We start from the raw sequence: 230686 nt of genomic DNA, 5'->3' as shown, positions 1-230686 counted from the left end.
ACCGGAGTTCTAGGTGAAGCCTTTGTTAACGGTATAGCTGCAGCAGGTGGTATTGTTGGTGTTTTGGGAAGAAACGAAAAAGTAGCCAATGAAAGAGCAGAATTAATTGTTAAAAACGGTGGACAAGCCATCGCTTTAATTGCAGATGTAACGATTGAAAGCGATCTGATAAAAGCACGTGACCTTGTTCTTTCAAAATACGGAAAAATTGACGGTTTGGTAAACGCTGCCGGCGGAAATATGCCGGATGCTGTAATTCAGTCAGATCAGGGTATTTTTAAACTTAATATGGATGCTTTGCAAAAAGTGATGAACCTGAATTTATTCGGAACACTTTTGCCTACTCAGGTTTTTGGAGAAGTAATCAAAAACAATGAAAGTCTTGGAAGCATCGTAAATATTTCATCTGTAGCAACTGAACAGGCTATAACAAAAGTTTTAGGATATAGTCTGGCTAAATCAGCTATTGATTCTTACACCAAATGGTTTTCTGTGGAACTGGCAAAACGATATGGGGATAAAATCAGAATGAATTCTATCGTTCCGGGTTTTTTCTTAACTGAACAAAACCGTACGTTATTGACTAATCCTGACGGAAGTTTAACAGAAAGAGGCAATTTAATCATAGCAAACACACCTTATAAACGTTTTGGAAATCCTGACGAATTAATTGGAGCTTTAATTTGGTTGCTAAGCGATGCATCAAAATTTGCAACAGGTTCAAAAGTGACTATAGATGGTGGTTTTACAATTTTTAGTGGTGTATAATTTTTTAAGAAAGAAAGTATGAAAAGAATGATACAAACCTGGAGATGGTTCGGACCAAATGACCCGGTAAGTTTACAGCATATAAAACAAACCGGCGCTACCGGAATTGTAACAGCACTACATCACGTTCCTCACGGAGATGTATGGACGGTTGAAGAAATCAATAAAAGAAAAGCTGAAGTTGAAGCATACGGCCTGACATGGGATGTTGTGGAAAGTATTACCGTTCACGAAAGTATTAAAACAAGAAGTGGAAATTTTCAGGAATATATAGAAAAATACAAACAAAGCATCCGTAACGTGGCAGCTTGTGGCATCAAAATTATTACCTATAATTTCATGCCGGTTAACGACTGGACAAGAACACAGCTGGATTACGTAATGCCGGATGGTTCTGAAGCTTTGTATTTCAACTGGGTAGATCTGGCGATTTTTGATATTTATATTTTAAAAGAGAAAATGCCGAAAATAGTTTTCCTGAAAATATTGTAACCAAAGCTAAGGAACGTTTTGCAACGATTACAGAGCAACGATTACAAGAAATAGCAGATACGGTAATGTTCGGGATTCCTGGCGAAAAAAAGATTACGGTTGAATGGATGCGTAATGCTTTGAAAGCTTATGACAATATTGACAGAGATGCGTTAAGAAGCAATTTGAGTTATTTTCTAAACGAAATTTGTCCTGTTGCTGATGAGTGCGGAGTACAATTGGCCATTCATCCTGACGACCCGCCTTTCGATATATTGGGATTGCCGAGAATTGTAAACTCAATGGAAGACTATGATTTTATTCTTTCAAATGCTCCTTATAAATCAAACGGAATTTGTTTTTGCACTGGTTCTTTAGGAGCTAAGGAAACGAATGACTTACCGGAAATGGTCAAAAAGTTAGATGATAAAATTCATTTTATTCACCTGAGAAACGTTCGTAGTGATGAAGAAGGAAATTTCTTTGAAGCTGATCATTTAGATGGAAATACAGATATGTATGCTGTAATGAAAGAATTATTGCTGATTCAGAAAAAACATAATATTTCAATTCCGTTCCGTCCTGACCACGGACATCAAATGCTGGATGATCTAGGAAAAGTAAACAATCCGGGTTATTCTGCTATTGGAAGATTAAGAGGTTTAGCCGAATTGAGAGGGCTTGAAGAAGGGATTATTCGATCGCTTTAATATTATACTATAAAAATAAATTAGAGGTTGTCAGGATTTTGTTCTGGCAACTTTTTTTATGCAGTTATATAAAAGATTATTAAATGATTCGGAGTATATTTTTTATGTAAAAATATAAGTAAATTATTGTAGGATTTATTTGGATAATTAATTTTAAGTTCTATTTTTGAAAAAAATTCTTACTTAATATATCAACGCATAATTTATGGGACATTTTTCAGAACAGGTGCATATCAGCATAGGGAGCTTTACCCAAAATGTTGTTTATCATAATTTAGAACTGTCACAAAAGATGGCAGATCACCATCATTTTTCTTTTGTATGGCAATACACAGGCAAGGCGATCATCAATCCGGCAGATCAGGCAAAGGCATTGCGAACGTATCTTGGAGATGAAGTTATCTTTACCTTTAAAAGCCTTACCGGAATCAGGTTGATGAGCAAAGGAATCATAACAGAATTATCTTCTATAGATCTTCACGGCAGCGCCGAAGGATTACATGTTAAAGGGATCAGCCATACTATCGTTCTGGATGACATGAAAAAATCAAGAACCTACCAACAAAGAGGGATGAATGATATTGTACTGGATATTTTAGCCGAAGGCCCGGGAGAATTCTATGAAAGAGATGCTATAAAATCCACCTATCTTCAGGAGTTCAAATACATGGCTCAATATAATGAAACCAATTTTGATTTCTTAAAACGATTGGCCAGACGTTACGGGCAATGGTTCTATTTTGACGGAATGCGAATGCAGTTCGGACAGACCAAAACCAGTAAAATAAAACTTATCAACGGGTCTTCGCTGCATGGTTTTAAAATCCAGACCAACATGGCTTCCCATAAAATTTCTTTGGGTGGTTATGATTACAATGGCGCAACCAATATTCGTAATGCTTCAGCAAGAACTTCTGCAGGAAGTAAAGACAGTTTTTCTGCCGTTGTAGGACACAATCAGGGAACCGTTACCCAAAACGATTTGAATAATGGAGCTTATACCACGAATGCCCAAAACAGTGAAGAAATCGAAGAAATGGTCAGACTGCAAACAGCAGGAAGTGACGCTAATAGTGTATATTACAGTGGAACCTCTTATTTTCCGTTAGGACTTGGACAGGTTTTCAGCATCATAAACCAGACTGTAGAGCACGAACTGATTGTGACAGAAGTAACACATATTTCTCAGGTTCATGGAAATTACTCCTGTAATTTCAAAGCCATTCCGGCAGATGTTGCCGCACCACATTTTACAGACGTAAATGTATTTGCCAAAGCCGAAACACAGCCAGCCAAAGTAAAAGACAACAACGATCCGGAAGGATTAGGACGTGTAAAAGTACAATTCAATTGGGCAGGCGGAAACAATTCAAGCGAGTGGCTTCGTATGATACAGCCACATTCAGGTTCAGGAAAAGGCTTTTATTTTATTCCCGAAATCGGTGAAGAGGTTTTGGTAGGTTTTGAAGGCGATAATGCCCAGAATCCGTATGTTTTAGGAACACATTACAATGGAAACCAATCCAATGGTTATGCAGATGGTCAGAATAATGTGAAGGCAATTCATACGCGCTCGGGAATCAAATTTATTTTGAACGACGGTGAAGGAAGTATTTTGATTGAAGATCCGAGTGGTAATACCTGGAAGATGGATGGTCAGGGAAACATAGATGTGAGTGCGCCAAAGAATTTTACAGTAAAGGCTGGGGAAAATGTTAGTATTACCGCAGGTAAAAATGTTTCTGTCAGTGCAGGAGAAAATATTGATAATTCTGCAAATAAAGATATTTCTCAAACAGCGGGTCACGATATTTCTCAAAAAGCTGCCGGAGATTTTACTGAGAGTGCTAATAATAAAACGGAGATTATTGAACAAAAACATATTCGAAGTTCATTACAATCTACTCAACATGCAGAGAAATTAACTGTATTTAGTACAAAAGAAAATATGCTTTTGGAAAGCAGTCAAAAAACTGTTGAAGTAAACAGTGCAGAAAAATCAAATATGTTTTAATCTTTAAAAAATCATTTTATGGCAATCAATAAAATAGCAAAGAATTTATATGTTAGAATTAAAGGCAACTACATTAGTGAAAGTCAGGTTTTTTTAGAAACTTCCGAAAAAGTTGAAATTGTAGCTACAAAAGAAAACTTGAAATTAATTTCAAATAAAAAAATTCAAATGAAAGGTAATAAATAAATACATATGGCAAACGTAGAATTCGGAAAACCTAGATTTCAACCACCAGTAATGAATGATGAAAACATGTCAGAAGTAACTGCTGTATATTTTGCAAAAAGAATATTAACCCCTGTTTATGAAAATACAGAAGAAGTTATTACAGCAAAAAAAGGAGAGAATAAAAAAAAGATAAAAGCACGATTTGTCACAGAACAGAAAATAAAAAAGGAGGACTTAGTCAATTATGAGGCTGAAACAAATTTTGAAAAAGCTAAAGGAGGCGAAAAAGTAACAATAACTTATAAAAAGAAAGTAAGAGATTCAATTTCATTCAAAAAAATCACAAAAGCCAAGATAAAAGAAAAAGTATGGGTAGTTGCAACTTGCAACGGAACAACAGGAAAACTATCTGTTGAAATCAATGAAAACAAACTTACGAATACTGAAGCAGTTTATGATAACCCTGTAAAATTCTTGGTGGAAGAAGAAGAAAAAACAAAGATTGAATTTGAAATTTATAAAGACATAATTGTTACGCCTAATACTTATGCTAAAGAAATTACGCTTCAGCCCAAAAGCAAAGAAGATGTAAAAACTCTAATAGATAAATTCAATAAACGAACAGATAAAAATGCTTTCCTTTATTTTAAAGCTGAAAATGCTGATGCAACCTATCAACTAAAGATCTTTGAAGAAAATAAAGAATTTATAAACAAAGATGGTGAAAGATTAGAGGTTAAATATTGTAATTGTGGTGAAAAATATCGAGAAACAGTTGAATGTACTAGATATGGAAGTATTTATGGACCTGCTTATTGGGGGGAATTACCCTTAAAAGATTTTCCAAAATGGGATGATTTAATAAAAAATAGTATTATAACTATAGATGAAAAATCAATTTTAATAGCAATGTCAGAAAATGAAGGGAAATTAGATTCTATACAATCTTATGATAGTGAAATTTTAACAGCTGGTGCTATGCAAAAAACAATTAATCCCGAAGGTTACGGTGAATTGCCAATTCAATTTTGGGAATTCAAAAAAAGTTATCCGGAAAAATATATACTGTATTTAGAAAATTGTAATTGGAAAGTTGAAGAAGAAAAAAAGGAAAAAAAGATAAAAAAGGAATTGTAATAAGCACTAATTATAAATATAAAGCTAAATATAAAGATTTATCAGGTAAAGAACTTAAAGATAAAATTCGTGAAGGTTTTGAAAAAAATAAATTTAAGACAAAAGTTAATTGTGAACCTATTGAGCCAATTATAAGGTTAATGAAAGATAGTGATTATCAAATTATACAAATTAAAGATTTTATTAAACGATTAAACAGTTCATTAGACAAAAAACCAGCTGGCTATTCATTGAAAATATCTGCTTTTATTAGTTCTAACTTAGGAAAAGCTTTAGTTTTAGATAATGATGTTAATAGACCAGGACAAGTTGATGATTGTTTTGGAGAGGCTTTAGATTCATTTTTTAAAAAAATCCAAAGGTTTCAAAAATACCATCAGAATGGGGTACCAATTTTTCAACTTACGAAGATGAAATATTAGAGATTTATGGGCCTTTAAGAGGTGAAGGTTCTTATACTATGACAAGCGCAACCAAAAGATATAATGATTTAAAATCTAAATTATGATAAAAAAACTTTTTCTTTTAACAATATGCTCTCTGCTTTCAAATTTTTTATTTTCACAAAAAAAGATTTTAGCTAAATATGCTCTTTCTCAAAAAATAAGTAGTGATTATGAATTAGTCTTCCTAAAATATAATAAAAACTATAATTTGTATTCAAACCCAAGAATATTACACAAAGGTAAATTAAAATTAGTTTCAGGTTTTGACGAAAGTAATTACAGTGGGGCAAAAATAAAGATATCAAAAAACAAAAAGTATTTTGTTTTAGATAATATTATCAAAGGTTATGCATATGTACAGAATGATAGTGTTCTGCATGAAAATTACAATTGTGTAATTATTGATATTAAAAAGTCAAAAATAGTTTATAGAATGCAATCTGATTGTGGAGGAAAATGGAATAAAAAAAATCAATGGGTTTACAAAAATGAAATTTTATTTTGAAAATTTCAATCCTCAAAAAGGGAGAAATAGATTTGCTGAAATATTATAACACACAAGTCAATGATCTTTTTTTCAAAAGTAGCGATAAACATTGTATTAAATTCTTTTTGCGAAAAAAATTGATACCCAGAAGTTCTAAGTGCAATCAAAGGTGTAAAACAAACCTATGGTATTTCAGGAACGATTAGTGCGGGTAAAAGTATATTTTGGAAAAGAACAAAAACAAGACTAACAAGTGAAATACCTATGAAAAAATGAGAAAAATAATTAATATTCTTTGCATTACTTGTTTATTGCTATTCCATTGTAGTTCCAAAATAAAAAAAATAATTCTAACTGTATAATTGCCTTTGTAAAAGATACATATATTGATGAGGGTAATTATTCATATAATAATCTTGGTGATAGCATTTATACTAAAGGAGAAGGAAAAATATCTGTGGAATTTATTGGTGTTTTTCCTCAAAAAAATGATACAGTTACTATATATAAATTAAATCAATATTCAAATGAAAAACCGGAAAAATTTTCTTTTTGGTCGAAAAAGAAAAACAATCAATCAATAACGTTTTTTTGTTCAATGGGTAATGATATAAAAGTTACTTTTAATAATAAAAATAGTATTATTGTGAACAATGATATTTATAAAGTAAACAAAGAATATTATATTTTTTTAAAACAGAAAATACTTGTTGAGAAATCAGTTTTAGATTTGACTTTTTTTCTAAAAGATGGGTATGGAGATTATGCGGAATCACTAGATCCGCTAAATAAGAATTGGAGGAATCAAAACGAAGATAAAAGATTTAAGATTATTAAAGCAAAAATAAAAAATAAAAATTATCAAACTGATGATCAATTTTTTAATTACAATTTCACTTATGAATATGATAAAAATGGGATTTTGAAAAATATTTCAGGAGAAAACCTCTTCAGTAAAATACATGTTAAAGAAAATAATAAACATGATGTATATATTATAAATAGGTCAATAAATGAAAGAGCTACCGAAAATGAGTATTTATATAAGAACAAAAGAAACTTATTTGATTCAATTATTGGTATTAGGGAAATATTTTCTAACGGAACGAAACATCATTATAAAAAATATCAATCCAAATTAAAGATTTCTGAGATAAATAGAAAACCAGTAAATATTGAGGAAATACTTAAAGTTTTAATTATAAATAAAAACGAATGAAAATAGTTTTTGTAAAAACAATTAAACTAACAATTTATCTACTAATATTCATATTGTTTAATGTAGACTCTTGTTTAAGTCAAGCAGGTAAAAATTCAGTGATAGAAATTCATTCTATGATTGATTCTGTTAAATGTAATAATGAAAAATATTATTTTGAATTTCCGGATATATTAAATAAAAATGAAATTAATTTTTTCAACAATTCTATAAGTGCTGATTATTTAAATTATTTAGACATAGAAAAAAAAGTATAAGACCAAATGATCTTATAAATATGGCCATTCTAATGCGTAAAAAAGAATGTAATGATAGCAATAATTACAGTGGATTCATAGGTTCAAATTATAAAGTCACTTTTAATAATTTTAAAATATTAAGTATTAATATGAACTATGAATCACTCGCAGGAAGCATAAATATTGATTCTTATTATTATAATTTTGATATTCCAAATAATAAAATATTACAATTCAATGATATTATTAAGGAAAGTAAAATACAAGAGTTGTTAAAAAAAATAAACTCCATATTGAGAGATAGATTAAATAGAGCATATAAAGAAAATAAAAACGAATTAAATAATTCGGATGTATATCAATCATTGACTCATTTAAAAAGTTTATTTAAAAAAGAAAATCTGGATACATTTTCTATTCATGAAAAAGGAATTGAATATATTTTTAATTATGGCTTTCCTAATGGTATGGTTGCAATTGAAAACAACATTTTTTTCGTACAATGATTTAAAAATGATTTTGAAAGATGAATTTAAGGAGAAAATAAATGTACGTTAACTGAATTTAGTTAGACTTCTCTGTTACTATTTATTTAATTGTTTCATGCCTAATGAATAACAAACTAAATCTGATTTTATAATATCATAACAGAAGGCGAAATAGAATACATCCGTATTGTACATGATAAAGGACAGGAATATTATAAATACGCGTAGTGCATTATAAAAAGAAGTTGCTCAAAACACTAAAAAGTATTAAATTGTAATGATTACCAGTTGATTACAATTATGAGCAACTTGAAAGCAAATTACGAATTAATTCTCTCCGCAAATATATGACCCAAGAGTAGGACCACTTATTATGGATAAAGAATCAGATCATTTTGTAATAAAAGATTCCCGATATATTTGTAACAAATACAGTTTAGTACCTATGAGTCTGATGCTTGAAAAGGCAATTGAAAATAAAGTGCCATTTTATAAAACTTTTGATGAAGCAAAAAAATGCAAAACATAAAGAGGAGTATGAATTTTCTTCAGAAAAAACATTGGTGGAATATTTAGAGGTAATGAAAAAAGTAATAAAAGAACAAAAAGGTGGCAGTTATCAATTAAGCGGTGATATGTTTGCTGCATTAAGAAATAAATATGCGCACCTTTCAGCTCATTATGGAGGATTAAAAAATGATTTTATAGATATAAAAACAGGAGATCATCACATACTAAGTAGTGTTGCTTTTGTCAATCAGCCTGTTAAATATAAGATTGAAGGAGATGCAGCAACTTATAAAAGAGAAGTATATGGCAACAAATAAAACATATCTGCTGCTTCTTTTTTTGTTTATTAGTTTCTTGCCAGCCGAAAGAAAAATTTGATTGGGAGATTGGTCTTTCCGCTCCAAAATATTATTCGAGTATTCCATCAGTAAGTTTTTATAATGATGGAAAAATAGTGCATCATGTTTCAACAGATTTTGGAATAGATCCTGGCTGGGGAGAAACTTCTGGTGGGTATGCTAGTGGTAGTGAACGTGATGAAGTACCGGATAGCTTAATTGTAAAATGGGACTGTGGTGTTGATATGATTGGTTACGAATTAAAAACAAAACTTCCGAGGCAAAAAATGTTGCAATTGTTTCAAAATCCTGTTACTAATATTGACGGTACAGTTCGTCCATACAGTTTAATAATTGTGGGGACCTCTCCTGGAGGTAACGTAACAGTTTGGATGAGAGCAGTAAGTGTATTAACAGAAATTGCAAAATTTAAAGCAAAAGAAATAAATAAGATTAAACCCAATGATAAAAGTAGGGTTACGCTGTGGACATCGACTGGTGAGGCTGCTAAAGAAAACCTTATTTATCTAAATCTGCATGGAATTCCTTACTCAGTTTGGGAAAAAGGCGAAAAAAAATATGCTTATGATATTGGTTTTGTAAGTGAAGATAATACTTCCAGAATCAACATACTAACTTTCTATACAAAATCAGGAATCACTTTTCAACCAGATACATTTTCAGGATCTCCTATAACAATTGACCAATCAAGTTGGGTATTAACAAATTATAGTAGTAACAATAATAAGGTCAAGGAAAATGTTCTTCCCGTAATGATGAAGGTAGAGATAGAGGATTTGAAAGACCCAACTTTATACCATTCAACATTTGTTGTTTTACCAAATAATTTTGAAGAGTTATATAAAGAGAAATATTTAGATCCCGATACTGGTAAAAAAGAGAATTTCAACAGAATTATTATAGGAATTAAATCAGATGAAAATTTTGGAATCATATGGTTAGAGGGAAAAAATAAAAGAATAAAAGTAATGGAATTCAAGAGTTTTCCATCTAAAATGAACGGGACAACATATGAAGCTGGCGGATATTCCCTTCCAAAAGGATTCAAGTTTCCTAAATGGGAAGGCAGGGAGAAACTGATAAAACCAGATGTTGAATTTTGGCAGGAGAAGTAATGGATATAAAAAGAAGATAATCTATAAACGAAGGCGAAATAAAATGCATTCGTATTGTACATGATAAGAGAAAGGAATATTTTAAATTTTCATTTTTTAGACAGGATAGTTTAATAACATGTTTTAATTACATTTAAACAGTTTAAAAATCTATTGTTTAATATGCTATATGACTTATTCATAAATTAAGGCATTTAATCTAAAAAATAAATACATGAAAATTAAAAAAATACACTCTGCTTTAATGATGATTATTTTGGCTTTAAGTAGCATTACGAATGTGAATGCACAAAAAGAAAATATCAAAAATGATGTTTTCTGGAATACAAAAGACGGACAGCCATTAAATAGTCAGGGTGGAGGTATTTTTAAATTTTCAAAACCAGTTAATGGTGTGCAAAAATATTATTGGTATGGTGTCCATTATGAGGAAGCTAATATTTACAGAAATGCTCCTTACATTACTTTGCCAAATGCCACTTTCAAATCGGTTCCGTGTTACAGTTCGGTTGATTTAGTGAATTGGACTTTTGAAGGAGATGTAGTAACCAAAGACGATGTGAATAAGTCCGGTAAAACCTGGGTTGGCCGTTTAGGAGTTGCTTATGTGAAAGAGCTGAATAAATATGCCATGTTTGTTCAGCATGATACTGAAGTATTGATCATGATTTCAGATTCTCCAACAGGGCAATTTACCTGGCATCAGAAAATAAATATGGAGAAAATGATCGGAACCACTAATACTGGCGATCAAACCGTATTTACTGACGAAGATACCGGAAAATCCTATTTAATTTATTCTTACGGAAAAGGTAGAAACAAAATTTATGTTTCAGAAATTGGTATTAAAGAAGGTAAAGTAAATCTTTTAGACTGTACGCAGATTTTTAAAGGGGAAAGTCGTGAAGGAAATTGCATGTTCAAGTATCAAAATAAATACTATATGTATGCATCTAATATTTATGGCTGGGATGCTTCGTTAGCCTATTATTTAGTTGCCGATGATATCAGAGGACCGTATCTGCCTAAAGACGAAATGCTGGTAACCAATGGTGCCTCAGATGATTTTGCACATGTTTCGCAAACTGGTTTTTTCTTTTCTGTAAAAGGAAGCAAACAGGAAACTATACTATATTGTGGCGATCGATGGGCTAATTTTGCAGGAAATGGCTTAGGGTACAATCAATGGTGCCCGATGTCATTTGATGGAAAAACACCTTATTTTAATTCACTTAACTCCTGGAATATTAATGCTAAAACAGGTGAGTGGAAGGTTGCTAAAGATAATGATTACGTTAAAAATGGCAGTTTCGAAGCCGATCGCAGGCATATTCCGAGTCCTGTAAAACCTGTTCAAAAAGAATTGACAGGATGGACGAATGAAGTCATTGAAGGAAATAAAATTAGCCTGGATACGCTGACTTCTCCGGTAATCAATTATTTTAATTCCGAAAATGACAAAAAGATTGTAATTGGTGAAAAAAGTTTAAACATTACCGACAAGATAAATTTTAAACGAAAAACTTTTCAAACCATTACTTCTTCACCTTACGTGAAATTAGAAGACGGATCGTACACACTTACTGCCAAAGTGAAGAATACAAAAGGTTTTAAAAATTTAGAAATGTATGCCTTAAGTAACGGTAACAGACTTCAATACGATTTTAAAGAAGAAAATGTATCATGGAAAACAATTTTGATAAAAAACATTCCGGTTAAGGCTGGTAAGGTTGAAATTGGTTTTCTGGCTGGTGGTACTGCAAATGCTTCCTGTCAGGTTGATGATGTTTCATTTGTTAGAGAATAATCTTTTGTATTCTATCCGTTTTCAACGGATTTTAATCCTTTGAATAATATGCAATATTGTCATTTCGACCGGAGGGAGAAATCGCACTAGAAATTCCATACAGAAACTCACAAAGCTTTGTCGAATCCCGCGTGGGATTTCTCCTTACGTCGAAATGACAAACTGTATCCATAAATGTTCTTATGGAAACAATTGTCCTGGCCCCGATAGAAGTGAAAATCCTTTTGTGGAGGGGTTCGCTATAAAAAATTACTTTACTTAACTTTTATTTTAATCGGGTTTTCAGTGAACTTCGTTTGCAACGGATAGCGGGAATTAGCCTCTTGAAAAATTATTGCAAAAAAAGAAATGGTGTCGTTTTAATCATTAAATTCACTAAACTTTGATAAAATACTATTAATTCCGGTTGTCCAAAAAGGGTATATTTATAAACTTTACACAACTATCAAATTAACCGGAATTATTTATGAAATCTATTGCTATTAATCGATTTTTTCTCAGTATTATTTTTTTAACATCACTGTATACTTCAGCGCAAAAGCAGGCTGAACGAGATTTAATTTTAATTGATAAAGACTGGCGTTTTTCATTTGGACATTTATATGATACCCAGAAAGATTTTAATCACGCAACAGGATATTTTTCCTATTTAACCAAAACCGGATATGGAGACGGACCGGCTGCTCAAAATTTTGACGACCGTGCGTGGCGAAAATTAGATCTTCCACACGATTGGGCGGTTGAGCAGTCGTTTAGTGAAAAAGGCAGTTTCAGCCACGGATTTAAAACTGCCGGAAAAGGTTTTCCTGAAAAAAGCATCGGTTGGTACCGAAAAAAAATCAATATCCCTGAAAGCGATAAAGGCCGAATAATCTCTTTAAAATTTGATGGAGTTTTTAGAAATTCGAAAGTATTTTTTAACGGATATTACTTGGGAACCGAAGAAAGCGGCTATAATGGATTTGAATATGATGTTACCGCTTATGTGAATTATGGTGGCGAAAACACAATTGTGGTACGAGCAGATGCTTCGATGGAAGAAGGCTGGTTTTATGAAGGAGCCGGAATTTACCGTCATGTGTACCTAAAAAAGACAAACCCGATTCATGTAATTGCAAATGGAACTTATGTAACCTCCGAAATAAAAGAAAACAATGCTGAAGTTACCACTGAAGTTTTTGTTGAAAATAAAGGGAATTATAAAGGTCAAATTGAAATTCTCCAAAGTGTTTTAGATGCATCCGGAAAACAAATTGCAAACATTTCCCAAAATGTTATTGCTCCGGATTTTTATAAAACGTCCAATTACAGTTCGAAATTACAAGTCAATAATCCATTATTATGGGATATTGAAAACCCGAATTTATATCGTTTAATAACTGAAATTAAGCAGGAAGGAAAATTAATTGACCGTTATGAAACTTCTTTCGGAATCCGTACAATTAAGTTTGATGCTGAGAAAGGTTTTTTCCTTAACGGAAAACCGGTAAAACTAAAAGGTACAAACAATCATCAGGATCATGCCGGAATTGGAACAGCTTTGCCAGATGAACTACAATATTACCGAATCAAAAAACTGAAAGAAATGGGGGCAAATGCTTACCGCTGCTCGCATCATCCGCCAACTCCTGAACTGCTTGACGCCTGTGATAAACTCGGAATGCTCGTTATTGACGAAACCCGTCTCATGGGAATTAACAATTATCACCTAAATAATTTAAAACTAATGATAGAGCGCGACCGCAATCATCCAAGTATTTTTTGCTGGTCAGTTGGAAATGAAGAGTGGAATATTGAAGGCGGAATCGTGGGCGAACGTATTACCAATATTATGCAGGGTTTTACAAAAAGTATTGATCCGACAAGACCAGTAACAGTGGGGATAAGCAGTGGTTTTAAAAGCGGAATTTCTTCTGTAGTCGAAATTATGGGCTATAATTATATGGGGAACGGAGATATTGATACACACCGAAATCAATTCAGACAACAGCCCGGAATGGGCACGGAAGAAGGTTCTACGTTTGCAACCCGCGGTATTTATTTTGATGATGAAACAAAACACTATAAAAGCGCTTACGACAAAAAACCACGCCTAACATTTTACAGTATCGAAGAAGGCTGGAAATTTTATGCTGAAAGACCTTATTTAGCCGGAATGTTTATCTGGACCGGTTTTGATTATCGTGGAGAACCTACACCTTATGGCTGGCCATCTGTTACCTCTTATTTTGGAATGATGGATGTTTGCGGTTTCCCGAAAGACAATGTGTTTTATCTCAAATCATGGTGGGGAAAAGAACCTGTTTTGCACATTATGCCACACTGGAACTGGAGTGGAATGGAAGGTAAAGAAATAGATGTCTGGATACATTCGAATTGTGAGGAAGTTGAACTTTTTCTGAACAAAAAGAGCCTTGGTAAAAAGAAAATGGAGCAAAATAGCCATTTAGAATGGAAAGTAAAATATGCTCCAGGGACTCTTGAAGCAATTGGTTATAAAAATGGCAAAAAAGTACTTTCTGAAGTTCAAAAAACTACAGAGCTCGCTCAAAATATAAAACTTACTGTTGATAAAGAGAATCACCCTAATGCAAATATCGTAGTCGTAACTGTTGAAACTACAGATAAAAAAGGATTGTATGTACCGACTTCCAATCATGAAATTACATTTTCTGTAAAAGGGGGAAAAATTTTAGGCGTTGGAAACGGCAATCCGACTTCTTTAGAAAAAGACCAATTCATTGATGCTGTGGAGCTTGTCTCCATTACTAATTTTGAAGAAAAGAAGTTAGCCTCAACAAATACTACAAACCAAATTCCTTCTGATGATAACAACTGGAAAGAAGCTTTTAAAGATCGAGATTATAAAAATCAGGCTCCGGCGTACGTGTATCGTGGTAAATTTGAATTAAACAACAATTCAGGCACAAATTCAGTTAATTTCTTTTACAAAAAAATAGGTACTGATGCAGTTGTCTTTGTAAACGGAAATAAAATTGTTCCAAATACAGAAGATGTTCAGAAGTATATTTTGAATGCTAATGTTTTAAAACAAGGCACAAATACCATTCAGATTATTGCACCGCCTTTGCAGAAAGTAAAAGAATGGGATGTAATGAATACCGATCCTGGAGTTATTCAGGTAATTACTCCGGCAGAAGCATGGAAAAGAAAGCTTTTTAACGGATACGCTCAGATTATAATCCAAAAAGACGAAAATAATGCTGAAGTAGTTTTATCGGCTACAGCCAATGGTTTAAATACAGGAACTTTAGTTTTGAAAAAATAATTTCAGGTTTCAAATTTCACGTTATTATACGCAAACTTTGAAACCTGAAACAATAAACTTAATTTATCCTTTGGATAGCATAAGTTGACTGACTTTTGTCACCTGACAAAAATTTGCCTAATTTAGAGCTAATAACATACACATTACCGTCTGTAGCCAAAGCAGCAGTTGTTGGAAATTCATCTTTTCCGATATTTGTTTCATTTATCTTGGCTGCACTGGACCAATTGTCTGTACTTTTAAACGTGTGAGTTTTACCTAAGCCTAAACCATTTTCGACAATAACTAAATTATTGTTTTTGTCTAGTTCTATTCCGTCGGGAGCGCTAAATGCTGTTCCTGTTACTTCTGTAATTTTTTCAGGATCTGAAAGTGCTATTTTAAGCAATTTAGAAGTATCCGTTTTAACTGCCAGTAAATAGCCGTCGGGATGAAAAACAATTCCATTTAAACCGAATTCATTTGGTTTTGGCTGAAATAAAGTATTTTTACTAAATACAGAGGCATTATAATTAATGTCAAGCTTATAGATAATTGGAGAAAATGAATCGGTAATGTAAATGTTTCCATTATTATCAACCGCAATATCATTTGGGCAGGAACCCGTATTCGGAGTAAAATTTTTCAAATCAACTTCTTTGATTAATTCACCCGAAGTAAGATTAAAAATACTAACTGTAGCAACTGATCCGGCACTTCCTTCCGTACTTTTTTGTGAAATTCCTAAATCGGCATTGGATACTATTAATCGGTTACGAATTTCATCAGTGTAAACTCCTGTGGGCAAAACCAGTTTACTGCTTGTAGCAAAAACAGATAGTTCACCTTTGAGATTCATTGCATAAACAGCTCCTTTTTGCAGGGAGCTAAATAAAAATCTTTGGTTTTTGGAATCGTAATCAATTCCTTCAGGATACAGCCCTGGATCTGTAATGGTGTATTTACTTTTTAAGGAAACAGAAGCTTCTCCTGATTTTTTTTCGCTGTCGCAAGCCATAAAAAGAAGCGAAAAAGCTGTAATCAAAATGGTAGTTTTCATTTTTATTAATTTAAATTATTTGTCGGTATTGACTATGCAAAACTGGGACAGAATAAGAAAAATAAAAATGAACTGGTTTAGGAAATAAGGTTGAACCAGTTTAACCTTTTGAGGTTTTGCCGTTGCGTATTTTGCTTAAGTATTCGGTACTGAAACCAAGATAAGATGCCAATGCATATTGAGGAACACGCTTAGCAATCGCAGCATATTTACTCATAAATTCATCATAACGTTCTTCAGCAGTTTTAGTTAAATTAGATAAAAGTCTTTTTTGATGAAAAGCTAACGATCGCTGCGTAATAATGCGTTCGAATTTTTCAAGTTTTGGAATTTCCTTTAAAAATTGCTGTTCGTCTTGGTATTCGATCTGAATTAGAACTGAATCTTCAAGAGCTTCTACAAATAATGTGGCTGGTTCCTGATAAATTAAACTGCTGTAATCAGAAATCCACCAGTCTTCGATTGCAAATGAAAGTGTATGTTCTTTTCCATCGTTATCAACCAGGTAACCTCTGAATGCCCCCTTAACAACATAACTCTTATGTCTGCAAACAAAACCGGGCTGTACAATAAATTGTCTCTTTTTGACTTTGTTAATCTTCATAAAAGAACTCAGATGATTTTTTTCATCATCAGTCAAATCAACATATCTTGAGATATAATCTATAACAGGCAGTAAATCCTTCATAAAACAAAGATAAAGTGTAATTTTTAATTCCAATAAAAAACAAATTCCAATTTAGCAAAAACAAAATTGAAATTGATATTGATTTTTGAAATTGACTTTTGTGAAATTTTTATTTGATTTTCATAACTTTGAAAAATGAAAGATGAAATAGAATCTCAGGCAGCAGAATTGAGTATAAATGATTTAAAACTCAAAGGTTTTAAAGTATATAAAATAAATGGGGATGTAAGTAAAATTCCGAGCTACAATCGACGCGACTATTACAAAATCTGCATTAATACCAGTAAAAGCATTATTCATTATGCAGACAGGGGAATAGAAACAGACGGAACTATTTTGTTTTTTGGTAATCCTGTTATTCCCTATTCATGGGAAATTTTTTCTCCTGATTATCATGGATACGCCTGCGTTTTTACAGAAGATTTTTTAAAGGCAAAAGACCGTTCTGAAAGTCTTCATGAGTCTCCTTTGTTTAAAATAGGAGGTAGCCCAATCTTTTCATTATCTGCAAAGCAAAAAGTATTTATAGATTCGCTTTTTGTAAAAATGATTGAAGAACAGGAAACTGATTATGTATTTAAAGATGATTTGATTCGCAATTATATCAATCTCATATTGCATGAATCAATGAAAATGCAGCCTTCGGAGAATTTTTTCAAATATAAAAATGCTTCTTCGAGAATAACATCATTGTTTTTAGAACTCTTAGAAAGACAGTTTCCGGTTGAAACAAAAGATCAGCCGCTTGCCTTAAAAACACCCCAGGATTATGCTCAAAGCCTTTCAATACATGTAAATCACCTAAATCGTTCTGTAAAAGAAATTACCGGAAAATCGACAACAGCCCATATTACAGAAAGAGTTATCGGAGAAGCAAAAGCTTTACTGCAGCATACAGACTGGAGTATTGCAGATATTGGCTATTCACTTGGATTTGAATACCCAAGCTATTTTAATAATTATTTTAAAAGGCTAACAGGCAAGATTCCAAAATCTTTAAGAGTGTAAATTGTTTCAAATTCATAATTTTTTGTTTGAATATTGTTATTTTTAAAAAGCATATTTAATCTAATTTTGTTTTGAAATTAAAGTAGCAATCACATATCAGTTATAACAGATCTAAAACAATACTTCATAAAGCAATTTCTGGCTTTCTTAAATTTAGTTTCTGATTCTGATACCGTTGGTCTAATGTAGTTTCAAATAAAGTTAATCCCGAAAATAACTAAATTTTTATGTCAACAAATTATTCAGCCGTTATCGAAGAAGGAAAAGTCCCTAGTGCATATATGACGGGCGACGTTTCCTATAAGAAGCAAATCAGTGATATTCATCCTGAAAATACTGTTATTAAAGAAGTTACTTTTGAACCTTGTGCAAGAAGTAACTGGCATAGTAATGCAAGTCTACACATGCTTATTGCAAAAGAAGGTATTGGATATTATCAGGAAAGAGGAAATGCAGTTCGCATGCTTGTTAAAGATGAAGTAGTTACAATTCTGCCTGGAGTGGAACATTGGTACGGAGCCACTCCATTTGAAAAATTCTCTTACGTTGCTATTATAACAGAAATCGACAAAGGACACGGAATCTGGTTAGAAAAAGTAACTGATGGAGAATATTATCTTTTGAGTCACTAACTTTTATAAGAGATATCACTAAGTTTGCATAAGACTGAAACTTAAAATATAAACAATGAAATATTAATGTATATCTTCTGAAAAGTTAAGGGAAGGAGATGAAAATCATTAAAAGCTGCATTCATTATTTTGTGAATGCAGCTTTTTTCTTTTCTAAATTATTCAATTAAATATTTTTAAATGTAATGAAATAATTTGAGTCTTCTTAGTTTGATGTAAAACAAGAAATAGCAATATTATTATAAAAATAAGTAAGAATTTTAATATTTATTTTGTTATTAAAACAAAAATATTATCTTTGATATAGTGTTAAGTTGTTGTTTTGTAGTGTTTTATGGGTATATTGGTTATTGGAACTATTTTATTCATCTTGGATTGATTATTTTAATTTGTCTTATAGAAAGCAAGAAATGTTAAAAATAAATTAGTTATTATGATAGATATACTACTTTCACTATTCTTTTTCGTAGCTATTATCTTTGGTTTTGCAACTTCGCTATTAATTCTTTTTTCAAAAAAAAAATATTCTAAAAGCTTTTTTTGGGATTATTTTTGTTAAGTCTGACTGTTGCAAGTATATATAATTTTTATTTATCAGTACTTTCTTTTAAAAATTTACCAAGTTTATTTACTATTACAAAGTCTTTTATTTTTCTGGTAGCACCTTCTGCTTTTCTATATATAAGAAGTATTTTATTTACAGATATCTTATTTAAAAAATATGACTGGTTACATTTTATGCCATTTTTGCTTTATTTCAGTTTAACCATTTTTATATGGCTTAGAAATTATTTTAATTTGGAAATAATCAGTTTTCTATATAGTAAAATAGAAAGTCCTTTTTCAATAATTAGCTTGACAATTTGGTTGTTGTATGCTTTTTGCCAAACTATGATGATCTTAAATTATGATTTAAAAAAAAATGAAGGGAATCAGTTTTTAAAAACTAATTTAGGATGGATAAGAATCTACAATTTGGTGATATTATTTTTATTTTCAACGCTTTTTGTACATTACTTTTTAGTTAATAATATCGGAATGACAGATTTTTCATCTTGTATCTTAATGTCTTCTGTTCTTATTTTTACTGTAGGCTGTCTTTATTTTAAACCACAAATGTTTTATGATTCAGACATGTCATTTGAAAAAAATAATGTAATGAATGATAATTGTCAACTTATAAAAACTGTCGAAAATAAAGATAATCTGCCGTTGGTAAAAGAAATGGCTCACGAAAAAAAAGAAGAATATCTGATAAAACTCAACAATGTGTTGTCAGGAAAAAAGCTTTTTTTAAAAAAAGATTTTGTAATTCGTGATTTGTCGGACGAAACAGGCATCTCGGTACATCATCTTTCTAGTTTGATTAATTCAGAATTTCATGTTCATTTTCAGGATTTTATAAATCTTAAAAGGATTGAATATTTTAATGAAAAAATTAATGATCCCGAATGGAAAGATCTATCTCTGGAAGGGATGGCTTGGGGGTCAGGTTTTAAGTCAAGAACTACTTGTTTCAGGGCTTTTATAAAGCACACTGGAAAATCGCCATCTGAATATTTTAAAATAATTAAACAAAAAAAGGAAGATAAAGCAGATTTTGTTATTCAAAATAATTAAAAAAAGTAGATTTTAACTTAAAAATAAAAACGAAGATATTATTGATTAATAAAAAAATGTTGTTTTCTGCTAGTTATGCCTGATCCTTAGATTCATTTGTATCAGTTTCTATTTTTTTAATTTCAACCTTTTCTTTTTTAATGGTTTGTCTCAGCAGTGCAAAAAAACTCATATATAGATTCGCTACAAAGACAAGTGAGAATCCCGCAATAATATAGCCCCTCCAGTCTGGTAATAAAAGCCTGAAGTTGCAAAGAGCTATAAAAAATAATGTAATGTAGTGGCTAAAACAATACTCGCAGGTGAAGAGATAGAAAAACTTTCTTTTAAAAAGTTTTTTATCGCTTTGAGAACGATTCACACACCACTCTCTGGGTTCGCGAAATACTTCTTCGTGAGTAACTGTCCAACTAACACATGCAATAGGAATAGCCAATATCAAAAGCCAGAAGATTTGTGATGATGTATCCATTCATTCTTAGTTTAAGTAAAAATAAATTTAAGAATGAATAGGATTTACTGTATTATATAATTTACTGGCTTGGTTATATAATTTCTGTATCATTTTCTAAAAAATCACGAAACCAAATTCCAGATTGTTTAATAGTTCTCTTTTGAGTTTCAAAATCAACGTAGATTAATCCAAACCTTGCATTATAACCTTCAGCCCATTCAAAATTATCAGTAAGACTCCACACAAAATATCCGTCAACTTTACAGCCTTCCTTCTTTGCTTTAAGTAATTGCTCTAAATGATCTTGTATATAATGTGTTCGTTTAATATCATATACTTTTCCATTTACAACTGTATCAGGGAATGCGGCTCCATTTTCTGTAATTATAATTTTTTTTATTCCATCATATAAATTAAATTTTTGCAGGATATGATAGAGTGCTGCAGGGTAAATTTCCCAGCCCATTTCGGTCGATATTACATTTCTTTTCTCAGCGCTTACTAATTCGGCTCCAATGTATGGTGTCAATAATGAAGATTTTACAATTTCACGTGTATAACATTGAAGACCAATAAAATCAAAGTCAAAAGCTAAATGATTGAGATCATCACCCTGAATATAATTATTAATTTTTTTAAGAACCGGAAGATCATCCTGTGGATATCCAAGTCCTAAAATTGGCTCTATGAAAGTTCTGTTTAATAATGTATCAACTCGCTTTGCAGCCTGAATATCTGCAGATTTATCTGAAAATGGTTCAATATGAGTACATGAAAACGTAGTACCAATATTAGCATCAGAAATATATTGCCTGAGTTTTTTTGCACCGGCAACGGTTGCTAATGTTACGTGATGTATAGCTTTCAAATAATTGGTTATACCTTTTTTTCCCGGAGCATGGATACCAAGGAAATACCCTGCACCTGTAAAAACAGAAGGTTCATTGATGACCATCCAGTTTTTTACCCTGTCTCCAAAATGCTTCGCACATACTTCGGTATAATCAGAAAACCATAATGCACATTCTCTGTTAGTCCATCCGCCTTTTACTTCAAGTGCATGTGGTAAATCCCAGTGATACAGGGTTACCCAGGGTTCAATTCCGCATTCAAGTAAAAAATCAATTACTTTATTGTAATAATCAATTCCTGATTGATTTACCGGATGAAGACCAGTAGGCATGATTCGCGACCAACTAATAGAAAATCTGAAGTTAGGGATATTTAATTCTCTGATTAAATGAATATCATCTTTATAACAATTATAAAAATCACACGCATTAATGGCATGATGCCCATTTTTGATTTTACCTTTTTGGCTGGTAAAAACATCCCAGATTGATGGGCCTTTTCCATCTTTATCATGAGCACCTTCTATTTGAAAAGCGGCAGTAGAAACACCCCACAAAAAATCCTGACCAAATTGGTCTTTATTTAAAAATGACTTCTCTAATTTATTCATTCAAATGTATTTTCTTTTATTTTGAAAATTAATGAATAAATGATGAATGCATAGCTCTTAGAAAAAGCCATTCTTTAATGGAAACCAAAAATTTTAAGCTAAAGAATTTCATACTATTTGTTTTATTCAAAATAAAAAAACAAATATAAATAGATCATAACTTAAATGTTATCAAATAGTTAATTAGCTTAAGATGTGTAAAGTTATTTTAGCTGCTAATTTTATTTCTTATAAGCTTTTTAGTTTTTTCATGAAAACAGGAAATACTTCATTCATTTCATCAAAAAGAGGATTATTTCTGTGTTTTAGTTTTATTTCCCCAAATAATTTTAAACCCAATGCAAATTGTGTTGCTTCAGACTCGCTTTCAAATAAATTTTTAGCATTCATTTTTTCAATAATGCTAAAAATTTCGTCGTGGTTTTCAAATTCAATTCCAAGTTCTTTTGCGGGCGCTGTTTTGCCATTCGCATATTCTTTTAAGCTTAATGTGAGATAATATTTATTTGATCTTTTTTCCATTATTATTTTTTATTTTAACCATCTGTCTACAATGGTTTTAAACGCTTCTTTGTATTGTTCACCAACAGTAATTTCAGTTTTTCCAATAAAAATGGAGTTTTTACTTATGCTGTTTATTTTGTCAAGTGGAACAATAAACGAACGATGGATCCTCATAAACTTTGCAGAGGGCAGTTTTTCTTCCAAAGCTTTTAAAGAGATAAGAGATAGTACGGTTTTATCAGAATCAAGAAGATGAACCTTTACATAGTCTTTTAAACTTTCAATATACAACACATCTTTTAAAGAAATCCTTACCCATTGATATTCAACTTTTAAAAAGAAAAAATCATCGTCAGTTGCAATGTGCTGGTAGTGATTTGAAGATTCCTCAGTTATTTGCAGGACTTTGTTGGAAGCACGCAAAAACTCTTCGTAACTAAAAGGTTTTAAAAGATAATCGACTGCATTTACTTTATAGCCTTCAATTGCATAATGATTATAGGCAGTTGTGAAAATTATTTTCGGAATCGGTGGTGACTGTTCCTGTAAAAGTCTTGCCAGTTCCATTCCGGTTAGGTTAGGCATGTTTATATCCAAAAAAATAATATCCGGTTGCTTTTCTCGAATTAAACTTAGAGCTTCAACAGCATTGTCACAGCTGCAGCTTAATTGTAAAAAAGGGGTTTGCTCAATAAAAGTTTCGACCAGTTTTAAGGCCAATGGTTCATCATCTACCGCTATGCAATTTAGTACTGTCATTGTTCTAAAGTTATCTGTAGTTCAACTTCATATTTCCCGTCTTTATTGACACCGCAATTTATAGCGTGTTTATGTGGATAAATAAGTTGTAGTCTTCGTTTTGTATTCGCTAAACCAATTCCACCAGGTTCAGTATTAAATGTTTTTTCGAAAAAAGTATTAAATACTTCAAATGTCAGATTGGTATCATTTTGTTTTAATGTTATGATAATTTCGCTTTTTTCAGTTGCATGTATCCCATGTTTAAAAGCATTTTCTACTAAAGGTAATAATAACATTGGTACGATGGGGTAGTCGTTGAGTTTTTCTGGTATTTCTGTAATAATATTTAATTTTTTGTTGGCACGGAGTTTCATTAATGCTATAAAATCCTTAAGAAATTCCACTTCTTTAAGCAATGTAGTTCTTTCACCTTCCGTGCTGTAAAGCAAATAGCGCATCATTCGGCTCAAGGTGTGCAATGCATTTCTTGAATCTTCAATATTTGAATAAGTGAGTGAATAAATACTGTTTAAGGAATTAAAGAAAAAATGCGGATTTATTTGTGCCTTCAGCATTGCAAGTTCTGCCATAGTTTTATCCTGTTCCAACTTTTGTTTATGCTGAGCCGCTTTTTGCCAGTATTGCAGCATTGCCCAACTGGTACTAATTCCCAATACAAGCAGGGTAAGCATAAAAACGTAGTTATCAAAATAAGGATTTCTGTATTTTGTGAAACCTAAAACCCGGCTCACTTTTGTATGTACATCTGTTTGAGAAGAATACAAATAAGCGATAAGCTGCATAACGAAAATTGTGAGGAAGGCCCAGGCCAAATAGGGAGATGTATTATTTTTGATAATGGTTTTCGGAACTATAACTTTCGCATTAGAATAAAATAAAAAAATCAACAGAATCAGGATAATAATCTGCCAGAGCCAAAATTCGGGGGGAAGAATAACTTTCCATGTAAGCGGAATGTAAAATAGCATAATAAATCCCAAAAGTAACCAGCCGAGGATGTGCAATCCTGCAAATAAATAGGGTCTGAAAAAATTTGGTGCCATTAAAATTATGATTTATTATAGCAATATTACATTTAATATACATACTATTTTTAAGGAATCGCTCAACAGAGTGTTACAATCCTTAAAAAGCAGTTTAGAGTCGATGAGAAAAATTTAAACACTTGTTTAACTCTTTGAAAAAATCCATCGGGTGTGAGCTTATCTCTATCGATTGTACACAGGTCTTCGTCTATTGAAAAATTTTCGTACCTTTTATTTTATTTAATTTTACCAGTCTATAATCGATAATTTCACATTTATTACAATGAACAAGCAATCATTTTTAAGCATTCTCATAGCATCAGTAGTTATCGCATCATGCGGTAAAAAAGATGATAAGTCAGCTCAGGGAGGAGGAGCGCCGCAAGTTAAAGAATATAAAACCCTGACTTTGCAGCCAGAGTCAGCAACATTATATACAGATTTCCCGGCCAGTATTCAGGGACAACAAAATATTGAAATCCGACCAAGAGTTGAAGGTTACATTGATAAAATATTTGTAGATGAAGGTGCTGTTGTCAAAGCAGGCCAGGCTTTATTTAAAATTAGTGCACCGGAATATGAACAGCAGGTCCGTACGGCTTCTGCAAGTGTAAAAAGTGCCCAGGCAGAAGTAAGTACAGCAAAATTGGCCGTAAATAAGGTAAAGCCTTTAGTTGAAAAAGGAATTATCAGTAAATATGAACTTGAATCTGCACAATATAACTATGAGTCTGCAATGGCCAGTTTAGCTCAGGCAAATGCAGCTTTGGTTAATGCCAAAGTTAATTTAGGATATACAACCGTTACAAGTCCGGTGAGTGGTGTTGTAGGTTCAATACCTTTTCGTTTAGGAAGCCTCGTAAGTTCAGCAACAGCCGAGCCAATGACAACGGTTTCAAGCATAGGGAATGTATATGCTTATTTTGCTTTGAATGAAAAAATTCTTTTGAACTTTACCCAAGAGGATTCAGGAGCTCCATTAGCACAAAAAATCAAAAAAATGCCTGAAGTTTCTTTAGTGCTTTCTGATGGCACTACTTATGACGAAAAAGGAAGAATTGAAACCGTAAACGGATTAATTAATACCGAAACAGGTACAGTAAATATAAGAGCACGTTTTCCAAATCCAAAAGGGATTATCAGAAGCGGAAGCAGTACGACAGTGCGAATTCCAAATGTTGTTAAAGAAGGAATAATTGTTCCTCAGAGTGCTACATTCGAACTTCAGGATAAGATTTTTGCTGTTACTGTGGGAAAAGACAGAAAAACGAAAAACGTGAATATTACCAAACTTGAAAATACAGCCGGTAATTATTATGTAATAACAAGCGGTTTAAAACCTGGCGATCAGATTGTGTTAGAAGGAGTTGCCTCACTTAAAGAAGGAACTGAGATTAAAGCGAATAATGTGAGTGCAGAAACGGTTTATGCCGACTTAAAATAAAAGAAGATGTTTAAAATATTTATACAAAGACCGGTACTTTCGACCGTAATATCGGTTATTATTGTCATTTTGGGGATTTTAGGTCTTGTGGAGCTGCCTATTTCTCAATATCCGGATATTGCCCCTCCTACAGTAAACGTATCGGCAAGTTATACAGGAGCTAATGCTGATGTGGTTTTGAAAAGTATTGTTATTCCGTTAGAAGAACAAATCAACGGTGTAGAAAACATGACCTATATGACCTCTACAGCAACCAATGACGGAAATGCTTCTATCAAAATATATTTCAAAGTAGGAACAAATCCTGATTTAGCAGCGGTAAACGTTCAGAACAGGGTTTCAAGAGCAACAAGTTTATTACCCGTAGAGGTAACTCAGGCAGGTGTAACAGTTACGAAAAGTCAAAGTAGTAATTTGTTGATTTTTTCGTTGTATAGTGACGATAAAACATATGATCAGACCTTTCTTCAAAATTATGCAAAGATTAATCTTGTTCCGCAAATCCAGCGTGTAGTTGGAGTGGGGGATGTAACGGTTTTTGGTGCCAAAGATTACTCGATGAGAATCTGGCTGAAACCGGATATCATGCAGCAATACAAACTGATTCCAAGTGATATTTCGGCAGCTTTGGCAGAACAGAATATTGAAGCCGCACCGGGTAAATTTGGTGAAAATGGTGATCAGGCTTTTCAGTATGTAATCAAATATAAAGGTCGTCTGACCAGTCCAAAAGAGTTTGAAGATATTGTGATCAAATCTGTTGGGAATGGGCAAATGCTTCGATTGAAAGATGTTGCCAAAGTTGAATTAGGATCTTTAAGTTATGCTTCAACGATTAAAACAAACGGAGTAGAATCTGCAGCGATGGCAATCAGCCAGACTCCGGGATCAAACGCCCGTGACGTAATCAATAATTCCAAAAAACTGATTGAAGAAGCCGCAAAAAGCTTCCCGAAAGGAGTAAAATATACACTTTTGGTGGACGTCAATGAAAATCTGGATGCTTCTATCGAAAAAGTAATCCACACCTTGATTGAAGCTTTTATTCTGGTTTTTATCGTAGTATTTATTTTCCTTCAGGATTTTAGATCTACGCTAATTCCAGCAATTGCGGTTCCGGTGGCGATTGTGGGAACGTTTTTCTTCCTGAGTCTTTTTGGATTTACGATTAATTTATTAACACTTTTTGCGATGGTGCTGGCTATTGGTATTGTGGTCGATGATGCGATTGTAGTTGTCGAGGCCGTGCATGCTAAACTCGACCATGGTTATAAATCGGCTAAAAAAGCTACGATTGATGCAATGGATGAAATTTCAGGAGCCATTATTTCGATTACACTTGTAATGGCTGCTGTATTTATTCCAGTTACATTTATCACAGGTTCTACCGGAGTTTTTTATAAACAATTTGGTATTACATTAGCAGTTGCCATTATTCTTTCTGCAGTAAATGCTTTGACTTTAAGTCCTGCTTTATGTGCATTATTATTAAAGCCTCATGCAGATGATCATAAGCATAAAAGTTATTTACAAAGATTTTACACTGCTTTTAATGTCGCGTTTGATAATGTAACTGGCAGATACAAACGTTCAGTTCAGTTTCTTTCTGTAAAAAAATGGATTGTTCTGGCCTCTATTCTTATAGCCGGTGCAGGGTTATTTTATATGATGAAAACAACTCCGTCAGCTTTCGTTCCTGCAGAAGATCAGGGGACAGTTTTTGCGAATATCAGTTTACCGCCATCAGCATCTATGGAGCGTTCTGATAAAATTGCCAAACAAGTTGACAGTATTGCCAATACAATTCCGGGGGTCAAAAATACGCTTCGTATTGTTGGGCAAAACTTTACAGCTGGAGCGGGTAGTGCCTACAGTATGGTCATTGTAAAACTGGAAACATGGGACAAACGTGATTTAAGTGTTAATGATGTAATAGGACAGCTCTTTGCCAAAACAAGCGGGATTCGTGAAGCCAATATTTTCTTTATTTCACCCCCAACCATTCAGGGATTTGGACAAAGTGGCGGATTCGAGTTTCAGTTGCAGGACAAAGGAGGTCATACCACAGCCGAATTCTTTAAAGTAAATACCGATTTTTTAGAAAAATTGTCAAAACGTCCAGAAATCCAATATGCAACAACCCCTTTTAATCCGGGTTTTCCTCAGTATATGATGGATATTAATCTTGCAAAAGCCAAAGATGCGGGAGTTTCTGTAAATTCAATTTTGTCTACGATGCAAGGCTATTATGGTGGATTGTATGCTTCGAATTTTAATAAGTTTGGAAAACAATACCGTGTCATGATACAGGCTTCGCCGGAGTTTAGGACGAATACTCAAGGATTAAATAAAATTTTTGTCCGAAACAGTTCAGGCAACATGGCGCCAATTACCGAATTTGTAAAAATGACCAGAGTTTTCGGACCAGAATCTATTTCTAGATTTAATTTGTTCACGTCAATTTCGATTACAGGTGCACCAAATCCAGGATTTAGTTCCGGAGATGCAATTAAGGCTATTCAGGAAGTAGCTGCAGAGAATCTTCCGGCAGGTTATGGTTACGAATTTTCAGGATTAACGCGTGAGGAATTAGCTTCAGGAAGTGAAACCATTTTTATCTTTATTTTATGTCTTGTTTTTGTTTACTTTTTATTGAGTGCACAGTACGAAAGTTATATTCTTCCATTTGCAGTTTTATTCTCTATTCCTTTTGGACTGGCAGGAGCGTATTTGTTTTCGATTATATTCAAACTGAACAGTAACATTTACCTGCAGATTTCCTTAATCATGCTAATCGGACTTTTAGCAAAGAACGGTATTTTGATTGTCGAATTTGCTTTAGACAGAAGGAGAAAAGGATTACCGATTGTTCAGGCGGCAATTGAAGGTGCTGTAGCACGTTTGCGTCCAATTTTGATGACTTCATTTGCATTTATCCTCGGACTTGTTCCGTTGATGTTTGCTTCAGGTGCAGGTGCAGTCGGGAATAAATCAATTGGTACCGGAGCTGTTGGCGGAATGTTAATCGGAACTATTTTAGGAGTATTTGTTATTCCGGTTTTGTTTATCATCTTCCAGACTTTACAGGAAAAAATCAGCGGACCGGCAAAAGATGGTTATGATGATGAAGACGATGAAGACGAAATTCATTTACTGGAAGCGCACAAAGAATAATTTAATTAAGAAGAAATGACTCATAGTTCAAATAAATATATTTTTTTATTGGCTGCGACGGTACTTTTGAGTGCGTGTGCAGTTAAAAAATACGAACGTCCGGCAACTGTTTCGACAGAAAAGCTCTTTCGTGATAAAACTTCGACAGATTCGACGACAATGGCAGATATGCCGTGGCAAAGTGTTTTTAAAGATCCAAAACTTTCTGCTTTAATTCAGAAAGGAATCGACCAGAATCTCAACCTGAAAAATGCTATCGAAAATATTGTTCAGGCCCGTGCTACTTTGCGTCAAAGCAAATTGGCGTATTATCCCAATTTAAATCTTGATGCCAGTGTTACCCGCAACAAACAATCAGAAGCGGGACTTAACTTTCCACCCGGAATAAATATTAATACATTAACTACAACCTATAAATTAGGTTTAAGCACTTCCTGGGAAGCAGATATCTGGGGGAAATTAAGCAGCTCAAAAAGAGCAGCTTTAGCCTCTTATCTGGCGACTGATGCAGCAAAACAAGCCGTTCAGACACAATTGATTTCGGATATTGCCAACAATTATTTTCTATTGATGGCTTATGATAAACAACTGGCTATTACACAGAAAACGCTGGAAAGCCGTATTGAAAATGTCGAAACAATAAAACTATTAAAAGAAGGAGCAATCGTAACGGGTGCAGCTGTAGTACAAAGTGAGGCAAACCGTTACGCTGCCGAAGTTTCAATACCGGATTTAAAACAAAGAATACGAGAAACCGAAAATGCTTTGAATATTTTAATTGCACAAGCTCCCGGACCAATTGAAAGAGGGATTTTAGATGATCAGCCAATGCCTGAGAATATTAAAACAGGTTTATCATCACAATTGCTTCAAAACCGTCCGGATGTGCGTCAGGCCGAATTCAATTTCAGAGCTGCTTTTGAAAGTACCAACCTGGCACGTACCTATTTCTATCCAAGCCTTACGCTGACAGCCAGTGGCGGACTTTCTAGTTTACAGTTAAAGGACTTCTTTGACCGTTCAATATTTTATTCCATTATCGGAGGATTGACACAGCCACTTTTCAATCAGGGGCAAAACAAAGCCAGACTGACAACTGCACAATCAAAACAATTTCAAGCTTATAATAATTTCCAACAAAGCTTATTGGTAGCAGGTCAGGAAGTATCTAATTCTTTGTATGCCTACCAAATGGCTACAGATAAACTCGAATCAAGAGCGAGACAAATCGAAAATTTAGAGAAAGCAGTCGATTACACCCGTCAACTCTTAGAATACAGTTCTGCAACCAACTATACTGATGTATTAACTTCTGAACAAAATCTTCTGTCAGCACAATTAAGCGGCGTAAATGATAATTTACAAAGACTTCAGGCAATAGTTGAATTATACAGGGCTTTGGGTGGAGGATGGAAATAAACAGTTAAATATAAAATTAAACGTCTCGGTTCTGAGGCGTTTTTTTGTCTTTATATCGGTTGTAAAGTGCTGTACGTCGTCTTTTTTAGTGCTTTCGTATATAGGAAGTTGATAAATTAAAATATTGGCATTAATTTAGATTAGACTATAAATGAAGTTAATAATTAAAAACAAAAAAAGATGAAAAAGATAGTATTCGCCCTAGCACTTTTTATGAGTGTCTTGGCACATTCACAGGTTTCAGTTAATGTAAATATTGGCACACCACCAAACTGGGGGCCAGTAGGATATGATGACAGCAGATATTATTATTTGCCTGATATTGATATTTATTATGATGTAACTCAAAGCCAGTATATTTATTTTAATAATGGAGTTTGGGTTAGAGAAAAAAGAGTACCTGCCCGATACAGAAATTACGATTTTTATTCAGGCTACAAAGTGGTTTTAAGAGATTACAGAGGAAGTAAACCTTACAGTTATCATTCTAAACACAGAGCAGCTTATCCAAAAGGATATGTTGGAAAACCTCAAAAAAACAGAGGTCCAAAACCAGATAAAATTTATAAGTCTGAAGGAAGATATAATCCTCATGATCATAACAACGGGAAAGATAAAGGAAAAGGAAATCCTAAAAATGATCACAACCATTCTCATGGTAATGGTAAACATTAATTTGATTTGTTAAACAGAAACGCCTCCAAATTGGAGGCGTTTTTAATTTACAGCGAAGTATATGTTAAGTTGAAAAAGTCAATCCTTTAGCTTTAAAAGTACTGAATAAAACCTGACGCGCATTGCTGATACTCTCTTCGGTACGATAAATACTGCACCAGAATTTTATGAGTATTTTATATTTTCCTTCGGAAATAGCGCTATAAAAAATTTGAGGAGCTTTTTCCATATTAATGAGAGTCACGTCTTGTAGTGCGTGAATTATAATTTCATTAATACCATCAGGGGTAGTATCACCGCTAACTTCTATTGAAATTTCTACTAATTTGAAGTTGTCAGTATAAGTCCAGTTGGTAATGTTCTGAGACAATAAATTTCCGTTCGGAATAATAATCTCGGCTCCGTTTGGAGCATTGATTTTTGTAGTTCTTAATCCCATAGCTTTTACGCGACCGGATTCAGAACTGATTTCAATAACATCTCCTACCTGAATCGGTTTGTCAAAAATTAAAATAATACCCGATACAAAATTATTGACCACATTCTGAAGCCCTAGTCCAACTCCAACTCCCAAAGCTCCCAAAAGAATGCTTAGTTTGTCCAAAGGCATTCCGGATGCTGCAACAGCCAGTAAATAACCGGAAATTAATACAAGAAGCCTGGTAATCAGTAATTTTGAATGTTGTCTTTTATTGATATTCTCTTCGTTTTCATCTTCAATTTCTCCAAAAAAGTAAGCCACATATTTTTGAAGTAAATGCGCAACCCAAATAATGATAAAAAACAACACAATATTTCCTAAAGTAAAAGTAATGCTTCCGATAGTATTAGGATGGGTGAGGAGTGATGCCAACGAAGAACGAAGCGATTCCCAAATGTTTAAATTAGAAGCAATAACTATAATCCACATATAACTCATCAGAATTATAAATGGCTTTTTTAAAGTATCAGATAAACTTTCATGGTCAAAAATCTTTTCTATTCCACGTTTCACTCTAGTCGTGTAGATCTGCAGAAGAATGATTTCTAAAATGATTTTTAATAGTACACTCAGCGCCACAATCTGCGTAAGCGAAATAAAAGCAGTCAGGCTGAGCATATTGGAAAGCGATACTCGTCCGAAAAGGTTATACAGTATCGACAATCCATTTAATCCAACAAAAAGTATACTGGCCCATTTAAAGAAAGCTTTTATATACAATTGGTCCTTTAAACTTTTGATTTGTATAAGACCGTAGCGGATTCCCAAAATATTGATGATTATAAAGGCACAACGCTGCAACAATCCAACTTCTATAAATAAATCCAGAAAACAAAGTGTGATAAACAATCCTAATAGCAAAAGCCAGTTTCGCATTGATGTTCCAGACCATTGATTTTTGAAAAGCAAGGTCAGAATTCCGAGTAAAAGCAATTGCAGAAGCTCTATGAATAGTGCAGGAGCATATAAATTGCTTACAACTGCAATACTGAGTCCTACTACGGCAACCGGAACCAAAATGCCTCTGTTTAAATATTTAAAGTTAAAAAGAAAAAGATTGTCATTGTATCCGTTGGTTTTCAGGTACTTTAAATTACGTGAAATATACCAGCCTAAAAGCCCCATAAAAAACACTAATGTAATGAGTCCGCCAATACGATAACTTAAATAATATTCGGCAACACTTTCTTCAATAACTATTTTTGAGCCAATATTTTGTACCGCTTTTCTCGGGACTGTTTCCGTGATATTCCATAAAAAAGGCTGCTCTTTATGAAACATACTGATTCCGGACTTTTCCAGATTATTTTCGACAGCAATCAAAGCATTCGAAACTGCAATTTTCCGCTGAACCGTAATTCTTTTTTTGTTGTTCAGGATTCCCTGGTTTTTATTCATCAGACTATCCGTGCTCAGATATTTTTTTCTCAGGTTGGCGAATTCTCTTTTAAATTGCTTTCTTCGAATGGTATCTTTTATAAGCGCCATCAAAGTTTTGTCTTTGCGGAGCTCTATAAACCGGCTTTTAATTTTTTCAAGATTTTCGTTTCGCAAATTAATAGCCGTATTTTGTTCTTCTAGATCCAGCTCGATTTCTTTCAGCACCGTATGATACATTTGCTGATTGCGGACATTAGGATTTGCGCCTTTAAGACTTGTCAGGATAAGATCCAGTTTACTTTGCGTTCTTTTGATTTCGCCAAATAAATGGTGAGAAGCACTGTCAAAATCCGCATCGTTATAAGCAGATTCCATTACTTCGCCTGCTTTTTCGATAGCCATTAAATAATCACTGTCTGTGGTAGTTTCTTCAAATAATTTTGAACGGCTTTCTTTTTTAGAAAATGTTGTTTGTGAACTGGCATTCGGAGCATAAATTAAAGTAATTATGGCAACGAACAGATGGAGAAAATTTCTTTTTTGAAACATAATTTTAAATATGAATTGGGTTCTCAAAAGTAATTTTTTTACAAATAAATTTGGATGAATTGTTTAAAAGTTAACTAAAATTTACACTCAATTCATTTATAGAAATGCTTTAAATACTTATGGGATTTAGTAGATAGATATTTTATAAAACTTTAAAGATAACATATAAACCAGTTTATTTGGAGTGTTCTAATTTTGAACTAATTAAAACTAAAAACTATGATACACAAAATTGATACACCGGATAATATAGTTGCTTTTAGGGCTCTTGCAGAAGTAACTAAAGATGATTTTCAGGCAACTGTTGTTCCTGCTATAGATAATTTGGTAAAAAGAATCAATGAAATTAATTTTTTGCTTGTATTGGATACAGATATTGGAAACTTTACTGCAGGTGCATGGTTACAAGATGCGTTAATCGGGCTAAAACATTTGGGGAAATGGAACAGGGCAGCAATTGTTACAGATACAGAAGAGATTATTTCATTTACAAATGGTTTTAGCTATGTAGTTCCGGGAGAATTTCGGGGATTTAAAAAAGCTGAATTTAACAAAGCCCTGAATTGGGTTGAAGGAAATATTTAATTCCTGAAAAGTCATCTTTAAAATTATTCATTATGAGAGCAATATGGACAGGTTCAATTAGTTTCGGTTTAATTAATATTCCGGTTAAATTATTTTCTGCGGTTCAGGAAAGTAGTCTCGACATGGATATGCTCGATAAAAAAGATCATGCCAATATCAAATTCAAACGAGTAAATGAAAATACAGGTAAGGAAATTGATTTTTCGAATATTGTAAAGGGCTATAAAATTGACGATAAATATGTAGTACTTGAAGATTCAGATTTTGAAGCTGCAGATGCTGTTAAAACAAAGACGATTGATATTCAGAGTTTTGTTGATGAAAAAGAGATTGCAAGTCTTTATTATGAACAGCCATATTATCTTGAACCTGACAAAGGTGCAATGAATGCCTATGCCTTGCTTCGTGATGCTCTTGCTGCTTCAGGAAAAGTTGGAATTACAAGTTTCGTAATGCGTAATAAGGAAGGTCTGGCTATTCTAAAACCATATAAAAATGTTATCGTTTTAAATCGAATTCGTTTTGAACAGGAAATCCGTGCTACGGATGAATTAAAACTTCCGCCTGTTTCTAAGGCAAAAACAAAAGAAATTGATATGGCGAATAAGCTAATTGAACAATTGACTGAAAAGTTTGATATCAGCAATTTTAAAGATGAATATACCGCTAAGCTTTTGGATATCATTAAGAAGAAAGCTAAAGGAAAAGTAACTAAAAAGCCTGCCAAACTGAAAGTAGTTCATAAACAAGGCGATAGTTTAATTGATATGCTCAAAGCAAGTTTAGAGACCAAAAAGAAAAAATCTTCTTAATCTTTTTGGTCTTCAATTTTTTTCAGAATTTTTTTGATATTTGCTCCTTTTGATAAAACAGGAGCCCACAAATCCCCTTTTTTCTCAAATCTTTTTAATACGTTTTTAATAGTAAATTGCGAAGGATGCAGTTTACTGTTTACTTCACTCCATTCTAATGGTGTTGAAACCGTAGCACCTGGTTTGGGTCTTACAGAATAGGGTGCAGCTAAAGTCTGACCGATTCTGTTCTGTAGATAATCGATATAAATTTTATGGTTTCTTTTTTTGATACTGCGTTCCAAAGAGGTAGTTTCCGGCAATCTCGATTGAACCTGCTGTGCAATTAGTTCTGCTAAAATTTTTACCGAATCATAATCGTATTGCTCACCAAGCGGAATGTAAACATGAAGCCCCGAAGCACCCGAAGTTTTGCAATAACATTCTGTTTCCAGTCCATCCATAACATCTTTCACGACTAAAGCTGTTTCTACAACAACAGAAAAATCTTGCTGATCAGGGTCAATATCGATTACGAGCCAGTCGGGATTTTCGATATTTTGAATGGTCGAATTCCACGGGTTTATTTCGATACAGCCTAAATTAGCCATATAAATAAGTGTTTCTTTATTATTACAAATCAAATAGTTAATATTTTCATTATTTGATTCAGAAAAGATTTTTTTAGTTTTTAGCCAGGAAGGTGTTTTTTCTGTGTCAACATCTTTTTGATAGAAACTTGGAGCATCAATCCCGTTTGGATATCGGTTCATCGATTCAGGACGATTTTTAAGATAAGGCAATATCAAATCGGCTACTTCATTATAATATTGGACAACATCTCCTTTGCTGATACCGTCTTTCGGAAAATATATTTTGTTCTGATTGGTTAAATGAAGTACCGTTTTTCCAATTTTCAAATCATAATCGTTTTCGGTTTTATTTTTGGTTTTATTTTTTTTGGTTTCAGTTTCCATAACTTCTTCTTTTGTTACTAAATTCTGATTTTTAATATTGTAAGGAGTAAAAACCTCGCTGGCTTTTTTGTCTATTCGCAATCCAAGATATACCGGATGTCTTAGGTGCTTGTCTTGAGTCCATTCAGAAAACTTAACCTGGCAGACTATTTTTGGTTTAACCCATTGTATTTTGTCACGTAATCCTGTTTTTTCTGTCAGTACTGCATTGTCAGTGAAGTGAGGCTTTAGTTTGCTATGTAATTCTTTTAGGGTATCTTCTGTAAAACCGGTTCCGCATTTCCCTATAAAATGCAATTTCTTGCCATAGTATTGACCTAACAATATTGCTCCAAAAAACTTCCGTGAGTTTTTAGGTTCCGTTATTCCAATGATAATCGCTTCTTCCTGATTTGCTGCTTTTATTTTTAGCCAGTCATTACTGCGCCTGTTTACTTCATAAGTACTGTCAGCTCTTTTAGCTACAATACCTTCCTCTTTGTTTTTAATGGCAAGATCAAATAATTCCATTCCGTTTTCAATTATGTGATCCGAATAAAAAACATTTGTAAAATCATATTTATTAAAAAGGATTTTCAAGAGCTCTTTTCTGTCAAGCAGCGATAATTCTGTAGTTGAATTTCCATCCAGATTCATAAGATCAAAAACATAATATTTCAACTCTCCGGAACCTGTTTTAAGGTAATTTTGAAGCAACTGAAAATTTGCTTTACCTGATTCATCCTCAACCACCACTTCACCATCTAAGATAGCAGTATGATCTATTTTTTTTAAATCTTCAGCTACAGCTTTAAAATTGATATTAAAAGAAATTTCATTGCGACTGAATAGCTTTACTTCAGGAGGATTTATTATTGCAATAGTGCGATATCCGTCGTATTTATTTTCAAAAATCCAGTTCGGGTCATTAAAAGGTTTTTCTTTTGTGTTGGCTAACATCGGTTTAACAAAAATTGCTTTTTCAACCTCATCATTCTTTTTTTTGAAGATGTTTCTTTTTTGGCAGCTGGAACTACTTTCTTAGATTTCTCCTCCAGTTCTTCCAAAGATCGTTTCGAGAGTACCGATTTATTTTTTTCTAAAATATCGGCATCCGTTGCATATTTGTCATTTTTTTGATTAACAGCCAGGCGTTTTCCTGTTTTCCTTTTAGTTTTACCAAAGAAAATTCTCCTTTAAGTTTTTTGCCTTTTAAAATAAAACTTAAACGGCCTTTTTTGAGATCAGCCAACAGCGCTTTTTCCGGAGTGATTGTTTCCTTGTCATAACTATAGGTTCCGTTATCCCAAACAATTACATTTCCTGCTCCGTAATTACCTTCGGGAATGATACCTTCAAAATCTTTATAGCTGTACGGATGATCTTCAACCATCATAGCCAGACGTTTATCATCCGGATTCATTGAAGGGCCTTTGGGAACAGCCCAGCTTTTTAATACTCCGTTCATTTCAAGTCTAAAATCATAATGCAGGTGAGAAGCGGCATGTTTTTGTACGACAAAAATAAGTTCGCTTTCAGACTTTTCAACCTTTCCCTTTGGTTCCTTAGTTTGCTTGAAATCTCTTTTCTGATTGTATTTAGATAGTGACATTGGACTTCGCGATTAAGATGATGGTTAAGGTAAGATAATAAAACAATGCTGCTACAATACCGAAAATGATGTGGGCAAAGAAAAGCTGAATGTAATAGCCTTTAAAATCAATATGAGGCTTATAATCAGCTAATTTAAATAGTATCATCCAGCCTGCAATTCCAATAATTCCGCATATGCTTCCTAATAAAAAAGCATTCAATAAGGATAAACTTAAAATGTGATTCACCCATAAAATATGGTATGTGTAAACAAATATAAATCCGATAAAATAATGTAATATCCATGCTAAAGTTGCCTTTCCTTTATCTGAAACATCAATTTTTAGCTGCTTTAAGAGAAATGTTAACAGCACGGGTTCTTTATACAGTTCCCTGAAACTTGCTGATACAGCATAGCTGAACAGTGTCATAGCAGATGTTGCTGCAAATGTGGCTATTAAAATTTGTAAAATTGCATAGATATCCATAAGTATACTTTTAATAGTTAATAGATCAGGAGTAAAAATTAAGTGCCTGCTTAACACTAAATTTTGGTATTATAAATAATTTCCACTAATCTTAAAGAAATTAAAGATGCTAAAAGCCTTAAAATGAATTGCTTTGCACTATCAAATTTATATTTCTCAATAGTTTTTTATTTATACAATTAAGATTTCACTTTATATAATTACAAGTATAGAATTGACATGTTTTTTTGAAACTAAATATTTGCATTGCTGATGATATTATAGGATATAGATTTCAAAAATCTATATTTTAAATAATTAGAGTAGTTACAGTTAAAAATTTATTTAGTATTTATTTGAATTTAATTTAGTCAACAAAAAGTATATGTTTATACAACTGGATATAAAATAAATGTTTTTTTAAAAGTTGTTTATATAACAATTTGTAATAAAAATATATTTTTAAAATATTTTACACAACCGATTGTTTTTATTATTACTTTAGCGCCAAATTAAATGGCAAAGGATTATTTAAAGCCATGTATTAAAAACTAAACTAACTAATACATAACCACACAATTAAAATAAATGAATTTATCTTCTCAAAAATTATCTATTAAAGAAAAAATAGGGTACAGTCTGGGTGATTTAGCAGCCAACTTAGTTTTTCAGACCTTAATGACCTATCTGGCTTATTTTTATACAGATATATACGGATTATCACCAACACATTCGTCTATAATTATGTTGGTTGTAGGACTCATTGCAGCTTTTGTATTTAATCCTATAATTGGTGCAATTGCTGACAGAACCCATACAAAATGGGGTAAATTTCGTCCCTGGATTTTATGGACATCTGTTCCTTTAGGGGTTATTGCTCTTTTAGCATTTACAACACCTGATTTTTCGTATCAGGGTAAAGTAATTTATGCAATTCTGACTTATTCATTTCTTTTATTGTTTTATGCAGCTAATAATTTGCCTTATTCAGCATTAAGCGGTGTTATAACAGGGGATATGAGAGAAAGAAACAGTATGTCTTCATATCGTTTTGTTGCTGTAATGTTTGCTCAGTTTTTTGTTCAGGTTTTTATGCTTGGAATTATTAAAAGTGCCGGAAATGGTGATAAAGCAATTGGTATCGAAAAAGTAATGACTGCTTTAGCAATAATTGGAACTATCATGCTGCTGATAACTTTTGTAACTACTAAAGAACGAATCGTACCAAAACCAGAACAAAAATCAAGCGTAAAAGAGGACTTATTAGATTTAGCCAAAAACAAGCCATGGATTATTATGCTGGCGCTTACTTTATTGGTTTTTATAACACTTGCAATTAAAGGAGGTTCTTATGTGTATTATTTTGAGAATTATGTAAATAAACAGGAACTCGCTAGTTTTATACAGCCTATCTTAGATTTTCTGTCAGTAATAGGGCTGAATACCTTTGGGAATGATCCTGTGTCTGCCGGATTTGGTTTGTTTAATGCCGGAGGTATTATTTTTATGATAGTGGGAATTACATTATCAAAAAGATTTGCTGACAAGTATGGTAAAAGAAATGTTTTTAGACTGTTTTTATTTATTTCTACCTTATTTGTTATTGCTTTTTATTTCTTTTCTCCAACCTCAGTGAGCCTGATGTTTTTTTCTCAGATTTTTCATGGGTTTTTCTACGGAATTACGATTCCATTGCTTTGGGCAATGATAGCAGATGTAGCTGATTATTCTGAATGGAAAAATAACCGTCGTGCAACAGCAATTATATTTTCGGCAATGATGGTGGGATTAAAAGCAGGATTAAGTATTGGAGGCGCGTTAACAACATCACTTTTAGGACATTTTGATTATGTTCCAAATTCAGCACAACAAACAGATATTGCCATTAACGGTATTAAATTATTAGTAAGCATCTTTCCGGCAATACCTTTTTTAATTGGTGTAGGATTATTGTTTTTCTATGAAATTGACAAAGAAATGGAAGTACAGATAGAGGCTGATTTAAAAGAACGAAGATTATAAAATTATACTATTATTTAAAACAAAAGAAACTATGCCTGAGGATAGCATTGAACACATTAATTTTGAGGTAATCAATAAAATTGCCATATCAGAACCATTAGTTAAACATATGTACACGGCCGATCCTTCGGCACATGTATTTAACGGAAAAATTTATATATATCCATCGCACGACATTGATGCCGGGATTCCTTTTAACGATAACGGTGACCATTTTGGTATGGAGGATTATCATGTGTTCTCTATGGAAAGTATAGATTCTGAAGTAATAGATAATGGAGTTGCATTGCATGTGAAAGATGTTCCATGGGCTGAGAAACAAATGTGGGCTCCTGATGCTTCCTGTAAGAATGGTAAATATTATTTGTATTTTCCGGCCAAACGTGCCGACGGAATTTTCCAGATTGGAGTTGCTATAAGTGATTCTCCTACCGGTCCATTTATTCCTGAGCCGGAAGCAATTAAGGGCAGTTATTCAATTGATCCTGCAGTTTTTGAAGACGAAGATGGAAAATTTTATCTTTATTTTGGAGGAATTTGGGGTGGCCAGCTTCAAAAATACCGAAACAATAAATTCTCTGAAGAAAATGAAGAACCGGGTAAAAATGAGCCTGCATTAGGACCAATAGTAGGGTTGCTTACAGATGACATGACTCAATTTAATGAGTCTCCCAGAGAAATTAAGATTCTTGATAAAAATGGTGATGTATTATTAGCCGGAAACAATGAACAGCGTTTCTTTGAAGGTCCATGGATGCACAAATACAATGGTAAGTATTATTTTTCATATTCTACTGGTGATACTCACTTTATTTGTTATGCAATTGGTGACAATCCATATGGCCCATTTACGTATCAGGGGAGGATTTTAAATCCTGTAATTGGCTGGACTTCACACCATTCTATCTGTGAAGTTGATGGGAAATGGTATCTTTTTTATCATGATTCCAGTCTTTCAAAAGGTATAACCCATTTGAGATCGATAAAAGTAACTGAAATTACTTATAATGAAGATGGTTCAATCAATACAATTGATCCATACGGTAAAAATTTATAGATACTTGGATTTATAATTTTAATCAAATTTACAATTAGCTAATTGCACAATTAAGCATATTTTAGATTTATATTTTTGAGAATAATAGGATAAAATATGCTTATTGTTGTAATTTGTTGATTATGTTATAAAATCTCTTTCATAAGGAAAAAATTATATAGAAAATATTTTTTTAAATAAATAAAAGATTTAAATTAGCATACCAGAACAGAACGGAACAGTATGCTAAAGGAAGAACAGGAAAAGTTTGTATTTGTAATTAATCATGATAGTGATATTCCGAAATACCAGCAATTGGTTAACGGTATAAATAATGCGATTGCAGAGAATATTTTACAGAAAGGGGATTTGCTTCCGTCAGTAAATGCAATTTGCAAAGAAAATCAGTTATCAAGAGATACTGTTTTTAAAGCATATTCAATTTTAAAAGATCAGAAAGTAATTGATTCTGTTCCGAATAAAGGATATTATGTTTCAGGAGAAACCAGAAAAGTGCTTTTGGTATTAGATACTTTTAAAGCATATAAGGAGGTTTTATATCACTCATTTGTGAATAATTTACCAGACAATATTATTACTGATGTACAATTTCATCATTATAATGTTGAAGTTTTTAAAACGATTATCAATAATAGTGTCGGAAAGTATTATAAGTATGTAGTAATGAATTTTGATGATAAAGAGGTGTCAACAACTTTATCGGCTATTTCGAATGATAAATTGCTTTTGATTGACTGGAATATACATTCGAAAAAAGAAAATAATTATGTTTTTCAGGATTTTGGAAAAGCATTTTACAATGCATTGAAAGAAGCTATTGATTTGTTTAAAAAATATAAAAGCATCTGTTTTGTTTATCCGGATTACACGAATCATCCAAAAGAAACACTGGAGAGCTTTAAGAAATTCTGTATCGATTTTAATTTTAAAAATGAAATTATTACAGATCCGAAAAAGTTTGATATTGAAAAAGGAATCGCTTATATAAGTATCAGTGACAGGATTTTAGGACACTTTTTAGAACAATGTAAAGAGAAAGAATTCGAGCCTGGTCAGGATGTTGGTTTTTTGTCTTATAATGAAACACCAATGAAAAAATTTATTTATAAAGGAATTTCGGTTATTTCAACTGATTTTAAAGAAATAGGAACAAAAGCAGCAGCATTTATTACAAATGACGAAGTAGTTCAGTGTTATGTACCAACAAGTTTAATATTAAGAGAATCATTATAAAATTATGTATTATATAGGATATGATATTGGAAGCTCTTCGGTCAAGGTTGCCCTGGTTGAAGCAGCAACAGGAAAAAAAGTAATTGTATTAAATGAGCCACAAAACGAAATGGAAATTTCGTCATTACAGCCAGACTGGGCTGAACAGGATCCTGAAATGTGGTGGCAGTACATTTGTACAGCAACGAAAAGAGCAATCAAGGATGCTAATATTGACGCTTCTAAAATTCAGGGAATTGGTATTTCTTATCAAATGCATGGATTGGTTATTGTAGACAAAGACGGGAATTCGCTGCGTAACTCTATTATCTGGTGTGACAGCCGTGCTGTTGAAATTGGAAATAAAGCTTACGCTGAAATCGGAGCTGAAAAATGTGCTGAGCATTTGTTGAATTCGCCAGGGAATTTCACCGCTTCAAAATTGAAATGGGTTAAAGAAAATGAACCTGAAGTTTACAGTAAAATTGCTAAATACATGCTTCCCGGAGATTACATCGCTTTGAAATTAACTGGCGAGGTGACAACAACTAAAAATGGGTTATCAGAGGGAATGCTTTGGGATTACAAAGAAAATAAAGTAGCGGACTGGCTTTTGGATTATTACGGAATCAATCCATCACTGACGCCAAATATTGTAGAAAATTTCACAAATCAGGGCATAGTTACCGAAAAAGGTTCAAAGGAATCAGGACTTCCTGTTGGAATTCCAATTGTTTACAGAGCAGGAGATCAGCCTAACAACGCATTATCACTTAATGTATTGCGTCCGGGGGAAGTCGCGGCAACCGGAGGTACATCTGGAGTTTTTTATGCGGTTACGGAAACCAATTCGGGTAAAAGCACACGTGTAAACAACTTCGTTCATGTAAATTATTCAGAATCAAATCCGAGAGTTGGAAAATTGCTGAATATAAACGGAGCAGGAATCCAATATAGATGGATGCGTACTAATACCGGAAATGAGTCGTATGAAGAAATGAACGAAAAAGCGTCTCAGGTAAATGTGGGGTCACAAGGATTAGTTGTTATTCCGTTTGGGAATGGGGCTGAAAGAATGTTCAACAATAAAAATATTGGGTCACATATTTTAAATCTGAATTTTAATATTCATACAAACGCTCATTTATACAGAGCATCTCTGGAGGCAATTGCGTTTTCGTTTGTATATGGAATGGAATGTCTGAAAGATGATAATGCGAAGATTAATGTGATCAGAGCCGGAAATGATAATTTATTTCGTTCAGAAATTTTCTCAAACACTGTAGCAACTTTAATTGGCCACGAAATCGAAATTTATAATACAACGGGAGCTGTTGGAGCAGCCAGAGCAGTTGGCTTAACTGATGGTGATTTCGAAAAATTTGGTTCAGCAATTACAACTAATGATCACGTAATGACCTTTTTACCTTTAAAAAACAAAGAAGAATATGAAAAGGCTTATCAAAACTGGAAAAAAGAATTAGAATTAATATTAACAAATAAATAAAAAAATAAAAATGATAACTTTAGGAAATAAAGAATACTACAAAGGTATTGGCGAAATTAAATTTGAGGGTGCAGCATCTGATAACCCTTTAGCATTTAAATACTATAACCCGGATCAGGTTGTTGCCGGAAAAACAATGCGTGAACACTTTAGATTTGCGATTGCTTACTGGCATACTTTCTGCGGACAAGGAAGCGATCCATTCGGACCAGGGACACAGAATTTTGCATGGGATCAATCTTCAGATCCTTATCAGGCTGCAAAGGATAAAGCAGATGCTGCTTTTGAATTTATTAGTAAAATGGGATTCGACTATTTTTGTTTCCATGATTACGATTTGATTGCTGAAGGACCAACTTTTGCTGAATCAGAGAAGCGATTAGCATTCATTACAGAATACTTAAAAGAGAAAAAAGCAGCCTCAGGGATAAAATTACTTTGGGGAACTTCAAACTGTTTCTCAAACCCAAGATTCATGAACGGAGCGGCTACAAACCCAGATTTTAATGTTGTGGCAAGAGCCGGAGGACAAGTAAAATTAGCTTTGGATGCTACAATCGCTCTTGATGGGGAAAACTACGTATTCTGGGGTGGTAGAGAAGGTTATATGTCTTTATTAAACACAGATATGGGAAGAGAATTAGACCACATGGCACAATTCTTAACAATGTCAAGAGACTACGCAAGAGCACAAGGTTTTAAAGGAACTTTCTTTATCGAGCCAAAACCAATGGAGCCATCTAAACACCAATATGATTTCGATTCTGCAACAGCAATTGGATTTTTAAAAGAGTATGGTTTAGATAAAGATTTCAAAATCAATATAGAGGTAAATCACGCTACATTGGCTCAGCATACTTTCCAACATGAAATTGAAGTTGCTGCAAAAGCAGGTATGTTAGGTAGTATAGATGCGAACAGAGGTGATTACCAAAATGGTTGGGATACAGACCAGTTCCCGAATAACATTCAGGAAACAACTGAAGCGATGTTGGTTTTCTTGAAAGCTGGCGGATTACAAGGCGGAGGAGTTAACTTTGATGCAAAAATCAGAAGAAACTCTACAGACTTAGAAGATGTTTTCTTAGCACACATTGGCGGTGCAGATACTTTTGCAAGAGCATTACTGACAGCTGATAAAATCATCACTTCTTCTCCTTACGAGAAATTAAGAAAAGAAAGATACAGCTCATTCGATTCAGGAAAAGGTAAAGATTTTGCTGACGGAAAATTAAACCTTAAAGATTTATACGATATCGCAAACCAAAATGGAGAACTAACTCTTCAAAGCGGTAAACAGGAATTGTTTGAAAACATCATCAATCAATACATTTAATTGATTTAATAAAGAAACTTTTCGCTTATCAAAAACCGAAATCATGATTGTTTTGTAATTTTTTTATCTCTGACAAATATTTTTGGTTAGTGTATTTGCCGGAGAAAATTCAGTGGATTACTTAGTAATTTTTGACCGTTGATACTAAATAATCAACGGTCATATCACTGGATTTTACAAAAAATGTTTGAAACAAGTTTTTACGGTGATTTTCTTCACCATCTTTCGTTATACATAAAATTTATTTATTTCCAGTTCATTTATTAAATGAGGATTAAAACACTATTATTAATCAAAAAGAAAAACCACAACTAATGAAATTTTTTATAGACACCGCAAATTTAGAAGATATTAAAGAAGCCCAGGCCATGGGAGTTTTAGACGGAGTTACAACAAATCCTTCATTGATGGCTAAAGAAGGCATTACAGGAAAAGATAACATTTTGAAGCATTATCTTGATATTTGCAATATTGTTGATGGAGATGTTTCTGCCGAAGTTATTTCTACAGATTATGAAGGAATGGTTAGGGAAGGAGAAGAACTGGCAGCTTTACATAAACAGATTGTTGTAAAACTACCTATGATTGGCGATGGCGTAAAAGCCTGTAAATATTTTTCTTCAAAAGGAATCAGAACGAATGTGACTTTGGTATTCTCGGCAGGTCAGGCGTTATTAGCTGCAAAAGCTGGGGCTACTTATGTTTCTCCTTTTTTAGGAAGATTGGATGATGTTTCTACAGATGGAATGAATCTAATTGCCGAAATCAGACAGATTTACGACAATTATAATTATGAAACACAGATACTTTCAGCCTCTGTAAGGCATACCATGCATATTGTAAACTGTGCCAAAATCGGATCAGATGTAATGACCGGACCTTTGTCTGCAATTAAAGGTTTATTAAAACATCCACTTACAGATATTGGTTTAAAACAATTTGTTGAAGATGCAAAAAAAATGAATCTGTAAATAAGTTTTAATTGTATTTTATTTTATTAAATCAAGTTGTTTGATAAAGAGGTAAAGGCAATTTCATAATTCTTAGCTATAAAAAAGTTTATACAAGATTTTAGATAAACTTTCTTTAATAAAACCATATTAAATCTCAATTTCATGTGAGGTTTGATATGGTTTTTTTATTTTTAGTATAGTATATAAACTTTATTAACTGAAAAAAGCTTCAGTATTTTCAGATTATGAATAACTTCATTTTTAATATAATTAAAAGGGTTAATAATCCTGATAACATTCCCAAATAAATTATCAAATTTACCCTAACAGCTTCTTCATAGTTAAGGGTGATTTCTAATCAATAGATTAACAATTATTTTCAATTTAAAGCAATGGATAATATGTCCATAGTTTTGAATAATGCGTCCATTTCTTAGATATTCTTTCAGAGTAATTTTATCATTAATTAATCATTGTGGTTGAAGATTAGTGTTTTCATGTCAATATTTTTAAAATATTGAACTTAAATTTTGTGTTAGTTTTTAAGTTGATTTGAGGGGAGATTAATTGATTTTAATCTCCCTATTTTTTATGTGTATGCTTTTATAAAATAAATTGTGTTAATCTATAAATAGATATCTGTATGAAAAGTGATTGTTTAGAATTCAAAAACTATAATTCCTTAATAAAGGATAGTATACTGGTTTTTGTAATGTTATTTCTGTTGGGGTCTAAAGTGTATTGTCAAAGTGCAGATAATACCAAAAGTGCTTTAGCAGTGATGGAAAGACTGATAGGTAATAGGGCTAAAGAGTTTGATTTAAATCTTATCGAAAATAAAAGCCAAAATGCGGATTGGTCTGAAGTTGAAGTAACAGGAAACAGGGTAAAAATTAGCGGAACATCCAATACATCAGTTTGTTATGCCGCTTATACATTTCTTAGGGATATTGGAGCTGCTTCGGTTAGCTGGGAAGGCAATAGAATCAGCTTACCTAAAAAGTGGCCAGCATATTCAAAAAAACTTGCCACACCCTTTAAATACAGAAAATATCTAAACGCCTGTACTTTTGGATACACAACACCATGGTGGGACTGGAAACGCTGGGAACAGGAAATTGACTGGATGGCACTCCACGGAATTAATCTGCCTACCGCTTTAGAAGGACAGGAGGCCGTATGGCAGGAATTATGGAAAGAATACGGATTGACAGACAGTCAATTGCAGGCTCATTTTGCAGGTCCGGCATTTTTGCCCTGGCAGCGAATGGGGAATATAAACAGCCTTGATGGACCTTTACCTCAGGAATTTATTAATAAAAAGAAAGAAGTTCAGAAACAGATTTTGCAAAAGATGAGAGCTTTAGGTATGTATCCTGTTGTGCCTGCCTTTAGCGGGTATGTGCCTAAGGCCTTTGCAGAGTCACATCCTAATTCAAAAATAAAGGAATTGAAATCATGGTCTGGAGGTGGGTTTGAAAGTACTTATCTGTTAGATCCTAACGATCCATTGTTTAAAGAAATTGGAAAACGTTTTATAGAAATATATACGAAAGTATATGGACAGTCTGATTTTTATCTTGCAGATTCTTTTAACGAAATAACACCGCCGGTTTCTGAAGAACACAAGTATGAGGAATTGGCAGATTATGGAAAAACTATTTTTGAAACCATTAATGAAGCTTCTCCAAAAGCGACCTGGGTAATGCAAGGATGGCTTTTTGGCGATAATAAAGAATTTTGGACCAAAGAAGCAACCAAAGCTTTTTTAAGTAAAGTACCCAATGACAGAATGATAGTTCAGGATTATGCCAATGACAGATATAAGGTATGGGAGAATCAGGAAGCTTTTTATGGTAAGCAATGGTCTTACGGCTATGTACATAATTATGGAGGTTCGAATCCGGTTTACGGAGATTTAAATTTTTACAAAAAGGAACTTACCAGTTTACTGCAAAACCCTAACAAAGGTAATATCGTAGGTTATGGTGTAATGCCTGAAGGATTGAATAACAATTCAATAGTTTACGAATACATTTATGATCTTCCGTGGACACAGGGAAAAGAACCTGTAGAGGAATGGTTAAAGAAACATTTGAATGCCAGATACGGAAAAACTTCAGTTACTGTTATTGAAGCATGGCAATTGCTGACAGAATCGGTGTACAGCACAAAATATTGGGAAACCCGCTGGTGGAATGACTGGGCTGGAGCTTATTTATTTTTTAAAAGGCCTACATTAAAAGTAACAGAATTTAAAGGTAATCCGGGAGACAAGGAAAAACTAAAACAAGCGATTGAACTCTTAAAAAAAGAAGCTAAAAATTTCAATAAAAATAATCTTTACAATTATGATGTAATTGATGTTTCGAGACATTATTATTCATTATGCATTGATGATTTATTAATGGAATGTGTTGCTGCTTATGAATCCAAAGACATCAAAAAAGGAGATGATTTATTTAAAGAAATAGAAAAAACTGCTTTTGATATTGACAGAATGATGTCAGGTCAGCCGCTGAATAATCTGAATTACTGGCTAAAATCAGCCTGGGATTATGGAGATTCTCCTGATGCATCTAAAATATATCTAAAAAATGCCAAAGCCTTAATAACATTATGGGGAGGAGAAGGCCATCTAAATGACTACGCATCAAGAGCATGGAAAGGCATGTATAAAGATTTTTACTGGCCAAGATGGAAAATGTTTTTACAGGCTCAAAGAGAATCTGCTGTCAGCAACGCAACATTTGATGAAGCTAAAGTAAGAGCATCAATAAAGCAGTGGGAAGAAAAATGGTGCGAAAGCAAAGAAATGTATTAAAAATTATATACTAACCAAAAAACAAAAGAAATGTTAAAAAGCAGTATAGACAAAGCGACAAGCTTTGAAAAGCGATTTGAAAATATTGGTACTGTGGTTTATGAAAATTCAGTTATAGCTTCTAAATCAGTAGCCAATGAAATAGCGAATTTGATTAGAGAAAAGCAGGCTCAAAAACAGTTATGTGTATTGGGATTAGCAACAGGGTCGAGTCCTAAAAGTTTGTATGCGGAACTGGTGAGGCTTCATAAAGAGGAAGGATTGAGTTTTCAAAATGTAGTTTCATTCAACCTGGATGAATATTATCCGATGGAACCCGATTCAATAAACAGCTACGTTCGTTTTATGAAAGAATTATTATTCAATCATGTCGATATTTTACCTGAAAACATTCATATACCAGACGGGACTTTATCAAAAGAAGCTATTGGGGATTATTGTGCAGAATATGAAAGCAAAATTGAAGCGCTGGGCGGTATCGATTTACAGGTTTTGGGAATTGGAGGAAATGGTCACATCGGATTTAATGAATCTGGTTCGCTTCAAAATTCTAAGACCCGCTTGGTAGCTTTAGATCATATTACGCGTGTAGCGGCAAGTAACGATTTTTCGGGTTTGAATAATACGCCAAGAACGGCTATTACTCTGGGTGTAAAGAAAATTATGGAAGCCAAAAGAGTGATCTTACTGGCTTGGGGCGAAGGAAAATCAAACATTATTAAAGCTTCGGTAGAGGGAACAGTAACTAATTTAGTTCCGGCTTCTTTTTTGCAGGAGCATAGCAACACCACATTTGTACTGGATAAAGCTGCTGCTTCAAAATTAACACGTATCAATACGCCATGGCTGGTTGAAAATGTCATCTGGACAGACAATCTTATTCGAAAAGCAGTTTTAGGTTTGGCTTTACACCTAAAAAAACCAATTCTGATGCTGACAGATGCCGATTATATTGAAAACGGAATGAGCGATTTGCTTGCCGATTTAGGTCCTGCCTATGATATTAACATTAAGATTTTTAATAAACTTCAAAGTACCATTACAGGATGGCCAGGCGGAAAACCAAATTCAGATGACAGCAAAAGACCAGAAAGGGCAGAACCAGCAAAAAAACGTGTCCTTATTTTTAGTCCGCATCCTGATGATGACATTATAAGTATGGGAGGAACCTTCAAACGGTTGCAAGAGCAGGGACACGAAGTACATGTAGGATACCAGACTTCCGGAAATATTGCAGTAGCAGATGACGAAGCCTTACGATTTGCAAGTTTTGTTTGTGACTATAATGAGAGATTCGGAATTAAAAGTGCTGAAGCAGATACTATTTATAAAAAGTCACTGGAATTTCTTCAAAATAAAAATAACAGTGAAATTGATATTCCCGAGGTACGAAATATTAAAGGATTGATTCGAAAAGGTGAAGCACAATCTACCTGTTATTTTGTAGGATTACCAGATAACCAGATTCATTTTATGGAACTTCCTTTTTATGAAACCGGTACTATAGAGAAAAAACCTTTAGGAGAAGCAGACATTCAAATTACAATGGATTTGATTGAGAAAATAAAACCTCACCAGATATATGCTGCAGGAGATCTGGCAGATCCGCATGGTACACATAAAGTTTGTCTTGACGCTATTTTTGAAGCTGTAAGTCGTTTAAAGACGAAAGATTTTATGAAAGAATGCTGGGTGTGGCTGTACAGAGGCGCATGGCAGGAATGGGGAATTGATGAAATTGAAATGGCAGTACCAATGGGACCCGATCAGGTTATGGAAAAGAGAAAAGGAATTTTCAAACATCAGTCACAAAAAGACGGAGTGGTTTTTCAGGGTTCTGACAGCAGGGAATTTTGGCAAAGAGCCGAAGACCGAAATAAAGAAACGGCAGATCTGTACCATGAACTCGGATTAGCCCATTATGCAGCTATGGAGGCTTTCGTAAGATGGATGTATTAATAAGAGTTTGGTTATATATTTTAAAAAACAAAAACTTGTCAGGCCTTTATTTTACTGGGGTTACTAAAAAAATCCATGTTTCTGAATAACCTGTCCATTTCTTAACAATTCTTTAATACTAATTTCGAATAAACTTTTTTAACCAATTAACTAAATACTGAGTATGGAAAAACTTAAACTTTTATTGTTAGCCTTCTTTTTAGGTCTTTCAATTAATTCATGGGCACAAAAAACCGAAGTGTCCGGTGTAATTTTAGATGACAAGAATTTGCCATTGCCCGCAGCAAACATTCTTGAAAAAGGTACTACTCGTAGTGTAGTAACAGATTTTGATGGTAAATTCAAAATTTCAGTTTCAAATCCTAATGCGGTACTGGTTGTATCTTTCCTTGGATTTACAGATCAGACTGTTAAATTAGACGGAACCAAAACAAATTTAACAATTAAACTGGCTTCAGCTACTAATGCTTTAGAGCAGGTAGTAGTAGTAGGTTACGGAAAAGGCTCCCGTAAAAACCTGACAACTTCTGTAACATCTATTAAATCAGAAGAATTGAACAGAGGAGCTCTTACTGATGTTGGACAATTATTACAGGGAAAAGTATCCGGTCTTAACATTTCATCAAGTGGAGATCCAACAAGAACTGCTTCTGTTGTTTTGCGTGGAGTTTCTACCTTAAATAGTTCCCAGGGACCGTTTTATGTTATCGATGGTGTTCCTGGTGTTGATATCTCAATGATTTCTCCTGATGATATCGCTACTATTGATGTATTAAAAGATGCTGCTGCAACTGCAATTTATGGTAACCGTGCCGCTAATGGGGTTATTATGGTTACTACAAAAAAAGGAAGCAAAGACAGAACTCAAATTGCTTATAACGGATATGTTGGCTGGGAAGAAGTTTCTAATCAGCTGGACATGATGGATGCAGATCAATTGAGAGCATTTACCAAAAAAAACAACCTGAATTTTACTCCTGAAAATGACAAAGGTGCTAATACCAACTGGCAGAAAGAAATTTTAAGATCAGAAAAAGCAAAGTCAAGCAGCCATAATTTATCCATGAGTGGAGGCGGTAAGAACGGTAGTTATACAGCGAGTATTACTTCTCTTAATAAAGAAGGTGTTCTTTTAAAAAGTGATTTCTCACGTGTAATAGCACGTTTAGCGGTAGAGCAATTTGCTTTTGATGATAAAGTTAAATTTGGTTTAAATGTTACAAATTCTAACAGCAAATACGTAAACGTGCCACAGCGTAATACTGTACTTTTACAGGCAGCAAATCACCTTCCTGTTTCTCCGGTGAGAAATCCTGATGGCAGCTTTTTTGAAAATTTCGCCAGTACCGGTTATTTTAATCCTGTTGCCTTAATCGAACACGGAACAGACGAAACAAAAACAAATAACCTTGTGGGTAACCTGACTGCAGAGGTAAAGCTTCCTTTTGGATTTACCTATAATTTAAGTATTGCACATCAAAAGCTGACTACTACTCATGGCGAGTTTTATGACAGTTATTATGAAATGTATAATGGTGCTAGTTTCTATAATAATCCAGATCCTCCACAAGGTAAAACGCTACTAAACTTTGGTGAGAATGGCTCAGCCTTGAGAAACACTTATGAGAACACTAATAATATTATTGAAAGTTTCTTAACATGGGATAAAACATTAGGAGTTCACAAAATAAAAGCTGTTTTAGGATATTCGTGGCAGGAAAATATACTGGGTGACGGATTTCAGACAACAGCGACAAATTTTCCTGTAGATAATGTAGGATATAACAATCTTGCTTTGAGCAATTATATATCAGTAAAGGGTTATGTTGTGAATTTTGGAGACAGTAAAGCATATCAAAAAACACGCCTGATTGGTGAATTTGCACGTTTAAACTACAATTTTGGTGACAGATATCTTTTACAGGGAACGATCAGAAGAGACGGGGGGTCTGTATTTGGAGCTAATAATCGCTGGGGGTATTTCCCATCTGCAGGTGTAGCATGGAGAGTAGACAAAGAAAGTTTCATGCAAGGACAAAAAGTTTTTAGTGACTTGAAATTCCGAGCAAGTTATGGTGTTACAGGAAACTCATCTGGATTTAATGCTTACACAGCACAGTTTATTTCAGGAAGTTTAGGAACTTATTATAACAATGGAGTGCAAGAAGGAGGTTACGGCCCAAATCAGGCTGCAAATCCGGATTTGAAATGGGAAAAAACAGCTACCAAAAACATTGGGCTTGATTTTGGATTGTTCAATGGAAAAGTTACAGGTTCTGTTGATTTGTACGACAAGAAAACAACAGATATGATTTTTACTTATGAAGTTAATTCTGCACACGTGCCTGCAGGAGGAATTGTGGCAAACGGTGGAGAGATATCTAACAAAGGAATCGAGCTAAGTTTAGCGGCAACTCCAGTTAAAACAGCAAACTTTACCTATTCAACGAATGTAAATCTGGCAAGTAATAAAAATGAAATTGTTAGATTATCAAACCCATTGTTTAAAAGTAGAGATAATATTCTCAGAGTATCACCTGAAGGTGGAGGACAAACCGGAAGTACTTTGCAGGTTTTTAAAGAAGGAAAGCCTCTTGGACAATTCTATACACTTCTATATGCAGGGAAAAATGATGCAGGTGTTTCTCAATATGTTGCCAAAGATGGTAGTTTAACCACAACACCGGCAAATGGTGTAGATTATCATTATCTGGGAAGCGCACAGCCAAAAGTATTAATGGGGTGGGGTAATAATTTCCAGTATAAGAAATTTGATTTAAGTATTTTCTTCAGAGGAGTTTTTGGAAACAAAATTTTCAATGCTACCAAAGCTGATCTATTCAGACCTAGTACTGCAATGACCACTAATATCTTAGCAGATGCAGCAAATGAATCGCCAAATGACCTTAATGCTTATAAATATTCATCACGTTTTATAGAAGACGGTAGTTATATCAGATTAGATAATATGACTTTAGGATATAATTTTGGCAAAGTGAGCAAATTTATTCAAAATGTGCGTGTGTATCAAACAATCAATAATCTCTTTGTTATTACAAAGTATTCAGGAATTGATCCGGAAGTAGAACAAGGAGGAACAGCGCCAGGTGTAGATTCTAATAACTTCTATCCAAAAACCAGAACATTTATGTTTGGCTTAAACGTAATATTCTAAAATTAAAATTCTAAAAAATTATGAAAAAGATATTAAAATATTTGGGACTTCCGGTACTTATGGTTGGTTTATTCTGGTCTTGTGAAGATCTGGATGTACCCATTACAACACAGCTTACCCCAGAGGTATTTCCTCAGAATTCAGATCAATTTAGACAAAGTGCATATCCGGTTTTTGCCGCTTTCAGAGGTGAGTTTTCATTCGCTTGGTGGTGGACACAATCATTATCAACAGATGAAGCTATTTTACCTTCAAGAGGAGGTAACTGGTTTGATAACAGAAACTACATTTCCTTACATTTACATGACTGGACACCAGATAATGGTATTTTTTCAAGTCTTTGGGACTGGTCATCTAAAGTGATAGGGATGAGTAATCAGACCATTTCAATTTTAAATCAGGCAATGCCTGCAGGAACAGAAAAAAACACTTTAATTTCTGAAATAAAAACAATGCGCGCCATGTCCTATTATATATTAATGGATAATTTCGGAGGAGTACCGTTGGATACGGTTTATGGAGACTTCAATCCCCGTCCACAATCGAGCAGAACAGAAGTGTTTAATTTTATAGAAAAAGAATTAAAAAAAGCATTACCTAATTTAAACTCGGCATCAGGAATAACAACTTACGGAAGGCCTAATAAACAGACTGTTAATGCTTTGTTGGCTAAACTATATTTGAATGCTCAGGTATATACAGGTACATCACGTTATAATGAGTGTATTGCAGCTTGTGATGAAGTTATTAAATCAGGATTATATAATGTGGAGCCAAGAGCAACTTATCTTCAAATGTTTTATCCAAATAATGGGCCACAAATGAAGGAATTTATTTTTGCAATTCCTTATGATGTTACTGCCCAATCTTTCTTTGGTTTGAACGGACAAATGTACCATTCACGTTATGATGTCCCTCGTTCTGAAAGAGCTAAATTTGGTCTTTCATTTACACCAAGTGCACCCAGAAGTACGCTTCCTGAGTTTTATGCTAATTTTAATGATGCTAATGATATTCGCAACAATCAGTGGTTAACGGGTCCGCAATATAATAAGGATGGCACTCCTTTAATGGTTACTACAACAAAAAGTGGATATGACCAGTTTTATAAAGGAGAAGATGCTGGTGCCACTAAAACGTATCAGGTTGATCTTACTCCAGATATTATACTCCGAGCAAACGTTACTTTGTTTGATTTAGGTAATGATGAAATTGCATGGAACATGGGGTATAGAAATATTAAATTTTATCCGGATGCTAGTTCAACAAACCGTAATCAAAATAATGACGTACCATTTTTACGTTACTCAGATGTATTATTAATGAAAGCCGAAGCAATTTTACGTGGAGGTGCTGAAACTTTAGGACAAAATCCTTTAGCACTTGTTAATATGGTTCGTTCAAACCGTACTACATCTGCTGCATGGAGCAGTGTAACGCTGGAAGATTTGTACAAAGAAAGAAGCCGTGAATTTGCATGGGAAGCATGGCATAGAAATGATATGATCCGTTTTGGAAAATATGAAGGTAAGTGGGGATATAAAACAGATACGGACATTAAACGTCGTTTGTTTCCAATTCCAACAACTGCAAGAAATTTAAATCCGGCTTTAACTCAAAATGACGGATATCCTAATTAATACATAATACCAAAAACTATTTTAATTCAGAAAAGGAGAAGAGACTTAATTCTTCTCCTTTTTATTACAATTTTATTTAAACTGTTTTAAATATAACATATAATTCCTTTAATTGTTTTATACGTTTTTAAATATATAAATAATATTTTACTTGTTAAATATATAGTTTTTTTTACTTAAAAGAAACATATAATGATCAGCCAATACCTTATAATAAATGATAATCAATAAAATTTATACATTAGGACGCTTCGGAATAAGTTTATTTCTTATTTTTTTAATCTCATGCAAAGCTGAAAAAATCTCTTCTACAAAAGGAGAACTAGTAAGCATGGTTTACCCGTTGCTTGATACAGAAAATTCAAGATGGTTTTTCTTTTCATCTGCAAGCCGTCCGTTTGGCATGGTAAATTTAAACCCGGATACCGAAATCAAAGGAGATTGGGGAGGCGGTTACAAATATACAACCGATACAATAAAAGGTTTTAGCCACGTTCATGAATGGCAAATGTCTGCACTTTCAGTAATGCCTGTAACGATTAGTAATGGAAATAGTGCAAATATCTTTTCAGATTTTTATTCTAAATTTAGTCATGATTCTGAAAAAATATTTCCAGGTTATCACTCCGTTACACTCGACAGGTACCAAATAAAAGCAGAACTGACCAGTACAAAAAGAGTTGGCTTTCATAAATATACATTTCCAAAAAACTCCCAAAAAGCAATTCTTTTCAATCTGAACACAATTTTGGGACCTTGCGAAAATACAAACGGAACGCTTGAAAAAAATAATGATTATGAACTTTCAGGATCGTTGGTTTTAAGTACCAATTTTAGACGTCCGAAACCTTTAACGGTATATTTTAAAATTAAATTTAATGAGCCTGTTTCTTCAATTGAACGAAATATAGCTACAGGAAATTATTTGGTGAATTTTGGCAAAGCCAAAGAAGAAATCCTGATGAAAGCAGCTATTTCTTATACCTCAGTAGAAAATGCTACTAACAATATGCAGTTGGAACTACCGCATTGGGATTTTGATAAAGCAGTTTCTGATTCAAAAAATGAATGGAATAGTTTATTAGGCAGAATCCAGATTGAAGGTGGTACAGAAACCGATCAAAGACGTTTTTATACAGATCTTTGGCATGCCTTGCAGGGACGAAAAATAATCAGTGATGCAAACGGTGCCTATCCTGATAATACCGGAGAAAAATTCAGAATTGGGCAATTGCCGCTTGATGCAAACGGAAAACCAAAGTTCAACCATTACAATTCTGATGCATTTTGGGGAGCCCAGTGGACAATCAATACGCTTTGGGGACTCGTTTATCCTGAAATTATGGATGAATTTGTACATTCTTTAATGCAATACTATAAAGATGGAGGTATGATTCCGCGTGGTCCTTCGGGAGGAAATGATACGTATGTAATGACAGGCGCTTCTACGACACCTTTTATAGTGACGGCCATTCAAAAAGGAATTGTAAAAAACGATTTAGAAGCCATATACATTGCCCTGAAGAAAAACCATATGTTAAACGGCATCATGGGAAAAGCAGGATACGAACATAATACAGATGTAGGTGGGGGATTGAAATATTATATCGAAAAAGGTTTTGTTCCGTATCCACTCCCTGAAGGCAATTTTGGAAGTCATCAGGACGGAGCTAGTCAGACATTGGAATATGCTTATCAGGACTGGACACTGGCACAATTGGCTAAGAAATTAAATCATAAGGAAGACTATGATTATTTCATGACAAGGTCTAAAAACTACCAGAATGTTTTTGATAAAACTTCCGGATGGATGCGTCCTAAAAATGTAGAAGGAAAGTGGCGTGAAAATTATGATCCGTATGAATATGAAAACGGTTTTATAGAGTCAAACGGAGCCCAGTCAACCTGGTTTGTACCGCATGATATTGAAGGTTTAGCAGAATTGATGGGAGGAAAGCAAAAAGCGGTTGAAAAGCTGAATAAGCAATTTGAAACGGCAAAAGAGTTAAAATTCACTTCAGGAACTTCACATGATGCCGAATTGCATCCGGAATTCAGCCGTATTCCAATCAATTTTGGCAACCAGCCTTCCATTCAGACATCCTTTATTTTTAATGTATTAGGAAGGCCAGATTTGACACAATACTGGACCAGAAACGTTGTAAAAGATACCTTCAGCGGATTATCTCCTGCTACAGGTTACAACGGAGATGAAGATCAGGGACTAATGGGAAGCTTGAATGTTTTGCTTAAAATTGGCTTATTCCAAATGAATGGAGGAACGGATCAGGATGCCCAATATCAGATAGGAAGTCCAGTTTTTTCTAAAGTATCCATTCAGTTAAACCAGCATTATTATAAAGGCAAAAATTTTATAATTGAAGCTCCTCAAAACAGTCTGGAAAATGTTTATATCAACCAAATAAAATATAACAATACAGCTGTAGAAAATTATACAATTTCACACAATGCTATTACAAACGGAGGAAAATTGATTTTAGAAATGTCTAATAAAGCAAAGCAATAATAGGCGATACAATTTTATCTTGATTTTAAAGCTTTTAAACGCAGCGACTAATTATAACCGAAAGAAAAATAACAATGAAGACAGGTACTAAAACAATCATTTTTTTAGGAATATCATTATTCTTCACATCAGTAAATTATGCCCAGACCAAAGTACACCATTATGTAGATCCAATGATTGGTTCAGAAGGAGTAGGACGTGTTTTTATCGGGCCTTCATGTCCGTACGGAATGGTAAAGCCAAGTCCGGATTGTACTGTAAGCCCGAATAGCGGATGGCTGCCAATGCCTAAGGAAGTAACTGGTTTTAGTCAGGTACATGTGAGCGGAACTGGAGGAGGTCCTAAATACGGGAATATTCAGATTATGCCTTTTTCAGGAGCTTTGGATAAACTGGATCAAAGTTCTCACAGAACAGAAGAAAATGTAAGATTAGGCTATTATGAAACGGTTTTTAAAGAAAATCAGATTAAAACTGAAATAACAACAGCCGAAAAAGTTTCATTTTACAAAATAACTTATCCGAAAAACGCATCAAAAGATTTAAAAATTGACCCTGGTTTTTTTGGGGGAATCTCCTGAGCCTAATGCCAGGGAAGCCCAGCAATTTGTTGGCTCTCAAATTGAGATTGTTTCAGATACTGAAGTGAGAGGATACAGCAGGATCAGAGGTGGTTGGAATAACGGACGTGCTTATACAGTTTACTTTTGGGCGACTTTTGACCAGCCCATTGCAAAATATGTTACCTGGAAAGACGGTAAATTTTACAACAACCAAAACGCTCAGTTTGATTCAGGTAAAAAAACGGGAGCTTTGGTCTGTTTTGGAGCAGCCGGAAAACAGGAACTTAATGTAAAAATCGGAATCTCTTTTTTAAGCGAGTTAAAAGCAAAAAACAACATAGAAACCGAAATTCCGCATTGGAATTTCAACACTGTTTTAGCATCATTAGAAAACAAATGGGAACAGTTATTAAATCGCATACAACTTTCTCCTGATACTTCTGAAAATTATAAAAAAATGTTTTATACAGGTTTGTATCACACGATGATTATGCCTGTTGATCGCACCGGAGAAAATCCTTTATGGACGAATAACGAACCCTACTATGATGACTTTTATTGTATTTGGGACACATTCAGAACTTCCAGTCCATTAATTACGCTTATTGATCCAAAGCGTCAGGTAGAAATTATCAATGCTATGCTTAATATTTACAAACATGACGGCTACTTGCCAGAAGGCAGAAGCGGAAATGATAATGGACGTACTCAGGGCGGTTCAAATACTGAAACAGTACTTGCAGATGCTTTTGTAAAAAACTTAAAAGGAATAGATTATGAACTCGCATTGAAAGCAATGCTTAAAGATGCTACAATACCGCCCGGTGGGAATGAAGAACGTGAAGGAAGGGGCGGTTTATTAGATTATTTACGTCTGGGTTATGTACCTTTTGGTATAGATCGTGCTGGTAACCGTACTATAGATTATGCTTACAACGATTATAATATTGCTACTGTTGCCAAAGGTTTAAATTATACTGAAATCTATAATCAATACATCAAACAGGCAGATAACTGGCAAAATTTATGGCGGTCTGATTATGAAAATAACGGTTCAAAAGGTTTCATAATGCCTAAAGATGCTTCAGGAAACTGGCTGGACGAAGTTGTTTTTGGAGAATCAAAAATTCAGAAACCAACCTATAAATACACACCGGTAATTACTGAATCTCCTTGGTATGTTTGCCATTGGTGTGTGTTTTTTTACGAAGGAACTTCCTGGGAATATTCTTTAAGCATTCCGCATGATCTTCCTGAAGTGATTCGCAGATCGGGTGGTGAACTTGCTTTCAAAAACAGACTGGATACTTTTTTTGATACAAAATTGTATGATGTATCAAATGAACCTTCTTTTTTTAGCCCCTACAATGTACCACTGGATCGGAAAACCACATTTGAGCAGTGACAGAATCAGAACGATTATAAAAGATAATTTCAATACCTCCCACGAAGGTTTGCCTGGGAATGATGATTCTGGAGCTATGTCTTCTTGGCTGGCTTTTCACATGATGGGATTGTATCCAAATGCAGGTCAGCCTTATTATTTATTAAATACACCTTTAATTAAGGAAATCACTTTGGAGTTGGAAGAAGGAAAAATCTTTAAGATTGCTACAAAAAAAATGAGTGAAAAGAATAAATATATCAAAACCGCTTCTTTGAACGGAAAACCTTACAAAAAAGCCTGGATTTCGCACGAAGATATTGCTAAGGGAGGTGAATTGATTTATGAAATGGATTCAAAACCTTCTGCTTGGGGAACTACTATTTTGCCACCAAAAAAATAAGCTATCATGAAAAATACAATTTTAACCGTCTTTTTTTGCGGACTATTTCAACTGATGTCAGCACAAAATTTTGTTCCTACTGTCAAAAATAATACTGTGTTACATTACATCTGCAAACTGCACGGTCAGACCCGTACTTTGACACTCACTTCTAAAATAAAGGCTGATGCACTTACATTTAATTTAGATACTAGAGATGTAAACAGCAATATTGTTACTACTTCAGAAGCACTGAAAAATGGCAATGCTTTAAGTTATAACCAGGGAGAATATGCACCGGTTTTGAATTTAAAGCCAAATGAAACTTTTTTTATGATTTCGCAGTCCGCCTATCAGGATTTAGTAAAAAACAACAAGTTCATTTACAATAATACAACATATGTTTTAGATCCGAATACAGATAAAGATAATGTTGTAATTGAAGGAAAATCAGTAGATGCTTTACATGTAATCGCACAGATTGATGAAACCGAAATGTGGATCGTAAAAAATCCTGAATTTCCTTTAATCTGCAAACTAATCAAAAATCCGTTAGGCATCAACTGGACATTGGTAAAAATTGTCGATAAATAGATTAGATTGTTTACTTCAGTGGCAGGTAATTAGTAAGTCGAATTAGTAAAAATACAAAAGCATGAAAAACAAAATGAGCCGTGGGGAATTTATAAGATTGGGAGGTCTTTCGCTTGCTGGCGCTTTAGTTAGCGATGTTGTTTTTGCAAATGATTTTCTTTCTGAAAACAAAAAATCGAAAGAAGATACTGAATTGATGAAAAAGCTTATTTTGAATAATGATGCAAAAGTTACCTCCCTATTGAATAAACCGTATGATCCATCCATCAGACTTAATAGTTTTCGTACTGTAGCAAGTTCGATAACCGTTATGGCTGCTTCAATGTGTAATTCAGAATCAGGGTTTTATAAGTCTGAAATTCTGGTTGAAAAAATCAATGAAGCAATAGAAGTTTTGTTGAAAGCCCAATATAGTGATGGCACTTTAGATGCCGGAGGGAACAGACAATCGCCGCCTGACACTGCTTTTATTCTGGAATATATTTGTCCTGCCGCCGCTATTTTAAAAAACAGTAAACAAAAAGGTTTAGATGAATTAAAAGACAAACTCAAAAAGTTTATTCTCAATGCAGGAGAAGCCATGATTACAGGTGGTATCCACACGCCAAACCACAGATGGGTCATTTGTGCAGCTTTGGCCAATATTAACTCGCTGTTTCCTGATACTAGATATATCCGAAGAATTGACCAATGGCTGGCCGAAGGAATTTATATGAATGAAGACGGGCATTATGCCGAACGAAGTGGAATTTATTCTGCTGTTATTGATAAAGCGCTAATAACAATGGCGAGGTTGCTAAACAGGCCTCAATTGCTTGATATTGTAAATAAAAACCTGACGACTTATTTTTATTACACTGAACCTAACGGTGATCTGGTGACGGTCGATTCAAAAAGGCAGGATCAGTTTATGGATTTAAAAGTGACGAATTTTTATCTCCAGTATAGATATATGGCAATCCGTACAAAAAATCCAATGTTTGTACAAATGGTTGAAATGATTGAAGGCCTTTCAACTTTTGCTGCTGATATTTTGTCGGGTTCACTTGCTTTTTTTATGGAAAATGAAGAACTGAGAAAACAAATTCCAGCTGAAGGGGCAATTGCAAATGATTTTGAGAAATTTTTTGCGCTTTCAAGTTTGGCAAGAATAAGGCGTGGCAAAGTTTCTCTAACTTTATTTGGAGGAAATGATAAGCCGGTAATGATTGTTTCGGGAAGATCTTCGAATCCGAATTTTTTGATGTACAGAAAAGGAGACGCGATATTAAAATACATGCGCCTTTCGACATCGTTTTTCCGTATGGGGTATTTCAGTAGTGAAGGAATTGTAAAAGAAGGAAATAAATACATCTTAAAAGAAACCAAAGAAGCAGATTACTATCAGCCGCTTGCGGAAGAATTTCGTAAAAATGACGGCGATTATAAGTTATCAGAGTCACCGGACGGGCGTTTTTGGAATAAAATGGACTTTGATTCCCGGGTTAAAAGCAATGTAAAAAAGCAAACAACTACAATTGAAATTACCGAAGATAACGGAATCCTGAATCTGGATTTTAAAGTCGAAGGTCCTCCAAATGTAGAAGTAACAATAGAAATGTGTTTTAAAGAAGGAAGTAATGTGACAGGTGCAGTATTGGATGAAAAGCAAAATTATTTCCTGAAATCCGGAAATGGTGAACTTTCAACGGGAGCAGATACCATACAGTTTGGTCCCGGAAAATGTGAACATTTAAATGTAGAAAACCTGGATAGTGAAGTATATACTTATCATCAGGGAAGCCTGCGTACAAAAGGAGAACATATTTACATTACAGGATTTACACCGTTTTATCATAAAATGGTCATTTCTTAATAAGTATGTAAATGAATTTAATCATATGAACACAATTACACTGGTTTTCAAGAAGTTTTAATCAATTTTAAAAACCCAATTTGTAGAATGAATATTATGTTTTAAAGAATTAGTACAATTAAAAACACATTGATTTTCGTGGTAATATGTGAAATCTGTGTTTGAATCTTTAAACGATAATTTCTTAATATTATAAAAAATGTTGCTGTATTATTGAAAGGTTGTTTTATTTTTACGTAAATTAAATTAATCTATAAATAATAGAAATTATGAAATTATCTTTTTTACCTGCTTTGTTTTTTTGCTGCATTGGTTTTGCACAAAATAATACAGACACGAGTTTATATATGAAGTCTGATAAAATAACGTATTTGACAGATATTGGCTCAGAATCAGGTGACTTGTATAAAACGATAGGGCATCACGGGCCCGCAATTGAAAACGATTGGATGGCATTGCGAATCTATTTTAGCGATAAAGTAGCCATCGATGTGTATAATAAAGCAAAAAAAGGATTAGAGTTAAAAAAGGCAAATTGGTATCCAACTCCGGAACAGCAAAAAGATGGCTGGGGAGCTGATTATTATAAAGTTGCGGCAACAAGCGGTTTAGGTGGTGTAAAATTGTGGGATGGCGAAAAAGTAGTACCCCTGAATCCTGTTACAAACCGTTTGGCACGTGTTGGAAAAACAGATACGACTTCATGGATGGAAATGATTTCAAGAGGAGTGCCTTACAAAGGAAAAAAAGTAGATATTTTAGTTCGAGTAACTGTATTTTCAGGAAAAAGAGAGGCCAAAGTGGAGGCTATCAGCTTAAATGGAGAAAAAGTACAATTTGTTACCGGAATAAATTATTTTAAAGATTTTCAAACTAAAAAAGGAAAGAATTACATTGCCGTTTGGGGAAAACATCCGGAAGATGTAGCAGCAGAAATTGTTGAAGTTGGAGCTGCTATCTTATACAATCCTAAAGATTATGTAAAAACGAATGACGATGGAACACAATATTTGTTAATTTCTAAACCAGCAAAATACTTAGAAACAAAAATTATATCGTCTTGCGCGCGCGAGACAGAACTTAACACTTTAGATAAATTAGAAGCTTACATTAACCAGTAAGATTTCTGTAAAATCTTTTGCAGGCAGTTTTAGTTTAATTTTTTGTTTGAAAGTATTTAAATACTAAAAGAATAATAATGTCAAAAATTAAACTAAAACTGTTTTTTATTGCCCTACTAATCAATCTTTTTTCATTTGGTTTTGAATCAAATGCGCAAAAACCTCAAAAAGATTTTTTAATCACCAGTTACGGTGCAAAATCAGACAGAAAAACGATTAATACTGTTGCAATCCAAAAAGCAGTTGATGCCGCTTTTAAAAATAAAGGTGGACGTGTAGTTTTTCCAAAAGGGAATTTTTTATCCGGAAGTATTATCTTAAAGAGCAATGTGACCTTGTATTTTGAAGAAGGATCCGTATTGCTGGGAAGCACAAATCCAAAAGATTATCCTAATATGACTTTTGAAGGAAGACCAGATTCTCCTAAAAAAGATGACAACTCCCAAATGGCTTTGATTATTGCCCATAAAGCCAAAAACATTGCACTTAAAGGAAAAGGAACTATTGATGGTCAGGGTTTACAACTTGCTTTAAATATTGACAGTCTTCATCATGCCGGTATTGCAGTAGATCCAAAATACAGCCTTCGCAGAAACAGGCCAAGTGAAACCATGCGCCCAAAATTATTTCGCTTTTCACAATGCGAATCTATTCTAATCGAAGGACTTAAAGCGGGTGAAGCTTCCTGTTGGGGCCTATCTTTTGAATTATGTCACAATCTTGTTCTGGATAACCTTAAAATTGTAAATCGTTCGTACTGGAACAATGACGGAATTGATATTACAGATTGTAAAAATGTCAAGGTAACCAACTGCGATATCGATGCTGCAGATGACGGAATCTGCCTAAAATCATACTATCCCGGATTTTATAATGATTCGGTTTACATTGCCAATAATACCATTAGATCCAGTGCCAGTGCTGTAAAATTCGGAAGTGCTTCTTTTGGAGGATTCAAAAATGTAATCATTAAAGACATTAAAGTTTATGATACATTTCGTTCTGCCATTGCAATAGAATCTGTTGATGGTGCTTTTATAGAAAATATTGACGTATCAAATATAAATGCTGTCAATACAGGTAATGCTGTTTTTATACGTTTAGGAAATCGAACTGGTGATAAACCCGGAAGTATTAGAAATGTTAGCATAAAGAACATAAAAGTACAAGTCCCTTTTGATCGTCCGGACATTAATTATGACCTGAGAGGTCCGGAAGTTGATTTCTTTCACAATCCTTTTCCATCCTCTATTGTTGGACTCAAAGGACATAATATCGAAAATGTAGTTTTAGAAAATATTGAAATAAATTATCCCGGAAGATCCTCAAAAGGAATGGCGTATATTCCGCTAAACCGATTACATCAGGTTCCTGAAGCTGCTCAGGATTATCCTGAATTTTCTATGTTTGGAGAACTGCCTGCTTATGGTTTCTATGTGAGACATGCCAACGGAATAAGTCTGAAAAATATCAAGCTGGCATTGGATGATGCTGATTTCAGACCTGCATTTGTGTTTGATGATGTTCAGAATATTAATATGCAGGATATAAATCTTCCGGAGGCAAAACAAAAACAGATTGTTTTAAAAAATGTAACTTCAGCAACGCTTGAAAATCAGCTATTAAAACAAACTACAGAAGTTAAATAATATGTCAAGAACATTAGTTTTTATACTTTTTTTTCTATCATTGTCGGCTTGTAAATCACAACAGACAAAAACAAAAGATGTGCAAATTGCATTTATAGCTGATGCCCATTTACAGGATATTTTTGCAAAATTTGAAGACAACGATTATCAGGGAATTCCAAATCCGGTAACGGGCGAATACGCCAATATCAGGACAATGAATTCCCAATTGCATTCAACCCGAATATTCAACGAAAATTATTTTGCCTTTCTGGAAGCTTTAAATGACATTGCAAAAAGAGGAATAAAACAGGTTGCACTTCCTGGGGATTTCAGTGATGACGGACAGCCGGTTCATGTGAGGGGGCTGAGAAAAATTTTAAACCAATATACTGACAAATATGGCATGTCATTTTTTGTAACCACCGGAAACCATGATGTTGTAAAACCTTTTGCGCAAGATGCCATTAAAACTGATTTTTTAGGAAAAGACGGCAAAGAACAAATTATCAGCAGTTCAAAAAACAATCTGCCTAAACATGAAAATCAGTTAGAACCAATCATTACGGCTGATATTAAAAACTGGGGATATAAGGAAACCATAAATGAAATGAATGCTTTCGGATTTTTTCCAAATAAAAACTATTTGTATTGGGAAACTCCTTTTTCAGATTATAAATATGAAGATTATAGTTATGAAAAAGCTTTGGCTGAATCAGATTTAGAAAAAAGAACATATCCTGTAAAAAATACTAATTTATTTCTTCCTGATGCGAGTTATCTCGTTGAACCTGTAAAAGGAGTATGGCTTCTGGCAATTGATGCCAATGCTTATGTTCCGAATGAAAAGCTCTCAGGCCTGCCCAATGATCCTAATGATTTTTCCGGTGCAAATATCGGTTACAACAATGTGCTCATTTATAAAAATCATTTGATTGAATGGATAAAAAAGGTTGCTGCTGAAGCAAAGCAAAAAGGAAAAACCTTAATTGCTTTCAGTCATTATCCGATGATTGATTTTAACGATGATGCATCTCCCGAATTAAAATCGCTTTTTGGTCCAAAAAAAATGCAATTATCCAGGGTTCCAAATGAAGAAGTAGCTCAAATATTTGCCGATGCAGGAGTTCAGGTTCATTTTGGCGGACATATGCACATCAATGACACAGGAGTCCGGACTACTCCAAAAGGGAATACATTATTCAATATCCAGACTCCTTCTTTGGCTGCTTATATGCCAGGCTATAAAATACTTACAATACATCCGGATGCTGTTCTTGAAATAGAAACTGTGGTAATCAACAAAGTTTCAAAATTTAATAGTTTGTTTCCTTTTTATAAGCAGGAATATGCACATTTAAAGCAGATAAAAAACCCTTCTGTTTGGAATAAAGAGATACTTAATACTAAAGATTATGAGGAATTTACAAAATGGCATTTAAAGGAATTAGTTAGGTTAAGATTTTTGCCTGAAGATTTCCCTTTAGAATTTTCTGCATCACTTTTAAAACTTTCAGGAGTGGATTTAGCGTATATAAATAAAAATAATGCAGAAGTTGAGGCAGCAATGAAAGCAAATTATTTAAAAGCAAAAGATTTTGAATCCTGGACAGGCTTTGATATGATTTTTGATTTCTACCGATTAAAAAATGCCGATGAGTTAGCAATTCCTGAGATAGGAGCCAATCGACTGAAACAATACAAAATAGTCTGTGCACAATTAGAAAAATCTAATGATGAAAAACTGGTTTTATGGGCAAAAATATTTCTGAAAACTATGAATGGAAAGCCGTCAAATCATTTTAAGATTAGCTTAAAAACCAATCATATTCAACGCATATATCCTTAAATTTATTAACTTTATCTTAACCGAAAAATAAGCAGTATTTATAATTCATTATATGAGAAAAAATTCTTTCATACTACTTCTCAGCTTCCTCTTTTTTTATAATGCACATTCGCAGAATATAAAATTCACACATTATAATGACAACAATGGATTGTCTCATAATTCTGTTCGGCATATAGTACAGGATAAAAAAGGCTTTTTGTGGTTTGGAACTTTTTTTGGGTTAAACCGATTTGATGGTTATCAGTTCAAAAACTACTTGAGTTCATCACCCGGCAATAACAGATTGTATAATGACGACATAACGGCACTAAGATTAGATGAATCTTCGAATCATTTATGGATCGGAACCAGAAAAGGGCTCACGCTTTTTAAAATGGATACTCATGCTTTTGTGACTTTCCTGCCTAAAAAAAATGACCCAAACAGTATTCCTGAAGGCGAAATCAGGTCTGTGTATGTTGATAAGTTCAAAAGAGTGTGGGTAGGGACTAAAAATCAGGGACTCTACATGTTCTTTTTGAAAGAAAACAGATTTGAAAAAATCCCAATTAAAGGTTTTGACTATGTAAAAGAAATATTTGAAGACAAAAAGGGAAATATCTGGGTTGGAAGTTATGATAAAGGGTCTGTTGCCAAAATTACTTTAGATAGCAAAGGAGCTATTATAAGAATGAACAACTACACACTTTCGGTACCACATTCGAATGAGAAAAACCCGTACATCAATTTTATTTATGAAAATGCCAAAGCAGACATATTTGTCGGAACACGAAGAGGGCTTTATAAATTAAATAAGAAAAACGATGAATTTGTAAATTTATATATTGAAAATAAAGAAATCAGAGGAAGTTTAGGGCCTTATTTTTTATCGGTTGCCAAAGCTCCGGATGGTAAATATTGGGTAGGAACGCTTGGCGGATTGTTAGTTTGTAAACAATTGGAAGACATTCAGAAAGGTGATTATAAATGGTATTATTCTATATTGTCTGATGATACTTCCATCGTTGATAATTTGGTTTCGGCCCTGTATTTTGATCGCTCAGGAGTTTTGTGGATTGGTACTGAAGACGGACTTGATAAATTTGATCCGTATGAAAACCAATTTACACTCAATAAAGATATTTCCCGTTACATCGGCAATCAGGCGCCCCGCATAAGAGGTTTTTCCAAAACGTATGACGGAAAAGTAATTGTTGCAACGAGTCATAACGGACTTTTTATTTCGAATGCAAAAGGTTTTGTACCCTTATACAACAAATCGATTGATATATCCAGCATTTATTCTGAAGATGGCAAAACTTTTTATTGCGGACTCTGGGATGGCAGATTGATGGTGTATAATTACACTGCCAATGCATCACAAGAGGTGAATCTAGGTTTTGACACTTCGCCAATATTTGCTTTTGGAAAAATTGGAGCAGAATCTTTGATGATAGGTTCATTTGGTGAAGGAGCTGTTTTATTAAATACAAAAACGCTTCAGGTTGAGACTTCAAAAGGAAAATTATTGCCTGGTTACCAAATCAACTCGATTGAAAAAGATTCTCAAAATAACGTGTGGTTTGCTACAGAAACGGGTGTTGTAAAATACAATCCTGTTTCAGGTAAATTAGAAACCTACAAATCCCTTTCTAAAAGAGAAAATAGTATGACTAACGAAGATAACGTTAGTGATATTATGATTGACAAGAAAGGTAAAATATGGGCTTCGACACGTTTTGGATTGTGTATCTATGATGCTAAAAAGAACACCTTTGCAACCATAAAAAACTTTAAAGAAACTTCCGGTATATGGATTACAGATATGCTATCTGATGCAAACGGAAATTTATGGCTCAATATCAACAATAATAGTATTGCCTGGGTGAAATCTGATCTGAAAGACATCAATATTTATCACGTAAACAGTGGTAACAGGCTGGATGTTTTTAGTTCAAGCGGCTTTTTCAATTTTAATAATTCAACAATTTTTCTTGGTGGTAAAAATGGTATCATTACATTTTCTACACAAACCATGAAGAGAAACAACTGGTCACCAGAACCTGTTATCAGCGAATTCAAGATTCAGAACGAAGAGATTCTTCCTGAAATGGAAATTAATGGGGATATTCCGCTTTCACAGGATTTAAATTATGCTAAAAAAGTAGAACTGAGTTACAAAAACCGTAACTTCTCTCTTCAGTTTTCGACACCTTCTTTTGCCAATGAAAAACTAAATAAATTTCAGTATATGCTGGAAGGGTTTGACAAGCAGTGGATTACAGCAAATAGTAACTCAAGAACAGTTCAGTATACCAATCTTTATCCCGGAAAATATATTTTCAAAATAAAATCCAGTAACAGCGATGGACATTGGAGCAAAGAGGTTTCCTATGAGATCAGAATACTGCCGCCGTTTTGGTTAACGCCAATATCTTTCTTACTGATTTTTATAGCATTGTTTTTCATTTTTTATTTTATAAGAAAGGAAATTAAAAACCGTATCCGTCTGAAACAGGAACTGCTTACCGAAAAAGTAAACAGAGAACATGATATTAAACTGAATAACGAGAAACTTCGGTTTTTTACCAACATTTCGCATGAACTAAGAACACCGTTAACGCTTATTTTAGGACCGGCTAAGCAATTACTGGACGAAAACACTAATGCCAGTGATTATGAAAAAAGCAGGTACAATCTTATTTACCAAAATGCCAGCAGGCTTTTAAATCTGGTAAATCAGGTTCTTGATTTTAGGAAAGCACAGTCTGGCGAATTAAAGCTTAAGGTTACAAAAACGGATATTTTAAGCTACTCAAAAAACATTTTTGATTCTTTCAAAGAAATGGCTTTCAACAAAAAAATCAAGTTGAATTTTATTGCCGAAGCAGAAGCTATTGAAGGCTGGATTGACAATGACAAGTATGATAAAATCCTGTACAACCTGTTATCCAATGCTTTGAAGTTTACCAATAAATACGGAAACGTAGATTTATTCATTAGGCTAAAAAACAATACGGATGAAATTCTGGTTATTGAAGTTATAGATGATGGTATCGGAATCCCGCCGAAAAGCCAGGAAAAAATCTTCAAAAGATTTTATCAGGCTTCTAATAGTAAGGCACATAATACGGGATCTGGTATTGGTTTGTCATTGGTAAAATCATTAGTAGCCATTCATAAAGGATCTATTAGTGTAGAAAGTGCACTCGGAAAAGGAAGTGCCTTCAGGGTTGAAATTCCGATTGACCGTGTTTCTTATGAAACGAAGGAAGTTTTTGAATATGCTTTGAAAAATGATAATCTAAGCATGCTGATTCCGGAAAAAGCAGCAAAGAAAACGATTCAGAATACAGAACTGAAACAAAAAATACTGGTTATTGAGGATAATACTGAACTTAGAAAGTATCTGGTAGACTTTTTATCCGATTACTACAAAGTGTATGATGCCGAAAATGGAGAGGAAGGTCTTAAAATTTGTCGGCAAATTAAACCAATCTTATGCGTTGCCGATGTAATGATGCCTGTTATGGACGGACTCGAATTTTGTAAAGAGCTAAAGAATGATGAGTTTATCAGCCATATTCCGGTTGTACTGCTTACAGCACTTGGTGAAAATGTCGATAAGGTCAAAGGATACGAAATTGGTGCTGATGGTTATCTTGTAAAACCTTTTGAACCAACATTACTGAAATCGGTTATAGAAAATGTTATTAAATCACGACTAGACCTTAAAGCAAAATTTTCAGGAGAAGTAGAAAGCAAAGTAAGCTTACTTACCCATTCACCAATTGACGAAGAGTTTATGGAAAAAATCACTGCTTTAATTAATGATAATCTTAGTGAATTAGATTTGTCAACAGAATTTTTATGTGACAAACTGGGTGTAAGTTCCTCTAAATTATACCGAAAAATCAAAGAACTGACCGATCTCGCACCAAATGAATTTATTCGTACCATTCGTTTAAAAAAATCAGCCGAACTTTTAAAAACGAAGAAATATAACGTTTCTGAAGTCACGAATATGATTGGATTTAATGATCCGTTATATTTCAGCAGATGCTTTAAAAAGCAGTTTGGTTTTCCTCCAAGTAAACTTATCAATTAATATAAATTTCAATTTTTTAAATTCCAAATTCCAACCGCACACTAAGTTGGAATTTGGAATTTATTTTTTAAATACTCTGAAAATGAGAATTTGGAATTTCAGTAAAGGAATTTTGATTTTTCCGAAATTACATATGTAATATTCTTACATAATTAAATTCTATCCATGTTTTTGATGTATTAGTCCATTTTGAAATCTATATGTAATTCTATTTTTGTCTTATAACTTTTAATTTATAATCGCATGAAAAAGCATATAGACACAGATAATCCGTTGCATAATTTAGATGAATGGGAAGATGATTTGCTATTACGCTATCCGGATCCATCTGAACCTGTAAAAGAAAAAGAGGAGTTTAGAAATTATGTAGATTCTGAAAGAGTAGAAACGGTTAGGGAATTTTACAGAATAAATCATACGTATCAGACTTACGATTTTGTTTGCAGCAAAGAGCAGGAATTTTTACAGTTCAATAAAAAACAAATGTCAATTTGGGAAGCAGTAGATTTTTTGAATACACTTGTTGATGATAGCGACCCGGATATTGATTTGGATCAGACACAGCATCTATTGCAGACTTCAGAAGCCATTAGGGCAGATGGTCATCCGGATTGGTTTGTACTTACCGGATTTATACATGATTTGGGTAAAATATTATGTTTATTCGGGGAACCACAATGGGCAGTAGTAGGAGATACTTTTCCTGTAGGCTGTGCCTATTCAGATAAAATTGTTTATTCTGAGTTTTTTAAAGACAATCCTGATTATACAGATGAAAGGTTTAATACTAAATTTGGGGTTTACACCGAAAATTGCGGACTGGATAATGTAAAAATGAGCTGGGGTCATGATGAATATTTGTACCAGATCATGAAAGATTATTTACCTGAGCCTGCTTTGTATATGATTCGCTACCATTCATTTTATTCGCAGCATAAAGAAAATGCTTATGCACATTTAATGAATGAAAAAGATATCGAAATGTTTGACTGGGTAAGAAAATTTAATCCATACGATTTATATACAAAAGCACCGGTGAAACCAGACGTAAAAGCATTATTGCCATACTATAAAGAATTAGTAGCTAAATATTTGCCGGAAAAATTAAATTTTTAAGGTAGATACTTAACCATTTGGGAGTAATTAGTTTTGATAATAATTTTTCGACAGTTCGAGTGATCCCGATTTTTTATCGGGATTGTATCGAGAACAGAAAAATTATCATTAAAACGGTTCTCGATACATTTTTTGTTCCGTTTCTCTGCACAAAAAACACTCGAACTGACGTTTTTAATAGTTACACTCAACTGGTTAGGTACTTAATATTTTGTTATTCTTTCAACGGAAGTTTTAAAATTAATTAAATGCAAAAAATCAAAACGAAAATATTTTTGTTTGGTCTGTTAGTGATTTTTGTTTCAGGTGCTGTAGGACAGGAAAAAGACAGAAATGACTGGGAGAATCCAGAGGTATTTCAGATTAACAGAGAACCGGCACGAGCGTCTTTTCTCCCTTATGCAGACGAACCATCTGCCATAAGTGATAAATATGAAAACTCACCATGGTATTTTTCCCTGAATGGTAAATGGAAATTTTCCTGGTCCCCAACACCCGATCAAAGGCCAAAAGACTTTTATAAAACAGATTTCAGCACGCTGCACTGGAACGATCTTCAGGTGCCGTCTAACTGGGAACTGCACGGTTATGGTGTGCCAATTTATACCAATATTACGTATCCTTTCGAAAAAAATCCGCCTTTTATAAATCATTGGGATAATCCGGTAGGTTCTTATAAAAGAGGTTTTGTACTGCCTGATAACTGGAAAGGAAGACATGTATATCTTCATTTTGAAGCAGGAACGTCAGCGATGTATATTTGGGTAAACGGGGAAAAAGTAGGATATACGGAAAACACCAAAAGTCCGGCCGAATTTGATATTTCGAAATACCTGAAACCAGGCAAAAATGATCTCGCTGTCGAAGTTTACAGATGGAGCGATGGTTCATATCTGGAAGATCAGGATATGTGGAGACTTTCAGGCATAGACAGAAATGTATATCTATATAGTACCAGTGATATTCGAATTGCTGATTTTTTTGCAAAACCTGATTTGGATTCCAATTACAAAAACGGTAGCCTAAGTGTTGAAGTAAGTTTAAAAAATCTGACTTCTTTAGCTGTAAACAATCAAAAACTAACTGCAAGACTGGTTGATGCATCAGGCACAACTGTTTTCGTTAAAGAATTGCCCGTAAATTTTACTGCAAATAAAACCCAAATAGTAAATTTTTCTCAAAAAGTTTCAGCTCCAAAATTATGGAGCAGCGAAAATCCTAATTTGTACACTTTAGTTTTGACGCTTAAAAATGCAAAAAGCAATATTGTAGAGACAACTTCTACCCAGATTGGCTTTAGAAAAGTAGAATTAAAAGGAGGACAATTATTGGTTAACGGAGTCAGATTAATGGTTCATGGAGTTAACATTCATGAACACAATCCTGAAACCGGACATTATCAGGATGAAGCGACCATGATAAAAGATATTAAGATGATGAAGCAGCTTAATATCAATTCGGTTCGCTGCAGCCATTATCCAAATAACATTTTATGGGTAAAACTTTGTAACAAATACGGCTTATTTCTGGTGGATGAAGCCAATATAGAAAGCCACGGAATGGGAGTAGAGGGACAGCCTTTAAAATGGATGAACCCAAAAACGAATCCGGGCTATCTTCCGGAATGGAGAGAAGCTCATCTGGACAGAATTTATAGTCTTGTAGAAAGAGATAAAAATGCTCCATCGGTAATTATCTGGTCATTAGGAAACGAAAGTGCCAACGGACCTGTATTTTACGAAGCATACAAATGGATAAAAAATAGAGATAATACCCGTTTGGTTCAGTTTGAACAGGCTAAAGAAAACGAAAATACGGATATCGTCTGTCCAATGTATCCAACAATAGAATACATGAAGGAATATGCAGCACGTAAAGAAGTTACACGCCCGTATATCATGTGTGAATATTCGCATGCGATGGGTAACAGCAGCGGAAATTTTCAGGAATACTGGGATATTATCCGCGGAAGCAAAAACATGCAGGGCGGTTTTATCTGGGACTGGGTAGATCAGGGCTTTAAGAGAAAAGATGAAGCAGGCCGGCAATACTGGGCTTATGGAGGGGACATGGGCAGCCAGAATTATCTCAATGACGAAAATTTCTGCCACAATGGATTGGTATACGCAGACAGAACTCCACATCCAGGAGCTTTTGAAGTAAAAAAAGTCTATCAGAATATTTTATTTAAAGCCGTTGATATCAAAAATGGAATCATTGAAATTAATAATGACTTCGGATTCACAAATCTGAACAAATACAATTTTAGATATGAAGTTTTAGAAAACGGAAAAGTAATTAAAGAAGGAACTTTCAATATAGCTTTAGATCCTAAAGCGAAAAAACAATTTAAAATTGATTTACCAAAATTAGAATCAAAAGAAGGGACTGAATATTTATTGAATGTTTTTGCTACAACTAAAACAGGTTCAGAATTATTGCCAGAGAATTTTGAAATTGCCAAAGAGCAATTTGTTATCGAAGACGGGAAATACTTTACAAATTCTGAAAAAGTAAATACGGCAAAAGTTCAGGATGAAAATGATGAGTTTGTTTTGACTTCAGATGATACTACAGTTAAAATCAGCAAGAAAACCGGATTGATTTCATATTACAGTTTAAAAGGCGAGGAATATTTTAAAGAATATCCTGAACCAAATTTCTGGAGGGCACCCACTGATAATGATATCGGAAATAAAATGCAGATTCGAACTAATGTATGGAGAACTGCCGGAAAAAATACTTCATTAGAAAGTATTCAGCAAATTGAAGGAGCTGGAAAAAACTATATCGTTGCGAAATTAAAACTGAAAGACGTTGCATCAGATTACACGATCAAATATGCATTAAGGACTGATGGGGTTTTAGAGATTCAGACATCTTATAAAAAAGGAAATAATCCTGTTCCGGAGTTGCCACGTTTTGGGATGATTTTCACTTTGAAAAATACATTAGAAAACCTGGATTATTACGGAAGGGGACCTTTAGAAAATTATCCTGACAGAAAAACGGCATCACTAAAAGGAATTTATACTAGTAAAGTTGCAGATCAATACGTGCCTTACACACGACCACAGGAAAATGGATATAAAACTGATGTTCGCTGGTTTTCACTTTCAAATAATAGTGGGAAAGGCTTGGAAATAAAAGGGCTTCAGCCTTTGGGAATCAGTACGCTGAATAATTATCCTGCTGATTTTGATGGCGGAATTTCTAAAAAGAATATTCACTCCAGCGATATTACGCCAAGAGAAGAAGTTGTGGTTTGTGTTGACTTAACCCAGAGAGGGTTAGGAGGTGACAACAGTTGGGGATTGCCACCACATCCACAATATCAACTGACTCAAAACGAATATAGTTACGGTTTTGTTATTAAGCCAATAAAATAATAAACGAAATAATTTAAGATATTAAATTTTGCCCCGTTTAATGTTTAGATATTTCACTTTACATTCGATCACGTTCGTTTTATATGAACGTGGTTGTTGTAAAAAAATGACTTCGATGCTTTTGTAAAGAATGTTATAAACCAATAATTACACATAAAAAAGAACAATAAGTTGGTCCTCGCCGAAGGAATCAGCAGGTAAAATATGCTTTTAAAATAAATCCGGTATGAACAAAATTACTACAAATAACAGATTAATTTCTTTAGACGTTCTAAGAGGATTTGTTATGTTTTGGATTATGAGCGGCGAACATATTATTCACGCTTTGGCCAAAGCTGCCCCAATTCCGGTTTTTGTATGGATGTCCTCACAAATGCATCATACAGACTGGGATGGTATTACATTTTATGATATGATTTTCCCTGTTTTTTTATTCGTTGCAGGGGTTTCAATGCCGTATTCTTTCGATAAAAAAATCAAGCTCGCAGGAGTGACGCAACCAAGTGAACTTCCATCAAAAGAAAAGAAAAAATATACCTGTCCATGCTGAAAAGGACTTGCATTTTGATATTTCTTGGATTTGTAGTAAACGGATTATTACGTTTTGACGGATATGACCAAACCCGTTTTGCCAGTGTATTAGGCCGTATCGGGATCGCCTGGTTTTTTGCAGGACTAATTTATTTAAACTTTGATTTGAAGAAACAGATCATCTGGTTTACAGGAATTCTGATTGGTTATTATTTAGCCATGAAATTAATACCAGTCCCGGGGTTTGGAGCAGGTAATTTAACAGCAGAGGGTTCACTGGAAGGATACATTGACCGACTTTTTCTTCCGGGAAGGCTGCATAGTAAAGTATATGACCCTGAAGGGATATTCTCGACAATACCGGCTGTTTCAACAGCTTTGTTGGGCGTGTTTTTAGGAACATTTTTAAAATCAGAACACGCTTATTACACCATAAAAAACAAAGTAGTAATCATGACTGGTTCAGCTATTGTGCTGATTATAATAGGTCTTCTTTGGGATTTTGATTTCCCAATTAACAAGCACTTATGGACAAGCTCGTTTGTTTGTTTTGTTGGTGGCTTCAGTATTTTGTTTTTCCTGTTTTTTTATATACTAATAGATGTATTTGGTTTTAAAAAGTGGGCATTTCCACTCATTTTAATTGGTTCAAATTCTATTTTAATTTATATGGCTTCTGAAGGTCTGGTCAATTTTAAGCACACCGCAGATTATGTATTTGGAGGACTTATTAAATTTGGACCAATTGTATGGCAGCCCGTATTTGTAACCATCTCAGTAACATTTGTACAACTCATTTTACTTTACTTTTTATATAAGAAAAAATGGTTTTTAAAAATCTAAACCAAATAATTACCAAAAACTAACAACCACTAACTATCAACCAAAAAACTTCATTATGAATACTTTACAAAGTGCAGACTATATTGTTTTTCTTATCTATTTTGTGATTGTCACTTCTTACGGGATGTACATTTACAGGAGCAAGAAAAATGCTACCACCAGTTCCAATGATTATTTTCTGGCTGAAGGCTCGCTTACCTGGTGGGCTATTGGGGCTTCATTAATTGCCTCTAATATTTCGGCTGAACATTTTATCGGAATGAGTGGTTCTGGTTTTGCCATCGGACTGGCGATTGCTTCTTACGAATGGATGTCGGCTGCAACTTTGATTGTGGTTGCCATGTTTATTTTACCGGTTTATCTTAAAAACAAGATATTTACGATGCCGCAGTTTTTGGCAAAAAGATACAACGGAACCGTGAGTACCATAATGGCCATAATCTGGTTGTTGATATATGTATTTGTGAATCTAACTTCGATCATATATTTAGGAGCGTTAGCCATTTCATCAATCGCACCTGTTAGTTTTCAGTTTTGTGTAATTGCACTGAGTTTGTTCTCAATAATAGTGACTCTAGGCGGAATGAAAGTGATTGGCTATACCGATATGTTTCAGGTTATAGTCCTCATTTTGGGTGGCTTGGTTACGACTTATTTAGCATTGACATTATTATCTGAACAGTTTGGCTATGGAAAAGATATTCTAAAAGGACTATCAGTTATAGCCGACGAAGCTCCGGGCCATTTACATATGATTCTGGATAAATCAAATCCGCATTATGCTGAATTACCGGGAATGTCTGTATTAGTTGGAGGAATGCTGATCAATAATCTGGCATATTGGGGATGTAATCAGTACATCGTTCAGAGGGCTTTGGGTGCCGATTTAAAAACAGCACGAAAAGGAATTTTATTTGCCGCTTTTTTAAAACTATTAGTACCTATTATTGCCGTTTTGCCCGGTATTGCCATGTATGTAATGCACCAAAATGGAATGTTTCAGCAAGAAATGGTAGACGCTACCGGAGTTTTAAAACCGGATCACGCATACCCAACCTTAATGAATTTATTACCTGCCGGATTAAAAGGAGTAGCGCTGGCCGCTTTAACAGCAGCAATTGTAGCATCTTTGGCTGGTAAAGCCAATAGTATTTCGACCATTTTTTCTTTAGATATTTATAAAAAATATTTTAACCGTGAAGCATCAGAAAAAAAATTGGTGCTTACAGGAAGAGGCTGTGTAGTTGTTTGTATGATAATTGCAGCTGTTGTAGCACCTCAGTTAAAATCATTAGATCAGGCATATCAGTTTATACAGGAATATGTTGGCTTCTTCTCGCCTGGTGTTTTGGCGATCTTTTTATTGGGAATGTTCTGGAAGAAAACCACACCAGCAGCAGGACTTGCCGGGGCATTATTTACAGTGCCTATTGCCGCAGTATTAAAATTTCTGCCAATGTGGACAAACGGCACTTTTCCGGATTATCCATTTTTAGACAGAATGACGATTTCTTTCTTCGCCATAGTACTATTAATGGTAACGATCAGTCTTGCAAAACCGTCATCAGAAGAGCAGCAGAAATCTCATAATATAGAAGTAGATACAGCAATGTTCAAAGTATCTTCTGAATTCATCATCGGTTCGTTTATTATTAGCGGAATTCTGGTAGCATTGTATACCGTATTTTGGTAATAATTTGCAACCAAAAATTTATCATAATTTAAAATACAAAAGTGTGAGTACAGTTTTTTCATTACAGGAAAAAGTAATTATAGTAACCGGTGCCACCGGAATATTAGGTGAAGCTTTTATTAACGGAATTGCGCATGCAGGCGGAATTGTTGGTGTGTTAGGCCGAAATGAAAAAGTGGCCAATGAAAGAGTTGATGCCATTATAAACAATGGAGGTGAAGCCATCGCCTTGATCGCAGATGTTACCAATGAGCAGGATCTTATAAATGCACGTGAAATCATGCTTGCCAAATACGGAAAAATAGACGGACTGGTAAACGCAGCTGGCGGAAATATGCCTGATGCAGTTGTGCAGCCAGGACAAGATGTTTTTCAGTTGAATATTAAGGCACTGCAGCAGGTAATGAATCTGAATTTGTTTGGAACAATTTTGCCGACTCAGATTTTTGGCGAGGCGATAAAAAATACGGGGAACGGAAGCGTTGTAAACATTTCATCTGTTTCATCAGATCATGCTTTGACAAGAGTTTTGGGCTATAGTCTGGCTAAATCGGCTATTGATTCTTACACCAGATGGTTTTCTGTTGAACTAGCCAATAGATTTGGAGATAAAATACGTATGAATTCTATTGTTCCAGGCTTTTTCTTAACGGAACAAAACAGAAGACTTTTAACTAATGAAGACGGAAGCCTTACCGAAAGAGGCAATCTGATTATTCAAAACACACCTTTCAGTCGTTTTGGAAATCCTGATGAATTGATTGGAGCTTTGATTTGGCTGTTAAGTGATGCTTCAAAATTTGTTACAGGATCAAAAGTAACTTTAGATGGAGGATTTTCTGCTTTTAGCGGAGTTTAAAAAAAGATTTATTTATGAAAATGACACAAACCTGGAGATGGTTCGGACCGAATGATCCGGTTACATTGCAAGATATAAAACAGACAGGCGCTGTTGGAATTGTTACGGCGCTCCATCATATTCCAAATGGAGAAGTCTGGACTGTGGACGAAATCAGTAAACGAAAAAGTGAAATTGAAAACAGCGGATTAATCTGGTCTGTTGTAGAATCTGTGCCGGTTCATGAAAATATCAAAACCCAAACTGGCAATTATAAAGTTTACATCGAAAATTACAAGCAAAGCATCCGGAATCTGGCAAGCTGCGGCATTTCGGTGGTGTGTTATAATTTTATGCCGGTTTTAGACTGGACAAGGACTGATTTGGCTTTTGAAGTAGAAGATGGTTCAAAAGCATTACGTTTTGATACAGCTGCTTTTGCTGCTTTCGATCTTTATTTACTGAAAAGACCAAATGCAGAAAATGACTATTCTGAAATACAAAAAAATAAAGCCAAAGACTATTTGGACAAATTGGCTGATGAAGACAAAACAAAGCTCATAAAAAATATCATTGCTGGTCTGCCTGGAGCAGAAGAAGGTTATACACTGGAGCAGTTTCAAGAAACGTTAGACACATACAAAGGCGTTGACGCTCGAAAGTTAAAAGAAAATTTGGTTTCTTTCTTAAAGGAAATCATACCTGTAGCGGAAGAAAATAAGGTTTTAATGTGCATTCATCCGGATGACCCGCCTTATCAGATATTAGGTTTGCCAAGAGTGGTAAGTACTGAAGCTGATTTTGATTATTTATCAAAAGAAGTTCCGAGCAGAAATAACGGAATCACATTTTGTACCGGTTCACTTGGTGTCATTCCGGAAAACAATCTGGAACAAATGTTCAGGAAATTTGCTGACAGAGTACACTTTATACATTTAAGAAGTACACAAAGAGATGATGAAGGTAATTTTTATGAAGCCAATCATCTGGAAGGTAATGTAGATATGTTTGCCGTGGTTAAAGAAATATTGATTGAGCAAAAAAGAAGACTGGCAGAAGGAAGAAAAAGATACAGCAATTCCGATGAGACCGGATCACGGACATCAGATGCTGGATGATTTACATAAAAAAACAAATCCAGGCTATTCTGCAATTGGGAGACTAAGAGGATTGGCTGAATTACGTGGACTGGAAGAAGGAATTATACGTTCAATATGATAATACTCTTTGAGTGACTATTGTTAATTTAAAATGTTAAAATATATATAGTTAAGTTATTTTATATAAAATTTCAAATAAAGTAAAAAATGATAAAAAAATCTATAATAACAACAATCTTTTTTTGTATTTCACTGACTGCTATTGCGCAAAAGGTCTATGATATTAAAAAATATGGAGCAAAAGGAGATGGTAAAACCAATGATGCTGCTGCTATTCAAAAAGCTATTGATGCCTGCAGCAAAACCGGAGGACAGGTTTTGATTCCGGCTCCCTATACATTCCTGACTGGACCTTTTAATGTAAAATCTAATGTGGATCTGCATATTGAAGGAGGTGCTAAAATTTTGGCAAGTCCGGATGAAAAATTATATACAGAAAGTGCCTTTCGCGAAAACAAAGGCGAGGGAACTATCTGGATTGGCGGGAAAAATATTGAGAATTTTAGCATTAGTGGAAGCGGTAAAATTGACGGAAACGGAATCTCTTTTATGGGAGCGGAGGAAGATGATGCTTATATACTAAAACCTTTCAATATCCTCGATCCACGTCCTCATGTTTTGACTATTATAGGAGGCAAGAATATCAGAATTAAAGATGCTCATATCGGTAATTCTGCTTACTGGACAATTCATTTGGTAGGTTGTAATGATGTGGTCATTAGCGGTATTACGTTGTTAAACAGTTTAAAAGTAAGAAATAGCGATGGTATCGATTTAGACCATTGCAAAAATGTACGAATTAGTGATTGTTACATCGAAAGCGGCGATGATTGTATTTGTTTGAAAAATAGAAGGGAATTTGAAGAATTTGGAGCTTGCGAAAACATAACGGTTACAAATTGTACGATGACCAGCAGCAGCTGTGCGATTAAAATCGGTTCAGAAAACATGGATGCTATCAGGCAGGTAGTTTTCAATAATTGCATTATCAAAAAAAGTAATCGTGGAGTCGGGATTCAGAATCGAGATGAAGGAACGGTGAGTGATGTTATTTTTTCAAATATGATTATCGAAGGCCAGCTGACTACTGATACCTGGTGGGGAAAAGCTGAACCTATTTATGTGACAGCGTACAGTCGCGCAAACGGAAACCATAAAGATGCCAACTGGCGTTTTCCAAAAGGTGCAACAGAAGGGAAGGTAGGGGCAATCAGCAATATTTATTTCACCAATATTCAGTGTTTTGGAGAAAACGGGGTGTATGTAAGCGGCGAAACAAAGGACAAAATTAAAAACATTGTTTTTGAAGGAGTGAATGTTTTTATTGATAAAACATCAAATTTTCCCGGAGGGATTTACGATCGTCGTCCGTCAAAAATGGATGGTTTCGTAAAAGGCAGTACATCAGGATTTTATTTTGATACGGCTGAAAATATAAAAGTTCAGAATTGCGCTGTCAACTGGGGCAAAAACAAACCGGATTATTTTAAACATGCCATCGAAAGCAAAAATGTTGATATTTTAAAGGTCAATAATTTAGACGGTGAAGCTGCTTTTCCTCAGAAATATGAAGTAGTGAAAAAATAATAATTTAAATTATTGCTTCAAAACCGGGGTTTTAAAAGAAACTTTAAATAAATTAGCAAGACTAAATTATCAACTATCATAGAAAATGAAAAATAATATCATAACCAAAATAATCATGGGCGGTTTGCTGTTCAATGGTATTTGTTTACATGCCCAAAAAACAATTTTAGAAGTTGACGTTGCTAAAACCGTTACAAAGATTCAGCCTACTATGTTCGGTTTGTTTTTTGAGGATATCAATTTCGCAGCAGACGGCGGATTATATGCCGAAATGATTAAAAACCGGTCTTTTGAATTTGAAAAACCTTTGATGGGTTGGGACCAGCCTAATACCAAAAGGTCTTCTCTAAATATGAATTCGGGTGCTGCCACACCTGTAAAAGTCGTAGAAAATGAAACCAATCCTAATTTCTGCCGTGTCCTGATTAATGATGATAAAGGATATGCCTTGATTAATGAAGGTTTTAGGGGGATGGGAGTGAAAAAGGATGCAAAATATAATCTTTCTTTAAAGGCAGCCAATCACAACGGAGCGATCAAAAAAATAATTGTTCAGCTTATTGATAAGGATAAAAAAGTAATTGGAGAAACCACTATCATTCCAACATCAAAAGAATGGGAGACCTATTCAGCAGAATTTAAAGCTACTCAGACTGAAGCTAAAGCCAAATTAAAAATAACTTTTGAAGGAACAGGGACAATTGATCTTGATATGATTTCATTATTTCCTGAGGATACGTGGAAGAACAGAAAAAATGGATTACGAAAAGATCTTGTTCAGCTTTTGTATGATATGAAACCTGGATTTTTAAGATTTCCTGGCGGGTGTATAGTCGAAGGAAGGACTTTATCTGACCGTTATCAATGGAAGAAATCAGTTGGCGATGTTGAAGACAGAAAAACGATGATGAATAGATGGAATGTAGAATTCAGTCACAAACAGACACCTGATTATTTTCAAAGTTTTGGACTTGGATTTTATGAGTATTTTCAGCTTTCTGAAGATATTGGTGCGACTCCATTGCCTATTTTGAGTTGTGGAATGGCCTGTCAGTATAATACTGGAGAATTAGCTCCAATCGAAGAATTAGATCCCTACATACAGGATGCTTTAGATTTAATTGAATTTGCCAATGGTTCAGAAGAAACCAGATGGGGAATTCTTCGTTCAGATATGGGACATCCAAAACCGTTCAATCTAAAATATATTGGTGTTGGAAATGAACAATGGGGACCGGATTATATTGAGCGTTTCAAAATTTTTGAAAAAGCAATAAAAGCCAAATATCCAGATATTATTATCGTTTCAGGAAGCGGTCCATCACCGGATGGTGAACATTTTGATTTTGCAATGGCTGAACTTAAAAAACTCAATGCTGAGCTTATAGATGAACATTATTACCAAAGCCCGAAATGGTTTAGGGAAAATGCTTCACGTTATGATAATTATGACCGCAAAGGCCCAAAAATATTTGCCGGTGAATATGCTGCGCAAAGTGTTTCAGGAGCAAACCCGAATAACAGAAATAACTGGGAATGTGCTTTTTCTGAAGCCGCTTTCATGACCGGATTAGAAAGAAATGCTGAAGTAGTCAATATGACTTCTTATGCGCCACTTATGGCACATGAAGATGCCTGGCAATGGACACCGGATATGATCTGGTTCAATAATTTAGAATCTTACGGTTCTGCTAATTATTATGTTCAAAAATTATTCTCAACCAATAAAGGAACCGATTTGCTAAACATAACTAAAGATGCAAAACCTTTAACCGGGCAAAACGACCTTTATGCATCTGCCGTTAAAGATGTGAATACAAAAGAAGTAATTGTAAAACTGGTAAATACTGCAGCGGCTTCCCAAGAAGTTACAGTTGATTTAAAAGGAGGTAAATTTGCTACTAAAGGCACATTGATAACCCTTTCAAGTCCGAAATTAGAAGATGAAAATACTTTTGGAGAGCCTAAAAAAATTAGCCCAAAAGAAAGTAGTTATAATTTAAAAGGTGTAAAAGCATCTTTAAATTTACCCGCTTATTCAGTAACCGTATTGAAGTTAAAAAGTAAATAAGCAAGAGTTTATACCTGTGTGAAACCTCCAAAGTCATTTGATTTTGGAGGTTTTCTTTTTTAAACCATTGTGATATTTTTTGTTATAGTTTGATATAATTTAGAACAATAAAAATAAATATATTGTTATGTATAATAACTAATTTTATTGTGTAAAAATATTTCGAAAACAATAAAAAGAAATTCTGATGGTAAATGACAGAGTGATGGAGAAGCTGGGAATATTGGCAGATGCTGCAAAATATGATGTTTCCTGTTCGTCGGCCTTAAGTAAACGAGAGAATAAAAATAAAGGATTGGGAAATGCTAAAGGTTATGGTATTTGCCACGCCTTCACCGAAGATGGGCGTTGTGTGTCGCTGCTAAAAATCTTGCTCACAAACCATTGCATTTTTGATTGTGCCTATTGTGTAAGCAGAAAAAGCAATGATATTAAACGAGCAGCCTTTACTGTACAAGAGGTTGTTGACCTTACAATTGGCTTTTACAGGAGAAACTATATTGAGGGACTTTTTTTAAGTTCGGGTATTTTTGATAATGCTGATTTCACTATGGAGCGTTTGGTGAGAATTGCTAAAAAATTGCGTACTGAACATAAGTTTAATGGCTACATACATTTGAAGGCGATTCCGGGAGCCAGTGATGAATTGCTTAAGGAAGCAGGTCTATACGCTGACCGTTTGAGTGTAAATGTCGAAATGCCAACAGAAAAAAGTCTTAAATTATTAGCACCAGATAAAAATCATATTGACGTGATTAATCCTATGAAATATCTTAAAAATGAAATTATCGGTTATAAAGAAGAAAAAAAAACAAATTATAAAACGCCTCTTTTTGCTCCCGCCGGACAAAGCACTCAAATGGTAATTGGGGCAACACAAGAAAATGACCTTGAGATTCTTGGAATGGCAGATTATTTTTATCAGCAAATGAATATGAAACGGGTGTATTATTCGGGTTATGTTCCCATTAGTTATGACAATCGTCTGCCTGCCATTGGAACGCCTGTTCCTATGATACGTGAAAACCGTTTGTATCAGGCGGACTGGCTCATTCGCTATTACGGATTTGATGTAAATGAAATTGTCGGGTTCAATCAGCCTAATCTTGATCTTGATATCGATCCGAAGCTTGGATGGGCTTTGCGTAACCTGAATCAATTTCCTGTTGATATCAATACAACCGATTTGGAAATAATAAAACGAATTCCCGGAATTGGATATTTAAGTGCGCAAAAAATTGTTGCAGCAAGGAAGTTTAAAAAACTGCTTCCACAGGATTTACAAAAAATGGGAATTGCGTATTCACGTTCCAAATATTTCCTGGCTTTTGCTACACCATTTCAACTTCAGAAAGATTTAACATCGATTCAAATCAAGCATCATATCTTAAATTTTCAAAAAAGTAAATATAAAAACGATTTTTCTAATCAACTTGCTTTATTTTAATCAAAATGACAGAAGTAATTTACGACGGAACTTATGAAGGATGGCTCACGGCTATATTTGAAGTTTATGAGTTCAAACTTTCTGATATTGTATTTGCAAAAAATGAAACTTCAGGAACATTGCTTTTTGCAACTTCTCATTTAGTGGTAACGGATATCTCAAAAGCAAAACGTGTTTTAGACGGATTGAAGCTACGACTTTCGGCAGAAGGTTTTTCAAATATGTATAAGGCATTTTTGTCTGAACTTCCAGACATAGAAGAAACGATGTTTCAGTTTGTACAGCATGTATTTGCTAATACAAAAAATGTAGAAGAAGATTTTAGTAATAATGCCGTTTGGTATCTTAGAAAAGCAATACGTCTGACCAGAAAAGAGGCACATCGAATGGAAGCATTTGTTCGTTTTAAACTAACGAAGGATCAATTGTATTATGCAATCATTGAACCAGACTGTGATGTTTTGCCTCTAATAGAAAGTCATTTTAAAAATCGTTATGCAGATCAGCGCTGGTTAATCTATGATGCAAAACGCAAATATGGTATTTATTATGATCTTGAAAATGTTGCAACTATAGAATTACAGTTTAATATGAAAGTTACATCATCTAAATATTTAAACGAAATCTGTGATGAGCAGGAAGAGTTTTTCAAAATCTGTGGCGGCGTTATTTTAGCAGCGTTACGATTGAATCACGAAAAAACATGAAGCTTCATATTCAGCATATGCCAAAACGCTATTGGAAAAATTTAATTGAAAAAATTCCAAATGTGAATTGATTTTTAAAAATTATATATTATTAATTTTAGCTATTGAATTCTTGATTTTAATAAATATAAATGATTGAAAATGACTTTAATATCTTTCATTAAAAACATTATTTTCTAACAGGCATGCAATTGATTATTTTTATAAAAAAAACCTTTTAAAACAGCTTATTTGGATTTTGGCTATTTTTGAACCTAAGTTAAAGTAAAAAATCCCATTTATTAAGATGGGATTTATGATTCTACATTTAAATTTTATTACTATTTACTCTTCTTCAAAGCATCTAATAATTCTACCATATCAACTACAGCATAAGTTGATGAATAATCTGATACCGCATAAGGCAATATCAGACTATTGTTATGAATAATGGCTCCACAAGAATAAACAACATTAGGTACATACCCTTCCCGTTCGTCTTCAAGTGGTGATAACAATGGTTCTGTAAGTCTTCCAATTTCTTTAGAAGGATCATCAAGATCAAACAGGGAAGCACCAATGCAATAACGTCTCATAGTACCTACGCCATGTGTAATAACAAGCCAGCCTTCTTCTGTCCACAATGGAGATCCACAGTTTCCAATTTGTGTAAACTCCCAGGTATAACGAGGTTCCTGAAGAAGAATAGGGGTATTCCATTGTGTAACTCTGTCAGAATACATGATATAATTATTAACACCATCTATTCTGGCAAGCATCGCATATTTGCCTTTTATTTTTCTTGGAAACAAGGCCAGATTTTTATTTTGTGCCCCCGCACCATGTAAAGGCATTACTCTAAAAGTATAAAAATCTTCAGTAGAAATTAGTTTTGGTAATATGGTATGGCCGTTATAAGCTGTATAGGTAGCCATTACACGCGAAGATCCGTCATCATCTGTAAAACGGACAAAACGGGCATCTTCTATACCACGACTTTCAGAATCGGATATGGGAAATATAACCCTCTCTGTAAGATCAGAATCATGTTTGAACTCAACATCATAAAATGATTTTGCGAGCCAGAATATTTCGTTTAATGCAGTTCTTCTTTCTTCACGAATCGATGGGTCACTCAAAGCAGTATTTATAACATCTTTTAGTACTGCATATTCAAACTCATCAGGCAAATCCTGCATAATTTGGGTTATGTACTTGTCTTGTGTATGCATTTCAGATAATTTCAATAAAAATCGCTCCTTATTGAAAAAACTTTTGTGTATAATCTCAGCTTTATCAATATTATGTCCAATTTTCATAACCTGCAGGTTATTATCCCTGTCCAGAATTCCTCTTCTGAAAACAATTGATGAGATATGGCCTTCACCTGTTGCCCGAAAAGAAATAATAACCCTTTTTTCTCCTGCTTCGAGACCACTCTGGTCAAAATCTTCTATAATAGACGGATTGAAGATAGCGGCAGATTCTATTGCATACTCCATTGTACAAAAAGAACCAATTAGCATTTTTCGGTCAAGAGACAAAGCTTCATAATCAATCTGCATGCTTTCAATAACATCACGCACTTTTTCGCAGTGTCTTAGAAATATAGCAGAAATATTTCGGTGACGTCTGGCAAATTCACGAAGTGTTTGTTCCAGGGTTTCTAATACTTGTTTGTCGTCTAGTGTCATTATGCGAAGTACCATTTGTTTAGTCCGCTCATCACCATTGACAAAATATCGCGCTACAACTCTTTTTGAATCTGGTGTAAATTTTATATTTTTTCGTATGACTGATACACGCATAATTTGTTTTTTAAAATAGAAAAATAGTTTTTTGTTTATTGAAGTTAGGAAATATGTTAATAAAAAAACTTTATTTTTTGTTAAAAAACGGTGATTTTGCCGCCTTTATCAAAGCAGATATCTTAATTTATATAATTAGATAAAGTTTAAATAATTAAAATACAAGTTGTTATATTTAATATTGAGAACCTTCCTAAAAACAAATTAGAAATTAAATTATAATAGTTATAAGCTTTTAGAAGCACTACTAAATAATAAAGTTATATAAAAATGTTTAATACTACTGTTTTACAGGAAGGGTAAATTTAAAAGAACTGCCTTTTCCCTTATGACTTTCCACCCAGATTTTTCCTTTATGCATATTTATAAATTCGCTGCAGAGCAATAAACCTAATCCGCTTCCTGCTTCATTTTCTGTTCCCCGTTGAATTACTTTTCTGTTAATTTTAAATAACTTTTCTTTTATATCAACTGGAATCCCGATTCCGTCATCGGTGATAGATACTTCTACATTTTCCTCTGTTTTTAATATTCTTATCTCAACTTTGCCGTTTTTTTCTGTAAATTTTATGGCATTGCTGAGTAAATTACGTAAAACAGTATCAATCATATTATCATCAGCCTGTATTTCAATTACTTCATTTGATTCAAACAATAGACTTATGTTTTTATGTACTGCCGCATTTTTGTTCAGTTCAATGTTATCTTCAATCAACTCATTTAGTATTATTTTTTTTGGGGTGAATGTAATCATTCCGGTTTGCACTCGGGACCACTCCAGCAGATTTTCAAGGAGCTTATAGCTGTTTTTATTGGATTGATACAGCATTTCCGAAATTTCCCTTATTTCCTCCCTGGTGTGATCTTCTATATCTTCAGCCAGGAACTCCGAAAGGGAGACAGCTGAACTTAAAGGTCCTCTTAAATCATGTGAAATGATTGAAAAAAATTGGTTTTTATCATCCAGCAGTTTCTGAATTTTAGTGTCTTGTTTTTCTTTTACCAGAAGTAAAAATCCCACTATCCCAACTAAGGCTAATAGAAACAGGCCAATACTATAAAAACTATCGAGGGCATTGTTACAAAAAAAATGATTTTGTGGGTATATGTACCTGTAAACCGCACGTACTACAATGAGAATTTCAAATCCTATATAGCAAAACAGATAAAAACTCCTGAAAAAATTTTGTCCTTTTTCATTAAAATAATGGATTGTTGGAGGCAAATAAATAGCAAATATTCCAATAGCACCAATGATAACACGTGTATTTATTGTACTTCCTAATAAAGTTCCTAGATTAAAAACAAATATAGCAGCAATAGTAATTCCTATTTGCACTCTGTAGCGTCTTTTTGCAGGTTCCTTAAGAAGTGATAACATAGCTATCGTTTCGTAAAAGCAGGCAAAAAAATCATGGAGTTAGCAACGTTAATGGAGAGAAAATCATTGATAATGTTTCTCAGAATAATTAATACCCATGCGATAGTCAGCAATAATTTACCCAGACCAAACCATTTTAAAGTTTTTCGGTTATCAATGGTAGCATAGGAAAATGAATAACTGAAAATAAGAATACAGGTAAAAAAATTGCCCCAAAAATAAAGTAAAAAAATGGTTTTTGGATCTATAAGAATAACTTCGGGCATTACTGACTCTGGCTTTTTAAGAAATAGGGTAGGCAAAGATACAAATTAAGCTTTAACATTTCATAAAAAACCCTGATTACCAAACTATTTAGAAGATTATCCGACGAAAAATCACAAACTGTTTATCCATGGTGAAAATTCCGCACTTTTTAAAGATTTTCCTTTTGGGCAACATCATTAGTCCGGCTAACCTCCAGAAACTATTTTTATTAATGTCTTTTTTATTGAAATATTAAAATATAGGTTATTAAAATAAATTTTAAATGACTTCTATTAGAATATTTATGCTTTTGGGAATTATTTACTTAAATTATTTTTAAATATTAAGTGCAGTTATAAAAAAAATGCCTTTTTTTGTAAGTGTTGATTATACAATTATTATAAATGTATAATTATCAGTGAAGTTTTTGTTTTGAGTTTTTAGTAACACAAATTCGGACTAGAAACAAATTGATGAAACTAACTCACAATACAACTTTACAACTAACCACATATAAACCATCTTATGCGAAAATTATTAAAGTGTTGCCTGACTGTAGTTTTTTTCCAATCCTCTGCAATTTCAGTCTATGCACAAAGTCCTGAAATCAGAGTTGACCTTAAACAGGAAATTGCGCCCATGACGCCTGTATGGGCATGGTTTGGATATGATGAACCCAATTACACTTACATGAAAGACGGAAAAAAACTGCTTACTGAATTAGCGGCTTTAAGCCCTGTTCCAGTTTACGTACGTACCCACAGTCTGCTTGTATCTGGTGATGGAAAAGCAGCTCTTAAATGGGGTTCAACCAATGCTTACACAGAAGACAGTAACGGAAATCCGATATACAACTGGAAAATCATCGACAGTATTTTTGATACTTATATCTCGCGTGGCATGAAACCTTTGGCGCAAATAGGTTTTATGCCCGAAGCGTTGTCTACGCACCCTGCTCCATACAGACATTACTGGAAACCCGGAGACCCGTACACAGATATTATTACAGGATGGGCTTATCCACCAAAAGATTATGATAAATGGAGAAAACTTGTTTATGAGTGGGTCAGGCATTCCGTTGAAAGATACGGACAAAAAGAAGTCGAAAGCTGGTATTGGGAAGTGTGGAATGAACCCAATGGACATTACTGGAAAGGTACTCGTGAAGAATTTTTCAAAATGTATGATTATGCTGCTGACGGACTAAAAAAAGCCTTGCCTACTGCAAAAATCGGAGGTATAAATATTGCAGGAACAAGGGGTAAGGAAGCTCAGGAATGGACAAATGATTTTATAAAACATTGTATCAGCGGTGTTAATTATGCTACCGGTAAAATAGGATCTCCTATGGATGCTATTCTATTCCATGCAAAAGGCTGGCCTAAAATGGTGGATGGAGCGGTGCGAATGGATATGGCACCACAATTAAATGATATCCAGACAGGATTCAGACTGACCATGTCATATCAGGAAACAAAAGATCTTCCGATTATTATCGGAGAATCTGATCCGGAAGGCTGCGCTGCCTGCGGAATGGCAACTAACCCCGAAAATGCGTATCGAAACGGAACTATGTATTCGAGTTATACTGCTGCTTCTTTTGCGCGAAAATATATCCTGGCAGATCAGACAAAAGTTAACTTTATAGGAGCTGTTTCCTGGTCTTTTGAGTTTGAAGATCAGCCCTGGTTTTATGGTTTCCGGGATCTTGCTACTAATGGAGTGGATAAACCTGTACTGAACGTTTTCAGGATGTTTGGAATGATGTCAGGTAAACGTTTAAATGTTACAAGTAATCGTATGTATCCGATAGAAGAGATCTTAAAATCAAGTGTACGTGGTGATCAGTCAGATATAGGTGCTTTAGCCAGCAAAGACAAAAAATCAGCGGCAATTATGGTGTGGAATTATCATGATGTTGACAAAACCGGATTATCAGAAAATGTAAATGTTGCTATTGAAAATATTCCTGTAAAAAAAGTTAATCTCACTATATACATGATTGACAAAGAAAACAGCAATTCGTATGAAGAATGGAAAAAAATGGGATCTCCACAAAATCCGACACCACAACAGATTCTAATATTAGAAAAATCCGGCAAACTAAAATCTATCTCCACACAAAAGAAAAAAATAATAGATAATAAAACAATAGTGCAGTTAAAAATGGAACGTCAGGCAGTAGCCTTGATAAAGCTGGATTGGTAATATAAAAAAGACCTATTTGTCTAATAACATTTGCTTAAGAAATAAATTAACCCGTTGGGTGTAATTAGTTTTTAATAACTACACCCACACATTAAATTAGATGATATCCTTTAAATAAATAATAACAGCATTTTACAAATAACCTTTTACAACTTACAAATAAATAAACATGAAATTAGTTCGAATTTTAATTTTGGCAATAATCGCCGGAATCAATCCATATCAGGGCAATTCACAATCCATTACATTCAATAATCCAATTGCAGAGCAGCGAGCTGATCCATGGGTATATAAAACAGATAAGGGGGAATATTATTTAATTGCAACAGTGCCTGAATATGATGGTATTGTATTACGAAAAGCCAATAGTATTAACGGATTAAAAGAAGCGAAAGAAAAAGAAATCTGGCACAAGCATGAAAATGGAGTAATGGGCAGCCATATCTGGGCGCCTGAACTGCATAGAATAAGCGGCAAATGGTATATTTATTTTGCTGCAGGCGAGTCTGAAAATATCTGGAATATAAGGATGTGGGTCTTGTCAAATCCTTCTTCAAATCCGATGGAAGGTAAATGGACAGAAGAAGGTCAGTTGAAAACACAAAAAGAATCGTTCTCTTTGGATGCAACTACTTTTGAGCATAAAGGCAAAAGATATCTTATATGGGCACAAAATGTAAGGGGGGGAACCATGGAACTGCTTTGGTTCTGTCTGAAATGAAAAACGCGACCACTCTTACAGGACCTGAAATTATTTTAACAGAACCTGAATTCAGCTGGGAAAGAGAAAAATACAATGTAAACGAAGGCCCGGCCGTAATTAAAAAGAACGGAAAAATATTTGTAACCTATTCAGCCAGTGCCACAAACCATAACTATTGCATGGGTTTGTTATGGATTGATGAAAATACTGATTTACTGAATACTGCGAATTGGCATAAAGCTCCGGCACCCGTATTCTACACAAATGAAGAACTAAAAAGATTTGGGCCCGGACATAATTCATTTACTACAAGTGAAGACGGAAAATCAACTATAATGATTTATCATGCAAGGGATTACAAAGAAATTCAGGGTCATGAATTATCTGATAAAAATCGTGCGACACGTGCAAGAGTTGTAGAATGGACAAAAAGCGGTTTTCCTGATTTTATGCAAAACAAAAATGATTAAGATCTGTAATGGTGTGTCACGATAATTAAAATGAATGTTCATGAAGTCAATTAAACTCTTTTTTTATTTCGTTTTTAGTATTCCGATGTGTTTTTGGGCACAAAATAAGGCAACTATTAATATCGAAAACAATTCGGCCTTAGATCGCAAAGAGGCTGTTGTGGCCATAAGCTGGAAAAACATTTTAGAACGTTATCCTGAAATCGATACTTCAAATTTTGTTGTAATTAATACAAAAACGAAGAAACAGGTGATTTTTCAGTTAGAACACCGAATGTCTTCTGCTATTCAGAATTTGCTGATTCAGGTAGATATAAAAGCAAAATCAAAACTAACTTTTTCTATTCAGAAAGGAAAGCCTGAAATATTTACGGTTAAAACCTATGCCAGATATGTTCCGGAACGCAAAGATGATTTTGCATGGGAAAATGATAAGATTGCTTTTCGTACGTACGGCAAAGCAATCGAAGGGTCAAATGAAGATGCTTATGGTTTTGATGTATGGGTAAAACGTACTAATAAAATGATCATTAATGAACGTTATAAACTGGCAGATTACCATACCGATCACGGCGATGGGTTGGATTATTATCAGGTTGGGCATACATTAGGTGCAGGAAATATGGCGCCTTATGTAAAAGATAGCATTCGCTATTCAGCTAATTATCATCGTTGGAAAATGCTCGACAATGGTCCGTTACGATCCACTTTTCAATTGATTTATGACTCCTGGAATGCTGGCGGAATAAAAATTGGTGTAATAAAAACCATATCACTGGATGCCGGTTCACAGCTCAGCCGCATAGAGAATAACTACACTTTTGATGAAACACAAACATTGCCGATAGTCGCAGGAATCAGCAAAAGAGCTAATCCCGGAAAGATTTTACTAAATGAACAGCAGGGAATTATGGCATATTGGGAGCCAGCTTCTGATAAAAATGGCACAACAGCTACAGGAGTCATATTGACGACACCTGTCAGTAATATGTGGGCAGACAAAATACAGCTCTTAGCAAAAACTACAGTTCAAAATAATGAACCCGTCATTTACTATTCAGGTGCGGCATGGGATAAAGCAGGAAAATTTACGGATGCAAAGAAATGGTTTGACTATCTGGAAAATTTTTATCATGAAATAAATAACCCTCTGGTTGTAAGTGTAAAATAGTACTATTTACCGCATAAAACACCCGAACTAACGACTTTAATAAATTTTTACCCACAATGGTTGCAAAAAATATATTTACAGCATGAGCACAAAAAGAATCACCATATATGACTTAGCAAAAGAACTTGGACTTTCGGTGTCTTATGTTTCCAAAGCCCTGAATGGCAAGCCCGGTGTAAAGGAAGAAGTGAGACAGGTTGTTTTAAAAAAAGCCGCCGAAATTAATTTCAAACACAATACACAGGCAGCAAACTTAAGACGTGGTTCATCCATGACCCTTGGTGTAATTGTACCTCAGATCAATCAGAATTTCTTTTCTGATGCTATTTCCGGAATTGAGAAAGCATGTACTGAAAACAAACATAATCTGATTATTTGCCAGTCTCATGAAAAATCAGATGTTGAAAAAACAGCTATCGAAACTCTTATCCACCAGAATGTCGACTGCATTTTGATCTCTCTTTCTAAAGAAACACAGTCAGCTAAAATTCTCGAGCAGGTTTTAGAACATAAAATCAATGTTATTCAATTTGACCGCTGTGATGAAAATTTTCCGGGTCACAGAGTTATAAATGACAATAAGGATGCAACTTATAAAGCTGCAAAAAGCATGATTGAAGAAGGTTACCAGCGGCTTGCATTTATTGGTGGCCCGCTGCATATGGATTTATATATGAACCGGAAAGAAGGTTTCATTAGAGCGATTAATGAAGCCGGAATGTACGTTCCGGATCATTTTATTGTAGATGATAATATCAGTAAAGAAAATGCTTTTCAGACTGCCCTTAAGCTTCTTGCATTACCAGAACCTCCTGACGCATTCCTGGCTATATCAGATATTCAGGCTTTGGGAATTATGCTGGCCATTACACAATCCGGACTTAAAATACCTGAGGATATTGGCATTTTTGGATATGCTAATGAACCTTTTACAGAAATCATTACACCTTCTATATCTTCCGTAGATCAAAATAGTGAAAGACTGGGTTATCAGGCAGCCATGGTTTACTTTGATCATATTTTGAAGAATAAGGAAAGTAACGAAGTGATAACCAAAATAATTGAATCAGACCTTATTATCAGGAGCAGTTCTAAGAGAAAGAATATTGCTGTTGTTTTGTAATTTGATGTTTTAGAATTATAATTTGAATATTTATAACTGAGCAATGTTCAGACTATAGATTTTACTAGTAATACTATATTGGAATAACAAAAACAGGCTCGGGGATAATTTCAAAGATGTAATTTATAACATATTAATATTTAATGTTTTAATACTAATATTCTATAAAAATTAATGATAATTATGTAAGAATTTAATGTATTCAACACCTAAATTTGAAATTATTCAATATTAATAAAAAAGATGTTATTATGAAAACACGTATCAAAACCAAAATTGCCTTGTTAGTTCTTGTAGCCGGACTGTCTTTTTCCTGTAAAAAAGCAGATACTGTTCCTGCAGATGCAACTTACGATTCAACCGCAATAACTGTTGATTCTACAGCTATAGATACTACAAATGTTCCTCAGGATACAACTACGGTAATTACAGACACGACAGCTGTTCCAAAACAGTAGTGCAATGAGATTAAAATGAGATTAAAAAGAATAGGTGGGGATTCTATCTATTATGATTCAGAAGCCTGCAGTATTGATTGATTATTGCAGGTTTTTCTATTTTCTGATTTTTAAATGGCTAGGTTTTTACTTTATATCATTGATTTCAATCCAAACCGGTGCATGGTCGCTGGTTTTTTCCCAGCCCCTGACATGATGGTCAACACCACCAGCAATTAATTTTTTAGCTAGTTGCGGACTTAATAAAAAGTGATCAATTCGAAGACCGGCATCTCTTTCGTAAGCTTTTCTGAAATAATCCCAAAAAGTATAAATTTTTTCATTCGGATATAAAGTACGGATAGCATCTGTCCATCCCTGGGTCAGAATATTGGCAAAAGCTTTCCTGACTTCGGGTCTGAAGAGGGCATCTTTTACCCATTTTTCGGGTTTATAAACATCTAATTCAGTAGGCATAACATTGAAATCACCTATCAGAATTACAGGAGTTTTAAGGTCAAGCAAGATTTCAGCACGATGAGAAAGCCTTTGGAACCATTTTAACTTGTATTCGAATTTAGGTCCCGGTGCCGGATTGCCATTAGGAAGATAGAGGCACGCAATAACGACACCGCCAATAAGTGCTTCGATGTAACGACTTTGAACATCTTCTTCATCTCCGGGAAGTGTCCGGGTAATTTCTTCAATTTCAAGATTGCGAGCCAGAATAGCAACTCCGTTCCATTGCTTTTGTCCATGCCATATCGCATTATAACCCGCATCCTGTATTGCTTTGATCGGAAATTTATCCTGAGGTGCTTTTAACTCCTGAAGGCAAACAATATCGGGTTGAGCTTCTTCAAGCCAGCGAATGAGGACATGTAAACGGCCGTTAACACCATTTACATTATAAGTAGCTATTTTCATTTGGAACCCTTCTTAGTCCAATTGAATTTATTTCGCTGTTTTTTCCAGGGCAATCAAGGGTTGTAGTGGTAGTATCTGGTAAGTCATCCCAATGTCCCCAGTCTCCTCTGTAGGCTTTTCGATAAATAAAATCAATATTATCGGCTAAACAAATCTGGCTGTGTAGAGATTCTGTACTGTAGGCTGTGCTGTTGTATGTGTTTGAGTTTTCCATGATTTGTGTGTTTTAGATAACTACAAAAATAAAGCAGCACTCGCTTTTTTAACTTATATAAAAATCATGAAGTGTTATGTAATTCACATATTTACAATACAATAACTTGATTATTCTATAAGCCATGAATAAAATTAGCTTCATCTAATGATATGGAGATATTTTTAAGATTCTTTTTTGGAAGTCTTCCCTTAAAAACTTTTCCAGGATATTTCTGGGCGTAACTATTAATAAGATGCATAATATACTGATTGCTTATATAAGGTGTCACATAATCCTTTACGTCAGACGGCTCCGCAAATCCAATATCGGATGCAACATAGCCCATGCCGTAAAAATGTCCGTTTTCAACCCAGATACAACTGCGTTCGGTTGCAGAACGGCCTTTATCAAGAATAGCAAAGCTGGTTCTGCTGCTTAGCAAATAATCAATCGCATTTTCTATTTTTTCATTATGTGTCCGCACTTCGGGCAAAGGCGTACTATTGTCCGGAAAAATTTCTCCAGCAGTAGTGATGCCGTACTTGCAAAACCGATTATCAATTTCAAACTCCTGTTTCAGGCTTATGAGCATATTTATGCCTTCATGAATGGTATTGAAATGTTCAATGCAGGTTTGAAACTTGCTGAGTTTTCCGGTAACTAAGTATTTATACCCGCTTCGGGCTTCATACTCATACAATCCGTATTTGGGTTCGAAACGCTTTAGTGCCCTGTTGTAAACCGGCCAGAGCTTTTTTATTTCATTACATTCAAGCAGTAAAGCCATAAGTTCTGTAGCACAGACTTCAAAAGATATGGCATGAATATCCCGAAGAAAATGCTGTCGCTGGGGGGTGATTTTATGACCACTAAAATGTGAAGCAACACGCTTTTTTAAATTGATTGCTTTTCCAACATAGATTACCTTGTTTACCTGATTATAAAAATAGTAAACACCTGGTTTTTCTGGTAAAGCGTCAAAATCTTCAGGAGGCAGGTTAGGAGGTAAACGCTGGTCCAGTGCCGTATTTTTAATCATTTTTTGCAGATGACCATCAGCATCCCATTCTAATAACCGGGAGAATAGTATAGCTGTAGCATCTGCATCACCGCCGGCGCGATGCTGGTTTTGTAACGGAATATCCAATGATTTGGAAAGATTTCCAAGACTGTACGATTTATATCCCGGGCGGATTTTTCTGGCTGCACGAACGGTACATAATTTTCTTTCTTTCCATTTAAATCCCGATTTTTCCAGTTCATGACGAACGAAAGTATAATCAAAGTTTACATTATGTGCAACAAAAATGCGGTCTGTAAGGAGCTCAAAGACTTTCTCTGCAATATCATCAAAAATAGGCGCACTCCGTACCATTTCGTTATTGATTCCGGTCAGTGCAAAAATAGGAGCGGGGATTTCCTTTTGAGGATTGACCAGTGTCTCAAAACGATCAATAATACTTTTGCCATTATGGATAATAATAGCAATTTCTGTAATTCGGCTGCCGCTGGCATTCCCGCCTGTGGTTTCAATATCTACAATGGCGTATTCTGTCTCTTTCATCTTCTGTCACAACCGGAAGCCTGATCTGTCCGGGGAATGCAAAATTAAGTCAGAAGAGACTAATTTTGATGCAGTTGTAGTTCTAAATTGTAACAAAAGTCATTTTTCTTATAATGTAAATATGTAAGGAGAAAGAATAGAAGTCTTTTCTCTATAAGGTAAATTTCATTTATTCATATTAAAAAGGCAAAGATTTGAATAGTGTAAGTATTTAAAAAATTTCTGTAAAGTAAATTCAGTAGGTACAGGTAAATTTGGATATACTTAAAAATTAATTATTATGAAAACCGCAGAAAAAAATACCACAGCTACAAAAGCTAAAACTACAGCAGCGAAAAAAACAACGGCTACAAAAGCCAAGACAGCTGCTTCAAAAAGTAAATCAGCAACAGCATCTAAAACAAATGCAGCAGGAGTTGTAAAAGCAAAATCATCTGCAGCAGATGGATTAAGAGAATTGTTTATAGATTCGCTTAAAGATATTTACTGGGCAGAAAAAGCGTTGATCAAAGCATTGCCTAAAATGGCAAAAAATGCTACTTCTGAAAATCTGATTAAAGCAATTAACGAGCATTTAGCCGTAACAGAGGAACAAAAGGAAAGACTGGAAAAAGTGTTTTCATTAGTTGGGGAAAAACCGGTTGCTAAAAAATGCGATGCGATGGAAGGTCTTATTAAGGAAGGCGAAAGTATCATGGAAGAAACCGAAAAAGGGCCTGTACGTGATGCTGGAATCATTGCCGCATCTCAGAAAATAGAGCATTATGAAATTGCTACTTACGGAACATTAGCTGCATTTGGTGTTACTTTAGGTGAAGACGATGCAGTACTTTTATTGGAAAAAACACTGGCAGAAGAAAAAGAAGCCGATACACTATTGACTGAGGCTGCCTACAACACAATCAACTTTGATGCTGCCGAAGAGGACGAGAAATAATAATCTCTGACATCAAAATCATTTAAAACCTGTATTATGTAATGATACAGGTTTTTTTCACTTAATGCAGCAGATATAAGATTAAGACAGCATCTAACATGGGAAAAACACTACAATCCAAAACATCATTTTACGGGTATCAGGAAAGGGATATTGATGCTATTTTTGAGGAAATAGCCAATACATCAAAAAGCAGGCTTTTATACCAATTACCAACTGGCGGCGGAAAAACCGTTGTATATTCAGAAATAGCCAGAAGATTTATAGAACAGTTCAATAAGACCGTTGTGATCCTGACACACCGAAAAGAATTATGCACCCAAACTTCGGCTACGCTTAAAAAGACGGGTGTCGAAAACCGGATCATCAGCAGTACAAGCAGTAATTTCAAAACAGACTGCAATTGTTATGTGGCCATGGTAGAAACATTGCGAAACAGAATTAAATCTAAAAAAGTAAAGGTTCAGGATGTGGGTCTGGTGATTATTGACGAAGCGCATCATAATTCTTTCCGAAAATTAATGGGCAGTTTTAAAAAGGCCTTTATAATTGGAGTAACGGCAACTCCTTTTAGTTCTGATGTTTCAAAACCAATGAAAAAACAGTACAAATCACTGATAACCGGAGAAGATATAGCGTCCCTGATTGCGAATGGTTTTCTGGCACAGCCACAATCTGTTGCTTATGAGGTAGAACTGAATACCTTAAAAACCGGAATCCATGGCGATTATACAGTAAGTTCTTCAAACGAATTGTACAGTTCACCTGCCATGCTTGATTTATTGCTTCAGGCTTATACAGAAAATGCTTCAGGCAAAAAAACACTCATTTTCAATAACGGTATTGAAACTTCTCTAAAAGTATGTGAAGCTTTTAAGGCTGCGGGTATTGCCATAAAACATCTGGATAATAAAACGCCAAATCAGGAGCGGAAAGAAATTTTGCAATGGTTCAAAAGAACAAAAAATGCTGTACTGACTTCGGTTTCAATACTTACCACAGGTTTTGATGAGCCTTCGGTTCGCAATGTCATACTGAACCGGGCAACAACATCCATAACCCTTTACCATCAAATGATAGGACGCGGATCCCGAAAGCTTGCTTCAAAAAAAGCGTTTACCATTATTGATCTGGGTAATAATATCCAGCGATTTGGTGAATGGCAGGATCAGGTAGACTGGAAATTTGCCTTTGAGCATCCTGAAGTTTTTGCAAAACAAATGCAGTACCAGCCGGGTTCCGGATCTTCGGTACAATCTCATGCACTTTTAGCCGAATTAAGAGCGATGTTTCCTAAAACACTTGAAATGACGTTTGATATCGAAAGCTATTATCAGGAAGCTATTCATACCGATAAGAAACCGAAAACGGTCATTCAGCAATCTGTTCGTCAGCAGGCAAAGATGTGTCTGGAGAATGTCGAAACGTTGTCTCAGGCAATTTCGCTTGCTGAAGCATTAGCACCTGAAATCGAATGGCGCGTAAAACAATATGTAAAATGTCTGGATAACGCCAGTAAAAATTATAAGGAATGACTGATAGAAGATTACCAAAACCGACTGAAAAGGCTGATTATAAAATTATATCCAAAATGGCATTCTGAGTAAATCACAACAGGCAGTAGTTAACCCCTTATCATCTGTATACTCCCTTATGATCAGGATATTTCTATTTTTGATACTGCTTTTTTAATAATTAACTTCCACCCTGAATTTTCCAAAATATGGATTTTCAGCCATTTGCGAATGCCCAATTATTAAAACGTGGTTTCCTTTTTGCGTGAGCGGAATTTTTAAATCCTTTCCAAACGGACCATCTGAGGTTTGATCGGGAAAAATAATCTGGTTGAAACGGATGTTTCCTTTACCTGATGGTGTAATTATTTTTGCGTTCAGTTCACCCGGATTTTCATTTTTAAAAGTAATATATATTTTCTGATGAATGGAATCTAAAACGCCTTCAGCTGCAAAGAAACTTTTTTCATTCCTGTGTTGCATGTAAATTGTATCACCATTTTGCTTGTTTTTCTGATCTTTTTTTTCTGCTGTGATTTCTTTTGTAGAAACAGGATCCGAAGGATAAACAATATCTTTTTTATTTTCCTTTTGCTGACATGAAAAGAAGGAAACAGCTAGTATAGTGAGTAGTGAAAATTTCATAACATTTTTTTAGTAAGCCTCTCAAAATGTAGTATTTTGGGAGGCTTTATTAAATCATAATTTTAACTTAAGATGGCGTAAGTTTCAATTTGATACTTATAAAAACTAATCTATTTTATAGCCGTCATCAGCAAATGTATCGGGTTCGGTAATTTCTTCCTGATCGTAATTTTCCTCTTCTTCATTTTCTTTTGGATCTTCCTCTTGTTCATCATTTTCATCAAAATCATTTTCAAAATCATCTAGATCAAGTGCGTTCGAGAATGCGGTATCCAGATTTTCATTTTCGGTAGGTTCAGCAGTTTCTTCTTCGCTGTTTTCCTGTTCGTATTGATCAATATAGCTTTGATTGTCGGGGTTGAAATTATAATCTTCCTGATTGTAATTTCTTTCGTTATCTGTTGTCATAATCGTATCTTTTAAGGGTTAATTATTTTAATTGATTGCTTTTCAAGCTTAGTATCTTTCTAAAATTAACAACAAGTCTTCTGTATTTCTTTATACGATTCTTTGAATTGCTTACTTAATTATCATTTATATTTTAGCTGTGCTTTATGCCGTATTTATTGCCAATTAGTAAAAAATAGGTTATCTTACAGTAATATAATATTCAATTCTTGTATCCTGGTTTATGCAGTACTTTTTCTTTGTCCTTTCTATTATATTGGTAATTATTACTTTTATTCCACTCATTAAAAATGAATACTGGATCTTTCGGGTTTGCGATTATCCAAGACTTCAGAAACTAGTTCTTACGACTATCTGCATTGTATTTCTTGCATTTTACAGTAGAGGAAAGGAGTATGATTTTAATGATCTGCTTTTGCTTATCATGGTTGTAAATGCGTGCTATCTTTTAAGACAAATACTGCCTTTTACAGGACTGGGAAAGAAACACGTACAGCGCATTACAACTGAAATACCCGAAAGTGGCTTCAGTGTCATGATTAGCAATGTGTATCAGTTTAATACCAATTACAAAGGCTGTCTGGAAGAAATTCACAAAGCAAATCCGGATGTAGTGGTTTTGCTGGAAACGAACGCTGTCTGGGAAAAAGAAACGAACTCACTCGAAGAACATTTTCCGTTTTATAAAAAAGTGCCTTTAGAAAATACGTATGGCATGTTATTGTATTCTAAACTAGAACTTCGAGATACCGAAGTAAAATACCTGGTCGAAAACGACATTCCTTCTATCCATACCCAAATTGTTTTGCCGGGCGGGCAAGCTGTTCAAATGTATGCCGTGCATCCGGAACCACCTGTTCCTATGGAAAATCCTACTTCGAAAGAGCGTGATAAGGAACTTTTATTAGTTGCCGATCTGGCCAAAGATTCAGACTTGCCGGTAATTGTGATTGGTGATCTGAATGATGTGGCGTGGAGTTACACCACCGAACTTTTCCTGAAAATGAGCGGACTTCTCGATCCAAGAAGGGGCAGAGGCTTCTACAATTCTTTTCATGCCCATTATCCTTTCCTGAGGTTTCCTTTGGATCATGCTTTTATTTCGACGCATTTAAAAATCAGGGAAATGAAAAGGCTTCACAATTTTGGTTCGGATCATTTTCCTATTTTCATCAGCCTGCAATATGAAGTGTCAGCCGAATTAGAACAGGACGAAATGCAGTCGGATAGCGAGGATATAGCTATCGCAGAAGAGAAAAAAGCTGCAGATTAAACCCTAAAATACTTGGTATAAAACAATAAAATCTTCCTAAGAAGATTTTATTGTTTTTTCTATCTGTATAAGCTTTATCGCTTTCTTACATTTTTAGTAACTCTAAATTCTTATGCAATATAAAATTTAGATTTACTAGCTATTGGTAGCAGCACTTCCGGAACTTCCTGCGCCACCTGAATTATTATTGCCGCCTTCTTCCTCATAACGGTTCGGATCTGTTCCGTCTTCATCGCGCTGTTCGTCCCAGTCTCCGGTGCTGGCTTCCTCACGATCATCATTGTTTTCTGCCTGGGCAAGCTGTGCGTGATAAGGGCATTTTGCTAATGCTGCGCTGGTATAGTGATTCGAATTTTCCATGATTTAAAATTTTAAGTTGTTAATAATCTTAAAATTAGGTCAATGTAATATTTCTATTTTATATCAAATGATGGATTTCTTACTAAATTAGCACTAGTAGCCTTTTTGGTTTTCGTTACTTCCGGTGTTTTTGTGTAGAGAAACGCAACAAAAAATGTATCGAGAACCGTTTTTAATGATAATTTTCTGTTATCGATACAACCTATGAAAAATGATCATCAAAAAACTATCTACATCAATGGGTTATCCCATTATAAATTAAGAACGAGGCTTAGGCAAATTCCGGTCATACATGACAATAGTTCCTGCCACAGCCACGTTCAGGCTTTTCTCAGATTTGAATTTCACCAGATGATGGCATTTTTCCATTGTTTTTTTAGGCAAACCGTGATCTTCTGCGCCTAACAAATACACACAGCGTCTGGGATGTTCAAAGGTTTCTAAGTCTGAAGCACTTTCATGTAATTCCACACCAACCAATCGCGCTCCTTTGGGTAAGTTATCAAAAAAAGCTTCGAAATTCTCATAGTGAAAATACGGAATCGCCTTTACCGCATCATGGGTATCACAGGCTTGTTTAGCATATCGATTGCCGATGGTAAATATAAAAGTAGCCCCTAAGTTTTGAGCCGACCGCCATAAAACACCCAAATTTTCAGGCGTTTTACCATTGTGAATGCCGATGCCAAAATATTCATTTTTAAAATTATCATTCATATGGCAAAAGTACGAAGTGTTAGTGTGTTTGGCAATTTTTTATTAGGACGGCACATTATATTTGTATAGCTATCGTAGGATTTATTTAATAATCTGTATAGTTATTTTAGGACGATTCAGGCACATAGTTCATGTTAGGCAAAGGCATAGATAAAGTGTGGATAGTGCATGAAATAAAATACCAAATTTAAAATAGATTAAAAGCTAGGAATTATCGTGAAAAAATCCATTTAAATCTTATAAAACGGATTGCCATAGTCCTGATGGAAGCGACATCCTTTTGCACGGTCCCGATAGCTATCGGGAGGCGTAAAGATACAGGGTATAGCAGGAAGTAGCTCATAAAAAAAACGAGATTTTTTCTTTAGGAAAATCTCGTTTTCATATTATTTTTAATCTGAAATAATACTCAGAATCGTTTTTGGAATCTCTTCGAAGGCCTCGAAAGAGTAGGGCTTTATGAGATACGCTTTTACGCCCAGTACGTCGCATTTTTGCTTGTACGAAGGGTTTATGCTCGTAGAATACACAAAGCAGGGAATATTTTTAAGTTTGTGATGGTTTAAAATTTCCTGCAGGGCTTCGATGCCGTTGCGTATGGGCATGTTGATATCGGTCAGGATAACATCTGGTGTTTCATTGGTAGTGTCTTTCAGGAAATTGAGCAATTCTTCGCCATTGGCTACGAGGCTTACTTTTCCGAAGTCCGGATTGTTGTTAAAAGTTTCGAAGATTACATCTGCATCATCATTATCATCTTCTGCAATTATGATATGTAAGTTTTTTTGAGGCATTATATTAAATTGGAAAATAAATGGTAAATGTTGTCCCTTCATTCAGTTTGCTTTCGACAGTGATTGTCCCGGAATGGTTTTCCATAATTTTTTTACAAATTGCCAGGCCTATACCGTTTCCTGAATATTCGTTTCGGGCATGGAGTCGCTGGAAAATAGTAAAAATCTTAAGCAAATGACCCGAATCCATTCCGATTCCGTTGTCTTTAATCTGAATCCTTACAAATTTAGGGTTTTGATTTGGTATTTCCTCATCTAAATCATCAACCTGATAAATTTGTATCTCCGGCGGAATAGTTGCTTTGGAATATTTAATGGCATTGGAAATCAGATTCGCAAAAAGCTGTCGCATCTGAACTGCGGAAACTTTTAATACCGGCAGTTTTCCGATTTCGATATGGGCATTTTTGTCGGTGATACTTACTTCCAAATCTTCTAAAACTTCAGAAATGATGGTCTTTAAATCAACTTCTGTATGCTCTTCGTGTTTGGTATGCGATGAGTACTTAACCAAATCATCCACCAGTGAATTAAGACGTAAAACGGATAATTTGATCACATCCATTGATTTTGCATCAATTTCTGTTAAGTAGCTTCCGTCTATTTTACTGTTGTGCATGAGGATTTTTCGCAGCGGCTCTTTTAAATCGTGCGAAATCACGTGAATAAATTCTTCGAGATTACTATTGATCCGGTTGAGTTCTTTGATTTTTCCTTCGAGCGTCTCCTGATTTTTGATGAGTGTTTCTTCGTGATTTTTCTTTTCGGTCAGATCGATTACCACGATACCAATGGCTTCAACAGAAGGTTCCAGATCTGTCATGGAAATATAAGACGGAAATGTAGCAGGGTGGCTGTTGGTTTTAAAAAGAATTTCATGTGTACTGACCCCATATTTTAAAGCTTCAATAAGCGTGGCAAACAGCCCGCTATTCTCAAAATATTCCTGAATATAATTTCCGATGATCTGCTCCGAAGGAATATTGACCAGTTGAGCAAAATAATCGTTGCAATATAAGATCAGTCCGTTTTTGGTAATACTCAGCGCGCCCTGTCTGAATTTTTCGACCAGGAGTCTGTAGGTGTAATCCGCTGTTTCAAGCGAATAAAGCTGCGGAACCCCATTATTGTTGACCACGAGCGCATCAACGCCACCTTCTCTTATAGCTTCAATAATGCTATTTGATTCATCAAGTCTTTCTTTTAATGACTCAATTTCTGCTAATAAGGAATTTATATTTTTATCTTCTGTTATCAATTCTATTCCCTTAAATTAAGTATTTTCAAAACCTTGTCCTCGTCTGACAAATCACCGAGAATAATTCGTCTTGGGGCAGGATGTGTTTTTATTAAAGTTGGTATCGCTACAATCTGATGTATGACTGCCTTTTCTGTATCCCGGCTGATATCTACAATCTCCAGTTCATAATCATTCTGAAGATATTGGTCACATATCCGGCGTAAATTTTCAATTGCATGTCCTGATTTAACAGACATACCCGAAACAAAAAGTAGGAACTTATGTCTGGATGAAGCGGTTTCATCAGTTGAATTGTCCATTTTTTAAACTTTTAGGGGTTTGATATTAAGCCCTACAAGTACTCTTTCTTCATTAGAAAGATCGCCAATAATCTTGCGAATAGGTTCCGGAAATTTTCTTACCAGTGTGGGCACAGCCAAAATCTGATCGCCTTCTGCCAATTGCGGATTTTTAAGCAAATCGATAATTTCGATGCTGTATTTCCCTGCCAGATATTCTTCGGCATACTTTTTTATATTCTCTAATGCCTTGATCGATTTTGGCGTCTGACCCGCAACATAAAGCAATAACTGCCATTCGGCTACTTCTTTTTTCATACTTATTCCTTTTTTTTCTTCGAAGTCAGTTTTTCATATAACTCTTCCGTTGCTCTCAGAACACTTAATTCCTCCTGAGCCGATTCAAATTCGTTTCTAAGTGCTTCAATATTGGCTTCCAGTACTTTGCGCTTACGTTCAATTTCCCTGTCTTTCCTGCTAATTTCATTCTGATGCTTCAAATCAGACAGTGTTTTCTTCATTTTATGCGATTGTCTTTCACTGCCGGTAAGAATTCCTTTTGGACCTAATTCGACATCCAGCAATTCGATTCCTTCATTTGTAATTACAAATTCCCTTACCTTATTAGAATGCCCCATTCCTCTGGCTTTAACGATAAAAATGCCGCGGTTTCTTTCCCCAATTCCTTCCATATCCCTAACCGTAATCCAGATATCAACTAACGAAGATACAGATTCTTCGGCAAGATCAGGTCTAAACTCATCAGTTCGTTTATTTAAAGACGTAAAAAGTGCCGTAATATTGTGCGCTTTGAGCATATCGATCAGTCTTACTAACATCGAACGCACTTCATCCTGGCTTCCAACAGTTATCAAATTACTGATAGGGTCAATAATGATAGTGGTGGGCACATACTCCTTAATTAATTTTCTAAGGGTAAGTAAATGCAGTTCCAGTCCGTTAAGCGAAGGACGTGATGAATGAATTTGTAAAGTGCCCTTTTTGATATGTTTTTGAAGATCTATCCCTATTGATTTCATGTTCCGAATGAGTTGCTGCGGAGATTCTTCAAACGCAAAATAGATCGTTTTTTCGTTCTTTTCGCATTGTTCATTTGCAAAGTAAGAGGCTATAGTGGTTTTAGCAGTTCCGGCTGTACCGGATACTAATATATTACTGCCACGATAAAATCCGCCGCCTTTAAACATTTCGTTTAACCCGGGAACTCCTGTTGAAACCACGTCAGAACTAACTTCATTATCCAGTTTTAAAGAAGTAATAGGAAGTACTGAAATTCCTTCTTCATCAATCAGAAAAGGATATTCATTGGTTCCATGCGTAGAGCCTCTGTATTTTACAATTCTGAGTCTTCTGGTGGAAACCTGATCGATAACCCGATGATCCAGAACAATGACACAGTCTGAAACATATTCTTCAAGTCCCTGGCGTGTTAGTGTTGCTTCACCGCGTTCTCCTGTAACTATTGCAGTTACTCCTTTGGCTTTAAGCCAATGAAATAAACGTCTTAATTCGGCACGAAGAATCGCCTGATTATCCAGGCCGCCAAATAAAGATTCAATTGTATCAAGAACTACTCTTGTCGCCTTGATAGAATCGATAGCGTGACCGAGTCTGATAAATAAGCCATCCAGATCGTATTCGCCTGCCTCTTCAATTTCTGATCTTTCGACCCGAACATGATCTACTATCAGTTTTTTATCTGCTTTAAGTTTTTCAATATCAAACCCTAACGACTTCACATTTAAAGTAAGGTCGTCAGAAGGTTCTTCAAAAGACATGAAAACCCCGGGTTCGTTATATTCGGTAATTCCTTTAATCAGGAATTGCATTGAGAATAAGGTTTTTCCACAACCAGCACCGCCACAAATCAGGGTAGGGCGGCCTTTTGGAAAACCACCGTTCGTAATATCGTCTAATCCATCAATCCCGGTAGGGGATTTAGGAAATATAAATTGCTGTGATTTTGCTTTTTTGTATGCCATACTAATTCTATTTTCTCAAATATACGTTTTCTTACAGAATTATCGATTAATTATTATTAAAGATTTAACAGCTACAGGGTAAAAATATAAACATTTTTATTAAATTTAACATATAAAACGATAAATTGATTAATAATTACCTAATAATCCTAGGTTATTTAGTATTCTGTTTATAGAAAAATAGTAGTGAAGGGAATGCGCAAAATCAAGAGTATCTTTATTTCTTACATTTATACATACAAATTTGAATTGCATTACATTTTTATATAGGAAAATATTTATATTATTGCAGGAAAAACATTTGAGGAATATTGATATTTACGAAACGAAAGTATCTATAGAAAATTCTATTGTTTAATATCTTTTTGAGAGTACAGGAGAAAGAAAGGTTATCAAAGCTGTTCAGTATATAGGTTTTGAGACTAAGAACGGTCAAACCATATACAATCTGGGTTTTGGTGATTTTGATTTTGAAACTAAAAGCATCTCTGATAGTGAAAATACGAATAATGGAGATATGAGAACTGTTTTTAATACTGTACTAAACACAGTCCCTAAATTTTTTAAGGATAATCTAGGGTATCCAATTTACGTTCAGGGTAGTGACAGTTCAGATTCGTTTGAAGAAGAATGTAGAAGATCATGTTCTAAGAAATGTGATGACATTTGTAAAAACAAAAACAGAAGATAAGAACATACATATACTTCATTAATAAGAACTTGAAAAAACTTTCAACAGAATATATTTTTTTCGGATTTGACGAAGCTCAAAAAAGATTTGTTCTATATTTACCTGAAAATAAATACATAGCTGTATTAGGTTATAAAAAATAAATAGATAATTATTGTGTTAATAATCAATTAAATACAAGGATTATGGAAAAAGAGAAAATGGAGAAATCAACAAAAATTATTTCAATGTCAGATGCAACAAAGAAAAAAATGCTAAAGTTGCCGAAGAAATAAATGGCAGAAATTTATTCACAGAAAAAATTGAAATTACTAAGAAAACCTTAGAAGATTTAAAATATTTACCAATTTGATTTTTACTAATAATAACATCATTTAAAGCGATCTTAGAGATCGCTTTTTTTATATAAACTATAAATTGTACATCCACATAAAAACGGGATTATCTGTCTCTAGAAATAATCCCGTTTAGTAAACCTAAAATCACAATAGAATTATCCGTGTGCCGCTACAGAAACATCAGCCCATTCTTCCCAGGTAGCCAGTTTTTGTTCATAGGTTTGTTTAGCGAATGGCAAAGCTACTTTTCCTAAGAACAGGCGTAGGGGAGGGTTTTCAGCTTCAATAAGTTTAATGATAGCCGGAACTGTAGCACTTGTTTTTCCGAAAGAGTCAGGATTATGTCCCTCTGCAATAGCTTTTTTCAGTCCATCATATGCTTCGATACTTTTGCTGTTAAATCCTTGCCCCCAGATATCAGTAGCATAACCATTTGGTTCAACCAAAGTCACGTTGATTCCGAATTGTTTTACTTCAGATGCCAGCGTTTCGGTAAGACCTTCAACTGCAAATTTAGATGCATTATAAAGCCCTAAATTGGGTAGGGCAGCAATTCCTAAAATAGACGAAACCTGGATAATATGACCACTTTTTTGATTTCTCATTATCGGCAAAACTGCCTGAGTCAGCCATAATGTTCCAAAGAAATTGGTTTCGAATTGCGCTCTGGCTTCACTTTCAGAGGCTTCTTCCACAGCTCCGTTTAAAGCATAGCCTGCATTATTGATCAGAATATCTATTTTCCCGAAATGATGATGTACTTGCTGCACAACAGCAAACGAATCCTCGCGATTGTTGACATCGAGTTTAAGAGGTAAAATTGCGTCTCCGTATTGTGTTTTTAAGTCGGATAACGCTTCAATATTTCTGGCTGTTGCCACTACGTTGTATCCTTTTGCTAAAAATGCTTCTGTCCACGCTCTTCCGAATCCTTTTGAAGCTCCTGAAATTAAAATTGTTTTTGACATCTTTTCTAATTGTTAATTGTTAATGGTGAGTTGTAAAATGTGAATTGTATTCTTTGATTTTATTTTAATGACTCATCGGTCATTTTTTTAATAAAAAAAATTAGAGACTGTTTTCTTCTATTATATTTTTGAGGGTTTTAGTAATGATTTTCATTTTATCGTTGTTTCCTGACATTCTTGAAATAAGATGCCCGCCTTCCATCATTGCAAACATGATTAGCGCAAATTCTTCGGCATTCCAGTTTGGCTTGAACTCTCCATTGGTAATTCCTTTGTTGACGATGGTTGACAACAATTGTTGATTAGCATTACAGCCTTTATTAATTTTCTCTTTTACAATAGGGTTCGTGTCATCAGCTTCGGTTCCGAAATTCAATAACGGGCACCCGCCGCTTAAAGGTGGGTTCACAGCATTACTGAAGAAGTCTATATACGCAAACAACTCCTCTTTAGCTGTTTTGTTTTTACTGATTTTAGCCATTAGTTTATCGCCTAATACTTTCATATTGTAATCTACGGCTGCACAGGCAAGTACTTCTTTATTTTCAAAATGAACGTACATGGTTCCTTTAGATAGCTTGGTAGCTTCCATAATATCACTCATAGCGGTAGCAGCAATCCCTTTTGTATTAAAGATCGGAGCTGCTTTTTCTATGATAAATTGTCTGGTTTCTTCGCCTTTACTTGCCATGATAATTTTTTCTTACCTAAATATTCAGATGAATTAGAATGCAAATATATGACCAATCGGTCATATATTTGCATTTTTTATGATTTATTTTTGAAAATATTTCTTCGATCATTAGAAAACACATCTTAACCTAAGTAAATACTGCGATTAACAGCTAGAGTTTCGTTGCGGCTGCAAGCCGAACAATGAAACTCCTGTTGAAGGGAACCGGAGTACCTGCCGTCAACACTATGGAGTTATCGTAAAGTTTTGAGAGAGAGTTACAAGAGGCAACTGAGCCTCTTTTTTTTGGAGTAGATTTTCATTGGTTTTTCTCGTGTTTTCCTTCACCTTAGGACATAAGTTCCCTTACCCGTAAAATTAACTTTCACGGGGAATTGGGTTTTGGCATCCGCCAAGATACCAAGCAGGTGGGCCTCGTTGGTCAAAAACCGCTATTGGGTGCAAATTGCCCGTTTTGCAACACGGACATTTGGGCAAAAATGTTTTTTTTGCTACTTTTTCCAAGACCTTTACTTGGAGTTTTGCTTGCAAAAGCTTTAGCTTCCCACGCTTCCAAGTGCTGCTCAAAAAGCCATAATGACGAATCTTGACAAAGCGTTTGGGCAAAATATGCAACGAAAACCGACGGATAAACTCGCCGTGGGTCAATGTCATTTGCTTTTTGACTCCCGCCACTCGGTAATCCTTGTAATCGAAAGTCACGTTTTCGTTGTCAATGCTTTTGATTCGGTGGTTGCTGATGGCGATTTTATGGGTATATCTCCCCAGATACTCCACCACCGAATTGGGACTTCCAAAAGGCTTTTTGGTAAAAACTACCCAAGGCTTCTGCCATAAATGCTGCCGGATTTGCTCGTATTTTATGGGCTCTTTTGCTTTGAGTTTCTGGCAATATTTTGCCCTAAACACTTTCGATAAAGCTTTTACGGGAAACAAGAATTTGCCGTCCGTTCGGCTGTTTTTCCACTGTCCGTCTTTATCGATTCCTCCGCCAGGCACAATACAATGCAGGTGCGGATGAAGGCTCAACTGCTGTCCCCAGGTGTGCAAAACAGCAATCATTCCCAGTTGTATTTCTTTGGCTTTGCCAAATTTTTGAAGCGTTTCCCAAGTCGCTTCAAACAGGGTGTCATACACCATTTTTGGCTGATGCATTGCCAAGGAATTAATGCTGTCGGGCAAGGTAAAAACCACGTGGAAGTATGGCACTGGCAAGAGTTCTGTACTTCGGGCTTCCATCCAATCCTCTCGCTTGTTACCCTGACATTTGGGACAATGTCTGTTCCTGCAAGAGTTGTAACTAATGGTCAGATTTCCACATTCATCACACCCATCGATATGACCGCCCAAATCGGCCGTTCGACATTTTTTGATGGCAGAAAGCGTGTGCAGTTGCCAAGTATTCAAGCCGTAGTTTTCGATTTTTGAGGCAATATTTCGCAGTACATCGGCTACTTCCGGTGGCATTTCTCGAAAAGGGTATCCAGTGGACTAAAGATGCGTTGGCTCTCGAGTTGGGCAATCTGTAAATACTCCAAAGTGGTTTCTAGGTTTTGGTGTCCTAAAAGGTCTTTGAGGGTTATAATATCCATGCCATCTTCGAGTAAATGCGTGGCATAACTATGCCGAAGTGTGTGCGTGTGAACCTCTTTTTTGACACCAGATGCCTTGGCCACTTGCCTCACTACCCATTGCACGCCTCGTTGCGAATACCGATTGTCAAAATCACCTCCTGCTCCATTAGGCAAAGGTTGCCCATTAAAAAGGTAATCTTGTGGTTTTTCGGCTTCGATATATTTTTTGAGCCCTCGTATTAAATGAACCGATAAAGGAACATAGCGGTCTTTTTTGCCTTTGCCTTGCACTACTTTGAGTTGCTTTCTATCGAAATCTAAATCTTGTAATCGTACAGAACGTGCTTCCATACAACGCAATCCGCAACCATAAAGCAATCCAATAAGAATGCGATGTTTGAGTAATTTAGCCCCTTGAAGCATGCCCCAAACTTCTTCTTTACTCAAAACAACGGGTAGTTTTTTCTCGTGTTTTATGGACGGTAAACCCAAGTACTCATAAGGCAAGCCTTCTGATTTTAGAAGAAAGCGAAGACCATAAACACAATGTTTGAAATAAGTTTGTGAAGGGGTTTTGGACTTTTTCTGCTGGTAAAACAAGTAATCTTGTACTTGTTCAGGATCTAAATCCGTTGGGATTTTCCCAAAATACAATGATATAGAAGCAACATGTCGAGAATAATTATTAAAAGTACTTTGACTTCTGCCCAATACCGAAATAGTACGTTCAAAACGATTGATGAGTTCCTCAAATCCTGGAACTTCTCGTTTAGCCTGGTTGAGAATTTTGTTTTCTCTTAATTCTTCAACATTCTTTTTTTGTAGTCATATCTTACCGAATTTAATTATATTCGTAAGGTACAAAATCACGGTAAGTGCTACCGAAGGTTTAGTTCAACACTAATTTGTTCCAGAAAAGTTTCATCATGAGAAACTAAAATCAATGTGCCCTTATATTCATTTAAAGCAGCGGTTAATATCTCGATATTTTGTAAATCCAGGTTATTCGTTGGCTCATCTAAAATAATTACATCAGGTGCTTCATTTGTTATTGTTAAGCCGCAAAGCATCAGACGCATTCTTTCACCTCCGCTTAAATAACGGCAGGGCTTGTCCCAGTCGGAGCGTGTAAACAAAAACCGATTCAGCCTCATTTTGATGTCGTGTTCTTCTAAACTGGAGCTATTACATTGCTCTGCCTGCTCGTAAACAGTTGATTCATTATTAATTAAAGAATAATCCTGATCAATATAAATCATTTTGCAGTCAGCTATTTTTAAGATTCCTTTTTTTGGCTGAAGAACTTCTAAAATCAGCTTTATCAGCGTTGTTTTTCCTGATCCATTATTTCCTTTTATGGAAATACGTTCTCCGCTGACTATCTGAAAATTCAAATCTGTTGTCCAAATCCATTGGCTATTGTAGCCATAATTAACGAATTCGGCTGCCACAAGAATTTTACCATTGTGTAATCGCGAATGGTCCAGACCGAATTTCATTTTATCCAGACTCGAAACTTCGTCACGCAATTCACGTAATTCATGCATAATACCACCAATCTTCTCTATATGTACGCTTTTGGTTTTTGAAGTGCTATTTTCGGCCTTATTTTTTAAAGTATTCATCATAATTCGGGCAACTCCGGATTTTTCCTGCTTCCTTTTTCCTTTCGAATCAGACTTTTGCTGTCTCTCTATGGTTTCCCGTTGTTTTTCTCTGGCTTTTTGCAGCGCTTTTTCTTTTGAATGAATATCTTGTGCTAATGCATCTTTTTCAATATTTTTCTGTTTCTGATAAAAATCGTAATTACCTCCGTACGTTTTGATTCCGTTTGCTTTTAACTCACAAGTTGTATCCAGTAAATTCAATATTTTCCGGTCGTGGCTTACAATAAGGATTGTGGCTGAAGAAGATTTTATAAACTGATACAATAATGCTCTTCCTTCAATATCCAAATGATTACTTGGTTCATCAAGCAGTATAAGTTTGGGCTGGTGAATCATAATGCCGGCCAGAAACACTTTAGTTTTTTCACCACCACTTAAAAATTTCAGCTTTTTAGTTAATTCTAAATCATTTAGACACCAGTACTTCAAGGCTTCATTACAGCGTTCTTCGATAGCCCAGTCGTCGTTAAGTACCTTTAAGTTTGATTCATTTACATTGCCTTCCAGAATTTCATGCAGAGCAGTAAGTTTTGCATTTATCTGTAAAGCTTCTGAAATTGTTAAATGATTGTACTGGCCAAAAATCTGTGGAATATAATAGGGTTTTGTATCGGTTTCCAATATTCCGCCTGACGGAAATAGTTCCTTTGCAATAATTTTTAGTAATGTTGATTTCCCGGAACCATTATGCCCTACCAGTGCTGTTTTGTTTCCGCTATTTACTGTTAAACTAATGTTACTGAACAGCAATTTTTTATTAGAATGTGTATATGAAATGTTTTGTAGAATAAGCATAGTCTCTTTCTTAAGTATTAATATAATGGCAAAAACCAAAAGTCTGGCTTGCCGTCTTTATATCTGAAAGAAATTATTTATTCACATTTTTTGAAGTCTTTTTATTTGAAAGTGCAAATATAGTGATTAAGTTTAAAAAGTCGAAAGTGATAAAGTGTAGCTCCAAATTCGACTTGAACTTGGTTGGTTATTGTGTATTCACCCTTTTCCTTAAATTGCGGGCCTGCATTTTCTTTAGGTTAATATCTGTTTTAAGTTATTTTTTCATCAGTACATATTTTCTCGTTTCTATATTTGATTTTTCATTGGCTTTATGATATGAATATTCATCGTTTAATTTTTAAGTTGCTTCACAAATGTAAATTAGTGAAAAAAAAACACACTACTAAAATGCTTAATTATTTTATTATCAATACATTAAATCATATAAAGATGTTTTTTACTAATTTAAGCCAACACTTTTAAGAGTTTTTTAGAACAATGTCAAATTGCAGGATGCATTGATATGTTTGTGTTTTTTTTGTAAATTAGGAAACGAAAAAGACCACTTAAAATCAGAACTATATTTATGATACAACTAACTGTAAACGGCAAAACCGAAAATCTGGATGTCAGCCCGGATATGCCACTCCTTTGGGCAATTCGTGATACATTGGGACTTACCGGAACAAAATTTGGCTGTGGGGTTGCGCAATGTGGAGCTTGTGTAGTACATCTGGATGGTGAAGCAGTTCGCTCATGCGTAACTAAAATGAGCCGTGCCAAAGGTAAAAATGTAGTTACTATAGAAGGATTATCTCAAAATAACGATCATCCGGCGCAAAAAGCCTGGCAGGAAATCGACGTCCCTCAATGTGGATATTGCCATTCGGGACAAATTATGTCGGCAGCGGTACTTCTTCGGGAAAATCCAAATCCGACAGATCAGGATATAGACGATGCCATGGCCGGAAACATCTGCAGATGTGGTACTTATCCACGAATACGTAAAGCTATTCATCTGGCTTCAGAAATTCAGAAAAAAACAAACTCTGATAGATAAAAAACTATGTCAACAAAAACAAAATTTATAGTAATAGCCATATTATTAGCTTCAGGTATTGGACTGGCATTTACTGTTTCAAAAAATCAGAAAGCAGAAAAAGAATATATCTCTATCGTACCGATAAAAAAAGACAGTATTGCATCCGTTACAGCATTTAAACTGGTATATAAAGTATTGATGAGTCCGCGTTGTGTCAATTGTCATCCAAAAGGGGATATTCCGCTTCAGGGAGATAATAGTGTTGTACACAGCATGCAGCCCAAACGAGGCAAAGACGGAAAAGGTATGTATGCGATGAAGTGTGCCAACTGCCATCAGCCATCAAACAGCCCCGGACTGCATACTCCGCCCGGAAACCCCGATTGGCATTTACCTCCGGCTGATATGAAAATGGTATTTGAAGGAAAAACAGCCCACGAACTAGCCAAACAACTTGTAAACCCAAAACTTAATGGAAATAAGGATTTACAGAAACTTATTGAGCATGCCGACGATGGTTTGGTAAAAGCAGGCTGGAACATGGGAAAAGGAAGAGCCGCTCCGCCCTTAACGCATGCCGAATTTAAAAAAGCATGGATTATCTGGCTGAAAACTGGCGCTTATGCTCCAGCCAAATAGTATTGGTCTTAATTTTAATAATTATCAGATGACTCAAAATAACAACATTGATACTACAAGACGAAATTTCCTGAAACTTACCGGATTAGGAGGTGCTGCATTGTGTCTTGGGTTTTACTTCCCGGCAAATGGTGCACCGGTACTGGTAAGACCTTCCGAATTAAGTGATTCAGAAATCGAATTATGTCCCTGGATTATTATCAATCCGTCAGGAAAAGTGACCATTGTAAACCACAGGGCAGAAATGGGGCAAGGTTCTTATCAGTCGGTTCCGCAAATTGTGGCTGAGGAACTTGAAGTTGACATGAAAGAGATCAATGTCATCTTTGCTATTGGTAACGAAAAAAAATATGGCGGACAAATTACCGGAGGAAGTTCAACGATTCGTTCTGCATATAAAAAACTGCTAAAATTAAGCGCTGGTGCACGTGAAATGCTTATTACTGCAGCAGCCACAAAATGGAATGTTCCTAGTACTGAATGCTATGCAGAATCAGGACATGTATTTCATAAGCCATCCGGCAAAAAACTGCATTATGGAGAACTTGCTGAGGCAGCTTCAAAACTTGAAGTTCCAAAAGAACCAAAATCGAAGAAAATTTCTGAATATAAACTGATTAGAAAACCTCTTCGAAGAATTGACACACCTCTTAAAACTAATGGTGAATTAATTTTTGGACTTGACAAGAGAATTCCGGGAATGTTATTTGCCTCCGTAGAACGTGATCCCCGCTATCTTGGTAAAGTCAAAAGTTTTGATGCTACCGCTGCATTAAAAATTCCGGGTGTGAAACGCGTTTTTAAAGTTAACATGGGATATTACGAGCATATCCGTGAAGGTGTTGCCGTAGTTGCTACTTCAACCTGGGCTGCTCTTGAAGGCAGAAAACAATTGAAAGTAGAGTGGGATAGTAGCGGTTTCAAACACTGGAGTACGCCTGAAATATTCGAAACACAAAATAATCTTCTCAAAACAGAAGAAGGAATGCTTTTTAAAGGTCAGGGAAATCCAACCGAAGTATTATCTAAAACAGATAAGAAATTAGACGTTGTTTATCAAACTCCCTATCAGTCACACGTTGCGATGGAGCCAGTAAATTGCATTGCACATCACAAAGGTGATTCAATTGAAATTTGGGGACCAGTACAGGCCCCTGGCTGGGTTCAGGATTATATAAGTAAAAAGTTTGCAATAGATAAAGAGAAAGTAATTGTAAATATGACTTTTCTGGGCGGTGGCTTTGGCCGTAAAGCTATGAACGACTATCCGTATGAGGCCGTAGCGGTTTCAAAGGAAATTGCCGGCCCGGTTCAGGTTGTCTGGACACGGGAAGATGATGCTACTTTAGGACCTTTTCGTCCCGGAATTTCCTACCGCTGTGAAGGAACTGTTTCGAATGGAAAAATGGAAGCTTTAAAGTTCAGAATGGCGGGTCAAAACAATGGACACTGGAGTGGAGCCCCAAAGAACAAGCCTAATGGAAGTATCAGTGAAGGATTTCTAAAACCTTATTATGAAAGCGTAAAAAACGTAAGCTTTTCAGATGTTCTTTTTGAAACCAGTATTCCAACAAGTTTCTGGAGATCCGTATACGCTTCTACAAACGGATTTGCCTATGAAAGTTTCATTGATGAAATGGCACACGAAGCGGGAAAAGATCCGTTAAGTTTTCGCCGGGAGCATTTACAGGAAGAGCGCTGTCAAAAATTAATTGATAAAATGGAGGAAGTTTCAGACTGGAAAAACCGTAAAAAAAATGAAGGATATGGCGTTGCTATTACAGAATGCTTCAATTCAACGGTAGGACAGGTTGTAAAAGTTTCCAAAAATCCTGCTGGCGGTGTAAAAATAGACAAAGTCTGGGCTGTTATGGATTGTGGATGGTATGTAAATCCGGATATCATTCACGCACAGATTGAAGGTTCTATTGTCATGGGACTGGGTGCCGCAACAACACATCAGATTACATTCAAAGAAAATATCGTAGAACAGCATAATTTTTATGATTATCCGATGCCCCGCATTAATGAAATCCCCTTGATAGAAGTGCATATCATAGAGAATGAAGAAGATGCAGGCGGAGTAGGAGAACCGGCGCTACCGCCTTTTGCTCCCGCATTAACCAATGCTATATTTGATTTGACAGGAAAACGAATCAGAACTTTGCCTTTCAGCCTTGGAACAGTTTAATCAATTAGTAAATATTCAAATGCTAAGGGAAAAATTATTGCAAAAAAGGATTAAAGTATGATGCACGAATTATTAAAATTAAAAGAATCATACATTTTAGCACAGGCAATCGGACTTAAAAGCGTTATGGCTACCGTAGTGACTATCGAAGGTTCCTCATACAGAAGACCAGGTGTGCGTATGCTGATTTTTGAAAACAATTCAATGACTGGAGCTGTGAGCGGAGGCTGTGTTGAAAGTGAAATCCTCAAACAATCCCAGTCTGTATTTTTGGATCACAAAGCAAAAATCATGGTTTATGATGGAAGGTACCGACTGGGATGCGAAGGTATTCTATATATTCTTTTGGAACCTTTTTCTCCTGATACAGCTGTTTTAGATGCTTTAGAGAGTGTTGTGAAGAAAAGACAAACTTTTGAAATTGAATCTTTTTATACCAAAACGGAAGGAATTCAGCCGGGACTAGGTTCCGAGTTTCATTTCGAAGGAATGAAACTGTCTTTTTCGAATACTCAATTAGATAAAGAATTGACTTCTTACAAACAAATTCTTCAGCCGCGCTTTCATTTAATTATCATTGGATCAGAACACGATGCTGTACAATTATGTCATTTTGCCTCATTGACTGGTTGGGAAGTTACCATTGTGGCATCTGTAAAAGATCCTAAAACCATTGCTAATTTTCCAGGTGCAAATCAGGTTTTACATCTTGTTCCTGAAGAAATTGACTCACTTTCTATTGATAGTGAAACAGCAGTTGTTTTAATGACACACAGTTATTCAACCGATTTAAAGTACCTTATCGGATTAAAAAATGCGCAACCAGCTTATTTAGGACTTTTGGGTCCTGTTAAGAGAAGAAATCAGATAGTAAACGATTTTTTTGAATTTACGGATTCTTATAATGAAGGTCTGCTCGATGTAACTTATGGCCCATCAGGTATCAGTATTGGTGCAGAAACACCTCAGGAAATTGCTATTAGTATTATTGCTGAAATACTTTCTGTAGTACGAAAAGAGGAACCTATATCCTTAAAATATAAAATCAGTGCTATTCATTCTTAAACTAAGTAGAAATAATGGATCAAATCGCCATCGTAATATTAGCTGCAGGAAATTCGAAAAGAATGGGGCAATCGAAGCAGTTGCTACCATGGAAAAATTCAACTTTATTAGGCAGTGTTATCGAAAATACATGTTTAGTTGAGGCAGTTGAAGTATTTGTCGTTCTGGGCGCTTATACAAATGAAATTAGAGAAAAAATAGATTTATCGCCAGCCAATATTCTAATCAATGAAAACTGGCAGCAAGGATTGGGGAGTTCTATAGCATTGGCAACAGCTGAAATAAATAAAAAATATACGGATATGAATGCCGTTTTATTTGTTTTGGCAGATCAGCCATTTATTAGCAGCCATCATTTAAATACAATAATAGCACTTCACAACACAGAAAAAGAAGCTATTGTGATAACCAGAAAAGAAGATTACCGAGGAGTACCCGTTCTTTTTCCGGCAAAATTTTTCTCAGAACTTATCACATTGTCGAATGATCAAGGAGCTAAGCAAATTATCAACAGAAATAAAAATGAGGTTAGGGAAATTATAACGCAAAATAATATAGCTGATATAGATACATTTGAATCTTACACTGAACTTTACATAGTTAATTTAAACTCAAATGTATCTTAATTTTTCTTCTTCAATATCCAGATAATGCATTTGTCGCCTAATTATTGATTCGTCTAAAGTCTGATCCTCTTTGTTTTTATTCACCAGCCATTCTCTCTGTTTATGCAGCAAATCGAGGTAAATAACCTTGAGATCAGTGCCAATAGATTCATCATCAATTCCATTACTATGCTGTTCCCATCTCTTGATAAGATACTTCAAAGGAGTATTAGAGTCTAACTGATCGTTGTAATTCGTTTTTAAATAATGCAGCGCATATTGGGCTAATTCTTGTCGCAATTGATTGTAAGCTTCATCGCGGGGTGTCGGATCGTAAATATCTGTAAGCTTTATTTTTTTAATAAAATAAGGCAATGTCAATCCCTGAATTAATAATGTCAAAAGAATTACAACGAAGGTGATAAACAAGATCAGGTTTCGCTGAGGGAAACCATTACCATTATTCAAATAAACAGGTATTGATAAGGCTGCAGCCAGTGAAACAACGCCTCTCATACCGGTCCAGCCCAGGATAAAAGGTACTTTCATGCCAGGATTTCTTGTGTCAGCTACAGTTATGAAATTACGGGCAATTAAAGTTACAACTACAGCGCCATATGAGGAAAGTATCCGACTGACGATCAAAACCAGTGTTATTAATACACCATAACCAATTGCTGAAGGCAGGCTGACTTCTTCAAGGCCGTTTGTAATCTGGGGCAAATCTAATCCGATAAGCATAAAAACGAATCCGTTCAGAATAAAACAGAAACTTTCCCAAACATTCACACCACGAAGCCGGGATTTGCTGTTAAGAAAACGATGTCTGTTGTTAGATAAAAGCAAACCTCCGCTTACTACAGCCAAAACACCTGAACAGTGTACTTCTTCAGCAGCCAGATATATAATGTAAGGTGTCAGCAAAGATAAAACGATATCAGAATTAGCATCTGTAGGCAAGTATTTATGAGCCTTCATAAAAAGCCATCCAATAAACAGACCAATCGACACACCGCCAATTATCATCCAGCTAAAAGTTGTTGCTGCTTTAGAAAATATAAATTGCTCTGTTGCCACAGCAATCATTGCGAATCTGAAAATTATCAAAGAAGAAGCATCATTCAATAAACTTTCACCTTCCAAAATAGAGGATAAGGTTTTTGGTACTTTGACAAATTTCAATATAGCACCTGCACTTACGGCGTCAGGAGGAGATACGATTCCACCCAAAACAAAACCCAATGCCATTGAAAATCCCGGAATAAAATAATTGGCAACTAACGCTACTGAAAGTGCTGACAGAAACACAACCACAAAAGCAAAACTTGTAATAATTCTCCTCCATCGCCACATTTCTTTCCACGAAACCGTCCAGGCCGCTTCATATAATAAAGGGGGCAAAAAAATAAAAAAAATAAGTTCCGGATCTATATTTATAACAGGTACACCCGGAACAAAACTGATAACCAATCCGGCTAATACCAATAAAACTGGATATGCTACTTTTATTTTATTAGCCAGCATAATCAGCAATAAAATAACGATTAGCAGGCCCAGATAAAAAGGAAAATTCTCAAGCATTTTTTTAGTTTCTATTCAATTACAAAAAAGCTTTTTTATTTAAAAGTAATAATTAAATTTTATCAACTTTAAATAATAGTAACTATTTTTTCAAATCTACCATGATTGCTAACTGACACATCTTTAGTTGATTTACTGTTATTACTTAAATAAGGAATTCCATATTGGTCTTTAAATATTTCAGTTTTATCAATTTCAAATACATTATTTAAGTTACTAAAACAGCTAACCGCAATCGTATGTATACTATCATCTGAAATTGCGGTTTTTGTATGATAGCTATTTTCGCCACAGCTTACCTGACCTCTGATACAATTGTTGTCGATAGATACAATTTTACAAATTAATTTTTTAGGAATATATTCTCTTCGTTTTGTCTCGCGGTTATAGATTTTATATGCCGCTTCTTTCATACTCCAAAACACCCATACCATAATTTCCGGATTAGGATCCTGTTGTATAAAAAACTGTTCTTCTGCGGTGAACAGTTTTTCTAAAAATCCTTTCCGCTGCCAGTTGCTTTCCTGACGTGACTGTTGTATGTCTATCACGTCATTGCCAATCATTTTGCAGCTAATTTAGTTTCAATTATTTCGACTGCCGTTTTCACATCCAGCATTCTTTCCATATCTGTATTATCAATGACAACGTCGAAATTTTCTTCAATATCGAGTACAATATCGACCAGATTAGCCGAATTGATTTCGAGATCTTTTATAAAATCTGTATTCTCAGTAAGATTATCATAAGCTTCATTATTAGCCGTATAAGGCCTGATAATAACTTTTAATTTGGCAATAAGTTCTTCTTTATTCATATAAATTTTTATATTTTTTTAATAATATACAGGCATTTACATCACCAAAACCAAAACTGGCTTTGGCTATAATATTTAGATCAATATTAAACGTTTTAAAAGGCACTTTAGCAGGATCAATAAGGGTCGTGATTTCCGGATGGAGATCTTCGCAGTTTGTATTTCCAAATAAAAAACCTTCATAAAGTTGTAGTACTGCTGCCACGCTTTCAATACTTCCGGCGCCACTAAGACAATGCCCAGTCATGCTTTTTAGGGAATTTATATACGGAAAATTATCTCCTTTTCGGTTTAGTGCTTTTGTCCAGTTTTCTATTTCAAGACTGTCTTTTGTCGTGGCTGTCAGATGACCATTTATAGCATCAATATCCGTTGGAGAAATCCCTGAATTATGAATAGCATCTGTAATACATCTTTGCACTGCGTTACTGTTAGGTGCGGTCATACTACCGTTTCCACGCTGGCCTCCTGAGTTTACATTTCCACCTAAAATTTCAGCATAAATGGTAGCACCACGTTCTAAAGCTGTATCCAAATCTTCAATAAGCAAAGCGCCTGCGCCGCTTCCGGGTACAAATCCTGCTGCTGTTGCACTCATAGGGCGGGAGCCAAGTTCAGGATTCTCATTATATTTTGAGCTGCATACGCGAAGTGCATCAAATCCAGCCCAAATATACGGACCGCTGTCACCTGTACTTCCTGCTAATATACGTTTTGCCTGTCCTGATTTTATTCGATCATAAGCCATTATTATCGCTTCGGTTCCGGTTGAACAGGCTGATGAATTAGTGGTTACCTGATTTCCTAAACCGAGTTTGCCTCCAAGATAAGCACTTATACCACTATTCATAGTCTGAGCAACGACGGTACTCCCTAATTTTCGCGTCTGCAATTCGTCTATTTTATAAATGCTTTCGCGAAATTTATCAATTCCCGAAGTTCCGGTTCCAAAAATAGTTCCGCTGTCCCAATCTGGTTCATCATTAATTTCTAATGGTAATCCCGCATTTTTCCAGGCTTCCATACCTGCGATAACACCGTACAAAATACCTGTACTATTAAACCCGCGTAATTCAAGATCTGTAAAATATTGTGATTTGAGTTCTTCGGTTATTTCAGGCTTACCTGCAATCTGACAGGAAAATTGTAGTTCCTGCAATTGTGCATCATGTCTTATACCCGATAATCCATTTTTAATGGCAGAGGTAAACGCAGGAATTCCAACACCATTTGGAGCTGCTACACCAAGACCTGTTATTACAACCCGTTTACTCATAATTTTGTTGTTATCATTCCGGCCAAAATTCCTTTGCAGACTTCCTGTCCGGCTTCGTTTTTCATTACAGCCTCACATTTTAATTTTCCAAACCTGAAAAATGTTTTTTGAGCCGTTACCGTAATTTTTTCATTAGGATATACAGCTTTTAAAAACTGCATATCGGCAGAAGTGAAAGCAATGACCGTTTCCTTGTTAAAGGCATCACCTAACAGATAGATTCCAAGGCAAACCATGCCTATCTGAGCCATAGTTTCTGTCAGGATTACACCAGGCGTTACTGGATTTCCTTTAAAATGACCTTTATAAAAGTCGAGGTCTTCTTTAAAAGTATAAGTTCCTGAAATGCTGTTTTCATCGACATGAAGCAGTTCATCTACAAACAGAAAAGGTTCTGTGTAAGGTAATTTTTCTATAATTTCGTTCAGGTTCATTTTGTTTTTATCTGATAATTTTTACCATTGCAACAATACTCTTTGAGCAGAAAATCCAGGACCAAAGCTAAGCATTAGTCCTTTTTCTCCATTCTTTGGATTACTATTCATAATTCTTTCCAAAACATAAAGAACAGTAGCACTCGACATGTTTCCGTATTGTTTTAATACTTCTTTTGTGTCATCAATATTTTTATCCAGGTCTGCAAAAAGAGATTCAACTGTATTGACAATTTTTTTCCTCCGGGATGAAATATCATATGATCAATATCTTTTATTTCTAAATCATTTTTCTTCAGAAATGGATGGATAATATTTCCAAAGTGAGCGGCAATCGTATCCGGGACTTTAATATCCAATACCATTTGCAAACCGGTATTGGTAAGTTTAAAACCCATCATATGTTCCGCATCATAAAAATGATACATTTGCTCATCCAGTATTTCAGGACCATTATCTTCTTCATACGATGATAAAAGACAGCATGCCACGCCATCACCAAATATAGCAGCGCTTACAATATTCGGCATCGAAAAATCATTAAGCTGAAATGTTGCAGTAGGGGACTCAGCCGCTATCACTACAGCACGTTTTCCCGGATTAGCCTTCAGAAAGTTTTTGGCATATATAATACCAGAAATTCCTGCAGCGCAACCCATTTCTGTAACAGGCAAACGCACGATGTCCTGTCTGAGATTCATCTTATTGATCAGATACGCATCTAAAGAAGGAATCATGATACCAGTGCAGCTTACAGTAATAATATAGTCAACGCTTTGCGGATCCCAGCTTGCCTTAGCGAGCGCTTTTTCTAAAACTTTTTCGCCCAAAACAATCATTTCCCGACTGTAAATATCATTTTTATCTTCAAAAGAAGTAGCTGTAAAAACCTCCAGCGGATCCATTATTGAATACCGTTTGCTTACCGCAGCACCTTCAAATATTTTTTTTACTTTTTTTATAAAACGTTCTTCCTGACCCATCAGCCAGCCATCCAAAAGCGGAAGTATTTCTTCTGTTGTTCTTGAATATTGCGGGAGTTGTTTAACAACAGTTATTATTTTGACACTCATATTTTTGTAATTATCCATTGGTAGCGGAAAGCCCATTTCCAATTTATCGTATAGTTTTTTAAATTCAGTTTTTTGGAAAATGCTTCCAGTTCATTTTTTCGAAATCCTCTTAAAATAGATACCAGACCATCTTCACGCGACATTTTGCCCAGACTAAAAACGATACAAATCAATTTAAAAAGCCTGTAAGCCAATTTACTGCGATGCAAATCATTGATAACAATACCAATGCCTGCGTTATTATTAAAGGTAGTAATTATATTTAATATTTGTTCATTCGTAAAATGGTGCAGCGTGAGGGTGCATAGTACAATATCATAGTTAATTGTAGAAAATTCTTCGCTAAAAATATCCAGACACAAATACTCAATATTGGAGTAATCATTAGATAATGTTTGGGCATAATTTACAGTAAAAGCATTGGCATCAATTCCGATAAGCTTAAATTTAAGATTGTTTTTTAATCCATAATCGGCCAGCATTCTCAGCATATCGCCGTTACCGCAGCCTACATCAGCAATTACGATTGTGTGGGAAACATTAATTTTTTTATTATTTCTTTTATTCCGTGAAGTGTAACCTTATTGCCTCCAAGCAATTGATTAATACGGGCAATCTGATCAAGAGCAGCACGGAGTTCTCTTCCCTGAAGTGAAAAATCGTCCATTATTTCGGCTTCCTGTGTTCTGTATTTTGTGTTTATTGCCATTTAACTGCTATTGGTTTACCGTGTGTCTGTTTGATTATTTGAGATAATATTGCTGGCATTGAGGCAACGACCGACACAAATATGTTTGTTATTGGTTTATTGGTTAAGACACTTGCCAAAATCCTTCCCATTGCTAATCTTCTTCCAAAATTTTTCTGCCATTGTGCTGCATATTTTTTTTCTAAAATAGCTCTTGAACTTATTGTTCCTGTATGATATTCAAGTATTAATTCTGATGCTATTTTTGCGCTGTGTATGGCCATCGCCATACCATTTCCGCACATTGGATGAATAAGCCCTGCAGCATCGCCAATCATCAAAACATGGTCTTCTACTGGTCGTTTTTTATCAAAAGAAATCTGGCTGATAGTAAGAGGCTTATCAAACAAGAGTGTACTGTTTTCAAAAACAGATTTAAGCTGTTTGTTTTTATAAAGGACATTTTTTTGATACTCTTCTATATTTTTATATTTTTTGAAAGAATTATAATCTGCAAGATAACAGATGTTTATAATATCATTTTCCACCTTTGAAACACCACAGTAACCTCCGTTAAAATTATGAAGTGCTACCTGATTGTTAGGACTGATGCCGGAATAATGAGCCTTCACTGCAAGCCATGGGGATTTTTTACTTATAAAATCCCGCTCTAAGAACTGATCAACATTAGAACGTTTTCCAAAAGCACCTAATACTAATTTTGAATGTAAAATCTGACTGGAAGTTTTAACTGAAAATTCATCATTTTCAAAAGAAATATCTGTAACCGTTTCTTTTAAAATAATGCACCCATTTGATAATGCTTTTTCATATAAAATAGTATCCAGCATGTATCGGCTAATACCAAATCCGCCAAGAGGAAGTTTTGTTTGGGCAATTTTGCCATTTTGAGTTGTAAATTCAAAGGACGAAATCTGTTGGGGATTCGATTGTAAAATATCTATATCAAGCCAAAGAAGATAGGGGAGGACTTCATTAGAAATATACTCTCCGCATACCTTATGCCGCGGATACTCTGATTTTTCGATTAAGATTACCTTTAATCCTTTTTTAGAAAGATGTATGGCTGCTGTCAAACCTGCCAGACCGCCGCCAATGATTATTACATCTGGTTTTGTTTTCATACATCTAATTTAGCAAATAAAGCGCATATAATCTATCTCTTTTGAATTACAGGATTTCACAGAAATAGAAAAACGCCTCAAAATGTTGTTATTGAGACGTTTTAATTTTTATTTTTTTTCTTCATTATTCAGTTTATCATCAAACTCAGGTTCTTTTCCTTTGAATTTTTGAGTTTCGGGATCATAATTTTTATCGTTTGTTAAGACTTCATCATGATCTTTATACTGATGTTTTCTTGTATCTACACGGTGATCGGAACTACCGTTTTTAGTGTTTTTCGGATTTTGATTATTTGTGTCCATATCTCGTAAGTTTTAAATTTTCATAAAATTATCTCAAATAAGACAGGTTAACTTATATAATCATTTTGAAAAGTTATAAAATCCCCTTATAATTAATCAAGAATCAGTATAGGTACGATTTTTTAATTCTTGAATAATTTCTAAATATCTGTTTTCAAAAATTGACTGATTGACAGGAACTACAACAGATTGAAATAGTTTCATTAAATCATCAGAATGATTTGTGACTTTTTTTGCCTGAATATTATAATGAATAAACTTTATCCAGAGGACAGCTTTTAATTCTGTTTCATCTTCATTCCACATTTTCATTTCAACCAGAAGAAGATTTTCAGTATACTGAATCAATTGAGATTCTATTACTACTGTTTCCATTGTAAAGGCTGGTCTTACATAACTTATCTGATTGGAAGCAACAACCCAGCTAAGCCCTGTTGTTTTCATATATTTAAAAATATCCAGATCATAATTTTCTGCAATCTGGTCTTCACGAACATTAATAAAATATTCGAGGTATTTTGAATTGTTTAAATGATTAAAAGGATCACAGTCCTGAAATCTGATTTTTCTTTTTGTTTTTAATATTTTATTCATTTTTGAAATAAATTACACAAATACCAATCGGTATCTGTAAGGTTAAAAAAATTTTATTCTTTTTTTATGCTGGCAATTAATATGTTATCGACATGGGTCATCGCATTTAGGATGTACGATGAATCATCATGAGTAAATGCCAGAAGTGAGCTTCCTTCCATTAACGATAAAATGATTTGGGCATATTGAAGCGGATTAGTATCTTTTTTGATTTCATTAGTGTCAATGCCTTCCTGTATAATATTTACCAATCCGGTAGTAAATCTCAGGGATAATTTTTGAGCTTCTTCAAAAAGTAGGGGATTTATATACTTTGTATCAACGCCTACTCGCAGCATAGGACATCCGCCACGCTCTTTGACTAAATCATAATAATTTCGATGGTAATTTGTTATAGCTTGCAATTTATTCAAACTGCCTGGTGTATTGGCAATTATTCTGAAAAGTGGTTTTATAGCCAGATTTACATTTAACTGAAATGATTTTAATGCTAAATCCTCCTTATTTAAAAAATTGCAATAAATAGCGCCTTTGGTAAGCCCGGTTGCATTTGTTATATCTGAAAGGCTAGTTCCGACATAGCCTTGCTTATTAAAAATAGGAGCTATTTTATCTAATATAAATTCAGAGGTATTCATAAGTGCAGATTAAAATAAAGAAATTTCAAAAAACAAATATAGCAAAAATACCGATCGGTATCTGATAGCAAAAAAATATTTAATTATTTAGAAAACTAAGTTTTTCTAGACTTCTCTTGGATCTCCTTTTAGATAGTTGTTGCTGAATTTAAAATATTCTGTAGAAGTTCTTTCACCTGCCTTACCATCAACCCTAAGTATACTGCCAGCCCTGTTCAGAAGCGTTTGTAATTCTTTAGCTTCATTGGTAACGGTACCGGAATAGTATAGTGTTTTATTTCCCAATGCAATGATTTGTTCCACTAAATTACTATTTGGCAGTGTTATCAGCTTTTGTTCGCTCATACGTCGTAACAATACTGCAGCACCGCACTGCTTAGAAATAGCAGTGGGATCATATCGTCCATCCTGAACATATTTTCCTTTTGTATAATGATTAGAATAGCTCCACAAATAAGGCGAATTAATTCCTTGCCTGTAATAGCCTAATCCGTTGTAGAGTTCCAATTTATAAAGTATTCCGGCAATACTCCAGTCTGTCCAGGTATTAAGTTTGTCATACACTAAAGCATCTTTGGCACTTTCTTCCCATGTAAATGGCGGGTTTCCTATCTTTGGCCGCCCTGCAGGGACTTGCACTGTACGTTCTTTAAGAGGATCGCCATTGTGCAAATGCGTATCGAACTTCAGACTAGCTTCCATACAATGTATAATTGCGATGACAAACCACGGGATATCTAACCGGTCACCCACAGATTGGTATCTGGATTTATTCAAAACCATTTTTGCTGTTATTTTGTCAATTTCAGGGTATTTAGCTTCCTTTATAACACAGGAAGCGAATAACTTTTCGTAATTACTCTTTTTGTCCGGAGGTACTGTTGCCATAGCAGCTGATTTAAATTAATAATATATTGTGTTTTATTGTTTGAAATAAACAGAAGCTACAACCAAACAAGATTGAAAAAACAACAGAAGTAGAGTATATTATTTTGCCTGATACAGTGGGGAGTGAATCAAATTTACTAAAAAATAATAATAAAAATACTGATTTTCAATATTTTAAATTTACTAATATAGAATAAATAAGAAAAGAGTATTTATACATGTTTTAAATGTTAATTTAATTTTATTCAGGCGGAAATAATTATTATATAAAAAAGCCCTGTCAGAATTGACAGGGCCATTTAACTACTTTGTATATGTCTATTTTAATTTTTAATAAATTTAAGTGTTTTCATTTCCTTTTCATTTTGAAAAAACTGAACCATATAAACTCCCTGAACCAAAGACTGAACATTTATTTTATAATCTCCATTTAGTGTTTTTTCGAGCAATTTTTTTCCATGCATATCAAAAATAACAATTTTATTAATCTCAGTTTCAACATTAAAATGCAAAACATCTTTTACCGGATTTGGATACAATGTCAATAACACATCAGATTTTTCAGTATCATTAATAGACAAAAGAGGATTGTATGCCTTAATAGCTAACGAAATTGGAGATTCGCAAGTGCCAAGGGTTTGTGTAACATAATATGTCTTATTGTTTACAATTGAAGTAGTCAATGGCAACTCATCAACATGGCCGGCTGCATTTTCTGCTGTAGCATACCATTTAATATTTTGACCATTCACAACTAATACACTCAGATTGTCTCCAGTGTTAAAACTCTGAATCGGATCTCCAGTTGGAGAATCTACTGTATTTTGAATTGTTAATGTTGCAATGTTTGAAATTGCTTTAGGATTACATGACCCTGAGGCTACTAAACGATATTTATAATTGTTTAACAATGTTGTCGCTCCGTTGATACTTAAGGTTGTTGTCGTTGCACCTGAGTACGGTTCAATATCTGATACATCGATAAAACCTGAACCCGGGTTTACCTGCCATTGATAGCCTGAAGCATTGCTTGCGGCAGCAGTGAAAGTGGTACTGTCTCCATTACATATTGTTTTGGATACTGGCTGAGCCGTAATTTTTGGTGTTGGATTTACAGTAATGGTAAATGTTTTTGAAGTACCTGAGCAAGTGCCTCCATTAGTATATTTAGGTGTAACCTTTATAGTAGCGATAACAGGCAAATTGCTGGAATTAGTTGCTACAAAAGATGGTATATTACCAGTACCGGAAGAAGCTAGTCCAATTGATGTATTACTATTAGTCCAGGTATAAGTAACCGGAGTAGTATAATTTAACTGTACTTTTAGGTTTTTTGGAGTGCCGGTACATGGATCTCCAAAATTATCATTGGTAGCAACAAGACTAAATGAATTTTTCCCCACAGCAGCAGCTGATACTACACTAACACTGTTAGAAGAATTGCAGGAACCTAAAACAAAATTGCCACAATTACCGGAAGCATTTCCGTAACTCGCAAACGGTACAGTAGTAAACACAGAACCTGGAGGAGCACTAAGATTTAGGGTACCTCCTTCATTAACTTCTCCACATATTGTCCCTGTGAAAGCAGTACTGCTAAAATTAACTGAATTTACTGAAGCACCATTGCAAAGCGTCTGGTTATTTATATCATTAACAGTAGGTATGGGATTTACATAAACATTTTGAGTCTGTGAAGCTGTTACAGTTCCATTACTTGCTGTTACGGTATAAAGACCTGAATTAGCTGCTGAGGCATTACTTATACTGGGATTGTTAAGTGATGAAGTGAAACCGTTAGGGCCTGTCCAGTTATAGGTAACACCGCTGGTTAATCCTCCAAAATTAGAGGCCAGGTTTAGGGTGCTGCCTGTACAAGGAGTGTTTGTTGCAGTAACAAGAGGTAGAATTTCGACGACAAATATCCAATAATCACCACCGCTGTTTTGTACCTCAAGAGATGTAATTCCGGGTTGTGTAATGGTAATCATACCATTGCCACCAACAAAAGTTCCGTTTGATAACGAACCTTGTGTGTTATAACCACAAGCGCTGAAGGATGAAATGTTTGACGAATTCAAAGCATATGATGTTCCGTTTATTTTTATGGCGATATTGGTATTAGTGCTAAATGTCTGGCGGATTCCTCTTATTCTTACTCCCGCAATAGGAACATTAAAGCCAAAAGTAAAATAACCACCATTAGTGAAATTGTACCCCAAAACACTCGGACAGCTATGATCGATATATACCTGACCACCATTAAGATTGTAATTAAATCCAACATTTACACCACCAACTGAATAAGTTCCCGGCGAAGAGGTATGAGTAAAGTCATAGTAAGGCTGGGTAAATGTTTTGTGAGTAAAAAAGACAAAAAATAAAGTTATTAAAAAAGCGTAGTGTTTTTTCATTATATGCATTTATTTAATTGGTATTAAAGCCCATTGTTCTGCCCAATCATTATTAGATTTTGTAAAAATTTTTACAGGGGAACCGTCTTCAGTTTTTGCTTCAAATAAGTCAAGCAAAGAATTAGGGGCATTTTTAGGTTCTAAATTGAAATAGCCATTTTCGAGTTTCGTTATTTTCCATTTTTGATTATTTCCATTGTTTTGTTTTTGTATGATAACATCTGTGCCATTAGTCTGTATATTTCCTCTTACATCCAGAACTGAGTTAGTTGCATTTTGGGTTAGAGTATGAATATAGAAATATCCATCACCTGCATCTGCTAATTTCCAACGTTGATTTAATTGATTATTTGAAGTATGAATAATAACCTGTGTTCCATCTGTTTGAGTATTTCCTTTTACATCTAAACATTTATTTAAATCTAATCTCGATCTAATTTCATAAACATTACCTGTCTTAATGGATTCAATGGGAGGAAAATTGAAAGGATTGCAAGAAAAAAGACGGTTGATTAATTCTTTATTTTGTGGAATTTCAGGAAAATCCATTGGGATGATGCCATAGCGGCCTTTACTATTATTAGAAAGATAGTCCAATAATAACTTGTTAGTAACTTCCGCAAGAGACTTAGGGGGAAAAAAACACTTCCTCCTCCATCTACTGTTCCACTAGTAAAGTTTATAAATAATCTGTCCTCATTATTTTTTGCTTCATTCAACACAGGTTCTACATAACTATCAAATTTTTTTTCATATTTACTGATAGATATCCTTTGTATTCATCCTGAACTGTAAACTTTATGCCCGCACTATTTTCCCATCTTTCAGTGCTGTTATCTGGCCAGCTGCCATAAGTATTAATTCCTACAGGAAAACCTAATCCACCTGGTGCGATAAAGCGACGAATAAGGACTATTTTCCCACGCACTTCAGAAATTTTAGGGATTCGGTCTTCTTTATACCAATAGTTTAAGTTTTCAATGATTGGCCAAAGTTTTTCATATAACTCCACATTATCTTGATTTTGCTCGTGTGAAATAGACATTACAATACATTCTGATGGAAATTGTTGTAATAAAATAGAACTGGTTGTTAGTATATTATCAAAAGTAATATCCAAATATTTATCACCATGGTATGCGTAAATTTTGCCTTTTTTTACTTTTAGTCTAATATCCCAGAATCGAACTCCACTTTTAAATTGAGTCTCAAAGTTCATTGTTTGACATTGATATAAACCTCCAACATAGTAAGTACAAGTATCATGTGTACCGGGAATGGTAAGTTCTGTCAGTTTTTTGTTGCCATCGAGATAGCTCATCCAATTTTTTGAAAAATCACTCATGGTTTTTTAGCTTAGTTTTGTTTGTAGGTTTAAAACTAATAACTTTCTGCTTTAATCAATAAAAAGATGTTCTGAAATACCTTTTATTTGTTCTAAAACACCATCAAAATTTTTTAGAAATTTTAAAAACCCGATCTTCTATAAATAACTTATCGTTTACAATTTTTGAGATATGATAAGGGTTTACGCCAACACTGCGGTTGATTCTTTTAAAATGTTTAGAAGGAAAAACTTCTTCAAGGTACGTCATCGTTGTTCTCAGAATCTGATTCTTACCCGATTTTAAATGTATTTCAACATATACATGATCAGCTTCGGCAAAGAGAAAATCTTTTGCCTGAAAATAATAGATTTGTTTTCCAATCTCAATTTTAAAAATCGTGTCTTCATTCGCCAAAGCGAGCTTTATAGCAGTAATCAGGTTAACGCTTTCGACAGGTTTAGAAAGATAGGCAGAAGGCCTTAAATTCGTTATTTTTTCCAGAGTACCCGGATCTGTAAGTGCTGTAGTAAAAATAAAAGGGATAGAAATATTTGTATTGATAAAATTAGCCAAATCAAGACCTGTTTTGTGTCCGGAAAGAGAAATATCAATCAGAACAAGATCAAAGGGTTTATGCGACAGGAGAATTCTGGCTTCTTCATAGTCATGAGCAATTTCAGAAAAGAAATCTTTATCCAGCATTTTCTTTATTGAGAATGCGATTAAAACTTCGTCTTCTACAATCAATATCCTTCTGTTATAATCTGACATAGGGAAATACGATTTTATAGTTGGCTTTTTCTCTGGTATAATTTCCTTTTAATTGTTTGACCATTCCTTCAATAATCAAAAGTCCCAAAGAGTTGTTCTCATTTTCAAAACAGAAAACTGTTCCGTTATCTGAATAATTTAATTGAATTTCATTAGCTGTTTTTTTAAGTTCAAAATGTATAACGAGCCGTTCATCTCCTGAGTTGGCATGCTTTATAGAGTTTGTAACCAATTCATTTATAAGCAGTCCAAGCGATAGAATTTTATCTACATTCAAATAAACTGACTCAATATCATTTATATATCTGAACGCTCTTAATGCACTGTTTTGATGAGATTCAATGATCTTATTGACATAATCCGAAGCTTCAATCAAATCATTGTCATTATGATTCACACTGTACGAATAAAATTCGTGTGCAATGGTTATTGTTTTAATACGCTGATGGAGGTCGTCAAATATAGTTTTGTAATTTTTATTTTTTGCCTGGTCTTTTTGAAAATCGATCAGACTTAAAATAACTGCCAAGTTGTTTTTGACACGGTGATTCAACTCCTGAACAAGAAATTGTTTCTCTTCGACATTTGTTTTAAGTGCAATGTTGTTCTCAGATATTTTTTGTTTCTGGATTTCGATTTTTCTTTTGTTTTTCCTGATTTGCCATGTAAAAAAAGCTAAGATGAGAACCACAATAAATAGTGTTGTATTTAGTATTCTCGTAATTTTGATATCTTTTTTAAGTAATTGTTTTTCAGATCTTTCCTTATCAAAATTATATTCGATTTCAAGTTCCTTAATTTTTAGGTCACGCTGTTCACCATTGTATTGTCTGTATAATTCAGCAGCAATTTTATAATAATATAAGGCTGAATCTGTTTTGTTTTGTTTTTCTAAAATATCGCTCTTGGTCTGAAAAACATCAGCCTTATAATTCAAAACATTTGATTTTGATGAGATAGCAATAGCCGAATCTATAAAAGTATTGGCCATTTTATATTCACCTTTTGAAAAATAAAAATAGCTCAGATTTTCATAAGTTGCAATAACCGCCTGATAATGATTAAGCTTTTTATACAGATGAAGTGCACGATTGTAATGTTGTAATTCTGCTTCCGGATTTGTTCTTCGGTTACCAATTCCTAAGATGAGTTCTACCACTGGCATATTCACTTTGTCGTTGACAGACTCTGCATACTTTTTTGCCTGAAGAGCAAGCTTATATGCTTTTTTTGAAAACCCATTTACCCTGTAATAAGAAGATTTTCGGATGAGGAAATTCGTGTAATTTTTAATCTTAAATTCCGGGTGTTTTAAAAGTATTGCTTCTGCTTTATTCAATTCTGACAAACACGATTTATCATTATCATTAATTTCATAAATGAGTGCTCTTTCTACATGAATTTTAAGTTTTTGCTCATCTGTAATTTCAGAATTGGCTAAAAGATTTTGAGAAAGTTTAAAGGCTTCATCATAAAGTCCGAATTCAGTTAAAATTTTTGTTTTTATAACATCCAGATCGTTTCTTTTCAAATCTCCATAATTTTCCCTGTTTTTGTTAATGATAGCTAAAGCGGTTTTAAAATCAGAATACACTATTTTCTGCTCAAGATCCTGTTTCAGTGACTGAAAAGAATTTTGACCAAAACAAAAAAACTGTAACCAAATCAGAAATATGCTGAAATAAATTCTCACCAACTAACAAGGATTAGATAAAACTCATAGTAATCTATAAATAAATTGTTGTTCTGCAATTCAAATATAGGAGTTTCAACTAGTCCATGGATTATAAATGTTCTGAATTGTTCATAGTTTGTTCTAAATGCTGCAGGCAAAACTTTCTATTTGTATGAATTAAAATTTATTCGCGATAAAGATTTTATTTACCAATTTTCACAAATGCTACTGAATCAATTGTTTTAACTTCAAATCCTTAAAAGCAGTAGCCATTTTCATTATTGTCAAATAAAATAATACGAATACATCGTTTACGTTTAGAGATTCCCTTACATTGATCAGCCATAAATAAGCTTTCATTGTTTATGTAATAATATCTACCTGATTAACAATTAATTACTAATAAATATTTTGTAATCAAATAGTGAAATTCTGTAAAAAGAAAGAGGGTTTGAATTCTAAATTTGGAAATATTAATCTCAAAAAATAATATTATGAAAACTACAGAAACAAAAAAAACAAGCACAAAAAAAACACCTGCAAAACAAACCGAGTCGAAAGGCAGAACGATAAAAGCTAAATCTGATGCTGCAGAAGGATTAAGAGAATTATTTATAGATTCATTAAAAGATATTTACTGGGCTGAGAAAGCTTTAACAAAAGCACTTCCAAGAATGGCTAAAAATGCTACTTCAGAAAATCTTATTATAGCTATAAATGAACACTTAACCGTTACTGAAGGGCAAGTTGAAAGACTGGAGCAGGTTTTTGAAATTTTAGGAGAAAAAGCCTCGGCAAAAAAATGTGATGCGATGGAAGGTCTGATAAAAGAGGGTGAAAGTATAATGGAGGAAACACAAGAAGGAGCGGTTCGCGATGCAGGAATCATCAGTGCTTCGCAAAAAATCGAACATTATGAAATTGCTTCTTACGGCACTCTTGCCGCATTTGCTTTGACATTAAATGAAGAAGAAGCCGCAGCTTTATTACAACAGACATTAGAAGAAGAAAAAGATGCAGATACAATTCTCACAGAAGCTGCTTACAATACAATTAATTTTGATGCTTCTGAGGACGAAGATATAAAAGATGAAGCATAATCTGTCTGCTCAACAAAATGTCTGAAATGATAAAACCTGTAAGCCATTAAGATTTACAGGTTTTATCATTTTTTATATAGATAGTTGTCTTTTTTCAAACAAACATAAAGTCTATCTGCTTTAACTTAACATCCAGTTTATGTTTAAATAAAGTTATGGTTGTATCCTTGCGAGTTAAAAACAAATTAATGATCCGGACACAATTTATATTTTACATTTTCACAGCATATTCATTTGGACAACACATAAAATTTCAAAATTCTACCACAAATCAGGGCTTATCTAATAATTCAATACTTGCTATCGAAAGTGATAAAGATGGCGGGTCCTGGATTGCTGCCGAAGCATTTTCCCAGTCTGTATTATTTTATATCCTGTTCTCAGGATTTATAGTGCTAATCTGTATGGTCATTGTTTATTTAAAAAATAAAATAACCCTCAGCCAGCAAAAATACCTTGAGGAACTTGTGAAAGTACGTACAGATGTGATTGAAAAGCAGAAAAAAACCTTGAAGAAATTAATGCTGAACTTGATCAGAAAAACAGAGAAATAATAGAGCAGAAAGAAAAGCTTCTGATTCTTCACAGCAATTTTAAAAACCAGAATTTTGAAATTGAAAAGTTCAAGACATATATGCTGGCCGAATTTCAGGAGCCAATAACAAAGATAATTGAAATTTCGAGTTCATTTAAGGAGGATAATGGACTCCAAAAGGCTTTACTTTTGCAATCAGGAAAACTGGTGAACCTGATATCTGAATGGAATTACCTTGAACATATTAAAGATCTTGGTCCAATAAAAAAAACAGTCATTGATCTTTTTCCTGTCTTAAAAAACAATGTTGAAAAACTAAAAAAGGATCTGCAGACAAATCAGGTAAATTTTAATTGCGAAATAGAAAATACTACTTTCTTCGCTGAAGCAGATGTTCTAAGGTTAAAATTGTCATTACAGTATTTTTTTAATGATTTCTGTAAATATTCGGATCAGAACAGCGCCTTGCGTGTTGTTATTGCTTTGAGTGATAATTTATTAAAAATTAAGGTTGCTTCAGATAGTATTATACTGAAAAACAATTGGAACAACATTCTGAGTTACAGTCCGTATTTTAACGCTTTACAGGTTTTATTGCAGGACCTGAAAGGCGAACTTATTCCTTCTTCAGAAGAACAATTTCAAATAGCATTGCACATTCCGGTAGAAGTTATTGATTCAGGAATGTGCATAAAACAAACAATTTCCTGGAAAAATTTTAATTATCAGGATTATTTTTCTTCTGACAAAAAGTATCTTTTGGTTTTTGGAGATTCCTATAATAATCCCGCGGCCTATCAGGTATTGGAAAACGAAAACTATAACCTGATTTTTGAAAATTCTATTTCTAATCTGAATGCGGTATTAAAACAAATAGATATTTCAGCTCTGGTTTTCTATCAGGCTTCATTTACTAAAGAACTTATTAGTTTTTTAAAACTAAAACCGAATATAAAAATTCCCATTATTTATATCTCAGAGCATATCAATTATGAAATGGATGAGCAGTTACTGGAAATGGGCATAGAAACCCATATAAAATTACCTGTGGGTTCGTCCTTTATCAAAAAGAAGATTGACAGTCTCATTAATCAAAATGAAGAGCCTTTCAGAGAATATAAAATGCAGGAAAAAATATTTGAAATCCTGACAGAAGACAGTGACCATATTACTTCAAATGAAAAACTTTTAAAAAGAGCGTTAGATATTATTAAAGAAGAACTACAGAACCCTTCATTTAATGTAGAAATGCTTGTAGATCAATTGGGAATTTCGAGAGTTAAATGCTATCGCCTGTTTAAAGAAACCCTGAATCAGTCACCTTCTGATATGCTAATGTCACTTCGATTACAAAAAGCTGAATTTTTACTAAAAACAAAGAAATTAAATATCTCCGAAGTGAGTTTTGAGTGCGGTTATAACGATCCAAAATACTTTGGACGCTCTTTCAAAAAATATTTTGGTAAAAGTCCGAAGGAGTATAAAGAATATTCAGCTTAGTAGTATTGTTAGCGCTGGATTTGTAAAAAGTTAGCCCAGTGTTAAGAAACAATAATGCCCGTTTTTGCTGTTAATTCTGCACTAATTTGAACTAAAAGTCCGCTTTTAGAAAACAAAAATCCTCCTGTTAGCAAGATCGTTCCAATACTTTTGGCGAAACATAAAATAACTTAATTAAATGAAAAAAATTTATGCATTATTAATTCTTGCTTTAGGATGTATGTCGCATTCATACTCGCAGGAATCAGTATCAGGAATTGTCGTTTCTGATCTTGAAAAGAACCCTGTTCCAGGAGTCTCTGTGTATATTAAAGGAGAACCAAAAGGAGCCGTTACAACAGATTTTGACGGAAACTTTAAAATTAAAGTACAGCAAAATGAAGGTATTTTAGTTTTCTCTTATGTTGGATTTAAAACCAAAGAAGTTACTTATTCAGGAACTCAAAAATTAACTGTATCCATGACCGAAGAAGTTAGTACTTTAAACGAAGTAGTAGTGGTAGGGTATGGTTCTCAGAAAAGATCTGATGTTACAGGAGCAATTTCTTCACTAAAAAGTGAAAACTTCAATAAAGGGGTAATAGCCAATACAGGACAATTACTTCAGGGTAAAGTTGCCGGTGTAAACGTTACTGCTGCTAGTGGTGAGCCGGGCGCTAACCAGGATATTATTATCCGCGGAGTTGGAAGTTTACGTTCAGGAACGACACCGCTTTATGTTGTAGATGGATTTGCTTTGGATAATACGAATAATGGTGTGGCTTCAAATCCGTTGAATTTCATCAATCCACAGGATATCGAAAGTATTGATATTCTTAAAGACGCATCTGCTGCTGCTATTTATGGTTCGAGAGCTGCAAATGGTGTAATTGTAATTACAACTAAAAAAGGTGCGAAAGGTAATGCTAAAATTAACCTTTCTATGACCACAGGATTTTCAACATTAGCTAATAAAGTAGATGTATTTAGTGCTGATGAATTTAGAAAACAGGTTGCTGCTGTAAATGGGAGCCTGAAAGACGGTGGAGCAAATACAGACTGGCAGGATGAATTAACAAGAACGGGTATTTCTCAAAACATAAATTTATCTATGAGCGGAGGAACTGAAAAGTCAACTTATGCAGCATCTTTAGGAATAGATAATCAGGAAGGTATTTTCGAAAAAAGTGATTTAAAACGCTACTCAGGACGTTTAAACTTAAATCAAAAGGCACTAAACGATAAGTTTAATGTAGCTTTTAATATGACAGCAACTAAACTTGAAAATTCGAGACCGGATATTAGAAATATTGTAGGTAGTATGTTGACAATGAATCCAACTGATGCAGTTTATGTAAATGGAGAACCAAATATTAATTTGAGCAACAATGTTCTGAATCCTTTAATCAATCAGAGGATTTACTCTGATGAGACAAACAACAATCGTATTTTAGCGAATATTGCACCATCTTACGAATTCATAAAAGGATTAATTTATAAATTCAATCTTGGAGTTGATTATTCCATGTCTGAAAGAGATATACAACAAATACCATATGCATTGTATGCTGATAAAAAACCAGGGACTTTGAACAATATTATTACTACTAATAATAATGTTTTGTATGAAAATACTTTGACCTATAATTTTAGTGTAAAGGCTCATAGTTTTACCGTTTTAGCGGGACAGTCTTACCAGAAAATACAAGTAAATCAAAAGAATTATAATTTTGAAGGATTTGCCGATAATGGAATAGAACCAAAAAATCAGCTAGAGACAATTGTCAAATCTACAGGTCATAGTTCATCTGCAGTAGAAAATGAGCTTCAGTCTTTCTTCGGAAGATTAAACTACGGTTACGAAAATAAATACTTACTTACAGCCACGATGCGTGCTGACGGATCTTCTAAATTTGGTAAAAACAACAGATACGGTTATTTCCCGTCTGTTGCATTAGGATGGAACATTACAAATGAAGATTTTTTAAAAGAATCTGAAGTTGTTAATAACCTTAAACTAAGAGCAAGCTGGGGTCAGACTGGAGTCCAGGAAATTCCTTCTAAAATAACCAAAGCAAGTTATACAGAAAGTAACTCTGGAAATAATACCTATCCTTTAGATCCTTCTGCAACAGATTTAGGTGGATATCCTTATGGTTCAGTTTTTACCCGTCTGGCTAATCCGAATATTCAGTGGGAGGTTTCAACACAAACCAATATAGGTCTGGATTTTAGTTTATTCAATAATAGATTATCAGGTACTGTTGACTATTTTAACAAGATTTCGGAAAGTATTTTATTAGAAGTGACACCTGTAGATCCTATTCAGCCTGCAAAAACGTATTGGACTAACATTCCTAATATGGAGATCAAAAATAATGGTATTGAATTAGCTTTGGATTATAGTAGTGACAAAACTAAAGATTTCTCCTACAGTATTGGTGGAAATATATCATTTACCGATAACAAAGTAGAAAATTCTCCTTATAAAATATTAACAACAGGAGGAGCACAGGGAGGTGGTCAATCCGGAGCAACAATAAACGGAGCGCTTAATGGATATTCTATTGGTTCTTTTTATATGCAAAAATTCATAGGAATCGGTGCTGATGGTCGTAGCCAATATCAAGATACAAATCCAGACGGAGAGATTAAGGATGATGATCGTATCGTGGCAGGAAGTGCATTACCAGATTATATTTATGCTTTTTATCTAAACTTTAAATATAAAAATTTTGATTTAGGTTTAAATTTTAATGGTGCTGGTGGAAATAAAATTTACAACCACGTTGCAATGACTTCGTTCAATAGAGGTCAGCTTGCAAATTCTTTTAACACTACAGACAGGGCATCGGAATTTTCAGACGAAGCTACTATTAATTCGAATACTGTTTCTACCAGATATTTGGAAGATGGAAGTTTCTTAAGATTAAATAATGCAACCCTTGGATATAATTTAAATCCAAAAATGATTGGACTGGATAATGTGATGGATAACATACGTTTTTCGGTAACGGGACAAAACTTATTTGTGATTACAAAGTACAGTGGATATGACCCTGAAATAAACACTGGGACTTCAGTGAACGAAATTCAGTCTTTTGGAATTGATTACTTCAGCTATCCTAGAAGCAGAACCATTTCATTTGGTCTAAATGCAACATTTTAATCAAAAATAACATAACATGAAAAATAAAATAATAATAGCAGCTCTTGTATTCACTACATTGCTTAACTGGAGCTGTACTGACTTAGAAGAAAAAGTGTTGGATGAAAATTTAACAGGAACTGGACAGGCAGAAGCAATTAGCGGTGCAATTGCTCCGGCGTATGGTCAATTAAAAGCCACCTGGATCCATACTAATAATTTTGGTTTACAATTGATTGCAAGTGACGAAGGAATTTTACCTTACAGAGGAGGAACAGACTGGTACGACGGAGGTAAATATTTAACTGTACATGCACATACAACTACTCCTACCAATGATTTGGTTAAAAGTACATGGAGTGAGCTTACTATAAATATTTCCAGAACATTAACTGCTATTGAAGTTTTAACACCTCTTGCAGCAGCGGGAAATAAAGAAGCAGAGGGAGCACTTTATGAAATGAAAGCACTTAGAGCTTATTTAAATATGATGACATTAGACAGCTGGGGACTTGTGTTTAAAAAGGAGTCATCAGCAAGTATTTCAGAAATACTCCGTGGACAAGATGCTGTTGCTTATATCGAAAGTGAGTTACTGTCTGTTGCAGATGTTATTAATAATGATAAAGGACCGGGAAGAATGACGCAGGCTGCAGTCTGGGGACTTCTTTCAAGATTATACCTAAATGCTGCCGTTTATCGTGATCCTTATGGAACGCCTCAGTTTGCAACAGCAGATATGGATAAGGTCATTAAATACACAGACAACATCATAAACTCAGGCAAATTCACCCTGTCTCCTGAATATTTTGATTTATTCGATGACAATAATAACTCAAATAAAGAATTAATTTTTGCCTTGGATCAGCGTGGTGTTTTGAGAGATGAAAACAATCGTTGGGCTTATTGGTCAATACCTGGATCCATGTTTCCAAGACCGGAATCAATTAATGCAGACGGAACAGATGGTCCGGCTATCACATCAGATTTTTATCAGACATGGGTTAGTGCCTACGGTTCTGTAGATCCTGCCGATGCTGATTCAAGATTTTATAAAAACAATGCTAAGGTACCAGAGCATTTGAAAGACCTAACCGGACTTTCTCCAGTAAACGATCAAAATCATTACTATTGTGTAAAAGCAGAAGACTTTGAAATTGACAGAGGAATTATGAGAGGTATTCCGTGGGCGGCAAGAAAAGACGCTAATGGGGCTTTCTTTAAATGTGATGGAGGATACAGAATTTATCCGGTTAAACAAATTAAAGGAAACGGACCAGATTTAAATGTGGGTTATGTCAACCTTACAGAAAAAGTAGATTTTACAGCAGAAGGCAGTAGGCATGCTGCTGGATACAGAGTGTCAAAATATCAATTCAGTCATACTTCTCCTGATGGAAATTATTACAGCAGCGTAGATATGGTACTACTTAGATATGCTGAAATTTTTATGATGCGTGCTGAGGCTAAATTAAGAAAAGGAGATAATTCAGGTGCTTTGGCTGATATGAATAAAGTAAGAACTTCAAGAACTGCCCGTGCTCCAATTCCTGCAGCGCTTCCTGCAATCAATTTAGATATCCTGTACAGAGAATACGGTTTTGAGTTTTACTGGGAGGGTTTAAGAAGAACGACTCAGATTCGTTTTGGTCACTACGAAGACAAATGGACTGAAAAAACAGATACTGATGTAAGACACAGATTGTTTCCAATTCCTCAGTCGGCAATTGACGGTGCATCAAATGTTCCTGGATATCTAGTACAAAATGACGGATACTAATTCGGTTAATGATATTTGGAGGCTGCAATTTTAAGCAGCCTTCAATTTCAAATTATTAAACAATCAAAATGCAAACTTTACAAAAAAAGAGTACTACTTTTTATCTGTACGCTTTCCTTACATTTCGGTGTTGCCCAGACAACAGATAATAGTGTAAAAAAATACCCGAATGCACTAAATTTTATTGTAATGGGAGACTGGGGAAGATTTGGTGAAGACCATCAGATTCCGGTAGCAAAACAAATGGGTAAAACGGCAACAGCTATTAACCGTGATTTTATAATTTCCACTGGCGATAATTTTTATCCGGTGGGAGTAGCCAGTGAACATGATCCGCAATGGAAATCTTCTTTCGAAGATATTTATACTGATTTTTCATTGCACTGGAACTGGTATCCGGTATTAGGAAACCATGATTATGCCGGAAATGCAGATGCACAGGTTGCCTATTCAAAAATAAGCCGCCGCTGGAATATGCCCGCCCGTTATTACAGCAAAACATTTAATATAAATGGTGATTCCAGTCAGCAGGTATTAATTGCGTTTATAGATACCAATGCCTTAATTCCTGAATTTTACAAAAACGAACAATATTCAAAAAATCTCACTTCAAAAGATTCGACTGCACAAAAAAAATGGCTAATGAAAACCCTGACTGATGCTCCTAAAAGTGTGAAATGGAAATTAGTTGTCGGACATCATCCCTTATTTACAGCAACCCTGAAAAGGAGAGAAAGCTACGATACCAAAGCAGTGCGAAAATCACTGAAATCACTTTTTGATAAATATCAGGTAGATGCCTACATCGCAGGGCATGATCATGATTTACAACATATGCTTCCAGAAGGAAAGACACATTATTTCGTTTCAGGATCTGCTTCAGAAGTTACTCCAATCGATCGTTTGCCTTATAGTAAACTTGCTGTTTCAGAATACGGTTTTATGGTGTTTTCTGTCTTAGCCGACAGGTTGTATGTACAGGCTGTCAATGAAAATGGCGAGGTCATCTATACTACTGAAATAAAAAAGTGAAGTATCTGTGAATATAAATAAATCATTTTATTGCTGAGTAAATTTTTCCCCAATCATTCAAAACAGTTTTATAAAATATTTTAAAAAACCAGTGAAGTCAAATTACTGTACAGACTGGTAATCGTTAGTTTAGTGTTGTTTTTTTATTTTTTTATTTCTACACTGCAGACTTCCCCCAGAGTTTGCAGCTGTAGAATATAAATAGTTAAACCAATACACTGCGCTGTAGATAGTAATTAATAAAAATTCTATGTATGGTTACCTACGGCCATGCCATGAATAATTTCAATTTTAATGAGAAAAACAATAACCCTTTTTTGCCTTCAAATCTTCCTGTTTGCACAAGCACAGGAATACAATTCTACAAATATTCATTCTCATAATGATTATGCCGGATCATTGCCTTTTTATGAAGCCTATTCCAATGAAGCCGGTGTTATTGAAGCAGATGTTTTTTTAGTAAATAATGAACTTTTTGTTGCTCACACTTCAAAAGAAATTAAGTTGCAAAACACCTTAAAAAGTTTATATCTCGAACCGCTTTTTTCTAAAATTAAAGACTTAGAAGGCAAAATGTATCCTGAAAATAAATCTTTGATTTTGATGATAGATATTAAATCTGATGCCGATGCAACCTTAAAAGCAATAGTGCAGCAGTTAAATACCTTTCCGGCTATCCTTTCTAATAAAAATATTAAAATTGTTATTTCTGGAAACAGACCTTTATCCTCAAATTGGATTACCTATCCGCAATTTATTTATTTTGACGGAAGACTGAATGAAAATTACAATGCTGAAGAGTTGTCCCGCATTGAAATGATCAGTACCGACTTAAAAGAGATTACTTTATGGAATGGCAAAGGTGTTCTGACACAGGCAGATCTGCACAAAATGCAGTTGGCAATTAAAAAAGTACATGATCTGAATAAAAAAATCAGATTTTGGGGCACACAGGATAATGTTAATACCTGGATGACCATGATGAATTTAAAAGTGGATTTTATTGGTACCGATGATGTTGCCAAATTAGCTGAATTCATAAGTAAAATTAAAGCAAACTTTTATCAGAATACAGTATTTCATAACGCATATGTTCCTAAAAACCAAAAGGCTTTCACTAAGAAAAAGCCAAAAAATGTAATTCTTCTTATTGGTGACGGAATGGGGCTCGCTCAAATTTATGCAGGTTATACAGCCAACATAGGCCAGTTAAGTCTTTTTAATATTCCAACACAGGGACTTTCAATTACTAAATCATCAGATAGTTATATTACAGATTCAGCTGCAGGAGCAACTGCAATGGCAACCGGAAGTAAAACAAACAACCGGTTCATTAGTGTGGATGAAAACGAAAAGCCTTTAGAGGCAATTACGCAGCAGTTAGCAAAGAAAAATTTTAAAACGGCTATTATTTCTGCAGGGAATATTACAGATGCAACACCGGCTGCTTTTTACGCCCATCAGCCAGAAAGGAGTTACAACGAACCAATAGCTTATGATTTTTTAAGCAATTCCGCTGATATCTTAATTGGAGGAGGAGTAAAAGAATTTAAAACAAGAAAAGATGGTAAAGATTTATCTAAAATACTCATTGAAAAAGGCTATTCTTTTTCGGATAAATTCGGTAGTCTGGATACTATAAAAAAAAATAAAATGGTAGTTTTAGATGATTCGGCAGTAATTTCTGTTAAAGATGGGAGAGGAGATTTTTTAGTAAAATCCTTCATCAAAACAACTAATACTTTTGCAAAAACAAAAAATCCATTTTTTATTATGGCCGAAGGTGCCCAGATCGATTATGGAGGACATCAAAACAATTTAGAATATGTTGTTCGTGAAATGCTTGATTTTGATCAGTTAGTTGGAAAAGCAATGGAATATGTTGATAAAAATCCGGAGACATTGCTGATTGTCACAGCTGATCATGAAACAGGCGGATTATCCCTAATTGATGGAAGTATTGAAAAAGGATATGTTCATGGAAATTTCAGTACAAATGATCACACAGCTATTCCAGTTCCCGTTTTTGCCTATGGCCCTGGCGCTGATAATTTTAGAGGAGTGTATCAAAATACGGCCATTTATAATAAGATTATGGAGTTGCTTGGTCAAATGTGATTTTGCAATAATTTGAATAGTGAATTGGATTAAATGAGAAAACAGCTCAAATAGCTTTTTTCTAACTGCTGTTAATCTATAACTCATCCTGAAATTTTAAACTGCCCCAAATAGCCTTAACCTTTTTTGGGGCAGTATATTAAAATGAAAAAATTTTAACTGTAGCAAGTAGCTAAATAATCAGTTGATTCCACCTCCTAAGGCCTTATACAATAAAACCTGAGACTCGGCATTTTTTAATTGAATGTTCACAAAGTCAAGTTCAGCCTGCAGTTTGTTTTGCTGCGCATTAATGATTTCTAAATAATTAGCATAACCGCTCAGATACAAATCATTTGAAACATTTACAGCAATTTCAAGATGATTAATTTCATTCATTTTGTATTTCAAAACATCTTCATAGGCTTCATTTCGGTGCAATAAAGCACTTAATTCATTAAAAGCTGTTGTAACTGTATTTTGATATTGAAGAAACGAAATTTCCTGCCTTCTATTCGAAACATAAAAATCCTGTTTAATCTGGCCTTTGTTGAAAACTGGGGCTGTCAAACCGCCTAATAATTGCCAGGCTAAAGATCCCGCATCAAAAAGAGTATTGAAAGAAAACGAATTAAAACCTGCATAACCTCCCAGATTTACAGTCGGAAAAAAGGCTGCACGAGCCGATTTCGCATCTGCATTACTGGCTAATAATTCGAAGTAAGCCTCTGAAACATCTGGTCTTTTGTGAATGATAGAATCCACACTGAATTTTTGGTTTAAAACCTCTAAATGTCCAGATAAGAAATCGCTGCTTCTGTCGATTTTCCCGCCATATTCACCTAAAAGAGTTAACAAAGCTTTTTCAGTCTGATCAATGCTCAGTTTCAATTCAGAAGCTTCGGCATGAATATTATTGTTTTGCGCATTAAACTGTTGTACCGCTAATTCTGTGGCTTTTCCAACCGATCTTTGTGCTGAAACAATATCAAGCGCTCTTTCCTGCGTTTTTAAGTTTTTATCGTAAATCGACGCTTGCTTATCTAAAGCAATCAGTTTGAAATACAATTCAGCTATGTCTCCCAAAAGGCGTGTTTGCAGTAAACGAATTCCTTGTTGAGAAGCAAAATATCTTTGCTGAGCTGCTTTTTTACGATTGCTCAGTTTTCCCCAGATATCAGCTTCCCAGGAAACTTTTCCACCTAAAAAATAGTTTGGTGAAAGCTTTTCATTTATTTTTTGTTTTTCGGTAATATTCTGTGAAAAATTGGTATCAAAGTTTCCAACACCTTCCATGGTATATTTTCCGAAATGTGTTCCGGAAACATCTGCTACAAGATCTAAAGAGGGAAGAAGCGCCAGTTTTGCTACTTTTAAATGCGAATTGGCAATTAAAATTCTTTCCTGCATAATTAAATAATCAGGATTTTTGGCAATAGCTTTTTTTAGTAATTCCTCTAATTTCGGATCTTTAAAAAACGTTTCTGTTTTTAACGGGATAAAATCAGCCTTAGCCACTTCTTTTCGCTGTGCATCAAAATTTTCAGGAAGTTTTGCAGCGTCTAATTTAGTGCTGACTTTTGGTACAGAACAAGCTGTTAAAAGTAAAATACCAGTTACTATAACAGCACTTTTTGTTGTCCTTATAAATTGCACATCAGCATTTTTATATTGATTTAATATCTCTTTCATTGTTTAATTTATTTGTTCAATCTTTTGTCTAAATTTTTATTTTAACAAATAGAAACATAGATTTTTCTTTTTCGAAATGGAAATGGAAAGAAACTAGTTTCTAACACATAGCTATGTGAATTTTAGAAAAGTGAAACGCCTTTTAAGTTTCCTAAATTCTATCCCCGATAGCTATCGGGGCTATGTGTTTAAAATTATGTACTAAGATTTACTCATTCGTTTTTCCAATTTTGCAAACAGTATGTAAAGTCCCGGAATAATTAAAAGACCAAATACAGTTCCGATTAACATTCCGCCCGCAGCTGCTGTACCAATCGAACGGTTACCAATTGCACCCGCACCAGAAGCGATACATAACGGAATCAATCCTGAAATAAAAGCAAACGAAGTCATCAAAATAGGACGGAAACGAAGTCTGGCGCCTTCAATCGCAGCTTCAACAATATCCCGTCCGAGTTTGTTCTGTGCCATGGCGAATTCTACAATCAGAATGGCGTTTTTGGCGAGCAGACCAATCAGCATGACGAGTGCTACTTGGGCATAAATGTTATTGTCTAATCCCACCATTACAAGCGCAACGTAAGAACCGAAAACGCCAACAGGCAAACTCAATAATACAGGGAACGGAAGCAATAAACTTTCGTATTGTGCTGCTAATAGTAAGTAAACGAAAAGGATACAAAGTGCAAAAATGTAAATGGTTTGGTTACCCGATAAAATCTCTTCACGTGTCATACCGGACCATTCTAGTTCAAAACGGCTTGGCAGTTTTTCGGCAGCGATTCTTTCGACGGCGGCAATGGCATCTCCTGAACTATAACCTTCTGCAGGTTCACCGTTAATCATAGCTGACATGTACATGTTATAACGTGTTAAAACCTCTGGACCATAAACTCTTTCTAATTTGATGAAAGTAGAAAACGGAACCATTTCGCCAGCTTCATTCTTCAGATACATATCCAAAATACTTTCCGGATTTTGGCGGAATTGCGGACTAGCCTGAACCATAACTTTATACATTTGAGAAAAACGAATAAAATTGGTGGCATAAAAAGAACCTAGCATCGTTTGCAAAGTACTCATGGCATTGTCAACCGAAATTCCTTTTTTAGCTGCCAAATCATAATCAATATGAATTAAATATTGTGGGAAAGTGGCATCAAAACTTGAGAATGAGTTCTGAATTTCTGGCGAAGCATTTAATGCTGCGATAAATTCTTTCGTTACTTTATCGGTATTAGTGATGCTTCCTCCTGATTTATCCAGCAAACGAAGCTCAAAACCACTCGTATTACCAAAACCAGGAACGGTTGGCGGTGCAAAAATCTCGATTTGTGCGTCGGTAATATTTTTTGTTTTTTCTGTAAGTTCCGCCATGAATTCAGTTACCGAAACATCACGTTCGCTCCAGTCTTTTAAGTTGATCATTCCCATTCCGTACGAAGCTCCGGCAATTTCGGTTACAATACTGTATCCTGCAAGGGTTGTTACGTTATCTACACCTTTAATTCCTTGAGCAATTTTGGTTACTTCGTCCAAAGCTTTTTCTGTACGTTCTACAGTTGCTCCTTGAGGAGTTGTGACGCTTACATAAACCATTCCCTGATCTTCTGTCGGAATAAATCCTGACGCTAAGAATTTTGTTGTTCCCCATGTTAGCACACAAAACAGCACTAATAAACCAATGGTAACAGTATTACGATCAGCAAATTTTACTAATACCTTTATGTATTTTGAAGTAATAGAATCAAACCAATTATTGAATCTGTAGAAGAAACGATCTAAAAGTGATTTTTTCTCTTTATTCGGATCGTGCGGTTTCAGCATAATGGCGCAAAGGGCAGGAGTAAGCGTAAGCGCATTAATTCCGGAAATTACAATACTGATTGCCATTGTCAACGAAAACTGCCTGTAGAAAACGCCAACGGGACCGCTCAAAAAAGCTACCGGAATAAATACGGCAGCCATTACAATGGTAATCGCAATAACAGCTCCTGTAATTTCTTTCATCGCACTAATGGTTGCTTCCATAGGTGCCATATGTTCTTCTGAAATTTTTACGTGAACAGCTTCGACAACCACAATTGCGTTATCAACTACAATTCCGATAGAAAGTACTAAAGCGAAAAGTGTCAATAAATTGATAGAGAATCCCATCATCGACATAAAAGTAAATGCACCAATAAGTGCAACAGGAACAGCTAATACCGGAATTAAAGTTGATCTCCAGTCCTGAAGAAAAAGGAAAACCACAAAAGCCACTAAAATAAATGCTTCAATCAAAGTTCTTAATACTTCGTCAATAGAGGCATCAAGGAAACGTGAAACGTCATAAGCAATATTAAATTCCATTCCCGGAGGAAAAGAAGATCCTTTTAATTCAGCCATTTTTTCTTTTACACTCGCAATTACTTCAGAGGCATTGGAACCCGGACGCTGTTTTAGCATGATTGATGCAGAAGGTTTTCCGTCGGTTTTAGAAACCATTCCGTAGCTCATTGCACCAAATTCGATTTTCGAAATGTCTTTTAATCTTAAAATAGTTCCGTCTGAATTGGCCCTTAACGGAATTTCTTCGTACTGATTTGGTTCAAAGAATTTTCCGCCATACTTAATTACGTATTGTAGCTGATTATTCATTTGTCCTGAACCTTCACCAACTTTACCCGGAGCGGCGGAAATGTTTTGTTTTTGAAGCGAATTAATCACTTCATTTGCCGAAATATTGTACGAAAGCATCTTTTCCGGATCGAGCCACACACGCATTGAATATTCTTTTTGCCCCATAATTTCGGCACGACCGACACCATCAATACGCTTTAATTCCTGAAGAATGTTAATGTCTGTAAAGTTGAAGATAAACTGCTCATCCTGAGTTTTGTCGGTACTTGTAATGTTCAGGTACATCAGCATGCTGTTTACCTCTTTCTCGGTCGTAACTCCGGCACGAATTACCTCTTCCGGAAGCTCATCCAGAATTGTTGTAACCCTGTTCTGCACGTTTACGGCAGCCAAATCGGGATCGGTTCCTACTTCAAAGAAAACCTGAATTAAGGTCAAACCATCATTGGAAGTTACGGTTGACATATAAGTCATCCCAGGAACTCCATTTATGGCTCTTTCTAGCGGAAGGGCGACAGCATTGGCAGAAACCTCCGCATTTGCTCCTGTATATTTTGCTGTAACGGTTACAGACGGTGGTACAATATCCGGGAATTGGGTAATGGGAAGCTGAAACAACGCCAGCAATCCCAGAAGGACTATCATAACCGAGATGATTAATGACAATATTTTCCTTCTGATAAATAGCTCTATCATTTTAAATTTTTTAGATAAATAATTAAATAACTGTTTTACAGATCAATAAAACTACATTTGTTTCATGTTGATTTTATCGCCGTCTCTTAATGATTGTGTACCTTCCTGTACAATCAGGTCATCACTTTTTAGTCCATCGTTTAAGATGTAAACATCATCAAGAGTGGTTTCAATTGTAACATTTGTCATTTTAACTACTCCATCTTTGTTCACGCGGAAAACGTATTGTTTATCCTGAATAGAAAAAACAGCTTTCTGAGGAATTAAAATTGCATTGGTTTTAGGTTCTGAGATAATCAGTTTTCCAGAAGTTCCGTGTTTGATAAATCCCTGCGGATTATGAAATTTTGCTTTGTATTGGATAGAACCTGTCTGTCTGTCGATTTCACCGTCAGCGGTTCTTAGTTCTCCTTTTTGCCCATAAACCATTCCGTTTGGCAATATAAGTTTGATATCACCCTGTGTGTTTAAGGTTTTGTCTTCCATCATTTGGAAATAGGTGTTTTCCGGAATTGAAAAGTAAGCGTAAACATCATCTAATTGAGAAACAGTGGTCAATAATGAGCCGTTTTCAACTAAACTTCCTTCTTTAAGCGGAATACGATCAATAGTTCCGTTAAAAGGGGCATAGATTGTAGTAAAACTGATCTGCTGTGTAATCGCTTTTTTTTCTGCCACAGCATGTGCTACTTTCGCAGAAGCTGCTTCGTATTTTGCTTTAGATAATTCCAGTTCTTTATCTGCAATTACTTTTTTATTGAAAAGGGTTTGGGCTTGCTCCAGTTCAACAGTTGCGATTCTTAGATCGGCTTTTGCACTTTTAAAAACAGCTTCTGCCTTCAAAAGCTGAATTTGAAGTTCCAGGTCGCTAATTTTAAAAAGTATTTGTCCTTTTTTTACTTTTTGACCTTCACTTACGTACACTTTATCCAGTAAACCCGGAATTCGGGCATGAATTTCTACATTGTTTTTTGCTTGCACATCGGCAACAAATTTGCTCGAAACTATAGTGTCTTTTAAGGTAATTTTATAGACCGGAACTGTTTTTATTTTGTCTGAGTTCTTTCTGGCTTTATCGCCGCACGAGACCAGGACAAAAAGCGATAATATTACGATGAAAAATAAATTGTTTTTGGTGTTCATGATTATTTTTTATAATATAAATAGATTTTCTACCCTATAGATTGCTACAGGGAAGTTATAATTGGTTTTAGAAAAAATGGAAATGCTCCGAATATAGCTTGAGCCGTTTCGGATTGTATAGTACAGTTTTATAAACAAAAAATTTGCTCTTTACATCTGGCTACAGATACAAAAAGAGAGGTGAATTAAATTGTATTTATAAAAATGCGAATCTTATTCTATGACCTAGAATAATTGATAGAGATGGAGATAAGTATGGCGCTGGATTTGGTATATAGAGGCAATACCATAAATTAGGCTTTTCTTATAATTTCTGAATTTTATCAGATTGCTGTAATAGGGAGATCTTAAAGTGGTGTATTCTGAAGTAGTGGCACGAAACTTAATTTTCTTTTTTACAGCATAATGAATATGGATTTCTTTATTCAGTAAATCCGAAGATAAAAACTGCGGAATATCAGGAATTGAAAGATCACAAAGATTTTCATGAAGATTTCGTTCAGCTTTATATCTACTAGATTCCGTACTCCCGATAAAGAGGAGCAGAAATAGTAAAGTTATACAAGTGAACTTAGTATTTTTCATCGTTTAATTCGAAAACTAAAATTGTTTTGTTTGAAAATCTTAAAATTGATGGCCAAATATACTAATTTGTCAAACAAAGCCTTCTTAATGTTTTCTAAAAAGATTAGTAAAAAAGAATTTTGAATTTAAGCAATTAGATTTTTTAAATCTGAATTTTAAATGTTATCTGCCTTACCAATAACTTTTATCAAAGGATAAATTAAGATTTCATATTCTTTTAATAGTTTCTATAGTTTTAATGTAAAAGTAAACATAGTATGCAACCGGTTGTTTTTTAATTCTATTTTTTTATATTTGCTAAATAGGTAATAGTAATGAATTATTAAATTTTCAATTCAAGACTATTAAAATCAAGGTTAAAACAAATTATAGGCCTATCAATTTAGTCTAGCCTTTTATTTTGGTTATACTCCTATAATATCGATTATTCAAAACTTATTTAAAAATAAATGTATATATCAATAAATGAAAACATTTAAACTAACTATAATATCATTATTATGCTTTTTTATTTCAAATATAAATTTTGCACAAAATAATAAACAGAAAAGTTCTCTAAAAAAACAATTTCGCTATACTAATCCTATTACAAGGGATTCTGCAATTTCAATGCGGGATCATTTTATTATCAAAGAAAGTGATACCTGGTATTGCGTGGGAACGTCCAATCCTGTTTGGGAAGGACATAATCCCGGAGTTCGTTTATTAGTTTCAAAGGATCTGCTTAACTGGAAACAGCATTCTTTTTTAATTGACGCTAAGAAATTACCTCCAAATACACCATATAATGGGAGATTCTGGGCTCCTGAAATTCATAAAATAAAAGGTAAATTTTATATGACTGTAAACAGTGGAGAAGTAACCAAAGAAGATCCGAAAGGTATGGCTACTCATAATGTCTGGCTTTTTTCGTCAGATAAAATTACTGGTCCTTATAAACTGTTAAATGGCCCAATCACACCTCAATATAACAACGATGCGACATTATTTGAAGACGAAGATGGCCAGGTATATTTTTACTGCAGTGGAAACGGCCTTTTTCAGGCAAAAATTGATTTGAAAACCGGAAAATTAACCACACCACTAGCTAAGTTTCTAGATAAAAAACAACCTGGATGGCCCGATTGGATGGTTGGCGGTATTGAAGGTCCTTTTGTTATTAAAAAAGAAGGGACTTATTTTATGTTTTTCTCAACATGGACACGTGGATATGAAGTTGCCTTACTCAAATCAAAAAGTCCTTTCGGGCCGTGGGAACTCGCTTCACCGGATCCTATTTTTGGAACCCGCAAAAAACAGTATAGAGAACAAATGGCAAGAGAAGGTGGTTATGAAAATCTTTTTTTACTGATACCGAAGACCCTTATCAGGAGACCGGCCATAATGCACTATTTATAGGACCCGATGGAAATCTATGGAATTCCTGTCACTATTTTATGTATGAAAAAAGACCTTATCCATACAGTCAGTCTTTCCAGCCATGGGAACTTACTCCACAAATGGGAATTGAACCCGTAAAATACGAAGATGGTATGTTTTATATTACCGGACCTACATGGACAGAGCAGATTATCAAATATTAAATCAAAAATCGGAGAAAATTTAATTTGTATCAAGCTTCATGTAAGACAACGATAATATCTTTTTAAATATTTAATTATTCCTCATTTTTATTAACCATAATTGTAAGTCATTTCTATATACTTACTTAATCTCTGATGAAACTAACTATTATACCTATTAACCAAACCGTAGTAAAATGAATCTTAATAAATTAAAAGCTATACTTCTTATTTTGGGAATTATGCTGTTTAAACCATTTCAAGTCATCGCTGCTGATAAAAGTGATTACAAAACGCCGCCTCAATATGTTGAATACAAAGCTTCAAAAAATGCTTTTTCAATTGTTGTTAATGGAAAGTCAGCCTCAATCTATCTTGATGATTCAGACTGGAAAGGGGTGATCCGTGCCGCTAATGACTTAGCTGATGATGTACGCAAAGTTTCCCAAATCAAACCTGATATTTTTCATAAATCAATTTATCCTGCCAAAGGCGCAATTTTAATTGGAACAATAGGCAAAAGTAAAATAATAGACCAGTTAATTGCCGATAAAAAAATAGATGTTTCAGAAATAAAAGGGCAATGGGAATCCTTTATCATTCAAACTGTAGATGGTAATTTGGTTGTTGCCGGAAGTGATAAACGGGGAACCATTTATGGAATCTATGATATGTCTGAAAAAATAGGCGTTTCTCCCTGGTATTTTTGGGCTGATGTTCCTGCTAAAAAAAGCAATCAATTATTTGTAAAAGCAGGTCGCTATGTACAAGAATCTCCTAAAGTTAAGTACCGTGGAATTTTCATTAATGATGAATGGCCTTCTTTCGGCGGTTGGGCTAGCATTAAATTTGGAGGAATCAATTCCAAAATGTATGTAAATATGTTTGAATTGCTTTTGCGTTTGAAAGCCAACTATATGTGGCCGGCTATGTGGAGTAGCGCTTTTAATGAAGATGATCCTATGAGTCCGGCTTTGGCTGACGAATACGGAATTGTAATGGGAACTTCTCATCACGAACCAATGATGCGTTCGCAAAAAGAATATACAAAACGCAAACAGGAAATAGGGGACTGGGATTTTGTTAAAAACAGCACAAACCTGGAGAAATTTTGGTTTGAAGGCCTTAATCGAAATAAAAATTATGAGAACCTGATTACTATGAGTATGCGTGGCGATGGTGATGTAGCGATGGGAAAAGGAAATGATCTTGATAATATAAAAACTTTAGAAAATGTAATAAAAAGTCAACGGGATATCATTCAGAAAGTCTATAATGATGATCCTGCCAACCATCCGCAACTATGGGCAATTTTTACTGAAGTACAGCGGTATTACGATGCAGGGTTCAATGTACCTGATGATATTACGTTATTATTTTGTGATAATAATTGGGGGTACATCCGACGTATTGCGCCGCCAAAAGAAAAAAACAGAAAAGGCGGAAGCGGTCTGTATTATCACATTGATATGAACGGAGGACCAAATAACGATCGATGGGTCAATACTACCACCATCCCTAAGCTTCAGGAGCAATTCAATTTAGCTTATCAAAGCGGACTCGACCGTATCTGGATAGTTAATGTGGGAGATTTGAAGCCAAAAGAACTACCTATTGACTTCATTATGCATTTCGCCTGGAATCCTGATGCATATCCTGCAAGCAAAACAATGGATTATACTATTAACTGGGCTAAAGGCATTTTTGGAAAGGAACATGCCGAAGAAATCGCAGATATTGTTTCTAAATATTCTAAATACAATCTTTTAAGAAAGGCAGAAGTCCAGACACCTCAAATTTTCAGTTATGTAAATCATAATGAAGCTGACCGCATGCTCCAGCTTTGGAAAGATGTTACCGCTAAAGCCGAAGCATTAGAGGCAAAAATTGCACCGGAACTAAAAGACACTTATTATCAGTTAGTACTTTATCCTACGAAGGCTTCTGCAGGTGTTGCCGAAATTTATCTTTCCGCCGGTAAAAACCAGCTCTATGCGAAACAAGGAAGAGTAAGTGCCAACGATTATGCGCAAAAAGCAAAAGATCTTTTTGCTCTTGATAAAAAATTAAGTGATTATTATAACGGTCCGATGTCAAATGGGAAGTGGAAAAATATGATGTCAGATATTCATATCGGTTATACAACCTGGCAAATGCCAAAAGAAAATAAATTACCTGAATTAAAAGAAGTGATGCGGCTTGCCGAACCTGCAATGGGAATTGCAACGGAAGGTTCTGAGGCAGCATGGCCAGCAAATCAGGAAAAACTTCAGCTTCCGGTTTTTGATATACTTAAAAAACAATCTTATTATATAGATGTGTTCAATCGTGGTACAGGTTCTTTTGAGTTTGAAGCTAAAGCAAATCAGCCTTGGATTAAATTAAGTAGTAACAAAGGAAAAGTAGAAAAAGATGTTCGGATTTTGGTAGACGTTGACTGGAAAAAATTGTCCGAAGGAAAATCAACTGGTATTGTCGAAATAAAAAAAGATAATGAAATTATAGCTGTATCAGTTAATGCAGTTAAAGCAGCCTTACCAAAACTAAAAGAACCTTTTTTTGGCAATTTCACAGGCGAATTTACTATCCCTGCCTATCAATTCAATGCTAATAAACCCGGGAAAGATGCAAAATGGATTGTCCTGCCGGATTTAGGTAAAGGCAAAGCTAATATGGGAATATCCTATGTAACAGCCAGGAACATTACAACAGAGGACGGTGCTACACTGGAATATAAAGTATTTCTTCCAACAACTGGAAAAAGTACGGTTTGTTTAGGTATTCTTCCTACTCAGGATGTATATCCGCAGCGCGGGTTGAGAATTGGTGTAACACTTGATGATCAGACACCTCAGGTGTTGGATGCAAGAAAAGGTTTTCATGATGAATTCAAAGAATATACACCAGAAATTTTAGCAAGATCATCAGTTTTAAAACCTTACCCGGCGATCAATAAAAACATTGCCCTGATTGGTGCCGGGCAATTCCGCAGAAATGAAATTTTTGATAATATGCGTTGGCTGGATTTTGAAATAGATGTCAAAGAACCTGGAATTCACACACTGAAAGTAATTATGATAGATCCTGAAATAGTGCTTGAAAAAATTGTTGTGAACCCTGACAACAATTATCCGAGTTATTTTGGAGCACCGCCTGTCTTACATAATTCAAAATAGATTTAATAAACTTCAACATTAGATTAAAAATGAAAAAAACACTAGTCTTTTTAATTTTAATATCCACAACATTTAATCTTCATGCAGAAGACGGACATCTTCTTTGGCTACGTGCAAAAAGTACGGGAAAAGTAACTATTGTTTGTTTCAGTAAATCTTCAACTATAGCTATTGCCAAACAGGAGCTGGAACAATCCTGGCAAGGTAAAAACGGAGCTAAACTTCTTTTGACTATAAAAAAATCCAAAGCAATTAAAGGTGATGGTTTTAAAATTTCTGAAAATGAGATTCAGGCCAATACAGAACTAGGAATCTTATATGGTGCTTACGAACTTTTGCGTCGCCAGCAAACTGGCGAAGCAATTCAAAATGAAATATGCAATCCTTCCTACGAGAGAAGAATCTTAAACCATTGGGACAACCTGGATGGCTCAGTAGAACGTGGTTATGCAGGCAAATCAATATTCTGGCATGATATGGAAAAAGGATATGCAGTAACGGATAACGACAGGATATTATGGAAAGAATATGCACGTGCCAACGCTTCTATCGGAATTAATGGTGCAGTTTTGAATAATGTCAATTCTTCAAAACTGATGCTAACCACTGAATGTCTTCAGAAGGTAAAAGCAATTTCGGAAGTTATGCGTCCGTATGGTATAAAAACCTATCTCTCCGTTAAATTTTCATCACCAACTTTAATTGGCGGATTAAAAACGTCAGACCCTTTAAATTCTGAAGTGATTAAATGGTGGAAAGATAAAGCAAAAGAAATTCACAAAATTATACCTGATTTTGGAGGATTCTTAATAAAAGCCAATAGTGAAGGAGAACCTGGCCCACAGGATTTTGGAAGAACTCATGCTGATGGAGCCAACATGCTTGCTGATGTAGTCAAACCTTACGGAGGTATCATTATGTGGCGTGCTTTTGTATATGAAATCAATAGCAAGGACAGGGCGGCTCAGGCTTATAATGAGTTCATGCCGCTTGATGGTCAGTTTCGTGACAACGTAATTATTCAGGTAAAAAACGGACCTGTTGATTTTCAGCCACGCGAACCATTCAATCCGCTCTTTGGAGCAATGAAAAAAACGTCTGTAATGCCTGAATTACAAATTACTCAGGAATATCTTGGACATTCAGAACAATTAGTCTATTTGGCAAAGATGTGGGAAGAGTTCCTGAAAAGTGATACTCATCAGGAAGGGGTAGGAAGTACTGTTGCCCGTACTACTGATGCAAGTATTTTTCCTCAAAAACATACAGCAATTGCAGGTGTAGCTAATATTGGTTTAGACACCAATTGGTGTGGTCATCATTTTGCCCAGTCAAACTGGTATGCGTTTGGCCGAATGGCCTGGAATAACCAAATTACAAGTGAGAAAATAGCAGATGAATGGCTAAAATTAACTTTTTATCCAATCGAAGAAAAAGATAGTAAAGTATCCGATTGGAAAAAAACTTTCTTGAACCTGTAAAGCAACTAATGTTAGAAAGTCATGAGGCAGCTGTAAATTATTCAATGCCACTTGGACTTCATCATATTTTTGCAGGCTTAAACAATACCCATTATGGTCCTGGACCATGGTTTGGACCTAAAGGCATCCGTAGCGATTGGACTGCTGCTTATTATCATAAAGCAGATGCTTCCGGAATTGGCTTTGACCGAACAGAAAAAGGTTCCGGGGCTGTAAATCAATATCATGAGCCACTAAAAAGTCAGTTTGAAAATATTGAGACATGTCCTGAAATATATTTATTATGGTTTCATCATTTACCATGGGATTATAAGATGAAAAATGAACGCATTCTTTGGGATGAACTTTGTTATACTTATGATAAAGGTGTAAAAGAAGTACGAGAATTTCAAAAAATATGGGATAAGGCGCAACCTTATATTGATGAACAGCGTTTTTTTGAAGTGCAAAGTAAACTGCGTCGTCAGAGCAGGGATGCTCAAATATGGAAAGACGGCTGCTTACTTTATTTCCAGCAATTTAGTAAAAGACCGATTCCATTTGATATTGAACGTCCTGTATATAATTTAGATTATTTATCAAAAACTGATTTGACTGATTATTTAAAATAATGGATAGGATTTTCGTGATTAAATACCATTAGCAGCCTTAAAACGTTGTGTAGCAGTATATAGAAGAGCTTCTTTCTTATATAAAGCATTGTAAAGCATCTTTTTTTGTTGTGCCAGTTCCTTAAGCTTATTTAGGGCATCCTCTAATTCATCTTTCTTTAATGTTTTCAGAAGTGCCTGCTGCTCTATATCCTTTTTATCGAATATATGAAGTTCTTTAAGAGATTGATAGTATTCCAGGGAGGCAGTTTTTAGCTGCTGACCTTCTGGGATATCATCAGCAGGTAACCTGTGAATATCTGCTATAATAATATCAAAATCTATCGCCTGCTGATCCACTGCCTTTATAGCGTTTTTATAATCTTCTTTTTCGAGATATTCCAGTTTTTTTCTCCTGAGCCTTTTTTTCCAACAATAATATTAAAGGCTTTGCGCTCCGATTGATCAAGCGACTCCTTAAAATCAGTTGCGTTTGATGAATTACAGGAACTCATTGTTATAAGTAGAAATGCGGTTAGAAAAATACTATATCTGATTATCATGTGGTCTTAATTAGTGTTAATTGTTAAAACTATATTTTTTCTTTTTATACTAATATATTAAAATGATTTTATGAAAAAAAGCAATAAAATTATAATGTATTAAAATTTAAAAAACTTTGTTTGTATAAAAATTGGAGCAGGATAGAAACTTAACCATTTAAACTCGTTTCTGTACTATGTCTTAGATTATTTCGTAAACCCAAATAATAAACCAATTCTGAGCCGAAATTAAAATCAATAAAGCCTTTATAGGTTTATGTTGTGCAGGTTTTTTATTTCTGACATTACAAAAGTGCTCTGCGTACTGCCGATACTTTCGACGGAACCTAATTTATTAAAGACGAAATTCTGGTAATGTTTCATATCCTTTGCGAAAACCTTAAGAATAAAATCATAATCCCCTGAAATGTTATAGCATTCTACTACTTCATCAATTTTCATAATATCCTCGACAAAGCTGTTGCCGATGTTACGATCATGCTGTTTGAGCTTTATGTTGCAAAAAACAATAAATCCATGTCCAAATTTCTCATGGTCAATTAAGGCGATGTATTTTTTGATGTAGCCATTATTCTCCAGCCTTTTTACACGCTGTAGTACAGGAGTTGGTGACAGATTTACCTGCGCGGCAAGTTCCTTGATAGTAAAACTTGAATTGTTTCCTAATATTTTCAACAAAAGCAGATCGGTAGTATCGAGTTCTTCCATAGAATAAAAATCTTTTTAAGTTTCAAAAATACGTTTAAAAAAGTAAATAATACTTGTTTTATCTTGTAAAACAGTTCAATTCTCTTAAGTATCGGTATTAGGAAGCTTTTTTAGTTCTATAAGATAACTTTGCGTAGAAAATTAAACTGAATAAAATTGAAGAAATTATTAAAAGTATTAAGTAAAGCAGGTTTTGACGGTTTTTTATTAATGATTGGCACTATGATTCTGCTGGCTTATTTTTTGCCGAAGCCAGGTATGGTCAAAGAACCTGTTTCGTTGGAAGAGATTGCAAATGTAGGCGTGTCGTTGATTTTCTTTTTTTATGGTTTGAAGTTGAGTGTTGAAAAACTAAAAGCCGGTCTTGCAAACTGGAAAATGCACATTGTGGTTCAGTTAACAACCTTTTTGTTTTTTCCGCTCATCGTTTTGGCTTTTCGCCCCTTGTTTGTCAACTCCGGATTTGAGCTGCTTTGGCTGGGTGTATTTTTTCTGGCGGCTTTACCGTCCACAGTTTCCTCTTCTGTGGTCATGGTTTCCATCGCCAAAGGGAATATTCCCGCTGCGATTTTTAATGCGAGTATTTCAAGTTTGATTGGAGTAGTGGTTACGCCACTGTGGGTTGGACTGTTCATCGCTTCTGCAACAGGCGATTTTGATGTCACTGATATCTTCATAAAGCTGATTCTTCAAGTCTTGCTTCCTGTCATTATCGGTATCTGCCTCAACTCCCGTTTTGGTGCCATTGCGGAAAAATATAAGAAACAGCTCAAATATTTCGATCAGGGAGTTATTCTCACTATCATTTACACATCTTTTTGTAAATCATTCTCTGAGCATCTTTTTGAAGGCTTCACTGTTGTCGAACTTGCCGGGCTCGCTGCGGGGATGATAGGATTATTTTTTGCTGTATTCTTTTGTGTCGGACTGCTCAGTCGTTTGTTTGGCTTTTCAGACGAAGATCGTATTACGGTCTTATTTTGTGGCTCTAAAAAGTCATTGGTTCACGGTACCGTAATGTCTAAAGTGCTCTTTCAGCACAGTACCATCACCGGCATCGTATTGTTGCCACTCATGCTTTACCATGCTTTTCAATTGATTGCCGCCAGCATCATCGCTCAGCGTATGGCTCGACGAAAAGAAGTATAATTTTTATTTATATCCTGTGATCTTTATCTTTTTTGGGAAAGAGCCCAATGAAGCTAAACGTTTAATGAACTTAAATACTCGGTAGAAACAGAATAGGAGCGAAGATCTGCTATTATTTGTCTAATGCTTTTGCTTTAAAGATTAGACAAGTAACTTCACATTAGTAAGCAATTACGTGATTTTAATTTTAAAAACCAATCTAGTGTATAGTAGAGGAAGATTCTTGAAACTCTAATTCAAGTGATTTTTTACACCCGGGAATTGAAACTTAATGGGTTTCTTTGTGAATATTTTTGAAGGAAATATCTCTTCCGTAGAGTCACTTTTGTAAACCACGGAAGAGTGGCAAATAAGGATGCCGTTATCCAAATAGTGGATGGAACTATATCCCAAATTCCTTGCGTATAATTTCTGCTCCTGCGCTTAAAGCACTTAATTTACCTCTTGCCACATTTCGGGACAAAGGAGCCATACCGCAGTTTGTCGAAGGATAAAGATTTTCGATGTCTACAAACTCAAGAGTTTTACGCAGGGTATCAGCAACTTCTTCTGGTGTTTCGATAGTGTTAGTTGCTACATCAATTGCACCAACCATTACTTTTTTGCCACGCACCAGTTCAATTAAATTAAAAGGCACACGTGAGTTATGGCATTCTAATGACACAATATCAATTTTAGATTTTTGAATTTTAGGAAAAATTTCCTCGTACTGACGCCACTCTGAACCCAACGTCTTTTTCCAGTCATTATTGGCTTGTATTCCATAACCGTAGCAGATATGTACCGCAGTTTGGCATTTTAGACCTTCAATAGCACGTTCTAATGCTGCCATTCCCCAATCGTTTACTTCATCAAAGAACACATTAAATGCCGGTTCATCAAACTGGATAATGTCTACACCAGCGTCCTGAAGTTCTCTTGCTTCTTCATTAAGCAGTTTCGCAAATTCCCATGCCAGTTTTTCACGGCTTTTGTAATGGTCATCGTATAAGGTATCTACCATTGTCATCGGACCAGGTAATGCCCATTTTATTGGTTTATCTGTCAGTTTACGTAAAAATTTAACATCTTCAACAAAAACTGCTTTTTGACGTGCAACCTCACCGACAACCACAGGAACACTTGCATCATAACGGTCACGGATTTTTACAATTTTACGATTTTCAAAATCTACACCGCTTAAATGCTCGATAAAAGTGGTTACGAAATGCTGGCGTGTCTGCTCGCCATCACTAATAATATCCACCCCGGCCAATTGCTGTTCCTGCAGAGAAATGCGAAGAGCATCCTGTTTGCCTTCAATTAACTGATCTCCTTCTAATTTCCAGGGTGACCAGAGTTTTTCTGGCGGTGCAAGCCAGGCAGGTTTAGGTAAACTTCCAACAATTGAAGTAGGTACTAATTTATTCATAATAAAATAATTTTTAATGTGTTGTATTAATTAAAGATCAAAATGGGCAGACCATTGTTCTAAGACACTTTTGTAAGGTTTAATAAAATGCTCCTCTGCATATTTACCCTGTTCAACAGCCAGTCGGCTGCGCTCTTCGCGGTCATAAACAACGCGGGTCAGTGAATAATCTTCGTGTTTAAGACTAGGTTGATAGATTCTTCCAGCCGCTGAATTTGAATTGTAAATTTCAGGGCGATAAATCTTCTGGAAAGTCTCCATCGTGCTGATTGAGCTGATTAGTCCAAGATCAGTATAATCAGCAAGCAGATCTCCGGAATGGTAAAAAGCCATCGGCGCCACACTGTTCGGAGGCATGAAAAAACGAACTTTTAAGCCCATTTTAGAGAAATATTCATCAGTGATAGAGTACTCATTTTGCAGATATTCAAAACCCAGAACCGGATGTTGATACTCAGTACGAGTATAAGTTTTGTTGCTCGATACACTTAGACAAATGATTGGTGACATCTTAAAATGTTCTTTATAAGTAGCTGAACTCACAAAGCACTTATAAAGTTTTCCGTGCAAATCACCAAAATTTTCAGGAATGCAAAAATCAGATTTATTTTTATTGTGCTCGATCAATAAAATACTGAAATCATAATCGCGTACGTAAGAAGAAAAATTATTTCCGGCGACACCTTCGATACGCTGGTTAGTCTTACGGTCAAAAATATTCGTTTTTAAAACTTCAATCAATGGGAGATTGTTAATACGATTCTTATCATCAATACTCATTATTACCGTGATGATTTCTAGTTCTAAAAGATAACGATCAGCTTTAGGATTGTCCAAATGAGCCAATGCATTGAATCGATTGTTAATCATATTTAAGGCATTACGTAAGTTTTGCTGACGATTATCTCCTCTGGCCAGGTTTGCAAAATTAGTCGTCAGACGTGTTTGGCTTGAGGGGTGATAGTTTTCATCTAAACAAGTACTCTCGAGCTTGAATGCGAAATCAGACTTAATTGTATTATCTATATTTTCCATATCATTCTTTTCGTTTATTCCTGAATCTGCTAATACGATCGCTTCCATTTAATTCTTTATAGTTATTTGTACTGCAAATTTCAAAATAAAAGATTAATAATTCAAATAATTAAAATTAATAAGACAATTACTCTATTAATATGTTGTTTATAAGCTAAATAATCTTTTTTATAATATTGTAATGAATAAAAACAGATAATTTCTCTTTATATACTTAGATAGGATTGATTTAAAATTCCGATCATCAATTGAATTTGTTGTTGTTTAAAGGTTTTAAAAAGGCAAGTTTTTTAGTTTGATGCTAGTGGCGCTTTATTTTTAATTAATTTTATCTGTTATTAGAAAAAACGCAAAATGATGCTACAGCTTGAAAAAAACATAACTGCTCATATTTTATTATCCCAAAATGAAATGAAATCATTCTGCAATTTATTTAAGCATAAAACCATTCAAAAAAAAGTTTCTTACTTCGTGAAGGGGAAATCTGCCGTTTTGAAGGTTTTGTAATAAAAGGGCTTTTCAGGGTTTTCCATATTGATGCCAATGGTTTTGAACAGGTGCTTTATTTTGCCTGCGAAAATTGGTGGATAACAGATATGACAGCTTTACCAATGAAATGCCTTCACAGCTTTTTATAGAAGCGATTGAAGACAGCGAAATACTCGTTATATCTAAAAAAGACAAGGAGTTTGCTTATTCCAATCTGCCTCAGATTGAGAAACTCTTTCGCATTATGACGCAAAAGACACATGTTGCGCTCCAACGAAGGATGATCGATAATTTGAGTAAAACCGCAGAAGCCAGATATATTGATTTTTCAGAAAAATACCCAGAGCTTGTACAGCGTCTGTCAAATATTCAAATAGCGGCTTATCTGGGCATAACCAATGTGTTTCTAAGTAATATACGCCGAAAAATGGCTTTAAAAAAAGAATACTGATGAGTGTTTTTTAAACTACTTTAATGTTTTTAAGGTACTTTCTGATGAATCTTTGCATTATAAATAATCATTAAAATAAAAAAAATGAAATTAATATATGTGATGGATCCTCTCTGCGGCTGGTGTTATGGCAACAGCGTAAATATCCTGAAATTACACGATAAATATAAAGATGTATTGGATTTTGAAATTCTTCCTGCAGGAATGTGGGCAGGTGAAAATGTTCGAAAACAGACTAAACATATTGCAGCTTACATCAAAAAACATGATCCACAGATCCAGCAGTTAACAGGTACAGAATTTGGGGCAGATTATTTCAAATTTATAGAAAATGAAAATGTAATTCTGGACAGCGAAATTCCTTCAAGGGCAATTATTTCTGTGACCAGATTATGGCCTGAAATAGTAATTCCATTTACGGTGGAAGTTCAAAGGTCTCGTTACTGGTATGGAAAAGATTTAAGTAATGAAGAGACTTATTTAACCATCTGTGATACTCTAAATTTAGATAAAAATGAATTTCTGAATACTTTTCATTCGAAAACAGTAAAAGAAGAAACTCTCAATACATTCTCAAGAGCATTGTATTACGCGAATTCTTATCCAACGCTGCTGGCAGAAAAAAGCAATGAAACCTATATTTTAGAACAGGGTTACGCTGCTTTTGAAACGATAACTGAACAAATAGACGCACTACTTTTATTAAACTAGTTTAAAGCTTTAAGATTTCTCAATTTATAATTTTGTCTGGTATAATGAATGCAAGAAAAAAATCAATTTATCAATACACTATTCTAATTTATATATCATGGAATCACAAGAAAGAATTTTAAAAAAAATCAAAACTAATATCTTAGATATTAAAGTGTTCAATGCTTCAGAAAACAGCTTTGGTGTAGCCTCAGTTATAATCTCAGGAAAAAAAGATGCGGTTTTAATTGATGCGCAGTTTACTTTGGCGGATGCCGAATATGTGGCGGAAGAGATTAAAAAAAGTGGTAAAAAGTTAACGACAATTTATGTTTCTCACGGCGATCCTGATTTTTATTTTGGCTTGGAAACATTTAAGAAATATTTCCCTGAGGTTACTGCATATGCTGCGCCTGTAACCATAGAACATATTAAAGCAACTGCTCAGAAGAAATTAGAAGTATGGGGAGAAAGATTAGGAAATCAGATTACATCAAATGCAGTAGTGCCACAAGTTTTAAAAGGTAATACAATTGAACTTGAAGGGCATAACCTGGAAATTATTGGATTAAAATATTTTCCAGATAGAACATTTGTGTGGATCCCAGCTGAAAAAACAGTAGTAGGCGGTATTAATGTTTTTGGAACTACTTTTAACCCTTGGATGGCAGACGCGCAGACTCCGGAGTCACGCAATAACTGGATTTCAGTGTTAAATGAAATTAAGAAATTAGAACCAGAAATTGTAATTCCTGCCCATGTATCTTCAAACTCTTCTTTTGATAGCAGTGCGGTAGATCATACTATCAATTATATTGAATTTTATGAAGAAGCATTAAAGGAAAATAAAACTTCTGAAGATTTATTAAAAGCAATAAAAGCTAAATATCCAGCTCTTACCTTTGAAACTGCTTTAGTAATTGGAGCTAAAGTAAATACTGGAGAAATGAAATGGTAATATAAATTAACAGCCTGTGATGTTTTTGATTTCAGGCTGTTTTTATAATCTAATAATATGACAAATCTTGATATTATAAAAAGTACATACGAGGGTAAAACTTCTGAGGAAAATGGAAAAAACCTTGCCCAATATGCTGCAGATAATATTTCATGGACAGAAGCAAAAGGTTTTCCTTATGGAGGAACTTATGTTGGTATAGAAAATATTTTTGAAAATGTATTCAGCCGATTAGGAAGTGAATGGATCGATTATAAATTTACTCCTGAAGATTATCTCTGGGTCGAAGACAATGTTTTAGCTTACGGCACTTACAGCGGTACTTATAAGAGATCTGGAAAGTTTTTTACTGCAAGAGTCTGTTATTTATGGAAATTAAATGCCGGAAAAATTATCAGTTTTGAACAGTTTGTGGATAGTCAGACCGTAAATGATGCCCTTAAGTAAAAAAGATGGGCTTCAAAAAAAAGTCATAAAAGCAAATCAGGTTTATAATTTTTCTCCTGACCAGCTGCAATAATAATCAATAATAAGAAGAATTATCTGGGAAACCTTATTTTATTTTTGAAAACTGCATTCAAAAGGATTTGTTACAAATTCTAAATAAGAATTAGTATGATTTAATATTTAACCCTTACTTAATCCAGTAAGGGTTAAAATTTATACAATACACTAAATATAGTTTTACTAATCTTAAAAATTATATTTTTTTTAATTACTATTCAATTAATATTTTTTTGGTAGTTGTACCTGAATTTTGATATATCGTCACAAAATATAAACCCTTTGCAAGTTTTACTCTAATAAGTTCATTAGTATTAGACTTTAGATTTTTTGTTTCGTATAATTGCTCGCCATTAACTGAGTATAGTGCTAAAGAATAATTTTCGTCAGATTGTGAATATAAATAGATGTTAAACTCTCCTCCCGTTGCTGGATTAGGATATATTTTGACATTCGTGTTGATTTCTATATTATCTGTTGCGGTATTTTTCTCAATTGCAGTTTTTGCAGTAGCAGTTCCTACTTTATTGAACTTAAATAATTGACATGAAGTTCCGTAATATTCCCAAAGCTGGAGATTTGCTGTACCGTCCATATTGCAATTAGATATATCCCAGCCTTTTGATGTATTAACGGCAGATTTTATACTATAATAGCCATTGCCAACATCTGTTACCAGCCATTTTTGAGCATCATTACTATAACTATCCCAAAGTCTTATCGATTTACCATTCGTTGGGTCTGCACTCTCAAGATCTATTACACGTCCTGTTGGACTCGCGTTTGATTTAAAACGCCAATATCCGTTACCTGCGTCAACAGCAATCCATTGCTGTGCTGTTGCTCCTGATTTATCCCAAGGACGAATTACAGTACCATTTGCATTAGTCCCATATTTAAGATCCAGGACTTTATTTGAGTTTGTTTTAAATTCAATTTCATAAACAGCATTATTTATTAGAGTACTGCAGCTTTGCGAGGGTATATTATTGTTTGCATATTCAGAGAACCATTGCTTAACTGGTGCAGCGCAAGATTCCCAACTGTTGTTGAAAGCGGTTGTAACATTATAGGGATCTCCGTTTGTTATCAATCCTTCTGGAGCAAGTAAATTCCAACTGCAATTTCCTGTGGCATCAATCCTTCCTTTCAAATTCAGACCAAAACCGCTTGTCGTTCCCTGACCCCATGTTTGATCACCAGAAGGAGACCAATCTGTTTCGGTTACCATAATAGGTGCTACATTAGCAATCGGTTGTACATTAGCATTCCAGGCATTATTAAAACTGGTGGTATTTTCTGCATTTGCCCCCCAATATCCTGGATAAACATGCACAGCATAGCCTATATTTCCTCCTGTTATTAAATGATTTGGATATCCCTGGTAATGAGACTGATACCCTGTTCCTGGTATCCAGCAAACATTATTGGCACCATTAGCTCTAATTCTATTTACTAAATCCTGGAAGAAATTATGTAAAGCGGCAAAATGCTCATCGCCAGTAGCTCCCCAATTTCCATTTGTTCCGAGTATTTGTATAGGCTCATTGGCTAATTCAAACATAACATTATCTACATTCTTTAAATTTGGATGGTTTGATAAATACTGCCATACAGTTCTTAAGTAATTATGGTAGGTGTCTCCAAAAGCAATTCGGTCAGGACATACTCCTGGAGGACGAAGTACAACATAGAGACCTCTGCTTCTGGCATGATTAATTAAAGGAATTATAACCTGATCAACATAAGTTACCAGTCTATTGTAATTAAAACATGAAATGTTGTTTTCGCCCGCAGAACAGCCAGGTGTATTGGTCCAGTAAGGATCAATATGAAGTCTTATATAATTTAATTTCCATCCGTTATTTGTGTTTGTGAGTGCATCCATAACAGCATTATTATAATTTAGACAACCCTGGACATTATAATTGTCCCAACGGCATTGATTATACGAGCAGCCATTAAACCAGGGACTGGGTGTTATGGCAACACCATGGAGTAAAACATTTTTTCCACAGGGATCCTTTAAATTTTTGCCTTCAATATGCAGGGGAGGTAGTGGCATTCCTGGCCATGCAAATAATTCCATTAGAGGAATAAAAACTAAAAATAGAAAAAGTAATTTTCGTAATCTTTTCATAACTTATGGTTTTAATAGTTAGTAAATAACCTTCTGATAAGTAGGTTTTTACTGCTAATTTAACGATAAATATTTTTAAAAAACAACCGATTGTTTTATTTTTTTTAAGAAAATTCTTCTGGGATTTTAAAACTGGATGAAAAAGAAATTAAATAAGATTATAAATTAGCTAATTACTTTTATTTTTTTCAATTTTTATTTCCATATCCAGACTATGATAGTGATAATATTATAAGTTAAATTTACGCAGTGTCCCGAGTAGTGACAGGGATATTGACGAATTAGACATCTTTTATGATGATTTGAAAAATTCTCTTACCAAGTGTGGTATTCTGTCTTTTATTAGCTTTATGAAAAAAAATAAAAACTATTATGAGGTCTTTATAAAGATTGTTATACTTAATAGTAGAAACGAAAAATGGCGCCAATTGTCTTCAATTGGTGCCATTTGGCTCTGATATTTTTTAATTTATTTAATTTAAAAGATACAGCCTTAATTTTTGTGGCAAAAAAGGTTTCATTCTACCAGATGTTAACCTTAATTAAAAAATTGTTCTCTATATTCTGTAGGTGTTAAACCAACTTCTTTTTTAAAAAGCCTTGAAAAATAGGGTGGATTTTCAAAACCTAATTGATATGCAGTTTCTGCTACGGTTTTATCTGTATTCATTAAAATATTCTTGGCTTCGATAACCAATGCGATATGAATATGTTCCAGTGCTGTTTTGCCTGTTTCTTGTTTTAATAAATCACTTAAATATTTTGGTGACAGGGATAACTTTCCAGCCATATATTTTACAGATGGCAGGCCTTTTCTTTGAAGATCTCCATCTTCAAAATATTGTTTCAGTATGTCAGTAAATTTAGTGATTATGGTACCTGATAAAGAAGATCTATTTAAGAATTGTCGCTTATAAAAACGCTGGGCGTATTTTAAAATAGAATCTATATGGGTAAGTATTATATCTTTACTGTACTCATCCTGATTATTGTAATATTCCAGCTTTATCTTGTTGAATAACTCCCATATAATGTGTTCTTCTTTTGGAGAGAGATGTAAAGCTTCGTTTACCTCGTAATCAAAATATCCATATTTATTTATTTCTGAATGAAGGTTATGGTTCACAAAAAAATCTTCGTGGATATATAATAGAAATCCTTTTTCACTTGTTTCCACATTATTCATTAATATTTTCTGATGCGGTTTTAAAAAAGCCAAAGATCCATTTTCGTGGTCGTATTTTGTTTTACCGTATTGAAATATCCCTGATTTTAATTTTGTTAAGGCAATTGTATAAAATGCCATAGTAAATTCCCTCTCGATGAAAGTACATTTTTCTGACTCCTCAAAAGTTAGGATGCCCATCAGTGGATTTTCAGGCGGTGGAAATCCGTTTAATTTATAGAGCTCACTTATCGTTTTGTAATGTTTCATAAGCGCTGTTCTTACTTAATATTATAATATTTTTTTTAAAAGAATTAAAGGTTTTCAGCCTTCAGTACATTAACTTTTTCAAGAGAGTACACATTATACTTTTGTAACAATTACGGTTAATTTTTCTGATTTTTTCTATTTTGCCCTAAAAAAATTACAACCTATAAAATTTAAAGGCTAGTCCTTCACCTGAAAAAATCCCTTGGCTATTTGAATGAATTCCTGTAGTTTTTTGGGTATCGCCAGTTCATCTGCTTTAGACATACTTAAAACTTCGTCTGCTTTTTCTTCATCAGAAGCAAGCTCTACCCAATTTGGATTGATAATAAGACCGTGTCCAACAGCCACCAACGACAACCCCATCTTTATTGCCTCGATAGCATCTTTAAACTGTTTGATGCCTCCCGCAGCAATCACTGGAACTCTGTGATGAACGTGATCAAGTACCAATTTTAAAATAGTCTCATCCTTATTTTCATTATCTATAGGCTTTTGCGACAGCAGATCTGTAAGTGAAACGTGGAGATAATCAATCCCGCAGTCAATGAGTTTATCAATCAACGGCAGGATATCTTTCACTCTATAACTTTCAGGCTCTTCTGGTGATATTCTGAAACCTATCATAAATGGTTGGTCTGCATACTTTTTAATTATACTCTGAATTTCTTTGATCACTTCTACTGCAAAATTCATTCGTTTTTCGGCAGATCCACCCCAGTGATCTGTTCTTTGATTATAATAGGGTGAAAAGAAATTTTGCAATAGGAATCCGTGAGCGCCATGCAGCTCTACTCCGTCAAAACCTGCCCTTATTGCTCTGTGAGCAGTTTCACCAAAAGCTTTTATCATTTCCAGAATTTCTTCATTTGAAAGTTCACGAGATACAACACCTCCTTCATAAAACATCGACGGTGCTAATGCTATAGGACTTGCACTTACCGGAATACTATCAGGAATAAGATTCAAAACTGCTTTATTTCCAGCGTGATAAATTTGAAGTATGGCAGGTGAGCCGCCTTTTTTTGCTGCAGCGGCCATTTTTTTAAGCCCTGGCAGAAAAGAGTCGTCGTAAGAGGCATATTCATTGTTAAAACCAATTCCGTTTGCCATAACTCTCGTACAGCCTGTTATTACCAAGCCAACGTTTCCGCTTCGGGCTTCATAATGCTTTATTTCATCATCTGATACTGTATAATCATCATTGCTGGCCCAGGTTGTCATTGGTGCCATGGCAATCCTGTTTTTAGTTTCGATCCCATTTTTAAATGTAAAACTTTGGAATAATTGTTTTGTATTTGTTGTCTTGCTCATTATTTAATTTTTATGTTGTTAAATGATGATGCAAAATTGGGACATTAAAAATCCTGTAAGTTATACAAAAGGCGGTAGATGTGACACAAATTACGGAATGGAGCTTTTGTAAACTGTTTTCATGATCCAAATTATTGACCATATATTTAATATTAATAAATATACGATTCTGCCACAAAAACGAGAGTGCTGAATTATTAAAAATATCGCCTTAGATTTTGTAACAGAAAAGGTATCAAGTCTAATCAACAAATTACGATAAATCAAAGAGAAAAAAATCCTATATCCTTAGCGGGATTTCGAACCGTCGTCCAGTTTCGATTAAATCTCTAATAAAGCCACTTTAAGACTGTCCTATTTTAAACACACTAAGAATTCCTCGTGGAAAATTCGAATCACAAATGTTACTCCATAAAGACTTGAAAAATCTAGATATCCATGTATAAAAAAAGAGACAACCATTTAAAAAGAAACAATCAATAAATTAGGTATCTTTCTTGCGTTAATTGTCTTTTACAAAACATCTACACTCATGGTATAAACCGCGCACGTGTTGAAGCTAAGATTTTAAAACCCTTAAAATGTTTATAATTCACTTATTTTTAAGTAATTAACATGGTATTTTGTCCCCTGTTTAATAGCGATATGTCTCCTGTATTAGAATTTGATTTCTATAGTTTTGGTTTAACAAGAAAAGTAGTTTACTTGTTGAAATTATTTACTAACCAATCAAACCAAAAAACATGAAACAAAAATTTTTATTATGGACTTTTTTAGCTTTCTTTTCGATGCAGATGAAAGCACAAACCTACGACATCGTAGTTGCTAAGGATGGCAGTGGTAATTATACCACAGTACAGGCTGCTGTGAATGCAGCTCCTTCTAATAGTTCGGCCAGAACTGAAATTTACATTAAAAATGGGACTTATTATGAAGTAATTACGGTTCCTTCAAATAAAACCAATCTGACATTCATAGGGCAAAGTTCGACTGGAACAATTTTAACCTATAATAATTACGCCAGCAAAATTAATCCGGCTACAGGAGCTGCGTATGGAACTTCTAATTCAGCCAGTACTTTCATCAATGGTGCAGGATTTTATGCATTAAACCTTACATTCTCTAATTCTTCAGGACCCGTTGGACAGGCTGTAGCGGTTCGTTCTACTGCAGACAAAGCAGTTTTTAAGAACTGCCGTTTTTTAGGAAACCAGGATACTTATTATCCCCACAGCGGAAGGTCTTACCATGAAAATTGCTATTTCGAAGGCACTACAGACTTTATTTTTGGAGGAGCCATTGCCTATTTTCAAAACTGCCAGCTTTATACTAAAGGGGGAACTTCTGTCACAGCTGCTAATACCCCATCTCATCTGGCTTATGGATTTGTATTCAATAACTGCCAGATTACAGGTTCAGGAAGCAATATTACAGATTTGGGCCGCCCTTGGGGAGGATATGCATCGGTTACTTTTATGAATACCAGTATGACCAATGCTATTAAGGCGGCAGGCTGGAACGACTGGGGTAATGCTGCTAACCAGTCTACAGCACGTTTTGCAGAATATAATAACTCAGGAGCTGGTAATGTTCCTTCTTCCAGAGTTTCATGGGCAAAAAAATTAACCGCTGCTCAGGCTGCTTCTTATACTAAATCAAATGTTTTAAAAGCAAATAATGCCAACCCTCAGGTCACTGATAACTGGAATCCGGACTCTATAATTAATTCGGTTACAGGTGGAGGAACAGCTTTCCAGACTATTCAGGCCGAAAGTTACAGCAGCCAATCGGGAACTCAGAATGAAGCCAGTTCCGAGGGCACTGACAATGTAGGATATATCAATAACGGTGACTGGGTTATGTTTGAAGACATAAACTTTGGTTCAGGAGCAGGCAGTTTTCTGGCAAGAGCTGCAACAGCCGGAATCGGAGGAACTATTTCAATCCTATTAGGAGGAACATCCGGTACACTTATCGGAACTTGTAATATTACACCAACAGGCGGATGGCAAACCTATACAAATTTCACATGTGCTGTAAGTCAGGTGTCAGGAATACATGATGTCTATCTTGTTTTTCAGGGCGGAAGCGGTTATTTATACAATCTTAATCATATTAGTTTTTCTGTACCCCAGGCAGCAGCTTTATTGACAAAACACGGAGCCGGAGGGTCCAGCCAAACAGTAGGCATTAATACGGCTATTACAGGTTTTTATTATAGCTGGCAAAATGCTACAACAGTAAATGTAACAGGATTACCATCTGGTGTCAATGCTGCCATAAACAATACAGCCAAAACGATAACCTTCAGCGGAACACCAACTGTGAGTGGTACTTTTAACTACACCATTACAACCGTTGGCGGTTCACCTAATACAACAAAATCAGGGACTTTAACAGTAACCGCAGCTACTCAAAAGAGTGCTTCTACTCAAAAAGCTGCTGCTGCTCTGGCAGTTACTTCTCCAGCGTTTCCGGGTGCCGAAGGTTTTGGGCGATATACAACTGGTGGTCGTGGCGGACAGGTAATCTATGTTACCAATCTGAATGATTCAGGTGCAGGAAGTTTAAGGGCAGCTGTTACAGCAACGGGAACCAGAACAGTTATGTTTAAAGTTTCGGGAATCATTGCGCTTAATTCAGATTTAAGAATTAACAATGGAAATATCACCATAGCAGGTCAGACTGCCCCAGGTGATGGAATCTGTCTGAAAAATTATTCTGTAAATATAGATGCTGATAATGTTATCATTAGATATATTCGTTTCAGAATGGGTGACCAGGCACAACATGAAGGCGATGCGATAGGCGGACGAAACCATAAAAATATTATCATTGACCACTGCTCTATGAGCTGGAGTACAGACGAATGTGCTTCCTTTTATGATAATGAGAACTTTACTATGCAATGGTGCCTGATGTCTGAAAGTTTACGTGTTTCTGTTCATGATAAGGGAATTCATGGTTATGGTGGAATCTGGGGTGGAAAAAAAGCCTCATTTCATCATAATATGTTAGCGCATCATGATAGCCGAAATGTCCGTTTTTGTGGCAGCAGGTACTCGGGACTTCCTAATCTTGAGCATGTTGATTTTAGAAATAATGTTATTTATAACTGGGGCGGCAATAGTGCTTATGCTGCTGAAGGAGGCTCCTACAACCTTACCAATAATTATTACAAGGCAGGTCCGGCAACAGGTTCGGGCGTAAACGACAGAATCATATCTCCAGGTCAGGATGATGGATCTAACAACCAGGCTGCAGGTGTTTGGGGCAAGTTTTACGTTAATGGAAATCATACTACCGTAAACTCTGCCACTACAGACAATAATTGGAATGGAGTTGATCCTAATCCATCTTCAAAAAGCAAAACGGAACTTCGTGTAAATACTGAATATGACTTCGGTCAAATGACTACTCATTCGGCAGCAAATGCATATAATCGTGTATTGGCGTATGTAGGTGCCAGTCTTAAACGTGATGCAGTTGACAACAGAATAGTGTTAGAGGCAACAAATGGGAATTTTACTTATACTGGATCAAACGGAAGCACAAAAGGTCTGATAGATACACAATCTGATGTTGGAGGATGGCCTGTATACAATTCCACTACAGCGCCAACGGATACGGATAATGACGGAATACCCAATAGCTGGGAAAGTGCTAATGGTTTGAATAGTAATAATGTTTCTGATGGAATATTATATACACTCAGCCCAATATATACTAATCTAGAAGTTTATATTAATGAATTGGTAGGAACTATCACTGCAAATCAAAATCAAAACGGGACTGCCAATTATACAGAATTGACTAGCACAGCTACTCTTGTGAAACATGGTGCAGGTTCAGCAAATCAAACGGTAAGTCTAAATACACCAATAGTTGGCTTTAATTATTCATGGACGAATGCTGCCTCTGCCACTGCTTCAGGATTACCTGCTGGTGTTACTGCAGTAGTTAATGTTTCTGCACAAACTATTACCATAAGCGGAACTCCTACTCAATCAGGTACATTCAATTTCACAGTAATAACTACAGGTGGTTCCCCAAGCGCATCAGTATCAGGTACGATTTCTGTAACTGGCAATTCTACTATTGCCGAAATTTCTATTGATGAAAATCAAATTGGATTCTGCTCAGTCGAAGGCACTATAGATAGCAATAATGCCGGATTCCAGGGTGCTGGTTTTGCCAATACCAATAATGCCGTAGGGGCAGGAATTGAATGGTCTGTGAATACTTCTTCCGGAAATTACATGCTTCGTTGGAAATATTCTAATGGAGGAACAACTGCCAGACCAGGTAAAGTAATAGTGGATGGCGTTACATTGGCTTCTGCAGATTTTAACCCTACAACTAATTGGACTACCTGGGCTGAGAATTCAAGCTCTTTAGTTACAGTAACTCTTTCTGGAGGGAATCATATCATCAGATTAGAAGCGACAACAGCATCCGGTTTGGCTAACATCGATAAAATAGAGGTTGAAGGAATTAATCCTACACCAGTTAGTTGTGGAAGTACATCTAAAATAGCTCTTTCTGACAATACAATAGTTGACGTTGATGAAGCTAAGACTGAATTGAAAACCTATCCTGTGCCATTTAAAAATGAATTTTATATCGATCTTGGTACTATCGGAAAGGTTAAACAGATTTTAGTATTCAATATGCTTGGATTACAAATTTACGCAATAAACGAAATTAACGATTCAACAGTCAAAGTGAATATTGATGGCAGTGCAGGCATATATTTAATTAAAATAATTACTGTAAACGGTGTTGTAAATAAAACCATTCTCAAAGAATAGGTTTATAATCTAAGTGTTAATGTTAAAACCTATCAGAAACTAAAAATTTCTGATAGGTTTTTCGAACAGGATCATCGTTTTATTAAGTGGGGTATCCAAAACGGATTAGGTTTTAAAAGTTTTGAATTGGTCAGACGAACATTGAGCTGAATTGAAGTTGTGCATATGCTGAGGAAGAACCACTTATTTATCTTCATCAACTGGAGTCCTGATCGCAGAAGAAAAATAAATCATCCTATTTCTCGAAATTTATTGTTTTACCCTTATAACTACATCTTGCCTTTAATAAATCATTCGAATCATCAGGCTGTTTTCCACCTACAGAGATTGTAAACCATCCCGGTTCAATCACTCGCTGCCCTTTTTTATTTATTAAGGATAGCTGTCGTGGAGTAATTGTAAAACTAACTGTTTTTGTTTCGCCCTTTTTTAGATAAATGCGTTCAAAACCTTCTAATTGCACTATTGGACGTGGAGTAGAAGCTTTCTCGTCTTTTATATATAATTCAACTACTTCATCACCGTCACGATCACCGGTATTGGTTATGTCAACCGATACTTCTAAATTTTTTTCAGCACTAATATCCACTGGAAGTTGTAAGTTACTGTATTTAAATTTTGTATAGCTTAAACCAAATCCAAATGGATAAAGAGGTTTCTTTTGAAAATAACGATAGGTGCGTCCTTTCATATCATAGTTTTCGAAAGGAGGAAGCTGGTCTACTGATTTGTAATACGTAACCGGTAGGCGGCCAGCCGGATTGTAATCTCCAAAAAGCACATCGGCAATTGCATTACCACCTTGTTGACCTGGATATCCCGCAGTTAAAATGGCAGGAACATTATCATTAGCCCAGTTTATAGAAAGCGCACTACCGTTTATTAAAACTAAAATTACTGGTTTTCCGGTTGCTGTAATTGCTTTCATTAGTTCCTCCTGATTAGCCGGCAAGTTAAGACTGGTACGATCACCTCCTTCAAAACCATCTGCTTCGACTTTCATTTCTTCACCTTCAAGACGTTCATTCAATCCTAATACTAAAACTACAGCATCCGCCTGATGCGCAACGTTAACAGCTTCTTTTAAAACATCTTCCTTTGGCTCAGACCATAAAAGCTGTGCTATTGCATCACCATACATATTTTGGTATTTAACTTCTATTTTATATTTTTTTCCGGCTTCCAACTCCATTTTCTGAGGACGAATTCTTGGATGATGGCTGTTTTTTCCACCTGATGTTTTCCCTGTTTCAATATCGATAGTCATAAAAGGCTTGGACCACTCAGAAATATTATAAAGTCCGGTTTTTGGTGCTACAATATATCCAGTCCATTTCACGCTATAGTTACCCATTTTCATGCGCGGATCAGGTGTGTCAATATCCCAGTGAAAATCGATATTATCATCTATGCGTGTAAAAAGAGGTTTTCCCTGACATTCTTTATTGTCAAAATATTCTGCTGTCAGACCTTGCACTCCGTTTTCACTTTGAAGATAAACAGACGGAATAACTTTCATTTCTGGAACTCCTTTAGCAAGATCTGTACCTTTTGCGTATAGTACTTTAGCTTTAGGTTCCAATTTATTTTGAATGCCTTTTAACACCGTTACCGGATTGCTCGGAATACCGCTGTAATTTCCCCATAAAGACTGTGCATCGTTAGCATTTGGTCCTATAACGGCAACCGTTTTGATTTCTTTAGAAAGTGGAAGTGTATTATTCTGATTTTTTAAAAGAACAATACTTTTTTGAGAAGCTACACGGGCCAGCCAATCATGAGCGGAATTGTTGTTGACCGAATAAGGGATTTGTGCATAAGGCACAATCTCCTCAGAATCAAACATACCTAATTTAAAACGGGCCGTAAACAAACGTTTTATCGTAATGTCAATATCAGCTTCTGTAAGCAATTTGCGGTCAAGAGCTTCTTTTAATGATTTATAACTACTTCCACACTCCAAATCTAATCCAGTTTTTACTGCCAAAGCTGAAGCTTCTGCCGCATCATTGGTAATTTTGTGGTATTTCCAAATATCTGTAACAGCACCACAGTCAGAAACAATGTACCCCTTAAATCCCCAATCATTTCGAAGAATATTGAACAGGAATGGGCTTGCACTGGCAGATTCTCCTCTAAAACGATTATATGCTCCCATTACAGAATAAACATGACCTTCTTTTACCAAAGTACGAAAAGCAGGAAGATATGTTTCATACAGATCGATATCGCTGGTTTCAGCATTAAAATGATGACGAGAAGGTTCAGGACCTGAGTGAACTGCATAATGTTTAGCAGTAGCAATTACTTTAAAATATTTTTCATCAGTTCCCTGAAGACCGGTAACATATTTAAGTCCCAATTGACTGGTAAGAAAAGGGTCCTCGCCATATGTTTCATGTCCGCGGCCCCATCGTGGATCACGAAAAATATTAACATTTGGTGACCAGAATGTCAATCCCTGATACATTCCGTGTTGTCCTCTTCTCAAATATTCGTGATGTTTGGCACGCGCTTCATCAGAAATGGCATTGGCAACATCAAAAATTAATTGGCGATCCCAGGATGATGCAATTGAAATAGATTGTGGAAAAACGGTTGCATATCCTGCACGGGCAACTCCATGTAACGATTCATTCCACCAATTATATTCCGGTATCCCCAAGCGTTCAATAGCTGGTGAAGAATCCATCAATTGACTGATTTTTTCATCTATCGACATTCTGGATACCAAATCGTCGACACGCTCTTCAGTAGTTAAATTTGGATTGTTAAACGGAAATTTTTTCTGTGCGAAGGTGCTTAATGCTAAAAAGTTCAACATAAACACAAGACAATATACTTTTCTCATTGAGTTTTTTGCAAATATTTAAGGTTATAGTTTTTTATGTAATGATATTTTTAATCTAAAAGATTATGGATGGCACATTACTTTAATAATTGCAAAATTAGATGTTTATATCTTTCAGCTTGGGATAAATTGCTATTTAAGGGATGCTGTAAAGCTTGTATTTAATTTTTTAAATTTTTTAAAATTATATAGAATGGGTACAAAATACTATTTAAAGGGGGGTATTTAGCTACTGACAGAGTGTGCTTAAGGTTCCTAAAAGAATTTTGATATTTTTGTCTTTGTGCTAAAGCTAATAAAATTATAAATGTTGAAACGAAATATACTTCTGATCTTTTATTATTTGATTTGTACCCTTTGTACAGCTCAGCCATCTGGTATTTTGACTCATTTTTCAAATGATTTAAAGTTAAGCCAGTCACGTATTCTGGGTATTCAACAAGATGAGAAGGGATTTATTTGGCTGGGAACATTCAACGGTTTGATTCGTTATGACGGAAATACTTTTCAAAACTTCAGGGTAGAAAAAAACTCATCATTAGACTTAATGTCAAATCGTGTATCTAAATTTAAGTTTGATATAAACGGGCAAATCTGGATTCAGTCTGAAAAAAATGACATCTATTATTTTGATACACATCAATTAAGGTTTCATTCTCCAATTGAGAAAAAAGCTGGTAAATCTTCTAATACTGCCTTTACAAAGTTCAAAGTGATGCCATCGGGTAAAGTATGGATATTTCCGGAAGATAAAAATTACCTGATTCTTTTCCAAAATAATAAACAGACCCGACAAATTGCTTTTGATCCTTCAAAATATTGTGGTGTAATTGGAGATGTTTTTGAAGATACCTCAGGAACAACCTGGTTTTTGACGCATGCAGGAATTTGTCGTTTAAATAAAGCGGGAACTGCTCCGGAATATTTTTTCTCAAATATGTCTGGACATTCCGGAAAATCATATTCAGTTAATTCAGTTCTGGAAACAAAAGAGGATGTATGGTTTGGAGGAGGAAAGGGCAAATTTACACGTTACACTAAGAAAACAAATACTTTCTTTGACTTTGAACTGAATATAAAGGAAGATATTGCTTTAATAAAACTTGTAGGCAACAGCAAAGTGCTAATATTAACGAGTGAGCAAAGTTTTTACTATTATGACATAAAGACTGGAAAACTGGATGTTTACAACAGCAAAGCATTATCAGGTTTTCCTAGCGAGAAAATCAATTACTTGGGAGTAACGAACTCACGCCAGTTTTGGTTCGAAACCCCAAATTCAGGTGTGTATCAATTTGATTTGGCTACCAGGAAGCTAAAATATATGCAGGTCGATTCAGGTGGTCCTCCTATAGTTGGCGCAGAACAGAAAAGTTTTCTGCTTACTTCGCCAGATGGAACAGTGTGGATTCAGTCGCATAAAGGACCATTTGCTTATTGGGATGAAAAACAAAACAAACTGTTTTCTATAATGCGATGCATTAAAGAGTCAAAAGAGACGGTCTCTGATGTGATGCATACAGCAACTTTTGATGAGCTGGGGAATTTGTGGTTCTGTTCATTCAAACAGGGATTGGATCTTATAACATTTAATAATCGTAATTTTTCAACATTAAATTTAGAATCGGGTAATCCTCAAAAGCATAACGTTCGAAGCCTGATGAGCGACAAAAATGGCAATCTTTGGGTAGCCAGCCGTGCTGAAAATATTGCCATATTCAATCCTCAAAAAAAGAAGATTGGAATGTTAGGACCTGATGGCTCGTTGTCCAATGAAAGCATCGGATGGGGAGCTGATATTTATAGTATGATGGAGGATACCAATGGCAGAATATGGATTGGAACACGAGGTAACGGATTATTTTGCCTGACACCAGCAGGACATTCTTTTAAATATAAAGTAAGTCATTGTAAATATGATGAGAAAGATATTTACAGCATTAATTCAGATGATATTTATAAAATATTTCAGGCATCAAATGGTCAAATTTATGTGACAACCTGGGGCGGGGGAATTAATCTGATCCGTCAATCCAATAATGGTTTTCGTTTTATTAACCACAAAAACGAACTAAAAAATTATCCCATAAAAAATGCGGATAAAGTTCGCTCAATAGTTGAAAACAAAGAACACGAATTGTTTTTTATCTCCTCTTATAAATTGTTTTCTTTTTCAGCAGAAAATAAATCACCTTATAAAATCCAATTTAAAGAGTTTTCGCAGGTTTCGGGCAATGATATTTTGGATGTTCTGATAACTTCAGATAACCGATTAGCATTAGCTACCAATGGAAAAGGCTTAATTCTGGCCGATTTAGATAAGAAAGGGCAATTAAAAGTTAAGCCTATTTGGAACAAAAATATTGCTTTTCCTCTTGAAGGAGTTGTGGCCTTGCAAGAAGACAAATTAGGCAAAATTTGGCTTATGAGTGACAATCAGGTAGTTCGGTTTGATCCTAAAAAAAATAGTGCCGAAACATTTCCGGAACTGAAATCGATTATCGGTACCGAAATATTTTCAGAAGCCACAAAATGCCAACTTGCGAATGGAGAAATTGTTGTAGGATATTCGGACGGAGCACTTTATTTTAAACCGGAAGCGATTAAACCCTTTCAATTTAAACCTTATTTGGCGATATCGGGATTTTCTGTTAATGACAAACAGCTCCACGAAATCAATCCCGAAACTCCCGGAAATCCAGATTTAATTAAAGAAGTTACACTCCAGCATGACCAGAATTTTTTCAGGGTTCAAATTTCCGCCTTAGATTACATCAAAAGCGAGAATATTGTGTATCGTTACAAGCTGGAAGGTGTTGATAAACAATGGAATTATCTTAAAGGAGGGCAGTCTATTAATTACACCAATTTAGATCGTGGAAAATATACGCTTATTGTATCCTCTACAAATGGGCACAATTTATGGGCAGATAATGAGAGACGAATTGAAATCACTATTCGTCCTTCAATTTGGGGAACTCACTTCGCATACTTCTGTTATTTGTTATTGGCTGTAGGTTTATTTTTAGTGGTCAATCGTGCAGTTCTTACCATATTAAAACTGCGAAATGATGTGGAATTACAGAAGCAAATGGGGGAATTAAAATTGAAATTCTTTACCGATATTTCACATGAAATCAGGACTCCTCTTACCATGATTACTGCGCCTTTAGAGATTATGCTTTCGGATGATGAAATAAAAAAATCAGTAAAAGACCAGCTTCGCATTATTGAAAAAAACAGTAATAAATTGTTGAATTTGGTTAATCAAATTTTAGATTTAAGAAGAATTCAGGACAGAAAGCTAGTTGTTAGTGAAGTAAATTTAGCTGATTTTGCAACGAAAGTATGCGAAAATTTTAGTGAAATGAGCATACAGCGCAATATAGAATTGAAAGTAAATAGCAGTGCTACAAAATCAAATGTATGGGCTGACCCGGATAGTTTGGATAAAATTTTGGTCAACCTGCTTTCAAATGCATTTAAATATTGCCATAAAGGGGATACAATTCAGGTAGAAATAGAAGACACGGAAAAACAGGTGGTTTTAAAGGTTAATGATAACGGGCCGGGTATCAGTCCGATACTTCAGAAACGATTGTTTATACGTTTTTCAAACTACAACGAAAATCCATATAATCCAAGTACCGGCATAGGTCTTTCTATTGTAAAGGATTTAGCAGATAAACATGGCGCAAGTATTTTAATTGAAAGCACACCCGGTAAGGGAAGCAGTTTTCAAATTTGTTTCTTAAAAGGTTACAAGCATTTTACTGAAGATGTGGATATTTTATTTGAAGAAGATGAAGCAGAATTAGTAAATGATGTAAGATTTGAAGCCGATCCAGACCCAATGATATTTGAAGAAGTAGAAAAAGAATTGCCGGTAGGATTGATTGTAGAAGATGATCCTGAATTGAGAGGATTTATTGTTTCTGTTTTAGAAAAAGAGTATACCATTTATGTAGCAGAAAATGGTATAGAAGGAAATTCAAAGGCTGCAGCATTATCCCCTGATTTCATCATCAGTGATATTATGATGCCACATATGGATGGTATAGAAATGCTTAAATTAATCAGGAATAACTTTGCAACCAGCCATATTCCCGTGATTTTGCTTAGTGCAAAAACAGCAATTGAAAGTAAATTGGAAGGAATGGAATATGGTGCTGATGATTATATAACCAAGCCATTTAATGTGAGTTTTTTACAGGCACGGGTTAAGAATGTTTTGAAGCAGCGTGTACGCCTTCAGAATTTGTATTCGACAGGTAACATGACTGAAATTTCAGAAGAGGAACCTTTGCAAATTTCTAATAAGGATCATAAGTTCATGTTTCAGGTGATTAAACTGGTAAAAGAAAATATGTCTAAATCAGATTTTTCAGTTGATGAATTAGGAAGATTAATGTGTATGTCACGAGCCAGTTTCTTTAATAAACTTAAAAGCATTACAGGCGTTTCTCCAGTCGTATTTATTCGCGACATGCGATTGAATGAAGCGGCCGAGCTTATTAAAAACGAGGATCTGCTAATAAAGGAAATTTGTTTTGAAGTTGGTTTTAATGACCTGAAATATTTTGGAAAATGTTTTAGAGCAAAATTTAACCATACACCTGCAGAATATAGAAGACAGTTTCGTTAATAAAATTTTACAATGGAATCAAAGTGTCATCCTGAGCGGAGTCGAAGGCTCGCTTAATTCTAAAGTTTTTTTGACTGTGATGACTCATTGGAATGTGGACTTCGACTCCGCTCTAATTGACATGACCATAGATTTGTAATTACAACGATCATCCTTAGCGGAGTTGAAAAACTTATTTACTTTAAAGCTTTTGCTTATACTAATCTATTGTAATGGCTTCAACTTCGCTGAGTATTAGAATAGTTATACAAATACTAAAAGATAAATTTTTTCTTTTTCACAATCCTTTACAGATCTCCTAAACTTAATTTTGAGTTAAATAAATAGAAGTGCCTTTTATTTATTCATTTTTTTTCACTTAATGCGAAAATATCCTAATTAATTGCCTATTCCTCAATTATTCCTACTCAAATTAGTGATTTCACCCTCCTCGAAAAGCAATATTTACACCAAATTACAATTCGCTATCTCTAGTTTTGCCTTATAACTAACATTTTTAACTAATTCTTAACTAACTAATAAACCAAGCTTATGAAACAGACCAGCACTTTCATTCTATTATTAATTGGCATATCTGTAGCGTTCTACAGGCACATCTTAGCCAGAAAATAAAAGTTTTCAATTTTAAATGATATGATATGAAAAACATAAAAAAAATAATATTAGGAGTAGGTGCAACTCTTCTTATGATGACTTCCTGCTCTAGTGATGAAATGAAATATGACCCCTCAGTGGTAAGAGATTATGCGCTTCAGCTGAATGGCAATCCCTGGAATATAAATGTTGGTATTACAACAAGACCAATTTTCGTTTATAAAGATAATGGTGAATATTTTGGGAATTACAGTTCGCTTTATCGTTTTGCACTTGAGAAAGGAAGTTACAAGTTCATTGCTTCTGATATTCCTGCAGAAATGGTTCCTCTACCAGTTAACCTAAATGATTTTATTGTTCCGCAATCGATCAATGCTGATCAAAAAGTGAATCTATCGGCAGTAGTTCCTTATGCAACGCCATTCGAGGAAAAACTTAACATGAACATCCTTACGAGAACAGGCACATTACGATTGAAGTCAAAAGACATCGTAGCAGATCCAAGCTATTCTGTTATAAAAACAACTGTTTTTGTAAAACGTAACGGATACAAAGTTTCTGACGAAACCTTCGTGAAAGGAGACATGTCGGTTTCCAGATCTAAGAAGACTACTACAGGTGGTATTAATTACTTAGACGATTTTATTGTATTTCAGACTGATGAAGCAGCGAATAATGTTACTGTTCGTATAGAGTTTATGACTGCAGATTTAGTTGTGGTAAAAACAAAAGAAATTGAAGGCTCTTTTCCAATTTTAGGAAATGGGGTTACTAATGTCGATTTTAACCTCAATGATGCAGATACACCTATTATTAAAGATTACGTAGTAACTATTAATGGAGTTGTACAGGTTAATAAATAAAATTGAATGATGAACAGATTTAAAAAATCTAAATCTAAATAAAATATAGTAGTTATGATAAAAAAACATATCATGAGCACATTAATCGTCTTGTTCCTGACGATTAGCGGTTATGCTCAGGAAATAACTGTGACGGGAGTTGTGAGAGATAAAATGGGCTCGATTCCAGGCGCAACAATTATTGTTAAAAATGAAAAAGCAAATACTACCAGTGATTTTGACGGAAAGTTTTCAATTAAAGTAATCAACCCTAAAACAGCTGTTTTGGTGGTTAAGTTTATTGGTCTTGAAGATATTGCAATACCGTTAAATGGTCGTACATCAGGAATTAACATCGAGATGAAAGAATCGACAAGCGAATTGAATGAAGTAGTAGTAATTGGTTACGGAACACAAAAACGTGGAAACCTGACGGGTGCAGTTTCGAGTATAAAAGGAACAGTATTAGAAAAAGTTCCAACCAGTTCTGTAGCGGAAGCTTTGGTTGGTAAATTACCAGGTGTTCAGATTACTTCGGCTGATGGTTCTCCTGGTTCTGAAATCATGATACGAATTCGTGGTGGAGGTTCTATCACCCAGGATAATTCGCCTTTAATTTTGGTTGATGGGTTTGAAGTGGCTACTCTAAATGACATTCCGCCAACTGATATCGAATCTGTGGAAGTATTAAAAGATGCCGCATCTACTGCTATATATGGTGCCCGTGGTGCTAACGGAGTTATTTTAGTGACTACAAAAAATCCTAGAATAGGTAAGGTTTCTATAAATATTAACAGTTATATGCAAATCAAAACCTTAGCGAACCGTCTGGATGTAATGGATCCTTATGAATATGTTATGATGCAATATGAATATGAAAAAGGAAGATCCTCAAATCCAACTGCTTTTTACAACCGCTACGGACAGGCTAATGAAATGTATATTTATAAAGGAGACAAGGGAACAGACTGGCAGGACGAGATTTTTGGAAGTAATCCAATTACTAAATACTTAGACTTTAGTATGAATGGCGGTAATGAAAAAACCAAATTTAAGTTTGCTGTAACAAATCAGGATCAGCCTGGGGTATTGATTGGAACTGGTTTAAAGCAAACCAATATGAACCTAACCCTTAATACAAAACTGTCTGATAAATTTACTTTTGAGTTCCAATCCCGTTTTATAAATCAAACGATCGAAGGTTCAGGTACTGAAGGGGTTAGTTTGCTTGATGCAATACGTCAGGCACCTACAATGGGTTTACAGGATTACATGACATTGCCGGCAGACGACACTTATTTTGATCCTGAAGATTATGAACCTGTGAGACGTTTCAATCCGATACAGCAAGCAGAAAGGAATTATCGTAATCGTACAAAACGTACATTTAATACAGTCGGAGCCCTAACCTGGAATATAATGAAAGGTTTAAGCTTTCGCAGTTCATTCGGTTTTGAATACCAGTATGAAGAAGATGGCCGTTTTTGGGGACTGGAAACGGGTACTTCAAATGCTAATGGCGGTCTGCCGGTAGTAGGCTGGCAAATGACACAAAGTCCACGTACGCAATTAAATAATGTATTGAATTATAATTTTAAAATCAATAAACTTCACGACTTTCAGGTTATGGTGGGTCAGGAAATGAAGGACCAAAGGAGTGCGAGTAAGACTTATTACACAGGATATTTTCCTGCAAATATATCAGCAGAAAAAGCATTGGATAATCTTGCCTTGGGGAAAGGTTTTAATAATGAATCAAAAGAAGGTTCACCTAATAAAATTTCATCTTTTTTCGGTCGTGTAAATTATGGTTATGATGACAGGTATCTTGCAACATTTACTATTCGTGCCGATGGTTCTACAAAGTTTGGTCCGGATAATCGCTGGGGAGTGTTTCCGGCTGCAGCGTTTGCCTGGAGAATGTCAAATGAAAAATTCTTAAAAGAGAGTACAACTATTTCAAATTTAAAATTGCGTTTAAGTTATGGGGTTTCGGGTAATGACCGAATTGATGGGGATTTGTATGCTAAATATTATGGAGTTTCACAAAACAGGTCAGTAGGTTGGGGAGAAACTAGCCATTACTACTATAATTTTTATAATCCTGATGGCAAGGTAGCGTATTTAAATAATCCTAATGTGAAATGGGAAACAACTTATACTGCAAATTTGGGTGTAGATTTTGGTTTTTTTAAAGAACGAATTACAGGTAATGTCGAAATTTACCAAAATACTGTAAAAGATTTGTTAGTGCCTTCTGATATTCCCGGATCATCAGGTTTTAGTAAAATCATGACCAACGTTGGGCAGACATCTAATAAAGGAATTGAATTTGCCATTAATGCCAATGTGGTGCAGCAAAAAGATTTTCACCTGGATGTAAATTTCAACATTGGATATAATAAGAATAAAATTGATGCACTATCAAGTGGAGAAAATGAATGGATCCTTAGCTCTGGATGGGCAGGAACACAATTGCTAAATGATGACGATTACAGAGCTTATGTAGGCGGTACAAAAGGTTTGATTTATGGGTTTGTTAATGATGGTTTTTATACCATGGATGATTTCGATTCATTTGATCCATTAACAAAAACATGGAAACTGAAAGAAGGTGTCGTAAACTCCAAAAACCTGTCAGGTGATCCGCGCCCCGGAAATGCTAAATTTAAAAAATTGTCGCCTGTTGATCCATCAGATTCCAATACGTATGTAATTGGTGCAAACGACAGAAAAGTTATTGGTGATACTAACCCAAAATATTCAGGAGGTTTTGGACTGAATGCAGTATGGAAAAATTTTGATTTGTCTACTTTTTTCAATTTTGTATATGGGTTTGATGTTTTCAACGCAAACAAAGTGATGATGACTTCGTGGTATCAAAATAACCAAAATAATTTGGGGATGGAAGTATCGCTGGAGAACCGCTGGAGAAATTTTGATGATATGGGGAACGATTTACGTTATTCTCCAGCATTATTAGCCGACTTTAATAAAGATGCTACGATGTGGAATCCAACTTCTATTGGGCGCCCTATTGCTTCTTCTTATGCAGTTGAAAAAGGTTCTTTTTTACGATTGAATACACTTTCATTAGGATATACTATTCCATTAAATATTACCCAAAAATTGATATTCAACAGAGTTCGTCTGTATGCAACCGGTACTAATTTATTTGTATGGACAAATTACTCCGGCTATGATCCTGAAGTTAACCTCTCAAAGGGATTGACATCTAACATTGATTATAATGCGTATCCAAGAACAAGAAATTATACTTTGGGGGCTCAGTTATCATTTTAATTAAATTAAAACTTAAATTATGAATAAAAAGATATTATTAAGTATGCTATTTAGTTTCGCACTATGCTTTACAGCTTGCGATGATTATCTAGAGGTACATCCGGCAACCGGTTTTACTGAGGCTGAAGTTTTTGGTTCAGAAAGTGAAATAAAATCAGCCGTGGCAGGGGTGTATACACTTATGCTGACCGACGATGCCTATTCAAATAGACTTGCTTTTGTTTTTAATCCGAATACCGATGTAGAGATGGCAGCGGTAAGTTCTAATACAGTAAATGTGAATGGTTCTGACATTGCCTGTTTCGAACCAAAACCTTACTGGACAACTTTGAATTCTACCTGGAATGCTATGTACAGAATTATCAATAACGCCAATGATGTTATTCAGGGAATTGAAGGTTCCGATCTTTTTAAGAACGCCAGTAAAACCGAGCCTTCAAATATCACACAGATGTATGGAGAGGTTAAAACACTTCGTGCAATGGTATATTTAGATATGATACGCATTTGGGGTGATGTTGTGTTTCGTACTACATCATCTACGGGTGATGATGATTTTAGGGTAGGAGTTACGGATAGAAACAAAATTCTTGAATTTCTAATCGATGATTTAAAGTCTGCTGAGCCGTTAATGCAATATGCAAGCGCAATAGATTATGGTCCGGAGCGTGCATCAAGAAGCTTTAACCAGGGTTTGATTGGTTTACTTGCACTTACCCGCGGAGGATGGACTTTGCGTCCTGATAGTGATCCGGCAAGTATTGGTCATATGGTTCGTGGAGAAAACCATGAATTGTATTATGATATTGCCATCCAATACCTGGGTAAAGTAATTAATGAAGGTCAGCATGACCTGAAATTGAGTTACCGTAATTTTTGGATTGGGCAAAACAATTGGCAAAAAATGGTTAATGATGACGTTATATTTTCATTACCATTATTAAGAGGTGTTTCCGGTGAATATGGTTATGCTGTTGGTATTCCGATTGTGGAGGGAAACCATGCTTACGGAAGCGCTTCAGGAAATGTTAATTTAGCAGGAACCTATTTGTACTCGTTTGATAGCAAAGATTTGAGACGTGATATCACTTGCGCACCTTATTCGTATGACGCAAATTTGAAACAGGTAATTCGTTTGGATTTAGCTAAGTTGGCTGTTGGAAAATGGTCAAAACTTTACACCTCTCCACTTGGCAGTACAAGTCAAAAAGGAACAGGTATCAACTACTCATGGATGCGATTTGCTGATGTACTCTTGATGTACGCAGAAGCTGTTAATGAAAGATTTGGACCGCGCCAGGATGCTCAGGAAGCTTTAAAAAGAGTGCGCCGCAGAGCATTCAGTCAGGCAGACTGGGCAGCAAAAGTAGATGGTTACGTAGCTTCCAAATCAAATCCTGATTTATTTTTTCAGGCGATTATGGATGAGCGTGCCTGGGAACTTGGCGGAGAAAGCAAGCGTAAGTTTGACTTAGCACGCTGGAATAAATATAGTGAAGTAATTTACAATCAATACAACAAATTTGTGAACTGGGGCAAGGTAGCCAATGGTGCTTATGTGCCTGGTGTAGATAATGTTCCGGGAAGTGTTTACTGGAAAGAGATTCCAAATCCGGACGCTAATAACCCAAGTAAAATAATTTTAGATACCAAAGGAATTGATCCTGTTTTACAAGCTAAACCAGCAGGATATACAGAGACACTTTTTGCAACAAAATGGTATGCATTAAATAATGATACTCAGGCTTATGAACCAAATAACGAAATTAAATGGAGTTTTAGAGGTTTCATAAATTTCAACAATGCTGCAAGTAAATCTCCCAATGATCCATTACGTTATTTATGTCCTTATCCTTCTAAAGTGATTTCGGATCATCGCGGAGCTATTCAAAATTATTATGGTTTTAACTATTAATTGAATTAATTTATGAAAAATTCAAAAAGAGCAATTTATATTTTATCATTCTTCAGCATGATTTTGCTTGGAGGAATGTTAAACTCTTGCCAGCAAGACGAATTTGCTTATGCAAAGGTTGGGGATTTGTTTCAGCCTAAGTTTGTGCTTACCGCGCCTGTGGTTAAAAGTAATTCTATTGCTGTAGTATGGTACAAAGTAAATGATGCTGTTTCCTATACGGTAGAATTACACTTAGACAATTACTATTCCAGTTTGTTCAAATCGTATACGATTACAGATACACAAATTTTGATGGACGATATTCCGTATAAAACGCAATTTTATATTAGGGTTCGTGCGAATAGCGAAAATGCTAAATTCAATTCTCAATGGGCTTACACAAATGCTTTGACAGAAGATCGTCCGGCATATGCCCAAATATTGAAACCTGTAGAGAAAGTAAATATAACTGAAACTGAAGTAACCGTAAACTGGACAGTAGATGCAGCAAATCCGGTTGATAGTATTTCTGTGGCACCAGCTCAGTCTAAGGAAATTCCGGCTATCGGACGCAAACTAACAGATGCAGAAAAAGCGAATGGACAAGCTAAAATTGAAGGTCTGGAAAAAAGTACAGCCTACACTGTAAATGTTTATGACAATAATAAGCCACGTATTTATGATAGACCATACAATCAGGTAAATTTTCGTTCGGCAGGACCATCAGCAGGACAAATTTTGGTGATGAAAGGGGATGATTTAGATGCATTGCTGAAAAAAAACAATACTGATGCTACAATTCCGGAAGGAACTGAATATTTTCTCGAAGCAGGTTCGTTATTCAAGATTACCCCATTTACTATTTCAAAAGGTTTTAAACTTACGGGAGGTACACAGGGAGCAATGCCTCAAATTGAAATGAATGGAAACTGGAATATTACAGAAGGATCCTTTTTGACCTCATTAGCATTTGAAAACATTCGTTTTTATCAGACCATTGATGCCAGTTATTTCTTTAATAGTGGAACTTCATGGACGATTGGGGAAATTACATTCTACAATTGTGTGTTTAATAATTTCAAACGTGGTTTCTGGAGACATCAGGGAAGTGGAAAATATAAAGAAGTAGGGAACTTTGAGATGACCTATTGTACTTTGGATGAAGTTGGTGGTCATTCCGGAACCTATGGAACCTTTGTTCTGGGTTCAGCAGGAGCAGACAACTTCAAAAGAGCAGTTTTTAATAACTGTACTTTTATGAGAGATTATTATGGAACAACCAATAATACCTACAACTTTAAAAACTTGTTTGATTATGGTACATCTACTTATCCAATTTATTTAGAATACAGTAATGTAACGATTTATGATTATGCTTATAACCGTTCCTTGATTAATATCCCGGCAGCTGTAGGGTCTACGTTAGTTTTCAAGAATGTATTATTAGCTTCTGCCAGTGGTAAACTAATTCAGGCAATTGCTGCAGGCAGTACAACTTCTTTCAGTAATAACTATACCACTACAAATTATCTGCTGGGACCTGCGGCTATTCAGGGCACTGCATTAGGAATAAGTGCACAGGACTTGTTCGTAAATCCAAAAGCAGGAGATTTAACAATTAAAGATCCAAACTCTCCAATTGTTATAAACAAAGTAGGCGATCTTAGATGGCTTCCTTAATTCCTGCTGGTTAATTGTTTAGTTAAAAAAAGAAGTATCCCAACCCCGGATACTTCTTTTCCTACCATGTTTTTTCTAATGCTGATACTCCATACAATGAGTTTGCAGACAATCAGTGCCTCTTATATAAATGTTTTTTAGTAAAAACATGATGATTAAATCTATTTAAAATGAAATTAAAACAATTAGTACTGTCCATTGGTTTGACAGTTTATGGATTAGGAGCAAATGCTCAGGGATGGAATGGTGACTTAGGAAACGGAAAGTACAAGAACCCTATTTTACATGTGGATTATTCAGATCCGGATGTATGTGCGGGGAAAGATGGTTATTATATGACCGCTTCCAGTTTCAACAGTTCTCCGGGACTTCCTGTTCTTCATTCAAATGATCTGGTAAACTGGGAATTAATTGGATATGCATTACAAAATCAATTTCCTGTAGAACATTATCAAACTGTTCGTCACGGAGATGGTGTCTGGGCTCCATCAATTCGCTATCATAATGGTGAATATTATATTTACTGGGGTGATCCTGATTTTGGAATCTACATGGTCAAAACTAAAGACCCTGCCGGTGTTTGGGAAGAGCCGGTATTGGTAAAAGAAGCAAAAGGAATCATTGATACCTGTCCGTTTTGGGATGAGGATGGAAAAGCGTATCTGTCTTATGCATTTGCAGGAAGCCGTGCTGCTGTAAAAACCGTTTTAATGTTGTCAGAACTTACGCCAGATGGTACCAGATTAATTGGTAATCCGGCGATGGTCTTTGACGGACATAATGGTCATACCACTGTAGAAGGTTCTAAAATGTACAAGAAAGATGGCTATTACTGGGTTATGGCTCCTGCCGGAGGTGTAAAACCGGGATGGCAATTGGCTATGCGTTCTAAAAATGTTTGGGGGCCTTATGAGTCAAAAATTGTTTTGCATCAGGGTGATACAAAAATGAACGGACCACATCAGGGTGGATATATTGAAACACCAAACGGAGACGGATGGTTTATACACTTTCAGGATCGTTGGGCTTATGGGCGAGTTGTGAATCTTCAGCCTGTTACCTGGAAAGAGGGCTGGCCAGTGATGGGAAAAGACAGCAACAATGATGGTATCGGAGAACCCGTTATGGAATATACAAAACCAAATGTTGGTAAAAATTATCCTGCGACTCCATTGGTTACTTCTGATGAGTTCAACAGTCATCAATTGGGATTGCAATGGCAATGGCAGGCTAATCAAAACCCTGGTCAGCAATGGGGATGGTCTTCTGCTAATTTAGGATTTATGCGCCTTAACTGTATTCCACGCAATGAGAATATAAAATCAATGTGGATGATGCCGAATTTGTTATTGCAAAAATTTCCGGGTGCCAATTTTACTGCTACAGCAAAACTTAGTTTCGAAAACAATCCCGATGCAAAAGAATCCGGAACAGGTTTAATAGTGTTTGGTGAAGATTATTCCTATATCGCTATCGAACAGGACAAGGATGGAAAATTAAAGTTGGTAGAGCGCCAGATGAAAAACGCCAGGACTTCTAAAGATATCGAGACAGAAATAACTTCTATTCCTATTGATCAAAAAAATGTGTTTTTCCGTGCCAAAGTTCAAATGGTGCAAAACATAGAGCCTTATGATGGTAAAGTCACTTTTTATTACAGTACCGACGGCAAAAAATTCAAAGAGTTTGGGAAATCTTTCAAACCAAGCGCAGGACGTTGGGTAGGAGCAAAAATTGGACTTTTTGCAACAGGAACGAAACTGATTAGTGACAGCAGTTATGCAGATTATGATTGGTTTAGAGTAGAAGAAAATTAAAAATATGATACGTAAAATCAAATATTGTGTGCTTTTATCAGTTGTTTGCCATTTGACTTCATTTGGACAATTAAAACAAAATAATAATCAAATTACACCGATTGAATGGGCAAAGAAAATGGCAGATTCCGATCAAAAGCGTACTCCAAATCCGGTATTCCTTGATGGCGTAAAGTTTCCTAAATGGAATTATACAAATGGATTAGTAACGCTTGCGAATCAGAAGCTGTATGATTATACCAAAGAGCAAAAGTACTGGGATTACGGGCTTTCCTATGCTGATCAGCTGATTGATAAGGAAGGAAAGATATTGGGAGGTTATGAACTGGAAAAGTACAGTCTTGATTTAATAAACTCAGGAAAAATACTTTTCGAGATTTATAAGAAAACGGGTGAGGAGCGCTATAAAAGAGCAATGGATACACTCCATAAACAAATGGAAGGCCACCCAAGAAACTCGGATGGCGGTTATTGGCACAAGAAAAGTTATCCGTGGCAAATGTGGCTGGACGGTGTGTATATGGCAGATCCTTTTTCTGCAGAATATGGAGACGTTTTTAATGTTCCGAAGTCCATTGATGATGCCATTTTGCAGGCAGAACTGATTCAAAAACACACCTTTGATTCAAAAACCGGACTGAATTTTCATGGTTATGATGAGAAGAAAGCGCAATTCTGGGCAAATAAAGAAACCGGACGTTCCTCTCACATTTGGGGAAGGGCTCAGGGCTGGTATTGCATGGCTTTGGTGGATATTTTAGATTTCGTTCCAACACACCATCCAAAGAGAAAAGAGTTAATAAAAATAGTGCAAAAAGTATTTACAGCTGTCCGAAGTGCTCAGGAAAAGAATTCAGGAGTTTGGTGGCAGGTAATGGATGAGCCTGGTCGCAAAGGCAATTATCTGGAATCAACCTGTTCGACGATGTTTGTATATTCTTTTGCCAAAGCATATAGAAAAGGATATGTAGGTCCAAAGTTTCTGAAATCGGCTAGAATTGGTTTTAACGGAATCCAGAAACAGTTTATAAAAGAAAATGCAGACGGCACTATTTCGATTACAAAATGCTGTGCCGTTGCCGGATTAGGAGGGAAAAATCCTAAAGATCGTGATGGTTCATTTGAATATTATATTTCAGAACCTATCAGGGATGATGATGCTAAGGCAGTCGGTCCATTTATTATGGCGGGTATTGAATTGCAAAAGATTTTGGACAAAAAATAATTTGAATTGTCACCGACAGAAAAAACAAAATATCTCCATCTAGCCCCGATAGCAGTGGAAATCCTTGTGAGCCGGGGTTCGGCTTACAAGATTGCAACTAATAGCGGGACTATACCGGCTGAAAATACCCGATTTTTCTGCTTCAAAAAATTATAGCAGCGATTAAAACATAAAAATTAATTATGATAAAAATTAAAGAAGTTTCCATTATCGGATTAGTAATATGTTCCCTTATTTTGTCAGGGAACAAGGTTATTGCTCAAAACAAATCCAAACAAAAAAACAAGGTTTCAACAGAAAGCAAACTCCCTTTTGATATGCCGGAAGTGCAGCTTCCAAAGTTTAAAAAAGACACTTTGAATATTGTTGATTTCGGAGCTGTACCCAATACGGAACAACTTTGTACAAAAGCGATTAATGATGCCATCAACAAATGCTCAAAATCGGGTGGAGGTGTGGTTGTAATTCCTTCAGGGATGTGGACAACTGGTCCGATAAAGATGCAAAGCAATGTAAATCTTCATACCAAAAATGGTGCTTTTATTTCTTTTACAAGCGATGTGAAACAATACAAACTGATCGAATCCTATTTTGAAGGAAATAAGGTGATTCGCTGTGAATCTCCAATTATGGGAGTTGGTTTAGAAAATATAGCCATTACAGGAGAAGGAATTTTTGATGGAAATGGTTCGGCATGGCGTCCGGTTAAAATCGGCAAAATGACAGCGGGACAATGGAGTGAACTTGTCAAATCCGGAGGCGTATTATCTAAAGACCGTAAAATTTGGTACCCTTCAGAAGGAGCTTATATTGGCAACGAAGAAAAAGATAAACTTCCTAAAAGGGCCACTGTTGAAAATATGGAACCTTACAAGGAGGCACTTCGCCCGGTAATGGTGAGTCTTGTGAATTGTAAAAAACTGTTGTTGGATGGTGTTACTTTTCAGAACTCCCCAGCTTGGAATGTTAATCCCTTAATGTGTGAGCATGTTACGTTGAGCAATCTAACTATTCGTAATCCGTGGTATTCTCAAAACGGGGACGGACTTGATTTAGAATCCTGCAGAATCGGTAAGGTAACCAACTGTCGTTTTGATGTGGGTGATGACGCAATCTGTATAAAATCAGGTAAAGATAAAGAAGGCAGGGATCGTGGAAAACCAACGGAGTTATTCGTAATTACAGATTGTGTAGTCTATCATGCGCATGGCGGCTTTGTAATTGGAAGCGAAATGTCGGGAGGTGTTAAAAATATATTTGTGAAGAACCTAACGTTTAACGGTACCGATTGTGGCCTGCGATTTAAATCGGTTAGAGGTCGTGGGGGTGCGGTTGAAAACATTTGGATGGAAGATATAAAAATGAACAATATCCCGACAGATGCCATCAATTTCAACCTTTATTATTTTGGAAAAGCAATTGATGAAGATCCGGAAACAGGCGAAATCACGGTTGAAAAAATGGCGGTTTCAGAAGAAACTCCTTCCTTTAAAAACATGTATTTCAAAAATATTTATGTAAGCGGAGCGAAACAAGCTTTGAAAATTATGGGAATCCCGGAAATGCCTGTTGAAAACCTTCAATTTAAAAACATGGTTATTCGAGCAGAAGCTGGTATCCAAATAAATTATGGAAGCAAAATTGATTTTGAAAATATTGATCTAAGACTGGATAAACCGGGTATAGCAATCAGTCTTTCAAATAGCCAGAATATAAACGTCGGAAGTTTTAAATCAGCAGGAGAAAATCAGCTTTTTTGGGTTGGGGGTACTTCCACAAGAGAAATATCATTGAAGAAGAACGGTCAAAAAATGGCTTTTGATGAAGATATAAAAGTGCTGGAATCGATTAAGGACGAGGTAAAACTTATTGAGTAATTAGTGATTAGTCCTTAGTAAATAGTCCCTAATGATTAGTCCCAAGCTCAGGTTTATAATAAAAATATTTAAAAAATCAATTCGAGTCTTCTTCTGTAATCGAAATAGAAGAAAAAATGTACCGGGAAACGTTTTGATAGTTTACTGTTCCTGATACAATCCCGCTTTTGGGCGGGATTACTCGAACTGAGGAAATTATATCACTATCAAACTAATTAAATCTAATGAATTAAATTATGAATGAACCTTTCTCCGAAATTAAAATCGGAGCAGGAAAAAATAACTTACTAACTAAAACCAAACCACAAATGAAAAAACAATACTTTATGTTCTTGTTACTGCTGCTCTTTTCAGTAATGGGATTTTCGCAAACCATTCAAAAAATTGAAGCAGAAGCATTTAATACAGCTTCAGGAGCAAAAGCAGAAAATAATGCCGCGCTCTCCGGAGGAAAAAATGTTGGATATATTAAAAACAATACCTGGATTAGTTTCACCGGACATGTATTTAATCAATACGACAGCAGTTTTAATATCGCAGCAGCCGGAGCAACCGGAGGAACGATTGAGCTGCGATTAGATTCATCAACAGGAACTTTAATAGGAACTGTCACAGTAAGCGGATCAACTGGATTTAGCGATTACAAAAAGTTTTCTACTGGAATTACACCAACAACCGGTACACATGATTTGTATCTGGTTTTTAAGCATCCAACAAATACCGGTTATTTATTTAATTTAGATTATTTAGAAAAAGTAACGACTATTCCGGGTGCTATTACTTATACTCTGGCAACTAACGTGAGTCCTGCGGCATCAGGTACAGTTTCTTCGAATCCCGGGGGAGCTAATTTTGTTGATGGGACGGCTGTTACTGTAACCGCAAATAAAAACTTCGGATATAATTTTGTTAGATGGACAGATGGTAATGGAAATCCTGTTTCAACTTCAAATCCATATACTTTTACGATTACTTCAAATACTACTTTGATAGCAGAATATGCTGCAGTTACTACCTATACCTTAAATGTAAATGTTACAGGGGCATTTGGTTTAGGTGAGTATACGGTTTCTCCTGCGGGTAAAGATGGCGCGTTTTCTGTTTACGAAACAGGAACAAATGTTACCATTACAGCGGTTGAAAATGATATTATTAAATTCAATAACTGGTCTGACGGATCAACAGCTTTAAGTACTTCGGTAGCAATGACTCAAAATAGAACTATCACGGGTACTTATGACAACGCAACATTTATAGCAGGCTGGACCTTTAAAAACGATCAGTATGCCAATCCAAGAATTGCCGAATTATTTTCTAAAGTTGAAAACAAACCTGAGCTATCGGCTTATAATGTAACCGATAATGTGTTTGCTCCAAATGTGAGACTGCAAAACAGAGGCGGGAAAAATGGTTTCTGTGTTTGGAATACAGTTAGAGGCGATTTCTTCTATTTTATGACTTCTTTTTCAACGGTTGGATATAAAAACATTAATGTTTCATCAGGACTGATTGGTTACTATTATGGCTGTGACGAATGGACATTTCAATATTCACTTGATGGTCTGACTTTTCAGAACATTTCAGGTTTAACAACCATAAATACAAGCTCAGTTACTCCAATCGGAGGAATATTGCCAGCTGAAGCAGAAGGAAAAGAAAAAATATATCTCAGATGGTTTCCGAATGTGAACGGGCCAAAACATGGAAGTGCAACCGATGTAACAGCAACGGTTTTATCAAATGTGATGATTAAAGCAGAGGAAGTTTTGGTTTCGGATGTAATTGCTCCGGTACTTTTGTCTTCACTTCCTGCAAATGCTTCAACAACCGCTGGTGCAAGCGGAAATATTATCCTTAATTACGATGAAAAAGTGAAGTTAGGTACTGGTTTGGCTACATTGAACGGGAAAAATTTAACTGCGGAATTTGTCAATAAAACGGTAAAATTCAGCTATTTCGGTTTAGACTATAATACACAATATACTTTTAGCATACCAGCCGGATTAGTTACCGATGTTTCAGGTAATAATGCTGCGGCAGTTTCCCTATCCTTCAAAACAATGGAAAAACCGGTTCCTGCAAAACGTGTATTCAATTTGATTGTCGATGCAAATGCAACAACTGACCAAATAGCCTCAGGAAAATATGTAAAAACCATTGCAGAGGCATTTACTGCTGCACCTTCTAATTCATCAACCCGATTTTTGGTACTGATTACAAACGGAACTTATAATCTGGGTGGTGATGGCACAAATCCTCAAGGGATTGTACTTCAGCTTCCATCAGGAAAAAATAATGTGTCCTTAATTGCACAATCAAAAGATAAGGTAATCCTTCAGGGAAATCCGGGATGGGGAATTAAAAATGCTGTGCTTTCAATTGAAGCCAATGATTTATATATGGAAAATGTAACCATTGAGCATAAAGACGGTATAGTTACTGCTGGTCAGCGACCGGCTCTTAATCCTGCCGGAGACCGAAATGTTTATAACGGAATCAAACTAAGAAGCAGACAAGACACTCAGGTTACAGGTGGAAACAGAAGTTTTTACTATAAATCAACCATTGAAGGTGATGTAGATTTTATCTGTGGAGGAGGAACGCACTGGTTTGAAGAATGCAAATTGGTTTCAGGTGGTGGTTATATCGTAGCTCCAAATCATACTGCAGATGTTCAGTACGGCTATATTTTTAATAACAATACCATTATTGCGACAACCAGTTATTATTTAGGGCGTCCCTGGCAAAATGCTCCAAGAGCTGTTTATCTGAATACTACAATGGTAAATGAGCCAAATACATTAGGTTGGGCGAGTATGGGAACTTTACCTGCACTTTTTGCAGAATACAATAGCATAAATGGAAGCGGGATAGCCGTTAATACATCAAATAGAACCAATACATTTACAGTTAGTGGTATTGCTCAGACAGGAAATTATAATCCAATTTTGACCAAAGCACAAGCTGATGAATACACTATCGAAAATGTTTTGAGTGGTACAGACAAATGGGATCCGCGTTTGGTTGTAGAACAAATTAGTGCTCCAGCAAATCTTTTGAATCTTGGAAACAACACGTTTAAATGGGATGATAATCAGTATGCAATTTGTTATGTCATTAGTAGAGACGGCAAGGTATTGGCAATTACGACTGATGCAACTTATAAAGATACCACTGCAATAGGAGGAAATCATGTTTACACAGTTCAAGCTATTAGTGAATACGGTGGTTTAAGCGCTATCAGTACTTTCGGTACTTTGGGTCTAGGGGCAAATAATAAACCAAAAGAAGTAAGTGCATATCCAATACCTACAAATAATATTGTCAATCTAACATTGCCTGAAGGAATTGGAAGCGTCAATTACGAAGTGTATTCAATTCTGGGACAAAAGGTAAAACAAGGTGTTTTCATAGCTAACACAAGCCAATCAATAGATTTGAGCAGGCTGACATCTGGTGTTTACCTTATTAATATAAAAAATACAGAAGGAACTGTTTACAAAGTGAAAGTAATTAAAAATTAGTGAGAATCGGACATACTATTTAACCATATTAAACCAAAAATGAAAAAACAACATTTTATTTCCGTAATACTGATGCTATTTTCAGTAATAGGATTTTCGCAAACAATTCAGCGAATTGAAGCTGAAACTTATGATGCTTTTAATGGAGTATCGATAGAAACAAATGCAGCTCTATCAGGTGGTAAGAATATCGGAAATTGTAAAAATGGATATTGGATTAAATTCACAGGACATGTTTTTAGTGAATATGATACCCGTTTTGATATCGCAGCAGCTAGCAGAACGCAAACAGGTTCGCCTACAATTGGGACTCTGGCTGGTACTGTTGAAATAAGAATAGATGCAGTTGCCGGTACTTTAATTGGTACAGCCAACATCAATACTACTTCTAGTGGAAACTGGACAACGTATCAAATTTTTCCTGTTGGTATAGCCAAAACTACAGGCACTCATGATTTGTATTTCGTATTTAAACCTGTCACTGGGAATAACTATGTAGGCAATTTTGATTATTTTGAAAAAGTGACCAATAACACTAATGGAGCTATGTATACTTTGGCAACTAATGTGAATCCGGCTTCATCGGGAACCATAAGTGCGAGTCATCCTGGAAGCCAGTTTGTTGAAGGGACTCAAATTACCCTGACAGCAGCTCCTAACTTTGGTTATAACTTTGTACGATGGGTAGATAGTAATGGAACAACTGCTTCAACAGCTAATCCGGTTACTTTTGCTATTGCTGCAAATAGTACTTATGTAGCAGAATTTAAAGAGGTTAATACCTATACTATTTCATATCTGAATGCAATCGACGGTTCGCCATTAACAGGCTTAACTCCAACTGCATATACCGAAGCGACATCAGTAAATTTACCTGTCCCAACTCTGCTCGGCTATGCGTTCTACGGTTGGTCCACATCACCGACATCACCGAACACCATTAAAAAAATTGAAACAACCTCCACTGGTAATCAGGTATTTTATGCTTTTTGGGGAGCCACAGGAGGAAATGAAAAAGGCACACCTGCTTTCCCGGGAGCAGAAGGTTATGGTAAATATGTTACCGGCGGTCGTGGCGGAAAAGTGATTTATGTAACCAACCTAAATGACTCTGGAGCAGGTTCCCTTCGTGCCGCAATAGCTCAGAGCGGTCCCAGAATTGTTGTTTTTAAAGTATCGGGTACGATTAAACTGGAAAGCGAACTGAGTATTACAGACAATATTACAATTGCTGGTCAAACAGCTCCGGGTGGAGGAATTACACTGCGAGACTATAATGTGAAGGTAAGAGGTAATAATATCATTGTTCGTTATTTGCGTTTTAGAATGGGAGATGCAAAAAATGTCGAAAACGATGCATTGGGCGGACGTTTTCAAAACAATATCATAATCGATCACTGTTCGATGAGCTGGTCTACTGATGAATGTGTTTCTTTTTATCAGAATGAAAATTTTACGCTTCAATGGTGTATTATTTCCGAAAGTCTTCGAAATTCTGTTCATGGAAAAGGCGCTCACGGTTATGGTGGCGTATGGGGAGGCAGAAATGCATCGTTTCATCATAATTTATTGGCACACCATGACAGCCGTAACCCAAGGCTGGGTGAATATGCAAACGATGTTTTTGCTCTAACTGATCTGGTTGATGTGCGCAATAATGTAATCTACAATTGGGGAGGCAACAGCTGCTACGGTGGAGATGGAATGAATGTTAATCTGGTAAATAATTACTGGAAACCGGGTCCCGGGACTTCTAATTCTACTAAGGAACGTATTGTGTCTACAGGAAGAATTTTGGATGCAGCATCACCATTATATGGAATCTGGGGTAAATATTATGTAGATGGAAATTATGTGAACGGTTCTCCAAGAGCTACTCAGGATAACTGGACATATGGTGTATTTAGTCAGTTTCACAGCAGTCAGTTACCGGTAACGGAGGCTAACAAACAGGATTTAAAAATTGAAACGCCGCATCCTTTTGCAGAGATTACAACACACAATGCCACAAAAGCTTACGAATTGGTATTAGACCATGCCGGAGCAAATTTATTCAGGGATGCTGTCGATTTAAGAGCAGTTGGAGATACAAGATCCGGAACAGCCTCTATCATGAATGGTGGTAACGGAAGTACAAATGGATATATTGATACTCAAACTGCTGCCGGTGGATGGCCGGAATTGCCTACTGCACCTGCCCCTGATGATACGGATGGAGATGGTATGCCGGATACATGGGAAACCGAAAAAGGTTTAAATCCTGCCAATATTGCCGATGGAAATTTGAAAACACTGGACACAGAATATACCAACATTGAAGTTTACATCAACAGCATTGTAAAACAAATAACAGATACTCAAAACGGAACTCTTGCCGTACCTGAATATGCGAATAAAAACAATTTATTCTATGCTTATCCAACAGTTGGTAAAAATAAAATAATGCTGAAATCATTTGTTGATAATGACAGTGTGGCATTCATTAATCTTGCCGGGCTTGTTGTAAAACAAATTGACACAACTAATCTTGAAACCACTATTTCTATAAGTGATTTGTCTGATGGAATTTACATTATCAAAAGCTTAAAAACTGGATTGACGACCAGAATAATCGTTAAATAAGTTTTCAAATTTTGGGATTATTACTGGCATTGATGATGACAATAATAATCCCTTTTTTAATAATGCCTTAAGATAAAAACTCAATATATAGCTGTTTCTTTGGCTAAAGATTTAATAAATAAATGATGAGATTATTTGATAAAGGCGGTTTGTTGCTATGTTTTTTTCTTTGTTTCCAGATTTGGGCTCAGGATAATATGCGTGTTATTCCAAACGATACTTCCTATAATGTAGCCAATGAATTCAGGAAGAATAAAAAGCGTTTCCCCGAAATAAAAATTGCAAAAGACCTATTGCCAGCCGGAGTTACAGAACAAAGGCAGCTGGTTTACACAACATTAAAAAATACTCCTTTTGGAGACAGGGATCTACATGTAGATATTTTCTCTCCAAAAAAGCCAGGAAAATATCCTGCCCTGATTATGATTCATGGCGGTGGATGGAGATCGGGAGATAAAGCATTGCAGATTCCGATGGCACAAAAATTAGCAGCCAAAGGTATCGTAACCATTTGTGTGGAATATCAGCTTTCGATGGAAGCAAAATATCCTGCAGCAGTTTATAATATCAAATCAGCGATAAGATGGGCTAGGGCAAATGCAGAAAAGTTTGGTATTGATCCAAATAAAATTGCTATTTCCGGATGTTCGGCCGGTGGACAATTGGCCATGCTCGTTGGACTTACAAGTGGTGTAACATCCAAAGAAGGCGATCAGGGTAATTTAGGTTTCTCAAGCGAGATAAATGCTATTGTTGATATCGACGGAGTTGTTGATTTTATGGCACCGATGTCTCTTAATTTAACCCGAAAACCGAATTCTCCGGATGTAGAATGGCTGGGAGGCACTTTCGTAGAAAAACCCGAAATATGGAAAGACGCTTCCAGTATTTTCTGGGCAAATGAAAAGTCGTGTCCCATATTATTTATAAATAGCGGTTATTCCAGATTCCACGCAGGTCAGGATGAGTTAATCGGGATGATGAAAGAATGGGGAATCTATACTGAAGTTCATCAATTTGATGTAAAAATTCACCCTTTTTGGCTGTTTGAACCTTGGGTCGATCCTACGGTTAATTATATCCATGATTTTTTAATTAAAAATTTGAATAAATAATATGAAATCAAAATTTGCAGCCTCAATTTTTTGCATAGCAGCAAGTGTTATGGTCATGGCTTTCACAACAAAAAAATCCAATATAACAACGGTTTATTTAATTGGAGATTCCACTATGGCTGATTATGCCAATAATTATGAACCGGGGAAAGACTATATGAAAACACGATATCCGGTTACGGGTTGGGGGCAGGTTTTTCAGCCATTTTTTGCCAAAGACAGTTTGAAGCAAATAAAGAATTTGATAAAAACAGATAGTGTTCATGTTGATGACAGAGCAAGAGGAGGAAGAAGTACCAGAACCTTTTTTCAGGAGGGGCGTTGGAGATCTGTATATGAAAATCTTAAAAAAGGAGACATTGTTATGATGCAGTTTGGACATAATGACGGAGCAGCAGATAAAACAGAAAGATATGTAGATGTTGAAGGCTACAAAGAATTTTTGAGACTGTTTGTATCGCAGGCAAGGGAAAAAGGAGCTTATCCAATTATCCTGACGCCTGTAGCCAGAAATTTTCCTTGGAAAGATAATGTTTTAAATGATGTTCACGGAGAATATGACAAAGCACCTAAAGATGTTGCGGCTGAGATGAAAGTAGCTTTAATAGATTTGAACAAAGCTTCAAGAGAATTTTTTACCAAAAAAGGAAAGGATTTTGTGTCTGAAAATTATTTTATGAATTTACCTGCTGGAAAATATGAAGCCTATCCGGAAGGTCAAAAAGATAATACTCATTTTCAAACCAAAGGAGGAAAAGAAGTAGCCAGACTTGTTTTTGAAGGGATGAAAGAATTAAATTCTAGTTTGAAAAAATAATAAATAGCTGCATATATACGAGATAAAAAAAGGGACAAAAGATGGATTTTTATCTTTTATACCGTAGAGTGACGGGGACAGGACAAATTTCAACATCTTTCTTGGATGATTTGAAGAAATTGGCTTACTACATGTAGAGTCTGTCTTCCATTGGCTTTATAATTTTGGTTTAGATGTCCTGTTGGGGATTTAGGGGAAAAAATATAAAAAATCAATTTGTTCATGACTGTAAACCAATATACAATTCTACAAATATTATAAAGGGTTTGAAAAGATTTTTATACTTTAAGTAAGGATTGTCTTTTTTTGGCTCTATGAATTACCTGATTGTTTTTCCATCGTAGTTAGAAATTGGTTTATTTCTTTTTCCATAAGAAAAAAATAATAAATTCAAATCTATTACGTGTGTTTATGGAAAACTTAAATTAATCTCTAGTTTTTAAGAAAAATTGAGGCTTGCAATTTATGCAAGCCTCAATTACGTATTACGAAGTTAATAGCCTTTCCTCAATAATAACGAAATGACCTTCACGATAATTTATAAGCCATTTGTCGTTTTGGAGTATGTATTTATCATCATATCTAACGCTGTAGTCTGTCAATACATTTTTTCCATCAATTTCTCTTATCATTTTTATTTGAGCGAATGATACACCAGAGGCAAAATCATTGTCAATTTGTACTTCATGCTGTCCATTAAGGGTGAAGTAGGTTTTTACCAGCGATGCATGACCAATAAATTCCTTCTCCATGTTAGTTTTTCCTGAAACTTCAGAGACAACTATCCCACCCATAAAGGCTTTATAGGTTATGTTAGGTGTAAATAATTCCATTTGTTCAGTAATTTTTTATCATCTCCTAAAACAGCGTAATCATCAATTAGCTTTCTAAGTTTTTCTTTTTTTTTCTAAAAATTCTAGTGTCATAATTTTGTATATTTAAATGTTGACTGCAATACTATTCTGCCGCGGTTTCAGGTTAATACTGCTTTTTATCTATGTCAAAATTATTGTATATTCGCTAACAATTTATTAGTTGTTACCTAAAGGTTAGTGGCTAATCAAAATGTTTGTAAATGAAAAATCAAAATGAAAATACAGAAGTAAATAAGGAATTTACAGATGAATGCCATAAAGTATTGCTAGCAGTAAGTGATGCGCTTTATGCAATAGGAGGAAAGTGGAAACTTATGATAATTATTGCTATAGCTAGAGGTAATAATCGATTTATGGAAATTCAGAGACAGGTGACAGGAATTTCTGCAAGAGTTCTTTCGAATGAGCTCAAAGAACTTGAGATGAATGGTTTTATCATTAAAAAAGTCGATGTTGGATACCCTGTAACTATAGAATATCAACTTTTGCCATACAGCAATACTTTAGAAGAAGTGGTTAGCGCTATGACAAAATGGGGAATGCAGCATCGTGAAAAAATAAAAAGGAAAGAAGTTAAGATCCTACTCTAAACTTATACAAAATAGATGGAACTCGTTAATAGAAATTAGAGAACGAGAATAGAGAAATAAATCATTTTTTAATCTCAGTTGAACAACAATATTTAATATCAAAAAATCACGATAAATCAAAAGAGAAAAAATCCTATATCCTTAACGGGATTTCGAACCATCGTTCAGCTTCGATTAAATCTCTAATAGCACTACTTTAAGACTATTTATTTCAAACAGACTAAGAATTTCTTGTGAAAAAATTGAACCACAAATATTATGCTGTGAAGGCTTGAAAAATCTATATGTTTGTGTATAAAAAAAGAGACAACTACTATGTAGTTGTCTCTTTTAGTGACCTTACTGAACAATTTACAAACCATTTTATGAATGATTTAAAGAAATTGGCTTACTTTCAAGTGAATTTATAAGTTAATTATTTTGAATTTTTATTCAAGAGTGGTTTGTATGTATCGTAAGGGTCAAACGTTAAAAAATGTTAAAAACATATGTGTATTTAAATTTATTAAGACGTAATAGCTTTTTATAAAATTCCTGAAAATAAAATTTGGTACTGCGTTAGTTTTTAGTAAAATTATATAATAATTTTGAGATTATTCAAATCAAAATTTGGTCGGGATATTAAACTTTTTAAACCGCTTTAATCTAATTAGTAGGTAATTATGTATGCATTTATTAGGGATGAGGAGAGCAGTATTCGAACCTTAAGCCTGGAACCCGCGTTATTTCTTGCATTTGTTGTTTTTTTAACCTCTTTTACCAATATTTTGCATTGAGCTTTACTGAAATGTTGGCTAAGAAAATTTGTCGATTATAATAATGAGAAAATTATGAGCTTTCATTATTAAAACTTAAAAGTTTAATTTTATCTTTACAGTTACAAACGCACTTCTTACTTGTCATAACAAAATAATCCTTCCTAATTATTTTGGCAAGTTACTGGTTTAAGGAGGTATTTTCGAAACTCACTTTCATTTACATAAACTTATAATTTCATGTATCAAACTGTAAAATATATTTTGCTGCTTTTTATAGCATCATTAACTTTAATTTCCTGCAAACAAAAACTGAGTAATAAAATAAAAGTTGGGTTTTCTCAGGCTATGACTACAGATGATTGGCGTAAACAAATGAACAGCTCAATGAAGATTGAAGCCTCATTACGGTCTGGGGTTGATTTAACTATAAAAGACGCTAATAACAATATCGAGAAACAAATAGAAGATATTGAAGGATTTATATCTAACAAAGTTGATGTTATTATTGTATCTCCAATTCAATCTAAACCATTGACTGCAGTTGTAGAAAAATCAATAAAGGCTGGAATTCCTGTTCTTGTTGTAGATCGAAAAATTGAAGGGGAAAGCTATACTGCTTACCTCGGAGCTGATAATATTGAAATTGGGAGAATTGCTGCCCGATATATTATTTCGCACAGTAAAGGGTCTGGTAAGATTATAGAAATAACTGGAGCAAACGGTTCTTCACCAGCATACGAGCGAAGTCTTGGTTTTGAACAGATTATCAATGAAAATAAGCGTTTCAGAGTCAATAATATTATTCATGGCAATTGGGAAGGAGAATCTGTTAAAGAGTCTTTAAAAACTATTCTTTTGCAAAATCCTGACATCGAATATATTTTCGCACATAATGACCGTATGGCTTTAAGCGCCTGGGAAACTGCCAAAACTGTTGGATTAGAAAAGAAAATCAAATTTATTGGTGTTGACGGACTCAATACAGTAAATGGGGGGATAGAATTGGTGAAGAGCGGAGTTTTAGATGGTACAATTCTATATCCGACAGGAGGAAATGAAGCGTTGAAATTGGCCTTAAAAATGTACAATAAAGAAGCGATTGCAAAAAATAATATTCTCAACACAATTGTAATAGACAAGAATAATGCTGAAATTATCGAAAATCAAATGGATAAAGTCGATCAGCAGCAAACAGTTATTGAGTCACAGCAGGGAGCGATAAAAGTTCAGGAAAGAGAATATGCTTCGCAGAATAATCTGGTTCGATTGCTAAGTTTTTTCTTAGTCATCATTTTGAGTTTGACGATTTACAGTATTTATTCGACAATTTCTATTTCAAGAAAGAAAAAACAGCTTGAAAGAATTAATCAAACCGTAATTGATCAGAATAATGAAATTCAGGAAATGGCTAAAATAGCGGAGAGAAGCAATGAAGTAAAATTGAATTTCTTTACAGGACTTTCGCATGAATTCAAAACCCCAATAACCCTGATTATGAGTTATGTAGAGTCGTTGATTGAAAATGAAAAAATTAAAGGCACTGCTCTTATCGATGAAGTAAAACTAATCCATAAAAACTCAAATCGGCTGCTCAGATTAATAAATCAATTGCTGGATTTTAGAAAAAATTGAAGAACAAAAATTTACTTTAAGAGCTTCAAGTACTAAAATCTATGATTTTACCAATGAAGTGATGATTAATTTTAAAGGTGAAGCTGCCCGTAGAAATATCGATTTTCAACTTATTTGTAAAAACAAAAATCTAGAATTATTTATTGATAGGGAGCTCATAGATAAGGTGTATTTCAATTTATTGTCAAATGCCTTTAAATTTACGCCGGACAATGGTAAAATTAATATTTCGATTATAGAAAATCAAGATAATACAGTAAAGATCCATTTCAAAGATTCTGGAATTGGAATTCCCGACGATGAGCTTTCAAATGTTTTTAATCCGTTTTTCAGGGCTTCAAATAATAATAAGAATAGTTCAGGAATTGGGCTTCATCTCTCAAAAGAATTTGTGCTTTTGCATCAGGGAACGATTGAATTGAAATCAAAACAGGGAAGCGAATTTGTAATTACTTTATTGAAAGGAGTAAGCCATTTACAGCCTTCTGAAATTATAAATAAAGCTGAAAAACTAACTATAACAACAAATTTAATTACAGATAATCTTGATATAGAATCTGAGTTGAATGAGACAAATGTAATTTCTGAATCAGAAAAACATACCCTTTTGGTTCTAGAAGACAATATAGATTTGGTTGCCTTTTTAAAGGCTAAATTATCGAATGAATATGTCATTTATACTTCTGACGGAAGCGACGCTATTGAAAAAGCAATAGAAATTATTCCTGATATTATCATTTGCGACATTAATCTGGTAGACAAAGACGGTTACGAAATCAGTAAAGAATTGAAAAAAGATTTACGTTCGTCACATATTCCCATTATTATTTTAACAGCGCAGAGCAACAAAGAATCTGTTTTAAAAGGATTGCAAAGTGGAGTAGATCAGTATCTAACGAAGCCTTTTAGTCTCTCTATTTTAAAACAATCTATATCAAGCCTGCTTTTCAACAGAGAGAAACTTCGTTATTACTATACTAATAATATTTATCGTGTTGAACCTGAGTCGAAATTTGGCAATCAGGAACAATCCTTTATTACGAAAATGAATGATATTATTAAGAAAAATGTCGAAAATCCTAAATTCTCGGTAGAAGATTTAGCTGATAAACTTGGAGTTTCAAGAGTTCAGTTGTATCGAAAAGTAAAAGCAATTATAGGAATTAATATCAGCGACCATATAAATAATGTAAAATTGGAGAAAGCGGCAGAGCTTTTAAAGTTAAATAACATGAATATTTCTGAAATTGCATATTCACTTGGATTCTCATCTCCAAACTATTTTTCTACAGCTTTTAAGAATAAATTTGGAATTTCACCAAAGGAATACAAATCATCCAATTAATAGCAGTTCAAAATTGATACAAAACACGTATCAATTTTGAACTTAATGTAACAAAATCGAAACTACACGGTTTTCGTAAAAAAAAATAAATTGCGTAAAGCCTTGTAAATAAAGGTTTTGTTTGTAAAATATCAAACTGTCAGTATTTATAGAATTAAATTGTAACATCATTAAAAATAACTTGTTTTTTTTGCGGATATCTTAGCAATAAGTTTTTAATACATCTACAATGAACAAGATATTGATTTGGTCTGTTACTGCTGCACTGGCAGGTTTTCTATTCGGTTTTGATACCGTAGTTATTTCTGGAGCTGATAAACAATTACAGCTTCTTTGGCATTCATCTGATGCTTTTCACGGATCTGTTGTTATGGCAATGGCACTGTGGGGTACGGTTGTAGGGGCTATTTTTGGAGGAATTCCAACCAATATAATAGGCCGTAAAAAAACACTGTTCTGGATAGGAATTTTATACTTTCTTTCTGCTATTGGTGCTGCTTTTGCAAATGATCCATTTGTATTTGCTGCTTTCAGATTTATTGGAGGCTTGGGTGTTGGGGCTTCAACTATTGCAGCGCCGGCCTATGTTTCCGAAATTGCTCCGGCTGACAAACGCGGACGTTTAGTAGCGCTGTATCAGTTTAATATTGTACTTGGAATTTTAATTGCATTTATCTCCAACTACTTTTTAAAAGATATTGGAGAAAATGCCTGGCGCTGGATGATAGGAGTGCAGGCTATTCCTTCTTTTATTTACATTCTTTTTATACTTACAATTCCGGAAAGCCCAAGATGGCTATTGTCTAAAAATCGTGATGAAGAAGCACGTAAGGTGTTGTTTAAAATTGATCCTTCTGCAGATCTTAAAGATATCATGGATGATTCAAGAGAAAATGGTAGTACTAGACATGAAAATATCTTCATGAAAAAATACCGTTTTCCTTTAATCCTGGCTTTTTTAATTGCTTTTTTTAATCAGTTTTCGGGAATCAATGCTTTTTTATATTATGCACCCAGAATTTTTGAAGAAGCAGGTTTAGGACAAAACACCGCTTTATTAAGTAGTATCGGAATCGGAATTACGAATCTTATATTCACTTTAATCGGAGTAGCATTAATTGACAAATTAGGAAGAAAGTTGTTAATGTACATTGGTTCTATAGGATATATTATTTCTTTAGGATTGGTCTCTGCTTCGTTTTATTACAATTGGGGAGGCTTATCTGTACCTATTTTCCTTTTCTTATTTATTGCTTCGCATGCCATTGGCCAAGGTGCTGTAATCTGGGTTTTCATCTCAGAAATTTTTCCAAATCATATTCGTGCTTCTGGACAGGCATTTGGAAGTTCAGTACATTGGGTTTTGGCAGCAATTATCCCATCTTTAATACCGATGCTATTTTCAGAAATTGGCCCGGAAGTAGTATTCTTAATTTTTACATTGATGATGGTGTTGCAATTATTGTTTGTAATTTTTATGATGCCTGAAACCAAAGGAATCTCTTTAGAAGTATTGAGTGAAACGCTAACTAAAAAAAATAACCACAAAAATGAAATCAAAGAAACATCTACCGCTGGCATTTTATAGTACGATACTCCTTTCAGTAGGGGGATTTACGCCATATTTGGCTGTGGCGCAAACAACTGCTGTTTCAATATCAACTTTTGATGAGGAACAAATGTACCGTCCTAATTTTCATTTTACACCAAAAAAAGGATGGATGAACGATCCTAACGGAATGTTCTATGCAGATGGAAAATATCATTTATTCTATCAGCACTTTCCTGATGGAAATAAATGGGGACCGATGCATTGGGGGCATGCCGTTAGTAAAGATCTGATTAAATGGGAAGAGTTGCCTATCGCGATTTACCCAGATAAGGATAAATATATTTTCTCAGGAAGTGCCGTTGTCGATACACATAATACTTCAGGTTTAGGTATTGGAAAAACTGCTCCAATTGTAGCGGTCTATACTTTGCATGATATGACAAAAGAAAAAGAAAATAAAATTGATGTCGAGCAGCAGGACATTGCTTTTTCGAATGACAATGGTTTTACATGGCAGAAATTTGAGGAAGGAAATCCTGTCATAAAAAACCCAGGAATTCGAGATTTTCGTGACCCAAAAGTAACTTGGGATGAAACGCATAAGCAATGGATTATGGTTTTAGCAGCACAGGATCGTTCTCAATTTTATAAATCCAAAGACTTAAAAAGCTGGGAATGTCTATCTGATTTCGGGAAAAATATTGGGGCACATGGAGGTGTTTGGGAATGTCCGGATTTTTTTCAAATAAAAGTACAATGGACAAATGAAACCAAATGGGTTTTAATTCAGAGCTTAAATCCTGGGGGGCAAATGGTGGTTCTGGAACACAATATTTTATTGGAGATTTTGATGGAACTACTTTTACATTAGACCCAAATTTTGCCAAAAGAGTAGAACAGGAAAAGGCTGTTTGGATAGATTATGGGAAAGACAATTATGCTGGTGTAACTTGGAATAATGTTCCAAATGCTGACGGACGACGATTGTTTATTGGTTGGATGTCTAATTGGGACTATGCACAAGATGTTCCTACTAATGCGTGGAGAAGCGCCACGACAATTACTCGTGAAATTCAGTTAATCAAAAATGGTAATGATTATATTTTGGTCAGCAATCCGGTAAACGAAATCAATAAATATGTTTCTAAATCTATTAAAAAGAAAAATTTAAAAGGAAAAGGTAATCTTTCGATTTCGGAAGCGGGGAAAATTGATTTAACTAAGGCAATTATTGATTTTAAGCTTAAAAATTTAAAACAAGATACCTACACTTTTACTCTTTCAAATGATAAAGGCGAGTCATTGACTTTCGGAATCAATAATTCAGATCATTATTTATTTGTAGATCGTTCGAAGTCTGGAAAAAATGATTTTTCTGAAAAGTTTGCAGCAACGATCACAAAAGCAGCTTTAAACGGCAATCAAAAAGAAGGTGTTTTTAAAATTATTTTAGATAAAACCTCTATTGAAATATTTTACAACAATGGCGAAAAAGTTATAACCGAAATCTTTTTCACAAACCATCCATTTACATCTTTATCAGTTTCTTCAAAAGATGAAATTGAATTAAACAACTTCGTAATTAACCAATTAAATATAAACTAACTAAAAACCACTAACCTTATGAAAAGTAAAATTATTTATTTTCTATTTTTCTTCTTTCCGGTGCTAATGATGACGGCTCAGGAAAATGGAGTAAAGGGAATGGTAATTTCGGCAGATGACGGAATGCCGCTTCCAGGAGCAACCGTACTCATTTCGGGTACAAATATCAGTACAGCAACAGATTTTGATGGCAATTTTTCGTTCGGGAATATAAATTCAGATGCTATTCTTGTAGTTTCCTTTATAGGATATGCTCCACAATCTATTCCTGTTAAAGGTCAAAAAATGATCAATGTAACTTTAAAAGTAGATAACAACCAGCTAAATGAAGTTGTCGTAACAGGATACTCTAAACAAAAGAAAACAGATATCACAGGCGCAGTTGCCGTTGTAAACATGAAGGAAGTCATGAAACAGCCAGAGCCAAACCCGATCAAAGCTTTGCAGGGAAGAATTGCCGGAGTAAAAGTATCGTCGGATGGTTCGCCAAGTGGAGGAAATACAAAAGTGGTGATTCGTGGCGTGGGGACGCTGAACAATACAGATCCGCTTTATGTAATTGACGGAATGCCGACAAAATCCGGAATGCATGAATTAAACCCTAATGATATTGAAACCATTCAGGTTTTGAAAGATGCTTCTTCGGCAAGTATTTACGGTTCCCGAGCTTCAAACGGTGTGATTATCATTACAACCAAAAAAGGAAAAGAAGGTAAAATGAGAATCAATTTCAGTACCTATGCTTCCTTTTCTGATTATTCAAGAAAGTTAGATGTACTAAATGCAAACCAGTTTGGGCAGGCACTTTGGCAGGCCAATATCAACGACGGTTTAAATCCGAATAATAATAATTTACGCTATCAGTTTGACTGGTCGGTAAATAACAATAAACCACAGTTGAATAAAGTTTTGGTTCCGGAATATTTAGATACACAGCAAACCCTTAAGGCTTCAAATACAGATTGGTATGACGCAATTTCTCAAACTGGAGTTGCCAATTCTTATGATTTGTCTGTATCGAATGCTTCTGATAAAGGAAATTATGTTTTCTCGTTAGGTTATTATGGAAATGAAGGTGTTGTAAAAACAACAGATTTCGAAAGAATTTCTGCGAGAATGAACAGTTCTTATAAATATTTTGATGGCAAATTAGTTATCGGAGAAAACTTCAGTTTAAACCGTACGAACGAAGTAACAGATCCGGGCGTTTTAGATCCTGCTCTTAGAGCTTTACCAATTATTCCGGTGCACACTGTAGACGGAATAGGTTGGGGAGGACCGGTTGGAGGAATGAACGACAGACAAAATCCAGTTCGTCTCTTAGAATATAATAAAGACAATAATTACGATTATTTGCGTCTTTTTGGTAACGCTTACGCGGATTTGGAAATCATTAAAAATCTGCATATCAAAACCAGTTTCGGAATGGATTATGGTTTTTACAAAAAACGCACGTTACAAAGAAGCTATAAATCAGGTTATTTGCAAAACGATCAGACTTCTGTTACAATCGATCAGTCAATAAGCGACAAATGGACTTGGACGAATACAGCAATTTATAGCTTAAACTTTGGAAAAAGCAATCTGAATTTGATGGCGGGAACGGAGATGTACAAGGACACTTACGATACAAATACATTACGTAAAAATGACTTTTTGATCGAAACGCCGGATTATATGTATCCGGATGCAGGAACAGGAGAATCTTTTACCAGCGGAACTTCTACTGTATATTCTTTGCTTTCTTATTTTGGAAAAGCAGATTACGAGTTTGATAATCGTTATTTGGTTTCGGCTACAATTCGTCGTGATGGTTCTTCTCGTTTTGGAAAAAACAATCAATTCGGGACATTTCCGGCAGTTTCTGCAGGATGGAGAATCAGCAACGAAAATTTCATTAAAAACAACGCCCCTGTTTTTTCTGACTTAAAATTAAGAGCAGGCTGGGGACAAACCGGTAATCAGGAAATAAGTAATACAGCAGTTTATTCGCTTTATCTGGCAAGTTACGCAGGCGGAAGCCCAACTTGGGCAACTTCTTTTGGAACAGCTTACGATATTGCAGGAAACGGAAACGGATTGCTTCCGTCTGGTTTTATTGCAACGCAATCCGGAAATGATGATTTGAAATGGGAAACTACGACGCAGACCAACATTGGTTTGGACTTTGGTTTATTCAAACAAAAATTGAGCGGCTCTATAGATTATTATATCAAGAAAACAGATGATATTTTGGTATTACCACCTTATTTAGGAGTTATTGGCGAAGGAGGAAACCGTTGGGTAAACGGTGCTTCTATGGAAAACAAAGGTTGGGAGTTTTCTTTAGGCTATCATGATGAAACTTCATTTGGATTGAAATATGATATTTCCGGAAACATTTCGGCAAACAAAAATAAGATTACACAATTACCGGATGAAGTAAAAAACAACTACGGAGGCGACGGATTGGATGATAATATTTTAGGACGTCCAATAAATTCGATGTACGGTTATGTTACTGACGGATTGTTTACAAGTCAGGATCAGGTGGATAACTCGGCAATTCAGGAAGGAAAAGGCCTTGGAAGAATTCGTTACAAAGACTTAAATGGTGACGGAACAATTACAGATAAAGACCGCACATGGATCGGAAATCCAAATCCGGGATTGTTGTATGGAATTAATTTAAACTTGTCTTATAAAAACTTTGATTTTACCACTTTCTGGGAAGGTGCAAGTGATGTGGATGTTATCAATAACACCAAATATCAGACTGATTTCTGGAGCGTAGATGATGTGGGATCAAACAAAGGAACTCGTTTGCTGAATGCATGGTCTTTAGACAATCCAAATTCTACAATTCCAGCCCTGACAACAGTTGACAGAAATGCAGAGTCAAGATTTTCAACTTATTACGTAGAAAATGGAAATTATCTTAAACTTAGAGTTTTGCAGTTTGGATATAGTTTTCCTAAAGAATTAGTGAAGAAATTGAATATGGAAAGTTTTAGACTTTACATCAGCGGACAGAATTTGTTGATTATTGATGCTAAAAGCTTCACAGGAGTTGATCCTGAAAATGCAGGTTTTGGATATCCACAGCCAACAACTTTTACGGCTGGTCTTAATTTTACTTTATAATAAAAGATTTAAAAATGAAATCGCCATGATTCAAAATGGAAAATGATAAGAAAGAATGGTGATTCCATATCCCAATAAAAGACAAATATTATATTAATATGAAAAAAATACTATATATAGCAGGATTTGCAGTGATGGGTTTCTTCACTTCCTGTTCCGATTTTTTAGAAAATGATCCGCGTGGTGTGTTGTCAGAAGAAGATATTGTTACACCGCAGTCGGTTGAAGGATTTATGAATGCAGCTTATGCACAGTTAGGAAATGATCATTACGATTCTCCGTACAGTTTATGGCCGTTTGGAAATGTTCGTTCTGATGATGCTTATAAAGGCGGAAGCGGTACAAATGACATTCAGGATTTTCACTTTTTTGAAGTTTCAAATAACATTCGTCCGGATTTTGGAGAACTGGATAATTTCTGGTACATAAGTTATGTAGGTGTTTCAAGAACCAATAAAGCGTTGAAAACCTTAGAGCAGCTCTCAGAAGCAGATTATCCGTTGAAAAAAACAAGAATGGCTGAAATGCGTTTTTTAAGGGGACATTTTTATTTTATGCTTAAAATCATGTTCAGAAATGTACCTTATATTACCGAAGATGTTCCGGTAGAAGATTATAAAACGATTTCAAACAAAGCACTTTCAAATGAAGAACTTTGGAATAAAATTGCTGAAGATTTTCAGGCTGCAGCCGATAATTTGCCAGATACACAGCCACAGGTGGGGCGTGCCACTAAAAAAGCAGCTTATGCTTATTTGGCAAAAACAAGATTGTACCAGGCGTACACACAGGATGAAACATTCAAAGTTACAGGTATAAACCAGCAGCATCTGCAGGAAGTAATTGCGGCAACAGATAATGTAATCGGAAAAGCTTCTTTAGAACCTGATTTTGCAAACAACTTCCTGCCGGGAACTTACGAGAATGGACCGGAATCTATTTTCTCAATTCAGTTCTCTGATAATGACGGAACGCTTTACGGAAGATTGAATTTCTCAGACGTTCTTTCAACGCCACAAGGTTTAGGCTGTTGTGATTTTCATAAGCCAAGTCAGAATTTAGTGAATGCTTTTAAAACCGGTGCAAACGGTCTGCCTGAATTTGATACTTACAATAACGAAGATTTTGATTATAAAAATATAGATGCCAATACTGTTGATCCGAGATTGTATCATACAGTTGCGATGCCAGGTCTGCCTTATAAATATGACCCTGAATTTCTGTATGTTGAAGCTTGGGTAAGATCACCGGGAACCTATGGCTATTTTGCTTCTTTAAAGGAAAATGTTGCCCCAAATTGCAGTTGTGTTGTAAATATTGATCCGTTTTACGGAAATTCAAAAAACAGAATTCAGATTCGTTATGCTGATGTGATTTTGATGCGTGCGGAAGCTTTGATTGAATTAGGAAGACAATCTGAAGCTTTGCCGTTAATTAATCAAATCAGAGAAAGGGCAGCACAAAGTACAGGAAGACTGCCTTACGTGAAAAACTTCAAAATCAATACCTATGTAGATGGAGGCAATTGCAACTGGACACAGGATTTTGCCCGCAAAGCTTTGCGTTGGGAACGTCGTTTAGAATTGGCTATGGAAGGAAGCCGATTTTTTGACCTTGTTCGCTGGGGAATTACAGATCAGGTTATGAATGACTTTTATGCAAAAGAAAAAACAAAACGTACGTATTATCAGGATGCTTTTTTTGATGCGCATAAAGAAGAATATTGCCCAATTCCGTTGAAACAAATTAATTTCAGTCAGGGATTGTACAAACAAAATCCAGGTTATTAATCCTTAAAGATTCAGCAATATGAAAAAAGCTTTAAATAAATATTGGACCAAAGTATCTATAATATTGGCAATGATTTTTATGATTACTGCCTGCGAAAATAATTTTGAAACTGGCGGATTTGATTTGAGTTCGCCTTCAAATGTACTTTCCTTCAAACTAAACGGAGTTTCAGGAAGCATTGATCAGACAACAGGAAAAATTACTGTTGTAATGCCTTACGGATCTGACATAACAGCTATAAAACCAGAAGTTGTTTTTGTAGAAGGGGCAACATCAAATCCGGAATTAAATTCGGCGATGAATTTTACAAATCCGGTAAAATTCAGAGTGGTTAATGGCAATTTATATAAAGATTATACGGTAACCACAACCGTTTTAAGTCCGATTAAGAGTTTTACGATTAACGGTGTTGCGGCGACTGTAAACGACATTAGTAAAACCATTAATATGACGCTTCCTGAAAATACAGATTTGACAGCACTAAAACCAGTAATTGAAACAACTGCTGGTGTTACGATTTCACCGGCTTCAGGAGCAACAGTTGATTTTACAAATGCAGTTACTTTTGTAATAACATCAAACGGAAAAAGCGTTAATTATACAGCAAATGTCGGAGTTCCGGTAACAGGATTAACTGTGGCGTTTTTAGGAACTGCGGCTACAAGATCAGGAATCACAAATATGGATGAAGTTACAGCATCAAACTGGTTATTTGATAATTTCCCGGGAGCTAAATATATTTCTTTCGAAAGTATACAAAACGGTGCCGATTTAAGTGATATCGATGTGATTTGGTGGCACTTTGATTCGGCTACAAATTTACCTTCTGTAGCTTATAATCCTGCGGTTACAAATGCATTGAAAAATTTCAGAACAAATGGAGGAAACCTGCTTTTGACTTCTTTTGCTTCGCAATATGTTGATGCATTAGGGATTGTTCCATCAGGAAAAGGACCGAATAATGTTTTTGGTGATTTCCCTCCAAACGGATTTGTTGATGATAATTCGTGGGGAATGTCATTCGTTGGTCATGAAGGTCATCCAATCTTTCAGGGTTTAACCACTTTTGAAGCTGGAAAAGCCAATTTATTACAAAGCGGAACTTTCAGATTAAATCATACAGCGTGGTGGTTTTTACCAGAATGGGGCGGATACAATAATGGGGAAGGTTGGAGAAACCAGACAGGAGGAACCAATCTGGCAAGTGAAGCCTGGGATAATGAACTGAACGGAAGAGTAACAATTGCAGAATTCCCGAACACGAGTACAAATAAAAATGTAATTGTTATTTCTATGGGAGCTTATGATTGGTACAATGAAACCAATAGCAGCGGTGTGCCAAGTCAGGCCAATGAGTTTATTGCAAACATAAAACTGCTAACACAAAATAGTATCAATTATTTAGCGGCAAAATAAATCACTTTGAATTTAATAAAATGAAATATAGAAATATAATAACAATCGCCTTCGTTTTCTTTTCGCTGGTTTCGTGCAGTCAGGATGAAACGTATATTGGAGGTTCGATTTCAGGAGGAAATTCTGAAATAACTAGTGTTTTTCCTGTTCCGCCCGCGCAATGGATGGGCGCAAACGACCCATATTACAGTGCGGGTTATACCGGAGATATTATGCCTTTTTTCGACAACGGAAAATTCCATATTTACTTTCTGCACGATGCGCAAAATAAACCTGCTGGAAAAGGATTTCATGATATTCATGAATATCAAAGTACAGATTTGGCACATTTTACTTATGAAGGTCAAACCATTCCATATGGTACAACGCTTGAACCTGATTTTGCTATTGGCACAGGATCAGTTGTCAAAGTGGGCAATCTTTATTATTTCTATTACACAGGGCACAATGAAACTCCGGCTTTTGTACAATCGAATGCAAGAGAAAGTGTGTTATGTGCAGCCAGCAGTGATTTGAAAAACTGGACAAAAGTTCCGTCTTTTAAAATTACAGCTCCGGCGGGCTACTACAACTATGATTTCAGAGATCCGCATGTGTTTTATAATGATGAATTGAAAAAATATTCCATGTTAGTAAGTACACAAACAGAACCTGGAAGAAAAGCCGTTTTGTTACATTTTACAAGCGCTGATCCTGCATCAGGAAAATGGGATGTTCAAGCTCCAATTTATACCACAACGCCTGAAGATAATTATCTGATGATGGAATGTGCGGATATTTTCAAAATGGGAAGCAATTGGTATTTAATTTTTTCTGAGAATTGGAGTGGCAATAAAGGAACGCATTACAGAATTTCATCATCAATAACTGGTCCATGGACAAAACCGGAAAATGACAGAATTGATGGAGAATACTTTTACGCAGGAAAAACGGCTTCTGACGGAAATAAAAGATATGTTTTTGGATGGAATGCCAGAAAAACGCCTGAGAATGATTTAGGAAATAAAGATTGGGCGGGGAATATGGTCATTCATGAATTAACTCAGAATTCAGATGGAACTTTAGGAACTCAGTCGCCGAAGTCGGTTAAGGATTTATTTTCGAAAAAGAGTGCTACTGCAGAAGTAGATGCGATTTCAGCCAACGCAACAGCCAATAACGGAACCTATTCTTTATCCGGAGAAACAGAAAAAGCAATGGTTACTTTTAAAAGTTTTGGAAAGAAAGTCAAAATAAAAGCCGAAGTTACTTTAGCGAAAGCTAGTGGAACAACTGGATTTGTTTTTCATACCAATGATAAAGGAAGTTATTATAAAGTGGTTTTGGATATTGCTAATAGTAAAATAAGCGGTTATAATTCGGCTTCGCAGGAAGTAACCCGTTTACCATTTGCATTTCAGACGAATGTAAAATATGACGTTGAAATAATTACTGAAGGAAGTGTTGTCGTAGTTTGCATAAACGGAAAAGCAGCGCTCACAAATCGCATTTACGGAAGAGACAAAAACAAATGGGGTTTAATTGCTGAAGGACAAACGAGCACAATCTCAAATCTTCAGATAACCCAGCCTGAATAAGAACAATAATAAAATATTTTAGAATGAATAACGGAAAAAACCTTAAGGCGGTGGCATACGGAGAGGTACTTTGGGATGTTTTTGCCAATGAAAAAAAGATTGGCGGAGCACCATTGAATGTAGCCTTGCGAATGAAAACGCTGGGTTGCGAAGTAGCTATGATAAGCTGTGTAGGCAATGATGAAGACGGGAGAGCAATAAAAGAGCAAGTGAAACAACTGGGACTTGAAACGGATACAATTGTAGTTTCTGAAGATTTTCCAACTGGTTTGGTCAACGTAACCTTAAACGAGCGCGGATCGGCAAGTTATGAAATCAGTTACCCGTCTGCATGGGATAAAATTGAATTGAATGATTTGGCGAGGAATTCAGTTGCTAATGCCGATGTTTTAATTTATGGCAGTTTAGTTTGCCGAGATAACGTTTCAAGACTGGCACTTGAAGAAATGCTTCAAAAAAAAGTCTACAAGGTTTTTGATGTGAATTTAAGAAAACCACATTATTCGTATGAAATGCTGGATCGCCTCATGCAGTCAGCGGATTTTATAAAGTTTAATGATGAGGAATTATTAGAAATTACTGCAGCTATGGCTTCGACATTTACAAGTCTGGAAGACAATATGAATTTGATAGCTGAAAGAAGCAAAGTAACGGGAATGTGTGTAACAAGAGGTAAACACGGAGCTTTGCTAATGTGGGAAGGCCGAATTTATGAAAATGGGGGATATCCTGTTGAAGTTGCTGACACCGTAGGTGCCGGAGATTCATTTCTGGCGGCTTTGATAGCTTCATTATTAAGTGGAAAAGCCCCTCAGTATTCAATTGATTTTGCTTGTGCAGTTGGTGCATTAGTGGCTGAATCTCCTGGAGCTAATCCTGAAATTTCGTTTTCCAGAATTGAAAAAATGATGTTAAAAATTAAAATTTAACTTTTATGAAATTTAAATGGAATATGAGTTGTCTAAACCAAAATTCTTGAAGTTAGTGTTGTTAACAATAATAAGTTTAATATCGCTTATGAGGGGTTTATGATTTTTTAAAATCCGAATTTTATTAAATACTGTAAGTTTCGAATTTTGTTTAAGTTTTAATTACTTAATTTAAGTATTTGTTTTTTGAAGTAAAGCCTGATATCTTTTAGATATTAGGCTTTTATCATAATATTATAAAATTTAGAAGCAAATACATGCAGGATATACACTGGATTTTGGGAAAGTAATATAAGCCAATAAGAAAGAAGGTAAACTGATTTTGTATGGATAATCCCACCATCGATAACCAGACGCCAATTCAACAGTCATAGCTCTTACAAAAGCCTCCATGGCTCCGCCTATGTCCCAAGCCACTGATCATCCTGCTCCCGGACGTGCATTGGCGATTTCTTCAATTTCCATAAACTTAAATTAATGTTAAGATGAAGGTAATGATTTTTTGTAATACCAATATTTACAGTGTTTTAAAAATAGTTTGTATACTGCTGAGTTAACTTAATTGGATTTACAAACCATTCACATTTATAAGTTAAAGTGGGTTAAATTATGTGAAAAAGCATAAAAAAACGCTAAAACTCATGTTTTAACGTTTTTTTAAGAGTGACAGGGACAGGACAAATTACAACATCATTTTTGGATGATTTGAAGAAATTGGCTTTCTATATGTAGTGTCTGTCTTCCATTGGCTATGTAATTTTGGTTTAGATGTCCTGTTGGGGATTGATGTAAAAATTATAGAAACTCAATTGATTCATGGCATTAAACGAATATATAAATTTACAAATTTTATGGAGGATTTTAAAATAATGTTTTAAGTTAAGGCAGGATTGTCTTTATTTGGCTCTATGAATTACTTTATGAGATTTATGTTTTGTAGCACAAAAGTAATCACTTTCATTTTTTTGTTAAAGTTATATAATAATGTAGAGATTATTACAATCAAAATTTGGAGAGGTATGTATTTTCTGCTGAAATTTTTAAACAGATTTGAAAAATAAGAAGAAGTAAGTATTATATTTATCCATTATAATTAAATAATATATTAGCGCATCGGCTGGAATTCCAGATTTTATGTTGTTGCTAATTTGTTTAAGTTTCGAAATTGAACCAACTAACTTAACCCAATGGATTTTGAAAATGAACCTGAGGCTAAATATGTAGCCGCAAAAAAAATACTACGCTGGGGTGTCATTGTTTTACTATTGGCAGTCCTCTTTATTGGTTTTGTGCCGAAAATTATAACCGAATGGTCTATAATTGGACTAGAGGTAACTGATGCTAATGAGATTGGAGATGCTCTGGGAGGTATTTTAGGGCCGATTGTTGGGTTGATCGGTGTGGGATTGACTTTTCTGGCTTTCTGGGCGCAATATGACGCAAATATTGAACAGAGAAGGCAGTTTGGAATATTATTACGAGATGAAAGAACGCAAAGATTAAAGGAAGAGGAAAGGAGAAATGAAGAGAAGGAACATCAGGATAAAGAATTTCTAGACAGGCAGAAGCAATTTTATGATGGACAGGAACGCCAGCAGCATAACATTATGTTGCAAGATATTCGAAGCCGCATCAATCTTTTTGAATCGCGTTTTCATACAATGATGACAATTCACAGGGATAATGTAAACAGTATCGAGGTGAATGGAATAAGAGGAAGGAAAGTATTTATCCATATGCTTGATGAACTGAAACTTTTTTATAAACTTTTTTCAGATATAAATTCATCGAATCCACATGAAACTTTAAGTGATGATGCGCTTTACAATATTGCGTATCTTACCTTTTTCTTTGGTGCGGGAGAAAAATCTACCCCAATGGTAAAAGATCTGGTAGTTAAAAAACATGAGGATTTTGTAGAGAAGGCTCACAAAGTGCTTAAAGAACAGATTGAGTCCAATAAAAACGAAAAAACAATAATTTTTAAGACAAAGTTAGGGGAGCTTGTCTGGAAGAAACACTACAGCTTGGGAACGGGGCATTTAAGAAGGCTGGGGCATTATTTTAGGCATCTTTTTCAAATTGTGAAGTTTGTTGATGAACAGCATTATAAGCTCATAAAACAAGAGGAAAAGTACAAGTATGTTTCAAGTTTACGTTCGCAGCTTACGGCCCATGAGCAGATTCTTTTATTTTATAATGCAGTTTCTGTTATGGGCCAGCCTTGGCTGAAGCCTCTCAATGGCAATCAAAAAGAAAACTATATAGAAAGATACTGCATGCTAAGGAGTATGCCTCTAATTGCTGTAGATTTTTATAAAGCCCCCCTAGATGTATTTGATATATATAGTTTTTATGGAAAACCAATGTTCGAATGGGCTGAGATTAAAATCCGAATAAAAGAAATTTAGATTTGCATTCCTGAAGGTTTTGTCGCATCTGTACGTGACATATTTTCTTTAGAGGCTCAAAAAAAATATTAAATGAATGCCTAATAATCGAATTTCAGGTAAAAAAGATAAAGAACAGAGAGGGAGTGAGCTGGAGAATGGATGAAACCTATATAAAAGTTAAAGGTATTTGGTGTTATTTATATAGGATTGTGGATAAATCTGGTAGAACAGTCGATTTTCTTTTGACCAAAAGAAGATAGAGAAAGAGTAATCAGTCATTTCTAATTTCTTTCGAATTGATGTGGTAGATGTGACAGAATACTTAAATTAATAATATTTACCATCCCGCGGCCGAATCTGGCACAAAGTTAGTAAATTTAACTTTGGTTGTAAATATATTTGCTTTCCTATAATTTCTATCTATCAGCATGTAAATTAATGTTCCAGAAATTGGTGCGAAAATGATATTGTCTAAATTTAAATAGGAAACTTCTAAACCTTCTGAAGTTGAAATTGAGTATAATGGCATATTAATATTTCTAATCTCAGCTCCTGAAAACACTTTGAATTTAAATTCTTCAGGTGTACCGGTTTTTACGTTGATTCGGTTTTTAAAAATAACAGTAAAGTCGTATCCTTTTTCAACAGCACATTTTGATAGAAGCTGACCATAATTGTTATCATTATTATTTTGTGACGCCATGCCCATACACTTTTGTATAGAGCAAGGACACATTTGAACTACAACATTATCCGTTTCAGAACTATATGAACTTGATAATTTGACAAATCCATTGCCTGAATAACCTTCACTTGTAAATTTTAATTTTTCTTTATAACTTTTTGCCTTCTCAACTTTAACAATTCTATAAGCAATATATAGATCAACTCCTGTCATTTCAAGTTTCTTTTCGTTTTTTACTTCAGTTTCATTCGTGATATCTAAGTTTTTAAAAAGTTTTAATAGACTAGCTTTAATTTCTAAGTCTTTATTTTTTTCAATGATGACACTGATTTTAGATATTTTGATTGCTTCGTAAACAATATATTGTCCAATAGAATTCTTAAGGACATCAGTTGAATTTAAAGTGACAATACTTACATCTTCAACTTTGAACTGACTTTTATTATTAGCACTATATCGACCATTTAATGTCATATAATTTTGCAAACCCAAATTGATTGAATCAGAAAAATTTTTATCGGTAATTTGATTAAAACTACTAAATGATTTTGAATTCTGAAGAAATTCGGGACCAACTCCTGTACCTATTGGACCTAAAGAAAGGTTCCATAAAGCACCAATAGGAACGTTTTCTCGGGGAAGTGACATAATCTTGAAACCTTCAAAAGGATCGATAGTAGTCATATTATTGGCAATTGTTTTCACAGATGACGAAAAAATCAGGAGGATAACAAGTAAAATATGTTTTTTCATATTATTGAGATAAAATTTTTCACTTCTTATTTATAATTCTCTTAATGAAATTTAAACTTAGGTATAATTGTAATGATAATTGTTTCTATGTTGTATTTGTTTAAAATACAGTGTAATACATTTCAAAAATATATAAAAAAAAAGCAACCTAAATAGGTATAAATACGTGTTGTTTGTTTTTGTAATATCATTAATAGAATTTGAATTCATGATATTGCTTTTGTGATAAATTGTGGATGGTTTGTATACAATTTCACAAAAGAATATATAGCATGATGTTTTTCGCAGATAATTTAAAGTACTCTTCTTTGCTATGTTTTTATTTTTCCTTGATATTGGAATAAATCAAAAAAGTCCTTTTAAAAATTTTGTAAAAAAAAACCGAGGTAATATTGAAAAAAATATTAATGGATAAACTTTAAAAGAAAAAAAGGGTTTTGTAAATGAAAGTAATAAGTGCCATTTGCATATTAGTTATGTTGCTATAATTGACACACTGGCATATTTTTTTATGGAAAACCGTAAAAAAAACGACATATTGTCACATTTTGCATTGTGTCCCTGCCATTTATTTTTTATAGTAATTTAGTCATTTTATCGATAAATATTTACATTTTGCCGATTATGTCTGTTATAAATGTTGAATATTAAGGATTTTTAACAAATGTTAACTGTTTTGGCATCTTTTTAGAGTGAGTAAAAGAGTCCTGTGAACGCCAATCCTAAGGACTCTTGTATTGCAAAAAGTAATTCTTATAGAAGTAAGGGGTTACTTTTAATTTAAAGGTGCAAAACTATTTTATTTTTTTTCTCCTGCAAATTTTTTTGTTGTACTTCTCGGTCTAGATCCCAATACCGACTAATAAACTTGGGCAATTACTAAAAAGGAGTATATGACAAAGAAGAAAATTTTTGCTTTACCAAACCTAAATTATTTTAAATTATCAATATTAACTGAAAATTTTATTTTTCAGATTTTCACAATTAAGAAAGGAGGATTACAAAATGAGTAGTGCTCTTAAAAATTCAATCAAATATTTTCCTGTTTGTAACGGAGACCAGTCTCTAATTACATTGGAAGATGGAACAAGAATACTTATTGACTGTAACATCAGAGAATCTGCGAAGGAAGATGATGAATTATGTGATGTTCATACTGAACTATTGGGATCCATAAAAAGAGATTCCGACGGAATTCCTTATCTA

General features: G+C 34.9%; 173 protein-coding genes and 5 pseudogenes (2 of these 178 only partly in view). 114 read left to right on the top strand and 64 right to left on the bottom strand.

The window, feature by feature from the left end; all coding sequences use genetic code 11:
* The 14 genes and pseudogenes from P5P89_RS20610 to galA form a co-directional block, all read left to right on the top strand.
* Positions 1-768, top strand: partial view of an SDR family oxidoreductase gene (locus P5P89_RS20610; RefSeq protein WP_278010014.1) — the 3' portion only. The gene continues 51 nt to the left of window position 1, outside the view; the window shows 768 of its 819 coding nt (coding positions 52-819); its start codon lies off the left edge, out of view; it ends in the stop codon at positions 766-768.
* Between the two features lie 27 nt (positions 769-795).
* Positions 796-1949, top strand: a pseudogene (gene uxuA / locus P5P89_RS20605) (mannonate dehydratase).
* 205 nt (positions 1950-2154) lie between these two features.
* Entirely contained in the window at positions 2155-3963 is a 1809-nt protein-coding gene (locus P5P89_RS20600; protein WP_278010013.1) for a type VI secretion system Vgr family protein, read from the top strand.
* An 18-nt stretch (positions 3964-3981) separates the two neighbouring features.
* Positions 3982-4149 carry a hypothetical protein gene (locus P5P89_RS20595; protein WP_223678494.1) on the top strand — a complete coding sequence of 56 codons (168 nt, stop codon included), beginning with the start codon at positions 3982-3984 and terminating at the stop codon, positions 4147-4149.
* Positions 4150-4155: 6 nt separating this feature from the next.
* A complete protein-coding gene (locus tag P5P89_RS20590; protein ID WP_278010012.1) occupies positions 4156-5268 on the top strand; it encodes a hypothetical protein in 1113 nt (370 codons plus the stop codon).
* Positions 5269-5408: 140 nt separating this feature from the next.
* Entirely contained in the window at positions 5409-5690 is a 282-nt protein-coding gene (locus P5P89_RS20585) for a hypothetical protein (RefSeq protein WP_278010011.1), read from the top strand.
* A gap of 82 nt (positions 5691-5772) precedes the next feature.
* On the top strand, positions 5773-6219 hold the full coding sequence (locus P5P89_RS20580) for a hypothetical protein (protein ID WP_223678490.1): 447 nt from the start codon (positions 5773-5775) through the stop codon (positions 6217-6219).
* Positions 6220-6658: 439 nt separating this feature from the next.
* Positions 6659-7420, top strand: a complete 762-nt coding sequence (locus tag P5P89_RS20575; RefSeq protein ID WP_278010010.1) for a hypothetical protein — start codon at positions 6659-6661, stop codon at positions 7418-7420.
* Positions 7417-7677, top strand: coding sequence for a hypothetical protein (locus tag P5P89_RS20570; protein WP_278010009.1), 261 nt, complete (start codon positions 7417-7419; stop codon positions 7675-7677). Before P5P89_RS20575 ends, P5P89_RS20570 begins: the two co-directional genes overlap by 4 nt.
* 32 nt (positions 7678-7709) lie before the next feature.
* The gene (locus tag P5P89_RS20565) at positions 7710-8165 is read left to right on the top strand and encodes a hypothetical protein (protein ID WP_278010008.1); all 456 of its coding nucleotides are present in this window, start codon (positions 7710-7712) and stop codon (positions 8163-8165) included.
* Positions 8166-8650: 485 nt separating this feature from the next.
* Positions 8651-8974: a hypothetical protein gene (locus P5P89_RS20560; RefSeq protein WP_278010007.1), complete on the top strand. Its 324-nt coding sequence runs from the start codon at positions 8651-8653 to the stop codon at positions 8972-8974.
* Positions 8959-10131, top strand: coding sequence for a DUF2931 family protein (locus P5P89_RS20555; protein WP_340696553.1), 1173 nt, complete (start codon positions 8959-8961; stop codon positions 10129-10131). Before P5P89_RS20560 ends, P5P89_RS20555 begins: the two co-directional genes overlap by 16 nt.
* A gap of 214 nt (positions 10132-10345) precedes the next feature.
* The gene (locus tag P5P89_RS20550; protein ID WP_278010006.1) at positions 10346-11938 is read left to right on the top strand and encodes a family 43 glycosylhydrolase; all 1593 of its coding nucleotides are present in this window, start codon (positions 10346-10348) and stop codon (positions 11936-11938) included.
* 466 nt (positions 11939-12404) lie between these two features.
* Positions 12405-15227 (top strand): beta-galactosidase GalA, encoded by a 2823-nt coding sequence (gene galA, locus P5P89_RS20545; RefSeq protein ID WP_278010005.1) that lies wholly within the window; start codon positions 12405-12407, stop codon positions 15225-15227.
* Between the two features lie 58 nt (positions 15228-15285).
* On the opposite strand, the gene P5P89_RS20540 is transcribed toward galA, so the two are convergent.
* Entirely contained in the window at positions 15286-16266 is a 981-nt protein-coding gene (locus P5P89_RS20540) for an SMP-30/gluconolactonase/LRE family protein (protein ID WP_278010004.1), read from the bottom strand.
* A gap of 100 nt (positions 16267-16366) precedes the next feature.
* A complete protein-coding gene (locus P5P89_RS20535) occupies positions 16367-16954 on the bottom strand; it encodes a Crp/Fnr family transcriptional regulator (RefSeq protein WP_269236268.1) in 588 nt (195 codons plus the stop codon).
* A gap of 135 nt (positions 16955-17089) precedes the next feature.
* On the opposite strand from P5P89_RS20535, the gene P5P89_RS20530 reads away from it, so the two are divergent.
* The 3 genes from P5P89_RS20530 to P5P89_RS20520 all read left to right on the top strand — a co-directional run bounded on the left by P5P89_RS20530 (position 17090) and on the right by P5P89_RS20520 (position 20214).
* Entirely contained in the window at positions 17090-17962 is an 873-nt protein-coding gene (locus P5P89_RS20530) for a helix-turn-helix domain-containing protein (protein WP_278010003.1), read from the top strand.
* Between the two features lie 227 nt (positions 17963-18189).
* Entirely contained in the window at positions 18190-18594 is a 405-nt protein-coding gene (locus P5P89_RS20525) for a cupin domain-containing protein (RefSeq protein WP_278010002.1), read from the top strand.
* Positions 18595-19485: 891 nt separating this feature from the next.
* Positions 19486-20214, top strand: coding sequence for a helix-turn-helix domain-containing protein (locus P5P89_RS20520; RefSeq protein WP_278010001.1), 729 nt, complete (start codon positions 19486-19488; stop codon positions 20212-20214).
* Positions 20215-20287: 73 nt separating this feature from the next.
* Here the strand turns inward: P5P89_RS20520 and P5P89_RS20515 are convergent, their stop codons facing one another.
* From P5P89_RS20515 to P5P89_RS20495, 5 genes are all read right to left on the bottom strand, one after another.
* A complete protein-coding gene (locus tag P5P89_RS20515; protein ID WP_223678468.1) occupies positions 20288-20686 on the bottom strand; it encodes an MFS transporter in 399 nt (132 codons plus the stop codon).
* 73 nt (positions 20687-20759) lie between these two features.
* Positions 20760-22130 (bottom strand): GH1 family beta-glucosidase, encoded by a 1371-nt coding sequence (locus tag P5P89_RS20510; RefSeq protein WP_278010000.1) that lies wholly within the window; start codon positions 22128-22130, stop codon positions 20760-20762.
* Positions 22131-22358: 228 nt separating this feature from the next.
* The gene (locus P5P89_RS20505; protein ID WP_278009999.1) at positions 22359-22652 is read right to left on the bottom strand and encodes a DUF3861 domain-containing protein; all 294 of its coding nucleotides are present in this window, start codon (positions 22650-22652) and stop codon (positions 22359-22361) included.
* A 9-nt stretch (positions 22653-22661) separates the two neighbouring features.
* Positions 22662-23393 (bottom strand): LytR/AlgR family response regulator transcription factor, encoded by a 732-nt coding sequence (locus tag P5P89_RS20500; RefSeq protein ID WP_278009998.1) that lies wholly within the window; start codon positions 23391-23393, stop codon positions 22662-22664.
* Positions 23390-24439: a sensor histidine kinase gene (locus P5P89_RS20495; RefSeq protein ID WP_278009997.1), complete on the bottom strand. Its 1050-nt coding sequence runs from the start codon at positions 24437-24439 to the stop codon at positions 23390-23392. The genes P5P89_RS20500 and P5P89_RS20495 overlap by 4 nt, the downstream gene beginning before the upstream one ends.
* Before the next feature lie 265 nt (positions 24440-24704).
* On the opposite strand from P5P89_RS20495, the gene P5P89_RS20490 reads away from it, so the two are divergent.
* From P5P89_RS20490 to P5P89_RS20475, 4 genes are all read left to right on the top strand, one after another.
* Positions 24705-25865, top strand: a complete 1161-nt coding sequence (locus P5P89_RS20490) for an efflux RND transporter periplasmic adaptor subunit (RefSeq protein WP_278009996.1) — start codon at positions 24705-24707, stop codon at positions 25863-25865.
* A 6-nt stretch (positions 25866-25871) separates the two neighbouring features.
* The gene (locus P5P89_RS20485) at positions 25872-29039 is read left to right on the top strand and encodes an efflux RND transporter permease subunit (protein WP_278009995.1); all 3168 of its coding nucleotides are present in this window, start codon (positions 25872-25874) and stop codon (positions 29037-29039) included.
* 15 nt (positions 29040-29054) lie between these two features.
* Positions 29055-30458, top strand: a complete 1404-nt coding sequence (locus tag P5P89_RS20480) for an efflux transporter outer membrane subunit (RefSeq protein ID WP_278009994.1) — start codon at positions 29055-29057, stop codon at positions 30456-30458.
* 180 nt (positions 30459-30638) lie between these two features.
* Complete coding sequence (locus P5P89_RS20475; protein WP_278009993.1) at positions 30639-31133, top strand: hypothetical protein; 495 nt, start codon at positions 30639-30641, stop codon at positions 31131-31133.
* A gap of 64 nt (positions 31134-31197) precedes the next feature.
* Here the strand turns inward: P5P89_RS20475 and P5P89_RS20470 are convergent, their stop codons facing one another.
* On the bottom strand, positions 31198-33543 hold the full coding sequence (locus tag P5P89_RS20470; RefSeq protein ID WP_278009992.1) for a mechanosensitive ion channel family protein: 2346 nt from the start codon (positions 33541-33543) through the stop codon (positions 31198-31200).
* A 219-nt stretch (positions 33544-33762) separates the two neighbouring features.
* Between P5P89_RS20470 and P5P89_RS20465 the strand changes: the two genes are divergently transcribed.
* Both P5P89_RS20465 and ku read left to right on the top strand, forming a co-directional pair.
* Positions 33763-34128, top strand: coding sequence for a SpoIIAA family protein (locus P5P89_RS20465; protein WP_278009991.1), 366 nt, complete (start codon positions 33763-33765; stop codon positions 34126-34128).
* 32 nt (positions 34129-34160) lie between these two features.
* Complete coding sequence (ku, locus tag P5P89_RS20460) at positions 34161-34940, top strand: non-homologous end joining protein Ku (RefSeq protein ID WP_278009990.1); 780 nt, start codon at positions 34161-34163, stop codon at positions 34938-34940.
* Here the strand turns inward: ku and ligD are convergent.
* The 3 genes from ligD to P5P89_RS20445 form a co-directional block, all read right to left on the bottom strand.
* Positions 34937-36835 carry a DNA ligase D gene (gene ligD, locus P5P89_RS20455; RefSeq protein ID WP_278009989.1) on the bottom strand — a complete coding sequence of 633 codons (1899 nt, stop codon included), beginning with the start codon at positions 36833-36835 and terminating at the stop codon, positions 34937-34939. The genes ku and ligD overlap by 4 nt on opposite strands.
* Positions 36836-36974: 139 nt before the next feature.
* Positions 36975-37487, bottom strand: coding sequence for a DNA polymerase ligase N-terminal domain-containing protein (locus P5P89_RS20450; protein WP_278009988.1), 513 nt, complete (start codon positions 37485-37487; stop codon positions 36975-36977).
* A complete protein-coding gene (locus tag P5P89_RS20445; protein WP_278009987.1) occupies positions 37474-37956 on the bottom strand; it encodes a hypothetical protein in 483 nt (160 codons plus the stop codon). Before P5P89_RS20445 ends, P5P89_RS20450 begins: the two co-directional genes overlap by 14 nt.
* A 567-nt stretch (positions 37957-38523) precedes the next feature.
* Here P5P89_RS20445 and P5P89_RS20440 point away from each other — a divergent pair.
* The 32 genes and pseudogenes from P5P89_RS20440 (at position 38524) to P5P89_RS21735 (ending at position 87066) form a co-directional block, all read left to right on the top strand.
* Entirely contained in the window at positions 38524-39957 is a 1434-nt protein-coding gene (locus P5P89_RS20440; RefSeq protein WP_278009986.1) for an MFS transporter, read from the top strand.
* A gap of 31 nt (positions 39958-39988) precedes the next feature.
* Positions 39989-41014: a glycoside hydrolase family 43 protein gene (locus P5P89_RS20435; RefSeq protein WP_278009985.1), complete on the top strand. Its 1026-nt coding sequence runs from the start codon at positions 39989-39991 to the stop codon at positions 41012-41014.
* A 222-nt stretch (positions 41015-41236) separates the two neighbouring features.
* Positions 41237-42247: a GntR family transcriptional regulator gene (locus P5P89_RS20430; RefSeq protein WP_278009984.1), complete on the top strand. Its 1011-nt coding sequence runs from the start codon at positions 41237-41239 to the stop codon at positions 42245-42247.
* Between the two features lie 4 nt (positions 42248-42251).
* Positions 42252-43733: a xylulokinase gene (locus P5P89_RS20425; protein ID WP_278009983.1), complete on the top strand. Its 1482-nt coding sequence runs from the start codon at positions 42252-42254 to the stop codon at positions 43731-43733.
* A 10-nt stretch (positions 43734-43743) separates the two neighbouring features.
* Positions 43744-45069 (top strand): xylose isomerase, encoded by a 1326-nt coding sequence (gene xylA / locus P5P89_RS20420; RefSeq protein WP_278009982.1) that lies wholly within the window; start codon positions 43744-43746, stop codon positions 45067-45069.
* Between the two features lie 314 nt (positions 45070-45383).
* Positions 45384-46040: a fructose-6-phosphate aldolase gene (fsa, locus tag P5P89_RS20415; protein ID WP_278009981.1), complete on the top strand. Its 657-nt coding sequence runs from the start codon at positions 45384-45386 to the stop codon at positions 46038-46040.
* A 625-nt stretch (positions 46041-46665) separates the two neighbouring features.
* Positions 46666-48846 carry an alpha-N-acetylglucosaminidase gene (locus tag P5P89_RS20410; protein WP_278009980.1) on the top strand — a complete coding sequence of 727 codons (2181 nt, stop codon included), beginning with the start codon at positions 46666-46668 and terminating at the stop codon, positions 48844-48846.
* A gap of 30 nt (positions 48847-48876) precedes the next feature.
* Entirely contained in the window at positions 48877-50805 is a 1929-nt protein-coding gene (gene nagB / locus P5P89_RS20405) for a glucosamine-6-phosphate deaminase (RefSeq protein WP_278009979.1), read from the top strand.
* Between the two features lie 163 nt (positions 50806-50968).
* Positions 50969-53980: a SusC/RagA family TonB-linked outer membrane protein gene (locus P5P89_RS20400; protein ID WP_278009978.1), complete on the top strand. Its 3012-nt coding sequence runs from the start codon at positions 50969-50971 to the stop codon at positions 53978-53980.
* A 20-nt stretch (positions 53981-54000) separates the two neighbouring features.
* Positions 54001-55620, top strand: coding sequence for a RagB/SusD family nutrient uptake outer membrane protein (locus tag P5P89_RS20395; RefSeq protein ID WP_278009977.1), 1620 nt, complete (start codon positions 54001-54003; stop codon positions 55618-55620).
* 217 nt (positions 55621-55837) lie between these two features.
* The gene (locus P5P89_RS20390) at positions 55838-58147 is read left to right on the top strand and encodes a GH92 family glycosyl hydrolase (protein WP_278009976.1); all 2310 of its coding nucleotides are present in this window, start codon (positions 55838-55840) and stop codon (positions 58145-58147) included.
* A gap of 74 nt (positions 58148-58221) precedes the next feature.
* Entirely contained in the window at positions 58222-58728 is a 507-nt protein-coding gene (locus tag P5P89_RS20385) for a hypothetical protein (RefSeq protein WP_278009975.1), read from the top strand.
* Positions 58697-60115 (top strand): glycoside hydrolase domain-containing protein, encoded by a 1419-nt coding sequence (locus tag P5P89_RS20380; protein ID WP_278009974.1) that lies wholly within the window; start codon positions 58697-58699, stop codon positions 60113-60115. Before P5P89_RS20385 ends, P5P89_RS20380 begins: the two co-directional genes overlap by 32 nt.
* Positions 60078-60497 carry a glycoside hydrolase domain-containing protein gene (locus tag P5P89_RS20375; RefSeq protein WP_278009973.1) on the top strand — a complete coding sequence of 140 codons (420 nt, stop codon included), beginning with the start codon at positions 60078-60080 and terminating at the stop codon, positions 60495-60497. Before P5P89_RS20380 ends, P5P89_RS20375 begins: the two co-directional genes overlap by 38 nt.
* A gap of 6 nt (positions 60498-60503) precedes the next feature.
* A complete protein-coding gene (locus P5P89_RS20370; protein WP_278009972.1) occupies positions 60504-61070 on the top strand; it encodes a hypothetical protein in 567 nt (188 codons plus the stop codon).
* Between the two features lie 61 nt (positions 61071-61131).
* Positions 61132-62925, top strand: coding sequence for a hypothetical protein (locus tag P5P89_RS20365; protein WP_278009971.1), 1794 nt, complete (start codon positions 61132-61134; stop codon positions 62923-62925).
* Positions 62926-63194: 269 nt separating this feature from the next.
* Positions 63195-64046 (top strand): DUF4861 family protein, encoded by an 852-nt coding sequence (locus P5P89_RS20360; RefSeq protein WP_278009970.1) that lies wholly within the window; start codon positions 63195-63197, stop codon positions 64044-64046.
* A 77-nt stretch (positions 64047-64123) separates the two neighbouring features.
* Positions 64124-65695 carry a glycoside hydrolase family 28 protein gene (locus P5P89_RS20355; protein ID WP_278009969.1) on the top strand — a complete coding sequence of 524 codons (1572 nt, stop codon included), beginning with the start codon at positions 64124-64126 and terminating at the stop codon, positions 65693-65695.
* A gap of 1 nt (position 65696) precedes the next feature.
* Positions 65697-67523 carry a metallophosphoesterase family protein gene (locus tag P5P89_RS20350; RefSeq protein WP_278009968.1) on the top strand — a complete coding sequence of 609 codons (1827 nt, stop codon included), beginning with the start codon at positions 65697-65699 and terminating at the stop codon, positions 67521-67523.
* Between the two features lie 52 nt (positions 67524-67575).
* Entirely contained in the window at positions 67576-71613 is a 4038-nt protein-coding gene (locus P5P89_RS20345) for a hybrid sensor histidine kinase/response regulator (RefSeq protein ID WP_278009967.1), read from the top strand.
* A gap of 243 nt (positions 71614-71856) precedes the next feature.
* Positions 71857-72729, top strand: coding sequence for an inositol oxygenase (locus tag P5P89_RS20340; protein WP_223678405.1), 873 nt, complete (start codon positions 71857-71859; stop codon positions 72727-72729).
* 248 nt (positions 72730-72977) lie between these two features.
* Positions 72978-76118, top strand: a complete 3141-nt coding sequence (gene lacZ, locus P5P89_RS20335) for a beta-galactosidase, LacZ type (RefSeq protein ID WP_278009966.1) — start codon at positions 72978-72980, stop codon at positions 76116-76118.
* A 226-nt stretch (positions 76119-76344) separates the two neighbouring features.
* Complete coding sequence (locus P5P89_RS20330) at positions 76345-76668, top strand: DUF5009 domain-containing protein (protein ID WP_278009965.1); 324 nt, start codon at positions 76345-76347, stop codon at positions 76666-76668.
* Complete coding sequence (locus P5P89_RS20325; protein WP_278009964.1) at positions 76662-77492, top strand: acyltransferase family protein; 831 nt, start codon at positions 76662-76664, stop codon at positions 77490-77492. The genes P5P89_RS20330 and P5P89_RS20325 overlap by 7 nt, the downstream gene beginning before the upstream one ends.
* 55 nt (positions 77493-77547) lie before the next feature.
* Positions 77548-79185 carry a sodium/sugar symporter gene (locus tag P5P89_RS20320; protein ID WP_278009963.1) on the top strand — a complete coding sequence of 546 codons (1638 nt, stop codon included), beginning with the start codon at positions 77548-77550 and terminating at the stop codon, positions 79183-79185.
* A gap of 43 nt (positions 79186-79228) precedes the next feature.
* Positions 79229-80044, top strand: a complete 816-nt coding sequence (locus tag P5P89_RS20315) for an SDR family oxidoreductase (protein ID WP_278009962.1) — start codon at positions 79229-79231, stop codon at positions 80042-80044.
* A gap of 20 nt (positions 80045-80064) precedes the next feature.
* A pseudogene (gene uxuA / locus P5P89_RS20310) lies at positions 80065-81241 on the top strand (mannonate dehydratase).
* 89 nt (positions 81242-81330) lie between these two features.
* Positions 81331-82770, top strand: coding sequence for a glycoside hydrolase family 28 protein (locus P5P89_RS20305; RefSeq protein WP_278009961.1), 1440 nt, complete (start codon positions 81331-81333; stop codon positions 82768-82770).
* Between the two features lie 85 nt (positions 82771-82855).
* The gene (locus tag P5P89_RS20300; protein ID WP_278009960.1) at positions 82856-84841 is read left to right on the top strand and encodes an alpha-L-arabinofuranosidase C-terminal domain-containing protein; all 1986 of its coding nucleotides are present in this window, start codon (positions 82856-82858) and stop codon (positions 84839-84841) included.
* A gap of 187 nt (positions 84842-85028) precedes the next feature.
* Positions 85029-86288, top strand: coding sequence for a putative DNA modification/repair radical SAM protein (locus P5P89_RS20295; RefSeq protein WP_278009959.1), 1260 nt, complete (start codon positions 85029-85031; stop codon positions 86286-86288).
* Positions 86289-86293: 5 nt separating this feature from the next.
* The gene (locus P5P89_RS20290) at positions 86294-86995 is read left to right on the top strand and encodes a TIGR03915 family putative DNA repair protein (RefSeq protein ID WP_278009958.1); all 702 of its coding nucleotides are present in this window, start codon (positions 86294-86296) and stop codon (positions 86993-86995) included.
* Positions 86944-87066: a DUF4130 domain-containing protein gene (locus P5P89_RS21735; RefSeq protein ID WP_340696552.1), complete on the top strand. Its 123-nt coding sequence runs from the start codon at positions 86944-86946 to the stop codon at positions 87064-87066. Before P5P89_RS20290 ends, P5P89_RS21735 begins: the two co-directional genes overlap by 52 nt.
* A gap of 249 nt (positions 87067-87315) precedes the next feature.
* Here P5P89_RS21735 and P5P89_RS20285 read toward each other — a convergent pair whose 3' ends face one another.
* Both P5P89_RS20285 and P5P89_RS20280 read right to left on the bottom strand, forming a co-directional pair.
* A complete protein-coding gene (locus P5P89_RS20285) occupies positions 87316-88782 on the bottom strand; it encodes a glycoside hydrolase family 130 protein (RefSeq protein ID WP_278009957.1) in 1467 nt (488 codons plus the stop codon).
* A 280-nt stretch (positions 88783-89062) separates the two neighbouring features.
* A complete protein-coding gene (locus P5P89_RS20280) occupies positions 89063-90163 on the bottom strand; it encodes a sensor histidine kinase (protein ID WP_278009956.1) in 1101 nt (366 codons plus the stop codon).
* A 771-nt stretch (positions 90164-90934) separates the two neighbouring features.
* On the opposite strand from P5P89_RS20280, the gene P5P89_RS20275 reads away from it, so the two are divergent.
* From P5P89_RS20275 to P5P89_RS20250, 6 genes are all read left to right on the top strand, one after another.
* Positions 90935-92617, top strand: coding sequence for a GH39 family glycosyl hydrolase (locus P5P89_RS20275; RefSeq protein WP_278009955.1), 1683 nt, complete (start codon positions 90935-90937; stop codon positions 92615-92617).
* A gap of 169 nt (positions 92618-92786) precedes the next feature.
* Positions 92787-93338: a family 43 glycosylhydrolase gene (locus tag P5P89_RS20270; protein ID WP_278009954.1), complete on the top strand. Its 552-nt coding sequence runs from the start codon at positions 92787-92789 to the stop codon at positions 93336-93338.
* Complete coding sequence (locus P5P89_RS20265) at positions 93335-93790, top strand: family 43 glycosylhydrolase (protein WP_278009953.1); 456 nt, start codon at positions 93335-93337, stop codon at positions 93788-93790. The genes P5P89_RS20270 and P5P89_RS20265 overlap by 4 nt, the downstream gene beginning before the upstream one ends.
* A gap of 40 nt (positions 93791-93830) precedes the next feature.
* Positions 93831-94961, top strand: a complete 1131-nt coding sequence (locus P5P89_RS20260; protein ID WP_278009952.1) for a DUF4861 family protein — start codon at positions 93831-93833, stop codon at positions 94959-94961.
* A gap of 82 nt (positions 94962-95043) precedes the next feature.
* Positions 95044-96084 carry a LacI family DNA-binding transcriptional regulator gene (locus P5P89_RS20255; RefSeq protein WP_278009951.1) on the top strand — a complete coding sequence of 347 codons (1041 nt, stop codon included), beginning with the start codon at positions 95044-95046 and terminating at the stop codon, positions 96082-96084.
* A gap of 251 nt (positions 96085-96335) precedes the next feature.
* Complete coding sequence (locus P5P89_RS20250; RefSeq protein ID WP_278009950.1) at positions 96336-96542, top strand: hypothetical protein; 207 nt, start codon at positions 96336-96338, stop codon at positions 96540-96542.
* 126 nt (positions 96543-96668) lie between these two features.
* On the opposite strand, the gene xth is transcribed toward P5P89_RS20250, so the two are convergent.
* The 3 genes from xth to P5P89_RS20235 all read right to left on the bottom strand — a co-directional run bounded on the left by xth (position 96669) and on the right by P5P89_RS20235 (position 99208).
* Complete coding sequence (gene xth / locus P5P89_RS20245) at positions 96669-97448, bottom strand: exodeoxyribonuclease III (protein WP_278009949.1); 780 nt, start codon at positions 97446-97448, stop codon at positions 96669-96671.
* Positions 97429-97662, bottom strand: a complete 234-nt coding sequence (locus P5P89_RS20240) for a hypothetical protein (RefSeq protein WP_223678385.1) — start codon at positions 97660-97662, stop codon at positions 97429-97431. Before P5P89_RS20240 ends, xth begins: the two co-directional genes overlap by 20 nt.
* 115 nt (positions 97663-97777) lie before the next feature.
* Positions 97778-99208, bottom strand: coding sequence for an exonuclease domain-containing protein (locus P5P89_RS20235; RefSeq protein WP_278009948.1), 1431 nt, complete (start codon positions 99206-99208; stop codon positions 97778-97780).
* 280 nt (positions 99209-99488) lie between these two features.
* On the opposite strand from P5P89_RS20235, the gene P5P89_RS20230 reads away from it, so the two are divergent.
* Both P5P89_RS20230 and P5P89_RS20225 read left to right on the top strand, forming a co-directional pair.
* The gene (locus P5P89_RS20230; RefSeq protein ID WP_278009947.1) at positions 99489-100145 is read left to right on the top strand and encodes a YciE/YciF ferroxidase family protein; all 657 of its coding nucleotides are present in this window, start codon (positions 99489-99491) and stop codon (positions 100143-100145) included.
* A 98-nt stretch (positions 100146-100243) separates the two neighbouring features.
* Positions 100244-101680 carry a DEAD/DEAH box helicase gene (locus P5P89_RS20225; protein ID WP_278009946.1) on the top strand — a complete coding sequence of 479 codons (1437 nt, stop codon included), beginning with the start codon at positions 100244-100246 and terminating at the stop codon, positions 101678-101680.
* A 153-nt stretch (positions 101681-101833) separates the two neighbouring features.
* On the opposite strand, the gene P5P89_RS20220 is transcribed toward P5P89_RS20225, so the two are convergent.
* Together P5P89_RS20220 and P5P89_RS20215 are read right to left on the bottom strand one after the other, a co-directional pair.
* Positions 101834-102304, bottom strand: coding sequence for a hypothetical protein (locus P5P89_RS20220; protein ID WP_278009945.1), 471 nt, complete (start codon positions 102302-102304; stop codon positions 101834-101836).
* 105 nt (positions 102305-102409) lie between these two features.
* Positions 102410-102712, bottom strand: coding sequence for a hypothetical protein (locus P5P89_RS20215; protein ID WP_278009944.1), 303 nt, complete (start codon positions 102710-102712; stop codon positions 102410-102412).
* 223 nt (positions 102713-102935) lie between these two features.
* Between P5P89_RS20215 and P5P89_RS20210 the strand changes: the two genes are divergently transcribed.
* The gene (locus tag P5P89_RS20210; protein ID WP_278009943.1) at positions 102936-103985 is read left to right on the top strand and encodes an endonuclease/exonuclease/phosphatase family protein; all 1050 of its coding nucleotides are present in this window, start codon (positions 102936-102938) and stop codon (positions 103983-103985) included.
* A 135-nt stretch (positions 103986-104120) separates the two neighbouring features.
* On the opposite strand, the gene P5P89_RS20205 is transcribed toward P5P89_RS20210, so the two are convergent.
* From P5P89_RS20205 to kaiC, 7 genes are all read right to left on the bottom strand, one after another.
* On the bottom strand, positions 104121-104345 hold the full coding sequence (locus P5P89_RS20205) for a hypothetical protein (RefSeq protein WP_278009942.1): 225 nt from the start codon (positions 104343-104345) through the stop codon (positions 104121-104123).
* Between the two features lie 258 nt (positions 104346-104603).
* Positions 104604-105062, bottom strand: coding sequence for an RNA methyltransferase (locus tag P5P89_RS20200; protein WP_278009941.1), 459 nt, complete (start codon positions 105060-105062; stop codon positions 104604-104606).
* 392 nt (positions 105063-105454) lie between these two features.
* The gene (locus P5P89_RS20195) at positions 105455-105856 is read right to left on the bottom strand and encodes a response regulator (protein ID WP_278009940.1); all 402 of its coding nucleotides are present in this window, start codon (positions 105854-105856) and stop codon (positions 105455-105457) included.
* 4 nt (positions 105857-105860) lie between these two features.
* Positions 105861-107114, bottom strand: a complete 1254-nt coding sequence (locus P5P89_RS20190) for a sensor histidine kinase (protein ID WP_278009939.1) — start codon at positions 107112-107114, stop codon at positions 105861-105863.
* A gap of 2 nt (positions 107115-107116) precedes the next feature.
* Positions 107117-107416 (bottom strand): circadian clock KaiB family protein, encoded by a 300-nt coding sequence (locus P5P89_RS20185; RefSeq protein ID WP_223678343.1) that lies wholly within the window; start codon positions 107414-107416, stop codon positions 107117-107119.
* 3 nt (positions 107417-107419) lie between these two features.
* Positions 107420-107713 carry a circadian clock KaiB family protein gene (locus tag P5P89_RS20180; protein WP_223678337.1) on the bottom strand — a complete coding sequence of 98 codons (294 nt, stop codon included), beginning with the start codon at positions 107711-107713 and terminating at the stop codon, positions 107420-107422.
* A gap of 2 nt (positions 107714-107715) precedes the next feature.
* On the bottom strand, positions 107716-109398 hold the full coding sequence (gene kaiC, locus P5P89_RS20175) for a circadian clock protein KaiC (RefSeq protein WP_278009938.1): 1683 nt from the start codon (positions 109396-109398) through the stop codon (positions 107716-107718).
* 391 nt (positions 109399-109789) lie between these two features.
* On the opposite strand from kaiC, the gene P5P89_RS21835 reads away from it, so the two are divergent.
* Positions 109790-110089: a DUF6934 family protein gene (locus P5P89_RS21835; RefSeq protein WP_422851770.1), complete on the top strand. Its 300-nt coding sequence runs from the start codon at positions 109790-109792 to the stop codon at positions 110087-110089.
* 493 nt (positions 110090-110582) lie between these two features.
* Here P5P89_RS21835 and P5P89_RS20170 read toward each other — a convergent pair whose 3' ends face one another.
* The 5 genes from P5P89_RS20170 to P5P89_RS20150 form a co-directional block, all read right to left on the bottom strand.
* A complete protein-coding gene (locus tag P5P89_RS20170; RefSeq protein ID WP_278009937.1) occupies positions 110583-111395 on the bottom strand; it encodes an SDR family NAD(P)-dependent oxidoreductase in 813 nt (270 codons plus the stop codon).
* A 100-nt stretch (positions 111396-111495) separates the two neighbouring features.
* Positions 111496-112086, bottom strand: coding sequence for a TetR/AcrR family transcriptional regulator (locus P5P89_RS20165; protein WP_278009936.1), 591 nt, complete (start codon positions 112084-112086; stop codon positions 111496-111498).
* A gap of 360 nt (positions 112087-112446) precedes the next feature.
* Positions 112447-113556, bottom strand: coding sequence for an IS91 family transposase (locus tag P5P89_RS20160; protein ID WP_278009935.1), 1110 nt, complete (start codon positions 113554-113556; stop codon positions 112447-112449).
* Positions 113541-114374, bottom strand: a complete 834-nt coding sequence (locus P5P89_RS20155; protein ID WP_278009934.1) for a tyrosine-type recombinase/integrase — start codon at positions 114372-114374, stop codon at positions 113541-113543. The genes P5P89_RS20160 and P5P89_RS20155 overlap by 16 nt, the downstream gene beginning before the upstream one ends.
* 167 nt (positions 114375-114541) lie before the next feature.
* Positions 114542-116125 (bottom strand): ABC-F family ATP-binding cassette domain-containing protein, encoded by a 1584-nt coding sequence (locus tag P5P89_RS20150; RefSeq protein WP_278009933.1) that lies wholly within the window; start codon positions 116123-116125, stop codon positions 114542-114544.
* A 568-nt stretch (positions 116126-116693) separates the two neighbouring features.
* Here P5P89_RS20150 and P5P89_RS20145 point away from each other — a divergent pair.
* From P5P89_RS20145 to P5P89_RS20125, 5 genes are read left to right on the top strand one after another with little or no spacing between them, the layout of a single operon-like run.
* Positions 116694-117167, top strand: a complete 474-nt coding sequence (locus P5P89_RS20145) for a (2Fe-2S)-binding protein (protein WP_278009932.1) — start codon at positions 116694-116696, stop codon at positions 117165-117167.
* A 6-nt stretch (positions 117168-117173) separates the two neighbouring features.
* A complete protein-coding gene (locus P5P89_RS20140; RefSeq protein WP_278009931.1) occupies positions 117174-117788 on the top strand; it encodes a hypothetical protein in 615 nt (204 codons plus the stop codon).
* Complete coding sequence (locus P5P89_RS20135) at positions 117772-119979, top strand: molybdopterin cofactor-binding domain-containing protein (RefSeq protein ID WP_278009930.1); 2208 nt, start codon at positions 117772-117774, stop codon at positions 119977-119979. Before P5P89_RS20140 ends, P5P89_RS20135 begins: the two co-directional genes overlap by 17 nt.
* A 57-nt stretch (positions 119980-120036) precedes the next feature.
* Positions 120037-121044, top strand: a complete 1008-nt coding sequence (locus P5P89_RS20130; protein ID WP_278009929.1) for an XdhC family protein — start codon at positions 120037-120039, stop codon at positions 121042-121044.
* A 14-nt stretch (positions 121045-121058) separates the two neighbouring features.
* The gene (locus P5P89_RS20125) at positions 121059-121670 is read left to right on the top strand and encodes a nucleotidyltransferase family protein (protein WP_278009928.1); all 612 of its coding nucleotides are present in this window, start codon (positions 121059-121061) and stop codon (positions 121668-121670) included.
* Here P5P89_RS20125 and P5P89_RS20120 read toward each other — a convergent pair.
* From P5P89_RS20120 to P5P89_RS20035, 19 genes and pseudogenes are all read right to left on the bottom strand, one after another.
* Positions 121656-123230, bottom strand: a complete 1575-nt coding sequence (locus P5P89_RS20120; RefSeq protein ID WP_278009927.1) for a Na+/H+ antiporter — start codon at positions 123228-123230, stop codon at positions 121656-121658. The two genes, P5P89_RS20125 and P5P89_RS20120, sit on opposite strands and share 15 nt — an antisense overlap.
* A 68-nt stretch (positions 123231-123298) precedes the next feature.
* Positions 123299-123796: a 4'-phosphopantetheinyl transferase family protein gene (locus tag P5P89_RS20115; RefSeq protein WP_278009926.1), complete on the bottom strand. Its 498-nt coding sequence runs from the start codon at positions 123794-123796 to the stop codon at positions 123299-123301.
* Positions 123793-124047, bottom strand: coding sequence for an acyl carrier protein (locus tag P5P89_RS20110; RefSeq protein WP_278009925.1), 255 nt, complete (start codon positions 124045-124047; stop codon positions 123793-123795). The genes P5P89_RS20115 and P5P89_RS20110 overlap by 4 nt, the downstream gene beginning before the upstream one ends.
* The gene (locus P5P89_RS20105; RefSeq protein WP_278009924.1) at positions 124040-125323 is read right to left on the bottom strand and encodes a beta-ketoacyl-[acyl-carrier-protein] synthase family protein; all 1284 of its coding nucleotides are present in this window, start codon (positions 125321-125323) and stop codon (positions 124040-124042) included. The genes P5P89_RS20110 and P5P89_RS20105 overlap by 8 nt, the downstream gene beginning before the upstream one ends.
* A complete protein-coding gene (locus P5P89_RS20100) occupies positions 125320-125757 on the bottom strand; it encodes a 3-hydroxyacyl-ACP dehydratase FabZ family protein (protein WP_278009923.1) in 438 nt (145 codons plus the stop codon). The genes P5P89_RS20105 and P5P89_RS20100 overlap by 4 nt, the downstream gene beginning before the upstream one ends.
* Before the next feature lie 21 nt (positions 125758-125778).
* Positions 125779-126830: pseudogene (locus P5P89_RS20095) on the bottom strand (type III polyketide synthase).
* Positions 126827-127321: a methyltransferase domain-containing protein gene (locus P5P89_RS20090; protein ID WP_340696499.1), complete on the bottom strand. Its 495-nt coding sequence runs from the start codon at positions 127319-127321 to the stop codon at positions 126827-126829. Before P5P89_RS20090 ends, P5P89_RS20095 begins: the two are co-directional and overlap by 4 nt.
* A 29-nt stretch (positions 127322-127350) precedes the next feature.
* A complete protein-coding gene (locus P5P89_RS21730) occupies positions 127351-127539 on the bottom strand; it encodes a hypothetical protein (RefSeq protein WP_340696498.1) in 189 nt (62 codons plus the stop codon).
* Positions 127530-128663 (bottom strand): NAD(P)/FAD-dependent oxidoreductase, encoded by a 1134-nt coding sequence (locus tag P5P89_RS20085; protein ID WP_278009922.1) that lies wholly within the window; start codon positions 128661-128663, stop codon positions 127530-127532. Before P5P89_RS20085 ends, P5P89_RS21730 begins: the two co-directional genes overlap by 10 nt.
* A gap of 108 nt (positions 128664-128771) precedes the next feature.
* Complete coding sequence (locus tag P5P89_RS20080; protein WP_278009921.1) at positions 128772-128966, bottom strand: hypothetical protein; 195 nt, start codon at positions 128964-128966, stop codon at positions 128772-128774.
* 96 nt (positions 128967-129062) lie between these two features.
* Positions 129063-129560, bottom strand: a complete 498-nt coding sequence (locus P5P89_RS20075) for an acyl-CoA thioesterase (RefSeq protein WP_278009920.1) — start codon at positions 129558-129560, stop codon at positions 129063-129065.
* A 53-nt stretch (positions 129561-129613) separates the two neighbouring features.
* On the bottom strand, positions 129614-130198 hold the full coding sequence (locus P5P89_RS20070) for a TetR/AcrR family transcriptional regulator (RefSeq protein WP_278009919.1): 585 nt from the start codon (positions 130196-130198) through the stop codon (positions 129614-129616).
* A 105-nt stretch (positions 130199-130303) separates the two neighbouring features.
* Complete coding sequence (locus P5P89_RS20065; RefSeq protein WP_278009918.1) at positions 130304-131086, bottom strand: hypothetical protein; 783 nt, start codon at positions 131084-131086, stop codon at positions 130304-130306.
* Positions 131087-131409: 323 nt separating this feature from the next.
* Positions 131410-133500: a T9SS type A sorting domain-containing protein gene (locus tag P5P89_RS20060; protein ID WP_278009917.1), complete on the bottom strand. Its 2091-nt coding sequence runs from the start codon at positions 133498-133500 to the stop codon at positions 131410-131412.
* A 9-nt stretch (positions 133501-133509) separates the two neighbouring features.
* The gene (locus tag P5P89_RS20055; RefSeq protein ID WP_278009916.1) at positions 133510-134097 is read right to left on the bottom strand and encodes an RICIN domain-containing protein; all 588 of its coding nucleotides are present in this window, start codon (positions 134095-134097) and stop codon (positions 133510-133512) included.
* 130 nt (positions 134098-134227) lie between these two features.
* Positions 134228-134845, bottom strand: a complete 618-nt coding sequence (locus P5P89_RS20050) for a phosphatidylinositol-specific phospholipase C domain-containing protein (RefSeq protein WP_278009915.1) — start codon at positions 134843-134845, stop codon at positions 134228-134230.
* 103 nt (positions 134846-134948) lie between these two features.
* Positions 134949-135599, bottom strand: coding sequence for a response regulator transcription factor (locus tag P5P89_RS20045; protein WP_278009914.1), 651 nt, complete (start codon positions 135597-135599; stop codon positions 134949-134951).
* A complete protein-coding gene (locus P5P89_RS20040) occupies positions 135586-137292 on the bottom strand; it encodes a sensor histidine kinase (protein ID WP_278012044.1) in 1707 nt (568 codons plus the stop codon). The genes P5P89_RS20045 and P5P89_RS20040 overlap by 14 nt, the downstream gene beginning before the upstream one ends.
* A 207-nt stretch (positions 137293-137499) precedes the next feature.
* Positions 137500-137634 (bottom strand): hypothetical protein, encoded by a 135-nt coding sequence (locus tag P5P89_RS20035; protein WP_278009913.1) that lies wholly within the window; start codon positions 137632-137634, stop codon positions 137500-137502.
* A 134-nt stretch (positions 137635-137768) separates the two neighbouring features.
* Between P5P89_RS20035 and P5P89_RS20030 the strand changes: the two genes are divergently transcribed.
* The 7 genes from P5P89_RS20030 to P5P89_RS20000 all read left to right on the top strand — a co-directional run bounded on the left by P5P89_RS20030 (position 137769) and on the right by P5P89_RS20000 (position 148466).
* Complete coding sequence (locus P5P89_RS20030; protein WP_278009912.1) at positions 137769-138374, top strand: YciE/YciF ferroxidase family protein; 606 nt, start codon at positions 137769-137771, stop codon at positions 138372-138374.
* 188 nt (positions 138375-138562) lie between these two features.
* Entirely contained in the window at positions 138563-138928 is a 366-nt protein-coding gene (locus P5P89_RS20025) for a hypothetical protein (RefSeq protein WP_278009911.1), read from the top strand.
* An 80-nt stretch (positions 138929-139008) separates the two neighbouring features.
* Positions 139009-140409, top strand: coding sequence for a helix-turn-helix domain-containing protein (locus P5P89_RS20020; protein ID WP_278009910.1), 1401 nt, complete (start codon positions 139009-139011; stop codon positions 140407-140409).
* A gap of 178 nt (positions 140410-140587) precedes the next feature.
* Entirely contained in the window at positions 140588-143557 is a 2970-nt protein-coding gene (locus tag P5P89_RS20015; RefSeq protein ID WP_278009909.1) for a SusC/RagA family TonB-linked outer membrane protein, read from the top strand.
* 16 nt (positions 143558-143573) lie between these two features.
* Positions 143574-145316 carry a RagB/SusD family nutrient uptake outer membrane protein gene (locus tag P5P89_RS20010; protein ID WP_278009908.1) on the top strand — a complete coding sequence of 581 codons (1743 nt, stop codon included), beginning with the start codon at positions 143574-143576 and terminating at the stop codon, positions 145314-145316.
* A gap of 189 nt (positions 145317-145505) precedes the next feature.
* Positions 145506-146348 carry a purple acid phosphatase family protein gene (locus tag P5P89_RS20005; RefSeq protein WP_278009907.1) on the top strand — a complete coding sequence of 281 codons (843 nt, stop codon included), beginning with the start codon at positions 145506-145508 and terminating at the stop codon, positions 146346-146348.
* Positions 146349-146642: 294 nt separating this feature from the next.
* Entirely contained in the window at positions 146643-148466 is a 1824-nt protein-coding gene (locus tag P5P89_RS20000) for an alkaline phosphatase (RefSeq protein ID WP_278009906.1), read from the top strand.
* Positions 148467-148646: 180 nt separating this feature from the next.
* Here P5P89_RS20000 and P5P89_RS19995 read toward each other — a convergent pair whose 3' ends face one another.
* The 4 genes from P5P89_RS19995 to P5P89_RS19980 all read right to left on the bottom strand — a co-directional run bounded on the left by P5P89_RS19995 (position 148647) and on the right by P5P89_RS19980 (position 155183).
* A complete protein-coding gene (locus P5P89_RS19995; RefSeq protein ID WP_278009905.1) occupies positions 148647-150137 on the bottom strand; it encodes an efflux transporter outer membrane subunit in 1491 nt (496 codons plus the stop codon).
* Between the two features lie 201 nt (positions 150138-150338).
* Entirely contained in the window at positions 150339-153455 is a 3117-nt protein-coding gene (locus P5P89_RS19990) for an efflux RND transporter permease subunit (protein WP_278009904.1), read from the bottom strand.
* Between the two features lie 51 nt (positions 153456-153506).
* Entirely contained in the window at positions 153507-154598 is a 1092-nt protein-coding gene (locus P5P89_RS19985) for an efflux RND transporter periplasmic adaptor subunit (protein ID WP_278009903.1), read from the bottom strand.
* A 225-nt stretch (positions 154599-154823) separates the two neighbouring features.
* Entirely contained in the window at positions 154824-155183 is a 360-nt protein-coding gene (locus P5P89_RS19980) for a hypothetical protein (RefSeq protein WP_278009902.1), read from the bottom strand.
* A gap of 465 nt (positions 155184-155648) precedes the next feature.
* Here P5P89_RS19980 and P5P89_RS19975 point away from each other — a divergent pair, with 465 nt between their 5' ends.
* The 5 genes from P5P89_RS19975 (at position 155649) to P5P89_RS19955 (ending at position 162013) form a co-directional block, all read left to right on the top strand.
* Positions 155649-156581: a glycoside hydrolase family 43 protein gene (locus tag P5P89_RS19975; RefSeq protein WP_278009901.1), complete on the top strand. Its 933-nt coding sequence runs from the start codon at positions 155649-155651 to the stop codon at positions 156579-156581.
* 38 nt (positions 156582-156619) lie between these two features.
* On the top strand, positions 156620-156766 hold the full coding sequence (locus P5P89_RS19970; protein WP_278009900.1) for a hypothetical protein: 147 nt from the start codon (positions 156620-156622) through the stop codon (positions 156764-156766).
* 176 nt (positions 156767-156942) lie between these two features.
* Positions 156943-159921 (top strand): glycosyl hydrolase 115 family protein, encoded by a 2979-nt coding sequence (locus P5P89_RS19965; protein ID WP_278009899.1) that lies wholly within the window; start codon positions 156943-156945, stop codon positions 159919-159921.
* Between the two features lie 29 nt (positions 159922-159950).
* Complete coding sequence (locus P5P89_RS19960) at positions 159951-161402, top strand: hypothetical protein (protein ID WP_278009898.1); 1452 nt, start codon at positions 159951-159953, stop codon at positions 161400-161402.
* Positions 161403-161410: 8 nt separating this feature from the next.
* Complete coding sequence (locus tag P5P89_RS19955) at positions 161411-162013, top strand: hypothetical protein (RefSeq protein WP_278009897.1); 603 nt, start codon at positions 161411-161413, stop codon at positions 162011-162013.
* A gap of 18 nt (positions 162014-162031) precedes the next feature.
* On the opposite strand, the gene P5P89_RS19950 is transcribed toward P5P89_RS19955, so the two are convergent.
* A complete protein-coding gene (locus P5P89_RS19950) occupies positions 162032-162352 on the bottom strand; it encodes a hypothetical protein (RefSeq protein WP_278009896.1) in 321 nt (106 codons plus the stop codon).
* A 449-nt stretch (positions 162353-162801) separates the two neighbouring features.
* Positions 162802-163263 (bottom strand): Lrp/AsnC family transcriptional regulator, encoded by a 462-nt coding sequence (locus P5P89_RS19945; RefSeq protein ID WP_125720493.1) that lies wholly within the window; start codon positions 163261-163263, stop codon positions 162802-162804.
* 156 nt (positions 163264-163419) lie between these two features.
* On the opposite strand from P5P89_RS19945, the gene P5P89_RS19940 reads away from it, so the two are divergent.
* Entirely contained in the window at positions 163420-164412 is a 993-nt protein-coding gene (locus P5P89_RS19940) for a bile acid:sodium symporter family protein (protein ID WP_278009895.1), read from the top strand.
* Between the two features lie 382 nt (positions 164413-164794).
* On the opposite strand, the gene P5P89_RS19935 is transcribed toward P5P89_RS19940, so the two are convergent.
* Positions 164795-165823 (bottom strand): methionine synthase, encoded by a 1029-nt coding sequence (locus tag P5P89_RS19935; protein ID WP_278009894.1) that lies wholly within the window; start codon positions 165821-165823, stop codon positions 164795-164797.
* A gap of 30 nt (positions 165824-165853) precedes the next feature.
* The gene (locus P5P89_RS19930) at positions 165854-166906 is read right to left on the bottom strand and encodes a DUF1852 domain-containing protein (protein WP_278009893.1); all 1053 of its coding nucleotides are present in this window, start codon (positions 166904-166906) and stop codon (positions 165854-165856) included.
* A gap of 309 nt (positions 166907-167215) precedes the next feature.
* On the opposite strand from P5P89_RS19930, the pseudogene P5P89_RS19925 reads away from it, so the two are divergent.
* From P5P89_RS19925 to P5P89_RS19910, 4 genes and pseudogenes are all read left to right on the top strand, one after another.
* A pseudogene (locus P5P89_RS19925) lies at positions 167216-167798 on the top strand (Crp/Fnr family transcriptional regulator).
* 84 nt (positions 167799-167882) lie between these two features.
* A complete protein-coding gene (locus P5P89_RS19920) occupies positions 167883-168509 on the top strand; it encodes a DsbA family protein (RefSeq protein WP_278009892.1) in 627 nt (208 codons plus the stop codon).
* Positions 168510-168606: 97 nt separating this feature from the next.
* Entirely contained in the window at positions 168607-169446 is an 840-nt protein-coding gene (locus tag P5P89_RS19915) for an MBL fold metallo-hydrolase (protein ID WP_278009891.1), read from the top strand.
* 57 nt (positions 169447-169503) lie between these two features.
* Positions 169504-169893, top strand: a complete 390-nt coding sequence (locus P5P89_RS19910; RefSeq protein WP_278009890.1) for a nuclear transport factor 2 family protein — start codon at positions 169504-169506, stop codon at positions 169891-169893.
* A gap of 271 nt (positions 169894-170164) precedes the next feature.
* Here P5P89_RS19910 and P5P89_RS19905 read toward each other — a convergent pair whose 3' ends face one another.
* The 3 genes from P5P89_RS19905 to P5P89_RS19895 all read right to left on the bottom strand — a co-directional run bounded on the left by P5P89_RS19905 (position 170165) and on the right by P5P89_RS19895 (position 174836).
* Complete coding sequence (locus P5P89_RS19905) at positions 170165-172090, bottom strand: RICIN domain-containing protein (protein ID WP_278009889.1); 1926 nt, start codon at positions 172088-172090, stop codon at positions 170165-170167.
* Positions 172091-172628: 538 nt separating this feature from the next.
* On the bottom strand, positions 172629-173525 hold the full coding sequence (locus P5P89_RS19900) for a helix-turn-helix domain-containing protein (protein ID WP_278009888.1): 897 nt from the start codon (positions 173523-173525) through the stop codon (positions 172629-172631).
* A gap of 177 nt (positions 173526-173702) precedes the next feature.
* The gene (locus P5P89_RS19895) at positions 173703-174836 is read right to left on the bottom strand and encodes an NADH-dependent flavin oxidoreductase (protein ID WP_278009887.1); all 1134 of its coding nucleotides are present in this window, start codon (positions 174834-174836) and stop codon (positions 173703-173705) included.
* A gap of 743 nt (positions 174837-175579) precedes the next feature.
* On the opposite strand from P5P89_RS19895, the gene P5P89_RS19890 reads away from it, so the two are divergent.
* On the top strand, positions 175580-179647 hold the full coding sequence (locus tag P5P89_RS19890) for a pectinesterase family protein (RefSeq protein ID WP_278009886.1): 4068 nt from the start codon (positions 175580-175582) through the stop codon (positions 179645-179647).
* A 235-nt stretch (positions 179648-179882) separates the two neighbouring features.
* On the opposite strand, the gene P5P89_RS19885 is transcribed toward P5P89_RS19890, so the two are convergent.
* Positions 179883-182498 carry a beta-glucosidase gene (locus P5P89_RS19885; protein WP_278009885.1) on the bottom strand — a complete coding sequence of 872 codons (2616 nt, stop codon included), beginning with the start codon at positions 182496-182498 and terminating at the stop codon, positions 179883-179885.
* 307 nt (positions 182499-182805) lie between these two features.
* On the opposite strand from P5P89_RS19885, the gene P5P89_RS19880 reads away from it, so the two are divergent.
* The 12 genes from P5P89_RS19880 to P5P89_RS19825 all read left to right on the top strand — a co-directional run bounded on the left by P5P89_RS19880 (position 182806) and on the right by P5P89_RS19825 (position 208456).
* Positions 182806-187143, top strand: coding sequence for a hybrid sensor histidine kinase/response regulator transcription factor (locus P5P89_RS19880; protein WP_278009884.1), 4338 nt, complete (start codon positions 182806-182808; stop codon positions 187141-187143).
* Between the two features lie 638 nt (positions 187144-187781).
* Positions 187782-188600, top strand: a complete 819-nt coding sequence (locus tag P5P89_RS19875; protein WP_278009883.1) for a hypothetical protein — start codon at positions 187782-187784, stop codon at positions 188598-188600.
* Positions 188601-188672: 72 nt separating this feature from the next.
* A complete protein-coding gene (locus P5P89_RS19870) occupies positions 188673-191882 on the top strand; it encodes a SusC/RagA family TonB-linked outer membrane protein (protein ID WP_278009882.1) in 3210 nt (1069 codons plus the stop codon).
* A 19-nt stretch (positions 191883-191901) separates the two neighbouring features.
* Complete coding sequence (locus P5P89_RS19865) at positions 191902-193797, top strand: RagB/SusD family nutrient uptake outer membrane protein (protein WP_278009881.1); 1896 nt, start codon at positions 191902-191904, stop codon at positions 193795-193797.
* Between the two features lie 12 nt (positions 193798-193809).
* Complete coding sequence (locus tag P5P89_RS19860) at positions 193810-195459, top strand: DUF5123 domain-containing protein (RefSeq protein ID WP_278009880.1); 1650 nt, start codon at positions 193810-193812, stop codon at positions 195457-195459.
* Positions 195460-195629: 170 nt separating this feature from the next.
* On the top strand, positions 195630-197276 hold the full coding sequence (locus P5P89_RS19855; RefSeq protein ID WP_278009879.1) for a glycoside hydrolase family 43 protein: 1647 nt from the start codon (positions 195630-195632) through the stop codon (positions 197274-197276).
* Between the two features lie 4 nt (positions 197277-197280).
* Positions 197281-198501, top strand: coding sequence for a glycoside hydrolase family 88/105 protein (locus P5P89_RS19850; RefSeq protein ID WP_278009878.1), 1221 nt, complete (start codon positions 197281-197283; stop codon positions 198499-198501).
* Positions 198502-198683: 182 nt separating this feature from the next.
* A complete protein-coding gene (locus P5P89_RS19845; RefSeq protein WP_278009877.1) occupies positions 198684-200378 on the top strand; it encodes a glycoside hydrolase family 28 protein in 1695 nt (564 codons plus the stop codon).
* 236 nt (positions 200379-200614) lie between these two features.
* A complete protein-coding gene (locus tag P5P89_RS19840; protein WP_278009876.1) occupies positions 200615-203902 on the top strand; it encodes a pectinesterase family protein in 3288 nt (1095 codons plus the stop codon).
* 39 nt (positions 203903-203941) lie between these two features.
* The gene (locus tag P5P89_RS19835) at positions 203942-206524 is read left to right on the top strand and encodes a carbohydrate-binding protein (RefSeq protein WP_278009875.1); all 2583 of its coding nucleotides are present in this window, start codon (positions 203942-203944) and stop codon (positions 206522-206524) included.
* Positions 206525-206646: 122 nt separating this feature from the next.
* Positions 206647-207639 (top strand): alpha/beta hydrolase, encoded by a 993-nt coding sequence (locus P5P89_RS19830; RefSeq protein WP_278009874.1) that lies wholly within the window; start codon positions 206647-206649, stop codon positions 207637-207639.
* 1 nt (position 207640) lies between these two features.
* Positions 207641-208456 (top strand): rhamnogalacturonan acetylesterase, encoded by an 816-nt coding sequence (locus tag P5P89_RS19825; protein ID WP_278009873.1) that lies wholly within the window; start codon positions 207641-207643, stop codon positions 208454-208456.
* A 485-nt stretch (positions 208457-208941) separates the two neighbouring features.
* On the opposite strand, the gene P5P89_RS19820 is transcribed toward P5P89_RS19825, so the two are convergent.
* Positions 208942-209289 (bottom strand): nuclear transport factor 2 family protein, encoded by a 348-nt coding sequence (locus P5P89_RS19820; protein ID WP_278009872.1) that lies wholly within the window; start codon positions 209287-209289, stop codon positions 208942-208944.
* Between the two features lie 242 nt (positions 209290-209531).
* Here P5P89_RS19820 and P5P89_RS19815 point away from each other — a divergent pair, with 242 nt between their 5' ends.
* The 11 genes from P5P89_RS19815 (at position 209532) to P5P89_RS19765 (ending at position 225649) form a co-directional block, all read left to right on the top strand.
* Positions 209532-209921, top strand: coding sequence for a winged helix-turn-helix transcriptional regulator (locus P5P89_RS19815; RefSeq protein WP_278009871.1), 390 nt, complete (start codon positions 209532-209534; stop codon positions 209919-209921).
* Positions 209922-210916: 995 nt separating this feature from the next.
* Entirely contained in the window at positions 210917-212311 is a 1395-nt protein-coding gene (locus P5P89_RS19810) for a substrate-binding domain-containing protein (protein ID WP_278009870.1), read from the top strand.
* Positions 212312-212372: 61 nt separating this feature from the next.
* Complete coding sequence (locus P5P89_RS19805) at positions 212373-213656, top strand: hybrid sensor histidine kinase/response regulator transcription factor (RefSeq protein ID WP_278009869.1); 1284 nt, start codon at positions 212373-212375, stop codon at positions 213654-213656.
* Between the two features lie 229 nt (positions 213657-213885).
* Complete coding sequence (locus P5P89_RS19800) at positions 213886-215244, top strand: sugar porter family MFS transporter (RefSeq protein ID WP_278009868.1); 1359 nt, start codon at positions 213886-213888, stop codon at positions 215242-215244.
* Complete coding sequence (locus P5P89_RS19795) at positions 215207-216079, top strand: glycoside hydrolase family 32 protein (RefSeq protein WP_278009867.1); 873 nt, start codon at positions 215207-215209, stop codon at positions 216077-216079. The genes P5P89_RS19800 and P5P89_RS19795 overlap by 38 nt, the downstream gene beginning before the upstream one ends.
* A complete protein-coding gene (locus tag P5P89_RS19790) occupies positions 215983-216813 on the top strand; it encodes a glycoside hydrolase family 32 protein (RefSeq protein WP_278009866.1) in 831 nt (276 codons plus the stop codon). Before P5P89_RS19795 ends, P5P89_RS19790 begins: the two co-directional genes overlap by 97 nt.
* Before the next feature lie 18 nt (positions 216814-216831).
* Positions 216832-219936 carry a SusC/RagA family TonB-linked outer membrane protein gene (locus P5P89_RS19785; RefSeq protein ID WP_278009865.1) on the top strand — a complete coding sequence of 1035 codons (3105 nt, stop codon included), beginning with the start codon at positions 216832-216834 and terminating at the stop codon, positions 219934-219936.
* A 98-nt stretch (positions 219937-220034) separates the two neighbouring features.
* Entirely contained in the window at positions 220035-221726 is a 1692-nt protein-coding gene (locus P5P89_RS19780) for a RagB/SusD family nutrient uptake outer membrane protein (protein WP_278009864.1), read from the top strand.
* A 19-nt stretch (positions 221727-221745) separates the two neighbouring features.
* Positions 221746-223143, top strand: a complete 1398-nt coding sequence (locus tag P5P89_RS19775; protein WP_278009863.1) for a DUF4960 domain-containing protein — start codon at positions 221746-221748, stop codon at positions 223141-223143.
* A 20-nt stretch (positions 223144-223163) separates the two neighbouring features.
* The gene (locus P5P89_RS19770; protein ID WP_278009862.1) at positions 223164-224720 is read left to right on the top strand and encodes a glycoside hydrolase family 32 protein; all 1557 of its coding nucleotides are present in this window, start codon (positions 223164-223166) and stop codon (positions 224718-224720) included.
* A gap of 23 nt (positions 224721-224743) precedes the next feature.
* Entirely contained in the window at positions 224744-225649 is a 906-nt protein-coding gene (locus tag P5P89_RS19765; RefSeq protein WP_278009861.1) for a carbohydrate kinase family protein, read from the top strand.
* 243 nt (positions 225650-225892) lie between these two features.
* Here the strand turns inward: P5P89_RS19765 and P5P89_RS19760 are convergent, their stop codons facing one another.
* Complete coding sequence (locus P5P89_RS19760) at positions 225893-226066, bottom strand: hypothetical protein (protein ID WP_278009860.1); 174 nt, start codon at positions 226064-226066, stop codon at positions 225893-225895.
* 770 nt (positions 226067-226836) lie between these two features.
* Here P5P89_RS19760 and P5P89_RS19755 point away from each other — a divergent pair.
* Positions 226837-228060, top strand: a complete 1224-nt coding sequence (locus P5P89_RS19755) for a putative phage abortive infection protein (RefSeq protein WP_278009859.1) — start codon at positions 226837-226839, stop codon at positions 228058-228060.
* A gap of 125 nt (positions 228061-228185) precedes the next feature.
* A pseudogene (locus P5P89_RS19750) lies at positions 228186-228299 on the top strand (DDE-type integrase/transposase/recombinase); the annotation flags it as partial.
* Positions 228300-228379: 80 nt separating this feature from the next.
* On the opposite strand, the gene P5P89_RS19745 reads toward P5P89_RS19750, so the two are convergent.
* Positions 228380-229480, bottom strand: coding sequence for a hypothetical protein (locus tag P5P89_RS19745; RefSeq protein WP_278009858.1), 1101 nt, complete (start codon positions 229478-229480; stop codon positions 228380-228382).
* A gap of 1005 nt (positions 229481-230485) precedes the next feature.
* Between P5P89_RS19745 and P5P89_RS19740 the strand changes: the two genes are divergently transcribed.
* Positions 230486-230686: the beginning of a ComEC/Rec2 family competence protein gene (locus tag P5P89_RS19740; protein ID WP_278009857.1), read on the top strand. 966 nt of this gene lie beyond the right edge of the window; 201 of the gene's 1167 nt are visible here — the first part of the coding sequence; the start codon lies at positions 230486-230488; its stop codon lies beyond the right edge, outside the window.

Source organism: Flavobacterium gyeonganense (assembly GCF_029625295.1).
Classification (GTDB): domain Bacteria; phylum Bacteroidota; class Bacteroidia; order Flavobacteriales; family Flavobacteriaceae; genus Flavobacterium; species Flavobacterium gyeonganense.
Note: the sequence above shows the minus strand (reverse complement) of the source record. Positions and strands in the feature narration are given on the sequence as shown.

Excerpts from the sequence above, each read along its gene's own strand:
- P5P89_RS20600 (WP_278010013.1), top strand. The coding sequence starts at position 2,155 with ATGGGACATTTTTCAGAACAGGTGCATATCAGCATAGGGAGCTTTACC.
- P5P89_RS20595 (WP_223678494.1), top strand. The coding sequence starts at position 3,982 with ATGGCAATCAATAAAATAGCAAAGAATTTATATGTTAGAATTAAAGGC.
- P5P89_RS20590 (WP_278010012.1), top strand. The coding sequence starts at position 4,156 with ATGGCAAACGTAGAATTCGGAAAACCTAGATTTCAACCACCAGTAATG.
- P5P89_RS20585 (WP_278010011.1), top strand. The coding sequence starts at position 5,409 with ATGAAAGATAGTGATTATCAAATTATACAAATTAAAGATTTTATTAAA.
- P5P89_RS20580 (WP_223678490.1), top strand. The coding sequence starts at position 5,773 with ATGATAAAAAAACTTTTTCTTTTAACAATATGCTCTCTGCTTTCAAAT.
- P5P89_RS20570 (WP_278010009.1), top strand. The coding sequence starts at position 7,417 with ATGAAAATAGTTTTTGTAAAAACAATTAAACTAACAATTTATCTACTA.
- P5P89_RS20565 (WP_278010008.1), top strand. The coding sequence starts at position 7,710 with ATGCGTAAAAAAGAATGTAATGATAGCAATAATTACAGTGGATTCATA.
- P5P89_RS20560 (WP_278010007.1), top strand. The coding sequence starts at position 8,651 with ATGAAGCAAAAAAATGCAAAACATAAAGAGGAGTATGAATTTTCTTCA.
- P5P89_RS20550 (WP_278010006.1), top strand. The coding sequence starts at position 10,346 with ATGAAAATTAAAAAAATACACTCTGCTTTAATGATGATTATTTTGGCT.
- galA (WP_278010005.1), top strand. The coding sequence starts at position 12,405 with ATGAAATCTATTGCTATTAATCGATTTTTTCTCAGTATTATTTTTTTA.
- P5P89_RS20540 (WP_278010004.1), bottom strand. The coding sequence starts at position 16,266 with ATGAAAACTACCATTTTGATTACAGCTTTTTCGCTTCTTTTTATGGCT.
- P5P89_RS20535 (WP_269236268.1), bottom strand. The coding sequence starts at position 16,954 with ATGAAGGATTTACTGCCTGTTATAGATTATATCTCAAGATATGTTGAT.
- P5P89_RS20530 (WP_278010003.1), top strand. The coding sequence starts at position 17,090 with ATGAAAGATGAAATAGAATCTCAGGCAGCAGAATTGAGTATAAATGAT.
- P5P89_RS20525 (WP_278010002.1), top strand. The coding sequence starts at position 18,190 with ATGTCAACAAATTATTCAGCCGTTATCGAAGAAGGAAAAGTCCCTAGT.
- P5P89_RS20520 (WP_278010001.1), top strand. The coding sequence starts at position 19,486 with ATGATGATCTTAAATTATGATTTAAAAAAAAATGAAGGGAATCAGTTT.
- P5P89_RS20515 (WP_223678468.1), bottom strand. The coding sequence starts at position 20,686 with ATGGATACATCATCACAAATCTTCTGGCTTTTGATATTGGCTATTCCT.
- P5P89_RS20510 (WP_278010000.1), bottom strand. The coding sequence starts at position 22,130 with ATGAATAAATTAGAGAAGTCATTTTTAAATAAAGACCAATTTGGTCAG.
- P5P89_RS20505 (WP_278009999.1), bottom strand. The coding sequence starts at position 22,652 with ATGGAAAAAAGATCAAATAAATATTATCTCACATTAAGCTTAAAAGAA.
- P5P89_RS20500 (WP_278009998.1), bottom strand. The coding sequence starts at position 23,393 with ATGACAGTACTAAATTGCATAGCGGTAGATGATGAACCATTGGCCTTA.
- P5P89_RS20495 (WP_278009997.1), bottom strand. The coding sequence starts at position 24,439 with ATGGCACCAAATTTTTTCAGACCCTATTTATTTGCAGGATTGCACATC.
- P5P89_RS20490 (WP_278009996.1), top strand. The coding sequence starts at position 24,705 with ATGAACAAGCAATCATTTTTAAGCATTCTCATAGCATCAGTAGTTATC.
- P5P89_RS20485 (WP_278009995.1), top strand. The coding sequence starts at position 25,872 with ATGTTTAAAATATTTATACAAAGACCGGTACTTTCGACCGTAATATCG.
- P5P89_RS20480 (WP_278009994.1), top strand. The coding sequence starts at position 29,055 with ATGACTCATAGTTCAAATAAATATATTTTTTTATTGGCTGCGACGGTA.
- P5P89_RS20475 (WP_278009993.1), top strand. The coding sequence starts at position 30,639 with ATGAAAAAGATAGTATTCGCCCTAGCACTTTTTATGAGTGTCTTGGCA.
- P5P89_RS20470 (WP_278009992.1), bottom strand. The coding sequence starts at position 33,543 with ATGTTTCAAAAAAGAAATTTTCTCCATCTGTTCGTTGCCATAATTACT.
- P5P89_RS20465 (WP_278009991.1), top strand. The coding sequence starts at position 33,763 with ATGATACACAAAATTGATACACCGGATAATATAGTTGCTTTTAGGGCT.
- ku (WP_278009990.1), top strand. The coding sequence starts at position 34,161 with ATGAGAGCAATATGGACAGGTTCAATTAGTTTCGGTTTAATTAATATT.
- ligD (WP_278009989.1), bottom strand. The coding sequence starts at position 36,835 with ATGTTAGCCAACACAAAAGAAAAACCTTTTAATGACCCGAACTGGATT.
- P5P89_RS20450 (WP_278009988.1), bottom strand. The coding sequence starts at position 37,487 with ATGTCACTATCTAAATACAATCAGAAAAGAGATTTCAAGCAAACTAAG.
- P5P89_RS20445 (WP_278009987.1), bottom strand. The coding sequence starts at position 37,956 with ATGGATATCTATGCAATTTTACAAATTTTAATAGCCACATTTGCAGCA.
- P5P89_RS20440 (WP_278009986.1), top strand. The coding sequence starts at position 38,524 with ATGAATTTATCTTCTCAAAAATTATCTATTAAAGAAAAAATAGGGTAC.
- P5P89_RS20435 (WP_278009985.1), top strand. The coding sequence starts at position 39,989 with ATGCCTGAGGATAGCATTGAACACATTAATTTTGAGGTAATCAATAAA.
- P5P89_RS20430 (WP_278009984.1), top strand. The coding sequence starts at position 41,237 with ATGCTAAAGGAAGAACAGGAAAAGTTTGTATTTGTAATTAATCATGAT.
- P5P89_RS20425 (WP_278009983.1), top strand. The coding sequence starts at position 42,252 with ATGTATTATATAGGATATGATATTGGAAGCTCTTCGGTCAAGGTTGCC.
- xylA (WP_278009982.1), top strand. The coding sequence starts at position 43,744 with ATGATAACTTTAGGAAATAAAGAATACTACAAAGGTATTGGCGAAATT.
- fsa (WP_278009981.1), top strand. The coding sequence starts at position 45,384 with ATGAAATTTTTTATAGACACCGCAAATTTAGAAGATATTAAAGAAGCC.
- P5P89_RS20410 (WP_278009980.1), top strand. The coding sequence starts at position 46,666 with ATGAAAAGTGATTGTTTAGAATTCAAAAACTATAATTCCTTAATAAAG.
- nagB (WP_278009979.1), top strand. The coding sequence starts at position 48,877 with ATGTTAAAAAGCAGTATAGACAAAGCGACAAGCTTTGAAAAGCGATTT.
- P5P89_RS20400 (WP_278009978.1), top strand. The coding sequence starts at position 50,969 with ATGGAAAAACTTAAACTTTTATTGTTAGCCTTCTTTTTAGGTCTTTCA.
- P5P89_RS20395 (WP_278009977.1), top strand. The coding sequence starts at position 54,001 with ATGAAAAAGATATTAAAATATTTGGGACTTCCGGTACTTATGGTTGGT.
- P5P89_RS20390 (WP_278009976.1), top strand. The coding sequence starts at position 55,838 with ATGATAATCAATAAAATTTATACATTAGGACGCTTCGGAATAAGTTTA.
- P5P89_RS20385 (WP_278009975.1), top strand. The coding sequence starts at position 58,222 with ATGAAGACAGGTACTAAAACAATCATTTTTTTAGGAATATCATTATTC.
- P5P89_RS20375 (WP_278009973.1), top strand. The coding sequence starts at position 60,078 with ATGTACCACTGGATCGGAAAACCACATTTGAGCAGTGACAGAATCAGA.
- P5P89_RS20370 (WP_278009972.1), top strand. The coding sequence starts at position 60,504 with ATGAAAAATACAATTTTAACCGTCTTTTTTTGCGGACTATTTCAACTG.
- P5P89_RS20365 (WP_278009971.1), top strand. The coding sequence starts at position 61,132 with ATGAAAAACAAAATGAGCCGTGGGGAATTTATAAGATTGGGAGGTCTT.
- P5P89_RS20360 (WP_278009970.1), top strand. The coding sequence starts at position 63,195 with ATGAAATTATCTTTTTTACCTGCTTTGTTTTTTTGCTGCATTGGTTTT.
- P5P89_RS20355 (WP_278009969.1), top strand. The coding sequence starts at position 64,124 with ATGTCAAAAATTAAACTAAAACTGTTTTTTATTGCCCTACTAATCAAT.
- P5P89_RS20350 (WP_278009968.1), top strand. The coding sequence starts at position 65,697 with ATGTCAAGAACATTAGTTTTTATACTTTTTTTTCTATCATTGTCGGCT.
- P5P89_RS20345 (WP_278009967.1), top strand. The coding sequence starts at position 67,576 with ATGAGAAAAAATTCTTTCATACTACTTCTCAGCTTCCTCTTTTTTTAT.
- P5P89_RS20340 (WP_223678405.1), top strand. The coding sequence starts at position 71,857 with ATGAAAAAGCATATAGACACAGATAATCCGTTGCATAATTTAGATGAA.
- lacZ (WP_278009966.1), top strand. The coding sequence starts at position 72,978 with ATGCAAAAAATCAAAACGAAAATATTTTTGTTTGGTCTGTTAGTGATT.
- P5P89_RS20330 (WP_278009965.1), top strand. The coding sequence starts at position 76,345 with ATGAACAAAATTACTACAAATAACAGATTAATTTCTTTAGACGTTCTA.
- P5P89_RS20325 (WP_278009964.1), top strand. The coding sequence starts at position 76,662 with ATGCTGAAAAGGACTTGCATTTTGATATTTCTTGGATTTGTAGTAAAC.
- P5P89_RS20320 (WP_278009963.1), top strand. The coding sequence starts at position 77,548 with ATGAATACTTTACAAAGTGCAGACTATATTGTTTTTCTTATCTATTTT.
- P5P89_RS20305 (WP_278009961.1), top strand. The coding sequence starts at position 81,331 with ATGATAAAAAAATCTATAATAACAACAATCTTTTTTTGTATTTCACTG.
- P5P89_RS20300 (WP_278009960.1), top strand. The coding sequence starts at position 82,856 with ATGAAAAATAATATCATAACCAAAATAATCATGGGCGGTTTGCTGTTC.
- P5P89_RS20295 (WP_278009959.1), top strand. The coding sequence starts at position 85,029 with ATGGTAAATGACAGAGTGATGGAGAAGCTGGGAATATTGGCAGATGCT.
- P5P89_RS20290 (WP_278009958.1), top strand. The coding sequence starts at position 86,294 with ATGACAGAAGTAATTTACGACGGAACTTATGAAGGATGGCTCACGGCT.
- P5P89_RS20285 (WP_278009957.1), bottom strand. The coding sequence starts at position 88,782 with ATGCGTGTATCAGTCATACGAAAAAATATAAAATTTACACCAGATTCA.
- P5P89_RS20280 (WP_278009956.1), bottom strand. The coding sequence starts at position 90,163 with ATGTTATCACTTCTTAAGGAACCTGCAAAAAGACGCTACAGAGTGCAA.
- P5P89_RS20275 (WP_278009955.1), top strand. The coding sequence starts at position 90,935 with ATGCGAAAATTATTAAAGTGTTGCCTGACTGTAGTTTTTTTCCAATCC.
- P5P89_RS20270 (WP_278009954.1), top strand. The coding sequence starts at position 92,787 with ATGAAATTAGTTCGAATTTTAATTTTGGCAATAATCGCCGGAATCAAT.
- P5P89_RS20265 (WP_278009953.1), top strand. The coding sequence starts at position 93,335 with ATGAAAAACGCGACCACTCTTACAGGACCTGAAATTATTTTAACAGAA.
- P5P89_RS20260 (WP_278009952.1), top strand. The coding sequence starts at position 93,831 with ATGAAGTCAATTAAACTCTTTTTTTATTTCGTTTTTAGTATTCCGATG.
- P5P89_RS20255 (WP_278009951.1), top strand. The coding sequence starts at position 95,044 with ATGAGCACAAAAAGAATCACCATATATGACTTAGCAAAAGAACTTGGA.
- P5P89_RS20250 (WP_278009950.1), top strand. The coding sequence starts at position 96,336 with ATGAAAACACGTATCAAAACCAAAATTGCCTTGTTAGTTCTTGTAGCC.
- xth (WP_278009949.1), bottom strand. The coding sequence starts at position 97,448 with ATGAAAATAGCTACTTATAATGTAAATGGTGTTAACGGCCGTTTACAT.
- P5P89_RS20240 (WP_223678385.1), bottom strand. The coding sequence starts at position 97,662 with ATGGAAAACTCAAACACATACAACAGCACAGCCTACAGTACAGAATCT.
- P5P89_RS20235 (WP_278009948.1), bottom strand. The coding sequence starts at position 99,208 with ATGAAAGAGACAGAATACGCCATTGTAGATATTGAAACCACAGGCGGG.
- P5P89_RS20230 (WP_278009947.1), top strand. The coding sequence starts at position 99,489 with ATGAAAACCGCAGAAAAAAATACCACAGCTACAAAAGCTAAAACTACA.
- P5P89_RS20225 (WP_278009946.1), top strand. The coding sequence starts at position 100,244 with ATGGGAAAAACACTACAATCCAAAACATCATTTTACGGGTATCAGGAA.
- P5P89_RS20220 (WP_278009945.1), bottom strand. The coding sequence starts at position 102,304 with ATGAAATTTTCACTACTCACTATACTAGCTGTTTCCTTCTTTTCATGT.
- P5P89_RS20215 (WP_278009944.1), bottom strand. The coding sequence starts at position 102,712 with ATGACAACAGATAACGAAAGAAATTACAATCAGGAAGATTATAATTTC.
- P5P89_RS20210 (WP_278009943.1), top strand. The coding sequence starts at position 102,936 with ATGCAGTACTTTTTCTTTGTCCTTTCTATTATATTGGTAATTATTACT.
- P5P89_RS20205 (WP_278009942.1), bottom strand. The coding sequence starts at position 104,345 with ATGGAAAATTCGAATCACTATACCAGCGCAGCATTAGCAAAATGCCCT.
- P5P89_RS20200 (WP_278009941.1), bottom strand. The coding sequence starts at position 105,062 with ATGAATGATAATTTTAAAAATGAATATTTTGGCATCGGCATTCACAAT.
- P5P89_RS20195 (WP_278009940.1), bottom strand. The coding sequence starts at position 105,856 with ATGCCTCAAAAAAACTTACATATCATAATTGCAGAAGATGATAATGAT.
- P5P89_RS20185 (WP_223678343.1), bottom strand. The coding sequence starts at position 107,416 with ATGGACAATTCAACTGATGAAACCGCTTCATCCAGACATAAGTTCCTA.
- P5P89_RS20180 (WP_223678337.1), bottom strand. The coding sequence starts at position 107,713 with ATGAAAAAAGAAGTAGCCGAATGGCAGTTATTGCTTTATGTTGCGGGT.
- kaiC (WP_278009938.1), bottom strand. The coding sequence starts at position 109,398 with ATGGCATACAAAAAAGCAAAATCACAGCAATTTATATTTCCTAAATCC.
- P5P89_RS20170 (WP_278009937.1), bottom strand. The coding sequence starts at position 111,395 with ATGTCAAAAACAATTTTAATTTCAGGAGCTTCAAAAGGATTCGGAAGA.
- P5P89_RS20165 (WP_278009936.1), bottom strand. The coding sequence starts at position 112,086 with ATGGCAAGTAAAGGCGAAGAAACCAGACAATTTATCATAGAAAAAGCA.
- P5P89_RS20160 (WP_278009935.1), bottom strand. The coding sequence starts at position 113,556 with ATGCCACCGGAAGTAGCCGATGTACTGCGAAATATTGCCTCAAAAATC.
- P5P89_RS20150 (WP_278009933.1), bottom strand. The coding sequence starts at position 116,125 with ATGCTTATTCTACAAAACATTTCATATACACATTCTAATAAAAAATTG.
- P5P89_RS20145 (WP_278009932.1), top strand. The coding sequence starts at position 116,694 with ATGATACAACTAACTGTAAACGGCAAAACCGAAAATCTGGATGTCAGC.
- P5P89_RS20140 (WP_278009931.1), top strand. The coding sequence starts at position 117,174 with ATGTCAACAAAAACAAAATTTATAGTAATAGCCATATTATTAGCTTCA.
- P5P89_RS20135 (WP_278009930.1), top strand. The coding sequence starts at position 117,772 with ATGCTCCAGCCAAATAGTATTGGTCTTAATTTTAATAATTATCAGATG.
- P5P89_RS20130 (WP_278009929.1), top strand. The coding sequence starts at position 120,037 with ATGATGCACGAATTATTAAAATTAAAAGAATCATACATTTTAGCACAG.
- P5P89_RS20125 (WP_278009928.1), top strand. The coding sequence starts at position 121,059 with ATGGATCAAATCGCCATCGTAATATTAGCTGCAGGAAATTCGAAAAGA.
- P5P89_RS20120 (WP_278009927.1), bottom strand. The coding sequence starts at position 123,230 with ATGCTTGAGAATTTTCCTTTTTATCTGGGCCTGCTAATCGTTATTTTA.
- P5P89_RS20115 (WP_278009926.1), bottom strand. The coding sequence starts at position 123,796 with ATGATTGGCAATGACGTGATAGACATACAACAGTCACGTCAGGAAAGC.
- P5P89_RS20110 (WP_278009925.1), bottom strand. The coding sequence starts at position 124,047 with ATGAATAAAGAAGAACTTATTGCCAAATTAAAAGTTATTATCAGGCCT.
- P5P89_RS20105 (WP_278009924.1), bottom strand. The coding sequence starts at position 125,323 with ATGAGTAAACGGGTTGTAATAACAGGTCTTGGTGTAGCAGCTCCAAAT.
- P5P89_RS20100 (WP_278009923.1), bottom strand. The coding sequence starts at position 125,757 with ATGAACCTGAACGAAATTATAGAAAAATTACCTTACACAGAACCTTTT.
- P5P89_RS20090 (WP_340696499.1), bottom strand. The coding sequence starts at position 127,321 with ATGCTGAGAATGCTGGCCGATTATGGATTAAAAAACAATCTTAAATTT.
- P5P89_RS21730 (WP_340696498.1), bottom strand. The coding sequence starts at position 127,539 with ATGGCAATAAACACAAAATACAGAACACAGGAAGCCGAAATAATGGAC.
- P5P89_RS20085 (WP_278009922.1), bottom strand. The coding sequence starts at position 128,663 with ATGAAAACAAAACCAGATGTAATAATCATTGGCGGCGGTCTGGCAGGT.
- P5P89_RS20080 (WP_278009921.1), bottom strand. The coding sequence starts at position 128,966 with ATGGACACAAATAATCAAAATCCGAAAAACACTAAAAACGGTAGTTCC.
- P5P89_RS20075 (WP_278009920.1), bottom strand. The coding sequence starts at position 129,560 with ATGAATAAAATATTAAAAACAAAAAGAAAAATCAGATTTCAGGACTGT.
- P5P89_RS20070 (WP_278009919.1), bottom strand. The coding sequence starts at position 130,198 with ATGAATACCTCTGAATTTATATTAGATAAAATAGCTCCTATTTTTAAT.
- P5P89_RS20065 (WP_278009918.1), bottom strand. The coding sequence starts at position 131,086 with ATGGCAACAGTACCTCCGGACAAAAAGAGTAATTACGAAAAGTTATTC.
- P5P89_RS20060 (WP_278009917.1), bottom strand. The coding sequence starts at position 133,500 with ATGAAAAAACACTACGCTTTTTTAATAACTTTATTTTTTGTCTTTTTT.
- P5P89_RS20050 (WP_278009915.1), bottom strand. The coding sequence starts at position 134,845 with ATGAGTGATTTTTCAAAAAATTGGATGAGCTATCTCGATGGCAACAAA.
- P5P89_RS20045 (WP_278009914.1), bottom strand. The coding sequence starts at position 135,599 with ATGTCAGATTATAACAGAAGGATATTGATTGTAGAAGACGAAGTTTTA.
- P5P89_RS20035 (WP_278009913.1), bottom strand. The coding sequence starts at position 137,634 with ATGAAAGCTTATTTATGGCTGATCAATGTAAGGGAATCTCTAAACGTA.
- P5P89_RS20030 (WP_278009912.1), top strand. The coding sequence starts at position 137,769 with ATGAAAACTACAGAAACAAAAAAAACAAGCACAAAAAAAACACCTGCA.
- P5P89_RS20025 (WP_278009911.1), top strand. The coding sequence starts at position 138,563 with ATGATCCGGACACAATTTATATTTTACATTTTCACAGCATATTCATTT.
- P5P89_RS20020 (WP_278009910.1), top strand. The coding sequence starts at position 139,009 with ATGCTGGCCGAATTTCAGGAGCCAATAACAAAGATAATTGAAATTTCG.
- P5P89_RS20015 (WP_278009909.1), top strand. The coding sequence starts at position 140,588 with ATGAAAAAAATTTATGCATTATTAATTCTTGCTTTAGGATGTATGTCG.
- P5P89_RS20010 (WP_278009908.1), top strand. The coding sequence starts at position 143,574 with ATGAAAAATAAAATAATAATAGCAGCTCTTGTATTCACTACATTGCTT.
- P5P89_RS20005 (WP_278009907.1), top strand. The coding sequence starts at position 145,506 with ATGGGAGACTGGGGAAGATTTGGTGAAGACCATCAGATTCCGGTAGCA.
- P5P89_RS20000 (WP_278009906.1), top strand. The coding sequence starts at position 146,643 with ATGAGAAAAACAATAACCCTTTTTTGCCTTCAAATCTTCCTGTTTGCA.
- P5P89_RS19995 (WP_278009905.1), bottom strand. The coding sequence starts at position 150,137 with ATGAAAGAGATATTAAATCAATATAAAAATGCTGATGTGCAATTTATA.
- P5P89_RS19990 (WP_278009904.1), bottom strand. The coding sequence starts at position 153,455 with ATGATAGAGCTATTTATCAGAAGGAAAATATTGTCATTAATCATCTCG.
- P5P89_RS19985 (WP_278009903.1), bottom strand. The coding sequence starts at position 154,598 with ATGAACACCAAAAACAATTTATTTTTCATCGTAATATTATCGCTTTTT.
- P5P89_RS19980 (WP_278009902.1), bottom strand. The coding sequence starts at position 155,183 with ATGAAAAATACTAAGTTCACTTGTATAACTTTACTATTTCTGCTCCTC.
- P5P89_RS19975 (WP_278009901.1), top strand. The coding sequence starts at position 155,649 with ATGAAAACATTTAAACTAACTATAATATCATTATTATGCTTTTTTATT.
- P5P89_RS19970 (WP_278009900.1), top strand. The coding sequence starts at position 156,620 with ATGTATGAAAAAAGACCTTATCCATACAGTCAGTCTTTCCAGCCATGG.
- P5P89_RS19965 (WP_278009899.1), top strand. The coding sequence starts at position 156,943 with ATGAATCTTAATAAATTAAAAGCTATACTTCTTATTTTGGGAATTATG.
- P5P89_RS19960 (WP_278009898.1), top strand. The coding sequence starts at position 159,951 with ATGAAAAAAACACTAGTCTTTTTAATTTTAATATCCACAACATTTAAT.
- P5P89_RS19955 (WP_278009897.1), top strand. The coding sequence starts at position 161,411 with ATGTTAGAAAGTCATGAGGCAGCTGTAAATTATTCAATGCCACTTGGA.
- P5P89_RS19945 (WP_125720493.1), bottom strand. The coding sequence starts at position 163,263 with ATGGAAGAACTCGATACTACCGATCTGCTTTTGTTGAAAATATTAGGA.
- P5P89_RS19935 (WP_278009894.1), bottom strand. The coding sequence starts at position 165,823 with ATGAATAAATTAGTACCTACTTCAATTGTTGGAAGTTTACCTAAACCT.
- P5P89_RS19930 (WP_278009893.1), bottom strand. The coding sequence starts at position 166,906 with ATGGAAGCGATCGTATTAGCAGATTCAGGAATAAACGAAAAGAATGAT.
- P5P89_RS19920 (WP_278009892.1), top strand. The coding sequence starts at position 167,883 with ATGAAATTAATATATGTGATGGATCCTCTCTGCGGCTGGTGTTATGGC.
- P5P89_RS19915 (WP_278009891.1), top strand. The coding sequence starts at position 168,607 with ATGGAATCACAAGAAAGAATTTTAAAAAAAATCAAAACTAATATCTTA.
- P5P89_RS19910 (WP_278009890.1), top strand. The coding sequence starts at position 169,504 with ATGACAAATCTTGATATTATAAAAAGTACATACGAGGGTAAAACTTCT.
- P5P89_RS19905 (WP_278009889.1), bottom strand. The coding sequence starts at position 172,090 with ATGAAAAGATTACGAAAATTACTTTTTCTATTTTTAGTTTTTATTCCT.
- P5P89_RS19900 (WP_278009888.1), bottom strand. The coding sequence starts at position 173,525 with ATGAAACATTACAAAACGATAAGTGAGCTCTATAAATTAAACGGATTT.
- P5P89_RS19895 (WP_278009887.1), bottom strand. The coding sequence starts at position 174,836 with ATGAGCAAGACAACAAATACAAAACAATTATTCCAAAGTTTTACATTT.
- P5P89_RS19890 (WP_278009886.1), top strand. The coding sequence starts at position 175,580 with ATGAAACAAAAATTTTTATTATGGACTTTTTTAGCTTTCTTTTCGATG.
- P5P89_RS19885 (WP_278009885.1), bottom strand. The coding sequence starts at position 182,498 with ATGAGAAAAGTATATTGTCTTGTGTTTATGTTGAACTTTTTAGCATTA.
- P5P89_RS19880 (WP_278009884.1), top strand. The coding sequence starts at position 182,806 with ATGTTGAAACGAAATATACTTCTGATCTTTTATTATTTGATTTGTACC.
- P5P89_RS19875 (WP_278009883.1), top strand. The coding sequence starts at position 187,782 with ATGAAAAACATAAAAAAAATAATATTAGGAGTAGGTGCAACTCTTCTT.
- P5P89_RS19870 (WP_278009882.1), top strand. The coding sequence starts at position 188,673 with ATGAGCACATTAATCGTCTTGTTCCTGACGATTAGCGGTTATGCTCAG.
- P5P89_RS19865 (WP_278009881.1), top strand. The coding sequence starts at position 191,902 with ATGAATAAAAAGATATTATTAAGTATGCTATTTAGTTTCGCACTATGC.
- P5P89_RS19860 (WP_278009880.1), top strand. The coding sequence starts at position 193,810 with ATGAAAAATTCAAAAAGAGCAATTTATATTTTATCATTCTTCAGCATG.
- P5P89_RS19855 (WP_278009879.1), top strand. The coding sequence starts at position 195,630 with ATGAAATTAAAACAATTAGTACTGTCCATTGGTTTGACAGTTTATGGA.
- P5P89_RS19850 (WP_278009878.1), top strand. The coding sequence starts at position 197,281 with ATGATACGTAAAATCAAATATTGTGTGCTTTTATCAGTTGTTTGCCAT.
- P5P89_RS19845 (WP_278009877.1), top strand. The coding sequence starts at position 198,684 with ATGATAAAAATTAAAGAAGTTTCCATTATCGGATTAGTAATATGTTCC.
- P5P89_RS19840 (WP_278009876.1), top strand. The coding sequence starts at position 200,615 with ATGAATGAACCTTTCTCCGAAATTAAAATCGGAGCAGGAAAAAATAAC.
- P5P89_RS19835 (WP_278009875.1), top strand. The coding sequence starts at position 203,942 with ATGAAAAAACAACATTTTATTTCCGTAATACTGATGCTATTTTCAGTA.
- P5P89_RS19830 (WP_278009874.1), top strand. The coding sequence starts at position 206,647 with ATGATGAGATTATTTGATAAAGGCGGTTTGTTGCTATGTTTTTTTCTT.
- P5P89_RS19825 (WP_278009873.1), top strand. The coding sequence starts at position 207,641 with ATGAAATCAAAATTTGCAGCCTCAATTTTTTGCATAGCAGCAAGTGTT.
- P5P89_RS19820 (WP_278009872.1), bottom strand. The coding sequence starts at position 209,289 with ATGGAATTATTTACACCTAACATAACCTATAAAGCCTTTATGGGTGGG.
- P5P89_RS19815 (WP_278009871.1), top strand. The coding sequence starts at position 209,532 with ATGAAAAATCAAAATGAAAATACAGAAGTAAATAAGGAATTTACAGAT.
- P5P89_RS19810 (WP_278009870.1), top strand. The coding sequence starts at position 210,917 with ATGTATCAAACTGTAAAATATATTTTGCTGCTTTTTATAGCATCATTA.
- P5P89_RS19805 (WP_278009869.1), top strand. The coding sequence starts at position 212,373 with ATGATTAATTTTAAAGGTGAAGCTGCCCGTAGAAATATCGATTTTCAA.
- P5P89_RS19800 (WP_278009868.1), top strand. The coding sequence starts at position 213,886 with ATGAACAAGATATTGATTTGGTCTGTTACTGCTGCACTGGCAGGTTTT.
- P5P89_RS19795 (WP_278009867.1), top strand. The coding sequence starts at position 215,207 with ATGAAATCAAAGAAACATCTACCGCTGGCATTTTATAGTACGATACTC.
- P5P89_RS19790 (WP_278009866.1), top strand. The coding sequence starts at position 215,983 with ATGGGTTTTAATTCAGAGCTTAAATCCTGGGGGGCAAATGGTGGTTCT.
- P5P89_RS19785 (WP_278009865.1), top strand. The coding sequence starts at position 216,832 with ATGAAAAGTAAAATTATTTATTTTCTATTTTTCTTCTTTCCGGTGCTA.
- P5P89_RS19780 (WP_278009864.1), top strand. The coding sequence starts at position 220,035 with ATGAAAAAAATACTATATATAGCAGGATTTGCAGTGATGGGTTTCTTC.
- P5P89_RS19775 (WP_278009863.1), top strand. The coding sequence starts at position 221,746 with ATGAAAAAAGCTTTAAATAAATATTGGACCAAAGTATCTATAATATTG.
- P5P89_RS19770 (WP_278009862.1), top strand. The coding sequence starts at position 223,164 with ATGAAATATAGAAATATAATAACAATCGCCTTCGTTTTCTTTTCGCTG.
- P5P89_RS19765 (WP_278009861.1), top strand. The coding sequence starts at position 224,744 with ATGAATAACGGAAAAAACCTTAAGGCGGTGGCATACGGAGAGGTACTT.
- P5P89_RS19755 (WP_278009859.1), top strand. The coding sequence starts at position 226,837 with ATGGATTTTGAAAATGAACCTGAGGCTAAATATGTAGCCGCAAAAAAA.
- P5P89_RS19745 (WP_278009858.1), bottom strand. The coding sequence starts at position 229,480 with ATGAAAAAACATATTTTACTTGTTATCCTCCTGATTTTTTCGTCATCT.